This is a genomic window from Rhodococcus sp. NPDC059969, assembly GCF_042738325.1.
Classification (GTDB): domain Bacteria; phylum Actinomycetota; class Actinomycetes; order Mycobacteriales; family Mycobacteriaceae; genus Rhodococcus_F.
Map to the genome: position 1 here is coordinate 1 of NZ_JBHWUF010000012.1, position 208,758 is coordinate 208,758.

At 62.7% G+C, this 208,758-nt stretch carries 210 protein-coding genes, 1 pseudogene and 3 riboswitches; of the genes and pseudogenes, 117 read left to right on the forward strand and 94 right to left on the reverse strand.

What is annotated here, in order from left to right:
* Positions 1-39 precede the first annotated feature (39 nt).
* On the reverse strand, positions 40-903 hold the full coding sequence (locus tag ACFWAD_RS25430; protein WP_378548857.1) for a nuclear transport factor 2 family protein: 864 nt from the start codon (positions 901-903) through the stop codon (positions 40-42).
* Between the two features lie 125 nt (positions 904-1,028).
* Between ACFWAD_RS25430 and ACFWAD_RS25435 the strand changes: the two genes are divergently transcribed.
* From ACFWAD_RS25435 to ACFWAD_RS25445, 3 genes are all read left to right on the forward strand, one after another.
* The gene (locus ACFWAD_RS25435) at positions 1,029-1,445 is read left to right on the forward strand and encodes a DUF3151 domain-containing protein (protein ID WP_042452165.1); all 417 of its coding nucleotides are present in this window, start codon (positions 1,029-1,031) and stop codon (positions 1,443-1,445) included.
* Positions 1,432-2,577, forward strand: coding sequence for an aromatic acid exporter family protein (locus ACFWAD_RS25440; RefSeq protein ID WP_378536122.1), 1,146 nt, complete (start codon positions 1,432-1,434; stop codon positions 2,575-2,577). Before ACFWAD_RS25435 ends, ACFWAD_RS25440 begins: the two co-directional genes overlap by 14 nt.
* A gap of 91 nt (positions 2,578-2,668) precedes the next feature.
* Complete coding sequence (locus ACFWAD_RS25445; protein WP_378548859.1) at positions 2,669-3,598, forward strand: cation diffusion facilitator family transporter; 930 nt, start codon at positions 2,669-2,671, stop codon at positions 3,596-3,598.
* On the opposite strand, the gene ACFWAD_RS25450 is transcribed toward ACFWAD_RS25445, so the two are convergent.
* Positions 3,588-4,052, reverse strand: a complete 465-nt coding sequence (locus ACFWAD_RS25450) for a pyridoxamine 5'-phosphate oxidase family protein (RefSeq protein WP_378549208.1) — start codon at positions 4,050-4,052, stop codon at positions 3,588-3,590. The genes ACFWAD_RS25445 and ACFWAD_RS25450 overlap by 11 nt on opposite strands.
* Positions 4,053-4,116: 64 nt before the next feature.
* On the opposite strand from ACFWAD_RS25450, the gene ACFWAD_RS25455 reads away from it, so the two are divergent.
* Entirely contained in the window at positions 4,117-5,061 is a 945-nt protein-coding gene (locus ACFWAD_RS25455; protein WP_378548862.1) for a helix-turn-helix transcriptional regulator, read from the forward strand.
* Positions 5,062-5,065: 4 nt separating this feature from the next.
* On the opposite strand, the gene ACFWAD_RS25460 is transcribed toward ACFWAD_RS25455, so the two are convergent.
* Positions 5,066-6,007 (reverse strand): DUF808 domain-containing protein, encoded by a 942-nt coding sequence (locus ACFWAD_RS25460; protein WP_029254756.1) that lies wholly within the window; start codon positions 6,005-6,007, stop codon positions 5,066-5,068.
* 240 nt (positions 6,008-6,247) lie between these two features.
* Between ACFWAD_RS25460 and ACFWAD_RS25465 the strand changes: the two genes are divergently transcribed.
* A complete protein-coding gene (locus ACFWAD_RS25465) occupies positions 6,248-6,904 on the forward strand; it encodes a class I SAM-dependent methyltransferase (protein ID WP_378536128.1) in 657 nt (218 codons plus the stop codon).
* Between the two features lie 27 nt (positions 6,905-6,931).
* On the opposite strand, the gene ACFWAD_RS25470 is transcribed toward ACFWAD_RS25465, so the two are convergent.
* On the reverse strand, positions 6,932-8,101 hold the full coding sequence (locus tag ACFWAD_RS25470; protein WP_378548866.1) for a thiolase family protein: 1,170 nt from the start codon (positions 8,099-8,101) through the stop codon (positions 6,932-6,934).
* Entirely contained in the window at positions 8,098-9,513 is a 1,416-nt protein-coding gene (locus tag ACFWAD_RS25475; RefSeq protein ID WP_378548869.1) for an MFS transporter, read from the reverse strand. The genes ACFWAD_RS25470 and ACFWAD_RS25475 overlap by 4 nt, the downstream gene beginning before the upstream one ends.
* Positions 9,514-9,571: 58 nt before the next feature.
* Between ACFWAD_RS25475 and ACFWAD_RS25480 the strand changes: the two genes are divergently transcribed.
* Both ACFWAD_RS25480 and ACFWAD_RS25485 read left to right on the forward strand, forming a co-directional pair.
* Positions 9,572-10,060 carry a winged helix-turn-helix transcriptional regulator gene (locus tag ACFWAD_RS25480; RefSeq protein WP_378536134.1) on the forward strand — a complete coding sequence of 163 codons (489 nt, stop codon included), beginning with the start codon at positions 9,572-9,574 and terminating at the stop codon, positions 10,058-10,060.
* Positions 10,061-10,172: 112 nt separating this feature from the next.
* Complete coding sequence (locus ACFWAD_RS25485; RefSeq protein ID WP_378548872.1) at positions 10,173-11,411, forward strand: DUF222 domain-containing protein; 1,239 nt, start codon at positions 10,173-10,175, stop codon at positions 11,409-11,411.
* A gap of 85 nt (positions 11,412-11,496) precedes the next feature.
* Here ACFWAD_RS25485 and ACFWAD_RS25490 read toward each other — a convergent pair whose 3' ends face one another.
* From ACFWAD_RS25490 to ACFWAD_RS25500, 3 genes are all read right to left on the reverse strand, one after another.
* Positions 11,497-11,985: a GNAT family N-acetyltransferase gene (locus ACFWAD_RS25490; protein ID WP_378548875.1), complete on the reverse strand. Its 489-nt coding sequence runs from the start codon at positions 11,983-11,985 to the stop codon at positions 11,497-11,499.
* Between the two features lie 70 nt (positions 11,986-12,055).
* Complete coding sequence (locus tag ACFWAD_RS25495; RefSeq protein ID WP_378548878.1) at positions 12,056-12,826, reverse strand: site-2 protease family protein; 771 nt, start codon at positions 12,824-12,826, stop codon at positions 12,056-12,058.
* A complete protein-coding gene (locus tag ACFWAD_RS25500; protein WP_230816302.1) occupies positions 12,823-13,497 on the reverse strand; it encodes a hypothetical protein in 675 nt (224 codons plus the stop codon). The genes ACFWAD_RS25495 and ACFWAD_RS25500 overlap by 4 nt, the downstream gene beginning before the upstream one ends.
* A 282-nt stretch (positions 13,498-13,779) precedes the next feature.
* Between ACFWAD_RS25500 and ACFWAD_RS25505 the strand changes: the two genes are divergently transcribed.
* Complete coding sequence (locus ACFWAD_RS25505; RefSeq protein WP_003944351.1) at positions 13,780-15,069, forward strand: adenylosuccinate synthase; 1,290 nt, start codon at positions 13,780-13,782, stop codon at positions 15,067-15,069.
* Positions 15,070-15,121: 52 nt separating this feature from the next.
* Here ACFWAD_RS25505 and ACFWAD_RS25510 read toward each other — a convergent pair whose 3' ends face one another.
* On the reverse strand, positions 15,122-15,592 hold the full coding sequence (locus ACFWAD_RS25510) for a hypothetical protein (RefSeq protein ID WP_378548881.1): 471 nt from the start codon (positions 15,590-15,592) through the stop codon (positions 15,122-15,124).
* A 45-nt stretch (positions 15,593-15,637) separates the two neighbouring features.
* Entirely contained in the window at positions 15,638-15,868 is a 231-nt protein-coding gene (locus tag ACFWAD_RS25515; protein WP_378537205.1) for a hypothetical protein, read from the reverse strand.
* Positions 15,869-15,929: 61 nt separating this feature from the next.
* On the opposite strand from ACFWAD_RS25515, the gene ACFWAD_RS25520 reads away from it, so the two are divergent.
* The gene (locus ACFWAD_RS25520) at positions 15,930-17,405 is read left to right on the forward strand and encodes a PLP-dependent aminotransferase family protein (protein WP_378548884.1); all 1,476 of its coding nucleotides are present in this window, start codon (positions 15,930-15,932) and stop codon (positions 17,403-17,405) included.
* A gap of 47 nt (positions 17,406-17,452) precedes the next feature.
* Positions 17,453-18,556, forward strand: coding sequence for a class I SAM-dependent methyltransferase (locus tag ACFWAD_RS25525; RefSeq protein WP_378548887.1), 1,104 nt, complete (start codon positions 17,453-17,455; stop codon positions 18,554-18,556).
* A gap of 59 nt (positions 18,557-18,615) precedes the next feature.
* Here ACFWAD_RS25525 and ACFWAD_RS25530 read toward each other — a convergent pair whose 3' ends face one another.
* The 3 genes from ACFWAD_RS25530 to ACFWAD_RS25540 form a co-directional block, all read right to left on the reverse strand.
* The gene (locus ACFWAD_RS25530; protein WP_378548890.1) at positions 18,616-19,716 is read right to left on the reverse strand and encodes a CaiB/BaiF CoA transferase family protein; all 1,101 of its coding nucleotides are present in this window, start codon (positions 19,714-19,716) and stop codon (positions 18,616-18,618) included.
* A 107-nt stretch (positions 19,717-19,823) separates the two neighbouring features.
* Positions 19,824-21,890 carry an ABC transporter ATP-binding protein gene (locus ACFWAD_RS25535; protein WP_378537216.1) on the reverse strand — a complete coding sequence of 689 codons (2,067 nt, stop codon included), beginning with the start codon at positions 21,888-21,890 and terminating at the stop codon, positions 19,824-19,826.
* Positions 21,887-23,620 (reverse strand): ABC transporter ATP-binding protein, encoded by a 1,734-nt coding sequence (locus ACFWAD_RS25540; protein WP_378548893.1) that lies wholly within the window; start codon positions 23,618-23,620, stop codon positions 21,887-21,889. The genes ACFWAD_RS25535 and ACFWAD_RS25540 overlap by 4 nt, the downstream gene beginning before the upstream one ends.
* A 320-nt stretch (positions 23,621-23,940) precedes the next feature.
* On the opposite strand from ACFWAD_RS25540, the gene ACFWAD_RS25545 reads away from it, so the two are divergent.
* The 6 genes from ACFWAD_RS25545 (at position 23,941) to ACFWAD_RS25570 (ending at position 28,445) form a co-directional block, all read left to right on the forward strand.
* The gene (locus ACFWAD_RS25545; protein WP_378537223.1) at positions 23,941-24,063 is read left to right on the forward strand and encodes a hypothetical protein; all 123 of its coding nucleotides are present in this window, start codon (positions 23,941-23,943) and stop codon (positions 24,061-24,063) included.
* 223 nt (positions 24,064-24,286) lie between these two features.
* A complete protein-coding gene (locus ACFWAD_RS25550; RefSeq protein ID WP_378537226.1) occupies positions 24,287-24,409 on the forward strand; it encodes a hypothetical protein in 123 nt (40 codons plus the stop codon).
* Between the two features lie 361 nt (positions 24,410-24,770).
* Entirely contained in the window at positions 24,771-24,923 is a 153-nt protein-coding gene (locus tag ACFWAD_RS25555; protein WP_378537228.1) for a hypothetical protein, read from the forward strand.
* A 261-nt stretch (positions 24,924-25,184) separates the two neighbouring features.
* Positions 25,185-26,690: a diguanylate cyclase gene (locus ACFWAD_RS25560; RefSeq protein ID WP_378548897.1), complete on the forward strand. Its 1,506-nt coding sequence runs from the start codon at positions 25,185-25,187 to the stop codon at positions 26,688-26,690.
* A gap of 40 nt (positions 26,691-26,730) precedes the next feature.
* Positions 26,731-27,966, forward strand: coding sequence for a formate-dependent phosphoribosylglycinamide formyltransferase (purT, locus tag ACFWAD_RS25565; protein ID WP_378548900.1), 1,236 nt, complete (start codon positions 26,731-26,733; stop codon positions 27,964-27,966).
* Positions 27,963-28,445, forward strand: a complete 483-nt coding sequence (locus ACFWAD_RS25570) for a DUF456 domain-containing protein (RefSeq protein ID WP_378548903.1) — start codon at positions 27,963-27,965, stop codon at positions 28,443-28,445. The genes purT and ACFWAD_RS25570 overlap by 4 nt, the downstream gene beginning before the upstream one ends.
* Here ACFWAD_RS25570 and ACFWAD_RS25575 read toward each other — a convergent pair.
* Complete coding sequence (locus ACFWAD_RS25575; RefSeq protein WP_378548906.1) at positions 28,349-29,188, reverse strand: amidohydrolase family protein; 840 nt, start codon at positions 29,186-29,188, stop codon at positions 28,349-28,351. The genes ACFWAD_RS25570 and ACFWAD_RS25575 overlap by 97 nt on opposite strands.
* 109 nt (positions 29,189-29,297) lie before the next feature.
* On the reverse strand, positions 29,298-30,695 hold the full coding sequence (locus tag ACFWAD_RS25580; RefSeq protein ID WP_230816290.1) for an FAD-dependent oxidoreductase: 1,398 nt from the start codon (positions 30,693-30,695) through the stop codon (positions 29,298-29,300).
* A 230-nt stretch (positions 30,696-30,925) separates the two neighbouring features.
* Here ACFWAD_RS25580 and ACFWAD_RS25585 point away from each other — a divergent pair, with 230 nt between their 5' ends.
* From ACFWAD_RS25585 to ACFWAD_RS25595, 3 genes are read left to right on the forward strand one after another with little or no spacing between them, the layout of a single operon-like run.
* On the forward strand, positions 30,926-31,351 hold the full coding sequence (locus ACFWAD_RS25585; protein ID WP_378548909.1) for a hypothetical protein: 426 nt from the start codon (positions 30,926-30,928) through the stop codon (positions 31,349-31,351).
* A gap of 46 nt (positions 31,352-31,397) precedes the next feature.
* Positions 31,398-31,826, forward strand: coding sequence for a rhodanese-like domain-containing protein (locus ACFWAD_RS25590; protein ID WP_378549210.1), 429 nt, complete (start codon positions 31,398-31,400; stop codon positions 31,824-31,826).
* Complete coding sequence (locus tag ACFWAD_RS25595; RefSeq protein WP_378548912.1) at positions 31,823-33,046, forward strand: O-succinylhomoserine sulfhydrylase; 1,224 nt, start codon at positions 31,823-31,825, stop codon at positions 33,044-33,046. Before ACFWAD_RS25590 ends, ACFWAD_RS25595 begins: the two co-directional genes overlap by 4 nt.
* 56 nt (positions 33,047-33,102) lie before the next feature.
* On the opposite strand, the gene ACFWAD_RS25600 is transcribed toward ACFWAD_RS25595, so the two are convergent.
* The 8 genes from ACFWAD_RS25600 to ACFWAD_RS25635 all read right to left on the reverse strand — a co-directional run bounded on the left by ACFWAD_RS25600 (position 33,103) and on the right by ACFWAD_RS25635 (position 39,589).
* Positions 33,103-33,699, reverse strand: a complete 597-nt coding sequence (locus ACFWAD_RS25600) for an alternate-type signal peptide domain-containing protein (RefSeq protein WP_378537248.1) — start codon at positions 33,697-33,699, stop codon at positions 33,103-33,105.
* Positions 33,699-35,264 carry a signal peptidase I gene (locus ACFWAD_RS25605; RefSeq protein ID WP_378548915.1) on the reverse strand — a complete coding sequence of 522 codons (1,566 nt, stop codon included), beginning with the start codon at positions 35,262-35,264 and terminating at the stop codon, positions 33,699-33,701. The genes ACFWAD_RS25600 and ACFWAD_RS25605 overlap by 1 nt, the downstream gene beginning before the upstream one ends.
* Positions 35,265-35,329: 65 nt before the next feature.
* Positions 35,330-35,887: a SipW-dependent-type signal peptide-containing protein gene (locus ACFWAD_RS25610; protein ID WP_378548918.1), complete on the reverse strand. Its 558-nt coding sequence runs from the start codon at positions 35,885-35,887 to the stop codon at positions 35,330-35,332.
* A gap of 28 nt (positions 35,888-35,915) precedes the next feature.
* Positions 35,916-36,557 carry a signal peptidase I gene (locus ACFWAD_RS25615; RefSeq protein ID WP_378548921.1) on the reverse strand — a complete coding sequence of 214 codons (642 nt, stop codon included), beginning with the start codon at positions 36,555-36,557 and terminating at the stop codon, positions 35,916-35,918.
* On the reverse strand, positions 36,554-37,120 hold the full coding sequence (locus tag ACFWAD_RS25620; protein ID WP_378548924.1) for a hypothetical protein: 567 nt from the start codon (positions 37,118-37,120) through the stop codon (positions 36,554-36,556). The genes ACFWAD_RS25615 and ACFWAD_RS25620 overlap by 4 nt, the downstream gene beginning before the upstream one ends.
* A gap of 4 nt (positions 37,121-37,124) precedes the next feature.
* Positions 37,125-37,682, reverse strand: coding sequence for an alternate-type signal peptide domain-containing protein (locus ACFWAD_RS25625; RefSeq protein ID WP_378548927.1), 558 nt, complete (start codon positions 37,680-37,682; stop codon positions 37,125-37,127).
* 286 nt (positions 37,683-37,968) lie between these two features.
* Entirely contained in the window at positions 37,969-38,784 is an 816-nt protein-coding gene (locus ACFWAD_RS25630) for an HAD-IIA family hydrolase (protein ID WP_378537262.1), read from the reverse strand.
* A 37-nt stretch (positions 38,785-38,821) separates the two neighbouring features.
* The gene (locus ACFWAD_RS25635) at positions 38,822-39,589 is read right to left on the reverse strand and encodes a sulfite exporter TauE/SafE family protein (protein ID WP_317552607.1); all 768 of its coding nucleotides are present in this window, start codon (positions 39,587-39,589) and stop codon (positions 38,822-38,824) included.
* A 199-nt stretch (positions 39,590-39,788) separates the two neighbouring features.
* A riboswitch (SAM riboswitch) is annotated at positions 39,789-39,883 on the forward strand.
* A gap of 7 nt (positions 39,884-39,890) precedes the next feature.
* Here ACFWAD_RS25635 and ACFWAD_RS25640 point away from each other — a divergent pair.
* The 16 genes from ACFWAD_RS25640 (at position 39,891) to ACFWAD_RS25715 (ending at position 55,062) form a co-directional block, all read left to right on the forward strand.
* A complete protein-coding gene (locus tag ACFWAD_RS25640) occupies positions 39,891-39,968 on the forward strand; it encodes a putative leader peptide (protein ID WP_378537806.1) in 78 nt (25 codons plus the stop codon).
* Positions 39,969-40,092: 124 nt separating this feature from the next.
* Complete coding sequence (locus ACFWAD_RS25645) at positions 40,093-41,067, forward strand: amino acid ABC transporter permease (RefSeq protein WP_378537264.1); 975 nt, start codon at positions 40,093-40,095, stop codon at positions 41,065-41,067.
* Positions 41,064-41,849 carry an amino acid ABC transporter ATP-binding protein gene (locus tag ACFWAD_RS25650; RefSeq protein WP_378548930.1) on the forward strand — a complete coding sequence of 262 codons (786 nt, stop codon included), beginning with the start codon at positions 41,064-41,066 and terminating at the stop codon, positions 41,847-41,849. Before ACFWAD_RS25645 ends, ACFWAD_RS25650 begins: the two co-directional genes overlap by 4 nt.
* A gap of 34 nt (positions 41,850-41,883) precedes the next feature.
* A complete protein-coding gene (locus ACFWAD_RS25655; RefSeq protein WP_378548933.1) occupies positions 41,884-42,855 on the forward strand; it encodes an ABC transporter substrate-binding protein in 972 nt (323 codons plus the stop codon).
* Between the two features lie 10 nt (positions 42,856-42,865).
* Positions 42,866-43,975, forward strand: coding sequence for an FAD-dependent oxidoreductase (locus tag ACFWAD_RS25660; protein WP_378548936.1), 1,110 nt, complete (start codon positions 42,866-42,868; stop codon positions 43,973-43,975).
* Between the two features lie 8 nt (positions 43,976-43,983).
* Entirely contained in the window at positions 43,984-44,574 is a 591-nt protein-coding gene (locus ACFWAD_RS25665) for a GNAT family N-acetyltransferase (protein ID WP_378548939.1), read from the forward strand.
* 17 nt (positions 44,575-44,591) lie between these two features.
* Positions 44,592-44,686: riboswitch (SAM riboswitch) on the forward strand.
* 8 nt (positions 44,687-44,694) lie between these two features.
* Positions 44,695-44,784, forward strand: coding sequence for a putative leader peptide (locus tag ACFWAD_RS25670; protein WP_310504006.1), 90 nt, complete (start codon positions 44,695-44,697; stop codon positions 44,782-44,784).
* A gap of 148 nt (positions 44,785-44,932) precedes the next feature.
* Positions 44,933-46,573: an ABC transporter substrate-binding protein gene (locus tag ACFWAD_RS25675; protein ID WP_378548942.1), complete on the forward strand. Its 1,641-nt coding sequence runs from the start codon at positions 44,933-44,935 to the stop codon at positions 46,571-46,573.
* Between the two features lie 2 nt (positions 46,574-46,575).
* Positions 46,576-47,574 carry an ABC transporter permease gene (locus ACFWAD_RS25680; protein ID WP_378548945.1) on the forward strand — a complete coding sequence of 333 codons (999 nt, stop codon included), beginning with the start codon at positions 46,576-46,578 and terminating at the stop codon, positions 47,572-47,574.
* Positions 47,567-48,457: an ABC transporter permease gene (locus tag ACFWAD_RS25685; protein WP_378537276.1), complete on the forward strand. Its 891-nt coding sequence runs from the start codon at positions 47,567-47,569 to the stop codon at positions 48,455-48,457. Before ACFWAD_RS25680 ends, ACFWAD_RS25685 begins: the two co-directional genes overlap by 8 nt.
* Positions 48,454-50,076 (forward strand): dipeptide ABC transporter ATP-binding protein, encoded by a 1,623-nt coding sequence (locus ACFWAD_RS25690; protein ID WP_378537279.1) that lies wholly within the window; start codon positions 48,454-48,456, stop codon positions 50,074-50,076. Before ACFWAD_RS25685 ends, ACFWAD_RS25690 begins: the two co-directional genes overlap by 4 nt.
* The gene (locus ACFWAD_RS25695; protein WP_378548948.1) at positions 50,063-51,181 is read left to right on the forward strand and encodes an LLM class flavin-dependent oxidoreductase; all 1,119 of its coding nucleotides are present in this window, start codon (positions 50,063-50,065) and stop codon (positions 51,179-51,181) included. The genes ACFWAD_RS25690 and ACFWAD_RS25695 overlap by 14 nt, the downstream gene beginning before the upstream one ends.
* 24 nt (positions 51,182-51,205) lie before the next feature.
* Positions 51,206-52,576 carry an NtaA/DmoA family FMN-dependent monooxygenase gene (locus ACFWAD_RS25700; RefSeq protein ID WP_378548951.1) on the forward strand — a complete coding sequence of 457 codons (1,371 nt, stop codon included), beginning with the start codon at positions 51,206-51,208 and terminating at the stop codon, positions 52,574-52,576.
* Positions 52,573-53,397, forward strand: coding sequence for a DUF1684 domain-containing protein (locus tag ACFWAD_RS25705; RefSeq protein WP_378548954.1), 825 nt, complete (start codon positions 52,573-52,575; stop codon positions 53,395-53,397). Before ACFWAD_RS25700 ends, ACFWAD_RS25705 begins: the two co-directional genes overlap by 4 nt.
* A complete protein-coding gene (locus tag ACFWAD_RS25710) occupies positions 53,394-54,536 on the forward strand; it encodes an LLM class flavin-dependent oxidoreductase (protein ID WP_378548957.1) in 1,143 nt (380 codons plus the stop codon). The genes ACFWAD_RS25705 and ACFWAD_RS25710 overlap by 4 nt, the downstream gene beginning before the upstream one ends.
* 28 nt (positions 54,537-54,564) lie before the next feature.
* Positions 54,565-55,062 (forward strand): nucleoside deaminase, encoded by a 498-nt coding sequence (locus ACFWAD_RS25715; protein WP_378537292.1) that lies wholly within the window; start codon positions 54,565-54,567, stop codon positions 55,060-55,062.
* A gap of 29 nt (positions 55,063-55,091) precedes the next feature.
* Here ACFWAD_RS25715 and ACFWAD_RS25720 read toward each other — a convergent pair whose 3' ends face one another.
* Positions 55,092-56,033 (reverse strand): alpha/beta hydrolase, encoded by a 942-nt coding sequence (locus tag ACFWAD_RS25720; RefSeq protein ID WP_378548960.1) that lies wholly within the window; start codon positions 56,031-56,033, stop codon positions 55,092-55,094.
* 115 nt (positions 56,034-56,148) lie between these two features.
* Between ACFWAD_RS25720 and ACFWAD_RS25725 the strand changes: the two genes are divergently transcribed.
* The 6 genes from ACFWAD_RS25725 to ACFWAD_RS25750 all read left to right on the forward strand — a co-directional run bounded on the left by ACFWAD_RS25725 (position 56,149) and on the right by ACFWAD_RS25750 (position 62,209).
* Positions 56,149-56,856: a hypothetical protein gene (locus ACFWAD_RS25725; RefSeq protein WP_378548963.1), complete on the forward strand. Its 708-nt coding sequence runs from the start codon at positions 56,149-56,151 to the stop codon at positions 56,854-56,856.
* A complete protein-coding gene (locus tag ACFWAD_RS25730) occupies positions 56,856-57,329 on the forward strand; it encodes an RDD family protein (protein ID WP_378548966.1) in 474 nt (157 codons plus the stop codon). Before ACFWAD_RS25725 ends, ACFWAD_RS25730 begins: the two co-directional genes overlap by 1 nt.
* Positions 57,326-57,673, forward strand: coding sequence for a YidH family protein (locus tag ACFWAD_RS25735; RefSeq protein WP_378548969.1), 348 nt, complete (start codon positions 57,326-57,328; stop codon positions 57,671-57,673). The genes ACFWAD_RS25730 and ACFWAD_RS25735 overlap by 4 nt, the downstream gene beginning before the upstream one ends.
* Positions 57,674-57,768: 95 nt before the next feature.
* Positions 57,769-58,782 (forward strand): glucose-6-phosphate dehydrogenase (coenzyme-F420), encoded by a 1,014-nt coding sequence (gene fgd / locus ACFWAD_RS25740; RefSeq protein WP_003944371.1) that lies wholly within the window; start codon positions 57,769-57,771, stop codon positions 58,780-58,782.
* A gap of 146 nt (positions 58,783-58,928) precedes the next feature.
* The gene (gene pta / locus ACFWAD_RS25745) at positions 58,929-61,007 is read left to right on the forward strand and encodes a phosphate acetyltransferase (RefSeq protein WP_378548972.1); all 2,079 of its coding nucleotides are present in this window, start codon (positions 58,929-58,931) and stop codon (positions 61,005-61,007) included.
* 2 nt (positions 61,008-61,009) lie between these two features.
* Positions 61,010-62,209, forward strand: a complete 1,200-nt coding sequence (locus ACFWAD_RS25750) for an acetate kinase (protein WP_378548975.1) — start codon at positions 61,010-61,012, stop codon at positions 62,207-62,209.
* Between the two features lie 32 nt (positions 62,210-62,241).
* Here ACFWAD_RS25750 and ACFWAD_RS25755 read toward each other — a convergent pair whose 3' ends face one another.
* From ACFWAD_RS25755 to ACFWAD_RS25765, 3 genes are read right to left on the reverse strand one after another with little or no spacing between them, the layout of a single operon-like run.
* On the reverse strand, positions 62,242-64,569 hold the full coding sequence (locus ACFWAD_RS25755) for a tetratricopeptide repeat protein (protein ID WP_378548978.1): 2,328 nt from the start codon (positions 64,567-64,569) through the stop codon (positions 62,242-62,244).
* A gap of 7 nt (positions 64,570-64,576) precedes the next feature.
* Positions 64,577-65,530, reverse strand: coding sequence for a glutamate ABC transporter substrate-binding protein (locus tag ACFWAD_RS25760; RefSeq protein ID WP_378549212.1), 954 nt, complete (start codon positions 65,528-65,530; stop codon positions 64,577-64,579).
* A gap of 47 nt (positions 65,531-65,577) precedes the next feature.
* Positions 65,578-66,939 carry a hypothetical protein gene (locus tag ACFWAD_RS25765; RefSeq protein ID WP_378548981.1) on the reverse strand — a complete coding sequence of 454 codons (1,362 nt, stop codon included), beginning with the start codon at positions 66,937-66,939 and terminating at the stop codon, positions 65,578-65,580.
* Positions 66,940-67,100: 161 nt separating this feature from the next.
* On the opposite strand from ACFWAD_RS25765, the gene ACFWAD_RS25770 reads away from it, so the two are divergent.
* A complete protein-coding gene (locus tag ACFWAD_RS25770) occupies positions 67,101-67,712 on the forward strand; it encodes an NUDIX domain-containing protein (protein ID WP_378548984.1) in 612 nt (203 codons plus the stop codon).
* Positions 67,713-67,805: 93 nt separating this feature from the next.
* Here the strand turns inward: ACFWAD_RS25770 and ACFWAD_RS25775 are convergent, their stop codons facing one another.
* Both ACFWAD_RS25775 and thiE read right to left on the reverse strand, forming a co-directional pair.
* The gene (locus ACFWAD_RS25775) at positions 67,806-67,937 is read right to left on the reverse strand and encodes a hypothetical protein (RefSeq protein WP_003944354.1); all 132 of its coding nucleotides are present in this window, start codon (positions 67,935-67,937) and stop codon (positions 67,806-67,808) included.
* 249 nt (positions 67,938-68,186) lie between these two features.
* Complete coding sequence (thiE, locus tag ACFWAD_RS25780; RefSeq protein WP_230816258.1) at positions 68,187-68,882, reverse strand: thiamine phosphate synthase; 696 nt, start codon at positions 68,880-68,882, stop codon at positions 68,187-68,189.
* Between the two features lie 26 nt (positions 68,883-68,908).
* Positions 68,909-69,055: riboswitch (TPP riboswitch) on the forward strand.
* Between thiE and thiO the strand changes: the two genes are divergently transcribed.
* From thiO to ACFWAD_RS25815, 7 genes are all read left to right on the forward strand, one after another.
* Positions 69,055-70,134, forward strand: a complete 1,080-nt coding sequence (thiO, locus tag ACFWAD_RS25785; protein WP_378548987.1) for a glycine oxidase ThiO — start codon at positions 69,055-69,057, stop codon at positions 70,132-70,134. Its footprint overlaps the riboswitch before it by 1 nt.
* A complete protein-coding gene (gene thiS / locus ACFWAD_RS25790; RefSeq protein WP_003944402.1) occupies positions 70,131-70,346 on the forward strand; it encodes a sulfur carrier protein ThiS in 216 nt (71 codons plus the stop codon). The genes thiO and thiS overlap by 4 nt, the downstream gene beginning before the upstream one ends.
* Positions 70,339-71,091: a thiazole synthase gene (locus ACFWAD_RS25795; protein WP_007726857.1), complete on the forward strand. Its 753-nt coding sequence runs from the start codon at positions 70,339-70,341 to the stop codon at positions 71,089-71,091. Before thiS ends, ACFWAD_RS25795 begins: the two co-directional genes overlap by 8 nt.
* Positions 71,092-71,220: 129 nt before the next feature.
* A complete protein-coding gene (locus ACFWAD_RS25800; protein WP_378447030.1) occupies positions 71,221-72,210 on the forward strand; it encodes an ABC transporter ATP-binding protein in 990 nt (329 codons plus the stop codon).
* On the forward strand, positions 72,210-72,980 hold the full coding sequence (locus ACFWAD_RS25805) for an ABC transporter permease (RefSeq protein WP_378548990.1): 771 nt from the start codon (positions 72,210-72,212) through the stop codon (positions 72,978-72,980). Before ACFWAD_RS25800 ends, ACFWAD_RS25805 begins: the two co-directional genes overlap by 1 nt.
* A gap of 132 nt (positions 72,981-73,112) precedes the next feature.
* A complete protein-coding gene (locus ACFWAD_RS25810) occupies positions 73,113-74,564 on the forward strand; it encodes a M20/M25/M40 family metallo-hydrolase (RefSeq protein ID WP_378548993.1) in 1,452 nt (483 codons plus the stop codon).
* 97 nt (positions 74,565-74,661) lie between these two features.
* On the forward strand, positions 74,662-75,513 hold the full coding sequence (locus tag ACFWAD_RS25815; RefSeq protein WP_378548996.1) for an adenylate/guanylate cyclase domain-containing protein: 852 nt from the start codon (positions 74,662-74,664) through the stop codon (positions 75,511-75,513).
* A gap of 14 nt (positions 75,514-75,527) precedes the next feature.
* On the opposite strand, the gene thiD is transcribed toward ACFWAD_RS25815, so the two are convergent.
* Positions 75,528-76,370 (reverse strand): bifunctional hydroxymethylpyrimidine kinase/phosphomethylpyrimidine kinase, encoded by an 843-nt coding sequence (gene thiD / locus ACFWAD_RS25820; RefSeq protein WP_003945044.1) that lies wholly within the window; start codon positions 76,368-76,370, stop codon positions 75,528-75,530.
* 179 nt (positions 76,371-76,549) lie between these two features.
* On the opposite strand from thiD, the gene ACFWAD_RS25825 reads away from it, so the two are divergent.
* Positions 76,550-76,981, forward strand: a complete 432-nt coding sequence (locus ACFWAD_RS25825; protein ID WP_378548999.1) for a GNAT family N-acetyltransferase — start codon at positions 76,550-76,552, stop codon at positions 76,979-76,981.
* Positions 76,982-77,025: 44 nt separating this feature from the next.
* On the opposite strand, the gene ACFWAD_RS25830 is transcribed toward ACFWAD_RS25825, so the two are convergent.
* From ACFWAD_RS25830 to ACFWAD_RS25840, 3 genes are read right to left on the reverse strand one after another with little or no spacing between them, the layout of a single operon-like run.
* Entirely contained in the window at positions 77,026-77,826 is an 801-nt protein-coding gene (locus tag ACFWAD_RS25830) for an exodeoxyribonuclease III (protein WP_054186900.1), read from the reverse strand.
* A 16-nt stretch (positions 77,827-77,842) separates the two neighbouring features.
* Positions 77,843-78,754 (reverse strand): GNAT family N-acetyltransferase, encoded by a 912-nt coding sequence (locus ACFWAD_RS25835; RefSeq protein ID WP_378549002.1) that lies wholly within the window; start codon positions 78,752-78,754, stop codon positions 77,843-77,845.
* Between the two features lie 40 nt (positions 78,755-78,794).
* Complete coding sequence (locus ACFWAD_RS25840; RefSeq protein WP_230816827.1) at positions 78,795-79,394, reverse strand: peptide deformylase; 600 nt, start codon at positions 79,392-79,394, stop codon at positions 78,795-78,797.
* 245 nt (positions 79,395-79,639) lie between these two features.
* Here ACFWAD_RS25840 and ACFWAD_RS25845 point away from each other — a divergent pair, with 245 nt between their 5' ends.
* The 5 genes from ACFWAD_RS25845 to ACFWAD_RS25865 all read left to right on the forward strand — a co-directional run bounded on the left by ACFWAD_RS25845 (position 79,640) and on the right by ACFWAD_RS25865 (position 84,127).
* Positions 79,640-79,990, forward strand: a complete 351-nt coding sequence (locus ACFWAD_RS25845; protein WP_378447035.1) for a DUF3263 domain-containing protein — start codon at positions 79,640-79,642, stop codon at positions 79,988-79,990.
* A gap of 53 nt (positions 79,991-80,043) precedes the next feature.
* The gene (locus ACFWAD_RS25850; RefSeq protein ID WP_317825021.1) at positions 80,044-80,640 is read left to right on the forward strand and encodes a LytR C-terminal domain-containing protein; all 597 of its coding nucleotides are present in this window, start codon (positions 80,044-80,046) and stop codon (positions 80,638-80,640) included.
* Positions 80,641-80,735: 95 nt separating this feature from the next.
* Entirely contained in the window at positions 80,736-81,437 is a 702-nt protein-coding gene (locus ACFWAD_RS25855) for a superoxide dismutase family protein (protein WP_378537338.1), read from the forward strand.
* A gap of 90 nt (positions 81,438-81,527) precedes the next feature.
* Positions 81,528-82,652 carry a glutamate--cysteine ligase gene (locus ACFWAD_RS25860; RefSeq protein ID WP_378537341.1) on the forward strand — a complete coding sequence of 375 codons (1,125 nt, stop codon included), beginning with the start codon at positions 81,528-81,530 and terminating at the stop codon, positions 82,650-82,652.
* Between the two features lie 107 nt (positions 82,653-82,759).
* The gene (locus tag ACFWAD_RS25865) at positions 82,760-84,127 is read left to right on the forward strand and encodes a DUF5933 domain-containing protein (RefSeq protein ID WP_378549005.1); all 1,368 of its coding nucleotides are present in this window, start codon (positions 82,760-82,762) and stop codon (positions 84,125-84,127) included.
* Here the strand turns inward: ACFWAD_RS25865 and mnhG are convergent.
* From mnhG to ACFWAD_RS25895, 6 genes are read right to left on the reverse strand one after another with little or no spacing between them, the layout of a single operon-like run.
* On the reverse strand, positions 84,093-84,437 hold the full coding sequence (gene mnhG, locus ACFWAD_RS25870; RefSeq protein ID WP_058038511.1) for a monovalent cation/H(+) antiporter subunit G: 345 nt from the start codon (positions 84,435-84,437) through the stop codon (positions 84,093-84,095). The genes ACFWAD_RS25865 and mnhG overlap by 35 nt on opposite strands.
* Positions 84,434-84,703, reverse strand: coding sequence for a monovalent cation/H+ antiporter complex subunit F (locus ACFWAD_RS25875; RefSeq protein ID WP_003945061.1), 270 nt, complete (start codon positions 84,701-84,703; stop codon positions 84,434-84,436). The genes mnhG and ACFWAD_RS25875 overlap by 4 nt, the downstream gene beginning before the upstream one ends.
* On the reverse strand, positions 84,700-85,272 hold the full coding sequence (locus ACFWAD_RS25880) for a Na+/H+ antiporter subunit E (RefSeq protein WP_050655100.1): 573 nt from the start codon (positions 85,270-85,272) through the stop codon (positions 84,700-84,702). The genes ACFWAD_RS25875 and ACFWAD_RS25880 overlap by 4 nt, the downstream gene beginning before the upstream one ends.
* Complete coding sequence (locus ACFWAD_RS25885) at positions 85,269-86,954, reverse strand: Na+/H+ antiporter subunit D (RefSeq protein ID WP_378549007.1); 1,686 nt, start codon at positions 86,952-86,954, stop codon at positions 85,269-85,271. Before ACFWAD_RS25885 ends, ACFWAD_RS25880 begins: the two co-directional genes overlap by 4 nt.
* Complete coding sequence (locus ACFWAD_RS25890) at positions 86,951-87,583, reverse strand: Na(+)/H(+) antiporter subunit C (protein ID WP_378537348.1); 633 nt, start codon at positions 87,581-87,583, stop codon at positions 86,951-86,953. Before ACFWAD_RS25890 ends, ACFWAD_RS25885 begins: the two co-directional genes overlap by 4 nt.
* Positions 87,580-90,417 (reverse strand): Na+/H+ antiporter subunit A, encoded by a 2,838-nt coding sequence (locus tag ACFWAD_RS25895; RefSeq protein WP_378549010.1) that lies wholly within the window; start codon positions 90,415-90,417, stop codon positions 87,580-87,582. The genes ACFWAD_RS25890 and ACFWAD_RS25895 overlap by 4 nt, the downstream gene beginning before the upstream one ends.
* 190 nt (positions 90,418-90,607) lie before the next feature.
* Here ACFWAD_RS25895 and ACFWAD_RS25900 point away from each other — a divergent pair, with 190 nt between their 5' ends.
* Positions 90,608-91,033, forward strand: a complete 426-nt coding sequence (locus ACFWAD_RS25900; RefSeq protein WP_378549013.1) for an NUDIX domain-containing protein — start codon at positions 90,608-90,610, stop codon at positions 91,031-91,033.
* Here ACFWAD_RS25900 and ACFWAD_RS25905 read toward each other — a convergent pair.
* The 5 genes from ACFWAD_RS25905 to ACFWAD_RS25925 form a co-directional block, all read right to left on the reverse strand.
* A complete protein-coding gene (locus tag ACFWAD_RS25905) occupies positions 90,990-92,369 on the reverse strand; it encodes a hypothetical protein (RefSeq protein WP_378549016.1) in 1,380 nt (459 codons plus the stop codon). The two genes, ACFWAD_RS25900 and ACFWAD_RS25905, sit on opposite strands and share 44 nt — an antisense overlap.
* 48 nt (positions 92,370-92,417) lie before the next feature.
* Complete coding sequence (locus ACFWAD_RS25910) at positions 92,418-93,413, reverse strand: hypothetical protein (RefSeq protein ID WP_378549018.1); 996 nt, start codon at positions 93,411-93,413, stop codon at positions 92,418-92,420.
* A gap of 107 nt (positions 93,414-93,520) precedes the next feature.
* Complete coding sequence (locus ACFWAD_RS25915) at positions 93,521-93,829, reverse strand: hypothetical protein (protein WP_378549021.1); 309 nt, start codon at positions 93,827-93,829, stop codon at positions 93,521-93,523.
* Between the two features lie 13 nt (positions 93,830-93,842).
* Positions 93,843-95,258: a hypothetical protein gene (locus tag ACFWAD_RS25920; RefSeq protein WP_378549024.1), complete on the reverse strand. Its 1,416-nt coding sequence runs from the start codon at positions 95,256-95,258 to the stop codon at positions 93,843-93,845.
* A 9-nt stretch (positions 95,259-95,267) separates the two neighbouring features.
* Complete coding sequence (locus ACFWAD_RS25925; protein ID WP_378549027.1) at positions 95,268-95,903, reverse strand: TetR/AcrR family transcriptional regulator; 636 nt, start codon at positions 95,901-95,903, stop codon at positions 95,268-95,270.
* Between the two features lie 128 nt (positions 95,904-96,031).
* Between ACFWAD_RS25925 and ACFWAD_RS25930 the strand changes: the two genes are divergently transcribed.
* The 3 genes from ACFWAD_RS25930 to ACFWAD_RS25940 are packed head-to-tail and all read left to right on the forward strand — an operon-like array spanning position 96,032 to position 99,122.
* Positions 96,032-97,300 (forward strand): cytochrome P450, encoded by a 1,269-nt coding sequence (locus tag ACFWAD_RS25930; RefSeq protein WP_003945041.1) that lies wholly within the window; start codon positions 96,032-96,034, stop codon positions 97,298-97,300.
* Between the two features lie 47 nt (positions 97,301-97,347).
* Entirely contained in the window at positions 97,348-98,100 is a 753-nt protein-coding gene (locus ACFWAD_RS25935; RefSeq protein ID WP_283307555.1) for an isocitrate lyase/phosphoenolpyruvate mutase family protein, read from the forward strand.
* A gap of 2 nt (positions 98,101-98,102) precedes the next feature.
* Entirely contained in the window at positions 98,103-99,122 is a 1,020-nt protein-coding gene (locus ACFWAD_RS25940) for a DUF2804 domain-containing protein (RefSeq protein ID WP_378549032.1), read from the forward strand.
* 88 nt (positions 99,123-99,210) lie between these two features.
* Here the strand turns inward: ACFWAD_RS25940 and ACFWAD_RS25945 are convergent, their stop codons facing one another.
* Positions 99,211-100,449, reverse strand: coding sequence for a DUF222 domain-containing protein (locus ACFWAD_RS25945; protein ID WP_378549035.1), 1,239 nt, complete (start codon positions 100,447-100,449; stop codon positions 99,211-99,213).
* Positions 100,450-100,647: 198 nt separating this feature from the next.
* Between ACFWAD_RS25945 and ACFWAD_RS25950 the strand changes: the two genes are divergently transcribed.
* Positions 100,648-100,800, forward strand: a complete 153-nt coding sequence (locus ACFWAD_RS25950) for an aminoglycoside phosphotransferase (RefSeq protein WP_378549038.1) — start codon at positions 100,648-100,650, stop codon at positions 100,798-100,800.
* Positions 100,801-100,889: 89 nt separating this feature from the next.
* On the opposite strand, the gene ACFWAD_RS25955 is transcribed toward ACFWAD_RS25950, so the two are convergent.
* The 7 genes from ACFWAD_RS25955 to ACFWAD_RS25985 form a co-directional block, all read right to left on the reverse strand.
* Positions 100,890-102,512: an amidohydrolase gene (locus tag ACFWAD_RS25955; protein ID WP_378549041.1), complete on the reverse strand. Its 1,623-nt coding sequence runs from the start codon at positions 102,510-102,512 to the stop codon at positions 100,890-100,892.
* A gap of 9 nt (positions 102,513-102,521) precedes the next feature.
* Positions 102,522-104,699: an AAA family ATPase gene (locus ACFWAD_RS25960; protein WP_378549044.1), complete on the reverse strand. Its 2,178-nt coding sequence runs from the start codon at positions 104,697-104,699 to the stop codon at positions 102,522-102,524.
* Positions 104,700-104,720: 21 nt separating this feature from the next.
* Positions 104,721-105,551, reverse strand: coding sequence for a phosphatidylcholine/phosphatidylserine synthase (locus tag ACFWAD_RS25965; protein WP_029254795.1), 831 nt, complete (start codon positions 105,549-105,551; stop codon positions 104,721-104,723).
* A gap of 59 nt (positions 105,552-105,610) precedes the next feature.
* Positions 105,611-106,324: a phosphatidylserine decarboxylase gene (locus tag ACFWAD_RS25970; RefSeq protein WP_003941540.1), complete on the reverse strand. Its 714-nt coding sequence runs from the start codon at positions 106,322-106,324 to the stop codon at positions 105,611-105,613.
* A 72-nt stretch (positions 106,325-106,396) separates the two neighbouring features.
* The gene (locus ACFWAD_RS25975) at positions 106,397-107,416 is read right to left on the reverse strand and encodes a MerR family transcriptional regulator (protein ID WP_378549047.1); all 1,020 of its coding nucleotides are present in this window, start codon (positions 107,414-107,416) and stop codon (positions 106,397-106,399) included.
* On the reverse strand, positions 107,406-107,858 hold the full coding sequence (locus ACFWAD_RS25980; protein WP_378549050.1) for a hypothetical protein: 453 nt from the start codon (positions 107,856-107,858) through the stop codon (positions 107,406-107,408). Before ACFWAD_RS25980 ends, ACFWAD_RS25975 begins: the two co-directional genes overlap by 11 nt.
* Positions 107,859-107,892: 34 nt before the next feature.
* A complete protein-coding gene (locus tag ACFWAD_RS25985; protein WP_003941500.1) occupies positions 107,893-108,363 on the reverse strand; it encodes an SRPBCC family protein in 471 nt (156 codons plus the stop codon).
* Positions 108,364-108,552: 189 nt separating this feature from the next.
* Between ACFWAD_RS25985 and ACFWAD_RS25990 the strand changes: the two genes are divergently transcribed.
* Complete coding sequence (locus ACFWAD_RS25990) at positions 108,553-109,944, forward strand: amino acid permease (protein ID WP_378549053.1); 1,392 nt, start codon at positions 108,553-108,555, stop codon at positions 109,942-109,944.
* Here the strand turns inward: ACFWAD_RS25990 and ACFWAD_RS25995 are convergent.
* Complete coding sequence (locus ACFWAD_RS25995) at positions 109,916-111,169, reverse strand: NAD(P)/FAD-dependent oxidoreductase (protein ID WP_378549056.1); 1,254 nt, start codon at positions 111,167-111,169, stop codon at positions 109,916-109,918. The two genes, ACFWAD_RS25990 and ACFWAD_RS25995, sit on opposite strands and share 29 nt — an antisense overlap.
* A gap of 156 nt (positions 111,170-111,325) precedes the next feature.
* The gene (locus ACFWAD_RS26000) at positions 111,326-112,471 is read right to left on the reverse strand and encodes a PucR family transcriptional regulator (RefSeq protein ID WP_378549059.1); all 1,146 of its coding nucleotides are present in this window, start codon (positions 112,469-112,471) and stop codon (positions 111,326-111,328) included.
* A gap of 82 nt (positions 112,472-112,553) precedes the next feature.
* On the opposite strand from ACFWAD_RS26000, the gene ACFWAD_RS26005 reads away from it, so the two are divergent.
* From ACFWAD_RS26005 to ACFWAD_RS26050, 10 genes are all read left to right on the forward strand, one after another.
* The gene (locus tag ACFWAD_RS26005) at positions 112,554-113,339 is read left to right on the forward strand and encodes an HAD-IIA family hydrolase (protein WP_003941506.1); all 786 of its coding nucleotides are present in this window, start codon (positions 112,554-112,556) and stop codon (positions 113,337-113,339) included.
* A gap of 81 nt (positions 113,340-113,420) precedes the next feature.
* A complete protein-coding gene (locus tag ACFWAD_RS26010; protein ID WP_019744475.1) occupies positions 113,421-113,978 on the forward strand; it encodes a DUF6764 family protein in 558 nt (185 codons plus the stop codon).
* A 273-nt stretch (positions 113,979-114,251) separates the two neighbouring features.
* Positions 114,252-115,877, forward strand: a complete 1,626-nt coding sequence (gene groL / locus ACFWAD_RS26015) for a chaperonin GroEL (protein WP_003941476.1) — start codon at positions 114,252-114,254, stop codon at positions 115,875-115,877.
* A 742-nt stretch (positions 115,878-116,619) separates the two neighbouring features.
* Positions 116,620-117,318 (forward strand): hypothetical protein, encoded by a 699-nt coding sequence (locus ACFWAD_RS26020; protein WP_042951134.1) that lies wholly within the window; start codon positions 116,620-116,622, stop codon positions 117,316-117,318.
* 713 nt (positions 117,319-118,031) lie between these two features.
* The gene (locus ACFWAD_RS26025) at positions 118,032-118,163 is read left to right on the forward strand and encodes a hypothetical protein (RefSeq protein WP_255246887.1); all 132 of its coding nucleotides are present in this window, start codon (positions 118,032-118,034) and stop codon (positions 118,161-118,163) included.
* 297 nt (positions 118,164-118,460) lie between these two features.
* Positions 118,461-118,655, forward strand: coding sequence for a hypothetical protein (locus tag ACFWAD_RS26030; protein ID WP_020723597.1), 195 nt, complete (start codon positions 118,461-118,463; stop codon positions 118,653-118,655).
* Positions 118,656-119,030: 375 nt separating this feature from the next.
* Complete coding sequence (locus ACFWAD_RS26035; protein WP_378549064.1) at positions 119,031-120,491, forward strand: wax ester/triacylglycerol synthase domain-containing protein; 1,461 nt, start codon at positions 119,031-119,033, stop codon at positions 120,489-120,491.
* Positions 120,492-120,627: 136 nt separating this feature from the next.
* Entirely contained in the window at positions 120,628-122,073 is a 1,446-nt protein-coding gene (locus ACFWAD_RS26040; protein ID WP_378549067.1) for a wax ester/triacylglycerol synthase domain-containing protein, read from the forward strand.
* A 212-nt stretch (positions 122,074-122,285) separates the two neighbouring features.
* Positions 122,286-122,471 (forward strand): hypothetical protein, encoded by a 186-nt coding sequence (locus tag ACFWAD_RS26045; protein ID WP_223304379.1) that lies wholly within the window; start codon positions 122,286-122,288, stop codon positions 122,469-122,471.
* 63 nt (positions 122,472-122,534) lie between these two features.
* A complete protein-coding gene (locus ACFWAD_RS26050; RefSeq protein WP_003941503.1) occupies positions 122,535-122,678 on the forward strand; it encodes a hypothetical protein in 144 nt (47 codons plus the stop codon).
* A 93-nt stretch (positions 122,679-122,771) separates the two neighbouring features.
* Here ACFWAD_RS26050 and ACFWAD_RS26055 read toward each other — a convergent pair whose 3' ends face one another.
* Positions 122,772-122,975, reverse strand: a complete 204-nt coding sequence (locus ACFWAD_RS26055; RefSeq protein ID WP_378549070.1) for a PspC domain-containing protein — start codon at positions 122,973-122,975, stop codon at positions 122,772-122,774.
* 145 nt (positions 122,976-123,120) lie between these two features.
* On the opposite strand from ACFWAD_RS26055, the gene ppk2 reads away from it, so the two are divergent.
* Both ppk2 and ACFWAD_RS26065 read left to right on the forward strand, forming a co-directional pair.
* Positions 123,121-124,035, forward strand: coding sequence for a polyphosphate kinase 2 (gene ppk2 / locus ACFWAD_RS26060; protein WP_037129644.1), 915 nt, complete (start codon positions 123,121-123,123; stop codon positions 124,033-124,035).
* A gap of 51 nt (positions 124,036-124,086) precedes the next feature.
* Complete coding sequence (locus ACFWAD_RS26065; RefSeq protein ID WP_378549073.1) at positions 124,087-124,920, forward strand: alpha/beta fold hydrolase; 834 nt, start codon at positions 124,087-124,089, stop codon at positions 124,918-124,920.
* 4 nt (positions 124,921-124,924) lie between these two features.
* On the opposite strand, the gene ACFWAD_RS26070 is transcribed toward ACFWAD_RS26065, so the two are convergent.
* The 3 genes from ACFWAD_RS26070 to ACFWAD_RS26080 form a co-directional block, all read right to left on the reverse strand.
* The gene (locus ACFWAD_RS26070) at positions 124,925-126,976 is read right to left on the reverse strand and encodes a prolyl oligopeptidase family protein (protein WP_378549076.1); all 2,052 of its coding nucleotides are present in this window, start codon (positions 126,974-126,976) and stop codon (positions 124,925-124,927) included.
* A gap of 80 nt (positions 126,977-127,056) precedes the next feature.
* Positions 127,057-128,073 carry an alpha/beta hydrolase gene (locus tag ACFWAD_RS26075; RefSeq protein WP_378549079.1) on the reverse strand — a complete coding sequence of 339 codons (1,017 nt, stop codon included), beginning with the start codon at positions 128,071-128,073 and terminating at the stop codon, positions 127,057-127,059.
* 254 nt (positions 128,074-128,327) lie between these two features.
* Positions 128,328-129,377, reverse strand: a complete 1,050-nt coding sequence (locus tag ACFWAD_RS26080) for an alpha/beta hydrolase family protein (RefSeq protein ID WP_283569216.1) — start codon at positions 129,375-129,377, stop codon at positions 128,328-128,330.
* A gap of 233 nt (positions 129,378-129,610) precedes the next feature.
* Here ACFWAD_RS26080 and ACFWAD_RS26085 point away from each other — a divergent pair, with 233 nt between their 5' ends.
* From ACFWAD_RS26085 to ACFWAD_RS26095, 3 genes are all read left to right on the forward strand, one after another.
* Entirely contained in the window at positions 129,611-130,597 is a 987-nt protein-coding gene (locus ACFWAD_RS26085; protein ID WP_378549082.1) for a dipeptidase, read from the forward strand.
* Positions 130,598-130,646: 49 nt separating this feature from the next.
* Positions 130,647-132,050, forward strand: a complete 1,404-nt coding sequence (gene lpdA / locus ACFWAD_RS26090; protein WP_003941477.1) for a dihydrolipoyl dehydrogenase — start codon at positions 130,647-130,649, stop codon at positions 132,048-132,050.
* Positions 132,051-132,233: 183 nt separating this feature from the next.
* On the forward strand, positions 132,234-133,226 hold the full coding sequence (locus tag ACFWAD_RS26095; protein WP_378537403.1) for an iron-siderophore ABC transporter substrate-binding protein: 993 nt from the start codon (positions 132,234-132,236) through the stop codon (positions 133,224-133,226).
* Here ACFWAD_RS26095 and ACFWAD_RS26100 read toward each other — a convergent pair.
* Positions 133,202-133,651 (reverse strand): winged helix-turn-helix transcriptional regulator, encoded by a 450-nt coding sequence (locus ACFWAD_RS26100; RefSeq protein WP_378549085.1) that lies wholly within the window; start codon positions 133,649-133,651, stop codon positions 133,202-133,204. The two genes, ACFWAD_RS26095 and ACFWAD_RS26100, sit on opposite strands and share 25 nt — an antisense overlap.
* Before the next feature lie 118 nt (positions 133,652-133,769).
* On the opposite strand from ACFWAD_RS26100, the gene ACFWAD_RS26105 reads away from it, so the two are divergent.
* Positions 133,770-134,621, forward strand: coding sequence for an SDR family oxidoreductase (locus tag ACFWAD_RS26105; RefSeq protein ID WP_378549088.1), 852 nt, complete (start codon positions 133,770-133,772; stop codon positions 134,619-134,621).
* Positions 134,622-134,673: 52 nt separating this feature from the next.
* Here ACFWAD_RS26105 and ACFWAD_RS26110 read toward each other — a convergent pair whose 3' ends face one another.
* A complete protein-coding gene (locus ACFWAD_RS26110; protein WP_378549091.1) occupies positions 134,674-136,275 on the reverse strand; it encodes an MFS transporter in 1,602 nt (533 codons plus the stop codon).
* Positions 136,276-136,343: 68 nt separating this feature from the next.
* On the opposite strand from ACFWAD_RS26110, the gene ACFWAD_RS26115 reads away from it, so the two are divergent.
* Positions 136,344-136,919, forward strand: a complete 576-nt coding sequence (locus tag ACFWAD_RS26115) for a TetR family transcriptional regulator (RefSeq protein WP_378447068.1) — start codon at positions 136,344-136,346, stop codon at positions 136,917-136,919.
* A gap of 3 nt (positions 136,920-136,922) precedes the next feature.
* On the opposite strand, the gene atzF is transcribed toward ACFWAD_RS26115, so the two are convergent.
* From atzF to urtA, 12 genes are all read right to left on the reverse strand, one after another.
* On the reverse strand, positions 136,923-138,632 hold the full coding sequence (gene atzF / locus ACFWAD_RS26120; protein WP_378549094.1) for an allophanate hydrolase: 1,710 nt from the start codon (positions 138,630-138,632) through the stop codon (positions 136,923-136,925).
* A gap of 17 nt (positions 138,633-138,649) precedes the next feature.
* Entirely contained in the window at positions 138,650-139,351 is a 702-nt protein-coding gene (locus ACFWAD_RS26125; protein WP_019744458.1) for a GntR family transcriptional regulator, read from the reverse strand.
* 75 nt (positions 139,352-139,426) lie between these two features.
* The gene (locus tag ACFWAD_RS26130) at positions 139,427-139,960 is read right to left on the reverse strand and encodes a carboxymuconolactone decarboxylase family protein (protein WP_378549097.1); all 534 of its coding nucleotides are present in this window, start codon (positions 139,958-139,960) and stop codon (positions 139,427-139,429) included.
* Positions 139,957-140,763: an SDR family NAD(P)-dependent oxidoreductase gene (locus ACFWAD_RS26135; RefSeq protein ID WP_378549100.1), complete on the reverse strand. Its 807-nt coding sequence runs from the start codon at positions 140,761-140,763 to the stop codon at positions 139,957-139,959. Before ACFWAD_RS26135 ends, ACFWAD_RS26130 begins: the two co-directional genes overlap by 4 nt.
* 96 nt (positions 140,764-140,859) lie before the next feature.
* Positions 140,860-142,056 (reverse strand): MFS transporter, encoded by a 1,197-nt coding sequence (locus ACFWAD_RS26140; RefSeq protein ID WP_378549103.1) that lies wholly within the window; start codon positions 142,054-142,056, stop codon positions 140,860-140,862.
* 9 nt (positions 142,057-142,065) lie between these two features.
* The gene (locus tag ACFWAD_RS26145) at positions 142,066-143,055 is read right to left on the reverse strand and encodes an LLM class flavin-dependent oxidoreductase (protein WP_039973481.1); all 990 of its coding nucleotides are present in this window, start codon (positions 143,053-143,055) and stop codon (positions 142,066-142,068) included.
* Positions 143,056-143,191: 136 nt separating this feature from the next.
* Positions 143,192-143,881 (reverse strand): GntR family transcriptional regulator, encoded by a 690-nt coding sequence (locus tag ACFWAD_RS26150; RefSeq protein WP_378549106.1) that lies wholly within the window; start codon positions 143,879-143,881, stop codon positions 143,192-143,194.
* A gap of 1 nt (position 143,882) precedes the next feature.
* Positions 143,883-144,575, reverse strand: a complete 693-nt coding sequence (gene urtE / locus ACFWAD_RS26155) for an urea ABC transporter ATP-binding subunit UrtE (RefSeq protein WP_050656708.1) — start codon at positions 144,573-144,575, stop codon at positions 143,883-143,885.
* Positions 144,576-144,578: 3 nt separating this feature from the next.
* Positions 144,579-145,415: an urea ABC transporter ATP-binding protein UrtD gene (gene urtD, locus ACFWAD_RS26160; protein WP_064688302.1), complete on the reverse strand. Its 837-nt coding sequence runs from the start codon at positions 145,413-145,415 to the stop codon at positions 144,579-144,581.
* Positions 145,412-146,518 carry an urea ABC transporter permease subunit UrtC gene (urtC, locus tag ACFWAD_RS26165; RefSeq protein ID WP_021333894.1) on the reverse strand — a complete coding sequence of 369 codons (1,107 nt, stop codon included), beginning with the start codon at positions 146,516-146,518 and terminating at the stop codon, positions 145,412-145,414. The genes urtD and urtC overlap by 4 nt, the downstream gene beginning before the upstream one ends.
* Positions 146,515-147,399: an urea ABC transporter permease subunit UrtB gene (gene urtB, locus ACFWAD_RS26170; protein ID WP_095970422.1), complete on the reverse strand. Its 885-nt coding sequence runs from the start codon at positions 147,397-147,399 to the stop codon at positions 146,515-146,517. The genes urtC and urtB overlap by 4 nt, the downstream gene beginning before the upstream one ends.
* A gap of 101 nt (positions 147,400-147,500) precedes the next feature.
* On the reverse strand, positions 147,501-148,757 hold the full coding sequence (gene urtA / locus ACFWAD_RS26175) for an urea ABC transporter substrate-binding protein (RefSeq protein ID WP_230816876.1): 1,257 nt from the start codon (positions 148,755-148,757) through the stop codon (positions 147,501-147,503).
* Between the two features lie 267 nt (positions 148,758-149,024).
* Between urtA and ACFWAD_RS26180 the strand changes: the two genes are divergently transcribed.
* The 9 genes from ACFWAD_RS26180 to ACFWAD_RS26220 all read left to right on the forward strand — a co-directional run bounded on the left by ACFWAD_RS26180 (position 149,025) and on the right by ACFWAD_RS26220 (position 158,361).
* Positions 149,025-149,765, forward strand: a complete 741-nt coding sequence (locus ACFWAD_RS26180; RefSeq protein ID WP_378549109.1) for a TetR/AcrR family transcriptional regulator — start codon at positions 149,025-149,027, stop codon at positions 149,763-149,765.
* Between the two features lie 126 nt (positions 149,766-149,891).
* Positions 149,892-151,076 (forward strand): ABC transporter substrate-binding protein, encoded by a 1,185-nt coding sequence (locus ACFWAD_RS26185; protein WP_378549112.1) that lies wholly within the window; start codon positions 149,892-149,894, stop codon positions 151,074-151,076.
* A gap of 15 nt (positions 151,077-151,091) precedes the next feature.
* A complete protein-coding gene (locus tag ACFWAD_RS26190; RefSeq protein ID WP_378549115.1) occupies positions 151,092-151,967 on the forward strand; it encodes a branched-chain amino acid ABC transporter permease in 876 nt (291 codons plus the stop codon).
* Complete coding sequence (locus ACFWAD_RS26195) at positions 151,967-152,995, forward strand: branched-chain amino acid ABC transporter permease (protein WP_054827782.1); 1,029 nt, start codon at positions 151,967-151,969, stop codon at positions 152,993-152,995. The genes ACFWAD_RS26190 and ACFWAD_RS26195 overlap by 1 nt, the downstream gene beginning before the upstream one ends.
* A complete protein-coding gene (locus tag ACFWAD_RS26200) occupies positions 152,992-153,765 on the forward strand; it encodes an ABC transporter ATP-binding protein (protein WP_378549119.1) in 774 nt (257 codons plus the stop codon). Before ACFWAD_RS26195 ends, ACFWAD_RS26200 begins: the two co-directional genes overlap by 4 nt.
* 2 nt (positions 153,766-153,767) lie before the next feature.
* Positions 153,768-154,472 carry an ABC transporter ATP-binding protein gene (locus ACFWAD_RS26205; protein WP_378537444.1) on the forward strand — a complete coding sequence of 235 codons (705 nt, stop codon included), beginning with the start codon at positions 153,768-153,770 and terminating at the stop codon, positions 154,470-154,472.
* A 9-nt stretch (positions 154,473-154,481) separates the two neighbouring features.
* Positions 154,482-156,122, forward strand: a complete 1,641-nt coding sequence (locus tag ACFWAD_RS26210) for a class I adenylate-forming enzyme family protein (protein ID WP_378549122.1) — start codon at positions 154,482-154,484, stop codon at positions 156,120-156,122.
* A gap of 68 nt (positions 156,123-156,190) precedes the next feature.
* Positions 156,191-157,210: an alpha/beta hydrolase gene (locus ACFWAD_RS26215; protein ID WP_378549125.1), complete on the forward strand. Its 1,020-nt coding sequence runs from the start codon at positions 156,191-156,193 to the stop codon at positions 157,208-157,210.
* 131 nt (positions 157,211-157,341) lie between these two features.
* Positions 157,342-158,361 carry an alpha/beta hydrolase gene (locus ACFWAD_RS26220; protein WP_378549128.1) on the forward strand — a complete coding sequence of 340 codons (1,020 nt, stop codon included), beginning with the start codon at positions 157,342-157,344 and terminating at the stop codon, positions 158,359-158,361.
* 5 nt (positions 158,362-158,366) lie between these two features.
* Here the strand turns inward: ACFWAD_RS26220 and ramB are convergent, their stop codons facing one another.
* From ramB to ACFWAD_RS26240, 4 genes are all read right to left on the reverse strand, one after another.
* Positions 158,367-159,779 carry an acetate metabolism transcriptional regulator RamB gene (gene ramB, locus ACFWAD_RS26225; protein WP_230816883.1) on the reverse strand — a complete coding sequence of 471 codons (1,413 nt, stop codon included), beginning with the start codon at positions 159,777-159,779 and terminating at the stop codon, positions 158,367-158,369.
* A 124-nt stretch (positions 159,780-159,903) separates the two neighbouring features.
* Positions 159,904-161,163, reverse strand: a complete 1,260-nt coding sequence (gene fmdA / locus ACFWAD_RS26230; RefSeq protein ID WP_378537453.1) for a formamidase — start codon at positions 161,161-161,163, stop codon at positions 159,904-159,906.
* Between the two features lie 81 nt (positions 161,164-161,244).
* Positions 161,245-161,532, reverse strand: coding sequence for an FmdB family zinc ribbon protein (locus ACFWAD_RS26235; RefSeq protein WP_378549131.1), 288 nt, complete (start codon positions 161,530-161,532; stop codon positions 161,245-161,247).
* A gap of 79 nt (positions 161,533-161,611) precedes the next feature.
* Positions 161,612-162,244, reverse strand: a complete 633-nt coding sequence (locus ACFWAD_RS26240; RefSeq protein ID WP_378549134.1) for a serine/threonine protein kinase — start codon at positions 162,242-162,244, stop codon at positions 161,612-161,614.
* A 514-nt stretch (positions 162,245-162,758) separates the two neighbouring features.
* Between ACFWAD_RS26240 and aceA the strand changes: the two genes are divergently transcribed.
* The 4 genes from aceA to ACFWAD_RS26260 all read left to right on the forward strand — a co-directional run bounded on the left by aceA (position 162,759) and on the right by ACFWAD_RS26260 (position 168,657).
* The gene (aceA, locus tag ACFWAD_RS26245; RefSeq protein WP_003941533.1) at positions 162,759-164,048 is read left to right on the forward strand and encodes an isocitrate lyase; all 1,290 of its coding nucleotides are present in this window, start codon (positions 162,759-162,761) and stop codon (positions 164,046-164,048) included.
* Between the two features lie 200 nt (positions 164,049-164,248).
* On the forward strand, positions 164,249-165,145 hold the full coding sequence (locus ACFWAD_RS26250; RefSeq protein ID WP_003941541.1) for a 3-hydroxybutyryl-CoA dehydrogenase: 897 nt from the start codon (positions 164,249-164,251) through the stop codon (positions 165,143-165,145).
* Positions 165,146-165,237: 92 nt separating this feature from the next.
* Positions 165,238-167,544, forward strand: a complete 2,307-nt coding sequence (gene metE / locus ACFWAD_RS26255) for a 5-methyltetrahydropteroyltriglutamate--homocysteine S-methyltransferase (RefSeq protein ID WP_378549137.1) — start codon at positions 165,238-165,240, stop codon at positions 167,542-167,544.
* Between the two features lie 72 nt (positions 167,545-167,616).
* A complete protein-coding gene (locus ACFWAD_RS26260) occupies positions 167,617-168,657 on the forward strand; it encodes an NAD(P)-dependent alcohol dehydrogenase (protein WP_378549140.1) in 1,041 nt (346 codons plus the stop codon).
* Between the two features lie 5 nt (positions 168,658-168,662).
* Here the strand turns inward: ACFWAD_RS26260 and ACFWAD_RS26265 are convergent, their stop codons facing one another.
* The gene (locus tag ACFWAD_RS26265; RefSeq protein WP_020906739.1) at positions 168,663-169,457 is read right to left on the reverse strand and encodes an RNA polymerase sigma factor SigF; all 795 of its coding nucleotides are present in this window, start codon (positions 169,455-169,457) and stop codon (positions 168,663-168,665) included.
* Positions 169,454-169,885, reverse strand: coding sequence for an ATP-binding protein (locus ACFWAD_RS26270; protein ID WP_230816889.1), 432 nt, complete (start codon positions 169,883-169,885; stop codon positions 169,454-169,456). Before ACFWAD_RS26270 ends, ACFWAD_RS26265 begins: the two co-directional genes overlap by 4 nt.
* Before the next feature lie 391 nt (positions 169,886-170,276).
* Here ACFWAD_RS26270 and ACFWAD_RS26275 point away from each other — a divergent pair, with 391 nt between their 5' ends.
* Positions 170,277-170,720, forward strand: a complete 444-nt coding sequence (locus ACFWAD_RS26275; protein WP_283304882.1) for an STAS domain-containing protein — start codon at positions 170,277-170,279, stop codon at positions 170,718-170,720.
* Between the two features lie 54 nt (positions 170,721-170,774).
* Here the strand turns inward: ACFWAD_RS26275 and ACFWAD_RS26280 are convergent, their stop codons facing one another.
* Positions 170,775-172,043 (reverse strand): glycosyltransferase, encoded by a 1,269-nt coding sequence (locus ACFWAD_RS26280; protein ID WP_378549143.1) that lies wholly within the window; start codon positions 172,041-172,043, stop codon positions 170,775-170,777.
* Between the two features lie 120 nt (positions 172,044-172,163).
* Here ACFWAD_RS26280 and ACFWAD_RS26285 point away from each other — a divergent pair, with 120 nt between their 5' ends.
* Positions 172,164-172,577: a DUF6292 family protein gene (locus tag ACFWAD_RS26285; protein ID WP_378447095.1), complete on the forward strand. Its 414-nt coding sequence runs from the start codon at positions 172,164-172,166 to the stop codon at positions 172,575-172,577.
* A gap of 22 nt (positions 172,578-172,599) precedes the next feature.
* Here the strand turns inward: ACFWAD_RS26285 and ACFWAD_RS26290 are convergent, their stop codons facing one another.
* Positions 172,600-173,169 carry a DUF2231 domain-containing protein gene (locus tag ACFWAD_RS26290; RefSeq protein ID WP_378549147.1) on the reverse strand — a complete coding sequence of 190 codons (570 nt, stop codon included), beginning with the start codon at positions 173,167-173,169 and terminating at the stop codon, positions 172,600-172,602.
* 114 nt (positions 173,170-173,283) lie between these two features.
* On the opposite strand from ACFWAD_RS26290, the gene ACFWAD_RS26295 reads away from it, so the two are divergent.
* Positions 173,284-173,505, forward strand: a complete 222-nt coding sequence (locus ACFWAD_RS26295) for a hypothetical protein (RefSeq protein WP_230816894.1) — start codon at positions 173,284-173,286, stop codon at positions 173,503-173,505.
* A 46-nt stretch (positions 173,506-173,551) separates the two neighbouring features.
* On the opposite strand, the gene ACFWAD_RS26300 is transcribed toward ACFWAD_RS26295, so the two are convergent.
* Complete coding sequence (locus ACFWAD_RS26300) at positions 173,552-174,406, reverse strand: polyphosphate kinase 2 family protein (protein WP_378549150.1); 855 nt, start codon at positions 174,404-174,406, stop codon at positions 173,552-173,554.
* 57 nt (positions 174,407-174,463) lie between these two features.
* Positions 174,464-175,198 (reverse strand): TetR/AcrR family transcriptional regulator, encoded by a 735-nt coding sequence (locus ACFWAD_RS26305; protein WP_378537479.1) that lies wholly within the window; start codon positions 175,196-175,198, stop codon positions 174,464-174,466.
* Positions 175,199-175,369: 171 nt separating this feature from the next.
* Here ACFWAD_RS26305 and ACFWAD_RS26310 point away from each other — a divergent pair, with 171 nt between their 5' ends.
* The 5 genes from ACFWAD_RS26310 (at position 175,370) to ACFWAD_RS26330 (ending at position 179,626) form a co-directional block, all read left to right on the forward strand.
* Entirely contained in the window at positions 175,370-176,650 is a 1,281-nt protein-coding gene (locus ACFWAD_RS26310; RefSeq protein WP_378447269.1) for a DUF445 domain-containing protein, read from the forward strand.
* Positions 176,651-176,753: 103 nt separating this feature from the next.
* Positions 176,754-177,260 carry a helix-turn-helix domain-containing protein gene (locus ACFWAD_RS26315; protein ID WP_230816898.1) on the forward strand — a complete coding sequence of 169 codons (507 nt, stop codon included), beginning with the start codon at positions 176,754-176,756 and terminating at the stop codon, positions 177,258-177,260.
* A complete protein-coding gene (locus ACFWAD_RS26320; protein WP_378447100.1) occupies positions 177,253-178,080 on the forward strand; it encodes a heparin-binding hemagglutinin in 828 nt (275 codons plus the stop codon). The genes ACFWAD_RS26315 and ACFWAD_RS26320 overlap by 8 nt, the downstream gene beginning before the upstream one ends.
* Positions 178,081-178,175: 95 nt before the next feature.
* Positions 178,176-178,472: a DUF2516 family protein gene (locus ACFWAD_RS26325; RefSeq protein ID WP_003941505.1), complete on the forward strand. Its 297-nt coding sequence runs from the start codon at positions 178,176-178,178 to the stop codon at positions 178,470-178,472.
* Between the two features lie 122 nt (positions 178,473-178,594).
* Positions 178,595-179,626 carry an alpha/beta fold hydrolase gene (locus ACFWAD_RS26330; RefSeq protein WP_021333908.1) on the forward strand — a complete coding sequence of 344 codons (1,032 nt, stop codon included), beginning with the start codon at positions 178,595-178,597 and terminating at the stop codon, positions 179,624-179,626.
* 12 nt (positions 179,627-179,638) lie between these two features.
* Here the strand turns inward: ACFWAD_RS26330 and purU are convergent, their stop codons facing one another.
* Positions 179,639-180,526, reverse strand: a complete 888-nt coding sequence (gene purU, locus ACFWAD_RS26335) for a formyltetrahydrofolate deformylase (RefSeq protein WP_378549154.1) — start codon at positions 180,524-180,526, stop codon at positions 179,639-179,641.
* Positions 180,527-180,590: 64 nt separating this feature from the next.
* Between purU and deoC the strand changes: the two genes are divergently transcribed.
* Positions 180,591-181,256: a deoxyribose-phosphate aldolase gene (gene deoC / locus ACFWAD_RS26340; protein ID WP_378549157.1), complete on the forward strand. Its 666-nt coding sequence runs from the start codon at positions 180,591-180,593 to the stop codon at positions 181,254-181,256.
* Here the strand turns inward: deoC and ACFWAD_RS26345 are convergent.
* Entirely contained in the window at positions 181,253-182,023 is a 771-nt protein-coding gene (locus ACFWAD_RS26345) for a DUF2993 domain-containing protein (protein WP_378549160.1), read from the reverse strand. The genes deoC and ACFWAD_RS26345 overlap by 4 nt on opposite strands.
* Before the next feature lie 127 nt (positions 182,024-182,150).
* On the opposite strand from ACFWAD_RS26345, the gene ACFWAD_RS26350 reads away from it, so the two are divergent.
* From ACFWAD_RS26350 to ACFWAD_RS26360, 3 genes and pseudogenes are all read left to right on the forward strand, one after another.
* On the forward strand, positions 182,151-182,729 hold the full coding sequence (locus ACFWAD_RS26350; protein WP_378537489.1) for a hypothetical protein: 579 nt from the start codon (positions 182,151-182,153) through the stop codon (positions 182,727-182,729).
* Positions 182,730-182,803: 74 nt separating this feature from the next.
* A complete protein-coding gene (locus ACFWAD_RS26355; RefSeq protein ID WP_378549164.1) occupies positions 182,804-183,445 on the forward strand; it encodes an Ig-like domain-containing protein in 642 nt (213 codons plus the stop codon).
* A gap of 34 nt (positions 183,446-183,479) precedes the next feature.
* Positions 183,480-184,001, forward strand: a pseudogene (locus ACFWAD_RS26360) (Ig-like domain-containing protein); the annotation flags it as partial.
* A gap of 217 nt (positions 184,002-184,218) precedes the next feature.
* Here ACFWAD_RS26360 and ACFWAD_RS26365 read toward each other — a convergent pair.
* The 3 genes from ACFWAD_RS26365 to ACFWAD_RS26375 all read right to left on the reverse strand — a co-directional run bounded on the left by ACFWAD_RS26365 (position 184,219) and on the right by ACFWAD_RS26375 (position 186,089).
* Entirely contained in the window at positions 184,219-185,007 is a 789-nt protein-coding gene (locus tag ACFWAD_RS26365) for a class I SAM-dependent methyltransferase (RefSeq protein ID WP_378549167.1), read from the reverse strand.
* Between the two features lie 7 nt (positions 185,008-185,014).
* The gene (locus ACFWAD_RS26370; protein ID WP_378537494.1) at positions 185,015-185,515 is read right to left on the reverse strand and encodes a DUF2505 domain-containing protein; all 501 of its coding nucleotides are present in this window, start codon (positions 185,513-185,515) and stop codon (positions 185,015-185,017) included.
* Positions 185,516-185,591: 76 nt separating this feature from the next.
* Positions 185,592-186,089, reverse strand: a complete 498-nt coding sequence (locus ACFWAD_RS26375; RefSeq protein WP_378537496.1) for a DUF2505 domain-containing protein — start codon at positions 186,087-186,089, stop codon at positions 185,592-185,594.
* Positions 186,090-186,163: 74 nt separating this feature from the next.
* Between ACFWAD_RS26375 and ACFWAD_RS26380 the strand changes: the two genes are divergently transcribed.
* The 4 genes from ACFWAD_RS26380 (at position 186,164) to ACFWAD_RS26395 (ending at position 190,905) form a co-directional block, all read left to right on the forward strand.
* Positions 186,164-187,207, forward strand: coding sequence for a UDP-N-acetylmuramate dehydrogenase (locus ACFWAD_RS26380; RefSeq protein WP_378549170.1), 1,044 nt, complete (start codon positions 186,164-186,166; stop codon positions 187,205-187,207).
* A gap of 32 nt (positions 187,208-187,239) precedes the next feature.
* A complete protein-coding gene (locus ACFWAD_RS26385; protein ID WP_378549173.1) occupies positions 187,240-188,436 on the forward strand; it encodes an Ig-like domain-containing protein in 1,197 nt (398 codons plus the stop codon).
* Positions 188,437-188,566: 130 nt separating this feature from the next.
* Positions 188,567-190,138: a hypothetical protein gene (locus ACFWAD_RS26390; RefSeq protein WP_378549176.1), complete on the forward strand. Its 1,572-nt coding sequence runs from the start codon at positions 188,567-188,569 to the stop codon at positions 190,136-190,138.
* Between the two features lie 8 nt (positions 190,139-190,146).
* Positions 190,147-190,905 carry an ESX secretion-associated protein EspG gene (locus ACFWAD_RS26395; RefSeq protein WP_378549179.1) on the forward strand — a complete coding sequence of 253 codons (759 nt, stop codon included), beginning with the start codon at positions 190,147-190,149 and terminating at the stop codon, positions 190,903-190,905.
* Between the two features lie 15 nt (positions 190,906-190,920).
* Here ACFWAD_RS26395 and ACFWAD_RS26400 read toward each other — a convergent pair whose 3' ends face one another.
* Genes ACFWAD_RS26400 through ACFWAD_RS26410 form a run of 3 tightly spaced genes read right to left on the reverse strand, consistent with a single transcriptional unit; the run spans position 190,921 to position 194,981 of the window.
* Positions 190,921-191,670: an SDR family NAD(P)-dependent oxidoreductase gene (locus ACFWAD_RS26400; RefSeq protein WP_378549182.1), complete on the reverse strand. Its 750-nt coding sequence runs from the start codon at positions 191,668-191,670 to the stop codon at positions 190,921-190,923.
* 15 nt (positions 191,671-191,685) lie between these two features.
* Positions 191,686-194,007: an arylsulfatase gene (locus tag ACFWAD_RS26405; RefSeq protein WP_378549185.1), complete on the reverse strand. Its 2,322-nt coding sequence runs from the start codon at positions 194,005-194,007 to the stop codon at positions 191,686-191,688.
* Positions 194,004-194,981: a TauD/TfdA dioxygenase family protein gene (locus ACFWAD_RS26410; RefSeq protein WP_378537508.1), complete on the reverse strand. Its 978-nt coding sequence runs from the start codon at positions 194,979-194,981 to the stop codon at positions 194,004-194,006. Before ACFWAD_RS26410 ends, ACFWAD_RS26405 begins: the two co-directional genes overlap by 4 nt.
* Before the next feature lie 342 nt (positions 194,982-195,323).
* Here ACFWAD_RS26410 and ACFWAD_RS26415 point away from each other — a divergent pair, with 342 nt between their 5' ends.
* Positions 195,324-196,595, forward strand: a complete 1,272-nt coding sequence (locus tag ACFWAD_RS26415; protein ID WP_378447114.1) for an ROK family protein — start codon at positions 195,324-195,326, stop codon at positions 196,593-196,595.
* 15 nt (positions 196,596-196,610) lie between these two features.
* On the opposite strand, the gene ACFWAD_RS26420 is transcribed toward ACFWAD_RS26415, so the two are convergent.
* The gene (locus ACFWAD_RS26420) at positions 196,611-196,970 is read right to left on the reverse strand and encodes a YybH family protein (protein WP_378549188.1); all 360 of its coding nucleotides are present in this window, start codon (positions 196,968-196,970) and stop codon (positions 196,611-196,613) included.
* Positions 196,971-197,040: 70 nt separating this feature from the next.
* Here ACFWAD_RS26420 and ACFWAD_RS26425 point away from each other — a divergent pair, with 70 nt between their 5' ends.
* Positions 197,041-197,910: a LysR family transcriptional regulator gene (locus ACFWAD_RS26425; RefSeq protein ID WP_378549191.1), complete on the forward strand. Its 870-nt coding sequence runs from the start codon at positions 197,041-197,043 to the stop codon at positions 197,908-197,910.
* Here the strand turns inward: ACFWAD_RS26425 and ACFWAD_RS26430 are convergent.
* The 3 genes from ACFWAD_RS26430 to ACFWAD_RS26440 all read right to left on the reverse strand — a co-directional run bounded on the left by ACFWAD_RS26430 (position 197,876) and on the right by ACFWAD_RS26440 (position 200,107).
* Complete coding sequence (locus tag ACFWAD_RS26430) at positions 197,876-198,880, reverse strand: tocopherol cyclase family protein (RefSeq protein WP_378549194.1); 1,005 nt, start codon at positions 198,878-198,880, stop codon at positions 197,876-197,878. The genes ACFWAD_RS26425 and ACFWAD_RS26430 overlap by 35 nt on opposite strands.
* Positions 198,877-199,269 carry a PaaI family thioesterase gene (locus ACFWAD_RS26435; protein ID WP_003942017.1) on the reverse strand — a complete coding sequence of 131 codons (393 nt, stop codon included), beginning with the start codon at positions 199,267-199,269 and terminating at the stop codon, positions 198,877-198,879. Before ACFWAD_RS26435 ends, ACFWAD_RS26430 begins: the two co-directional genes overlap by 4 nt.
* 64 nt (positions 199,270-199,333) lie before the next feature.
* Positions 199,334-200,107 (reverse strand): PIG-L family deacetylase, encoded by a 774-nt coding sequence (locus ACFWAD_RS26440; protein WP_019744397.1) that lies wholly within the window; start codon positions 200,105-200,107, stop codon positions 199,334-199,336.
* A 111-nt stretch (positions 200,108-200,218) separates the two neighbouring features.
* Here ACFWAD_RS26440 and ACFWAD_RS26445 point away from each other — a divergent pair, with 111 nt between their 5' ends.
* The 8 genes from ACFWAD_RS26445 to ACFWAD_RS26480 all read left to right on the forward strand — a co-directional run bounded on the left by ACFWAD_RS26445 (position 200,219) and on the right by ACFWAD_RS26480 (position 208,710).
* Positions 200,219-201,445 (forward strand): MFS transporter, encoded by a 1,227-nt coding sequence (locus ACFWAD_RS26445; RefSeq protein WP_378549197.1) that lies wholly within the window; start codon positions 200,219-200,221, stop codon positions 201,443-201,445.
* A complete protein-coding gene (locus ACFWAD_RS26450; RefSeq protein ID WP_378549200.1) occupies positions 201,391-202,218 on the forward strand; it encodes an alpha/beta fold hydrolase in 828 nt (275 codons plus the stop codon). The genes ACFWAD_RS26445 and ACFWAD_RS26450 overlap by 55 nt, the downstream gene beginning before the upstream one ends.
* 42 nt (positions 202,219-202,260) lie before the next feature.
* Positions 202,261-203,589 (forward strand): D-inositol-3-phosphate glycosyltransferase, encoded by a 1,329-nt coding sequence (mshA, locus tag ACFWAD_RS26455; RefSeq protein ID WP_378549214.1) that lies wholly within the window; start codon positions 202,261-202,263, stop codon positions 203,587-203,589.
* Positions 203,586-204,083, forward strand: coding sequence for a YbjN domain-containing protein (locus ACFWAD_RS26460; RefSeq protein WP_003941943.1), 498 nt, complete (start codon positions 203,586-203,588; stop codon positions 204,081-204,083). Before mshA ends, ACFWAD_RS26460 begins: the two co-directional genes overlap by 4 nt.
* A 139-nt stretch (positions 204,084-204,222) precedes the next feature.
* The gene (locus ACFWAD_RS26465) at positions 204,223-205,824 is read left to right on the forward strand and encodes an AMP-binding protein (RefSeq protein WP_378549202.1); all 1,602 of its coding nucleotides are present in this window, start codon (positions 204,223-204,225) and stop codon (positions 205,822-205,824) included.
* Between the two features lie 46 nt (positions 205,825-205,870).
* Positions 205,871-206,626, forward strand: coding sequence for a phosphoglyceromutase (locus ACFWAD_RS26470; RefSeq protein ID WP_378549204.1), 756 nt, complete (start codon positions 205,871-205,873; stop codon positions 206,624-206,626).
* Positions 206,627-206,788: 162 nt separating this feature from the next.
* Positions 206,789-208,024, forward strand: coding sequence for a sensor histidine kinase (locus tag ACFWAD_RS26475; protein ID WP_378549206.1), 1,236 nt, complete (start codon positions 206,789-206,791; stop codon positions 208,022-208,024).
* On the forward strand, positions 208,021-208,710 hold the full coding sequence (locus tag ACFWAD_RS26480; RefSeq protein WP_003942020.1) for a response regulator transcription factor: 690 nt from the start codon (positions 208,021-208,023) through the stop codon (positions 208,708-208,710). Before ACFWAD_RS26475 ends, ACFWAD_RS26480 begins: the two co-directional genes overlap by 4 nt.
* The last annotated feature ends 48 nt before the right edge of the window (positions 208,711-208,758 follow it).

Consider the following 208,758-nt stretch of genomic DNA (forward strand, 5'->3'; position numbering starts at 1 on the left):
GGCGAGTTTCTCGCCGGCGCGCATTTTCTGTTCAGGTGCTTACTTGCTGGGGTCGCAAACCTTCCACGTGCCGTCCTGGCGTTCGAGGTCGAACGTGCGCCACGACTGCTCGCCGGTGCTCGGCAAACTTGCCTGAACCTGAGCGATCGCAGTGTCGTCGGTGATGCGAACAGCGTCGACGGCTCCGACCTGCGGGATCGTCTTCTGTGCGACGGCATTGTCGTGGACCTGAGCGAACGCCGCGTCGGGAATGGTCCGGTAGTACTCGCCCAGCGCTCCACACGTCGACGTTCGCAGAGTCGCCAGATCGCCGGTTTGCAGTGCGTCGACGTACGTCGAGATGGCGGTCTGAACCTGCGCCTCGGGTGAGCTTTCGCCGCTACCGCTGTTGGACGAGACGAAGACTGCGATGCCGATTGCCGCGAGGACGGCGACGCCGGCCGCAGCCGCCGCGATGTACCAGCCCTTGCCGCTGCGCTTGGTCTTTTCCGGCGCGGCAGGCTCGATGCGAGTCGGCATCGGCTGGGCCGGAGGCGGGGTTGGCGCGACGCCCACCCGTTGAGGCGCGGCGCGCTGCTGCGGTTGAGGCGCGGCGCGCTGCGGCGGTGGTGTGGGGGCCTGCTGCCCCGTCGGGGGCGCCACCTTGGGAATGGCGACGGTTGCCGGTTCCGGCTTGGGCTTGGGTGCCGGTGCCGGTGCCGGTGTCGGTGTTGCCGTGGGTGCCTGAGTTGCCTTGGGGATCGCGACGGTTGGTGCGCTGGTGGCTTTGGCGTCGCCGTCCGCCTTCGAGCCCGTGCCTGCCTTCTGAATCGCCACAGTCGCAGGTTCGACCGGGGCCGACTTCTCCGGCGCACCGTTCGGGGCTGCGCTCTTTTTCGAGTTGTCGTCTTTCGAGTCCGGCACGGGTAACCCTTCGGTCTTATGCAGCAATGACCATGTCAGGGTAACGACCGGTATGTACCCGGCATAACTCCGACCGTCGGCGAGGCGGTCCTGTGGCGGAAAGGCGTAGCGGGCACAATGAGCGCATGACCCAATTCGGTGACCTGCTCGGACCCAAGCCCACTCTGCTTCCCGGCGACGACGACGCGGAATCGGCACTGCTCAACCACGCTGACCCGGCCCAGGTCGCGGCCGACCATCCCACTGCCTCCATCGCGTGGGCCTACCTCGCCGAGGCTGCCCTGGACAAGGGCGAAACCATCACTGCCTACGCCTACGCGCGTACCGGCTACCACCGTGGACTCGACCAACTGCGTCGTAACGGTTGGAAGGGTTTCGGTCCCGTGCCCTACAGCCATGAACCGAACCGTGGCTTCCTGCGTTGCGTCGCAGTCTTGGCGAAGGCTGCGAAGACGATCGGTGAAGCCGACGAGTACGCGCGTTGCCTCGATCTGCTCGAAGACTGCGATCCCAACGCCGCCGAAGCGCTTGGCCTCGGTTAGCAGTTTCCGCCCGAGCCGGGCCGGCATCAAGGACCGGGCTCGCAAATCGGTGCGTCGGCTTCAGACGTCGGCGCTACCGATCATTCAATGTGCCTTGGCGGCCGGATTAGCGTGGTGGGTTGCCACCACGGTGATCGGGCACCATGCGCCGTTCTTCGCGCCGATTGCTGCCGTGGTCTCGCTCGGTCTGTCGCTGGGTGCACGATTACGACGCTCGTTCGAGTTGGTTGCGGGCGTCACGGTCGGCATCGGAATCGGCGATCTGATCATCTCCGGTATCGGGAGCGGACCGTGGCAGATCAGTTTGGTTGTCGTGCTGGCGATGTCCGTCGCGGTGCTTCTCAACAGCGGGCCGATTTTCTCCATGCAGGCGGGAAACTCGGCTGTGCTGGTGGCGACGCTCATCCCGCCGGGTGGCAGCGGCGGTCCGGATCGCATGATCGATGCCCTGGTCGGTGGTCTGGTGGGCATCGCGGTGGTCGCGATCATCCCCACCCACCCGGTACGACGCGCACGCAAGGATGCAGCATCGATCCTCGGAACAGCTTCCGAGGTACTGCAATTGGTGGCAGACGGCCTCGTCGCGAATGACCCGGACCCGATCGTGAAGGCACTGCAGAAGGCGCGCGCAACTCAAGGCGCCATCGACGGGTTGCGCAGTAATCTTCTCGGCGGGCGCGAGATCAGCCGAATCTCCCCGCTGTACTGGAACAGTCGACCTCGCCTCGAAAGGCTCATGGCAACAGCCGATCCCATCGACAACGCGTTGCGCAACATTCGAGTGCTCGCGCGTCGTTCGTTGACGTTGGTCAGAGATGACGAGATTCTCGATCCCCGTTTGGTGGCTCAGGTCGAGCGCTTGTCGAAAGCCGTTGAAGTGCTGAAAGACATGATCCTGGCGGAGCCGGGGGAGCAGCCCGATCAGGCCGAGGCTGCGCGTGTCCTGCGCTCGGTGGCCAAGGAACTGAAACCTGCGATTGTCGAGAACGCGGGCCTGTCCTCGACTGTGGTGTTCGCCCAGATTCGATCGTTGGTGGTCGACCTCCTGCAGGTCGCGGGCATGAAGCGCATCTCGTCGATCGCCACACTGCCGCCGACCGTGCCGCACCCGGCGTACGAGCCGGATCACTGACCTCTGCCCTTTCCCGCTCACTGAGCAACTCATTGTATGTATGCGAATGTATGCATATGCTCTGAGAAGGACTTGGGAGGGAACAGGACAAATGGGAGCAGGGCACGGCCATTCGCATGGCCACTCGGCAGCAGATTCGGTCGGCGTAGGACCGTCACCGCAGCGCATCAGAAAAATGGCGATCGCACTTGCGATCCTCGTCGCGTTCCTCGTGCTCGAAGCCACGGTCGGCATCCTGATCAACTCGTTGGCTCTGCTTGCCGACGCCGGTCACATGCTTACCGACTTGGTGGGTATGGCCATGGGACTGACCGCGTTGCTACTTGCGAAGAAGGGCAGCACCACCGCGGCCAGGACCTTCGGTTGGCATCGCGCCGAAGTGTTGACCGCCATGGCCAACGCGGTGATGCTGCTGGCCGTCGCGGCCTGGGTCTTCTACGAGGCAATCGGTCGGATCGGAAACGAACCCGAGATCCCTGGCGGTGCCCTGATCATCACCGCGGCTGCCGGTTTGGCCGCGAACATCGTCGTGATGCTGATGCTGCGCGGTGACTCCAAGGACAGCCTGGCGGTGCGCGGCGCCTACCTCGAAGTGCTTGCCGACGCCGTCGGTAGCGTCGGTGTTCTGATCGCCGGTGGCCTTGTCCTGCTGTTCAACTGGACGTGGGCGGACGTCGTCGTCGGTGTTCTCATCTCGCTGTGGGTGGTGCCGCGTGCGATCAAACTGGCCGCAGCATCGCTGCGCATTCTGACACAGGCGTCGCCGGCCGACGTCGACGTCGAAGCAGTCGAGGCCGACTTGGCCGCCCTGCCGAGCGTGATGGGTGTTCACGACCTACATGTCTGGACTCTCACCACCGGCATGGATGTCGCCACGGTCCACCTGACCAGTGACGCGAATTCGTCGAACGTTCTGGAATCCGCACGTACCGTCCTCGAGAGTCACGGTCTTTCCCACGCCACCGTCCAGGTGGAATCGTGTGCCAACGGCGAGCACTGCGAGAAGAACGTCACTTGGTGAAGCGGGTGATCTCCTTGCCCGGCTTCCAGAGGTCTACGTACATGTGCTCGTCGTCGACAGTCGTATGCACCACCTCGTTGATGTCGAGAACGAAGAGGTGCAGGGGCTTCGGAACCTCGTAGGTGTAGCTTGCCAGCACGGCTTCGAACTCGTCGCCAGTCACCTCGCGTGCGATTCCGGCGATTTTCGCATCGCCGCCTTCCATCGTGTGCTCGCCGGGATTGCTGTGGAGGGCGTAGCGCCCGTCGCGGATGAGGTCCTTCGCCTTGAGCGCGCCGAACATCGAACCGAGCACCAGACGCCCGTCGAGGATCTCGACTTCGGTGCCGCTGACCCTCGGTGAACCGTCCTTGCGCAGCGTTGCGAGGACGTGATGCTTGTGGGCTTTGAATCGCGCTTGGACCGCGTCGGCGAGGGCGGGAACTTCTTCGGAGAACTGCTTCCAGGTGACCATGACGGTCATTGTGCACCCCTATTCCTGACAACTTCTGTCAGTGATTCTCGGTAATGTTCGCGTCATGAGATCCGCGCGGTTGCTTCAACTCATGTTGCGTTTGCAGGGCAGTCGTGGCGTCGTTGCCGATCAGTTGGCCGACGAGTTCGGTGTATCGGTGCGGACGATCTACCGCGACGTGGCCTCGTTGTCGGCTGCCGGAGTGCCGATCTGGACCGAGAGCGGACCGGGCGGTGGCGTCCGTCTGCTCGACGGTTGGCAGTCCAAACTCTCCGGTATGACGGACGACGAGACGTCCGCGCTCATGCTGTTGGGTGTGCCGTCCATCGCTGCGGATCTCGGGCGATCCGACGCCGTCGGTTCGGCGGGGGCCAAACTGCTCCGCACCCTGCCCGGACCGCTGCGCGAGAGCGCGCGCGTGTGGCAGGACCGAATCCTGGTCGACGTCCCAGGCTGGTTCGGCGGCGTCGACGACATCTCCGCACTTCCGATCGTCACATCTGCCGTGCTCGACTCGCGTCGGCTGCGGTTCATCTATCGCGATCGGGAGCGGACGGTCGAACCGCTGGGGTTGGTCATCAAAGCCGGCGTTTGGTACCTCGTGGCGGGTTTGAACGGACGTACCCTCTCGTTCCGGGTAGGCCGCATCAAAAACGCCGTGGTAGAAGATGATTCGTTCGCCCGGCCGTTGGATTTCGACCTGGCGTCGTGGTGGGCGGCGTCGATGGCCGAGTTCGACCGGTCGCTGCTCCGTTTCCACTGCCGAGTGCGGGTGTCGCCTGAGGGAAGGCGTCGGCTCCCCGATGTGGTGGGCGAGCTTGCCGCTGCTGTCGAAGTGGGACCAGAGGACAACGACGGATGGGTGAGTGCCGAGCTGAAACTCGAGAGCGAGGATGTCGCGCTCTCACAGTTGATCGGGCTGGGCGTAGACGTCGAGGTGCTCGAACCCTCGTCCTTGCGTGACGGGATGCGCACCGTGGCGGAGCGGATGCTGCTCCGCCACGGGTAGGTGATCAGGCCGTCGCAGAACGCTTTGCCAGCAGACGGGTAATACCTAGTTGAGCTGCAACGATGATCGCACCAACCACCAGGCCAAGCGCTGCCGACGCAAGTGTGTTGACGATCCACGCCAATACACCGCCGACTCCGGCGATGTCACTGACTGCTTCTTCGCCATGATGAACGGCATCGTAGAGCGGGTGGAAGCCCAGTTCGTCGATGCCGACCAACAGAATGTGGCCACCGACCCACAGCATCGCGGCGGTACCCACCACCGAGAGCACCGACATCACGTGAGGCATGCCGCGAACCAGGCCTCGGCCGACCTTGTGGGTGAAGCCCGATGACGTCTCGGCGATTTTCAAGCCGATGTCGTCCATCTTCACGATCAGTCCGACGACGCCGTAGACGACCACGGTGATGACCACGGCGACGACGGCGAGAATTACCAACCGGCTCCAGAAACCTTCGCCCGCGATGGTGTTGAGTGCAATCACCATGATCTCGGCGGACAGGATCAGGTCGGTGCGCACGGCGCCCGAAACCACAGCCTCTTCGTCGCGCGGATGCTCGTCGGCCGTTTCGTGGTGGTCACCGTGGCCGAAGATTGCACCCCAGATCTTGTGCACTGCTTCGTAGCTGAGGTAACAGCCGCCGACCATCAACAGGGGAGTCAGCAGCCAGGGAAGGAACTGACTCAGCAACAGAGCGATCGGCAGAATGATCAGCAGCTTGTTGCGCAGCGATCCGATGGCGATGCGCTTGATGATCGGTAATTCGCGTTCGGCCGCGAGCCCGCGGACATACTGCGGTGTGACGGCTGCGTCGTCGATGACCACGCCTGCAGCTTTGGCGGTCGCCTTACCGGTTGCGGCGGCGACGTCGTCGATCGAGGCGGCTGCCATACGAGCCAGGGCTGCCACGTCGTCGAGCAGGGCGAAGAGTCCGCCGGCCATCACAGACCTCCAGTGGAATCAGTGGAAAAAGGTGGCCGGACCGAACCGGTGGCGCAATTACTTGATCGCACGAGGTCTCTATCCATGATCGTCGTAGGTGAGGTCAGGTCACCTGGAACGATACCGGGGGCATCCGTCAGGGACGACCTCGCTCGGTCGATTGCCCTTCGTCACGAAAGGTCTTCCCGACCCGGTGCTCGCATGTAAGACTGCACAGAAGATCGATCGAAACGGGGCACTATGCGTGAACCAGACACTGCACAGGTCGCCAAGACTTTCGACGCAATGGCGGCGCACTACGACCGACAGATCGGGCGCTTCGAACGCTTTGTGCTCGGCGACGCCCGGAAATGGGCTGTGGACCAGGCCCACGGGCGCGTGGTCGAGATCGCCGTGGGAACCGGGCTGAACCTGCCTCTCTACGGGGATGACGTCGATTACGTCATCGGCGTGGATATCTCGAGTGCGATGCTCGATCAGGCCAGGATGAAAGTCTCCGAGGGGGTGAAGACCGAAGTCGACCTACGTCTCGGCGACGTGCAGGCACTCGATGTTCCCGACGAGTGCGTGGACACGTTGGTGTCCACGTACGCCTTTTGCACGATCCCCGATCCGGACCGAGTTGCGAGCGAAGCATTTCGGGTCCTGGTGCCTGGAGGTCGGTTCGTTCTCGCGGAGCACGGGCCGAGCAAGAACATTGTTGCGCGCACATTGATGAAGGCCGTGGAACCGCTTTTCGTACGGTTCGGTGCTGATCACCTCACCCGCGAACCGGTCGGATACCTCGAAAACGCAGGCTTCCTGATCGACGAGGTGCAGCGCAGCGGACGGGGCGGAATCGTGTTTCGTGTGGTGGCGCGGAAGCCGGATCCCGAATGGACGGCGCTCGGTCACTGACGTCCGAGCACCGTCCATGGAGTTTGCTCAGCCCAGGCGCTCCAGGATGGTCGCGTTGGCCAACCCACCTGCCTCACACATGGTCTGGAGCCCGTAGCGCGCGCCGCGCTGTTCCATCGCATTGACCAGGGTGGTCATGATCCGCGTTCCACTGCCGCCCAGCGGGTGACCGAGTGCGATGGCGCCGCCGTGGACGTTCACCTTGGACAGGTCGACGCCGGTATCCGCTGCCCACGAGAGGACCACTGGGGCAAAGGCCTCGTTGACCTCGAACAGGTCGATGTCCGAAACCGTCAACCCCGCACGGGCCAGGACCTTCTGCGTAGCCGGGATCACCGCGGTGAGCATGTAGAGCGGATCGTCGCCGGCGACGGCGAAGCTGTGCAACCGTGCCTTCGGGGTGAGGCCGAGTTTCGCGGCGATCTCACTGGTCGTGATCATCACCGCCGAACTGCCGTCCGAAAGCGGGCTGCTGTTGCCCGCGGTGATGGACCAGTCGATCTGCGGGCATCGCTGTGCGTAGTAGTCGGATTCGAAGGCGGTCCGTAGGCCGCCAAGGGTCTCGACCGTGGTGCCGGGGCGGATCGCTTCGTCGACCGACAGCTGCGGGAGCGTAGCGAGTTCCTTGGTGAAGTACCCACTCTCGGTTGCCAGCGCTGCTTTCCGATGACTCGACGCCGAGAACTCGTCGAGTTGGGTGCGGCTCAGTCCCCACTTGGCGGCGATCAATTCGGCGCTGATGCCCTGCGGAACCAGACCGTCCGGGTAACGCTCTTCGAAACCTATCCCGAGTGACTCGCGCCCGACGCTGCTCGAGCCCATCGGCACTCGGCTCATCGACTCGACTCCGGCAGCGACGACGATCTCGTATGCCCCGGCGATGACGCCCTGAGCGGCAAAATGAACCGCTTGTTGGCTACTTCCACACTGTCGGTCGACCGTGGTCCCCGGAACCGACTCGGGGTAGCCGGCGGCAAGAAGTGCAGTGCGAGTGACATTCTGGCTTTGCTCGCCGACTTGACTGACCGCACCGCCGATGACGTCGTCGATCAGTGCGGCATCGATTCCGGTTCGCTCGACCACCGCTTTCAGGCTGTGGGCGAGCAGGTCGACGGCATTGATGCCGTGCAGTGCGCCGTTGGCCTTTCCCTTGCCGATCGGAGTGCGAACGGCTTCGACGATAACTGCGTCTCTCATGACAAATTCCTTTCAGGGATGGCGGATTCAGCGGGGACAACTGGGGAGGGTGCAGTAGCCGGGGTCATTCCCAGTGATGCCAGTGCAGAGGCAAGCGCGACAGCGAAGATCACCCACCAGGCCTGACGGAAAGTGTCAGGGGCGACGGAGGAGCCGAGAACCGCGATCAGAACGCTCACGCCGAGAACGGTTCCGATCTGTCGGCTCATGCTGATGATTGCGCTACCGGTGGCTGATCGAGCCGGCGCCAGATCTGCGGTGGCCTGGGACAGAATGGTCGGGAGGGCAAGGCCGACGCCGATTCCGGCGATGATCCAGCCCGGCAGGAGTCCGGTCGCGTAGTTGGGCGTTGAATCGACCGAGACGAGGACCAATACCGTTCCGACAGCCCACAGAATGCTGCCGAGTGCGGCGACGCGTCCGGCCGAGTACTTGCGCGAAAGCGAGCCGCCGGCGATTGCGAACAGTGGAACCAGAAGTGGACCCGGCGAGACGGCGAAGCCGGTTCGCAATGCCGAGTATCCCCAAACTTCCTGCAGCCAAAGGATGTTCGAGAGCAGACCGGCGGCAAATGCCGCACTGAACAAGATGGCGGTGACGTTGGACCAGGCAAATGAGCGGATCTTCAGAAGGTCGGGAGCAATCAAAGGAGTGCGATGGCGAGAGTTGCTCCACCAGAACGAGAGTAGGGTGACGGTGGCGACGGCGAAGGCTATCAGAACGCGGCTGTCGGTCCATCCCCAGTCCGGACCCTGGACGAGAGCGAGTGCAAGAGAGCCGATTCCGACTGTGAGCAGGGCGGCGCCGACGAAGTCGATTCCGGCATCGCTGTCTTTGTGTGTCGTGTCGGGGACGAGCCGGACTGCCAAGTAAAGCAATACGATCCCCACCGGAACGTTGATCAGGAAGACCCAGCGCCACGACGCTTCGACGAGAATCCCGCCGACGACAGGCCCGAATGCCGCTGCTGCCGCACCGGCCGCCGCCCAGATGCGCACGCCGGATTGGCGTTTCGCAGCCGGGAGTGCGCTGATCAAGAGGCCGAGGCTGGCCGGGGTGAGCGCTGCGGCGCCGACTGCCTGAACGATGCGGAATGCCACCAGTGCCCACAATGACGGACTGAAAGCGCAGGCGGCGCTGGCGAGGGTGAACAGCGCGAGGCCGGCGATGAAGGCGCGCTTGTGCCCGATCCTGTCCGCCCAGCGTCCGAGGGGTATCAACAGTGCGGCGTAGATGATCGCGTAGCTGTTGAGGATCCAACTGAACTCGCCGAGCGAGTGACCCGGGTAGCTCTTGGCGATGTCGCCGAAGGCCACGTTGACCACGAAAAGATCGAGGCTGGCGACAAACGGCGCCCCCGACAGTATGGCGAGGAGGGGTCCGGTCCGCACCGGCTGGCTATGAAGTTCCATAGTCAGCAATCTAGACTCTGGCTATGGTTATGGCAAGCCAGGGGGTATGATGAATTGCATGGACGCTGTACGACTGACCGGAGTGCTCGAAGATCGCGACGCCTGGCGGGCCACGCACTGTTCGATCGGGCGGGCCATGGAAGTGGTCGGCACTCGCTCGGCAATGCTGATTCTGCGAGAGGCCTATTACGGCACAACGCGATTCGACGACTTCGCGTCGCGAGTCGGCATCACCGAGGCGGTTGCGTCGGCGAGGCTGAAAGAACTCACTGAGGCGGGCCTCTTCGAGCGTGTGCCGTACAAGGAACCTGGAAAGCGGACGCGGCACGAGTACGTGCTCACCGAGAAGGGTCGTGACCTGCTGCCGGCAGTTCTGGCGCTGATGCAGTGGGGGGACAAGTACCTGCACGGAGGAAAAGGTGGACCGCTGGAGGTGGCGGACGACGCTACCGGCGAGCGCGTTCGCGTCGAGGTGCGCAGTGAGTCGGGGCGTGAAGTGCCTTTGGGGGAGTTGCGGGTATCTGTCAACAAATCGCGCGGGCGGTAGCTTTTGGCGCGCTCGAATATTCATGTACTTCAACGGGTCTCGAGTGTTCTTTGCTTTTGAAGTTGTCCGTTACGTCCCTGGTTATCGAAAGTATGTTCGATTAAACTTTGGTATGGACAGTCGGGATGCGTGGCAGCTGGATGGTGAGGGCCTCAAGAGTGAGGTTCTGGATCTGGTGCGCGTGCGGCATGAGTTGCAGTCGCGGATGGTGTTGTTGATCGTGGAGATGTTTTCCCGGGAGGCTCTGGTCGGGAAGGGTTTTCGGGCGATCGCGCAGTGGTTGCATGGTTCGACGAATCTGGAGATCGGTGAGTGCAGTCTGCTGGTCAGTCTGGCGCGGTTGCTGTTGCTCGAACCTGTTGTGGCGGATGCATTCCACCGCGGCGATGTGGATGCGTTGAAGGCTCGACAGGTGGCGTCGTTTTGTCAGCATCCGCCGAAAAACATGACGCCGGCGGATGTGGACAAGGCCCGCGGGATCCTGTTGGAGTTGGCGTCGAAGAACATCGCGGATTGTGATGCGGTGCGGGCGGCGATCCGGCGGATCGAGAAGCAGTACGGAAAACGCGAGGACGGCGTCCCGGTCGGGGAGGATTCGGAGCGCAACGAGTTCTACGCCTCGAAAGGCTTGTACGGGCGGGTGTCGGTGAAGGGCGATCTGGATGCCGTGAACGGGGCACGTCTGATCACGTTGTTGTCGAGTTTGTCGGCGCCGACGCCGGAGAAGGACGGCGTCAAGGACACTCGCGCTCCGGCATTACGACGGGCGGACGGGTTCTGCGAGTTGTTGCGGCGGTATGAGCGGGCGGGGTTGGGTCCGATCGAGGGCGGAGTGAAACCGCACATCACTGTCACGGCCAGCGCGAAAGACATGACGGATATGCAGGCGCTGAAGGATCTACTGCCGTCGACTCAGGAACTGGGGTTCGCGTGGACGGATTGGGTGGGCCCGATCAGTATCGACACTGCCCGAATGTTGGCCTGCGACTGCACGGTCACGCGGATTTTGTTGGATGAGAATGGTGTTCCGCTCGAGTGCGGTAAGGAAGCAAGGACCGCGACAGTACCGCAGGGGCGGGCGTTGGCGGTGCGTGATGGTGGGTGTGCGTTTCCGGGGTGCGGAACTCCGTCAGGGTGGTGCGATGCTCACCATATCGTTCACTGGAATGATGGTGGCCCAACGGATCTCGACAACCTGATTCTGTTGTGTGGCCATCATCATCGGACACTGCACCACACGGAATGGCGGGTCGAGATCGGCCCCGATCGGAAGACGGTGTTCTACCCACCGATGTCCGCTGATCCGTATCAGCATCCGATCGGCGGGAACAGTCCACCGACAGCGGCGTGAACCTCCACAACTGAAGACTCGAGCACCGGGGCATAACCATGCCCCGGTGCTCGAGCCTGCGTTCTGGAGTCTTGGTGGCTGGGCGTCAGCTCAGTGACTTCTTGAACCCGACATGGGAGGCGACAAATCCGAGTCGCTCGTAGAAGTCGTGAGCTTCCTTGCGAGTTTGATCCGAGGTGAGCTGCGCCAAGAAGGCGCCGCGCCGGGCACCTTCTTCGCAGGCCCATCGGATCATCGAACTGCCGATGCCCTTGCTGCGGAAGTCCTCGTGCACGCGAACGGCTTCGATCTGCAGGCGAGTCGCGCCCATCCGGCTCATACCCGGAATGAAGGTCAATTGCATTGTGCCGATTACAGCGTCGCCGACCAGAACGGTGACGAGGAGTTGCGCCGGATCCTCGTCGATTCGTTTGAAGGCGTCCTCGTAGATCGTTCGGGCTTCGGGGTTGGTCGTCTCCCGGGTGCTCCCGATCGGGTCGTCGGCGAGCAAGTCGATCAGTGCTTCCACGTGTCGAATCTCGGCCCGCGTGAGGGTGTATTCCACTCCGCCGGACTGAAATGACGTCGCAATCATCGATGCTCCCCTGAAGAAGAATGAATGTCTGAAATGTCAGACTCTCACGAGTCTCCTCCAGCGCACTCGATCACGTCCAGAAACGCATGAGGGCGTTACCGAGCATGGCGTAGTAGTCGGACACCCCGCTCAATTCGAAGATCCAGTAGATCGCGTCGAAGAAGACGACATTGATCTGCGGGACAAACAGGAGCGCAACCAACAGGAGCAGCCCGTACGGCTTGAACTGGTCGAGTTGGTGCCGTGTGTTGGGTGCGAGGTAGGGCTCCAGTGCGTTGTAACCGTCCAGACCGGGGACTGGTAGCAGGTTCAAAACTGTTGCCATGACCTGCAAGAAGGCCAGGAAACTGAGGCCGGCCCAGAACGTCAGATGCTCGGCCGATGAGCCGTACGTACGTATGACGACGAGGAGGATCACGGCGGCGACGGCGTTCGTGAACGGACCGGCGAGCGATATTCGGGCCTGCACCTTGGGCGGGAACATCCCGGTGCGCAGGTACACGGCGCCGCCGGGAAGCCCGATGCCGCCCAACGCGATGAACAGCACCGGCAGTCCGATCGAGAGCATCGGATGGCTGTACTTAAGCGGGTTGAGAGTCAGGTAGCCACGAGCCTCGACGTCGGTGTCTCCGTGACGCCACGCCAGATACGCATGGGCGAACTCGTGCAAGCACAGCGTGACCACCCAGCCGGCAACCACGAGGACAAAAACACCCGCGCGGCCCGCGATGGAACCCCACGTCGAGTTCCAAGCGACGACTCCGGCGATGACGGTGACGGCAACTACGCCGAGGAAGACGGGGCTGGGTCTAACCGCCGACCGTGCTGCTCCGGTTCTCACCTGACCAACAACCAAGTCTTGTCGTGCCGGTAGAAGGTCGAACGCTTGAGATCGCGCGGGTTGGGCACACCGTCGCGAACCAGGCGAGCTGCGGGCGAGCCCAGCTGTATCGCTCGGCCTTCCAGCCAGCGTCGTCCGCTCCATCGACTCTTACGATCGACAGATGCCTTGATGCCGGGGAGCTTGGGGCTCGGCACTATCCGGATGCCAGGGACTGTGCCGGAGAACAGTTTGTTGTCGTCGACGTAGGCCTCGCCGATCAGTTCGGCGGCATCGGCTGGGCCCGTGACGGTTGCTGCGCCGACCAGCGCTATTCCGGCGTCGTCACGAATGAGCGGCACGGTGTGGACTGTGCCTTTCAACGCCGTGCGCGCAGCCCGTGCACCAGTCGCGAGTTTGTACGCGTCGGTTGCATCGGACCTGTTCTCGGTGACGTAGGCGAGTTCGACGTGGAGTCGCTCGAGTCGCATCAACCGCGTCAATGCCGCGGCAAACGCGCCGTCGTTGCCCACGACGATCAAGCGCGGCTCCGTCACGACCTGCAGTTGGGACAGTGCCTCGTCGAAGTCTTGCTTCTCCGGAAGCTCGGGGACAGTGAACGACGTGAGTTCACCCAGGGGGAGTGGAACCGGCGAATCGCCACATTTGAGCACCACAGGGGTCAAAGCCACTCCTAGCTCGATCAGACTTCTTTTCGGGTAGTGGGACCTCGCCACCCTTCCCCGAAATGGCCGTCCGAATCACTGCCGACGATCTTAGTGCGAGTCTCTGTGTCGACTCGCAATCGTGATGGTCACCGGCCAAATTCTGGACCGTCAGGTCTGCTCTGGTGCTCTGGGCTAGACTGCTCCTTCGGTCACTGCAACAGTTCGGCGCTGCATCATGTGCGCGGAAGCCAGGCAGTACCAATGCGGCGGGACAACTGCTGCACGTCGACCGTAGGAGACAACGTCATGCCGGCAATCGTCCTGATCGGCGCCCAGTGGGGCGACGAAGGTAAGGGCAAAGCTACAGATCTACTGGGCGAGCAGCTTCAGTGGGTCGTGCGATACCAGGGCGGTAACAACGCCGGACACACCGTGGTTCTGCCGAACGGTGACAAGTTCGCACTGCACCTCATCCCGTCCGGAATCCTCACCCCCGCCGTCAACAACGTCATCGGTAACGGTGTCGTCGTCGACCCGGGTGTGTTGTTGACCGAATTGGCAGGCCTGGAAGAGCGCGGCGTGGACACGTCCCGCCTGCTGCTTTCTGCTGATGCGCACCTGATCATGCCGTACCACGTGGCCATCGACAAGGTCACCGAACGCTTCCTGGGAGCGAAGAAGATCGGCACGACCGGCCGCGGTATCGGCCCGTGCTACCAGGACAAGATCGCCCGTGTCGGTGTCCGCGCCGCGGACGTCCTGGACGAGAAGATCCTGACCCAGAAGGTCGAGGCAGCACTCGAATTCAAGAACCAGGTGCTGGTCAAGATCTACAACCGCAAGGCACTCGACCCGCAGCAGGTCGTCGAAGAGGTACTGACGCAGGCCGAGGGCTTCAAGCACCGCATCTCGGACACGCGCCTGGAACTCAACCTCGCCCTCGAGCGCGGTGAGACCGTTCTGCTCGAAGGTTCGCAGGGCACTCTGCTGGACGTCGACCACGGCACGTACCCGTACGTGACCTCGTCCAACCCCACTTCGGGTGGCGCGGCAGTCGGTTCGGGAATCGGTCCCACCAAGATCACCACGGTCCTCGGAATTCTGAAGGCGTACACGACGCGTGTCGGTTCCGGTCCGTTCCCGACGGAGCTGTTCGACGATCACGGCGCATACCTGGCCAAGCAGGGCGGCGAGGTCGGCGTCACCACCGGACGCGCTCGTCGCACGGGATGGTTCGACGCTGTCATCGCGCGTTACGCGACGCGCGTCAACGGCATCACCGACTACTTCCTCACCAAGCTGGACGTGCTGAGCAGCCTCGACACCGTGCCGATTTGTGTCGCATACGAGGTGGACGGTGTCCGTCACGACGAAATGCCGATGTCGCAGAGCGACATTCACCACGCCAAGCCCATCTACGAAGAGATGCCTGGCTGGTGGGAAGACATCTCGGAGGCTCGCACCTTCGAGGAACTGCCGCAGAATGCGCAGAACTACGTGCTTCGACTCGAAGAGCTTTCGGGTGCGTTCATTTCCTGCATCGGTGTCGGCCCCGGCCGCGACGAGACGATCGTCCGGCGCGAGATCGTCCGCTAGTTCGCTTCGTCGAAATCCCCGTTCCTGCAAGCAGGAGCGGGGATTTCGTGTTTCACGCCAACTTCGACAGGTGTGCGGAGACGGTCTTCCAGTCGGGAAACTCGGTGCTGCCGAACTTGATCCACTCACCCTCGAATCGGTCTGCGCCGTTTGCTCCGCGGTCGTCGACGAGGAAGTCGCCTCGGTTGAGGTGCTTGTGGTGCGAGAGGATCAGTCGTTTGTATGCGACGCTGCCCTCCTCCATTCCGAGGTGCTCTTGGACCCACAGAACCTTGTCGTGCCAGGCTGTGGCGTTCTTCCACGGTGCCGTCGAGAGGATGTAGGTGTCGAACTGCTGCGCCAATTGGTGGTAGGCGTCGATGGCACCGTCGAGTGGGTCCATCCGAGAGAAGATATGCGGCGCCTCGTCGAGGTCGTTCTTGTACTTCTCTCGGACGCTGTCGGTCAGGCGATCGATGCCCGACTGGAAGTCGACCAGGGTGTTGTCGAGATCGATGTAGAGAATCTTCTTGGAAGCCGGCATGGAAACCCTCTCTGGAGACACTCTGGGTACGCAAAGAGTCCAGTTTTATGGAACTGGACTGAGATCAGTGAATTCTTCCCCTTGATCACAATCGCATAGAGGTCTGACAGGGATGTTCTCGCAGTCTGCAGTCGCGTCGTGGAAGATACCGCCGAGGGGTGCTGCCAGGCGAAACTGCTCGACGCGAATGTAGGTACCTTCACCTTCAGCGGGCGCGAAGAAGTAGACGAGTGCCACGAAGAGTCCGATGCCGATGAGGGTTGCGAAGGTAGTCATGGACATATGATCAACTCGACTGGTATTGAAATACATAGCCAAGTTGTCGATACTGGACTGCATGATGACCCGAGTTCTTGGTGCCCGTTCGCTCGCGCGTGATCTCGGATCCTGGCAGGAGGAGTCCGGACGCAGGCCGGCGTACCGTGCGCTTGCCGACGGTATCCGCCTGCTCGTGCACGACGGTCGCGTTCCGCTCGGCGTCGCGCTGCCCAGTGAGCGCGAACTTGCGACGGTGCTCGAACTTAGCCGAACCACGATCACGTCGTCCTACTCGGTGTTGCGCGACGAGGGGTACCTGATCAGCCGGCAGGGTTCGCGGAGCACGGTGGCCTTACCGGCCGGTGCTCAGCCCAACGGGCTGATGTTCCGCTCCCATCAACCGGGGCCCAGTGGACCCGTCGTCGACCTCAGCTATGCCGCAATGGCAGCTCCCGCGGCTCAAGTCGAACTTGCGTATGCGTCTGCGCTGCGGGAACTTCCGAATTTCCTACCCACGCACGGGATGGAACCGGTCGGAATCGGCGACTTGCGTGACGTGATCGCGCAGCGTTACACAGCGCGAGGTCTGCCCACCACCGCCGAACAGATCATGGTGACCTCGGGCGCGCAGCACGCGCTTCGGTTGTTGCTCTCGGTGCTCACCTCGCCCGGCGAGCGAGTGCTGGTCGATCATCCGACGTATCCCAATGCGCTGGAAGCAATTCGGCGAAACGGTGCTCGACCGGTCCCGGTGCCGGTGCGGCCGGAATTCGCGGCAGCCGGAGCCTGGGATCTCGACGGGATTCGAAGTGCAGCAAGGCAAACCGCTGCCAGAATGGCGTACCTGATTCCCGATTTCCACAACCCGACCGGACTCTGCATGGATTCTGCCGGGCGCGCCGAACTTGCGAAGATCGCGCACGAAACGCGGATGACTCTGGTCGTCGACGAGACGATGGTGGACCTGTGGCTCGACGCACCACCGCCGGCGCCGGTCGCCTCGCACGGGCGAGGCTCCGCGAAAACCGAAGTGGTGACGCTCGGTTCGACGGCGAAGTCGCTGTGGGGTGGACTGCGTGTCGGCTGGATTCGCGCCGACGCCGCCCTCATCACACAGTTGGTCGGAGCGCGTGCCGCGATCGATCTCGGTACTCCCGTCATGGATCAGCTTGCGGCCGCCTACCTGCTCGCCGACGATCGCTCGCTCCTCGAACAGCGTCGCGAAGTTCTGCGTGAACAGCGCGCAGTACTCCTCGGTGCAGTGGCGGAGCGTCTGCCGGACTGGCTCCCCACCATCGGCTCCGGCGGAATGTCGGTCTGGATGCGTATGTCTGCGCCCGTCTCGACGGCGTTGGCGGCGGTGGCACCTAACTTCGGAGTGCTCCTCGCTGCCGGCCCCCGCTTCGGCGTCGAAGGCGCGTTCGAACGATTCATCCGCGTGCCGTACGCGCGTTCCCCTGAGGACCTCGTTCGCGGCGTTGCATCCATCGCCGCTGCATACGACACTCTCGCGACGGATCGCGACACGGCCGACCAACGAATGGTCGTCGTCTGAGAACTGGGTACACACACTGAAAGAGGTGTGAAACCAGGAGGTCAGGCATGACGGTCGTAGACGGTACAGGCGCAGCGGGAACCAGTGCGGCGGAGGCGCTGGCAGAACGATTGTTCGCGGCTACACTCGGCGCGTCGGAGCTGCAGGCTGTGTATCTGGGCGACCGGCTGGGCTGGTACCGCGCGCTGAGTGATTACGGCCCGCTCACGTCGACGGAGCTGGCGGACCGGACGGGGACCGTCGAAAGGTATGCGCGGGAGTGGCTCGAGCAGCAGGCCGTGGCCGGATATGTGGACGTCAATTCGGATGCCAATCGTCGGTACAGCCTGTCGCCGGCCCACGCCGAAGTGTTGGTCGATGATGAAAACCTGCTGTTCCTGACACCGTTGGCGAGGCTGTTCGTCGCGACGACGGGGTCGATGCCACGTCTACTGGATGCCTATCGCCACGGCGGCGGAGTGACGTGGGAATCGATGGGACCCGACGCTCGCGAGGGTCAGGCACTGCTGAACCGGCCGATGTATCTGCAGCAGCTCTGTCAGCAATTCCTGCCGGTAGTCACCGACTTGCATGCCGTTCTTTCGGACGGCGGGCAGGTTGCTGATCTCGGAATGGGGGAGGGCTGGTCGTCGATCGCGCTCGCCCTCGGCTACCCGAAGATCGAGGTGCACGGCTTCGACGTCGACGCGGCCTCGGTGAACGCCGCCCGTCGTAACGCCCACGATCGTGGGGTCGACGACCGCGTGCATTTCTCTTTGGTCGACGTTGCCGGCCAAGCTCCCGAGACGGGCCGAGCCGATGCCGGGACCTACGATGCCGTCTTCGCTTTCGAGTGCCTGCACGACGTACCGGATCCGGTGGGATTTCTGTCCACGGCTCGGGCGATCGCCCAGCCGGGCGCTCCGGTGATCGTGATGGACGAACGAACGGCGGATGCGTTCGATCCCGAGGCGGGCCCGATCGAGCAATTGCTGTACGGCTTTTCGCTGACCTGTTGCTTGCCGGACAGTCTTTCGCATCCGGGGAGCATTGGCACCGGGACGGTCATGAGGCACTCGACACTCGAAAGCTATGCCAAGGCAGCAGGTTTCGAGCGGGTGGACGTGCTGCCGATCGAGCACGAGATGTTCAGGTTCTACCGGTTGGGCTGACGCCCCGTGCGCGGTTAGGGAGCCTGGGGACTCCTTAACCGCGCACGGGGCCGAAGGCCCTAGGTCCAGACCGTGTCGATATCCGTCGCCTCACGCGCCGGGGCGGCGGGCGTCGTGGTGGGCGTGCGCGAGAAGCGCGGTGCCGGTGCGTGCTGGGTGACGCCGTCGAGTTCGATGAGCGAACCACGAGCCGCGATGTGTTCGTTCGACGGTGCCTCGGCGAACGTCAGGACCGGCGAGACGCAGGCGTCCGTGCCGAGGAAGATCTTGGCCCACTCGTCGCGTGTCTTGGACAGGAACTTTTCGGTGAAGAGCATCTTCATGTCGTCCCACTTGGACGTGTCCATCTGGTGGGGGAGCGTCGCGGGATCGAGTTCGAGGCCCTCGAGCAGCAGTGCGTAGAACTGCGGTTCGATGGATCCGACGGCCATGTACTTGCCGTCGGAGGTCTCGTAGGTGTCGTAGAACGGGGCACCGGTGTCGAGGAGGTTGACGCCGCGCTCGTCGGACCAGACGCCGCGACCGCGGAATGCCCACATCATGTGTGAGAGCGCCAGGGTGCCGTCGACCATCGCCGCGTCGACGACCTGGCCCTTACCGGACGTCGAGCGCTCGACGAGAGCCGACAGAATGCCGAAGATCAGGAACATGGAGCCGCCGCCGAAATCGCCGACCATGTTGAGCGGCGGAACGGGGCGTTCACCCTTGCGTCCGATGGCGTTGAGGACACCCGTCAGTGAGATGTAATTGATGTCGTGACCTGCTGCGTTGGCGAGCGGGCCTTCCTGGCCCCAGCCCGTCATGCGGCCGTAGACGAGACGCGGATTGCGCTCCGACACCACGTCGGGTCCGAGTCCCATACGTTCCATGACGCCGGGGCGGAAGCCTTCGATCAACACGTCGGCGCGGCCCAGGAGATCGAGCACCTTGGCGACGTCTGCCGGGTCCTTCAGGTTGGCCTCGACGATGCGGCGGCCGCGCTTGATCTGGTCGGTTGCGTTCGAGTCCTGCGGGATCTGCCCTGCGCGCTGCACGATGACGATGTCGGCGCCCATGTCCGCCAACAGCGTCGCGGCGTGCGGGCCCGGTCCCAGTCCAGCGAATTCAACGATCCGAATGCCCGCGAGCGGGCCCTTCTTCTCCACAGCTTCTGCAGACACACGCACTCCCAATTCAGACGGTGACAACACTTCTGACCCGACGGTAACCTGTCGGATCGATCAGGTGTGCTCCGGGGCACTGTGTCCGCCGAGGGAGGCGCCGATCACTAGACGGCGGCACCCTCGAACTGGGCGTTGTAGAGACGGAAGTACGCGCCCGCTGCTGCGATGAGTTCGTCGTGTGTGCCCTGCTCGACGATCTTGCCCGCCTCCATCACGACGATCAGATCGGCGTTGCGGATAGTGGACAGTCGGTGCGCGATGATGAAGCTGGTACGCCCGACGCGCAATGCGGACATTGCTTGCTGCACAAGTTGTTCCGTACGTGTGTCGACCGAGCTGGTCGCCTCGTCGAGGATCAGCAGCGACGGCTCCGACAGGAAGGCTCGGGCAATCGTGATGAGCTGCTTCTCGCCGGAACTGATGTTCGACGCTTCCTCGTCCAGCACGGTGTCGTACCCGTCCGGGAGCGTGTGGATGAAGCGGTCGACGAAGGCAGCACGTGCAGCTTCGTGGATCTCGTATTCGCTGGCGTCGAGTCGGCCGTACGCGATGTTGTCGCGGATCGTGCCGCCGAAAAGCCACGTGTCCTGCAGAACCATGCCGACGTGCTTGCGCAGGTCTGCGCGACGCATGTGCGAGATGTCGACGTCGTCGAGAGTGATTCGGCCCGAGTCGACTTCGTAGAAGCGCATGAGCAGATTGACCAGGGTGGTCTTGCCGGCGCCGGTCGGTCCGACGATGGCGACCATCTGCCCTGGCCGAGCCGTCAGGTACACGTTCTCGATCAGCGGCTTGTCCGGCTCGTAACGGAACGAGACGTTCTCGAACTCGATGTGACCGACGTTGCGATGGCGTCCGGCAGGCTCGGGAAGTAGCGGCACGTCGATGTCGGGTGACTGCTCGGGCTCGTCGAGCAGCTCGAAGACCCGCTCGGCCGAGGCTGCTCCGGACTGCAGACTCGTCGACATGGACGCGATCTGCGTGAGCGGCTGACTGAACTGACGTGAGTAGACGATGAACGCCTGAACGTCACCGAGCGACATGTTGCCGCTGGCGACCTTGAGCGCGCCGACCACCGCGAGCAGCACGTAGGTGATGTTTCCGACGAAGTTCATGACCGGCATGATCAGGCTGGAGAGGAACTGTGCGCCGAACGACGCGTCGAGCAGTTTCTTGTTCTGCTCGGCGAATTCACGCTCGGCTTCGGCCTGGTGTCCGTACACGCGAACCAGATCGCGACCGCTGTAGTTCTCCTCGATCTGTGCGTTGATCTTGCCCGTCTCGGTCCACTGAGCCTTGTACAAGACCTGTGCGCGCTTGGCGACCCTGGCGACGAGCAGTACCGATATCGGCACGGCGATCAGCGCGATCAGGGCGAGCATCGGAGAAATGACGAACATCATCGTCAGGACACCGAGGACGGTGAGCACCGACGTCAGGAGCGAGGTCAACGTCGACGACAACGTCGACGAGATGTTGTCGATGTCATTGGTGACGCGGCTGAGGATCTCGCCGCGGGGCGTCTTGTCGAAGTACGGAAGCGGCAGGCGGTGAAGCTTCGCCTCGACCGAGGCGCGCAGGTTGTAGATGGTCTTCTGGACGATGATGTTGAGGAGGAATGCTTCCAACCAGGCCAGCAGCGACGAGAGCAAATACACGCCGATCGCGAGCATGACGACGTTGCCGATGGCGTCGAAGTTAAGACCTACACCGGGAACGACGTCGGTCGAGTTGGCGACGAGGTCGGCGAACGTCGAATTTCCCGATGCCCGGATCGCCTCTGCTGCCTGATCGCGGGTCAGTCCGGCGGGCAGGCTCTTGCCGATGAACCCGGCGAAGATGAGGTCCGTAGCGTGACCGAGGATCTTCGGCACTGCGACGGAAAGTGCGATGCTGGCGATCGTCGCAACGACGACACAGAAGACCGCAAACTTGTGTGGCTGCAGAAGTGAGAGAAGCCGCTTCATCGTCGCCTTGAAGTGGCGTGGCTTGGTGTCCGTCGCGGTCAGCGCGGGCTTCGGCTCTTTGTCGGGATTCTCAGGGTTGCTCGACTTCGCCTCGCCGTCTGCGGATTCCGGTTCGCTCGGGATCTTGGCGAACACCACCGTCGGCGCATCGTCGAAGTACTGGCTGTTGGGACTAGCCCATGTCGGGTCCTGCGGGCTGGTCATGCGCTCATCTCCGCGGGAATCTGGGAGGCCACGATCTCCTGGTACGTCGGACAGTTGGCCAAGAGGAACTGATGGTCGCCGAGCCCGACCGGAGCGCCGTCCTCTAGAACCATGATCTGGTCGGCATCGATGATGGACGCGACGCGTTGCGCGACGATGATGACCGTCGAATGAGTCGACACCGTGCGAAGTTCGCGCCGGACTGCAGCGTCGGTGTGCATGTCGAGTGCGGAGAACGAATCGTCGAACACGAAGATCCGGGGTCTGCGGACCACAGCTCTGGCGATGGCGAGACGTTGGCGTTGTCCGCCCGAGAGATTGCCGCCGCCCTGGGCGATCGGAGACTCGAGGCCGTCGGAAAGTTCCCGGACGAAGTCGTCCGCTTGGGCTATGGCGAGGGCTGCCCAGATGTCTTCGTCGGTGGCGGTCGGGTTTCCGTAACGGATATTGCTCGCGATCGTGCCGGCGAACAGGTAGGCCTTCTGCGGCACGTATCCGAAGTTTGCGAAGAGTTCGTCCTGGTCCCAGCCGCGGACGTCCAAGCCGTCGACCAGGACAGCGCCGGCCGTGACGTCGAAGAGTCGGGGGATGAGTGAGACAAGGGTCGATTTGCCACTGCCGGTACTGCCCACGATCGCGGTGACCGTGCCTGGCATGCATCGCATCGAAACATTCGACAGGACCGGCGTTTCTGCTCCCGGATACGTGAATCCGGCTCCACCGAACTCGACAACACCATAGGGACTGGTGGGGCGCAGAGGCTGGGCGGGCGCAGGCACGGTCGGCTCGGTGTCGAGCACCTCCGTGATGCGGTCGGCGCACACGGCCGCGCGCGGAATCACGACGGCCAACATGGTTGCCATGATCACGGACATCAGGATCTGCATGACGTAGGCGAGGAAGGCGCTGATCTGCCCGATCTGCATGTCTCCGGTGTCGACCAGGTGCGCGCCGAACCACAGCACCGCGACGCTCGACAGGTTGGCGATCAACATGACGGTGGGCAGCAGAACCGCCTGGTATCGACCGATGAGGAGCGAGGTGTCGGTCAGTTCTTTGTTGGCTTTGTCGAAGCGGATCGTCTCGTCAGGTTCGCGTACGAAAGCGCGAATGACACGCATACCGGTGAGCTGTTCACGCAGTGATCGATTGATGTTGTCGATCCGCGTCTGCATCGTCCGGAAGTGCGGGATCAGCTTGGCGACCACGACCGAGACGGTGATGCCGAGCAGTGGGACCGAAATCGTCAGGAGCCAGGACATCTGCAGGTTCTCGCGCAGCGCCATGATGATGCCGCCGATACACATCAGTGGGGCACTGACGAGCATCGACGACGTCAGCATGACCAGGGCCTGGATCTGCAGGACGTCGTTGGTGTTTCGTGTGATCAGCGTCGGCGCACCGAAGCTGTTGAATTCGCGATCCGAGAAACTGCCGACGGCCTTGTAGAAGGCGCCTCGAACGTCGTGGCCGAAGCCCATCGACGATTTTGCGGCCAGATAGGTCGACGCGACCGACGCGATGATCGACGCAAGCGAGACCAGAAGCATGATCCCGCCGGTGGACATGATGAATCCGGTGTCGCCGCGGGCGACGCCGTCGTCGATGATCCGCGCGTTGAGCGTGGGGAGGACCAACGACGCGATGGCCCCGAAGAGTTGAAGTGCGAGGACTCCGGCAAGCAACCAGCGGTACGGCGGTAGGTACGCCTTGAGGAGTTTTGCTAACACGACGGTTCCCGGTGAGTTGCGTGGGTTGCCGCTCGTTCGCGATTGATCACACGCACACGGTATGACAGATCGCGGTCGAGGTCGGCACCGACTCTGACGATTGCATCCTTTTGTCCTAATTGACTGTGATCTCGAACACACTTGAGTTCGAGATTGGATTCAGGTCACATCGCCTGAACTGCGGATTTACATATTGGCCCAATGTGTCACGTTCTTGTTTGAACAGAAACAAACTGGACGTACGTATTTAGCTTCGCTAAAAAGGGGCGGAGCGAACAAAACGTGCGCCGCGTCATAGATATTCATGCAAGGAGTCACACATGGGATCCCTCGGAAACCTTCTCAAGGCCAACGGCATGGGCTGGGGCCTTCTCCAGCTTCTTCCCCTGGTCAACATGCTCAAGACCATCCAGGGTCTGGATTCGGCCAGTTCGAACTCCTGACGTTCGACTATCTGACGTTCGAACACCGGCATCTTCGAAACAAGCACAGGAGTAATCGCATGACCTCGATCCAGAATCTCGACGCCTTCCTCAAAAGCGTCCTCGCGTTCGTGACCAAGCTCAATGCGGGATCGGCAGATTCCTCAGGCTCGGCCGGTTCTGCCGCCGAGTAGTTCTCGGTCCCCAACCCTTTCAACTGCATCCCGAGAAAAGGAGACCCGACATGGGTTCACTCGAAGACTTCAGCGGCGTCGTCAAGACGTTCATTCCGGTACTCAAGGACCTGTTCACGGCTCTCGGTGGTGGCTCACTCACCCCCGGGACCGGATCGGCAGCTGACAAGTAAGTCCCGTTTGTCCGAAAGTGTGGCTCGTAGTTGTCTGCGAGCCACACTTTTTGCATAAACATTGTGAGCTAGATCACATTTCGAATCGATCTGATTTGCTGATTTGCCTGCTGAACTGCACTTATATCGAAAGGTGTTACGGAGAGTTTATGAGAGTAGCTATCTGATAGCTAGACAAGCGCGAGTAGGCCGTCTATAAATGCACACAGCGCCAAGGTAGTGCGCTACATCACAGCTCGGGATGTTGTTCGGGGGCGGTTCCGCTTTCCGTGCGGCAGGAGTTCCCGAATCATTCCGGTCACCGCCTGCGGCCGGTCTGGCGCTGGAACATCACACCACCTCACATACAGGAGAAACTCCTATGTTCGGATCACTCAGCACCCTCGGACCCCTGCTCACCGCGCTCGGAGCTTTCCTCAAGTCCGTTCCCACCGAATCGCTGTCCGGCGAGGGCAAGGGCTCGGGCTCGTCCACCGGTTCGCTTTCGGGTCTCTCCAGCGGATCCGCCGAATAGTCGTCCCTTTCCGGCAGGTCCAATCGGCTCTGCACTCCGGATTGCATAGCAGGTGCCCTCTGTCCACTCTCGTGGTCGGAGGGCACCCGTATTTGCGGGGGCTTTCGTAGTTGGTGTTTTCGGCGATTGAACGAAGGCCAGCGGGTGAGGGCACCTGCGTACGATGGTTCGACGACATACAGACATACCGTCGACGGCATGCAAACGTGTCGCGACGTCCAGTGCTCCTGTCTTTCGAGGTAGCCGACCGCGAGGTGACGCATGGCAAGGAAAAGTCGCTTTCTGCGCCTGCTCCCCGTGCTGTCCGTCGTGCTTGTGGCTTCGTTGATCGGCATCCTCACACGCCCACCGGGTTTGCTCGCGACGTTCTGGTGCGCGAACGCCATTCTGCTGGGGATGATGGTCAGATGGCCGGTTTTGATCGAGTGGCCGACGTGGATCGCCGCGGCGGTCGGATACGTCTGCGCTGACCTGGTAACCGGCAACTCCCTGTCGCTCGCACTGCAGTTGAACGGGGCGAATCTTGCCGGAGTCACGGTCGGAGTCCTTGTTCTGCATTACCTGAAACGCACTCCGTTCCGCTTGGTCGATTCGCAGTCGCTGGTGTGGATGGTTTTCGTCTCGTTCGCGGCGGCGACTACAACCGCAGCCACAGCGGGCGCCTTGGGCCAAGTGCTGGGTGGGCAGTCGTTCACCTACACCTTTGTGCACTGGGGCAGTACGGAGGTGATGGCGTACCTGCTCGTTCTTCCACTCATCCTCACTTTCACGATCCCCGCGAGCCTTGCCGAGTTCCGCCGCACACTGACTGTCGAAACCGTGGCCACGATGAGCGTTCCCCTGCTGGCCACCGCTGCCTGCGTGCCGATCGCACTCAACATCGAAGGACCGATCGCGCTGGTCCTGCCTATCCCAGCTCTACTTTGGTGCGCGACCCGTATCTCGGTTCCGAGCACGGCGTTCGTTTCCGTGGTCTGGTCGGTGTGGTCGCTGATGATGGCGGGTAGCGGTCGACTCGACATCGGCGACCAAGCCACCTCGAGCTGGAACGAGGACGTCATCACGTCCATTGCGGTCACCTTGATCGCGTTGGGGCCGATCGCGGTGGCCTGCGCGACCGAGGAACGTCGTGCTGCCGAGCGCGAACTATTTCTCGCGGTCGAATTCGACCATTTGACCGGGGTGCTCTCGCGGGGTGCCTTTCTCGGACATGCGGAATCGGAACTTGCCGATGCGGCCCGCACACAGTCTCCGGTCGGCCTGCTGATGCTCGACCTGGACCACTTCAAGAGCATCAACGACACTCACGGACATATGACCGGTGACAGCGTTCTCGCGAACTTCGCCGAACGGGCCGCTGCCCGATTGTCCGACGGAGATCTGATCGGAAGGCTCGGCGGCGAGGAGTTCGCTATTCTGCTTCCGAACTGCAGCTTCACGCGAGCAGTCGACGTCGCCGAGGCCGTCCGCGGCGCGCAAGTCGAGTACTCGGCTGAATCAGACGTGACGAGCACCGTCAGTGTCGGAGTCGCGTGGGTCGATCATGCGACGCCGACGTTGACCACCCTCATGAGCGTCGCGGACGAGGCTCTGTACGACGCCAAGCGTGGCGGGCGCAACCTCGTGAAAGTGCGCCAGGTCGGCAACGACGCGTTGCCGCAACAGAATTCCGAGCCGGACACGGTCACCCGCACCTATCGCAAACCTGCCGTACCACGAACGATCAGGCAAGGTTTTCACCGCGAAGGTGTGGTGGACGGCCGATAACTGCGCTGACCTGCATCGGGATTGGCATATAGTCGCACCCATGCAGCTTGATTCGACGCCTTCGCACCTGCCGACACTTCCACTCCGATTCGGGACTCCACTGACCGAGAACTCCATCCGCGTGATGATGTTGGGATCAGGCGAGTTGGGCAAGGAAGTTGTCATCGCGTTGCAGCGTCTGGGCGTCGAAGTGATTGCGGTGGATCGGTATCCCGACGCCCCTGGGCACCAGGTGGCTCATCGCGCGCATACCGTCGACATGACCGATCCGGAAGCGCTGCTTGCCGTCATCGAGTTGGAAAAGCCTCACTTCGTCGTTCCCGAGATCGAGGCCATCGCGACGGATGCGCTTGCACTTGTCGAACAGCGTGGAGGCGCAGTGGTCATTCCCACTGCGAGGGCCACTCAGCTCACGATGAATCGTGAGGGGATTCGCCGGCTCGCAGCCGAGGAGCTGGGCCTGCCCACTTCGCCGTACGCTTTCGCGGACTCGCTTGCCGAAGTACAGGCAGCGACAGACCGAATCGGTTTCCCGTGCGTCGTCAAGCCCGTCATGTCCTCGTCAGGGAAGGGGCAGTCGACTGTTCGATCCGCCGAAGATCTCGGCGCGGCCTGGGATTACGCGATGGCCGGAGGCCGTGTGAATCACGGCCGGGTGATCGTCGAGGGTTTTGTCGATTTCGATTACGAGATAACCCAATTGACGGTTCGTGCCGTCGGCGAGCGCGGTGAGGTCGAGACGTCGTTCTGCGAGCCGATCGGGCACCTGCAGGAGGCCGGCGACTACATCGAATCGTGGCAGCCGCAGCAGATGTCCGCGGTTGCCCTTGCGTCGGCCCGAGACGTCGCCGAGAAGGTGACCACGGCTTTGGGCGGGCGAGGGATCTTCGGCGTCGAACTTTTCGTGAAGGGCGACGACGTCTTCTTCTCCGAAGTGAGCCCACGGCCGCATGACACCGGATTGGTGACTCTGCGGACGCAGCGACTTTCCGAGTTCGAACTGCATGCCCGCGCGATCCTGGGCTTGCCGGTCGACACGACACTCACGGCTCCAGGAGCGTCGGCGGTGATCTACGGCGGTGTGGAGGCAAAGGGGATCGGATTCGACGGTGTCGCAGAGGCTCTCGCGGTTCCCGAGACGGACCTGCGGCTCTTCGGCAAGCCGGAGAGCTTCACGCGTCGTCGCATGGGTGTTGCCGTTTCGACGGCCGCCGACGTCCCGACCGCACGCGCCCGTGCCCGCGAGGCCGCGTCGAAAGTGCGTCCGGTCGGATGAGTCCAGTGGCCGAGGTCCTCGTCGGGCTGGTCATCCTGGTCGGCCTGATCGGAGTCGTCGTTCCGATCCTCCCGGGGACACTCCTCGTTTTCGGCGCGATTCTGGTGTGGGCGATCATGACCGGTGGCGCGACGGCGTGGACGGTGTTCGTATTGGCCACGCTGGCGCTGGTGGTCACCGGGATCGTGAAGTACACGTGGCCCGGCAAGCGGATGAAGTCCGGGGGAGTGCCCAACCTGTCTGTGGTGGTCGGCGGCGTCGTCGGCATCATCGGGTTCTTCGTGATCCCGGTGGTGGGGTTGTTCCTCGGATTCATCGTCGGAACGTATTTCGCGGAACTAGCGCGGCTGCGCCGCTACGACATCGCTTGGTCGTCGACGCTTCACGCGGTGAAGGCAGTCGGATTGTCCATGCTGGTGGAACTGTTCGGAGCACTGATCGCCGCGGGGCTGTGGCTGGGCGCCGTCGCGTTCACCTGACCGCAGCGGTACCAGGAGCGGGCGTTGTCGCACATGACCGCGGACAGGTCGTCGCCGACAGCGTCGGCGATCACGTCCAGGTCATGAACCTCGAACGCTCGACGTGCCCGTGTGCCGGGTAAGTCGGTGCCGAACATCAGCGCAGCGGGGTTGACCGCGTGGATCTGGCGCAGCACGTCGCTGACGTCCGAGATAGTGGTGCGGCCGAACCCGGTGGCTTTGACGCGTACGCCTCGGTCGACGAGGTTGAGGAGATACGGCAGTCCCCGGGTCGACATCCCCAGATGGTCGATGCTCACCGCGGGCAATTTGGCGAAAACAGGTTCCAACGACAGCAACAGTGTGGCATCGACGTAGAACTCGGCGTGCCAGCCGACCAGATCGAATGCGCGGTTGGCAAGATCGGCGAGCAGACGCAGGTCGGTGGCGCCGCGGCGCAGGTTGAACCGGACGGCGCGCACCCCCAGTGCGTCCAGAGCGACGATGTCTTCGTCCGTCGCATCGAGTGGTAAAGCAGTGACGCCCACCCAGCCTTCGCCCAGTTCGGACAGTGCGGCCTTCAGGTATTCCTGGTCATTACCCTGGTACGAAGCGGTCACTACCGCTCCGCCGTCCACACTCAGACCCTTCAGTGAGGCAACTCGTGCCCGGTAATCGGCCACGGTGAAGGGCTCAGGCAGGTACCCGTGATTCTCGACCAGCGGGAAGCGTGGGTCGATGATATGCACATGGGCGTCAAACACGGAGTCTATTTTGCCCTGTTGTCTTGGGTCCCTGCACACACCACCGGCCCGATGTGACCTGAGTCGCGTCGGGCCGGTGGATGGCTTGTGTTCAGTTACTTCTGTGCACTCAGTTGGTGCGGTCGGGCTCGGAAGCCTTCAGCATGTCGTGACGCTCGACGACCTTGATGCGCTCACGGCCCTCGGGCTCACCCAGGCTGCGCTCATGGGCGTCGAGGCGGTACCAGCCCTGCCACGTCGTGTACGGCACCTGCTTGCCTTCGAGGAACTCGATGACGGCGTTCTCGTCGGGGTTCGCGGCGCCGGCGAAGTTGACGGAATCCTCGAGGAGGTTCGCGACGGTTTCGTTGGCGTCACCCTTGGTGTGGCCGATGAGGCCGACGGGGCCGCGCTTGATCCAGCCGGTGACGTACGTGGCCGGCATGAACCGGGCGGCGCCTTCGGCGTTGTCGTCGGCGACGACGCGGCCGGCGTCATTGGGAACAGTGCCTGCCTGGTCGTCGAACGGCAACTGTGTGACGTTCTGCGAGAGGTAACCGACGGCGCGGTACACGGCCTGGACATCCCAGTCCTTGTACGTGCCGGTGCCCTTGACGTTGCCGGTGCCGTCGAGCTGAGTGCGCTCGGTGCGCAGACCGACGACCTTGCCGTCTTCGCCGAGGATCTCGGTGGGAGATTCGAAGAAGTGCAGGAACAGCTTGTGGGGGCGGGCTCCGACGTCGCGAATTGCCCAGTCCTGCAGGGTGTTCGCAACCATGTCGACCTGCTTGGAGTTGCGGCGAGCCTGCTCGGAACCCTCGTCGTAGTCGATGTCCTCGGGGTCGACGATGACCTCGATGGTCGGCGAGTGGTCGAGTTCGCGCAGTTCGAGAGGCGTGAACTTGGCCTGGGCCGGGCCGCGGCGTCCGAAGACGTGAACCTCGACGGCCTTGTTGTTCTTGAGGCCCTCGTAGACGTTCGCGGGGATCTCGGTGGGCAGAAGTTCGTCGCCGGTCTTGGCGAGGACGCGGGCGATGTCGAGTGCAACGTTGCCCACGCCCAGGACGGCGACCTTCTCGGCTTCGAGCGGCCACGTACGCGGTACGTCGGGGTGGCCGTCGTACCAGGAGACGAAGTCGGCCGCGCCGTAGCTGCCGTCGAGTTCGATACCCGGGATGCCGAGTGCGCGGTCGGCGTTGGCGCCGGTGGAGAAGATGACTGCGTCGTAGAACGACTGCAGGTCGTCGAGGGTGATGTCGGTGCCGTAGTCGATGTTGCCGAGCAGGCGTACCTGAGGCTTGTCGAGCACCTTGTGCAGGGCGGTGATGATGCCCTTGATGCGCGGATGATCGGGCGCAACGCCGTAACGAATCAGGCCGAAGGGCGCGGGCATGCGCTCGAAGAGGTCGATGCTGACGCCGCGGCCGGAGACTGCGGTGTCGGATTTCATGAGGGCGTCGGCGGCGTAGATGCCGGCGGGGCCGGCGCCGACGATCGCGACCCGGAGTGGGCGGTTGGAGTCAGTCATCGTGAGGACAGCTACCTTCTTCGAAGTTCGGACAACATATCGACAAGTATCCAATTTAGCCGAACCTAAGCACAGTGCCTCGGTTGCGGCCGAACGGATCCACACTCTCACTCGATCGGTTGTGGGTAAACCTATTCTTTCTTCCCATTCTCCCGTTGTCTCGGGTATTCGGGGTAGGGGCCTGATCCTTGGCGGGCCACAATTTCAAGTTGTGGGGGAGTATTGGCACTATGAGTGACGAGCTTCGCGAATCCGACAACATCGATGGCAAGAAGGCGTCTGCGGGGCCATTTCTCTTGGCTGTCGCCATCGTCGCCTTGATTCTGGGTGGCATCTTTGTCGCGTCGTGGATTTCGCCGGCCGAGGAGAACGTCACCGAGTCCGACCGTGTGAGCCGTTCCGTCACCGACTACGTCGATGCCGAGAACCGAGATGATGCGGAAACGATCAAGACCCTGACCTGCGCGAGCTTCAATTCGAGCACTGGTCCGCTGGCCGGCGTGGACGGGACCGTCGAACTCAAAGGTGTGGACAAGGTCGAGGTCAACGGCGATCGCGGCAGGGCCGACGTGACAATCACCGGTGGCGGAGCGGGCGATCGAGTCTCGAATTGGGCACTGACCCGTGACGGCAACCGCTGGGTCGTCTGTAACTGACGGCCCACTCAGGCGCTCACGGCAGTCTTGTGAAAACATGGACTACGTGAGTTACGCAGGCGATCTGACGCCGGAGCAAGCCTGGGAGCTGCTCCGCGAAAACCCCGACGCCGTGCTGGTCGACGTGCGGACCGATGCGGAGTGGAAGTACGTCGGTGTCCCCGATGTTTCCTCCCTCGGCAAGCAGGCCACACTGATCGAATGGGTGAGCCACCCGACCGGCGCGCGCAATGACAACTTCGTCGACCAGTTGAAGGAAGCCGGCATCACTGCCGATTCCTCCGGGTCGGAGCGTCCGGTGATCTTCCTGTGTCGATCCGGACAGCGTTCCATCGGTGCGGCGGAAGCTGCGACTGCGGCGGGCATCGGCCCGTCGTTCAACGTGCTCGACGGGTTCGAAGGCGCATTGGGTGCCGACGGACATCGCGGACTTGTAGGTTGGCGGGCCATCGGCTTGCCATGGAGGCAGCAGTGAGCGGAATTCCCCAGGGTGGCGCATTTCAACGATCGCTGCCGGACGACGTCGGTCTCGGCACTCTCGGTGTTCGCGGCGGACTGATGCGTACCGGGTTCGAGGAGACGTCCGAAGCGCTGTTCCTCAACTCCGGATTCGTTTACGAGAGTGCAGAAGCCGCCGAACAAGCCTTCACCGGCGAGGTGGATCACTTTGTCTACTCCCGCTACGGCAACCCGACGGTCAAGATGTTCGAAGAACGTCTGCGTCTGATCGAAGGCGCGGAAGCCTGCTTTGCGACGGCCAGCGGAATGTCGGCCGTCTTCACGGCGTTGGGTGCGCTGTTGGGCAACGGCGACCGACTGGTTGCCGCGCGCAGCCTTTTCGGATCCTGCTTCGTGGTGTGCAACGAGATCCTCCCGCGCTGGGGCGTCGAGGTCGTTTTTGTCGACGGCGAGGACAACGCGCAGTGGGAAGAGGCGCTGTCCGTGCCCACCACGGCGGTGTTCTTCGAGACGCCGTCCAACCCGATGCAGTCCCTCGTCGACGTTCGGCGGGTGTCGGAGCTTGCTCATGCAGCCGGTGCAAAGGTAGTGCTGGACAACGTCTTCGCCACACCGCTGCTGCAGCGTAGCCTCGATTTGGGCGCCGACGTCGTTGTGTACTCCGGTACCAAGCACATCGACGGTCAGGGCCGCGTGCTCGGCGGCGCGATCCTCGGAACCGAGGAGTACATCAGCGGTCCCGTTCGAGAACTGATGCGGCACACCGGACCTGCCCTCAGCCCGTTCAATGCGTGGACGTTGCTCAAGGGCCTCGAGACGATGCCGGTCCGCATTCGGCACTCCGTGGCTTCGGCCCTCGAGATCGCAGAATTCCTCGAAGGGCACTCCGGCGTCAAGTGGGTCAAGTACCCGTACCTGACTTCGCACCCACAGCACGAGCTCGCGAAGTCTCAAATGAGCGGCGGTGGAACCGTTGTCACGTTCGAGCTCAACGCCCCCGACGGTGAGGGCAAGAAGCGGGCATTCGAGGTTCTCAACGGCCTGCGCGTCATCGACATCTCCAACAACCTCGGTGACTCCAAGTCCTTGATCACCCATCCAGCCACGACGACGCACCGGGCCATGGGGCCGGAAGGCCGCGCAGCAGTGGGTATTACGGATGGCGTCGTGCGCTTGTCCGTGGGGCTCGAAGACACTGCCGATCTGTTGGCTGATCTGAAGCGGGCCCTCGGCTGAAGCCGTAGAACGCAACCCGTGGAACGCCTTCCTCGATCTTAGTTGGGCGAGGCGTTCTACGGCGCGGGCGTGAGTCCCAATTGTTTGACGTCGATTGTCAACGCCGTCGTATTCAGTGTGAGTCCTGAGCTCGTGGTATCGCTCGGGTAGATCGTGAACAGCACCTGCGCCGTCAGGTTGGTGTTGTTCAATGCCGACGTGACTGGGATGAGGTTCGGCGTCGGCGCTGTGCTGTCGTACAGCAGATTGTTGCTCTGATCGGTGACGTAGGTGCGGAGATCGACACTGGCGGTCGCGAGCCCGCCACTCAACTTGGTCTTGTCGACCGTCACATTGGCTCTCAACCGGGGACCGGTGGCCAAGACCTTCGAATCGCAGAAATACGTGTAGTTGAATCCAGGCTTGAGTCGATAGGTAGTGATGTTCGGGATAGGCACGAGTGGATTCGGGTTGGTGGGCGCGTTGACGTAGATCTGTGAATACCAGCCACCGCCGCTCGTGGTCACGCATGCACCTAGATCGAGAGTCCCGGACTGCACAGCGGCGCTGGTCAGCGTCGCACTGTCCGTCCATTTCGCCAATGTCCCCGAACCACCGAGCAGTACAGCACCGGCCGCGGCGACTGCCATGGCAGCTTTCGTCGTCTTTTTCATCAGGGCACCAGCGCCTTGATCTCGTCCGGAAGTTCGCTCGGGGCAGGAGATTCGGCCCAGACTCCCGTTGAACTGTCGATGACGGAGACTCCGGACGTGGTGATCACGTACAACTGATCGGTACCGGTGAGCCAATGCAGGACAGCGTCGCTGTCGACGGTACCTCGATAGACTTCAGTGCCTGATGAATTCGACACGGACACAACGGTTCCACTGGTAGTCGAGAGCTTCTGTGCGCTGAGACCGGGAGTAGTCACCGGGGCGCCGACGGGGACCTCGCTCGGAGTGGTCGTGATTGGTGGCACGGTCGTCGTTGTCGTTGTCGTTGTCGACGGAGTAGTTATGGGCGGTGACGAGGTGATTGTCGAGGGCGCAGTCGAGCCGGTAGGTGTTGCAGTTCGTGAGGTTGGCGATGCGCTCGGCTCAGTCGTGACGGTTGGAGCCGGTGAGGTTACGGATGTTGTAGCCGTGCCAGACGGCGTTGTGGTTTCTGGCGCCGGGGGCGATGCGGCGATGCGGGCTGCAGCGGCACCCGCTGTGTACGGGATCGCTTGGTTGCACGAATAGAGCAATGTCAAAAGAATGCCGAACTGGAATCCTGCGTAGTCGGTGGTGACGTTGCTTCCGCTCAAGCCGTGGACTTCGACATTATACAGGCCGGCGATGAGATTGAAAGGAACCGTCATACCATTGGGTGAGCCGTACCGCACTGTGCCCACTGTCGATGATGCCGTGTAGTCGTTCGATCCGAGAATCGCATTGGTAGTGGGATTTCGCACGATCAGCCGATACGAATTCCCGCTGACGGCAGGCCAGGAGATATCGACTCCCGTGGCAACCAGAAATCCTACGGTCGCGCACGACACCGATGTGGGAGCGACCGCTGGCGCGGGGAACGTTGCCGCGGTTTGGAATTGAGCCGTACCTGCAGTCGCCATGCCGGTGAATGCGGCTTGCGTACCGCCGACGTTGGTCGCGCCAGCTACGCTGAGCCCGACCGTCGCCAACACGACTATCGACTTGAGAGCATGAGAGTCGCCCCGCGCATTCCTCGGGTGTTTCGCCAAGGTCCCCTCAGTTGCAGTGTCCGGGGCATCGTCGCCGGATCGTGGGCCCGTTCTCTGGGGACGAAAGGCAACATAGACAAGACCGCATATTGCGATCGTGCCCAGAACAAAGCCGCTGGAACCTGACAACCACACGGCGACGTAGCCGAGTCGGTTCACGCTGAAGAGGACTCGATCGGCCTCAGTGATCACATAGGGGTCCGGATCCGAGACAGAATTCGCGTCACCGCGCAGTTCTGCGATTGCAAGGTTGTTGCCTTGCTGCTCGATCGTTTCGACGCGATGGGTGATTCGAACGCCTTGGCTGTCGTACACGCTGACGATGTCACCGACCTGAACTTCGGATGCGGGCACGGTACGCGCGAATGCCAATGCACCGGTATCGATCGTGGGAGACATCGATCCGCTCTTGAAGATCAAAGGAGTGATACCAAAAGCCAGACCGGCGACGAAGAAGACTATCGATACCAGTCCGGCGAGGGCACCGAGGGTAAGCAAGACCTCCTGAACGCGGCGGGGCTTTGAAGTGTTCGAGGGTGACTTCGTGTGTTGGGCCACTGTGCTCACACCTTTGCCGTGAAGGTCAGGACGATGCTCGAAGAACTGCTCTTCGGCGGCATGGGGCTCGCGGGAAGCTGAACGGAGACACACAAATTCTCGGTAGCCCCGGCCGCCAGCGGGCGGTCGGCGGTGCCGACAGCCTGATTCGAAGTCAGTGTCAGGGGTAAGGAGGACACCACATTGGTTCCGTCGGCACACTTGTTTGCCACAGTTCCGTTCGACGACACCGTCATCCGCAAAAAGGTCGTCAACGCACCGTTGCTCGTGGATGTGATCGTGTACTTCAGCGGAAGGGTCGCCCCAGCACCGACATTGTTGACCTTGAGGATCGCGGTGTTCGAATCTCCCGGAATCATCCCGGTTTTGCCGAGTTGGCTGAAGTTCAGTGTTGTGGTCAGCTCGGGTTGCGTTGTGGTGTTCAAGTTCAGATTGATCGACCCGGTCGTGATGTTGCCCGAGGTTGCCGTGGCGGAGGATGTCCAGGCTGCGAGTGTGGTCACACCGCCGACACCCAGCACCATCCCCAAAGCGAGCAGCGCGCGAAAGCGCGTGCTGGTCAACAAGTGACGAAACCGGTGAGCCGGACGGTCAGGGTGCGAGGGCATCGTGCTGGCCTTTCTCGATCTTGGCGGCGTCAATGGGCTCGAAAGGTGCAGGGCCAGGAGCCAATCGGGCGCGAGCTCGCTCCTTCCGGCCGTCACGGATGCCGCTGATCATCATGTAGGCCGCGTACAGCAGTAGTGCCGTCACGACTATCACCACGATCACGGTGCGCTGCTCTCCGGTGAGCCAAGTGTTGACGTAGCCGAGATACGGAAGGCTGTACCAGACCTTTCCCCGGATCTGTACTGGCCGTACTTCTTTCTCGTCGCGTTCACCGTTCGCGTCGCCTTGGGTGATGAAAGTTCGTTCACCCTTCTGGTTTTCACTTGTGGCGATGATCCGGTGCGTGACGACGGTCGGCTGACCCGATTCCAGCTGGTACGTAATAGGTGTACCGATCCCCAGTTCGGACGGATCGACAGGTTTGACGACTACCAGTGATCCAGGGTTGTACGTCGGGCGCATCGAACCGGTCAGGATCGTGAAGCGCTGCGCTCCGGCAAAGAAGGGGACGACGATCGTCGCGACGATAACCGCCGAAATTGCCAGCAGCAGTGTCCAACTGACGATCGAGGTGATCCACCAGAGCGGGCCGGTATGTTCGCGCTTCGTGGAGTGCTTTGTCATACCGGACCTGCCTGGAACGTCAAGGTAGCGGTGTTTGTTGCTCCGGAGACCGACTGAGTTCCTACTGTGAGCCGTAAACACAGGACGTAAGTTGCGTTCGAGGCCAGCGGACTCGGCATGTACGCCGGTGAAACCGGGTATTGCAGCGATGCGTTCATCGAACCCGATATCAGGGGGGTGACTGCCGGGGCCGCTGTGTTCACTCCAGCCGGGCAGGCGCCTTCGTTGGCGACTCCGTATGTGGTCAGGGTGAATTCGGTCAGTAGTGTCGTCGCCTGCATTCGCCATTGCAAGGGGTCGGTTCCCGAGTTTTTGACTGTCAGCGGCGCTTGCACCGTATTACCAGGAACTACCAGAGTCATTCCGGTCGTCAGCGTTGACAATGGGTACGCCGCACTGGTTCCGGTAGAGGTACCAACCGTGAGGTTGACGCTGGCGGCAGTTGCCGTGCCGCCATTCGCGCTCGCCGAATCGGACCACAGCGCGAGCGACTGCTGCGACGATGCGAACACCGCTACAGCAGCCACCGCGACTGCGATCGCTCCCCAGACCTTTTTCCTCATGAAATTACGGGGCCGGTGTCAGTGCTGTCTGAGTGACGACCAGCTTCAGTGCCGACAAGTTCAGCGACTGGTTCTGCGCGACCTGGTTGGCCACATCGGTGAAGTTGAGACGGACCCCGACGTGGACGACGGTATTGTTCTGCACCTTGGTGATCTGGGAGATCGGGTTGCCACCTGCATCCTTGATCGTGGTAACCGGTTGCACCGCCGCGGCAAGTTCGGCGCTGTTGGCACCTGGAACGATTCCGGCTGTGTCGGCGGTCAGAACAGCGGCGAGGCGATCTCCGACTGCAGTCACCGTGACGTCGCAGGTGTATTCGATGCTCTCAGTGGTGACGATGCGGTAGGCCGAAATATTGGTGATCGCGGTCTTCGTCGGGTTGAGGGAGTTCCAACCGCCGCCAACCGGTGCGCAAGCGCTCAGGTCGAGTGCGCCGGACGTGACGGGTCCGCCGCCACTGACATCGGCCGAATCGCTCCACACTGCGAGCGAGCCGGCACCGCCGAGGAGGAGGGCACCGGCCGCCGCAGCAGCGATCGCGCCCTTGGTCTGCTTCTTCATGAAAATCTCATTTCATGTCTGGGACCCGAAATGGGTCGTTCAGACATGAGTATCAGCCACGGCAAACGATTCGTTACTACTTTTCCAAAATTTCTTTTTCGACTGTGATCCACATTCTCTGGAGAATTGAAAGTGGCTCTGACCTGCGGATAACTATCAGTATGTAATTTTGGTGCGAAGAAAACCGTTTGTTTGTCCAGTTGGACAAACGGGACGAGTCGGATCCTGGCAAACTCGCTGTTTTTTACCAGTTAATTACCAACTTTCCATTCTTTTGACAATTCCTTCAATTGTTTGCGTTGCTACGGAATGGATCGGTTGTCATTCCGACCAAATCCGCGACCGACTCGAGGACGATGGTCGGGCGGTACGGGTAGAGCTCCACCGACGCGCGGGTCGAGATTCCGGTCATCACCAGAATCGTCTGCAGTCCGGCTTCGAGGCCGCAGACGATGTCGGTGTCCATGCGGTCGCCGATCATCAACGTGTTGGCCGAATGTGCGCCGATGGACCGCAGGGCGGACCGCATCATCAAGGCGTTGGGCTTGCCGACGTAGTAGGGATCGCGTCCGGTTGCCTTGGTGATGAGAGCGGCGACCGAGCCCGTGGCCGGGAGAGAGCCGTCGCGCGACGGTCCGGTGGCGTCGGGGTTGGTGGCGATGAACCGCGATCCACGCTCGACCAGGCGGATGGCCGTGGTGATCGCCTCGAAGGAGTACGTGCGCGTCTCTCCGAGGACGACGTAGTCGGGGTCGCTGTCCGTCAGGACGTAGCCGATGTCGTGCAGTGCAGTGGTCAGGCCCGATTCACCGACCACGTAGGCGCTGCCGCCCGGACGCTGGTTGGCCAGGAAGGTCGCGGTAGCGAGCGCTGACGTCCAGATCGACTTCTCCGGGATGTCGAGTCCCGAATTGAGGAGGCGTGCTCGCAGGTCACGCGGGGTGCGGATGGAGTTGTTGGTGAGCACCATGTACGGAATGTCGTTCGACGCCAGTTCTGCCAGGAACGTGTCTGCTCCGGGTATCAAGTGCTCCTCGTGGACGAGAACCCCGTCCATGTCCATGAGGTAGGTCCAACCGGTCTGATCGTCTGTTCTGGTCATATCTCCAGTATGTGCGGGTGCCGCCAGATGTGGGCGGTCAAGCGAGAAGACGCCACAAGCCGATCAGGCCGACGACGACAATCGTGTATCGCAGTGCAGTGGGGGACAGGCGTCGTCCGTAGCGGGCGCCCAAAACGCCGCCACCGAGTGAGCCGACAGCGATCAAACCCGCTGCTGCCCAATTGATCTGGTCGAAGGCCAGAGTGATGTACATTCCGGCCGCGACGATGTTGACGAGCAGTGAGAGCAGGTTCTTCGCGCCGTTCATGCGCTGGAGGGTTTCCGGGAGGATGGCACCCATCACACCGATGAGGAGGATGCCCTGCGCGGCGGTGAAGTAGCCGCCGTAGATGCCGACGGCAAAGGTGCCCGCGGTCAGGAGCATCAGCCTCTTGGTGGACAGCGTCGTCTCTTCGGTGGAACGCTTCTTCGCCCACGCCTGGATACGTGGCTGGAGGAGGACAAGTGCGAGAGCCAGGATCAGCAGCACCGGAACGATGGTCTCGAACAGTTTCTCGGGTAGGTGCATGAGCAACCACGAACCAAGGAGTGCGCCGGCGAGCGACGCGGGAATCTGCCACTTCAAACGATCCCACTGCCCGGACAACTCACGCCGGTATCCCCACGTGCCCGAAACCCCGCCGGCGACGAGCCCGACCGCGTTGGACATGGTCGCGGTCACCGGCGGCATCCCGAAGGCGACCAGGGTGGGAAACGTGATCAGCGTTCCACTGCCGACGACGGCATTGATCGCGCCCGCACCGATGCCGGCCAACAAGATGAAGAAAGCGTCGATTCCACTCACTCCGCAGACGGTACGGCAGAGGAAAAGTCAGTCCGGACGGCGGTCCCGGTCTCGATTCGAACACTCCATTGAACACGGCGACCAAGGTTTCGGACACCGTTGAAATCAGTGCGATTTCAACATGAAGCGACCTTCATTTCCCTTGCAGTGCAGGGAAATACAACATTTGACGACTCGGGATTTCGCGTCTAGTCTTTGCTCACCATCCAGAGCGACCGAGAGACCTGGCTCGTCGACGTCGCAGCAACCCCCCGAGTGATCGGGAGCGGGTGCTACCGCCAGGACCGATGGAAGGCATCACATGGGTTCCACTTCGCACGCTGCGCACAGGCGTCGTCACATCGATCTGTGCCGCACCGCTTCGTGTCACTGTCTCTGACCTCACTGTCACCGACCGAACTGTCGTCGTCTTCGCAACTCGAGTACGCCACCTCGAGAACACAGCTGCGTTCCCATTTCCCGAAAGGTCTATTCGTGATGTCCACTCCGTCAGGTAGTGCGCCGTGAGCGCGCCCACCGATGTCCGCCCCGAAAAGTCGGTGGCCGAGCCGCAGCTTCCCGACTCGGAACTTGTCGTTGCTCGTACCTGGCACCCGTTGCGCTGGGTGATCAGCGCGGTCGTGCTGGTTTTGCTTGCTCAATTCATTCACGGCCTCGTCGTCAACCCCGGCTGGGACTGGCCGACGTTCGCGCAGTACTTCACCGCGAAATCGGTGCTTGCCGCGTTGTGGATGACGATCAAACTGACCCTGTGGGGGACGATCCTCGGATTCGGGCTCGGTGTTTTCCTGGCACTCGGCCGGTTGTCGAAGAACCCGGTCCTGCAGGTGATCGCCTGGACCTACATCTGGGCCTTCCGCTCGATTCCGCTCATCGTGCAGCTGCTCTTCTGGTTCAACATCACGTACCTGTACCAGACCCTTTCTCTTGGAATACCTTTCGGACCGGAGTTCTTCACCTTCCAGGTCAGCGGTGTGATCGGCGGATTCACTGCAGCAGTCATCGGTTTGGCACTGCACCAGGCCGCGTACTCGGCCGAGATCATCCGCTCCGGAATTATCTCGGTGGATCACGGTCAGATCGAAGCAGCTCACTCGCTAGGTATTCCGCGCAGTCGCCAGTTCTTCAAGATCATTCTCCCGCAGGCGATGCGGGCGATCCTCCCCAATGCCGCCAACGAGGTCATCGGACTCTTCAAGGGAACGTCCATCGTCTCCACCATGGCGATCGCCGAACTGTTCTACCAGGTGCAGGTCATCTTCGGCCGCAACGGACGAGTTGTGCCCCTGCTGATGGTCGCCACAATCTGGTACATCATCCTCACGACGTTGCTCTCGATCGGTCAGTACTACGTTGAGCGCCACTACGCACGTGGATCCGCCCGAGCCCTTCCGTTGACTCCGATCCAGAAGGCGCGCAAGAAGTTCGAAGAGATTCGTGACGCGCGTCTCGATATTCCGAGAGGTGCGACCCGATGACCGCAGAATTGGCCGAAGAGACGGTGTACGCCGTCGAAGCGCGCGGAATCCACAAGTCGTTCGGCACGCTGGAAGTACTTGCCGGCGTTGATCTCCTGGTTCGCAAGGGCGAAGTGACCGTCATTCTCGGACCGTCCGGTTCCGGTAAGTCCACCTTGCTGCGCACCCTCAATCACCTCGAGAAGGTCGACCGCGGGACCGTACGGATCGACGGAGAACTGATCGGATACCGGCGCAAGGGAAATCGACTTCACGAACTGCGTGACCGCGAGATCCTGAAGCAGCGTTCACATATCGGATTCGTGTTCCAGAACTTCAACCTGTTTCCGCACCTGACTGCGCTGGAGAACGTGGTGGAAGCACCGCTCTCGGCCCAGAAACGAGACCGTGACGAGGTCTACCGCGAAGCCCGTGCTCTGCTCGAGCGAGTGGGAGTGGGAGACAAGGCCGACGAGTATCCCCGCCAGCTCTCCGGTGGCCAGCAACAGCGCGTAGCGATAGCGCGAGCGCTAGCACTGCGTCCGGCTGTGATTCTCTTCGACGAGCCGACGTCGGCGCTCGATCCCGAGTTGGTCGGCGAAGTCCTCGAAGTTCTTGCCCAGCTTGCCCGCGACGGCGCCACCTTGGTGATCGTCACGCACGAGGTCGGATTTGCTCGGGAGGTGGCGGACACCGCGGTCTTCATGGACGGCGGCGTCATCGTCGAACAGGGCCCGCCGTCGCAGGTGATCGACAATCCGGTTCACGAACGGACCAAAGCGTTTCTCTCCCTCGTCCTCTGACGCGACCCAGACTCATTCCCGGAAGGAAAAATTGATGTTCTCCCCATCCCGTCGCGCGACTTTTCTGATCTCGGCTCTTGCCACCGTCGGACTGCTCAGCGCTGCGTGCAGCAGCGCTGACGCCGAGTCCGACGGCGCCCAGGTCACCGCGGCCGCGGGTTACAACCTCACCGCCGACCAGAATCGCATCACCACCGACAAGGTGGATGCCATCGCCGCCGAGGTTCCTCAGGACATTCGTGATCGCGGCACGCTGCGAGTCACCGGTAGTGCCGGTTCCGCTCCGCCGCTTCGCTTCTACGCCGACGACGACACCACCCTCATCGGCTCCGAGACAGACTTCGCCTACCTGATCGGTGACGTTCTCGGTTTGAAGGTCGACCTGCAGACAGCGGACTGGGCACAGAACTTCGTCCGCATCGACTCCGGCGAGGCCGACGCCTTCCTCTCCAATGTGACTGTCACAGAGGAGCGTAAGGAGAAGTACGACTTCGCCACTTACCGACTCGACACCCTCGCCTTCGAAGCGAAGAAGGGCGCCGGGATCTCCATCAAGGAACCCAAGGACGTCGCCGGCAAGAAGATCGCCGTCTCCTCTGGTACCAATCAGGAAGCACTGCTGGTCAAGTGGAGTGAGCAGAACGTCGCGGCCGGCCTGGCGCCCACCGACATCTCCTACTACCAGAACACCACCGACTACTACCTCCCCTTGCAGTCCGGCCGAATCGACGCCTACTTCGGCCCGAACCCGTCGTCGCAGTTCCACGCCAAGCAGTCGGGTGAAACCGAGGTTGTCGGTGAGTTCTCCGGTGCCGGCGACACTTTGCAAGGACAGATCGCGGTGCTGGTGAAGAAGGACAACGGGTTGATCAAGGCCGTCAACGACGCGATCAACCACACGATCGAGAACGGTACGTACAAGCAGATCCTCGAGCGTTGGAACATCACCAGCGAAGCCGTCGACAAGTCTCTGATCAACCCGCCCGGCCTTCCCAAGACCAAGTGAGCTCTCGTCCATGAGTGAGATTCTCGATGTGATCGTCATCGGCGGAGGACTCGTCGGGTCCTCCGCCGCATGGCGGCTCGCGGCGCGCGGACACAGCGTCGTACAGCTGGAACAGTTCGGGCCGGGGCACAAGCACGGTGCATCGCACGGTACTTCGCGCATCTACCGTCAGGCCTACGACAATCACCTGTACACAGGATTGGCGGCCGACGCGCTGCCACTGTGGCGGGAGTTGGAGTCCACCACGGACATCGGGTTCCTGGAACTGACCGGTGCCGTCGATCACGGTCTGCCGCAGGCAGTGCAGTCCAAGGCGCAGATATTGGTCGAGGCCGGCATCAAGGGTGAGATCCTCACTCCTGCCGAGGCGTCCGCCCGCTGGCCGGGGTTGCGATTCGACACCACCGTGCTCCATCACCCCGATGCAGGCCGGTTGCACGCGGACCGCGCCGTGACCGCGCTGAAAGCGGGAGCGGTGTTCGCCGGTGCCGAGGTCCGTCACGACGTTCGGGTACTGGCACTCGCGCGAGCGTCGTACGGCGTGGACGTGGTGACGGACGGCGGAACGCTCGCGGCTCGTCAGGTCGTGATCGCGGCCGGTGCGTGGACTGCGGACCTGATCGCAGACAGCGGACTCGGTTCCGAGATCGTGCTCCCGGCGCTGCGCACGACGCAGGAACAACCGGCCCACTTTGCACCGCTGGACCCGGGAGTCGAGTGGCCGAGTTTCGTTCACCACACGGGTGCGCAGCTGGAGACCGCGGGGATCTACGGACTCGGTTCCGAGGACGGCATCAAGATCGGCGAACACGCGACCGGGCCGGTCGTGACTCCACAGACCCGCGACTACACCCCTGATGTCGACGGAGAGCAACGATTGGTCGAGTACGCCGAGTCGTGGTTGCCCGGCGTTGATTCCACCCACGTCGAGTCGATCACGTGCCTGTACACGAGCACGCCGGACAGTAACTTCGTCATCGACCGAGTCGGCGCCGTCACGGTCGCGGCGGGATTCTCGGGTCATGGATTCAAATTCGGTCCGGCCCTGGGTGACCTTGTATCGAACCTCGTCGAGGGAACCGCTCTCGCTCCGGAAGTTTTTCGGCTAGGGGAGCGTTGACCAGATTCATGGAGGAAAGTGTTGTGGCACTGGAGCTCGGGACCCGGCAGGTCGAGGGCATCGGCGCGGTAGAGGTCTACTCGGTATCGCAGGACGATCCCTTGGCGGCTCCACTGATCGCGGAGTTGGCGCTCGAATACAGCTCGCGATACGGCGGAACTCGCGAAGCGATGCTCGCGGATCTCACCACGTACCCGGCAGAAGAATTTGCGTACCCGCAGGGGGCGCTGCTGGTGCTCACCCACGAGGATGTGCCGATTGCCGGTGGTGCATTTCGCCAATTCGATTCCACCACTGCGGAATTGAAGAGAATCTGGACATCGGTCGACTATCGGAAGCGTGGTCTCGGCAAGGTCGTCGTTCGCGAGTTGGAACGAGAGATCGAGCTTCGCGGATACAACCGGGTGTTCCTGACGACGGGCCCTCGGCAACCGGAGGCTGTCGCGCTGTACCTGTCCAGTGGATACGCACCGCTCTACGACGCTTCACTCTCGCCCGAAGAAGTGGGCGTCCACCCGTTCGAGAAACAACTTCGGGTGCTCGAAAATGTGACCCGAGCAGCAATTCCTACCGACCGGGTTGACAACACCCGGGTTTAACCTCGTACACTTGCGAACGACCATCCAGAGCGACCGAGAGACCTGGCTCATTGAAGTCGCAGCAACCCCCCGAGTGATCGGGTGCGGGTGCTACCGCCAGGACCGATGGAGGAACACGAAATGAAGGCAGTCGAAGGCGGTTTCGATACCGCCTGGTCGCGTCGTCACGTAGACCTGTGCCGCACCGCGGGATCTTTCTGTACCAACTGACCTCGGTCAGTCCTTCACGCTCAGGCGAGTCGTCGACAAGTCTGTTTTCTCTTCTCTGCACAAGTGATTCGCGCTCGATCGCCTTCTCGGAGCTTCTTGCTTCACGGCGACGGGTGCGCTCTTCGGCATGCCTCTTTAGGAGTTCTTGGTGTCTTCGCCCTCATTCGGTGCCCGCAAACGCGCGACCGTCATTGCCGGTATCGGTGCTGTCTCGGTTCTCGGAACCGTCCTCGCCGGCTGCAGCAGCGACGGAAGCGGCAGCGGTGCCGACGCGGGTCCCGCGCAGTCCGGCGGAACCCTTCGTTACGGCCTCTCGCAGGCGCCGACGTGCGCCGATCCGGCCCAGGCCGGCAGCAACCAGACCGTGTATGTCACTCGCACCGTGGTGGATTCGCTGACCGATCAAAATCCCGACTCCGGCGAGATCACCCCGTGGCTCGCCAAGAGTTGGGAGATCAGCCCCGATGCCGCGAGCTTCACGTTCGTCCTTCGCGATGATGTCACTTTCAGTGACGGCACACCGGTGACGGCGGATTCGGTCAAGAAGACCTTCGACTCGGTCAAGAACCTCGGGCCGAACGCGTCGTTGGCGAAGAGCTACCTGTCCTCGTACACGGGTACTGACGTCGTCGACGCCCACACGGCGAAGATCAATTTCTCCGGGCCCAATGTTCAGTTCCTGCAAGCAACTTCGACGCCGCAGCTCGGAATCCTCGCCGATTCCACCACCGCACTGGCATCCGAGCAGCGCTGCCCCGGTGCAGCGGTGATCGCTTCCGGTCCATTCGTGTACACCGACTGGCAGCAGGACAAGAGCGTCAAGATCGCCAAGCGCGCGGGATACAACTGGGCGTCGGACGCAGTCGCGCATCAGGGCGAGGCCTACCTCGACGGCGTCGATTTCACCGTGGTCCCCGAATCCGGTGTGCGCGCGGGCAGTGTGGCTTCCGGCCAGCTCGATGCGGTCAGCGACGCGCTTCCACAGGACGCACCGCAGATCGAGGGCGCCGGTGGACGCATCCTCACCCGGCCCAACCCGGGCGTGAGCTTCTTCTTCCAGCCCAACGTCAGTCGTGGAGTACTCGCTGATCAGGCCGTCCGCCAGGCCATCATTCCGGCGATCAACCGCCAAGAACTCGTCGACACCGTTCTTGATCCGTCGTTCTTCCCGGCAACGAGCCCGTTGGCTCACACCACTCCGCTCTACAGCGACGAATCCAGTGTCGTTACCTACGACGCGGACAAGTCGGCGAAGCTTCTCGACGCAGCCGGTTGGAAGACCGGAAGCGACGGTATCCGCGAGAAGGACGGGCAGAAGCTCACGTTCAGCGTCACGTTCAGCCCGGTGTTCTCGGGTAATCAGGCCATTCTCGAGCTCGTGCAGCAGCAGCTAAAGAAGGTCGGCGTCGACCTGCAGCTCAATCTGGTCTCGAACGGTGAATGGACCGAGAAGGGGGTGTCGGGTGACTACGATTCGCTGTACTACAACAGCACTCGGGCCGACGCCGACATCCTGCGGGCGTCGTTCAGCACCGAGGGCCGCAACCTCAATCGTCGCGGCGCAGATCCGGAGCTCGACAAGGTTCTCACCGACCAGCTCGCAGCCACGGACAACGGTCAGCGCGGCGAACTGGTCTCCACCGCTCAGGAATTGATCCTCGACCGTGGGCTCTCCATCCCCACGATCGAGCTCTCGCAGGCCATCGGCGCCGGATCGAGTGTTCAGGATCTGAACTTCGAAGCCTCGTCACGCCTGCAGTTCTACGACGCATGGTTGTCGGGTAAGTAATCATGACTCGATACGTACTCACCCGACTGGGCCAGGCCGCGGTTGTCCTGTGGGCCGCCTTCACTATCTCGTTCGTGATTCTGTTCCTCCTGCCGAGCGATCCGGTCAGCATGGCTGCGGACTCGTCCGGGCAGGGTGTTGCAGTGGATCAGGCTGCGCTCGATCAGCTTCGGGCACGATACGGCTTGGACCAGTCGGTGTGGGTGCAGTACTGGACGTCGCTGACCAATGCTCTTCGCGGCGATTTCGGTACGTCGATCTCCACCGGTCAGTCGGTAACGGATGCCATCTTCTCGGCATTGCCGAGCACCCTGGTGCTGGCAACCACGGCTTTGGTTCTCGCCGTGCTGTTCGGAGTGGCGATCGCGTTCTTCGCTACCTACACCCGCAAGCGGTGGCTGGCGAACCTGTTGTTCTCGCTGCCGCCTCTGGGAGTGGCTGTGCCCACCTTCTGGGTGGGTCTGATCCTCCTGCAACTCTTCTCGTTCCGTCTGCACATCTTCCCCGCATTCGGGGACAAGGGATTCGCAACGGTAGTTCTCCCGGCGTTCACGCTGGCGATCCCGACCGGCGCGGTGATCGCGCAGGTCCTCACGACCAGCCTGCAGTCGACGCTGCGTTCGCCGCACGTGGAGACCGCCTATGCCAAGGGCGCCAGCCGTTGGCGCGTGCAGACCCGTCACGCGTTGCGACTGGCGAGCATTCCGGCATTCACCATTGCCGGAGTGCTGGTCGGAACTTTGCTTGCTGGTTCGGTGGTCGTGGAAACGGTGTTCTCCCGCGCGGGCGTCGGCCGTCTGACCCAGACGTCGGTGATGGCGCAGGACATCCCGGTGGTGCAGGGCGTCGTTGTGTTCGCCTCCCTGGTCTTCGTGCTCGTCAACCTCGCGGTCGACCTCTTCTACCCCCTGATCGATCCACGAATCATTCAGGCGAAGAAGACACATGCCGAAAACTCGAATACCGAAAGCTCGACCGATCTGGAGCCGGCCCATGTCTGACACATTGATCGAACCCTTACTGCTCGATCCACGCGTCGAGGCCAAGGCACCAGTCGTTTCGCGCCGAAGGTCGACTGCCATCGGTTTGATCCGTAAGCCCGGTCTGGTCATTCCGGTGCTGATCGTGCTGCTTGCCATCGGCTTTGCCGTCGCGCCTGGGTTTTTCGCCAGCGGTGATCCGTTGTCCGGCGTCCCGGCGGACAAACTGCAGGGACCGAGCTTGGCTCACTGGTTCGGAACCGACAACCTCGGGCGTGATCTGTACACACGCTTCGTACACGGCGCCGCGCTGTCCCTGACCGCGACTTTGGTAGCGGTGGGAATCGCGTTGGTGGCAGGATCGATCATCGGTTTGCTTGCGGGATTTGTCGGCGGAGTCGTCGACGCAGTTCTGATGCGCATCGTCGATGTCCTGCTGTCCATTCCGGCGCTACTGCTCTCGTTGGCATTGGTGACCGCGCTCGGCTTCGGCACCATCAACGTCGCCATCGCTGTCGGCGTCAGTATGGTCGCCAATTTTGCGCGAGTGATGCGTGCCGAAGTGATGCGGGTGCGCGGCGCTCAGTACGTCGAGGCCGCGTTCAGTTCGGGCGTGCAGTGGCTCGGTGTCCTGCGTCGGCACGTGCTGCCCAACTCGTACGCGCCCGTGGTCGCGCTGTCCGCAGTCGAGTTCGGGCAGGCAGTTCTTGCAGTGTCGGCACTGAGCTTCTTGGGATTCGGCGCGGTTCCGCCTACCCCGGAATGGGGATCGCTGGTGTCCGAGGGGCGCAACTTCCTCGCCAATGCCTGGTGGATGACAACACTTCCCGGTCTCGCGATTGTCGCCGTGGTCATCTCGGCGCACCGTATCGGCCACGAGATCGAAAGGAGCAACCGGCGATGAGCACGACCGAGGAACAGTTGCTTTCCGTCACCGACCTGCAGATCTCCTACGGCAACGAGCCCGCGGTATCCGGTGTGAGTTTCACCGTCGGCCGCGGCGAAGTGGTTGCGGTGGTGGGGGAGTCGGGTTCGGGAAAGTCGACGACGGCCCACGCGATACTGGGCCTGCTCGCCGGTAGCGGCCACGTCACGGGCGGAAGCGTCGAGTTCGAAGGCGACAGAATCGATTCGTACTCCGACCGCGCGTGGCAGAGAATCCGCGGCGCTCGTATCGGTCTGGTGCCGCAGGATCCGACGACCTCGCTCAACCCGGTGACTCGGATCGGCGACCAGGTTGCAGAAGTCCTGCGGATCCACGGCCTCGCCGACCGGCGCACAGCGCGGTTGGACGCCGTCGCCGTGCTCGAGCGCGCGGGTATCGATCGCCCGGAGATCCGGGCACGCCAGTATCCACACGAGCTGTCCGGCGGTATGCGGCAACGAGTTCTGATCGGTATCGCTCTTGTGGCGAACCCGGCCCTCATCATCGCCGACGAGCCGACCAGTGCTCTGGACGTCACGGTTCAACGACGCATTCTCGACCATCTCGACGAGCGAATCGCCGAATCCGGTGCCGCCGTGCTTCTGATCACGCATGACCTGGGTGTGGCCGCAGACCGCGCGGACCGGATCCTGGTGATGCAGGGGGGCAGAATCGTCGAATCCGGCCGCACCGCAGATATTCTGGGAGACCCGCGAGACGAGTACACGAAGAAGCTGCTGAACTCTGCGCCAAGCCTGTCCTCGGGACCGGTCGATCGCCCGGTCCGTCAGGACACGAGCCCGCTGCTGACGCTGACCGGAATCACCAAGCGTTTCAACGTCGGCCGCGGGAGTTCGATCACCGCGGTGAACGAAGTATCGCTGACTGTTCCGAGGGGCCAGACGGTGTCACTGGTGGGGGAGTCAGGTTCCGGCAAGTCGACCACCGCCCGCATTGCCGTGCGATTGGAGCAGGCGGACGCCGGCACCATCACCTTCGACGGACAGGACATCACGAAGGTCAAGGGCAGCGGCCTGCGCGAGCTGCGTCGAAAGATTCAGCTCGTGTACCAGAACCCCTATGCATCACTCGACCCGAAACTGTCCGTCCAAGACATCGTGGCAGAGCCGCTGCGGGCCTTCAAGGTTGGTGGACGTACCCAGCAGCAGAGCCGTGCCGCCGAGCTGCTCGATCAGGTTGCGCTGCCCGAGCAGTTCCTGAGCCGCAAGCCGGCAGAACTCTCGGGCGGCCAGCGTCAGCGGGTGGCGATCGCTCGCGCGCTCGCTCTGAAGCCGGATCTACTCGTTCTCGACGAGCCGGTATCCGCTCTCGACGTCTCGGTTCAAGCGCAGATCCTGGCGCTACTCGACGATTTGCAGCGAGAACTGGGCCTGACCTATCTCTTCATCTCCCACGATCTGGCGGTAGTTCGCCAGATCAGCGACGTAGTCGGCGTCATGCAAGCTGGGCGATTGCTCGAAATCGGCACTACCGCCGAGATTTTCGACAATCCCCGAAACGAGTACACACGCACACTTCTCGACGCGATCCCCGGGCGGGATCATTCGACAGGAAAGGCCGAACATGTCCGAGCGTAGTTCCGGAGCATTCCTGGTCGGCCTCGAATTCGAGGGCACCGGAGCTCATCCGTACTCCTGGCGACGCGAGGATTCGCGCGCCGAAGATCTGTTCACGCCGTCGTACTGGGTGGACCTGGTGACCGCCGCGGATCGGGGTGGGGTGGATCTGGCGTTCCTCCCCGATTCTTTCGGGCTCCAATCCGAAGGCCAGCACGCTGTGCGGGGGAGGTTGGAGGCCGTGGCAACTGCGGCGAGGCTGAGTGCTGTCACCTCGCGCATCGGCCTGATCCCCACTGCGACGGTCACGCACACCGAACCGTTCCACATTTCCAAGGCCATTGCGAGCATCGACTACTCGTCTGCTGGGCGGGCCGGTTGGCAGGTCGCGGTGTCCGACACCACCGAGCAGGCAGCGTTGTTCGGCCGAAAGGCATTGCAGGGTCAGGAGTCCGCGTGGGAGGAAGCGTCCGAGGCGGTCGAGGTGATCAGTCGGCTGTGGGACAGCTGGGAGGACGACGCCGAGATACGTGATGCTGCGAGCGGACGATTCATCGATCGGGACAAGCTGCACTACATCGATTTCGAGGGAAAGAACTTTTCCGTCAAGGGCCCGTCCATCACCCCGCGCTCGCCTCAGGGGCAGCCGCTGATCTCCGTCGACGCGAGTCGACCGGAGGCCCGCGAACTCGTCGTTGCGCGCGGAGATCTGATTCGGATTTCGGCAACTGACCTCGCCGAGGCCAAAGCTACGGCCAAGCTGGTCCACACGAGTGCAGCTGCCCTCGGGCGCAGCGTCAGAGTGCTCCTCGATGTCGACGTGCTTCTCGGAGCCGATCGCGGTGCCGCCGACGACGCTTTGGCGGAACTCGAGGAATGGGCGGGAGCGCCGTATGCCCCGCACTCGCTGTTCTATCGCGGCGACAGCGCGGGTTTGACTGCGCTGCTGCGTGAGATCGGTGGGCTCGCCGGGATCGACGGTGTGGTTCTGCGTCCACTGGCGCTGGCCGCCGCCGTGGACAAGATCGCGACGGACGTAGTGCCAACTCTCAATCCGCGACCGAGTACCGCCCCGACTCTGCGCGAGCGGTTGGGCTTCGAGTTGCCCGTCAATCAGTTCGCGTAGCGCGAGTAAAGAACAGGAACACCGATGACACAGAACAGGATTCGCAAGCAAGTTCATCTGGGCGCTCACTTTCCCGGCGTGAACAACACCACGGTGTGGACCGATCCGGCGTCCAAGAGCCAGATCGAGTTCAGCTCGTTCGAGCACCTCGCACGCAGTGCTGAACGCGGATTGTTCGACTTCTTCTTCCTCGCAGAGGGTTTGCGCCTACGCGAGCATCAGGGCAAAATTCACGACCTCGACGTGGTCGGTCGCCCGGACACCTTCAGCATTCTCAATGCGGTTGCCGGTGTGACAACGCATCTCGGCCTGGCCGGGACGATCAACACCACGTTCAACGAACCGTACGAGTTGGCCAAGCAGTTCTCGACGCTCGATCATCTCTCCGACGGCCGCGCCGCCTGGAACCTGGTCACCTCCTCGGACGCCTTCACCGGCGAGAATTTCCGCCGCGGTGGCTACCTGGAGCATTCCGAGCGGTACGCACGCGCCAACGAGTTGGTCGACGCAGTACGGACACTGTGGGACAGTTGGAGCATCGGCCGTCCGATCGTCGACCGTGAACGCGGTGTTTTTGCCACCGACCAGCAGGTAGGCCAGTTCCAGCACTCCGGCAAGCAGTTCGACATCGCCGGACGCTTCGAAGTGCCGCGGAGTCCGCAAGGGCACCCAGTTCTGTTGCAGGCCGGTGACTCCGACGAAGGACGCGAGTTCGGCGCCGCCAAGGCCGATGCCATCTTCACCGGGCACGGAACCCTCGAAGCGGGCAAGGCCTTCTACGCAGACGTGAAGGGGCGCCTGGCCAAGTACGGACGCACGCACGCAGACCTCAAGATTCTCCCCGCCGCCACCTTTGTCCTCGGTGACAACGCAGCGGATGCACAGGAGAAGGCGTATCACATCCGGCGGCAGCAGGTCGGACCTCAGACTGCCATCGCTTTTCTCGAACAGGTTTGGGGCAGAGACCTTTCGCAGTACGACGCCGACGGCCCGTTGCCGAAGGAAGATCCGTCGGACGACGTCAACATCACTCGCGGACGCGTCCGTCACGTCAAGGATCCGCGAGCGGTCGCCGATCAGTGGCGAGCGAAGGCAGAGGCCGAAAACCTCAGCATCCGTGAACTCATCATCGAAGTGACTGCCCGCCAACAGTTCGTGGGCAGTGCCGCCGAGGTGGCTGCCGAGATCGACAGCTACGTCCAGGGCGACGCGAGCGACGGCTTCATCCTCGTTCCCCACCTCACCCCCGCGGGACTGGACGAGTTCATCGACACCGTCGTACCGGAACTGCAGGACCGCGGCAGTTTCCGGACCGAATACTCAGGAACCACTCTGCGCAGCCATCTCGGGCTGCGCCACCCGCACGAGCAGGCTGAAGGAGTCCGCGCATCATGACCGTTACCGACACGTCCACCAGCACCTTCACCGGCGATTGGAATGCCTGGCACGCCTCGCGCGACGCGACCTTCAGTGAACCACTCGGCTGGCTGAGCCTGACTGCGTTGCATTGGCTGGTGGACACCGATTCCACGTTCGCAGACCTTCCGGGTGCATGGCGCGCCGACGCGAATGCCGTGGTCGTCACCGCAACGGCGGCAGACGATCTCTCGATCGACGGTGTCGCAGTGGACGGTTCGTCCACCCTGAATCCGATCGAGGGGGCGCCGGGCCTGATCGTCAAGCAGGGCGAACGTCTGGTCGAGGTCATCCGCCGCACCGGCGAGGTAGCCCTGCGGATCCACGATTCGGCAGCCCCGGCATTGGCGCAGTTCAGTGGTATCCCGACCTTCGAGCCGAACCTGCAGTGGCGCATCGACGGTATCTTCACAGCTTTCGAGGAGGCTCGCACGGTGACGACCGGTGCGGTCGTCGAGCGCCTCGAACATCATCACGACGCTCGCGGAACCATCAGCTTCGAACACGACGGAGAAACTCGGACTCTGATTGCGTTCGCGGGCAAGGACAACGGCTTTCACATCCTGTTCACCGACGCGACCAGCGGGGTGTCCACCTACCCGGCCGCCCGCTCGCTGCACGTGAGTGCACCTGAACCCGGTGGCGCGGTAGTCCTCGATTTCAATCGGGCGTCGAACCTGCCCTGCGCGTTCACCGATTACGCGACGTGCCCGGTGGCCCCCGCCGAGAACCGCCTGGCGTTCGCGGTGGAAGCCGGCGAGAAGACACCGGACACCCGCTCCGAAAGCGGACCGAGGTGAGCGCGCCGCTGTCCGTACTCGACCTCTCGCCGATCAGTGAGGGCGGAACGGCCCGCCAGGCTTTGCGGAACTCGCTGGACCTCGCTCGTTCTGCCGAAGCGTGGGGATACAAGCGTTACTGGGTCGCCGAACACCACTTCGTCGGTGTTGCCTCTTCGTCGCCAGCAGTGCTTGTCGGGCTGATCGCGGCCGCCACCAACACCATTCGCGTCGGCTCGGCCGCCGTGCTGCTGGGCAACAACACGGCGGCTCAGGTGGTCGAGGCCTTCGGTACCGTCGAAGCGTTGTATCCGGGTCGTATCGATCTCGGCATCGGGCGCAGCGGACAGCGTCGGGTGGAGGCACTTCGCGCGGTCGCTGCCGGGACGACTGCCCCCGCAGAATCGAAGCGGGAGAACGTCGTACGTGAGGGTGTGGTGATCCCGGCGCCCTTCGATCCGACCGGGCTCCTCACGTCACCGAGATTGCAGGCGTCGTTCGAGGCCTTGGCGTTTCCGGGAGCGCAGGCGCCCGATTTCGAGCAGCAGGTCGACGACATACGCTCGCTCCTGAAGGGAACCCACCGCACCCGCGACGGTATCGAATTGCACGCCAGTCCCGGCGAGAATGCCGACGTCGAACTGTGGGTGTTCGGAAGCAGCGCGGGCCCCAGTGCCGAACTCGCCGGACGACTCGGATTGCCGTTCGGTGCGAATTACCATGTGGCGCCGTCGAGTACGCTCGACGCGGTCGAGGCTTACCGTGCGGCATTCCGGCCGTCGGCAGTTCTCTCCGAGCCGTACGTCGTCGTGTCCGCGGATGTTGTTGCCGCGGAGGACGATGCGACGGCCAGGGAGTTGGCATCGACGTTCGGGCACTGGACGCACAGCATCCGCAGCGGGCACGGGGCAATCCCGTATCCCGATCCGGAGACGGCGCTCCCACTTTCCGACGCCGACAAAGCAGTGGTGGAGGATCGGCTGATCACGCAGTTCGTCGGTTCGCCCACCACCGTCGCCGACAGGCTCGACAGTCTGCAGAAGCTCACCGGGGCGGACGAATTGGTGATCACCGGAGTGACCTATCGACACGAGGATCGTCTGCGCTCGTATGAACTGCTCGCCAAGGAATGGGGACTACCCGCACTACTGGCAGCGTGAGGTTGCCTTGGTCCATTAGTGTCGAGTGATGTTTGCACCTCGAGATGCGCTTGCGGTTGCTCTTGACGTAGCGCGTGAGGGCATGGAGCTCGGGGAGATGCCGATCGGCGCAGTCGTGTTCGACGACGACCGTGTGCTCGGGCGGGCGTATACGCAAGAACGGGCACTCGGCCGACGGGTAGTCCATGCGGACCTTCAAGCGCTCTTGCAGGCCGACGAGGCTCTCGGGTTCGCTCGAGCGTCGGGTGAATTGACATTGGCGGTCAATCTCGAACCATGTCTCATGTGTATGGGTGCCGCGATCACGCTCGGTGTGACTCGGGTGTGGTTCGCTCTCGAATCCCCGAACGACGGTGCGGCGGAACTCGTGCAGCTGTGGGCGCCGCCTGTGGAGCTTCCGTTTTTCTGTAAGCCGCGTGAAGTCCTCGGCGGCATCCGCCGTGACGAAGCGCGAAATCTGTTCGCTGAATACGCCACTGGCACTGGCCCCGCCGGGATGCGAGACTGGGCGCGCAGTCTCACCTGACGCCATGGCATTTAGGAGGGCCGTGAGGCTCACGCCCCGATAGCGCCCGCGATCATCGGCCACGATGCACGCATGTCAGCTTCGAAGAGTCCCCAGGTGTGGGTGCCCTCGGGGCGGAAGCTGAACGTCGCGGGAATGCCGAGTTGATTGAATCGACCCTGCAATGCGGCAGTGCACATGTTGGTGATGCCTTCGAGCACAGCGCCGGGAACGACCCCGGCAGCCATCGCCAGTGAGTTGATTCCGTCCACCGGGCCGGGAAGTCCGTTGCCGGTCGAGACGAACAGTGCTGTACCGCGCAGTTTCTCGGCGTTGATCAGCGGGTCGTGCGCAGCCCACTGCGGGCTACCCCACGGCCCCCACATGTTGCCTGCGTTTCCGCCGCCGAGTATCTCGACCATCGAACGCACCGCTGCCTGACCGAGCGGGTCGCCGGCGCGCGGGCAGCCGCTGTACGAGCCGACGGCGCGGTAGGTGCCGGGCGACTGGATCGCGAGGTCCAGGACCGGCCCACCAGCCATCGACACACCACCGAGCGCGTTGACGCCGGTCGTGTTGTACCGAGCGTTGACTGCAGCCGGTAGTTCCTTGGTGAGGTACGTCTGCCATTTGTTGCGCCCGAGTACCGGATCGTCGGCGTTCCAGTCGGTGTACATGCTGAACTTGCCGCCGACCGGCATGACCACGTTGACGTGCTTGTCGTTGAAGAAGTCACGGACTCCGGTGTTGTTGAACCACGAGATTCCGTCCTCACCGCCGCCGACGCCGGTCAACAGATAGAACGTCGGGGCAGCGCCGCCGCCGGCCGGGGAGATCACGTCGTTGGCGATCCAACGGTCCATCGAGGGTGAGTAGACGTCGATGCGACTGACCACGGAATCCGCGCTCGCAGTCGGCGCACTGAGGCCGAGAAAGCCGGCAGCCATTGCCACCGCCATCGTCAGCCGAACCGTGAAACGACGTGTCTTCATATTTCCCCCCAGGCGCAAGCCGGACAGCGTATTTGTGCCTTCCAACAGTGGCACAATGCGAAGAAGAGTGACGAATGTCCGGGTAACAGTCCGATAAGAAGATGGAGACAATTGCGTGGGATCGCAGTCGCACCACCCCGAATCCGACGTGATTCGGCTGGCCTTCGGGCTGGCTGCGATCACGGCCGGTGCGGCGCGCAGAACCGCTGGTTTCGCCCTTGATTCGGTGCAGCGGATCCCCGTACTCGGTGGCCCTCTCGACGACGCGATCACCCAGGTCACCACCCGCGGCACGGACGCGATTCGCTCGACCGCGGAGTTCGCCGACTCCACCCTGCGGACGGTGATCAAAGCTGTCGTCGACGCTGCTCTGGCCGAAGTCGACATCACGAAAATCGTCGTCGACCACGTGGACATCGACAAGATCGCCGAAAACATCGACGTGGACAAGATTGCCGAGCGAGTCTCGCTCGAACCGATCATCGACCGGGTCGACGTGGACGAGATCGCAAGTCGCCTCGACGTCAAGGCGGTGATCGATCGCCTCGACCTCGACGGGATAGTCGACACCGTCGACCTCGAACGCCAGGTCAACCGCATCGACCTCGTAAAGATCGCCGACCAGGTCATCGAGGGCGTCGACCTCCCGCAGATGATTCGTGAATCGACCGGCTCACTCTCCACGGAAGCCGTGCACGGAGCGCGGGTGCAGGGCATGCAGGCGGACGACGCCGTGGCGGGATTCGTCGGGCGACTGTTCGGCCGCGATAACGCAACACCCTTACACGAGACCGATCCGGACACGAACGCAGGCGAACGCTAGTGGTCCAGGAGAGTTCCGGCCCGGCCGGCATCGTCACCCGTGGACTCGCCGGACTGATCGATCTGGGCGTCGTCCTGCTCCTGATGGGTTCCGTGTACGTAGGCTTCGCCTTCGTCCGACTGCTCTTCTCACCGCAGAGTTTCACGTTCTCGGAACCGGGAATCTTTCTGTCCACGACGGCATTTCTCGGTGTCTCGGTGGCGTATCTGACTGCCTGCTGGGCGACCACCGGCCGAACCGTCGGCTCCCTCGTGATGGGGCTCCGCGTGATCACGTCCGGGCATCGCCTCGTGCGCTGGCCGTTGGCGTTCGTCCGCGCCGTGCTCTGCGTACTCTTCGCCTTCGGATTGTTGTGGTCGGCGGTCGATCGACGACGACGATCGCTGCAGGACATCGTTCTACGCACCGAGGTCGTCTACGACTGGCGTCAGGACCCGGATCTGGTTGCACCGCACGGAGGCGAGCACGCATGAGCGAACCCAATCGCCCGGACGAACGCTTCACTCTCGCCAGTGAGCGCACCTTTCTCGCCTGGATGCGTAGCTCACTCGCCTTGCTGGCGGGCGGCATCGCCGTCGTCCAGTTGGTGCCGGAGTGGAGCACAGGGTGGGTCCGCACGGCGCTCGGTCTGATCTTGATCGGACTCTCGGCGGCAGCAGCCTTGGTAGGTATGCGACGCTGGCTACAGGTGAAGAAGGCGCTCGAGGACGGAGCCGCGATGCCGGAACCGCACGCACTGTGGCTGTTTGCCCTGGCGTTGGCGGGGGTTGCCGTCGCTGCCGGTATCGCGACAGTGGTCACCAGCCTCGCTCGCTGAGATACGCAGAGAAGTCCTTGCGGTGTCTGGATAGTCTGCAAAGAACGAGAAGCATGTCAGAGAAGTACACGAAACAGACGACAAGGGAGTGCACGGTGGCGCAGGAACTCAAGCTCGGATACAAGGCTTCGGCTGAGCAATTCGGCCCTCGCGAACTGGTAGAGCTGGCAGTTCTGGCCGAGCAGCACGGCATGGATTCCGTTGCGGTGAGCGATCATTTCCAGCCATGGCGCCACAACGGTGGACACGCACCGTTCTCGCTCGCCTGGATGACGGCCGTCGGTGAGCGCACCGAGCGTGTGCAGATCGGCACGTCCGTGATGACGCCGACGTTCCGCTACAACCCGGCGGTCATCGCTCAGGCGTTCGCGACGATGGGATGTCTCTACCCCGGCCGCATCATGCTCGGCGTCGGCAGCGGCGAGGCTCTCAACGAGATCGCGACCGGCTTCCAGGGCGAGTGGCCCGAGTTCAAGGAACGCTTCGCGCGGCTGCGTGAGTCCGTGCGGTTGATGCGTGAGCTGTGGCTGGGCGATCGTGTCGACTTCGAAGGCGAGTACTTCACCACTCGCGGCGCGTCGATCTACGACGTTCCCGAGGGCGGCATTCCCGTTTACATCGCGGCCGGCGGACCCGTTGTCGCCCGGTACGCGGGACGTGCCGGTGACGGCTTCATCTGCACTTCCGGAAAGGGCATGGAGCTCTACACCGAGAAGCTGCTTCCAGCCGTTGCCGAGGGCGCAGCCAAGGCCGAGCGCGACGTCGCAGACATCGACAAGATGATCGAGATCAAGATCAGCTACGACACCGATCCGGAGGCTGCACTCGAGAACACGCGCTTCTGGGCGCCGCTGTCCCTGACACCGGAGCAGAAGCACAGCATCGAGGATCCGATCGAAATGGAAGCTGCTGCCGACGCTCTGCCCATCGAGCAGGTGGCCAAGCGCTGGATCGTCGCTTCTGATCCGGACGACGCCGTCGAGCAGGTCAAGGCCTACGTCGATGCCGGTCTCAATCACCTGGTGTTCCACGCACCGGGCCATGATCAGCGCCGGTTCCTCGAACTGTTCGAGCGTGACCTTGCGCCCCGCTTGCGTGCTCTGGGCTGATCCTCGAGATCAACTGAACGGTGTCTGCCACTCGACGTGTGGCGGGCACCGTTCGTCTTTCTCGTAGCTGCCGGTTGTCGGCACGAGCGTGAGCGTGGCCACGATCAGTGGCAGGGTGGGCGGAGGCCCACACTAGGCTGTTGGGCATGCCAGAAGCGCCCGCTGCCGTGTCGAGTGTCTACGTCGCCTCTCCTGAAGGTGACACCGGAAAATCCACCATCGCGCTCGGCGTGCTGCAGATGCTGTGCGCGACCGTCGCCCGGGTCGGTGTCTTCCGCCCGATCGCCCGCTCGACCGAGGAAACCGACTACATCCTCGAACTCCTGCTCGAGCACACCACCGCCGATCTCTCCTACGCCGACGCACTCGGCGTCACCTACGAGCAGGTTCACGCCGATCCTGAAGCCGCACTGGCCGACATCGTCGCGAAGTACCACACCGTGGCCGAGCAGTGCGACGCCGTCGTGATCATCGGAAGTGACTACACCGACGTCGCCAGCCCCAGCGAACTGAGCTTCAATGCCCGCATCGCCGTGAACCTGGGGGCGCCGGTCCTGCTCGCGGTACGCGGCGCTCGGCGCAGCGTCGAGGAGGTCGCCCAGCTCGCGCACCTGTGCGCTGCCGAGTTGGCCGCCAACCACGCTCATCTGCTCGCCGTCGTCGCCAACCGTTGCGATCCCGACAAGCTCGACGAGGTGACCGCAGCGCTGTCCGACATCGGTGTTCCGACGTGGAGCCTGCCGGAGATTCCGCTACTCGTCTCACCCACGATGGCCGAGTTGATGGAGGCCACCGGCGGCGAGTTGTATTCGGGTGACCCGGAACTGCTGCACCGCGAGGCACTGAAGGTGATGGTGGGCGGCATGACCGCCGAGCACATCCTCGAGCGTCTCGTCGAGGGCATGGTCGTGATCGCACCGGGCGACCGCTCGGACGTCCTGCTCGCGTTGCTCAATGCTCATGAGGCGGAGGGATTTCCGTCGCTCGCGGGCATCATCATGAACGGCGGGATCACACCGCACCCGGCCATCGCGGCGTTGATGGCCGGCCTCAAACAGCGCCTTCCGATCCTCACCACAACTCTCGGTACTTTCGACACCGCAAGCGCCGCGGCCCAAACCCGCGGACGCGTGGCAGTCGGTTCGCAGCGAAAGGTCGACACCGCCCTGAGCTTGATGGAACAGCGCGTCGACGCAGACGTCCTGATGGACCGACTGGCACTGCCGATCCCGTCCGTTGTGACCCCACAGATGTTCGAGTACAAGCTGATCGACCGCGCTCGACACGACCGCAAGCACATCGTCCTGCCGGAAGGTGACGACGACCGGATCCTGCGCGCTGCCGGTCGACTACTGCAACGTCAGGTTGCCGACCTGACGATCCTCGGTGACGAACCGAGTGTGCGTCGACGCGCGGCGGAACTCGGCGTGGACATCAGTGGCGCACAGGTACTCTCACCGGCGCAGTCCGAGTACACCGAGCGCTTCGCACAGGAATACACCGCGCTGCGTGCACACAAGGGCATGACCATCGAGCGGGCCCGCGAGGTGATCGCCGACATCTCGTACTTCGGAACGATGATGGTGCACTTGGGTATTGCCGACGGCATGGTCTCCGGCGCCGCCCACACCACCGCTCACACGATCCGGCCCTCCTTCGAGATCATCAAGACAGCCCCCGGCGTCTCGACGGTCTCGAGTATCTTCCTGATGTGCCTGGCCGACCGCGTTCTCTCCTACGGCGACTGCGCCGTGGTTCCGGATCCGACGTCGGAGCAGTTGGCGGACATCGCGATCTCGTCGGCGCAGACGGCGTCGCAGTTCGGGATCGATCCGCGTATCGCGATGCTCTCGTACTCCACCGGCGATTCGGGTAGCGGAGCCGACGTCGACAAGGTTCGTAGCGCGACCGCTTTGGTGCGCGAGCGTCGCCCGGACCTGTTGGTGGAAGGGCCCATTCAGTACGACGCCGCTGTCGAGCAGAGTGTGGCCGACAAGAAGATGCCGGATTCGTTGGTGGCGGGCAAAGCAACGGTGTTCGTGTTCCCGGACCTGAACACCGGCAACAACACGTACAAGGCAGTGCAGCGTAGCGCCGGCGCAATCGCCGTCGGCCCGGTTCTACAGGGACTGAACAAGCCGGTCAACGACCTCTCGCGTGGTGCGTTGGTCCAGGACATCGTCAACACCGTGGCTATCACGGCAATTCAGGCACAGGGAGCGTAAGAGTGAGCGACGGCACCGTACTGGTCATCAATTCCGGCTCGTCATCCATCAAATTTCAACTCGTGCATCCGGATACGGCGGAATCGGTGGCGCACGGTCTCATCGAACGCATCGGCGAACCCGACGGACACATCGTCTACAACCACCGCACCGGAGTCGAAGACCGGAGCCTTCCGATCGCCGATCACCGCGCGGGCCTGAAGATGGTGCTCGACATCGTCGCCGAGGTCGGGCGGCCGCTGAGCGAGGCCGGAATCATCGCCGTCGGTCACCGAGTCGTGCACGGTGGTGACATCTTCTATTCGCCGACGCTCATCGACGACGGCGTCGTGAAAGCCATCGCGGATCTGTCGAACCTTGCGCCGCTGCACAATCCGGCCAACGTGATCGGTATCGAGGTGGCACGCGAAGAACTGCCCGACGTTCCGCACGTAGCCGTCTTCGACACCGCGTTCTTCCATACGCTGCCCGCGGCAGCATCGACCTACGCGATCGATCGGGACGTGGCCAAGGCCAACCAGATTCGCCGGTACGGCTTCCACGGGACCTCACACGAATACGTGTCGGGCCGCGTCGCGGACTTCCTCGGCAAGGATCCGGCCGAACTGAATCAGATAGTTCTGCACCTCGGAAACGGCGCTTCGGCCTCGGCGATCAAGGGCGGCAAGGCTATCGACACCACGATGGGCCTCACCCCGCTCGAGGGTCTTGTCATGGGTACGCGCAGCGGCGACATCGATCCAGGCATCATCTTGCACCTCAACCGCAACTCGGGAATGAAGGTCGACGAGATCGACGACCTCCTCAACCGTCGTTCCGGTTTGAAGGGACTCTCCGGAGTCAACGATTTCCGCGCTCTGCTCGCACTGATCGAGGGCGGCGACGAAGACGCAAAACTCGCGTATGACGTCTACGTGCATATGCTGCGTAAGTACATCGGCGCCTTCATCGTTCAACTCGGCGGCGTCGACGTCATCACCTTCACCGGCGGCGTCGGGGAGAACAACATCGACGTGCGACGCGACAGCCTGGCCGGGCTTTCCCGTCTCGGGATCGAGGTTGATCCGGCTCTCAACGAGGCGAAGAGTCGCAACGAGCGTCGTATCTCCGCATCGTCCTCGGCCGTCGAGGTACTCGTGGTCCCCACGAACGAGGAATTGGCGATCGCCCGTGCGGCAGAGGCTTTGGTGGCCGCGCTGTAGTTCCGGCAACACTGTAGTTCTCGGGGCGTCCGTCAGAAATTGCTGCGGGGACGCACCGCATTCGCCCGGTCGACGAGGGCGTAGCGGTGCGTACGGGAAGTCGTGGCGCGGGCAAGGGCGCGTAGGCAGGCCTCGGCTCCCGTACGCAGACCCTGCTCGGTGAAGGGTAGATCAAGGATGGGTTCGAGTTCGGTGTGCGAGCGGTTGCCGTAGCGAATCCAATCGAGTGCCGTGCCCAACACCAGGGTTCGCATCTGCAGGCTTCGGCTTTCTTCAGCAGGTAGCGCTCGAACGCGACGGGCAGCTTCCCTCAGCGTCGATTCGTCGAGTTCGGCGATAGGAACGCCGGACAGCATCGTCAACGCGCTCGACATCCGTGCGACGTTGTAGTGCCGGGAGGATGTGGGCACTTCGTCGAGGGCGGCGATCGCGGCCTTCTTGTTGCCGTGATCGGCGAGTTGGCGAGCGAGCCCGAATGCAGCGCTCACGTAGTTCCGTTCGGTCCGCCAGACGGTGCGGTAGTACTTCTCGGAGAAGCGGCACCATTGGTCCGGGTCGTCGCTCTCCCAGTGCTGGAGAATCAGTTCTGCCGTCGCTGCCAACGCCAGCTTGGGTGCAGCCTCGCCGGGTAGCGCGGTGAGGACTGTCTCGAAATGACTGAAAGCAGGCTCGAATCGGCCTGATTGCAACGCCGCGAGTCCTCGATACCACTCGATTTTCCAGTGGTCACCGATGTTCTGCTGGAGTTCGCCCAGAACAGTCAGTGCGGTTTCCGGATCGCCGAGGTCGAGATGAGCCTTGGCCTCGGCCAGTCGAACCTCGCCCGAGACGGAGGCCGCGGGTGTGCCCGATGTTCGGTCGATTCCGTTCTCACGGGCGTGTTTCAACGCATCGAGAGTCTGCGACGGCTCACTGTGAACGGCTGCCGCCAGCAACGGCGCACTGGGATCGGTGGGGTCCACCAGCGGAATAGGAAGTGCATGCGCGACTTCGCGCGGATCGAGAGCGGCGTCGTGGCTGACTCCGTCGACGTACACATCGGTTTGCCCGACCAATTCGTCAGTGCCGAAAGACGTTCGCTGCCTGCTGAACACGAGCGAGAGTCCAGGATTCTCCTGCCCGGTCTGCTCCGCGAGGATTTCTCGCAGAACACCGGTGAGCTGGCCCGCGATCTCCTCGGCGGACTGAAATCGCTTCTTCGGGTCCGGGTCGGTGGCGCGCAACAGAAGGCGATGGAAGAACTCGTGGTCTCGGAGCAGTGGCTCGTCCTCGGGTTCGGGGAGGCCGTCGAGATACCGTCCGTGCTTCGAGGGCATGTCGAGGGTGAGAACCGCGAGTGTTCTTCCGACGGTGAAGATGTCGGACGCGATGGTCGGACCGGTCTCGATGATCTCCGGTGCTTGATAACCGGCAGTGCCGTACAGGTATCCGTAGTCTTCGATTCCGGACACGGCGCCGAGGTCGATCAGCTTCAACTGATCCTCTGTGACCATCACGTTCTCGGGTTTGAGGTCGTTGTACGCCAGGCCGGTGGAATGCAGATAGCTCAGCGCCGGAAGGATTTCCAACACGTAGCCGATCGCCTGCTCGATCGGCATGTGCTTGCCGTCCGGGAATTCGGCCAGCACCTCGCGCAACGATCGCCCACCCACGTACTCCATGACGATGTACCCCATGGGTGTCCCGTCCGGGCGCGGATGCTCGACGAAATTGAAGATCTTGACGATGCTGGGGTTGGCGACCTCGGCGAGGAATTGACGCTCGGCCACCGCGACGGCCTGTGCTTCGGAATCACCGAAATGCAAGAGTCCCTTGAGAACAACCCACCTGTCGCTGACATTGCGATCGATCGCGAGGTAGATCCATCCCAGGCCGCCGTGCGCGATCGGTCCCTGGACCTCGTATTGACCCGACACCAGTTCGCCCTCTTCGAGGAGCGGGCGGAAGTCGAAGGTGGAACCGCATTTGGGGCAGGTTCCGTGCTGAGTTGCCTTGGTGCTTGCGCTCTTACGGCCGACCGGCTCGTTGCACTTCCAACAGAAGCGTTTGCGCTCGGGGACCGTCGGGTCACTCATCACCGCGGATGCCGGGTCGATCTGCGGGACGGGGGGAACCTCGACCAGGCCGCCGCCGAGGCGCAGCTTGCGCCCCGACCTGCTGCGGCGGGATCGAGTAGAGCGGCCGGTGGGGGAGGAGGACGCGGACGGCGTGGTTCCCCGTATCTGCGCCGACGTCGGTTCTAGGCGCTCGTAGGCGCCGGTGGCTTCAGGTTCGGGACGCTCGTAGGCGCCGGTGGCTTCGGGCTCGGGACGTAGGGCCGCCTGGGTGGCGTCGGGCTCGGGGCCGGTCTCTTCGGTCATGTCGGCCTCAATCCCGGTAGACGGCCGGCGGGGGACCGGGTGACGGACCGAGGACACTGAGCCAGCGGTCGTAGATGCGGTTCCAGGTCCCGTCGCCCCTGATCCGATCCAGTGTTCCGTTGACGAATCGGACCAGATCGGGGTTGTCCTTGTTGACGCCGATTCCGTAGGGTTCGACGCCCAGTGATCCGCCGACCATCATCAGGTAGGGATCTTGCGAGGCGAGCCCGGCGAGAATCGTGTCGTCGGTGCTGATCGCGTCCACCTGCCCCTGCTGCAGGACGACCAGGCAGTCGGACCACATCGGGACGGTCACGACGGTGGCTTCCGGTTGGAGTTGCTGGATGCGAGTGGCCGACGTCGTTCCCCGGGCAGCGCAGACCCGTTTGCCTGCGAGGTCGTCGATGCCGCGGACGGGAGACCCCTGCAAGACCTGAATTCGTTGTTCAGCGGAGAAGTACTGCGTCGAGAAGTCGACCTTCTCGCGCCGGTCACACGTGATGGTCATGGTTTTGACGACCACGTCGACCATCGATTCCTGCAGCGCAGCGATCCGGTCGTCCGACGTCAGGATCCGATACTCGATCTTCTCCGGGTCGCCGAGCAGATCACGGGCGATCTCGCGGGCGATGTCGACGTCGAAACCTTCGAGGCGTCCGGTGGCCGGATCGCGAAAGCTCATGAGATTGGAGCCGGTGTCCAGGCCCACGATCAGACGTCCGCGCGCTCGGATGGCGTCGAGGCTCGGGGTGGGTGGCCGCGGAGATGCGTCCGCGGAGGTCGGCCGCAGGCTTGCGGTGAGGTTGGTGCACGAGGTGGTGGTCGTCGGCGTCGGACTGGGAGCGATCGTGGCTTCGGCGGGTAGCGGCGGTTCCGTGTACGACGTCACGGCTGCGTTGTTCAGGTCTTCGACTCGTCCCGCACCGCACCCAGCGAGGAGCAGCACGGCCGCCGCGAGCATCGCGATGCACGCAACCGAGTGCTTCCGCTGTAACCCTGTTCTTCCAGTCACTGGTACTCCCGCAGTCGGGGCCAGAATCCGATGAAAATTCCGGCTACACCGAGAACTGCCAATACAGTCATGCCCGGTGCGGAGGCCGCCAACACACGTGAGGCGTACGAGACGTCCGATCGAAGATTTGTACGCGAATCCACGATTCCCTGCCAGAGTTCGTGATCGAGCTTTCCGTACTCCGCGGCCGAATCCTGTTCTCCGGCGCCGATGGTGATGGCTGCGGCGGACGTGAAGTCGCCGTTTCCGAGACGGTCGTACATGCGCGTGTGCGCAGCCACCCACTGCTGGCGCGAGTCGAGTGCGGCGGTCAGCACTTCGCTGTTCACTCGGGCGCGATCATCGTCTTGCAGGCGCTCGAGAATGTCGCGCAAAGCGTCGACCTTGCGGGTGAACGTCACGTTGTCCTCGGCGGTTGAATCCCGCCTCGCCAAGGTGAGAGTTTCGACGGTGCGTGCTTGCTGCGCCATGATTCGTGCTTCGGTCAGTTCGTGCAGTGGCTCGGCGCCCGCGTCGAGAGCGCGCCCGGTTGCCAGCGCGGAGACCAGTCCGACTGTGAGCAGCCACAGCAGCGCTGCCGCGACCGCGAGCGAGGCGAGGATCAACCCGAGATTGAAGCGTCGGCGACTCTTGCGGGAGAAGTACACCTGCACCGCGAGCAACGCACACAGGACAAGGACGAACGCCACGATCGGCCACCACGGTGGAGTCTCGAAATCGCGCTGTACCTGGGAAACCAGAGTCTCCTGCGACGCGTGCAGTTGCTGAGCCATCGGCAGCAGCGAGGTTTGCATCAACTGCGAGGCCTCGCTCAAATACGCTGCCCCGACGGGGTTTCCGACACGATTGTTTGCCCGTGCGGTTTCGACCAGCCCGGTGTAGACGGACAGGTCGGTCGAGATGGTGGTCAACGCGCTGTGGCCGGCGAGATCCGTCGAGTCGAGGCCGGCCGATGCCTGCACGATCTCCGCCGACGCTTCACCGATCGACTGCGTGTATCGGTCACGTACGTCGGCGGGTTCGAGGCCGCCGGAGATGAAGGCAGTGGCCGCGGCGGCGTCTGCCAACGACAGCGCGCTGTAGAGATTCTGGGCAGAGTTGGCGAGAGGTTCGGTTTCGACGAGGAGGAGGTCGAGATTTGCCTGACGGTTCTCGATCGCTGCAGTGGCGAGAAGTCCGGCGATCAGGGTGATCGCGATCAGGATCAGTCCGACGACGGTCAGCCGACCAGGTGTGGACGACATGAATGCCTGGAGTTCGCGCCGCAGAAGTGCCCGCTCGTCCTCCGCCGACACTGTCGTGGCCTCGGAGGGCGGCAGCGACCGGGGTTCGATGGACGGGACGACACGGTCGACCATCGAGCACCTCACTTCGCTGCTGTACGCGGGCTACCGAGAAATGATGTCGCCGAGAAATGATTCAGGGCATCTTCGCGAGCATATAAGCATCACCTACACCTGGAGCAGATTGAAACGGTTAGTGTGGGACAACGGCGAGAGCAGGCGGAGCGAGGTAGTCGATGCGTGGTGACGGTGACGGTTGGTCCATCGGGTCGGACGGTACGCGGCATTGGGGTAAACACGGTGCCGCCGGGCTGCTCTTGCGCGCCCCCGATTCGGACGGATCGCCCATGGTCCTGCTGCAGCATCGTGCGGCGTGGAGCCATCAGGGCGGAACGTGGGCACTGCCCGGCGGAGCGCGGGACTCACACGAGAGCACGACGCACGCCGCGGTCCGGGAGGCTCACGAAGAAGCAGGTATCGCCGAGGACGCCGTCCGCGTTCGCGGAGAGGTAGTCACCATGCGCGCCGAGAGCGGGTGGACTTACACCACCGTCGTAGCTGACGCGGCGCATCCACTCTCGACGGTTGCCAACGGTGAGAGCACCGAGTTGCGGTGGGTCCGTGAAGCCGACGTCGACTCGCTGCCACTGCATCCGGGATTCGGTTCCTCGTGGCCCGAACTCCGGACTGCGCCGGTTGTGTCGGTGGACGCCGATCCGCACACCGTCGTGCTCGAGAACGGCGGATTCGGATGGTTGTCGGGTAGTTCCCCCGAAGACAGCGCCCACGAAGACAGCGACCAGAACTTGTCCGAGGCGAGCAGGACGGCGAGCAGTACCCAGTCGTAACAACTCGAGTATTGACAGTTCGTACACAGCAGAAGGGCCGGACTCCTCGGGAGTCCGGCCCTTCTGTGTTTCGGTCGTCGACCGAAACGAGGCTCAGCTGAGCGAGTTCAGCGCCGTGATGAAGCTGACCGCGGTGATACCGAGCTTGAGCAGCTCGCTGATCTTGCCGAGATTCAGGTCTTCGAGCGATTCGGTGCTGAGCGAGCCGGTGTCGAGGGATCCCATTTAGTGCTCCTAGGTTTCAGTTAGTAACTGGGAGTAAACTACAACAAACCGAATGGGATGCGACACGCAATCGAACTAACTGTGATGAAGATCACTTAATCCGACTTTTCGGACATCCAATCGCACCTAGGAACTGGGGATTTGTTGTCTAATTGGACAACTTCCATTCACGTCTCGCGTCAGGCGTGCTGACCCGTAACTGTGTGGGAACGGCCCGGCTAACAGTTGACGGTCGCCAGTTACCGGTTTTCAGCGCCCGGCGACGGCCGCGGCAAGGCGTTGCGCGGCGGCCTGGGGATCCGATGCTTGCGTGATTGCACGCACGACGACGATGCGAGTGGCACCGGCATCGAGAAGCTCTGGAAGGCGTTCCTCGTCGATGCCGCCGATCGCGAACCAGGGCCGCGGCGGTGCGGCGTCGGCAGTCGATCGAACAAGTTCCAGGCCGGAAGCACTTCGATTCGGTTTGGTCGGTGTCGCCCAGACCGGCCCGGTGCAGAAGTAGTCGACGCCCTCTTCGATGGCGGCCAGACTCGCCTGTGCGCGACTGCTCGTCGAACGGCCGATGACGACGTCTTCGCCGACAACAGTTCGCGCGTAGGGGACGGGGATGTCGTTCTGGCCGAGGTGGAGGATGTCGGCACCGGAAGCCATTGCGAGATCCGCGCGGTCGTTGACGGCCAACAATGCGCCGTGGCGCCGTGCTGCAGTTGCGAGAATACCCAGCGCTACCAGTTCGTCTTTGGCCTCGAGCGGGCCGAACTCGCGCTCACCGGCAGAGCCCTTGTCGCGCAATTGGATGATGTCGACTCCGCCGGACAATGCTGCCTCGGCGAACTGCGCGAGGTCGCCTTTCTCGCGGCGCGCGTCGGTGCACAGGTACAGCCGTGCTGCTGCCAGGCGCTCGCGCCGGTCGATGACGTTACTGGGATGTGTGGGGTGCACGGAGCAAACGGTAGCCTCTAGGGAGCAAGGTTCGACACGGGAGTCCTGAAACGTCGTCGTCACTTTTTGTCGTGACTGCGAGGTTCGTGGGGCTGAGAGGGGATCGCGACCAGATCCCGACCGTCAGACCTGACCCGGATCATGCCGGCGCAGGAAGTGGAGGTGGAGTTTCGTGAATACACACGCTCGTACGGTGTCGGTGGTCGGCGGCGGTGTCATCGGTCTCGCCATAGCGTGGCGCGCAGCCCGCGACGGTTGGACTGTTCGGTTGTACGACCCGTCCATCGGATCAGGGGCTTCGTGGGTGGCGGGCGGAATGCTTGCCCCACTGTCCGAAGGCTGGCCGGGCGAGGAAACAGCGTTGACCGTCGGCGCGGCCTCCCTGGAGCGGTGGCCGACGTTCGGTGAAGAGATCGGAAAATTCGGTCCCTCGGTCTTCACCGCGGACAGCTCGCTGACGGTCGCTCTCGATGCTGCCGACGCGCAGGACCTGCAGACCATCGCCGAATGGGTGAGCTCGCAGGGCCATGAACTCGAAATCCTCGGTCGCGCCCGCATCCGTGAACTCGAACCGATGCTCGGCCGCGGCATCCGGTCGGGACTCATGGCTGTCGGTGAGTCCGCCGTCGACAACAGACTTCTGCTGGAGGCCTTGCAGAAGGCCTGTGCGGAATCCGGCGTCGAATTGATCGCGCGTGCCGTCGACGACCTTGCCGAACTCGATACCGATCAGATAGTGCTCACCGCCGGTATCGCGTCACCCAAGCTGTGGCCCGGACTGCCGGTGCGGCCGGTCAAGGGTGAGATCCTTCGCCTGCGCGGCAGGCCTGGGGTCACCCCGGCGCCCAGCCGCACAATCCGCGGAAGTGTCCACGGACGACCCGCGTATCTCGTCCCGCGCGGCGACGGAATCGTCGTCGGCGCAACACAATACGAGTCCGGCGAGGACACGCAGGTCACGATGGCCGGAGTGCGGGACCTGATCAACGACGCCGAGGCGCTGATGCCCGCGATCGGCGAATACGAACTCTACGAATGCGCGGCAGGCCTGCGTCCGATGACGCCGGACAACCTGCCGTTGATCGGGCGCGTGTCCGATCGTGTTGTCGTCTCCACCGGGCACGGCCGCAACGGGGTCCTGCTGACGCCCGTCACCGCCGATGCGACGGTCGCGTTGCTGAACGGCACATCTTTGGTCGAGGTAAAAGGAACCGAACCCGAGCGGTTCGCAGTAGCTAAGGAAAATTCATGAGTGAGCAGGTCCCGATCGGGATCACCGTCAACGGCGAAGATCTCGAGTTCGATCGAGCAGTCACGGTGACCGAACTTCTGACGCATCTCGAGTTGCCCAGCAAGGGCATCGCCGTCGCCGTCGACGGTGCACTGTTTCCGCGCGGGCGTTGGGACGAATCCGTCGGACGTGGTTGGGAAATCGAGATCCTCACGGCGGTGCAGGGTGGCTGAGCAGGATCTTCTCACCATTGCGGGCCGTAGTTTCGGTTCCCGGCTCATCACCGGGACAGGTGGCGCCGCCAACCTCGCGGTGCTCGAAGAAGCTCTGGTGGCCTCGGGCACCGAACTGACCACCGTCGCGATGCGGCGAGTCGACGCGGCCGGCGGCACCGGTGTTCTGGACCTGCTCCGCCGCCTCGGAATCGAACCGCTCCCGAACACCGCCGGTTGTCGCGGCGCCGCCGAAGCAGTGCTGACGGCGCAGCTGGCACGGGAAGCGCTCGAGACGAACTGGGTGAAACTCGAAGTCATCGCCGACGAGCGGACCCTGCTGCCCGATGCGATCGAACTGGTCTCCGCCGCAGAACAATTGGTGGACGACGGCTTCACCGTCCTGCCGTACACCACGGACGATCCGGTTCTGGCGCTTCGCCTCGAGGAGGTCGGCTGCGCGGCAGTCATGCCGCTCGGTTCACCCATCGGGACAGGGCTGGGTATCGCGAATCCGCACAACATCGAGATGATCGTCGAGCGCGCCGGTGTGCCCGTCATCCTCGACGCCGGAATCGGAACGGCCAGCGACGCCACCCTTGCCATGGAGTTGGGCTGTGACGCAGTCCTACTTGCGACAGCAGTGACGCGCGCCAAGAATCCCGCACTGATGGCGTCGGCGATGCGGCACGCAGTTGTAGCCGGTTTCGAGGCGCGTCACGCCGGCCGGATTCCCAAGCGGTTCTGGGCCCAAGCGTCGTCCTGACGGTCCATTTCCGGGTGTTTCCTCAGGGTTATGCCCGGATTGTCCGGCTTCGTGTCCTACCTGAGTACCACTCGGAACTAGACCTGTGGCCGATGTGCTGGTCATTGCCGGTAGGGCAAAGTTCTCCTCATGATTGAACTGAGGGGATTGACCAAGGTTTACGGACCGACGAAAGCGGTGGACGATTTGTCGTTCACGGTCAAGCCGGGCATCGTGACGGGCTTTCTGGGCCCGAACGGTGCGGGTAAGTCGACGACGATGCGGATGATCCTGGGTTTGGATCAGCCGACGTCGGGTGCGGCGTTGATCGAGGGCAAGCCGTACCGCGAGCTCAAGACGCCGTTGCGGACGGTGGGCGCGTTGTTGGATGCGAAGTGGGTGCACCCCAATCGCAGTGCGCGGGCGCATCTGCAGTGGATGGCTGCCTCGAACGGGATCCCGAAGTCCCGCGTCGACGAGGTGCTCGGGTTGGTCGGGTTGTCCGAGGTGGCGGGCAAGAAGGCCGGCGGGTTCTCGCTCGGTATGTCGCAGCGTCTCGGGTTGGCGGGTGCGTTGTTGGGTGATCCGAAGGTGTTGTTGTTCGACGAGCCGGTCAACGGTCTCGATCCGGAGGGCATTGTCTGGATTCGTAAGTTCATGCAGCGGTTGGCGGCGGAGGGCCGCACGGTGCTGGTGTCGAGTCACCTTCTGTCGGAGATGGCGTTGACGGCGGAGCAGTTGGTGGTGATCGGTCGGGGTCGGTTGATTTCGGATTCGACGGTCGCGGAGTTCGTGGATCGTTCGTCGGAGTCGACTGTGCGCGTGCGCAGCCCACAGCTCGATGCGTTGCGCAGTGTGTTGCTCTCGCAGGGGCTGACGGTGCGTGAAGACGGTTCCGGTGTTGCGCCGGCATTGGTGGTGGTGGATTCGACCACTGATGTGATCGGTGGTTTGGCTGGTTCGCAGGGAATCGTGTTGTACGAGTTGGCGTCCCAGCAGGGATCGCTCGAGGATGCGTTCATGAAGTTGACCGGAGACGATGTCCAATACCACGCGTCCGGTATCGATCCGGGCGCTGGAGCCCACCAAGCAAATGCACACCAGGCAAACACACAGCAGGCTATGGGAGGTGCACTGTAATGGCTGTTCTCAGTGCTGAACGAATCAAGATCACCACGACCAAGTCGCCGCTGTGGTGCTCGGTCATCATCATCGTGCTCGCTCTCGGCTTCGCGGCCATCATGGGCGCCGTTGCCAAGTCGGCTCTGACGTCTTCGGACGTCCAGGGGGCACCCGACCTCGACACCGCCGTCGCCACGGCCGGCATCTCGGGTTTCGGAATCATGGTTCTCATGATCATGGCGGCCCTCGCGGTCACCAGTGAGTACCGCTTCGGGACCATCCGCACCACCTTCCAGGCAGTTCCCAACCGCGCCTCGGTGCTCATCGCCAAAGCCGGCCTCATCGGTGCCTTCGGGGCGGTGCTGACGTTTGTCCTCGCTTTCGGGTCCTACGCGGTGGCCAAGGCCATGGCCGGTTCCGAGGCCAGCACGGGTCTGACCCTGTCGACCGGCGATGACTGGCGTGCGATCTACGGCATCCCGGTTTACGCCTTCCTGTGTGTGATCCTCGCCGTCGGCGTCGGATCGATCATCCGTCAGTCGGCCGGCGCTATTGCGTTGCTCCTGCTCTGGCCGCTGCTCATCGAGAGCCTGTTCGGACTGTTCGGCAGTGTCGGCGAGAAGATCACTCCGTTCCTGCCGTTCGCGAATGCAAACCACTTCCTCAGCCCTGGCGGCGGAAGCCTTGATTTCCACTGGGGACCCTGGGGCAGCCTGATTTACTTCGCGGCCTTCGTTCTGGTGATTTTCGGAGCAAGTATCGTCATCGTGAATCGTCGCGACGCCTGATCTTGTCGCTCCCTCGGTAGGTGTTGTCGGGAGACCTACCGAGAACCAGGAGTGACAGCAGAGTAGGGACCCAGTACGAAAAACCATTCGTACTGGGTCCCTTTCCTGTGCTTCGGCCGATATCCTCCGAAGATGAGACTCTTCGGTGTGGTTGTGGTCGCAATGGCTGGAGCACTCGTGGTGAGTGGATGCTCGTCGGGAAGTGAAGCGGCCGTCCCGACAGACCCGGTTGCATTCTCCGAAACCGTCACGGTCAACGCCGTGACCGGGCATCTGGAGCAACTCGAGAAGATCGCCGCTAACAACGACGGCAATCGATCGGCCGGAACCCCCGGTTACGACGCCAGTATCGACTACGTGGCAAACCTGCTCGAAGACAAGGGTTTCGACGTCAACACCCCGGAATTCGACTTCAGCTCCTTCGATCCCGGGACCGAATCCCTGAAAGCCGCTGACGGCTCCGATGTTCCGGTGCGGGCGTTGACGTATTCGACGTCCACGGGACCGACCGGGATCACGGCGCGTCTGGTGGCGATTCCCGCCGACGAGACCCCAGGTTGCGAGGCCACCGACTACGACGGCCGCGACGTGAACGGCGCCATCGTGCTGGTCACCCGTGGAGTGTGCCCGTTCGGCGACAAGCAGAAGGTCGCGGCAGAGCGCGGCGCGGCAGCGTTGCTGGTTGCGAACAACGAGGACGCAATGCTGGGCGGGGCTACCTTGGGTGAACCCGAAGACGCCCGCATCCCGACCGGCGGGGTGAGTAAGGCGTCGGGCGAGGCTCTTGCCGCAACTCCCGGAGATCTCACGCTGATTCTCGACACGTCGACGGAAACAACGAAGTCGCGCAATGTGATTGCGCAGACCAAGACCGGCGCGACCGACAACGTGGTTGTCGTGGGCGCCCACCTCGACAGCGTGCCGGAAGGTCCCGGAATCAACGACAACGGAAGCGGTACCGCAGCCGTACTGGAAACCGCGTTGCAGATGGGCAGCTCACCGAGCATCGAAAATGCCGTGCGCTTCGCATTCTGGGGAGCGGAAGAAGTGGGATTGGTCGGCTCCACTCGCTACGTCGAGGGCCTGAGCGATCAGGAACGGGCCGACATCGCCCTGTACCTGAATTTCGACATGCTCGGTTCGCCCAACGCCGGATACCTGGCTTACGACGGCGACAACTCGGATGCCGTGGGGGAGGGGCCCGGGCCCGAGGGCTCGGCAGGCATTGAGCGCACTTTCGTCGATTTTCTCGCCGGGCGGGGGATTGCGGCGGACGGAACGGACTTCGACGGGCGCTCCGACTACGGCCCGTTCATCGAGATCGGGATCCCGGCGGGTGGAGTGTTCAGCGGCGCCGACGAACGCAAGACGCCGGCACAGGCGGAGAAGTGGGGCGGAGAAGCGGAGGAGACCTTCGACCCGAATTACCACAGTGCCCAGGACAACCTCGCGAACATCGATCGCGAAGCGCTCGCTGCCAATGCTTCTGCAGTAGCCTTCGGAGTTGCGACGTATGCCCAGGACTTGAGCGGGCCCAACGGAGTGCCCGTCGGCGATGCCCGGACACAAGCCAGAACCGAATGATCGACTGACCGAATGATCGATTGCGCGAGCGACCAGGAGGTCACTGTGCGAGAACCGCGGCAGCACACTGTCTGTAACTCTGAGTTACGCTTGAGTTATGGCTGATCTGTCCCCGGAGAGCACCGACACGACAGGTGCTTCTTCCTCCTCCGTTCGAGGCGTCGTCGACGTCGTCTTGAACTCTGCGGCAGAGCTGAACCGTCGGCAGCAGCTCATCGACGCGCTACGGCGGCTCAGGCGGGCATTACCCGGCGATCCGGGGTTCGGGGATCCGCTCTCGCTCGCCGGCCCAGGTGGTGCTCGCGCCGTGGCCCGCGTCGCTGACAGATTGCTCGATCAGAAGCCGGCAGCCACTCGCGAAGTGAGCCTCGGAGCACTGCAGGTATGGCAGGCAGCGCTGGAAAAGATGGGCCGCGGCCGCGGGGATCAAGAACTGACCATCGTCTTCACCGATCTGGTCGGTTTCTCCACCTGGTCGCTCGAAGCCGGTGACGGCGCCACGCTGACACTTCTGCGCGCGGTGGCGCAGGCCGTGGAAACCCCGATCACCGACAACGGCGGACACGTCGTCAAACGAATGGGCGACGGCCTGATGGCGGTGTTCATTCGCCCGGATGCGGCTTTGAAGGCGGTGTTCACCGCGCAGGACGCGCTCGCGGGAGTCGACCTCGACGGATACGTCCCGCGCATGCGCGTCGGCCTCCACACGGGAACTCCGCGTCAGATCGGCGACGACTGGCTCGGTGTCGACGTAACCATTGCCGCCCGGATGATGGGCTTGGGCGGCGACGGCAACATCATGATGTCGGCGACCACCCTCGAGGAACTCGAAGCCGGCACCCTCGAGGATCTCGATCTCACGATCCGGCCGTGGCGGCGAGGGTTTTTCGCCACCACGCCCAACGGAGTTCCCGTCGATCTGGGAATCTGGCGCGTACGACGGAACTAGCTAAACCTCGAAGGCTAGACCTGGAGTCGCCAGAGAGGGGACACCGGACCGTGGCCGGCGCCCAGGTCGTACGACGCCTCGAGGCACTTGGTCACCCACTCCTTGCCGAATGCCACTGCATCCGGAACGGAATAGCCGTGTGCGAGTGCGCAAGTGATCGCAGCAGCCAGTGTGTCGCCACCGCCGTGATCGTTGCCGGTGTCGATCCGGGCACTGCTGAATTCGAGGAAACGGTCGCCGTCGAACAGCAGGTCGGTGGACAACTCCGACGTACGAAGGTGACCGCCCTTGACGATGGACCACTGAGCGCCGAGGGCATGCAGCGCTTCTGCCGCCTGGCGGGCGCTCTTGTCGTCGACGACCTCGATACCAGTGATCAAGCGGACCTCGTCGAGGTTCGGAGTGACCACAGTGGCGGCCGGAATCAAGGTGTTGCGGACCGCGTCGAGCGCTTCTTCGTGCAGCAGCGGATCGCCGTGCATCGATGCGCACACCGGGTCGACCACGAGCGGAATCGGTCGATCGCGCCCGATCCCCACCTCGGCGGCCACCGCGGCCACGGCTTCGATGATCGTCGTCGATGCCAGCATTCCCGTCTTCGCCGCGCCGACACCGATGTCCGAGACCACGACGCGTACCTGGTCGGCGACGATCTCGGGCGGAATCTCGTGGAAACCGCTGACGCCCACCGAATTCTGGACCGTCACAGCGGCGACGGCCACGCAGGCGTGCACTCCGCACATCGCCATCGTGCGGGAATCGGCTTGAATGCCGGCTCCGCCACCGGAGTCGGTTCCGGCGATGGTCAATGCCCGAATCGGGGTCTGTCCGGCGGGGGTCAGGGGCAGCAGCTTCACGACGACGAGCCTACCGATCGGACCTGGGGAAACGGCAGCTCGGTCCACCCCTTGCACGAACGACGGTACAAACGACCGCACGAACGGCCGCGCGAACTGCGATTGCCATCCGGTCGCTTCCGGTGCAAAAATTGGTCGAATCCGGGACAGCGTCGTCGGTAGCTGATTCTATGAGTGGCATGGATCACAGTTATGGAGAGCGTGCGAACGCAGCTGTCGCCGATCGCGCAGGTGCACATCGTGCCGTGGAGGTCGCCGCAATGAACGACATCGAAAACTCGAAAACCGGAACCTCACCGGAAGTGACGCTCGTGGACAATCCGTCGCACGATCGATTCGAACTGCTCTCCGGTGACGAGTTGGTCGGCATCCTCGGATACCGCGACGAGGACGAGATTTCGGGCAACGGAGCCGAAGCCGGCGACGTGGTCGCGTACATGCACACCGTGGTCAAGGAAGAGTACGGCGGGCAGGGGCTGGCAGCGGTACTCGTGCAGTTCGCGATGGACTGTGCCCGTGACCGTGAATGGTCGGTACGGCCCGTGTGCACCTACGTTCAGCGGTACCTCGGCGAGCATCCCGAGTATCTGGAACTGCTCGTCGAAGACTGACCGCCGGCAACTACGTACAGACGATCAGGCTCCGAGATCGACGCTTACCCGAGATTTACGATCACCGGAGCGTGATCGCTGGCGCCCTTGCCTTTTCGCTCGTTCCGATCGATCTCGGCCGCCTCGACGCGCGCTGCGAATGCCGGTGAACCGAGGATGAAGTCGATGCGCATGCCCTGCTTCTTCGGGAAGCGAAGCTGCGTGTAGTCCCAGTACGTGTACACACCGGGGCCGGGGGTGTACGGGCGGACTACGTCCGCGAACCCGGACTCGGTGAAGGCGGTGAACGCAGCTCGTTCCGGCTCCGACGTGTGGGTCTTGCCCTCGAAGAAAGCGGGATCCCACACGTCGTCGTCCGTGGGAGCGACGTTCCAGTCGCCGACCAGGGCGATTTGCGCGTCGGGATCCTGCTTGAGCCAGCCCTCCGCGTCGTCGCGCAGCTTGGCCAGCCAATCCAGCTTGTAGGCGTAATGCGGGTCTTCGAGCTCACGGCCGTTGGGGACGTACAGGCTCCACACCCGCACACCGCCGCAGGTCGCACCGATCGCACGTGCCTCGCGGACCGGATCGGCCTCCGGGTCCTTGTCGAAGCCGGGCTGATCCTCGAAGCCGATCTGCACGTCTTCCAGGCCGACGCGGGAAGCGATCGCGACACCGTTCCACTGGCTCAACCCGACGTGGGCGACCTCGTAGCCGATCTCCTTGAAACGCTCGTACGGAAACTGCTCGTCCTTGCACTTGGTTTCCTGCATTGCCAGGACGTCGACGTCGGATCGACCGAGCCAGTCGATGATCCGGTCGGTACGGGCACGGACGGAGTTGACGTTCCAAGTAGCGATGCGCACGAGGGCAAGCCTAGCGTCAGCCGCCGACAGGATCGGTGGCGTATCGGTAGCGGTGGTGTTCGACGAACCCGAGCCGCTCGTAGAGCGCGATCGCCGCGGAGTTCCCGGCCGAAACCTGAAGGTACGCGTGCGTCGCACCGTTCTCGCGACCCCGGGAGAGTAGATCCCCGCAGATCAGCGACCCGATTCCGTGACGACGGTGTTCAGGGGCGACGTGAATGCCGGTCAGCCCTACCCACCGTCTGTGGTCGGGTGCCTCGGTGAGCGCAGCGCGCCCGATGGCAAGCGTGGTGTCTGTGTTTCCGATCGCGCCGAAAGTTGCGCTGCCCACGACAGCCGTGAGGACCGCCTCGACGTACGCCGGGTTGCCGTGGGCGTCGTACATCGACAGCCAGTTGTGGTCGGGGCGGTCGGCGAAAGACGTGACCGGAGGACCGAGCGGCAGCGTGACATTGCCCAGATCGGCGGCCATCACGATGGTTTCCTTCTCGCTGGTCCACCCGTCCGGAGCGGTGCCGAGTCGATCGGGGAGGAGCAGCAGGGTCGGCAGTCCGCGGTCACCGAACCACTGGCGTATCCGCTCGATGGTGCTCGCGTCGAAGCCGGCAACCGCCCCCGCACCGCCGAGCGGCAAAGCGGAATTGGCGCGACCCGTAAACCCGTGACCGGCGCGCAGCAACCAACCGTCGATCCACGCCTGCTCGACCCCCGGCCACGCCGCCGCAGCAGCCGTTTCGAGGTTTCGAATCTCGCCGATGCGAATCGGGCGGGCCGAGAGAGACTTGAGTGCAATCACCTGATCGGCGGAGACCTGGACTAGCCGACCGTCGCCGGCGCGGACGGCGATGGGATCGGCGCCCTCGAGGATGCCGATGACGTCGGTCATGGGATGCGAATAGCCGGGTGGGAGCTTGTATCGCAAAACCACCCGGCTACCGATCGAAATGTTGCCGTTCAGAGCAGAATTCTCAGTCTTCGTAATCGTCGTCGTCGTGACCGAACGGATCGTCGACGGTCCCCGGCGTCCACGTCAGACCGGGCTTGCCCCAACCGGAACGCTTGATGATCTTCTTGGCGGCGCGCGCGTTGCGGCCGATCAGCACGTCTGTGTAGAGGAAGCCGTCGAGATGGCCCGTCTCGTGTTGGAGCATCCGTGCGAAGAATCCGGTGCCCTCGACCTCGATCGGGTTGCCGTCGGCGTCGGTGCCGGTGACCTTCGCCCAATCGGCGCGGCCCGTCGGGAACTGCTCGCCGGGGACGGACAGGCAACCCTCGAAGTCTTCGTCCGGGTCGGGCATCGTCTGGGGGATTTCGGAGGTCTCGAGTACCGGATTGACGACGACACCGCGTCGACGCTCGCTGGTGCGGTCGTCACCGGGGCAGTCGTAGACGAAGACTCGGAGTGAAACACCGACCTGATTGGCCGCCAGACCGACGCCGTTGGCGGCGTCCATCGTCTCGTACATGTCTGCGATCAGTTCGGCGATCTCGGCCGGGGACTGAGTGACCGGCTCTGTCGCCTTGTGCAGTACCGGGTCGCCGACGATTCGGATGGGGAGGATAGCCATGCGGACAAGGATAGTGCGGCGCGCCCGCGTAGTTATCACGGCCCGCACACTCGATCATGGTTCAATGGTTGCTGAAGAACAGCGATGTAATTCGTTGCTCGGTCGGAACGTGGGCCGCGGGGGGAAATTGTGAGTTACCTTCGGGCCAGGGGACCGGGAAACTCACGGCCGCGAGAATTCGGTCGGAAAAAGAACACCGGGCATACGAGTCTCGCTGACGCCGAGCACAGCAGTCGAGGAGTGACATGGACGGCGCAACCGCGCGTAGTCGGAACCAGTCCGAAGGCACTGGCGCCGACGATTCGGTAGTAGATACAGCAGGCATGCACGAGGTCGGCGACGACGGCCTCACCCGCCGGGAACACGACATCCTCTCCTTCGAGCGCCAGTGGTGGAAGTACGCCGGTGCGAAGGAAGAGGCCATCAAGGAGTTGTTCGACATGTCGGCAACCCGCTACTACCAGGTTCTCAATGCCTTGGTCGATCGCCCCGAATCCTTGGCGGCTGATCCCATGCTGGTCAAGCGCTTGCGTCGTCTGCGTGCCAGCCGTCAGAAGGCCAGGGCCGCCCGTCGCCTCGGCTTCGAGGTCACCTGAATCACGCGCACATATGAGCGGGCTGTCCACGTACTGGCGATAAGGTCGACATCGTGAGTACCCCGAAAGAGCAGCCGTCCGGACCTCCGCTTCGCGCAATCGCCATGGTGTTGATCGCTCTCGCGATCGTGTTCATCGGTCTCGGAGCAGCCTCTCTCGGTGGATCGGGCGACGGTGGATCGGGCGACGAGAACACTGCAGCAGAGCAGACCGAATCTTCGGCGCCTGCCACGACGAGTGCTCCCGCGGCGGCCCCTGCCACCTCCAAGCCGGCAGCGACGACGCAACCCGCTTCGGGCGATACCACCACCACGTCGCGACCTTCGGGAACTGCGACGACTACGACTTCCAGCTCCGCGAGCGGCACCGACACGTCGAATGTCAGCGTGCGAGTTCTCAACAACAGCACCGTCTCCGGTCTGGCAGCAGGCACTGCCGAGGAGTTGACGGCAGCAGGTTGGAACGTCGAGGAGACGGGTAACTACAGCGAGGGCACCGTCAGTACGACGACGGTGTACTACGGATCGTCCGCGGCGGAGAAGGCAGCGGCGCAGAAGATCGCAGCTGAACTCGGAGTCACCGCAGAACCTCGATTCGCCGGCATCGCGAACGCGTCACCTGGCGTGATCGTGATCGTGACCTCCAACTGACCGGTCGTGAAGGTGGAACTGACCCGTCGGTTCCAGCTACTACACACGCCGTTATGATCAGAAGCACTTTCTCGCCACCTCAAAGGAGCGGTTCGATGGCCCCCAGCAGCACCCGGCGTATGTCCTGGCGCGTCGTTGCCCCTGTAGTCGCGATTGCCGCTTTCGGCTTGACCGCTTGCAGTAACAGCGAAGAGCCCAGCAGCGTCCCCGGCACGACTCCTCCGGTGTGGACCGGTGCAGCCGATCCCAGCGCGCACGAAAGCGCGGGCGGCCACGGTTCCGAGACGGCTCACGCCGGCGCGTCTGCCGAGACGGTCACCGCAACGCTGAACGGCACCGACGGCGCCAAGGTCGGAACGGTCACGTTCGCGCAGGAAGGTAGCGACGTCAAGGTCACCCTCGACGCCAAGGGCCTGACCCCCGGATTCCACGGATTCCACGTTCACCAGGTTGCCAAGTGCGAGACCAATTCCGTAGCTCCCAGCGGCGGAGAGCCGGGTAACTTCCTCTCGGCAGGCGGACACTTCCAGGCCGAGGGCCACACGGGCCATCCGGCCAGCGGCGACCTCACTTCGGTTCAGGTCCTCGAAGACGGCACTGCCACGCTGGTCACCACGACAGACGCATTCACCGTCGACGAACTGATCGCGAACGGCGGAACTTCCGTCATGATCCATGCCGGTGCGGACAACTTCGGCAACATCCCGACGCGTTACGCGCCGGCACCGGATCAGCAGACCCTCGACACCGGTGACGCAGGCGGACGCGTTGCTTGCGGTGTCATCACCAAGAGCTGAACAACTCACCTGAGTTTTGCATCACTTCCGGCGACTACCACGCAGTAGCCAGCACGGTGTTTTTACCGACACTGTGATTGGATTCTCTGCGTGGTAGTCCCATTTCCAGGTTCGCCGCGCCCGACGCTGGGCGTGGAGTGGGAGATCGCGCTGGTCGATCGCAAGACCAGAGATCTCTCTAATACAGCAGCCGAGGTGTTTTCGGCGGTCGAAGAGCTTGCCGGCTCCGAGACCCCGCACATCACCAAGGAACTACTGCGAAATACCGTCGAACTCGTCACGGGTATTCACTCGACGGTCGGCGAGGCGATGAGTGATCTCGACAGGTCACTGGATCTGCTGCGTCGCGCGGCGAATCCGCTCGGCGTCGACCTCATCAGTGCGGGCACGCACCCGTTCGCGCAATGGTCGACGCAGTTGGTCACGCGGACGCCCGACTACGACGAACTCATCGAACGCACGCAGTGGTGGGGCCGGCAGATGCTGATCTGGGGCGTGCACGTTCACGTGGGTGTCTCGTCCGCGGACCGCGTGTTCCCCATCATCAACGCTCTGCTGCAGCGCTATCCGCACCTGCTGGCACTGTCGGCTTCCTCGCCGATGTGGGCCGGTGTGGATACGGGATATGCGTCCAATCGCGCATTGATGTTCCAGCAGCTGCCCACCGCAGGCCTTCCGTACCAGTTCGAGAACTGGGCCGAATACGAGTCGTTCATCGACGACCAGATGAAGACCGGTGTGATCACCAAGATCGGTGGCATGCACTGGGACATCCGCCCCGCACCGAAGTGGGGAACCATCGAGGTCCGGGTGTTCGACGGCGTCTCGACGCGCGCAGAACTGGGCGCACTGGTTGCTCTGGTCCACTGCCTCATCGTCGACCTGGATCGAAGACTGACCGCCGGTGAGACTCTGCCGAACATGCAGCCGTGGCACGTCAAGGAAAACAAGTGGCGCGCAGCGAGATACGGACTGGACGCCGAGATCATCCTCGACTCCGACGCGAACGAGTGCCTCGTCACTGACGATCTGGATCGCCTGCTCGACGACTTGGCGCCGATTGCGGTCTCACTCGGGTGCGCGGACGAGTTGGCGTCGGTAGCGGACATTCCCCGTCGGGGCGCGTCCTACCAGCGTCAACGCCGTGTTGCGGAAGCGACGGGCGGCGATCTGGTTGCGGTCGTCGACGCCCTGGTCGCAGAGTTGGGCACCTAGCAAGCTCAAGGCTCGAAGGGCTGTTTCGCGCGCTGGAAATCCGGGCATACCAACCGTTTGTCCAGTGGGTGTCCATATTCGGTTCACACGCCGTTTACTATTGTCCGGTGTTGATAGACAGTTGGTCCCAACGAGGGGACGCACCCGGACAGTCGGATCGTTCGTGGTCGAGTTCTCATCGAGTCCTTCTGATCGGCACAGCAGCATTGACCGTGCTGGTCCTGGGCGTGCAGGCGTTCGCGTCGTACAAGGGCTATCTCGGTCCGGTGGAAAGCCTGTTCGGTGACTACTTCCTCGTTCCCCGATCCGCGACGATGCCCTGGGTTGGCCTCGCTCTCGCACTGGTCGGACTGAACAACAAGGAGCGCATCTACGCGGTATCCGCGGCCGTCGTGATCGACGTGGTCGTCGGCGCGATCCGCTGGTTCTCCGGTGGGCCGCTGACGATGGGCACCGGCGGCACCTGGGTGCTGACGGCCATCGCGGTGTACGCGGTGTGGAAGTTGTCCGGTGAGCGTCGACTCAGCGTTCTGCACGGCGTTGCGCTGGGCGCGTTGCTCATCATCGCGGCCAAGGTTGCCGAGACGTGGCTGGAGATCACCATTCTCGTCGGCACCGATGTGTGGGACGAGTACGTCTTCCTCGCAGACCAGGCTCTCGGGAACCCGTCGTGGGTGATGGGCCAGATCGTCGACGCCATGGGCCCCGTCGGCGCCGCAGCGCTCGACTGGATCTACGTCGAACTACCGGTCGCGGTGATCGTGGTCGCGCTCTATCAAGTACGCAAGGGATGGCCGTCGCATCACCTGCTGCGTACGTTCCTGCTCATCGGGTTGATCGGCCCGATTTTCTACGTCCTGTTCCCGGTGGTCGGTCCGGTGTTCGCCTTCGGTCCGCGTGGTTTCGGATTCCAGATCGGTGACTACTGGCCGAACATCGTGCCCAACTTCGACTTCGCGTCACCGTCGTCGCTGCCGTTCGACGACGCCGCGCCGCGAAACTGCATGCCGAGCCTGCACACCGCGTGGGCAGTCGCGTTGTTCATCCACTCTCGCAGCGGGCCGTGGTGGATTCGCAGCCTGGGATCGTTCTGGCTCGTCGCGACCCTGACAGCGACGCTCGGTTTCGGATTCCACTACGGCGTCGACCTCATTGCCGGTGCGGTTCTGTGCTTGACCCTCGATGCGGCGCTGCGGGATCCGGAGCGCGGCTGGGGTTGGTTCCGAGTGCGTCTGTTGCTCGGTGGCTCGGCACTGCTCGCGGGGTTGTTGCTCTCCTACAGATTCGCTTCGGTGCAGATGGCCGAGTACCCGGCGATCTTCGGTCCGCTGCTGCTGGCTGTTCTCGTTCTCATGTCGGTGGCGTACTTCGCCACCTTCTTCGCCCGCCCCGGCACCGCTCTTGCAGTGTGGGGCGAGCGCGACGATGAGTGGGATGTCGCTACCGGAGAGAGTCCGGGTCTTCCAGTTCGTTGATCTTCATGAGGTCGTCCTCCTCGCGCTGTTCGCGGTAGGCGACCCGTCCGACGCTGTGTGCGATGACCGGCGCGGTCAGCAACGTGAAGATGCCGACCAGTACCAGCATCCAGATGTCGACGCTCCCACGAAGCAGGAACACGGCACCCATCAGAACAAGGATGAGCCCGACCACCTGAGGCTTGGTGGCCGCGTGCATACGGCGCAGGGTGTCGGGGAAGCGAACGATTCCCACTGCGGCGGTCAGCGCGAGCAGCGCGCCCAGGAAGATGGAGATTGCCCCGATCGTGTCGAGGATGTTGCCGATCACTGGTCACTCACCCGGAAGCGTGCGACGGACACCGAACCGATGAAGCCGACCAGTGCCAGCGCGACGATCGCGGGAACGATGGTCGTGTCTTTGCTGTACGCGGCCCAGACCGCGAGCCCACACATCGAGACCGCAATGATCGTGTCCAGGGCGACGAGGCGGTCGAGTGAGCTCGGCCCGTCGAGCAATCGGAACGTGGTCAGTACGGCGGCGATCAGGAGAATCACTCCCGAAATGATCAAGATCGTGGTGATGAACCCGTTCATGGTCGATCCTCCTGCCGGGGTGCATCGAATTCGTAGTCGCGCTGGTGCCACGGGCTGGGCTGCCAGTCCGAATCACGTTCGAACGACGCGATGAACAACCGCTCGAGATCCTCCACCGAGCGGTAGAACGCGCTGACGGCTTTCTGCGAACCGACGTCGAGCACGTGGACGTAGACGATGCGCCGGTTCTGGTCGATCTCGAGAACCATCGTGCCCGGGATCAGGTTCAGAACGTCGATGCACAGCGTGAGAACCAGGTCCGACTTGATCCCGAGTTGGTACCGCAGAACTCCGGTGACCGGCGGCGGCGACGGACGGATCGCCAGCCAGGCGACCTGGATACTCGACTGGATCGCGTAATACACGATCATCCACAGCAGACGCAGGATCGAGAGCAGATGGACCCGGCCCTCCACCGGTACGCGGGGGAGGGGAAGCAGGACCATGATGATCAGGCCGACGGCGAGTCCGCCGAAGATGTTGCCGAAACTGATGTTGCCCCACAACAGGATCCACACGACCATCAGCCACAGCAGGATCCCGACGCGGAGTACCTGTTCGCGTTTCATCGCGGAGCCTCCTCGGTGTTCGGGGCATCGGTACTGGGAGCTTTTGCAGGGTCGTCTGCAGCGACGGGAGCCTCGTCGACCGGAACGGGTCGGTGGTTGCCGAGAACCGCGTCGATGTAGATGGACCGGTCCTGCAGATCCTTCGCCGCTCGGTCGCTGATGTCGATGATCCGGCCCGCGAATACCGTCAGCCCCAGGCCGACGATGACGAGCCCGACCGTCGGAATCAGCATGAAGATCGGAATCTTGCCGACGTCCTCGCGGTCGACGAACGCGATGTCCTCTTCGGATTCGTCGATCAACGCTGACGGGCTGACGTCGGCGAGGTCACCTTCGGGCGCGTCGGCGCGGGCTCGCCAGAATGCCTTTGTCCACACGCGGGCGACCGCGTAGAGCGTCAGCAAGCTGGTGATCGTGCCGCCGGCGACGAGGATCCAGGCCAACGCGCTGGCGTCGGACGCACCGGCTTGCAGGAGCGCGACCTTGCCGATGAAGCCCGAGAACGGTGGGATACCACCGAGGTTCAGGGCCGGGATCAGGAAGACGATCGCGAGGATCGGGCTGGCCGCCGCGAGACCACCGAGACGGCGCAGCGACGACGACCCGGCTTGTCGTTCGATCAGACCCACCACGAGGAAGAGCGTCGTCTGCACGATGATGTGGTGGGCGACGTAGTAGATCGCGCCGGACAGCCCGGACGTCGTGGACAACGCGATACCGAAGATCATGTAACCGATATGGCTGACCAGGGTGAACGAGAGCAGACGTTTGATGTCGCTCTGCGCGATGGCACCCATGATGCCGACCACCATCGTCAGCAGGCCACACACCATCAATACGTTGTCGAGTTCTCCTTGCGGGAACAGCAGCGAGTGCGCCCGGATGATCGCGTACACACCGACCTTGGTGAGCAACCCCGCGAAGACGGCGGTAATCGGTGCGGGCGCGGTCGGATACGAGTCCGGGAGCCACGCCGACAGCGGGAAGACCGCAGCCTTGATGCCGAACGCCACGAGGAGGACACCGAAGATGGCGGTGCGTGTTCCTGGCGGAATGTTGTCGAAGCGCAGGGCCATGTCGGCCATGTTGAGGGTGCCGGTCGCCGCGTAGGCGAAGGCGATGCCTGCCAGGAAGATCAGCGAAGACACCATCGAGACCATCACGTACGAGATGCCGGCCCGGACGCGGTCGGCGCTGGCACCGAGCGTCAGGAGCACGAAACTCGCGGCGAGCAGGACCTCGAAACCGACGTACAGGTTGAAGAGGTCACCGGCGAGGAACGCGTTGGAGATACCAGCAGTCAACGCCAGATAGGTCGGCAGGAAGATCGAGACCGGCTGGGCCTCGCTGCCGTCGCGAATACCCTGACCGATCGCGTAGATCATGACGGCGAGCAGTACCACCGACGAGACCACGAGCATCATCGCCGAGAGACGGTCGACCACGAGTGTGATGCCGATGGGCGAATCCCAGCCGCCGACCTGAACCGCGGTCGTACCGTCGCGGTCTGCGAGGTAGAGAAGCAGGCCCGACACCGCGACGACGCCGACGAGCGCGATCAGGGTGATCACACGCTGGAAGCGCGGACGTCGGCCGACGACCAGCGTCGCGGCTGCGGCCAGCATCGGGATCAGGACAGGCAGGGGCGCAAGGGCTCCCATCAGGTTGTCCGAGATGGTCATGCGCCTCCACCTCCCTCGATCTTGGTCTGGCGAGCGTCTTTGCGCCGCTTCTCGGATTCCTTCTTACGAGCAAGGTCGGTGGCCCAGTCGGGTACCGGTTCGTCCTCGAAGTCGCCGTCGTGGAGGTCGTCGTAGCATTCGATGTCCTCGAGGTTGACCAGTTGTTCGAGGGGAATAGGGTTGCCGTCCTTGTCGAATGCGTCGCCGCCGATGCTCGGGGCACCGGTGAGCGGGTCGTCGGAGCGGTCGTGGTCGGGAGCGTCGGCGGGCAGGCGACGCTTGAGAACCTTGGTGTCCTCGGGATCGTCCTCGACGGCGTCGGCGGTGTTGATCTTGTAAGACCGGTACGCCAGTGCCAGAACGAAGCCGGCGATACCCATCGTGATCACGATCGCCGTCAGGATCATGCCCTGGGCGAGCGGATCCGCTATCTCCTCGTGGACCGAATCTCGGCCGACGATGGGAGGATTCCCGTCCGATCCACCGACGGTCAGGATCAAAAGGTTGATGGCGTTGCCGAACAGGAGCAAGCCGAGGAGCATCCGGGTGATGCTTCGTTCGATCAGGAGGTAGACACCGGCCGACGTGAGGACGCCGATCAGGATCAGCATTCCGATGTTTGCGCTCATGGTGCTTTCACCTCGATTTCTGCGTCGAGGCGGGCGCCGAGACTTCGGAGTACGTCCAGGACCAGGCCGACCACGATTAGGTAGACGCCCAGGTCGAAGAACAGTGCGGTGACCAGTTTGACGTGGCCGATGAGCGGGAGGGTGAACTCGAAGACGGCCGACGAGAGTGCCGGGGCGCCGAGGAACAGCGACACCAGGGCGGTGCCCGCGGCCAGCGCCAAACCGAGGCCGAGAATCTTGCCCGCGTCGATGGGTACGGCTTCACCGAGTTCGTAGCGGCCACCGGCGAGGTAGCGAAGTACCAGTGCCAGGCCCGCCGTCAGGCCGCCGGCGAAACCGCCGCCGGGAGCATTGTGGCCGGAGAAGAAGAAGTAGATCGACAACACCATGATGGTCGGGAAGATCAACCTCGTGGTGACCTCCAGAACCAGCGAACGGTGTCGCGGATCGATCAGGTCTCCGCCGCGCAACCACGTCGTGTCAGAGTTGGCGGCCGCCTTGTCGACGATGACGGAGGGTGCGTCGGCGACGCGAGGCGCAATGCCGAAGCGGCGGTTGCGGAACACGAGGCTGGCGACGCCGGTTGCCGCGACCAGCAGCACCGAGATCTCACCGAGGGTGTCCCATGCGCGGATGTCGACGAGTAGGACGTTGACGACGTTCTTGCCGTTGCCCAGGTCGTAGGCCGCGTCGGGAAGCAGTTCGTAGATCGGACGAGTGTTTCGGGCATTGGTCGCGAAGGCCGCGATGGTGGTGACGGTGATACCGACGGCGACGGCGAGTGCGGCACGCGGCCACTTGAAGCCGATCGCCTTGCTCTCGTCGACTTCGGCGGGGAACTTCCGGAGCACGAGCACGAAGATCACCAGTGTCAGCGTCTCGACGAGGAACTGGGTCAGCGCGAGGTCGGGTGCACCGTGCAGCGCGAACAACACGCCGCAGCCGTAGCCGGTGAGTCCGACCAGGATGACGCTGGCGAGGCGGTTGCGCATCAGCGTCGCGGCGATGGCGGCCGAGATCATCATCAGCGCGATAGTGAACTGGATGGGCGAATCCCACATCCGAAGGTCGACTCCGCCACCCTTGGTGTCGATGATCAGCAAGAACAGCGGCACCACGACCAGCGTCGCGAGAATCGTCGACTGCGTGCGGGGGAGCGAACCACGCTGAGTGGCGCCGGTCAGGCGCATCGAGATGGTGTCCATGCCGCGCAGGGTTGCGTCGTAGATACGGTCGGCGTTGCCGAGCGGCGGGTGCTCGAAGTGCAGGCGGCTGATCTGACGCTGCGCGATGTAGAGCGCGACGCCGCCCGCGATGACGATGCAGGTCAGCAGCAGCGGAGTGTTGAATCCGTGCCACAGTGCGAGGTGGTAATCGGCGTGCGGTCCGGGAGCCAGCGTGGTGGAGTACGGCGTCAGCAGCTTCTCGAGCTGGGGCGAGAGAATGCCGGCGGCCAGACCGAGAACAGCGAGCAGGCCGGGCGCGAACAGGAACAGCCAACCAGGCTTGTGCATCTTGCTCACGGCCGGACTTGGCTTGCTCAGGGTCTTGCGTCCGAAGGCGCCCCAGATGAAGCGGACGCTGTAGCCGACGGTCAGGATCGAGCCCAACACGATCACCGTGACGACGGCGATGGACGACCAGTGCCCGAGCGCGTTCGTTTCGAGCACCGATTCGAGTGCGGCTTCCTTGCCGACAAATCCGAGGAGTGGTGGCAGACCGGCCATGCTGGCGGCAGCGAGGCTCGCAATGATCGCGAGAGCTGGTGCCGCCTTACCCAGGTGAGCCAGTTTGCGCAGGTCACGGGTGCCGGTGGTGTGATCGATGATGCCCACCACCATGAAGAGCGCGGCCTTGAACATCGCGTGCGCCACGACCATCGTCATGCCGGCGAGGGCGGCGTCACGCGTGCCGATGCCGACCAGGACCATCATGAAGCCGAGTTGGCTGACGGTTCCGAAGGCAAGGACGAGTTTGAGGTCGTACGCGCGCATGGCTCGCCAACCGGCGAGGATCATCGACAGCAGACCCAGACTGATGATGGTGATGCGCCACGGCGGCGAATCGGCGTAACCGGGAGCCAGGCGCGCGACCAGGTAGATACCGGCCTTGACCATCGCGGCAGCATGGAGATAACCGCTGACGGGGGTGGGCGCGGCCATTGCACCGGGCAGCCAGAAGTGCAGCGGCACGATTGCCGATTTGGAGAGCGCACCGATCAGGATCAGAACGATCGCGACGGACGGGAGCCAACCCGTCGGCGGGTTCGCGACCAGTTCGGAGAGGTTGTAGCTGCCGCCGACCTGGCCGAGGATGATCATGCCGACCAACATCGCCAGACCACCCGCCGTGGTGACGAGCAGTGCCTGGGTTGCGGCGCGGCGACTGGTGGCGCGCTCGGCGTAGTGACCGACCAGCAGGAACGACAGGACCGTCGTCAGTTCCCAGAACACGTAGAGAAGCAGCATGTTGTCGCTGGTCACGAGCCCGAACATGGCACCCGCGAAGGCGACCATCTCGGCGGCGAAGATGCCGAGTCGAGGTTCGTCGTCGTTGAAGTAGCGGGCGCAGTAGATCAGGATCAGCGTGCCGACGCCCAGGACGAGGACGGCCATGATGGCCGAGAGCGCGTCGAATCTGAAGTCGATGTCCATCGACAGGCCAGGGACCCAGGTGATGTGCAGCGTCTCGACGGTGCCCCATTTGTCGATGACCCAGCCGAGGCTGGCGAGGGGGACTATCGCGAGGGGGAAGAAGCCGTTTCGCCCTAACCTGCGCACCACAAGCGGAGCCAAGAGGGCGGCAACGGCATGGGCAAGCAAGATAGCGAGCAAAAGGCACTCCGTCGTGTTGTCAGCGGGCGGCGGGGTGTCCGAACAAAATCGAACCTATCGGATTAACGAGACAATTCACCTAGTCGGAGAGGTTGTCTTTGCGTACATATTACCGGGCGTGGCAGTTTCGATGTGCAGCGAGTCGATTCGGACATCTTCAGCACTCGCTGATACACGTAGGTTGGACGACGTGAATTCGTCCACTCCCACCACGATCATCCGTACCGCTGCCCTCGCGCACATTCGCGATCGCAAGCTGATCCAGACCCGCTCCGTGGGCAAGACCGCGTTCTACATGGCCGGCGGAAAGATCGACCCGGGTGAGACACCCGAGCAGGCGCTGCACCGCGAAATTCGAGAAGAACTCGACGTCGATCTGGTCGACGGAACGGTGAAGTTCCTCGACGTCTTCGAGGCTCACGCTTTCGGTCATTCCGCGGACACCGGGCTGCACATGAGTTGCTATCTGGCGGAGATGGCTGGAGACCCGCACCCGACCAGCGAGATCGCCGAGTTCCGATACTTCACCCTCTCCGAGTACGCGGCGATGGACGAGGTGGCGCCGGGATCGCTCAAAGTGTTCCATCGCCTGGCGTCGATGGATCTGATCGACTGATCGACGGAGGCACGGATCGTGTGATCCGGCCCAATCGCAGACTCGTGTAGGCGCAAACGGCCACGATGATCAGCGCCACGGCGTCGAGTATCAGGATGTCGGTCGAGATCTCGAACGGGCCGACCGTCGTGATGCCGTTGAAGGGCTTGTTCTCGTCCAGCGGGGTGTACGCCGTCCATCCGTAGTCGAACTGCGGATAGACGAGCAGGGCCAGCGCTGTCGGGCCGAAGATGACACCGAGCCCGACGAGGGCTCGTGACGCTCCGGTCCGCGGTGGTTCCCGGTACATCGCGCTGGCGATCGCGTAAGTGACAACCGCTGCGGTGAAGGCGACAAGAATATCGCTGATCGTGAGAACGTCACCGATCTTCGGCGAAGGCGACGTGGCATAGCTGACGATCCCGGCGACCGTCACCGTCAGGAGCAATCCGTAGCCGACGACGCGGGACGGTGCGAGAGCGCCGACGGCTGCCGCGGCAACGATGACGACGCCGATCACGACGGCGGTCGAGGCCGGGGTTTTCGACCACTCCATCGCCTCGGTTGCCGGACGATTCGCCGAGACCGCCGCCAGAGTTGCGACGGCAGCGGTACACATCAGCAGGATCCGACTGCCGTCGCCCAACACCCGCGCACAGATCACCGTGATCACCAGCGCGACGAGTAGCAGGGGCACCGCCGCCGTGACGGTGGTGATGTCGAACCACCAATTTGCCGCGACGCCGAAGAGGGTGAGCACCGCTGCGATCGTCACCGGCCGAACGGCCATCCGTTCTTTGGGGTGGTCCTTGTCGAAATCGTGGAACCAGAACGCGGCGACACATGCGGCGGTCAATGCCAGTGCGATCAGTGTTGCCGCCAGCACTGGTGGTTGAAACTGGTTGGTGTTGTCGGCGATGTAGTCCGCGTACCGCCGAGGAATTGCATCCTCGTCCAGGAGCGAATCCGAGACATGTACGGCAACAATCGTTCCCGCGACCGAAGCGGCTCGGACCCGGGGAGCGGCAGCAACCGTGACCGCGCCGACAGCGACTCCCGCCCCGACGGGCGAGAGTGCCTCGAAGTTGTGATCGTAGAGTCCGGGCAGTTCGAGGAGGAGCCCACCGAATGCCGTCATTGCAGCGGTCCGTAACCGGCAACGGGCCATCATCGCGGCTGTCCCGACCGCGACGACAGCCAAGACGCCGGCGCCGATGGTCGATATCGACCAGAATCGGTCGCCCGTCGAAATCGACGTCGACTGGCTGTTGACGAAGGGCGCCAAAGCGACGACGGTGACGACGAATGCCGTCACACCACTCAGTGCGACGAGCAGCGTCCTGCGGGCGATGGGCACTGCTCCAAAATAGTCAATCCGGTACCAGTTGCACCGCAATAGCAGGTCTCAGTCCGGTGACGGTGTGTCAACGGCGTTTCGGCGACGAAGCGCGATCCCGGAGGCGACGACAACTACACACATCAGAAGCGCGGTGCCGACGGAACGTGGTGGCGCCTCGTACGCGTAGGCAATCGTCGAGGCTTCTGCCCGATACGCTGCGCCGGGCTCGATCGCGTCGATGTAGCCGCGCAGTGCGGAGTCCTGCTGGAAGTACGTCGAAGGTGGATCGGGCCGGAGGTACGTTGACGACACTGTCTCGATCTCGTGCTGCCCGATCAACATGAAGACCAGGGCACTGAAAGGAATGGTCAACCCCAGCGCCCCGATGACGGGATTCGAGGGCAAGACGGATCCGAGCAGTAGCCCCGTTCCGACGCCTAGCGCGACGATCCGGAGCAACAGGGCCACTTCGTGATCGCCGCTGAAGATCAACTCGGACAACGGGATCGAAGCCAGGAGCGCCAGACCCACGATCCTGCGATCTCGGTGTCGAGAACGCCTCAACCCGAAGACGACTGCGATGATCGCGAGGACAGTGATCACCAACGGCGAGGTTCGGTCACCGTCGAGAAAGAAGCGGTCGGTCAGATCGGCGAACACCGTCGTGGCGGCGGCGGCAACAGCGGTTGCAGCCCAGAGGAATCCGCCGCTGTCTGAAGTTGCGTCGAGTTTCCTCGTACAGAACCAGGTCAGGGTGAGGACGGCGACGGTGGACGCGATCATGACCAGCCAACCCGAAAACGTCGACGGGTCCTCTTGCCGGTCGACGACCGAACTGAGAATCCGTTGGGTGACGGCGAGGCCGGTGACAACCGCCAGAGCGGTTGCGGCAATGCCCGGTTCGCTTTTGCCGATCGTCGATTCGGGGTCAACGGTGATGGCGCACGCTACTGCGCAGATCAGCGTCAGCCACAGAAGTGCCCAGGCGGGTTCACCGATGGACGACGTGCTGACGGGTATCAAATCTCCGGTGGACGATTGCGCGGCCAACCATGTCGACACCACGCCCACTATCAGTAGGTTGCGACCGACGCGACTGTCCCACGAGGCGGCGACGGCGCCGCCCAGGATGAGTCCTGCTGCAATGGTTTTGGCAAAACCCAGAACGCTCAGCAGATCAAGACCAGTTCTTCGGGGACGACGTATCTGATCAGGATCAGTACGGCGACGCCCACGTACACAAATGCCCACGCGCGCTTTCGAGAACCGCGGTGCTGGAGATAGGTGCAGGCCGCCACCGCGACGATGGCGCCGACCACGACGCTGGTGGATTGGCTGCTGATCCATTGGTCGACCTTCGACTGCGGCTCGGTGACAGGCCATCTCATGCGGGCTGGGTTCGTCAGCGCCACCGCCGCAAGGATTCCCGAGAGAAAGGCCGCAAGAGCGACGGTGCATGACCTGAGGTCGATGGTCATGGGTCTGTCCCGATCAGGCGGTCTCGGTGGGTTCCGGTACCTCGACGGGCGGATGTGAAGGTCGTCGGAGGATCGCCGCGCCGCAGAAGCCGATGATCAGGGTGAAGAGTACCGCTGCGCCGACGGTCTGAGCGGTGACGTAGTCGACGGTGATGCCGATGCCGCGTCCGAATAATCCTCCGTCGCCGTGGGGAGAGACCGCGTCGATGTCGAGCTGGCCTTGGATGTATATCGACGTCATCATCGGTGGGAAAGAGAGCTGATCGGTAAGGATGGCGATCGACGAGAAGGTCATCGCGGCAAAGGGAATGGCGAGTCCGAGTGTGGCGTCGACCAAGCTGCCGGGAGCCAGGGAACCGAACAGCAATCCGGCGGCGAATCCCAGTGCGGCGATCTTCAGCGCGATTGACCAGACACCGTGCGCGGAGTCGAAGGGCAGTAGTTCTGACAGTGGTACCGCAATGAGAACGGCGATGGGAACGAGGTTTGGCACCTGCTTGTGCAGTCTCAATCCGACGGCCACCGGCAGGGCTGCGAAAAGCACCAGTACCCAAGGGGACTTCAGGTCTCCCCAGTGACCGGAACCCTTCGCGATGTCGACAAACAACGGAGCCGAAGCAGCTGCCAACGCGGTTGCCGCCCAGAGGAACTTGCCACCAGCACCGGAGGTGTCACCGAGACGGTAGGCGGCGATCCACGTCAACGCGAGCGCAGCACCTGCCGCCAAAACCATGACGATCCAGGCGGTTGCCTCGGACGCGTATTGCTGGCGGTCGATCACGGCGCCGAGCACGCGATGCCCGATCGCCAGCGCGGTGATCACCACGAGCGCGATGCGGATTTCGCCCGCGTCGGGCTTGCGGATCCGGAAGCCGGCCTGCGCGGTGACTGCGCAGGCGATCGCTGCCGCGGCCGTGACGCCGATCAGCCACCACGACGGCTCACCCACCGAAGACGTCGTCATCCTGGCTGTCCCACCGGCGAACGTGCGGATCGCAAGGAAGGTGGCAAGCATGCCGAGGAGTGTGGCGTTCTTCGTGGCAGTGCGATCCCAACTGACGGCAACCACACAGCCCAGAATAGTGCCGGCTGCAACACTTTTGACGATGATCAAGGCGATCAGCAGGTCCAGCGACGCGACCTCGGGTACGACTGCACGAATGATCGCGATGACGGCGACCCCGACAGCGATCGCGATCCAGGCTGCCCGACGGGAACCGCGACGCTGTGAGAGTGCGCAGGCAAGCACGGCAACTACGGCGCCGAGTCCGACGGCAGTGGGTCCACTGCTGATCCAGCGATCCACTTCCGATGGGGAGGCGACGATGGCCCAGTCACGAAGAACGGGATTGGTCAGGGCCAGCGCAGCGAGTATCGCGGACAGGAGCGCAGCGACGGTGGTGAGGATCGCTCGAGGATCGAGTGGCATCGGGCCAACCTATCGCGGCGCCGCGACTTCGGTAGTGGGCGGCGTGAGTGCCGGAAACCAGATGTCGGTGAGAACGTCTGCCGCGACGTCCGCACCCGCGGTGATTGCGCCCTGCTCGGCCCAGCGAATGAAGAAACGCTCGATTTGTGTGAGCAGGAGCTCTACTCGGAGTTTTGCTTCGTCATGCCGGTCCTGCGGCCACCGGGCCAGGTACGACGGCATCGCGTTGGGCAGTGCGGAGATGCCTTCGCGGGCCAGTGTGCGGAACTCTGGTTCAAGGACCATGGCCTCGTCCCACGCCCGCATCATGTGGTGGTGATCGCGGCACCAGTCGAGAGCGCGTGCGATCCAGCCGGCGAATTCTTCGCGCGAACCGGAATCGAGTACATGGTCGAGATCCTGGAATATGGCGAGGGTGCTGGATACGACAGTGTTCGAGCCGAGGGCCTTGAGAATGTCGATCTTTCCGGGAAAGTGCAGGTAGAAGGTGGCTCGGCTGCAGCCGACCCGTCCCGCGATGTCTTCCACGGTGACAGCCGCGTATCCGCGTTCGGTGAAGAGCGCACCGGCTGCGTCCACGAGGTCTGCGCGGGTTCGCTGCTTCTGCTTCTCTCGCAGCGTCAGTCTGCCGGAGGTATCTGTCATTACCGGGATCCTAGTGCCGCGGGGGCTCTTGCGGGACGGTTGCACGAGACTCCCCGTCTTTCACTTGACAGGCCGTTAGTGAAAGCTACTCTGTGGTGTAGCGCACATTCGACCGATCAGAGGACGCCATGACCATCTCGGATACAACACGCACGCCTGACCTGCCGGCCGGATTCGACGTCACCGATCCTGCTGTCCTCGGGGAGAGGATCCCTTTCGAGGAGTTCGCCGAACTGCGTCGCAACGCACCCGTGTGGTGGTGTGAGCAGCCGCCGACGGTCGGCGGATTCCAGGACGAGGGCTACTGGGTGGTCTCGCGTCACGCTGACGTCAAAGAGGTCAGCCAGCGCAGCGATGTGTTCTCGAGCTGGGAGAACACCGCGATCGCGCGTTTCGCCGACGACATGCCCCGCGAGGCCGTCGAGATGCTCCGCCATCTTCTGCTCAACAAGGATGCGCCGGAGCACACCAAGCTCCGCAAGCTGATTTCGAAGCTGTTCACGCCTCGCGCTATCAACGGCATGCGCGACGAGTTGGATCGTCGTGCGCGGAGCATCGTCGACACCGCTGTGAGCGAGGGCCCGGGCGACTTCGTGAAGCAGGTTGCCAGCGAGCTGCCGCTCCAGGCGATCGCGGATCTGATCGGAGTGCCGCAGGACGATCGAGACAAGCTGTTCAAGTGGTCCAACGAGATGATGGGCTACGACGACCCGGAATACCAGGGTGATCCGGCAGTCGCGTCCACCGAAGTCCTCGGATACGCGTACCAAATGGCAGACGCGCGTCGTACCTGCCCGGCAGACGACATCGTCACCACACTGGTCCAGGCGGATATCGACGGCGACTCTTTGAGCCCGGAGGAGTTCGGGTTCTTCGTGTTGATCCTGGCGGTGGCGGGGAACGAGACCACCCGCAACGCCATCACGCACGGAATGATCGCGTTCCTGGACAACCCCGAGCAGTGGGAGCTGTACAAGAAAGAACGTCCCAAGACGACGGCCGACGAGATCGTCCGTTGGGCGACACCCGTCACCGCCTTCCAGCGCACCGCGCTCGAGGACACGGAATTGGCAGGAGTGTCGATCAAGAAGGGGCAGCGCGTGGTGATGCTGTACAGCTCCGCGAACTTCGACGAGGACGTCTTCGAGAACCCGATGACGTTCGACATCACTCGTAACCCCAATCCGCACTTGGGCTTCGGCGGAACGGGCGCGCACTTCTGCATCGGTGCCAACCTCGCTCGCATGGAGATCGACTTGATGTTCAACGCGATTGCCGACAACGTCCCGGACATCACCAAGATCGGTGATCCGCGCCGTCTGCGCTCGGGTTGGATCAACGGCATCAAGGAGTTCCAGGTCGATTACAAGAGCACAGGCTGCCCCGTCGCTCACTAGAGTCGGTAGGTGAGAGGTACCACCCCACGATCTCGAGGAGCCACCGCATGACTTCGATCAACGACAAGGCAACAGCTCTACTGGCGTTGCACCAGCCAGGCAACCCGGTCATTCTCCCGACAGTCTGGGACGCGTGGTCGGCGAATCTTGCGGTGGCTGCAGGTTTTGCAGCCCTGACGGTGGGCAGCCACCCGGTTTCCGATTCCATCGGCAAGCCGGACAACGAAGGCATTACCTTCGACGAACTTCTGCACCGGATCAAGCAGATCACCGGTGCGGTCGACGCCCCGATCTCGGTGGACATCGAGGGTGGCTACGGGCTCGAGCCGGCAGTTCTCATCGACGGGCTGATCGATGCCGGCGCTGTCGGACTCAACATCGAGGACACCGTTCACAGTGAAGGCGGACGCTTGCGAGAGGCGCAAGAGCACGCCGACTTCGTGGGTGGGCTTCGCCAGGCCGCCGACGCCGCCGGAGTTCACGTTGTCGTCAACGCACGTACCGACCTGTTCGTGAAGCAGGTCGGTGACGAGTCCGATCGCGTCGATCGCGCCATTGCACGCCTCAAGTTGGCAGCCGATGCCGGTGCCGACGTTCTCTACCCCGTCGGGCGTCACGACGACGAGACCCAGCGCCGCTTGACGTCCGAACTCCCACTTCCGATCAATGCGATCGGAATCCCGGATCAGGACGACCCGGCAAGTTTCGGTCCGCTCGGAGTGGCGCGGGTGAGCTTCGGTCCGTTCTTCCAGATGGCCTTGGCCAACCGCGCAAACGAGATCTTGGGACGCTGGAAGTAAGAATGCAGACACTGATGTCGCCCGGCCCGCTGCTCGACGATCGCGGACATCTGGTCGAGACGGGTTGGGCCTCATCGGAGATTCGCAAGTATCGACGCTCTGCGATCACCGCCCCGAAGTTCCGAATCAAGGAGTGGGATTACTACTGCGCTCTCACGGCGGATTACGGCATCGCGCTGACCGTCGCCGACAACGGGTACATGGGCTTGCTCGGGATCTCCTGGCTCGATTTCCGAACGCCGCACGAGATCACCGAAAACGTGATGCTGCCGTTCCCGTTGGGAAGGCTCGGTCTGCCCGAAAGTGCGGACGACGGTGATGTGGTGGTGTCGAAAGGTAACGCTCGGTTCGAGTTTCGCCATGTAGACGGCGGGCGACACCTGATCGTCGACTTTCCGGCTTTCGACGGTGGACGAGGTCTACATGCCGATCTGTTTCTGGCGAGTCCTGCCGATGACCGGATGGTGATCGCCACGCCGTTTCCGAAGGCGCCCCGATCGTTCTATTACAACCAGAAGATCAACTGCCTTCCCGCTGCCGGGGCCGTGCGAATCGGGAGCGACGACTTCTCATTTCACTCGGAAGACTCGTTCGGCGTTCTCGATTGGGGCAGGGGAGTCTGGACTTACGACAACACCTGGTACTGGGGTTCTGCATCCGGACTGGTGAGCGGCGAGCGGTTCGGATTCAACATCGGTTACGGCTTCGGGGACACTACGGCGGCCAGTGAGAACATCGTGTTTGTCGGCGGGCGGGCGCACAAACTGGACAGGATCGACTTCGATATCCCGCAGGGAACGTACGACGGCGCCCCGTGGACCTTCTCGAGCAACGATGGTCGCTTCGAGATGACTTTCGAGCCGATTATCGACCGTGCCGCGACTTTCGATGTCGGGGTGTTGCGTTCGATTCAGCATCAGGTGTTCGGAAAGTTCACCGGCACAGTGATCCTCGATGACGGTTCGCCTCTGGTGGTTCGAGATCTCCTCGGATTTGCCGAGGAGGTTCGGAACCGCTGGTAAGCCGTACGTCTCCGCGAAGATGTCGGAACGCAGCACGAGCACCGAGGCATGGAGGTGCCCCGGTGCTCGTGATTTCAATTGTCGCGGTTCACGCCGCTGTCGGTGGACTGTTCCCGCCGATCGGATGCTGGAACGGATCGATCGACATCGGCGGGTAGAACACCGCCTTCCGATCCGGGCCGATCTCCACCCGCCATTCCGTGTGGTGCAGTGTCCGATGATGATGGCCACACAACAAGACCAGATTGTCGAGATCCGTTGGGCCACCATCATTCCAGTGAACGATATGATGGGCATCGCACCACCCCGATGGTGTCCCGCACCCCGGAAACGCACACCCACCATCACGCACCGCCAACGCGTGCCGCTGCGGAACCGTCGCCGTTCTTACTTCCTTGCCGCAGTCGAGCGGAACACCGTTCTCATCCAACAGAATTCGCGTGACGGTGCAATCGCACGCCAACATCCGTGCGGTATCGATGCTGATCGGCCCCACCCAATCCGTCCACGCGAACCCCAACTCCTCCGTGGAGGGCAACAGATCCTTCAAGGCTTTGAGGTCCGTCATGTCTTTCGCCGACGCAGTCACGGTGATGTGCGGTTTCACTCCGCCCTCGATCGGACCCAACCCCGCCCGCTCGTACCGCCGCAACAACTCGCAAAACCCGTCCGCCCGCCGCAGCGCCGGAGTGCGAGTGTCCTTGACGCCGTCTTTCTCCGGTGTCGGCGCCGACAGGCTCGACAACATAGTGATCAGACGGGCACCGTTCACGGCATCCAAATCGCCCTTCACCGACACGCGCCCGTACAAGCCTTTCGACGCGTAGAACTCATTGCGCTCCGAATCCTCACCCACAGGGACGCCGTCTTCGCGTTTGCCGTACTGCTTCTCGATCCGCCGGATCGCTGCCCGCACCGAATCACAATCCGCGATGTTCTTCGACGCCAACCCCAACAAGATCCCGCGGGCCTTGTCCACATCCGCCGGCGTCATGTTCTTCGGCGGATGCTGACAAAACGACGCCACCTGACGAGCCTTCAACGCATCCACATCACCCCGGTGAAAAGCATCCGCCACGACAGGTTCGAGCAACAACAACCGCGCCAGACTGACCAACAGACTGCACTCACCGATCTCCAAATTCGTCGAACCATGCAACCACTGCGCAATCGCCCGAAAACCCTTCCCGACCACAGTCTCCCGGGAAAACATTTCCACGATCAACAACACCATCCGCGACTGCAACTCGTGCCGGACACGCACCAGATCCAGAACCTCACTCTTGAGGCCCTCGCCATCCAGCTGCCACGCTTCCCGACTGTCCATACCCAAAGTTTAATCGAACAAAGTTTCGAACACAAGACTTGCATTTCGAAAACTGTTCCTATGCAATAATTTTCGACAATTCCGATTCTTGGGACTTTTCGGATCTTCATTCGATTTGCGGCAGGCATTGTCGACTGCCTCATCGCATGGACTCTGCTGACGCCGAGCGCTCGGCATGCATTCCGGCTTCGTGTTGACGTGGACGAGGACACTTGGACGCGTGGCCGCGCATGGGCTCTGTCGATTGCATTGGTTGCCTTGCCGTACTACCGCGACACGAACGAGCAGATCACGGCCTGGGCGAAACATGCGATTGCCCAGGTCGTTGACGACGTCCACACTGAACTCTGAGACCACTCAGCGCCGTTTCCGTTCTCGCAACGATCCTTGGAACTCGAGCAGGGAGGGCAACAGTCTTGTCCACGGCGTTCGGCGACCGATCAGCCGATCGCGCTCAGGTCCCCGTACACCGTCCGACCCTCCAGGACGGTGGCGAGCACCGTGATGTCGGCCAGCTCGGCCGGCTCGACATCGAGGGGATTTGCCGACAGCACAACTAAATCTGCGTAGGCACCGGGAAAGATGGACCCGATGTGATCCTCGCTGAACAGCTGCCAAGCGGCGTTGACCGTATGGGCGCGCACGGCGGCGTCCACGGGGATCCGCTCCTGGGGCGCCACGACGCGGCCGCTGGGTGAAAGTCTGGTGACGGCATCCTGCATGTTCCGTAGCGGATTGGCAGGGGTGACGGGTCCGTCGTTGTGGAAGGTGAACTGTTGTCCGGCCGCGAGTGCAGATCCTGCTGCGGCCCAAACGGATCCGTATTCGGGGCCGAACAGGTCATCCACCAGAACGTCACCCCAGTAGTGCAGGTGGTCGATGAAGATGCTGACCGTGACACCCAGTTCCGCTGCGCGGACGAACTGATCCGGACGCATCGCGCCGACGTGTTCGAGACGCAGCCGGTGATCGGGCCGGGGGTGCTCTTTCAGAAGTTGCTCCCACGCATCGAGAACCATGGTGATCGCGTCGTCGCCGTGGGCGTGGCAGGCCATCTGCCACCCCTTGGCGAAGTAAGCGGAACTGATGTCGTGGATCTGTTCGCCGGTGTAGTTGGCGTGCCCGTGCGTGCAGGCGATCCCGAGTGCGCGGGTTGCCTCGGTATCGAGGTACGGGAAACTGGTGGCGATGTTGCCGACCCACGGCGAACCGTCGGACCAGACCTTGATCCCGATCTGGCGCACCAGGTCGTTTCCGTCGCCCGGCGATGCCTCGGTAGTGCGTGCTTCGTTGGACATTTCGTAGAGCCGCAAGCGGGTGGTGAGCAGTCCGGCGTCGGCTATCGCGGCCAGGGCGGGCCGCATCTTGGGGTCGAACGACAATTCGGCGATGGTGGTGATTCCGGCGGCGTTCAGCCGGGCGCATTCGGCCGCCACCAATGCGGGGAAGTCGTCGCCGATGGTGACTGCGTGGCCTGCGACTGCAAACACGGCAGGCATTTCGTACGCGGATCCGTCGAGTGCGCCCGTCGGGTCGTGGCCGTACGATCCGCCGATCGGATCGGGGGTATCGCGGGTGATGCCGGCCTGCACTGCTGCCGCCGTGTTGAAATACGCGACGTGGCCCGAGTTGTGCATGATCACGAGCGGGTACTCCGGTGCGACGGAGTCCAGCCATGCGATGGTCGGGTCGGGTAGGCCCTTCTGCAGCAACGGGTCCCAGCCATTCAGAGAAGCGCCTGCAGCACCCCGCGAACGAACTGTGTCGACGACGGCCGCAACCACGGCATCTGCCTCGGCGATCGTGACGGGCCGGATGTCGACGACGTCAGGCCCGAGCACGATCGCTTCTTCCAAAGGGTGACCGTGCGGCTCGATGAACCCCGGCAGAACAGCGGCGCCTCCGACGTCAACAACGCGGGTATCCGGCCCCACCAGTTTCTCGACGTCCGTGCGCGCGCCGACGGCCGTGATCCGGCCGCCCGTCACGGCGAGCGCCTGGGCGCGTGGTGCTTCCTCGTGCATGGTCACGATGTCGCCGTACAGAACCAGATCAGCAGCCATGGTCAGTCCTTATCGGTTGTCCGCGTACGCCTGTAGGTGTGCCACCTGCTCGGGATCGAGTGAGGGACGTACCTTCTCACGGGCGGTTGCCACGTCCGCGGCCGTCACGTCGGCCGCGTCCATGCTCCGACGCATGGCGGCGAGTGCAGCCTCACGCAGGAGAGCCGAGCAGTCTGCTGCCGAGTATCCCTCGAGATCGACGGCCAGAATGTCCAAATCGACATCTTCGGCGAGCGGTACCGACTTTCCGGAAGCACGCAGAATCGCTTTGCGAGCCTCCGCATCCGGCGGCGGTACGAATACGAGTCGTTCGAGTCTGCCGGGGCGCAGGAGAGCCGGGTCGATCAGATCCGGTCGGTTGGTGGCACCCAACACCACGACGTCGCGTAGCGGCTCGACGCCGTCGAGTTCGGTCAGCAACGCGGCCACGACGCGATCCGACACCCCGGAATCGGAACTTTGACCACGACGCGGGGCAAGGGCGTCGATCTCGTCGAGGAAGATCAACGAGGGCGCCGAATCGCGTGCGCGCTGGAACAACTCTCTTACGGCCTTTTCGGAGGCGCCGACCCACTTGTCCATCAGCTCCGCACCTTTGACGGCATGAACGCTGAGGTGACCTGAGCTGGCAAGGGCGCGAACGAGATACGTCTTACCGCAGCCGGGAGGGCCGTAGAGGAGCACACCTCGGGGCGGGTCGACACCGAGACGCGCGAAGGAGTCTGGGTGCTGCAGCGGCCACAGAACTGCTTCGGTGAGCGCCTGTTTGGTTTCGACCATGTCGCCGACGTCGTCGAGTGTGACGCTGCCGATCGAGAGTTCTTCGGTACTCGAACGGGACAGTGGCCGAATCACTTCGAGGGCACCGACAAGATCTTCCTGCGTGATCTCCGGAGAATCACCGGATTTGGACGCCCGCGTCGCCGCTCGCAAAGCAGCTTCGCGGCAGAGCGCCGCGAGGTCGGCGACCACGAATCCGGGTGCGCGCGAGGCGATGGCGTCGAGTTCGAGGGTTCCGGTGGGCACTCGGCGGAGCAGGAGTTCGAGCAACGCCTTGCGGGTTGCGCCGTCCGGCAGGGTAAGTGCGAGTTCTCGATCGCAGAGATCCTGGCCGCGAAGGCGCGCCTCGACGGTCTCCGGATGGGCGGAGGTCGCGACGAATGCCACGCCCGGGGTTGCGACGGCGCTGCGCAGTTGTTCGAGGATCAGTGCGGATACCGGTTCCGCGGTGGCCGGAAGCAGAGCGTCGATGTCACTGATCAGCAGTACACCACCGCCGCGCACGGCAGCAACGGCGTCGACGATTCGCTGCAGGCGGGTATTCGCCTCGGTGGCACCGACTCCCGGGCCGTCGAGTTCGACAAGTTTGCGCGAGGACAGGACCGAGCGGGCCAACGTGGCTTTGCCCACGCCGGCGGGGCCCGTGATGAGGACGCCGAGGTGCGGGGAGGCGCCGAGCGTACGGAGCAGTTCTGGTTCGTCGAGTGCCAGGCCGAGCCACTCGGTCAGCTTGGCTGCCTGCGCTTGCGCGCCGACGAGGTGATCCAGCGGAACCGACGGTGCAGGCTCGATCGCGACGGCGGCCGGACTGGAAACAAGCGCACTCGGTGTCAGTGTGCCCGCCGAGCCGGAATCCCAGTTGACTGCCGAATTCGGCTGGACGCTGACCGGACCACCGGCAGGTTCGACGGCCGTGACGGTGAGCAGTTCGGATGTCCACGCGACGCCGAAGGTACGGGAAAGCGCTTGGGTGGCTTCGGAAGTGCTCGTACCCGGACCGAGATCGCGGGGGAGGAGCGAGACCGTGTCGCCGACGCTGACGACCTTGCCCAGAAGGGCTTGTCGCAGAACCGTCGAGCTGATCGAATTTGTCGCCATGGACGAGCCGGTGACGGAGACGGATCGCGCTCCGTACACCGTCACCGGACCGACCACGACGGAAGAGTTCTCGGTCAAGCCGACGTTCGACATGGTGACGTCGTCGAGAAGGATCGTGCCTGCCGGGGTTCCGGTGGGCGCACGGCCCGCGACGGTCGCGGTGCCGCGGGCTCCCATGAGTGCGATGGCATCCCATTCGCGGATGCCTAACGCCGCCAACGCTTCGGGGTGCAAGCGCACGACCCCGCGGCGTAGGTCGGCGGCAGAGGTGTTGAGTCGAACGGTGAGGGCGAGTTCCGGCGAAGTCACCTCTCGAGAGTACGTCGTGGACTAGCGGGGTCGCCGCAATCCGAGACGAGCGGCCGAGCGGCGGCCACCGACGTTGGGTTGGCGTCGGATCGCGCGGCGTTCGGAAGGCTTGATGTCCCAGGTTTCGGGACGTGCTGCCACCCACCGCTTCGAGTGCACGGCAAACGGGATGTGCACCAGGTAGATCGCGATGAGAACGATCAGCAGGATGTACGGGTAGGTGATGAGTGCGGCTGCAGCCAACGTCACCAGGACGAGCAGGCCGGCCGCCATGTGCGGCGGCACGGATACCGACTTCATCGCCAGCGTCGGGATGCGGCTGACGATCAGTGCAGCCGAGAAGAGCGTCCACACGATGACGACGAAGTGCGAAGACCACCAGCCGTCACCCCACTGAGCCGTCGCGGCCAGGGGAGTGAGGGCGATGAGTGCGCCGGCCGGAGCCGGAACGCCGACGAAGTACTCACGTGCGTACGCGGGGACGTCGTCGTCGTCGAGCAGAGTGTTGAAACGTGCGAGTCGCAACACGATGCTGACCGCGTAGATCAACGCGATGATCCAGCCGATGCTGGTGCCGTCCAGCAAGGTCACGTACAGGACCAGGGCCGGGGCGACGCCGAAGGAGATGGAGTCGGCCAGTGAGTCGAGTTCGGCGCCGATCTTGCTGGTGGCGTCGAGCAGTCGCGCGATGCGGCCGTCGAGTGAATCGAGGACGGCAGCGGCGCCGATCATCGCGAGCGAGGTACCGGGTTGTCCGTCGAGAGCGAATTTGACGGCGGACAGCCCGGCGCACAGCGCCAGGATGGTGATGACGGACGGCAGCAACCGCACCGCCTGGGTGCGTTTGGGCATCTTCGCGCCGGGTTGGGCTGCTCCCGGCTTCTTCACGGCTGACTTCATCTTCGGCGTCTTCACGGCAGTTGCGCGATAACTGTTTCAGCACCGATCGTGCGTTGTCCCGGCTCGACCAGGAGTGTGGTTCCGGCGGGGAAGTACGTGTCGACGCGTGAGCCGAAACGGATCAGTCCGTACGTGTCGCCGATCGGCAGGACGTCACCGACACCGGCGTAGCAGACGATGCGGCGCGCGAGCAGTCCCGCGATCTGGACAACCGCAACGTCGTGACCATCGGCGGTTTCGATCAGCATGCTGTTGCGCTCGTTGACCTCGCTGGCGTCGGCGAGATCTGCGGAGAGGAACTTGCCTGCCTGGTGAACGACCTCTTTGACCGTTCCACCGACAGGGCTGCGCTGGACATGCACGTCGAGAACCGAGAGGAAGATGCTGACGCGCGGGCGCGGCTCGCTTCCGAGATTGAGCTCGGCGGGCGGAACGGCGTTGTCGACCAGCGCCACCTCGCCGTCGGCGGGTGCGACGACGACGCCGATGCGGTTGGGCGGCACCCGGTGCGGGTGACGGAAGAACGTGGCGCATGCGGCGGCGGTGGTCAGACCGGCTCGGCGCACCCACTTACGGTTGCGGCCCAGAGCTGCAACTCCCAGCGGGGCCAGCACGAACGGCAGGCCGGCGGGATGAAGTGGCGGAATCGCATGGCGAACCAGATCGACGATATGTCCGATCCCGGTGGGTTGCGGGGTTCCGGGGGGTGTGGGTCGGCGTGCCACAGGCTCCTCTAACTACTCGGTAGGTCTTCTGCTGGTCGCACTGACAGTACGGGGTGGTAGAGCATCCATAGATTACGTGAACGCCTTCTCTCCTACAGGCTGTAGTGGCATCAAGTACGAGTAGTACCCGACACAGTCGCCGGTGCGTATCGCCAGCGGGAGCGTCGCACCGCTTACTCGGATCACCAGTTGCCGCCCCGGTTGGGCTGCGGCGGCGTCGCGCAGTCGCTGCCGGTCGACCAGTACGCGGAACCTCTCACGGGGATCCATTCCACCCGGATCCACCCGGGCACCACCGTCTTCGCCGATGCTGACGACGGCTCCGTGTCCGGGGCCGTTGAGCAGGGCGGCAAGTTGGTCGCCGCTCAGTTCGACAGCGTTGTGGTGCTCGCGCAGGATTCGGTGATCGGGGAACTCGCCGTCCTCGATCAGCGGGCTGGACACCGCGCCACCCGGATACGACGCAGTCACCGTGCGCGCGGAGAAAGTCAGCGTCACGACGCCGGCGACATCGCGTAACAATCGCGCGAAGGCCACGGGAACGACGGCGGACACTGCCAGAGCGGAGTGAACTTTCACCTCGGCGACCGCGAGCCGGAACTGATCAGTGGTGACAAACGCAGCGACGCCGTCGTGAATGTCGAGGTGGACGCCGCGAAGTATCGGGAACTCCGATTCCTCGTTCACGGCGAACATCACGGCGTCGAGTGCGCGTCGTAGATCCCAGGAGTCGATCTCCACGCCGCCGGAGGCAGGTAGCGAGTCGATCAGGCGGTGGATTCTCTCGAGTTCGGCGCGGGCGTCGGCGAGGCCGTCCTCGAGATTGCGCAGATGGGCGTTCAGGCACGAATGAGGTTCCGGTCCGGTCAGGACGGCCATCATGTCGCGGATCGGAACACCGACGCGTCGCATACCGGCGATCACGCGGGCGTTGCGGAGCTGGTCGTCGGTGTACCAGCGGTAACCGGTGTGCGGATCGACGGAATGCGGGACGAGCACGCCTTCCTTGTCGTAGAACCGCAGCGCGCTGATCGGGAGCGCCGACGCCCGGGACACCTCACCGATCGTCAGGAGGGCGGAACTAGTGGTCACGGATCAATTCTGCCCGCAGTCGCTCGATACCGCCCCTGATCATCCGGCCGTAGCCGTCGTCGGCGAGGGCGCCGACCGACGCCTCGGCCTTCGTCAGATGCTCGACGGCCTCGGCGTCGCGTCCGAGTTTGCGGTAGTCGGCAGCCAGGTTGAGGTGCAGGGACGGATAGAAACCGGCAACCTGCAGTGACGCATGGTGTTCCTGAGCTCGCGCCTCGGTCAACGAATCGGCAGCGTCGAGGGCGCGCAGGTCCCAGCAGAGCTCCAGAGCGGGATCGTCTTGAACGTCGGCCATGTAGTGCGCGAGGGAGACGATGTGGAGCGCGTCTGGGGCGGCGCTGATCTCTTCCCACACCTTCTCGAACGCAGAGCGAGCCCCGGCTCGATCGCCGGAGCTCGCCAATTCTTGTGCCTGCGCTATCTGTGTCATCACGGGATCCATGGAACGGATCCTGATGCCTCGACCTGGTCGAGGGTCAAGCGGAGGTGCGTGCAGCCGCCTCGGCTTCGCTCTTCACACGCTTCAAGGTGGCGTTCATGCCTTCGACGAGTTCGACCTCGAAGTCGGCGTTTCCGCCCAGGACGGTCTTGACGAGGAACTGCGAGACCTTCGACGTTCCGGTGGGAGCCTCGCGACGCTCGGTCACCTTGGTGCCCGTAGCGGTCGGCTCGAGTTCGTAGGACCAGATCGTGCGGTTCTCCGCGATGCGGAACGCCACCGACTTGTTGGGCTCAAAGCGAACGACCTTCGACGACGTCGGCCAGACCAGCAGGCCCTTGCGGTTGACGTTGATCGTCTTGGCACCCTCACGCACGGTCCCGCCGATTACCTTCATCACCTTGCACTGGGGGCTCCATTCGCCCATGCGCTGCAGGTCGGCGACGATTGCCCACACGTCCTGCGGTGATGCGTCGATGTCGATGCTTGCTTCGAGCGTGTTGGACACAGTCTCTCCAGTCGAGTTGATGCTACGTAAAGTTACAAACACTTTTGTCGATCGTAAGCGATCCGTCAATGGACCATGTGTGTCAGGTCACTGTACGGCCGTCCAACAGGGTCGTGCGGGAACACGCGCGGTGGTAGCGGAGAATGGTTCGCGCACGTATGACGATCCATCCGACTGGAGTACCGAGAAGTGAACAGCGACGCCGCGACGCAGGATGGCCTCAAGCGAGGGCTGACAGCGCGCCACATCCGCTTCATCGCCCTCGGATCAGCCATCGGGACCGGACTGTTCTACGGCAGCGCCGAGGCCATCAAACGAGCCGGCCCGTCGGTGCTCCTGGCTTACCTGATCGGCGGCATCGCGGTCTACCTGGTGTTGCGAGCGCTCGGCGAGATGGCGGTCCGCAACCCGGTCTCGGGTTCGTTCAGCGAGTACGCGAACAAGCACCTCGGACCACTCGCCGGTTTCATGACCGGGTGGACGTACACGTTCGAGATGGTGATCGTGTGCCTCGCCGACGTCACCGCCTTCGGTCTTTACATGCAGTTCTGGTTCCCGGACGTACCGAGATGGATCTGGGTTCTGGCTGTCGTCTTCTTCATCGGCGCGATAAACCTGTTGAGCGTCAAGGTTTTCGGTGAACTGGAATTCTGGTTCACGCTCGTGAAGATCACTGCCATCATTGCGATGATCGCCGGTGGCATCGCGATCATTGTGTTCGGATTCGGCGTTCACGACACCGATGCCGGAATCAGCCACCTCTGGTCGGACGGCGGGTTCTTCGCGACGGGCTTCGGCGGATTCGTCGCGTGCTTCGCGATCGTCATGTTTGCGTTCGGTGGCACCGAGATCATCGGTATCACCGCGGGCGAAGCCGAGGATCCGGCGCAGACCATCAGGAAAGCCGTCAACACGGTCCCGGTGCGCATCATTCTCTTCTACATCTGCACCCTCGCCGTCATCATGGCGATCATTCCGTGGCAGACCATCAACTCCGACAACAGCCCGTTCGTCCAGATCTTCGAGAACCTCGGATTGGGTACGGCCGCATCGATCCTCAACATTGTCGTCATCACCGCGGCCCTGTCCGCCATCAACAGCGACGTTTTCGGTGCGGGTCGCATGATGTTCGGAATGTCGCATGCCGGCCAGGCCCCGCAGGTGATGAAGAGAGTCTCCGCAAACGGTGTTCCGTGGATGACCGTTGTCATCATGACCGGTGCCCTGCTGGTGGGAGTACTGCTCAACTACCTGATCCCGGACCAGGTGTTCCTCGTCATCGCCTCGCTGGCGACCTTCGCCACCATTTTCGTCTGGATCATGATCCTGCTCTCGCAGTTCCGTTCCCGCGCTCAGATGAGTGCAGACGAAACAGCGGCACTGAAATTTCCAGTGCCGCTGTGGCCGTACGGTCAGATCTTCGCGATCGTGTTCCTGGCTTTTGTCATCGTGTTGCTCGGCGTCATCGCCGATACCCGAGTTGCGCTGCTCGTCGGTGGCGGATGGCTGGTTCTGCTGACGGGCGCGTACTACAAGTGGGTGAAACCGGCTGTCAGCGCAGCGGATCGAAGTGACGCATGACGGTCGGCGTCTGAGCACCGGTCATCGAGTCGGCCACCATCTTTCCGGTCAACGGACCCAGGGCGATTCCCCACATCCCGTGACCACCGGCGACGTGCACGCGCGGCGAGCGCGTGGCTCCGATCAACGGCAAGCCGTCGGTAGTGCACGGTCGTGAGCCCACCCATTCCTCTTCCCGCGCAGTCCAGTCGATGCCGCTGAGCATCGGCTTGGCCGCATCGACGATCGCCTGCACGCGGCGCGGATCCAACGGCGCGTCGGGGCTGCGGAATTCCATCATTCCGGCCACTCGGAAGCGATCGTGCAACGGCGTGCACGCAACGCGCTGGGTGGGGAAATACACAGGATTCTTGGGGAGGTGCTCGGGCTTGACGCTGAAGCTGTAGCCGCGTCCGGCCTGCACCAGTTTGCGCACGCCGAACGGTGCGGCGAGCTTGTTCAAGCGGGCACCGCTCGAGATGACCACGGCGTCACCGTCGCGTGAATCACCGTGTGCACTGCGAACACTGACTCCGCCGACCCGATCGTCGATCTGCGTGACGTCGAAACCGCTGACGATTTCTCCGCCGCGTTCACGAACCGCGTCCGCCAACGAGTTCACGAACAACGGGGGATCGATGAAACGCTGATTGCGCAGGCGCAAACCGGCTTTCACACCCTGACCGAGTGAAGGCTCGAGCGAGTGAATCGCGTCGTAGTCGAGGAGGTCGAAGTCGACCTCGCCGCCCGCGGCCTCGACGTGATGGAACTCGTCCACCAAAGTCTGTCGGTCCTTCTCGGACGCAAACGCGGCGAGGAAAGGATCGGCAAGGCGGGTCAGCTCTTTGACGCCACCGTCGGCGAGTTCGTCGTACGCGCCCAAGGCTGTTCGGTTGACCTCGGTGTAGACCGACATCGCTTCCTGCCACTTCGACGGCGTGCAGTGGCGCGCGAACCCGACCAGGAACCGAATCAGCTTCAGATCGGTGGTCAGTGGCACGTACACCGGGGATGACGGGCTGAGCATCGCGCGCAAGCCGTATTGGAGCACTGCGGGTTCGGGCAGCGGAAGCGTCAATGCGGGGGCAAGCCAACCGGCGTTGCCCCAGCTCGCGTCGGCTGCGACGCCGTCGCGATCGACGACGGTGACCTCGACTCCACGTTCCTGCAAGAACCAGGCCGTCGACAATCCGACAACACCCGCACCGACCACGACCACACGATCGGGGCTCTGACGAGTTCCCATGACGCACTCCTTCTACAGACTCTGCTCGAACCGAGACGCCGGTCACATCCGGGTCTTCTCTCAAGCATGAATCGCGGGGCCGGCAAAAGGACTGGCCGTTCGGCCATCGTCGGAGCTACCTCGTTGTGGATTCGCACAACGCGGCGTCGCGCCTGCTCAGCGAGCGAGTTTGAACTGCAGCATCAGAATCAAGCGGGTGTCGGCGTCGGTCAGGTCGACGCCGCACATCTCCTTGCCTCGACGCAAGCGGTTGCGGAGCGTGTTGGGGTGAACATGGAGTGCGGCAGAAGAATTCGCCACGTCACCGCCGTGCTCGAGAAAGGCCTTTGCCGTCGCGACCAGATCGCTGCCGTGCTGAGAGTCGTGACGTTCGAGGCTCCCGAGTGGTGTGGCGTCACCGAGACCGTCGATGATGTCGGCGACGTGCAGGGCGAGTACGGAGGCCAACGTGTCCCTCATTCCCGAGACGGTTCCGCCGGACCGGCCATGCCGAAGCGCTCCGAGAACATGGTCGGCGTCCGAGCGTGAAAGATGTGATTCGCTCGCAGACTTCACGGTCCGGCCGACGGCCACTGCCAGGAATTCGCGGCCACGGGCGCGGGTGAGGAAGTCGGCGGACAATCGGCGAGCGTTGGTCTCGTCGGCCGCGATGACAAGGTAGATGGTCTCGGACAGTTGAGCGGCAACGGCGTCGACGGCCAGAGTGTCGAGGTACAGGCTCAAGGACGCGACCAACCCCGCCGGCAGTGGTCCCGCGATTGTTCCGACGGCGACGACGGTGAGCGGGCCTGCCAACCGCAAGTCGTCTGCGGCGCGGAAAGCCGGTTCGCCACCGCCGATCAGAGCTTGGACGCGCTGGGACTGGCGACGGCGTGTGCTGTCGACACGGTCACGCTCCGAGGCGATTCTCTCGGCCACGACGGATACCGCGGAACGAAGTATCGATTCCTGTGTGGGCGTCGGTGTTCCGGCGAGTGCAACCCAGATCGAGCCGACGGGGTGATCGTTCTCGCGAACTGCGATGACCAGTCGCGGCGTGATCGCAGGGTCTTCGAGGTCGACGTAGATGGGATCGCTCTCTCGGTGGAGGCGATCGAATACTCCTGCATCGGAGAGTAATTGGCGGAATCGGCTGGGTACCTGCCGGCCGAGGATCGTGCCGATGCGAGCTTCGTCCACGGCCTGCTCGCCGCCGGAGTACGCGAGGACGGTCGAGTTCTCGTCCTCGATCGTGACGGGAGCGCCGAGTAATTCGGCCAGAGAACCGGCAACGGAGAAGAGGTCGTCGTCGCGCAGGTCCATGGGTGGGAGCCTACTGAGCGATCGACGGATTTCGGGTTACGACGCCTCGGCAGGACCTCGATGGCGAATATAGGCTGGTGCAATGGCCGACATCGAAGGTGTTCTGTTCGATATCGACGGAGTCCTGCTCACGTCCTGGCAGCCGATCGAGGGAGCAGGGGAAGCAGTACGCGAAGTTCGGCGGCGGGGATTGGCCTGTGGGTTTCTGACCAACACCACCTCGCGCAGTTCGACGCTCATCGCGCAGGGGTTGTGCGACGCCGGTATCGAGGTCGAGGCGAGCCAGATAGTTACTGCCGCCAGGCTCACGGGGGAGTACGTGCGGGCGACGTATCCGGACGCGCGGGCGTGGGTCCTCAATCACGGTGACGTGTCTGCCGATCTCGAGGGAATCGAATTCGACGACGCGGATCCCGAGGTCGTGATTCTCGGCGGCGCCGGCCCGGAGTTCACCCACGAGGCGCTGAGTCGAGTGCTCGAACTTCTGCTCGCCGGTGTGCCCGTCGTCGCGATGCACCGCGGGATGATGTGGGAGACCGTAGACGGCCTTCGGATCGACACGGGAACGTACTTGCCGGGCTTCGAGGAAGTGGCAGGTGTAAATATCGCCGCAGTGGGTAAACCGTCTCTCACGGGGTTCCTGACAGCCACGGAGCTGATGCATGTCGAACCGGAGGCGACGGTGATGGTCGGCGACGATCTGATCGGGGACGTCCTCTCCTCACAACGAGTCGGCTTGACCGGAGTTCTGGTGCGCACAGGCAAGTTTCGGCAAACAGTGCTCGACCTCTCGGTTCAGAAGCCCGACCACGTCATCGATTCGGTCGCCGATCTTCCGGCCCTTCTCGGGGTCGTCCTCGAGGCTTGACCAGCCGGGGGTGACGGACTTCACTCGAGCGGGTACTCTCGCGCCCGAATCCAATGAACCTGTTCCACGAAGGAGTTTTCTATGCCCTTGATCTCGTCAGTCTGGTTCCGTCGCTCATCCTCTCGAGTCAGCGGAATTTCCAGTAGTCGGTTGGGGGGCCGCCTGGCGAGAACAGGGGCTGTGATGACTGTAGGTATGGGGCTCGCCGCCGGGCTGGCGCTGACCGGTGCGGGAGCTGCTTCGGCAGCCCCAGTCACGTGTGTCTCGCCGCCGTCGGCCAATGACATCCAGGTCTCCGAGACCGCGAGCTGCGGCGCGCAGTCCGTCGGAGCCGGCCGTTCGCAGGCCGGTGCTGCCGAGAGCGGTACCGCTGTGAGCGTCGCCGCCGACAACGGCTACTCCAATTCATATGCAAACGGCTTCGGAACCGCGCTGGGGGCTTCTCGCGGTAACGGTCAGGCGCAGGCATTTGCGCTCGGCGGCGGTATCGCGCGGGCCGGGGCGGCTGACGGAAACGTCACCTTCGCTATCGCCGGTTACGGAGCGGGCGCTACGGCCGATGCCAACGGCGTCGACTGCGTCGGAGTGCTCTCGTTTGCGGTCAATTTGAGTAACGGACAGTTCTGCATCGCGGGCTGAGGCTCAACCTTGCACTCGGCACGCTCGAGTGCTAAAAATGCAGTTGGCACTCGCGAACCGTGAGTGCCAGGTCGAGGCAGTGAGACCGGGAACCATAGACACCCCCGGTCGTCCGTCGCGGGCACTGACTAGACCACAGGCGTAGATGGGTGACCAGGCAAATCGGTCGCCCGTGTAATGAGGTGACTGGTCAAACGGTCGCCTTGTGCCGATGAGGTGACCCGACGAGCGGTCACCTTGTGTGTCACCCCCTATCCGGAGGATCACTTCGCAATGGCAAAGATCATCGCGTTCGACGAAGAGGCACGTCGTGGCCTCGAGCGAGGCCTCAACGCCCTCGCCGACGCTGTCAAGGTGACGTTGGGCCCCAAGGGTCGCAACGTCGTTCTCGAAAAGAAGTGGGGCGCCCCCACGATCACCAACGATGGTGTTTCCATCGCCAAGGAGATCGAACTCGACGACCCGTACGAGAAGATCGGCGCCGAGCTCGTCAAGGAGGTCGCCAAGAAGACTGACGACGTCGCTGGCGACGGCACCACCACCGCTACCGTTCTCGCACAGGCTCTGGTCCGTGAAGGCCTGCGCAACGTCGCAGCCGGCGCGAACCCGCTCGGCCTCAAGCGCGGCATCGAGAAGGCTGTCGAGGCTGTCACAGCTCGCCTGCTCGAGACCGCCAAGGAGATCGACACCAAGGAGCAGATCGCTGCTACCGCGGGTATTTCCGCCGGCGACCCGTCCATCGGTGAGCTCATCGCCGAGGCTATGGACAAGGTCGGCAAGGAAGGCGTCATCACGGTCGAGGAGTCCAACACCTTCGGCCTGCAGCTCGAGCTCACCGAGGGCATGCGCTTCGACAAGGGCTACATCTCGGCGTACTTCGCCACCGATGCAGAGCGTCAGGAAGCCGTCCTCGAAGACGCGTACATCCTGCTCGTCAGCTCCAAGATCTCCACGGTCAAGGACCTGCTGCCCCTGCTGGAGAAGGTCATCCAGTCCGGCAAGCCGCTCCTGATCATCGCCGAGGACGTCGAGGGCGAAGCTCTCTCCACCCTCGTGGTCAACAAGATCCGTGGCACCTTCAAGTCTGTTGCCGTCAAGGCTCCCGGCTTCGGTGACCGTCGTAAGGCTCAGCTCGCCGACATCGCCATCCTCACCGGTGGCGAGGTCATCAGCGAAGAGGTCGGACTCTCCTTGGAGACCGCAGGCCTCGAGCTCCTCGGCCAGGCACGCAAGGTCGTCATCACCAAGGACGAGACCACCATCGTCGAGGGTGCCGGCGACGCCGACGCAATCGCCGGTCGTGTCAGCCAGATCCGCGCCGAGATCGAGAACAGCGACTCGGATTACGACCGTGAGAAGCTGCAGGAACGTCTGGCCAAGCTGGCCGGCGGCGTTGCAGTCATCAAGGCCGGCGCTGCTACCGAGGTCGAGCTCAAGGAGCGCAAGCACCGCATCGAAGATGCAGTGCGTAACGCAAAGGCAGCCGTCGAAGAGGGCATCGTCGCCGGCGGTGGCGTTGCACTTCTCCAGGCAGCTCCCGCACTGGACGACCTCAAGCTCGAAGGTGACGAGGCAACCGGCGCGAACATCGTTCGCGTTGCACTGTCCGCTCCGCTCAAGCAGATCGCATTCAACGCAGGCCTCGAGCCCGGCGTTGTTGCGGACAAGGTCTCCAACCTGCCCGCAGGTCACGGCCTCAACGCTGCGACCAACGAGTACGGCGACCTGCTCGCTGCAGGCATCAACGACCCGGTCAAGGTCACCCGCTCGGCACTGCAGAACGCAGCGTCCATCGCGGCTCTGTTCCTGACGACCGAAGCCGTTGTCGCTGACAAGCCCGAGAAGGCCGGAGCGCCTGCAGGCGATCCGACCGGCGGCATGGGCGGCATGGACTTCTGAGTCCATCTCCACCTAGCTCCTAGAGCCCGGCCCACCATTCGGTGGGCCGGGCTTTTGCTTGTCTGGAGACGGCATCCTAACGGCGGTCAGTCGCATCGGTTCACGACCGTTGGACAAGTTCTTTAGTGCTAAAACTTTAGTGCCAAAATATCCAACAAATGATTGAATTAAGTAAGGCTTTAGTGTGAAATTAACTAGTTCTTTTGGTGGAAAAATGCAACTAAAATAGAATATTCCCGACAATCTTCACAAAACTGATACATGTTGCAGTGATCTGGGTTACAGTATTGCGCATCGAGGAGGAAAGTTCCGGTCTGAAGCAATTGAAATGTATCGAAGCAGATGGCTTCATGTCTACGCCTTTTGGTGTATACAAGTACTATTCGCTATGGGTTGCAAATTTCAATTTCCCGAAATCGTGATTGAAATATTTGCGGGAACGATTCGTTGCTCAGCGCAAAATGGAATATTTATCTCTGGCGTCTTCGGCCGGATGGTGAAGCTTATCTAATATTGTTGTTAAATTATTCACGATACAGGTGAGTTTAATGAATGGATCCACTGCGTGTTGATTAAAGGCTCGGAGTGGGTGACTGCATCTGTTGCCATATCTGACTCGGCTATGAGTCGATGACTTCCACCCGGGATATCCGCGGGTAGGGGGAACTGACGACACGGAACGCTGCGAGCGTAACCGCGTCGGACAGGCAGTTCGATCAAACCGCCTTACGAGGAAATAGGAGTGAAGAACATGACTGTATCACTGGCGCGACGTACTACGATTGGTCTCGCAGCTGTAGCTGCATCAGCAGGTTTGGTGTTCGCGGCCGTTGCTCCGGCGTCGGCAACAGCGGGGCCCACGACAACAAGCTTTAAGAACGCGTGTTGGGCCGGTTCACCTGGAAATGTTGCGCAGTTGGAAAACCTTTCTGTCACCGTTGACCACACGGTCGTTGCGCCGGCCGGTCAGCCGAATACCTACACAATCCAATTCGGGGACCAGACTACGCCGAGCTCGTTCCCAGGTTATACTTTCAAGGGATTGAGTGATATTCAGTACAAGCTCTCGTACAATACCGCGACGTTGACAAGTGCGACCAAGACGAGTTCGGGTACGAATATCAGTTCGGGTAGTCCTACTGTTTCGGCTTCAGGCGGAATTATTACTCTTGGGAAGTTTGGAGTCGGCCCGAGCACGACATTCAAGGCACCTCAGATCACCGTTGTGACGACGTCTCCGGTGTTCGATGTAAAACTCTCTACTTCGGGAACTGCAGCCGAGTTCGGTAACTTTGCGAATAACTACTTCAGCTTCAAGGCGAACGGAGTAGCCGTTGTGATTCCAGTCAGTGCATCTACCTCTTGTGTTCCGTCTGACGACATCACGGGGGCGGTTGGAAGTTACCCGGCACTCAATGCGGGCGCCGGCACGCTTCACTAACATTGGATGCTCTGCCTCCGTCGTGAATTCGTCTAATTGGTCGCGGCGGTGATATGCGGCGAGAACGTGGCCGTCCGTGCAAATTGGCACAGGCGGTCACGTCTCTCGGTCAGCTGTGGTGCGCGGCTGTGGACTTGGTTTCCTCCACAGGCATTCCTGTGCTCAGATCATTTGGTGATCCAGCAACGTGGATTCAATCTTATTGGCAGTCATAGCCGTTCGGATTCGGATGGTTGAGAGCTAGCACTTTTGTCGGTGCGTCGGAGTTGAAACGTCCTCTAGTACTAGTACTTTCGCGGGATGTTTCACCTTCGGATTGCGTAGTCGAACGGTATTGGTAGACAGATCGATTGCACTCGTCGGCAGATACGTTGCAGTGTGTAGTGCCGCGTTGCCGAAGCTATTGAGTGCGGTGTGTTGATGGATTTCAGTAGAAATTGTGGCCGGCTCGGGCCCGCGACCTGCAAAAATGGAACAGGTTTCAGAAAGCTTCAAAATGTTTAGCCGAAAGTTCCCCAAATCGGGCTCTTCTGCACTACCTTGATGTCACCCCACAGCCGCGAAAGGGCGCGTACGCCCCGAAGAATATCGGTTACCTGGTTTGCAAAATCTTTCTCTCTGCTGCTCGGACCAGTTCTTTGTGGGCTACTGCAAGCGGTCCGATGTAAACGTCCTATGAGTAATCCAAGACCTACGAAAGGGTGGGAATCAGTATGATCGTCATGTTCCTCCAAGCGACTGCGCAATTGTTCACCGATCTGCTGGCCAACACATGGAGCGGGTCGATGCTGCCGGGCGTAGAGGCCGGCACAGGCTCGTTGGTATCCGCTATCGAACTCAGCTGATCGATAGTTTCAATTTCCGAGGATCTTTCTGACAGTGGGAGTGAATGATGGGTAGTTTGGGATCGGTCGCTGATGTGCTCGAAGGCGAAATGGGAGGGTTGATCAAGTCGGTCATTGCGGGCATCATTTTCGCGCCGATAATGTCGTCGATCGACCTGGGATGGCAGGTTCCCCCTCTGCCGTAATTCGGAATCGTCAAGACCCGCGTGTTTGGATAACGGCCACGCAGATCTGATGGACTCCGCTGTTTTCTTTTCAGAACCCGAACGAACGAATTCCAAGGAGTGTGGAAGTACAGTGGATACAGCAAGTTTGATCGACGCGGTCGGCAGCATCGACGCGAACTCGGTCCAGTTGCCTTTGGCGGCTCTCAAGGGAATCATCGAGGGAGTTTTCGCAGCTATCTCTTCTTTCATTGAACTGGGTGTCACAGGATCCGCTGCGTCAGCCGGATCGATCCAATCCGGCCTCGGCTCCATAGCCGGCACCTAATCCGAAGAGGAGAAAGAAATGTTGAACGGATCATTGACGTACCTGTCCGATCTCGTCAGTTTCGGGTCGGTTGATCTCGTGGGCACGATCGGGAAATACCTGAACGCGCTTTCGTCCTTCCCAGTGTGATGAAAGGAAATGCACAATGCTTGAAAGATACCTGACTTCGATCGTGCAATGGGTTATCGACACAGCGGGCCTCACCTCCGCCGGAAGCAAGATGCTTCAGAATCCGAAGTAGGAAATTCTTGGTGGAGTCTGAATTGGAATACGCCACCGAGTCCGAATGATCCCCGAGGCTGACTTACGCCTCGGGGATCACTCGGTTTCGAGTTCCGGTCACGATTACCGATGCAGTGAGACGAGGTAGTGTCGATGCGATTGCCCAGCAAATTTGCGGTGCAGTTGGCGCGGTTGAGCCCGCGTGATGCCGATTTCATCTACAACGAGGCGGACGGCCATCTGGGGCATTTGATAGGGGTGTATTTCTTCGATACTTCTCAGCGCCCTGAGTCGGAGTTCTCGCGCGAGCAAGCAGTCGAATGGGTGACCGCACGGCTCGGCCACCATCGCATGTTCACCCACAAGGTAGGTCGTATCCCGCTCGGACTCGATCATCCGTACTGGATGCCAGTCAATGACTTCGACATCCGTGACCACGTACACGTCACAGACCTCACGGAGCCTGGTTGGGCGTCACTCGAGAAGCCTTTGAGTGCTTTGATGACTTCCCGGATGGACTTGACCCGTCCGCCATGGGAGTTGCACTTCTTCAACGGAATCGAAGGTCTCGATGATCTGGACGGGAGGCTGACCGCCGTAGTGCTCAAGTCCCACCACAGCGCAGCGGATGGGATAGCAATCCGGATGTTGGGGGAATCCATCTTCTCGGGCGAAGAGCGAGCCGCCCGACACGTTCCAGTACCTCGACTATTGAAGGTGCGTGTACTCCTCGAATCGTTGGCGAGCATTCCCAGCCAGATGTTCAGATTCGCCCGGAGCGTTCCTGGGAATCGCGCTGCTCAACGCGCTGCGAACGCGGCCCAATCGGCCGGTGAATGGGTCGAGAGCCTCAACGAACGTCCGGCTACCAGGTTCAACGGCAAAGTCAGCGGATCGGGAACGCTGCAGCAATTGACCCTTCCCGGTGCCGTAATCGGTGCGGTCAAACACGCGGTTCCAGGTGCCACTGTCAACGATGTTCTCCTGGCGATCGTCGGTGGTGCGCTGTCGCGGTATCTGACAGAAAATGGTGAGCCGCCAGGGGGATCCTTGGTGGCAATGGTGCCTCGCTCGATGCGCAAGGTCGAGGAGTGGCAGTCTGCCAATCAACTGGTGACCTTGTCAGTCGATATGCACACGTCCGTTGCGGCGCCGCTGGAACGATTGGCACTCATCGCGGAATCCTCGCGTTCGGAGAAGATACGTACTTCCCACCCTGCCACTCGCCGTGTGGACGCCGCGATCGAAACGGCGCCGGCATTCCTGCTGAGATTCATTGCTTTTGCGCGAAGTAGGAATTCCCACGATGTCACTCGTCCCCGCTACCAGCACACAATGGTGAGCAATATTCCGCTCTCTGTTGAAGGGCTGACGTTGAACGGTGCACCGGGTGCCGCCGTGCTGGCAACCCAACCCCCGGTTGACGGCGACGGGCTACGGCATTTCATGGTCGCCGCAGCAGGTGGGGGACTGACCCTCAACGTCATCGCGGATACCGCGACCATGCCCGATCTCCACCATTACATCGAACTACTGCGAGCAAGTTTCGATGATTTAGCGGCGGCAGCCGCGATGCAGACTGCGGATTCACCTAACCAAGAGGTTGCCTCCTGATCGATCGGAATCGCAGGCACCTTCTCTGATTGCTGGATCCGGTGATACCCAACGATTCCGAGCAGAACCCAGAGGATCTGCATGTCAGCTCGCTACAATTCGGACATTCGTTCAGCGTCGGAATTGAGGGGCATGCATGATCTTTCGGAACTCGTTGCCAGCCGTGGTATCTCAGATGGGACCGCGAGACGCGGAGTTCGTCTACAACGAGTCCGGTGGACATCTGAGCCACATGGTCTGCGCCTACTTCTTCGACACGACGGGCCATCCGCTCGCAGAGATGACGCACGACGACGCGGTTCGGTGGATCACCGAAAGATTCGGGTACTGGCCACTGTTCACGAGTCGACTCCAGCGAGTTCCGCTGGATCTGGATTATCCCTATTGGGTCCCGGCCGATTTCGACGTCGATGATCATGTGCACGTCCATCGTGCCCCTGTTGCCGGGTGGGCCCCGGTTCGTGAATTGCTCGGGCGCTCGCTCGGGGAGCCGATGGACCTGTCCCGGCCGCCCTGGGAGTTGCACGTCATGACCGGCGTGCACGGGATCGACGAGCTACCGGGCAATCTGACGCTGATCATGCTCAAGACCCACCACGGGGCCGGTGACGGTCTGGCGATCCGCGATCTGACCAACCTTCTGTTCTCCGGTCCGCCGAAACCGGAGACGAAGCGTGCCGGTTCGGGGCTTTCGTCGCTGGATTTGATCGGGCGCACGGTCGTGGGTTTGCCCGGCCAGGCGATCCGTTTCGGCCGGGGTCTGTCCGTGACAAAGGTTGCGGCCGAGACGGTTCGGGAGGCGGAAGAGGCCGGAGAGCTACCTACGTACTCGGCCGACCGCCTACCGACCCGATTCAACGGCGTGCTGGGTGGAGACATCACGATCGATTTCCTGACGCTGGACGGCGCAGACATCAAAGCGATCCGAGCGGCCGTTCCGGACGTGACGGTCAACGACATCTTCCTGACCGTCGTCGCCGGTGCTCTCGACGCCTACCTGTCGGAGAAGGGCGAGAAGTCGGCCAGTGGGTTGGCGGCGATGGTTCCCCGATCGATGCGGCAGATAGCCGAATGGGAGTCGGCCAACCAACTGGCGCTGTTGACGGTCGATCTGCACACGGACGTCGAAGATCCGGTCGAGCGGCTGACACTGATCAGGGATTCGGCGCTGATGGCAAAGGGGCGGAGTTCGCACCCAGCCGTCCGTCGTTACGGCACACGCATCGAAACCTCGCCTGCGGCTCTGCTCAGACTCACCGGTCTCTCGCGTCGGCTCAACAAGCTGGACCCTTCGCACAAGGTCATTCAGAACACGACGATCAGCAATGTCCCGGTATCGGTCGACGGCAATGTTTTCGAAGGTGCGCCGGCGGTGGCAGTTCTCGGCGGGCAGGCGCCGGTCGACGGAGACATTCTGCGCCACTTCCTCATTGCCGCGCGTGGCGGTTCTCTGACGCTCAATGTCATCGTCTCGCGAGAGACGATGCCGGATATCGAGCACTATGTCGAATTGTTGCGGGTGGGGTTCACGACGCTTCTGCAGGCAGTTTCTGAACAAAATCGTGAGGTAGTCGAACGATAAAGAGCAACTTGCGTCGGAACTTGTGGTGAATCGACGATTTGTGTTCGGGAAATTTCTGTCGAATTCATCCTAATTAAGGTAATTGTCCGTAGTGGTGTCGAGTCGTTATCTCGCGGATTAATGTGACTGTCGACACGTCGAGTGTCTACCGCCGGACTGGTTCGATAATCGTCACCGACGGTAAAAAGAATCACCTACGCGAGGAGCTGAACATGGGTTCGTTGATGGATATTCTCGGTGGTCCGAATGGGGACGGTGCACCGATGCAGGCTTTGCTGACAATGCTGCTGGGATTGGACAATGTCGGTGCAAACCTCTTCGGTTCACTGGCTGACACCGCCGGTGGAATCTTCGGATCTCTCGACACCCTCAGCTTTACGCCGCCTGTCGTTCCCTGAGTTTTCTGATCGGCGTCATTTGCTCGTCCCAAGTGAACCACTGAACATCTAAAGGAGAACGTCATGCTTGAAGGATCTGTCATGGACGCTGCCGGCTCAGTCGGTGCGATCATCGGTCAGGGGTTGGGCAGCGTCAGTGGCCTGGCCGTCAAGGGTCTCGAGGCCCTCGCTGCGCTCAGCGGTGGGGAGTTGAAGGCCGCCAAGTAGATTGTCGATTTCGGGGCCTGCTCGTGTTGGCGCGTAGGCCCCGAAATACCTTTTGTCGGCCCGTAATTCTCGCCATGTCAATTGCCGAAATTCTCAACCTAACGGCATGAGCATCCAGGCGGCGAGATATACCAAAGCCGCGGTTCCACCCGTGCAAATAGCGGCGATAACGGCGAGTAGACGGACAAGATTTACGTCGGCGCCGAAGTAATCTGCAATTCCGCCGCACACTCCGGCGAACATTTTCTTGTCGTTGGAACGAATGAAGGGGCGAGGTGTGTTGCTTTCGAATGTCATGCTTCAATTCTGAAGCGAGATGGCGCCGCGCACCATCGGGGACGACCCCCATCTGCACCCTGATCTTTTGAGGCCGCCGTGTCATACCCCGGTAGTTCATCCCAGCTTCACCGAACAGTTGCTGCGGGAGACTAACTTGTCGGCGGTGACCGATTTAGCAGAACGCCGACCGTTCCTCAGCGCCTTCGCGGATCTCTCGACCGCCGTCGATCTGGCCGACACCGCCGCCTTCACCGTCGACGACAATGACGACGACGATCCGGTGCTGCTGACGTCGCCGGACGGTTTCGAGGTCGACACCTGGCGGGAGGGCTACCCGTACGAGGCACGGATGCCTCGGGACGAGTACGAAATGTCCAAGCGTCTGCTGCAGATCGAACTCCTCAAGCTGCAGAACTGGTCGAAGGAAACCGGCGCACGGCACGCCATCGTGTTCGAAGGACGCGACGCTGCCGGCAAGGGCGGAACGATCAAACGATTCATGGAGCACCTCAATCCTCGAGGCGCTCGCGTCGTGGCGCTGGAGAAGCCGTCGGCCCGCGAGTCGACGCAGTGGTACTTCCAGCGCTATGTGCAGCACCTTCCCGCCGCTGGGGAACTGGTGATGTTCGATCGGTCTTGGTACAACCGGGCCGGGGTCGAGCGGGTCATGGGCTTCTGCACCGACGAGGAGCACGAGCGTTTTCTGCGCCAGGTGCCGTTGTTCGAGCAGATGCTCGTCGACGACGGCATCAGCTTGATCAAGTTCTGGTTCTCGGTTTCACCGCTGGAGCAGCGCACGCGGTTCGCGATCCGACAGGTCGATCCCGTTCGGCAGTGGAAGCTTTCGCCGATGGACATCGCTTCTCTGGACAAGTGGGATGCGTACACGGCGGCGAAGGAAGAGATGATTCGGTTCACCGATACCGACACCGCTCCGTGGACCGTCATCAAGAGCAATGACAAGAAACGCGCGCGGATAAACGCGATGCGTCACGTGCTCAGTCAGTTCGATTACGACAACAAGGATTACGAGATCGTGGGTACTCCGGATCCGCTGATCGTGGGAAGCCTCGAATAGTCGGCGCGTGGGCTCTGCCCATCCGCGGCGTGGGTGGTTAGTGTGAGTTGAATGGAGACCGTACCGATCCAACTCCCCGACGGCACCGTGACCCCGATCCGTCTGTTTCCCGGACCGAACGACGACGCACCCGTGGTGGTGATGTTGCCCGGGCTCGGAGTTCCCGCCGGGTTCTACGATCCGGTGGCGCAGGCCCTGGTCGAAGCCGGCTTCAATGCGGCCATCGGTGAACTGCGTGGCCAAGGTGACAGCAAACCGCGCCCGAGCGCGTCGAGTGTTTTCGGATATCAGGAACTGGTCTCGATCGATTGTCCGGCGACATTCGAGGTAGTGCGCGAGCGGTTCCCGGCCAGCACACCTTTTCTGATGGGGCACAGCATGGGCGGCCAGATCGGGGTGATGTACGCGTCGAGGATTCGGGGCCGGCTCGGCGGACTGATCCTGGTTGCCTCCGGATCGCCGTATCACCGCGGATTCCCCGGAATCCGTGCGCCCGGACTCTATCTGGGTTCGTCCGCGATGTCGGTGACAGCCAACATCGCCGGCTTCTGGCCGGGAGACCGGGTCAACGTCGGCGGCTTCGGTCGACAGTCGAAAGTACTGATCACCGATTGGGCACGGTTCGCCAGGACCGGTCGCATGGAACCCGTCGGTGCGGATATCGACTACGAGGAGTGGATCGCTCGCCTGACCTTGCCGGTTCTGTCGATCACGATCGAAGGGGACGATCTCGCTCCACGCCGGTCGGCAAAGAACCTGGTGGACAAGCTCTCCGGGGCCCAAGTGACGATGACGCACATCGACGAACCACTCGGTCACAACGGTTGGATACGCAATCCCACCGCTGTGAGCGAGCGCGTCGTCGCGTGGTTACGCGACCGCTGAAAGATCAGGCGAGTTTCTGCCAGAGGAACTCGTAGGTCAGCGCAGTCTTGAAGGCCAGCTGAGCATTGTCCGCGGCGCCGCCGTGGCCACCCTCGATGTTCTCGAAATACAGCACCGGCTTGCCGACCTCTTCCAGCTTTGCAGCCATCTTGCGGGCATGCGCGGGGTGGACGCGGTCGTCGCGGGTGGACGTCGCGATCAGGATCGGTGGGTACGACGCGGCGGCGTCGATGTTCTGATACGGCGAGTACTCCGAGATGAATGCCCACTCCTCCGGGACATCGGGGTCACCGTATTCGGCCATCCACGAAGCGCCGGCCAGCAGGAGATGGAATCGGCGCATGTCCAGCAGCGGGACCTGACAGACGATGGCGCCGAAGAGCTCGGGGTACTTGGTCAGCATGATGCCCATCAGCAGGCCGCCGTTGCTACCGCCCTGAGCTGCCAGAAGATCCGGGGTCGTGATTCCGCGATCGACGAGGTCTCTCGCGACGGCAGCGAAGTCTTCGTGCACCTTGTGGCGCCCGGCCTTGAGAACCTGTGTGTGCCAACCGGGTCCGTACTCGCCGCCACCGCGAATATTCGCAACCACATAGGTTCCGCCCTGCGTCAGCCAGGCGCGGCCCAGAGAACCGCTGTAGGACGGTGTCAGCGAGATCTCGAATCCGCCGTACCCGTAGAGCAGGGTGGGGCCGGGCTCGCTACGCGGACTGCGCACCACGAAGTACGGAACCTGGGTGCCGTCGGCAGAGGTGGCGAAGAACTGCTCCGTGGTGATGCCCTCGGCGTCGAAGAACGAGGGAGCCTGCTTGAGGGCAGTGGGTTCGGTTTCGCCGATCACGCCGTGCAAAAGAGTTGCAGGGGAGGTGTATCCACTCGAATTGACGAAGTACTCGTTGCTGACATCAGGGTCGGTGTCGAGAATTTCGATACTGGTCAGTTCTGGAAGCCCGTCGAAAGGCCGGTCCTCCCAGCCATTTTCGCCCGGTGTCAGGATGCGCAGCGTGGTGCGGACGTCGGTCAGGACCACGAGAATCAGATGATCGCGTGTCCAGGTGTAGTGCTCGAGTGAGGAATGTGCGTCGGGTTGGAAGATCGATGTCAGTGCTCGTGAGCCGGCAAGGAAATCGTCGTAGCGGATGGCAAGCAGTGCGCCGGTCGGATATTCAGTGCCCTCGACTACCCACACGGATTTGGTGCGGATCAACAACCACTCGTGGTGAATCGAGATCCCGGCATCCTCGGGGACGTCCACGAGCACCAGTTCACCGTCGGGGCGAACTTCGAAATGCTGAGAGTTGTAGAAATCGACCGAGCGAGTGACGAAGTCCCGTTCGAACCCGGGCGTCGGATCGTGCGAAGCCGAGATGGCCACGTCCGTGGCCTGGCCCTCGTAGACGGTCTCGGCGCTGGAGAGGGGAGTGCCGCGCTTCCACCGCTGGGCCAGACGGGGATATCCGGAATCGGTGAGCGACCCCGGTCCGATATCCGTTCCGACGTAGACGGTATCGATGTCGATCCAGTCGATGTCGGTCTTGGCCTCGGGAAGGTAGAAGCCGGGATTCTCGCCCTCGGGAGCGAGGAACTCGCGCTTGTCGATGTCGAACTCGCGAACGACCGCCGCGTCTGCCCCGCCGCGGGAGAGGCTGATCAATGCACGGTTGCGGTGTGGGCGCAGAAGTTGTGTGCCCTTCCAGACCCAGTTCTCGCCCTCGGCCTCGGCCAGGGCGTCGAGGTCGACGAGGACGTCCCATTCCGGGTCGTCGGTGACGTACTGATCGAACGTCGTGCGTCGCCACAATCCGCGAACGTGGGTGCTGTCTCGCCAGAAGTTGTAGAGGAACTCACCGCGACGGCGAACGTAGGGGATTCGCGCGTCTGTATCGAGGATCTCGCGCACGTCGCTTTGCAGTCGACCGAAGCGTTCGTTGTCGGTGAGCTGCGCCTCGGTCACGGCATTGTGCTGACGGACCCAATCGAGTGCAGACTCACCCGTCACGTCTTCGAGCCAGAGGTAGGGGTCGTCGCCGGTGGTGGACTGCGGATCGGAAGTCATACGTCCATTCTTACTGCTCACTCCCGACAGCACTCGACCCCGCTCCCGAAACACCGGAGCGGGGTCGAGTACGAATCGAGTCAGACGCCCAGGGAGTGAGCGAGCATCGGCCAGGAGTTGTGGAGATCGTCCTGCCAGTAGCCCCACGAGTGGGTGCCTGTCGGCTTGAAGTCGAAGGTGGCCGGGATCTTCAGGTCGCTCAGGCGGTAGGCGAGGTTGTGGGTGCAGTAGTTGACCGCTGCCTCGATAACGCCGCCGACGATCGCCTGGTTGGCGAGCGCACCGACCTGACCGTTGATCGCGGGATTGGCGAGAGTGTCGTGTGGGCCGGGGAGTCCCGAGCCGGTGGAGACGTAGAGCTCGGTGCCGCGGAGCTTCTCGGCGTTGAGGACCGGATCGTTGTCCTTCCAGCCCTGTCCGTCGAGCGGGCCCCACATGTTGGTGATGTCGGCTCCACCGCGGGTACCTGTGACAAGTTCGATCGCACTCTGACCGACGGGAGTACTGGTCTCGGCGCATCCACTGTACGCGCCGACGCCCTTGTAGAGGCCGGGAGCCGCGATGGCGAGGTTGAGGACCGACGTGGCGGTCATGGAGATCGCGGAGATCGACTGGACCTTGTTGGTATTGAACTCGGCGTCGATGACGGGCGGGAGTTCCTTGGTCAGGAACGTCTGCCACTTCTGGCGACCGAGAACCGGATCGTCGTTCACCCAGTCGGTGTAGTAGCTGAATGCGCCTTCGAGTGGAGTGACGACGTTGACGTTCTTGTCCTGGAAGAAGTTCATGACGTCGGTCTTGCGTTGCCAGGTCGCCGAGTCTTCGCCGCCGCCTGCACCGTTGAGCAGGTAGAGCGTCGGGCGGGGTTCGCTGCCATCCGCTGGGAGGATGACCTCGAGCGGGATGTTGCGATCCATCGCCGGGGAGAAGACCGAGATGGTGACCTTGCGGTCGCCGGTCTTGGTGTTGCTCACGACGTGCGATCCGGACGTGTCACCGCCCGCAGATGCCGTCGCCGGACTGACCAGCATCGGCAGCACCGTGGCCACTGCGAGAGCTGCGATCACACTGCCACGCTTGAAAATTCGAGCACGCATACGTTCGGATCCTCCACCTGAATGTCTTCGGATCCGGAGCGGATCGAAGTGCCTGTGAGCCCTTACTGGAACAGGTTCACTTTTGTTATGTGTCAGTAAAGCAGAGCGGGCGCAGAAAGTGACGCGATTTGCTTGCCTGACAATTGAATTGGCCCCCGAAATAACCCTCGAATTAACCCTCGAACTGGCCCTGAAAAGAACTCGACCCCGCTCCCGGAAGTGCGGGGAGCGGGGTCGAGCTGAAACGATTTGGGTCAGATGCCCATCGAGCGAGCGAGCATCGGCCAGGAGTTGTGGAGATCGTCTTCCCAGTAGCCCCACGAGTGGGTGCCGGTCGGCTTGAAGTCGAAGGTGGCCGGGATCTTGAGATCGTTGAGGCGGTAGGCGAGGTTGTGGGTGCAGTAGTTGACTGCTGCCTCGATGATGCCGCCGACGATCACCTGGTTGGCGAGTGTGCCGACCTGTCCGTTGATCGCCTCGTTGTTCAGGGTGTCGTGCGGGCCGGGGAGTCCGGAGCCGGTGGAGATGAAGAGTTCGGTGCCGCGGAGCTTCTCGGCGTTGACGACGGGGTCGTTGTCGATCCAGCCCTGGCCGTCGAGGGGGCCCCACATGTTGGTCACGTCAGCGTCGCCGCGCATGCCCACAACCAGTTCGATGGAGGACTGGCCGACCGGTGTGCTGGTCTCGGCGCATCCGCTGTATGCACCGACGCCCTTGTAGAGGCCCGGTGCTGCGATGGCGAGGTTGAGGACCGAGGTCGCGGTCATGGAGATGGCGGAGATCGACTGGACGCCGTTGGTGTTGAACTCGGCGTCGATGACGGGCGGGAGTTCCTGGGTCAGGAACGTCTGCCACTTCTGACGGCCGAGGGACGGGTCGTCGTTCACCCAGTCGGTGTAGTAGCTGAATGCACCTTCGAGCGGGGTGACGACGTTGACGTTCTTGTCAGCGAAGAACTCGTTGACGTCGGTCTGACGCTGCCACGTCGCCCGGTCTTCGCCGCCGCCTGCACCGTTGAGCAGGTAGAGCGTCGGGCGGGGTTCGCTGCCGTCTGCTGGGAGGATGACCTCGAGCGGAATGTCGCGTCCCATGGAAGGTGAGTACACCTTGATGGTGGCGATGCGCCCGTTGTCCGTGCGGCTCGAGAGCTTGGAACCCGTTGTGTTTGCCTTGGCAACAGTTGCCGTGGTGGTCGACGGATCTCCGCCTGCGGACGACACTGCAGGGCTGATCAGCATCGGCAGCACGGATACTGCGGCTACAGCGGCGACCAGACGGCCACGCTTGAAAGTGCGAGCACGCATACGTTCAGAAACCTCCACCTAAAATTCCTTCGAATCCGCCCAGGAGTGAACGGTCCTTTGTTGCTGTTCCCGTACGGGAATTCATGCTGGGTACATGCTCTGTCGATAGGTACAGGGCGTGTGAGTCTTGTAAGTTCTACCGCATCGGTGCGTTATCCGCCAGTGAACCAGAGATTTGCTGAACGTACGACCAGTTTCAGGTGAATTTCCCTGATCATCGACGGGATTAGTGAGTGAACCGGACATATCCACTATGGGAACAACATTGTTGCCTACCTCTGCAGTCGAACGCGTCTGTCGAAGATCTTCTCCGATATCAGCGCCCAGCGGGGAGTTACGTTTCGGTGAACGTCGGTTACTCGCCGCAGACTCGCGCGGACTCGACGGCAATCGCCAAGAGTTTCGCGTGGCAGGCACGGGTCGAGTTCCCGGAGATAACCCCTGTCTTCACCGTCGACGGCGTCGTCGAGATTCAGGAGTCCGGCGGAATCGCCCTGGCCTTCGACCTGGAGGACTCGAATCCGCTGGAGGGAGACCTGGCCAACGTCTCGTACTTCTACGACCTCGGAGTCCGCTCGATGTTGCCGACGTATAACTACATGAACGCTGCCGGCTGCGGCTGCTTGGACCTGGCGGACACGGGGTTGAGTGGATACGGCCGTGACCTGGTTGCCGAGATGAATCGCGTCGGAATGGGGGTCGACGGCTCACATTGTTCGGTACAGACGGGGTTGGACATCTCAGCTATCACCCAGCGAGCAATGATCTACAGCCACTCGAACCTCCGAAGGTTGTGGGAGCATCCGCGCAACATCACCGACGATCAGGCCAGAGCGTGTGCGGAGACCGGCGGCGTCATCGGGATCAACGGCGTCGGCATTTTCCTCGGCGTCAACGGACCGGATGACGACCAGGCTCGGCTGTCCGCGATGGCCGACCACATCGAAGAGGCTGTGGGACTCGTCGGCATCGATCATGTCGGGATCGGCTCCGACTTCTCCTTCGACGCCGACGACTTCCGCGAAGAGATCGAGCAGAACCCGTCGTCGTTCTCCGAGGCGTACACCGCGTGGGGGCCACTGCAGTGGACTCCTCCGGAGGACGTGCTGACACTTGATCAGGTATTGCGTGAGCGGGGCTTCGACGAGCCGTCGATCGAGGCCGTGTACGGCGGAAATTTCGCCCGAGTTGCCCGAGAAGTGTGGGCTACCGACGGGTAATGCGACCATCTGGGGACAGCGAAACGATGCAGGACTACCCTGGTGAATCGTGACCTCACACTATGACGTCGTTGTCCTCGGAGCCGGCCCCGGTGGGTACGTCGCTGCTATCCGCGCGGCACAACTGGGCCTGAGCACCGCCATCATCGAGCAGAAGTACTGGGGCGGTGTATGCCTGAATGTCGGCTGCATTCCGTCCAAGGCGCTTCTCCGTAACGCCGAACTCGCGCATATCTTCACGAAAGAAGCGAAGACGTTCGGCATGTCCGGAGACGTGTCCTTCGATTTCGGCTCCGCTTTCGATCGCAGCCGCAAGGTCGCGGACGGGCGAGTCAAGGGCATTCACTTCTTGATGAAGAAGAACAAGATCCCGGAGTACGACGGCAAGGGCACGTTCGTCGACGCCAACACCATCAGCGTGGAGCTGAGCAAGGGCGGCACCGAGACGATCACGTTCGACAACGCGATCATCGCGACCGGTTCGTACACCAAGCTGCTGCCCGGCACCTCGCTGAGCGAGAACGTCGTGACCTACGAAGAGCAGATCCTCACCCGTGACCTTCCGGGTTCGATCCTCATCGTCGGTGCCGGCGCGATCGGCATGGAGTTCGGTTACGTCCTCAAGAACTACGGCGTCGACGTCACGATCGTCGAGTTCCTCGATCGGGCACTGCCCAACGAGGACGCCGACGTCTCGAAGGAAATCGCCAAGCAGTACAAGAAGCTCGGCGTCACCATCAAGACCGGTGCCGCTGTGCAGTCCATCAGCGACGACGGCAGCAAGGTCACCGTCTCGATCAAGGACAACAAGTCCGGCGAGATCGAGACCGTGGTCGTCGACAAGGTTCTGCAGTCTGTCGGCTTCGCACCGCGTGTGGAGGGCTTCGGTCTCGAGAACACCGGTGTCGCGTTGACCGATCGCGGCGCCATCGCGATCGACGATTACATGCGCACCAACGTCCCGCACATCTTCGCCATCGGTGACGTCACCGCCAAGCTGCAGCTCGCGCACGTCGCAGAAGCTCAGGCTGTCGTCGCTGCCGAGACCATCGGCGGCGCGGAGACGCAGACACTCGGTGACTACCGGATGATGCCGCGTGCGACGTTCTGCCAGCCGCAGGTCGCCTCTTTCGGTTTGACCGAGGAGCAGGCCAAGGCCGAGGGCTACGACGTCAAGGTCGCGAACTTCCCGTTCGCTGCCAACGGCAAGGCACACGGTCTCGGTGACCCGACCGGTTTCGTCAAGCTGATCGCCGACAAGAAGTACGGCGAACTGCTCGGCGGGCACCTCATCGGACCGGACGTTTCGGAACTGCTGCCTGAGCTGACCTTGGCCCAGAAGTGGGACCTCACGGTCAACGAGTTGGCACGCAACGTCCACACCCACCCCACGCTCAGTGAGGCACTGCAGGAAGCGATCCACGGCCTCGCCGGCCACATGATCAACTTCTGACGGCAGGGCCTTCGGCCCCGTGCGCCTTTTCGGTAGTTCGCTCTACCGGAAAGACGCACGGGGTTTTTCGTCTTTTGTGTCGAGTTGTGTTGCGAAACCGCCATCTGAGGCCTTCGAGTCGGGGTGTAGGCGCGCAACGCATTAGCGTCCCGAGTCGACCATCCGGCTTTCGAAGGACCACTCATGAAAACTCGTTCCGTACTGCTCGCGGCTTGCGTCGCGCTGACGCTCTCCGCCTGTGGAACCTCAGGTGACTCCGGATCGGACGCCGAAGCTTCGGGTGCCGCCGAGGCGGGGGCGTTCCCCGTGACCGTCGACCACGCCTACGGTTCGACGACGATCGACGCGGAGCCTATGCGCATCGTGACCATCGGATGGAGTGGCCAGGATTCGGTGATCGCACTGAACAAGGTTCCGGTCGCCATGGAGAGCTTCTCCGGCGACGGCATCGAGAACAACATCCTGCCCTGGGACGCTTCGCGTCTGAACGGTGCCAAGCCTGTTCTCATGACGACCAATCCCGATATCCCGTTCGAGCAGATCCTCGGGCTCGATCCCGACGTGATCCTCGCCGTCTACTCCGGCATCGACGAGGGCGAGTACAAGCGCCTCAGTGACATCGCGCCGACCGTCGCGTTCCCCGACCAGCCGTGGGATACGGCGTGGGACAAGCAGATGAGCATGATCGGCGCAGCGCTCGGACAGCCGGCGCAGGCTCAGACGCTGATCGACGAGACCGGGGCGTACTTCGAGAAGCAGGCCGCTGATCACCCGCAGTTCCAAGGCAAAACCGCCACGTATGCAATGCGCACCGACGAGGGCCTGATCGTCTTCTGCGGCACCGACCCGCGGATCCGTCTTCTCGGCCAGCTCGGGGTGAAGACCTCGCCCGGTGTCGACGCAGTGTGCACTTCCGGCGACAGTTCGGTGTCCGTGGGGATGGAATCGATCGACACACTCGACGCCGACGTCTTCATTCTCGTCGACGCCGACGGCACCAACCTGGACAAGCTCATGTCCTTCGGTCCGTTCGCGAACATGACCTCGGTGTCGAACGGCCGTCTGGTTCGCCTGGTCGGAATGGACTACGCGATGGCTACATCTGCTCCGACCGTGCTGAGCGTTCCTTACGCATTCGACGAGTTCATCGCTCAGCTCTCGGACAAGTTGAGCTGATCCCGAGCGTCGTACGACGCTTGTGACGCAACGATTTTCGGCACCTGCGACTCGAGTAGTTCGATCAGGGCCGTGATCTTTGCGGCGACGTCGGCGCCGAGTTCGGTCAGGCTGTATTCCACTTTGGGCGGGATGGTTTCGAGTACCTCACGGTGCACGAGGCCATCCCGCTCGAGTGTTTGCAGGGTCTGCGAGAGCATGCGCTCGCTGACTCCGTCGACGCGCCGGCGCAGGGCACTGAACCGGTACGGGCCCTCGTTCAATGCCGCCAGCGCGAGTGCGCCCCAGCGTCCGGTTGCATTCTGCAATGCCGCCCGAGAGTTGCACCCGCGAGCGAAGACGTCAGCCTCGAGCGTTGGGTCCACGACGTCGGCATTCGGATCAGGGGTCTGGGCAGCACGTGAAGGTGAGTCGGTGCTGGTCATGAACCCAGGCTACTACTGCACGATCCCATAGCGCTAACTCGACGTGTTGCACTTACGAAAAATAAGTGCATGATGGTTGCAGAACGCATTTACGCTTCAACCTGGATCGGGAGTTCGCATGAGCATTGCAGTCACCGGCGCAACCGGAAACCTCGGACAACTGGTAGTCGAGTCGTTGATCGAGCGGGGAACCGCCGCGTCCGACATCGTCGCAGTCGTCCGCAATCCACAGAAGGCGGAAAGCCTCGCCGCCCGCGGAGTAGTTATACGCCAAGCGGACTACGCCGATGCCTCGGCGTTGGAAACCGCATTGGCGGGCGTCGACAAGCTGGTGCTGATCTCGGGAAGTGAAGTGGGGTCACGGCTCGCGCAACACACCAACATCATCGACGCGGCGAAGGCTGCCGGCGTCGGATTCATCGCCTACACGAGCATCTTGAATGCTCAGGACACGCCGATGAAGCTTGCTGCCGAGCACAAGGCGACCGAGGACGTGCTCACTCGGAGCGGTATTCCGTTCGCACTGCTGCGCAACGGTTGGTACTGGGAGAACTTCACCAACGACCTGGCCGGTGTGATCGAACGCGGCGCACTCGTCGGTGCGGGAGCCGACGGAAAGATTGCCGCTGCAGCGCGGGCGGATTACGCCGACGCCGCCGCAGTAGTCGCGACCACCGATGGTCACGAGGGCGCCGTGTACGAGTTGGGCGGTGACGAGAGGCTCACCTACGCCGAATTTGCCGAGAAGATCAGCGAATTCGCGGGTAAGCCCGTCGTGTATCAGTTCGTGGACGAGCAGGCATACGAAGGCATTCTCGAGAGTGTCGGACTGCCCGCACCGGTTGCGCAGATCCTCGCAGATTCCGATGCTGCAATTGCCAAGGGGGCGTTGGACACCGAGTCGGGTGACCTGCAGAAGTTGATCGGACGCAGCAGCACTCCGGTGGCTGAGGTGTTGAAGCAGGCCTAACCTGCTGTGCGCCTTTATTAACCGCGGGCGGTTAATAAAGGCGCACAGGGGTCTACCCCATGTGGACTGCACCCTCGGCGGGCAGATCACCCTTCTTGGCGCGGACCAGTACCAGCACGACCGGTGCGATGATCGCCAACAGGATCGCCGCCCAACCGAATGCGGCAGAGTATCCGGATACCTCGGCGCCGAAGAAGTAGTCCGTCATCGAGGCGACGAAGTCCTGCACCGGCTGGGGGAGTAGCGCCAGTTGGTCACCGGTCGGGATGGTCGCGTTCGACATGTCGACGGGCATGCCTTCAGGCGGCGTCGGCATCGCGTTGTCTGCACTGAAGGCCGACTTGGCCGAAGCGTAGATCGTCGTGAACAGTGCGGTGCCGAGTGCGCCGCCGATCTGCAGGGTGGCGTTGACCAGGGCACTGGCAGCGCCGGCGTCGTGGTCGGGGACACCGATCAGTGCGAGGTTCTGCATCGGCACCATCAGCAGACCGAGTCCGAAGCCGAAGATCGCGAGGCCGGGGAACACGTGGGTCCAGTAGGAGCTGTGTACCTCGATCTGCGTGAGCATGAGCAGTCCTACCGCTGCCACCAGCGGGCCGGCGACCATGAGCGGCTTGGGGCCGATCTTGGTGGACAACTGCGCTGCGATGGTCGACGCCAAGACGATGAAGAATGCCATCGGCAGCGATCCGACGCCGGCCATGACCGGGCTGAATCCGAGCACGATCTGCAGGTAGAACGTCAGGTACAACGTGCCGCCGAGCAGGGCAGCGCCCACCAACATGGAGCCGATCAGAGCGGCGCCGCGATCGCGATGCCACGGAACACTCAGCGGCAGAAGCGGATTCTTGCTGCGGCTCTCGACGACCACGAAGATCGCGAGGAAGACCAGGCCCAGTGCGATGAACAGCAGAGTGTCTGCCTGGCCCCAGCCGTGCTCGGCGCGCGTGAATCCGTAGACCAGTGAGCCGAGGCCGAGCGCGATGAGAATCGCGCCGGGAAGGTCGTAGCTCGTGTCGCCGTGCGCCTTGGTTTCCTTGACGATCGGGACGGCTGCAGCGATGGCGATCAGCGCGATCGGGATGTTGACGAGCAGGCACCAGCGCCAGTCGACGTACTGCGTCAGCACTCCGCCGAGGAGCAGGCCGATGGCAGCGCCACCGCCGGAGATCGCGCCGTAGACGGCAAAAGCCTTGGCGCGCTCCTTCTCTCCGATGAAGGTGGTGGTGAGCATCGACAGCGCGGCGGGCGCGAGCAGTGCGGCGAAGACGCCCTGGCCGGCGCGGGCGATGAACAGTTCGATACCGCTCTGCGCGATGCCGCCGATGCCGGAGGCAACCGCGAAGCCCGCCATGCCGACGATGAAGGAGCGCTTGCGGCCCCAGTAGTCGGCGATACGTCCGCCGAGGAGCAGCAGCGCACCGAACGCCAGGGCGTACGACGTGACCACCCACGCGCGGTCCAGGTCACTGATGTCCAGTTCCTCCTGGGCCGCTGGTAGGGCGATGGAGACGATGGTGCCGTCGAGCACCACCATGAGTTGAGCGAACGCGACGATGCAGAGCACCAGCCAGCGACGTTGATGATTCGGATTCTCGGAGACAGCCGGGATCGGTGGCAGAGTGCCGCCGTCGACGTGGGACGTGGTGGTCATTGGAAAAAGGTATTCCAGCCTTCTCAGGTGAGTCAAACGAAATAGTTCGTTCGGTTACCATCATCACTATGGCTCCCACTGATGTGACCGCGACAAAACAGCGAATCCTCGACGCCGCGCAAGAAGAATTCGGCACCTACGGGCTTGCCGGTGCGCGCATCGATCGGATTGCAAAGAACGGAAACGCCAGCAAGGAGCGCCTCTACGCCTATTTCGGCGACAAGGTCGCGTTGTTCCACGCGGTGCTCGACGTCGACTTCGAGCAGGCAATGGAGTCTGTCGAGTTCACCGGTGAAGACATGCCCGCGCATGCCGTCGAACTGTTCGACGCGATGCTCGGCAAACCGCAGATTCAACGGATGATGATCTGGGGTCAACTGCAGGGTGAGGCGCCACGGATGAAGAAGCTGGCCGAGGAACATTCCAGTTGGGTTCCGCGAATGGCCACGATCCGCAAGGCGCAGGACGACGGCATCATCTCGAAGCACTGGGACCCCCAGGACCTGATCACGATGCTGTTCGGCCTCGTGTTCGGCTGGGTGGTGGCCCCCGGTGTGGCGGACAACCAGAACGTCGACGCCGACGAGATTGCGCGCCGCCGTGAAGTGGTGCGCGAGGCCGTCACTCGAATCTGCAAGCCCTAGCTGTCAGCGAGAGAGGTACGCGGCCCAACCGCCGTAGCCGGTGATGTCAGCTGCGCCATTTACGGCGTCATGAGTGCAGCTGAAACCGACAGTCGTTCTGCCGTCGGATAACTCGACGCTCGTGAGCGCCATCGGTGCAGGCAGTGCGGCGAGGAACGTTCCCAGCCCGGCCGGTGAGATTCGGAAGATCTCGCCGACGACCGGTGCACCAAGGCCGGGACCGCGGCGTACCAGGCCGGGCTTCGGTGGCGTCGTGTCGAGAGCGAAGAGTCGGTAGGCATCCGAGGTCGTGACGGTTTCGACGTACCGCGCGCCGAGGTCGACCAACTGTGTGTTGAGGGGTTGCCCGCGCAGGTGAGCGCCGAATACTGCGAGGTCGATTCCGGTATTGACGAGGGTGGGTGAAGGCACACCGCCGAGTCGCGCAGCGAGGTCGATGGCGATCTGGTCGTCGAAAGCGGGTACGACGAACATGACGCCGAACGGGTGATCTTCGGCAGTGCGGTGTCCGGGCGCCGCGACGGCTGCCATGTCGAGCAGGTTGCAGAAGTTTGTGAAAGTTCCCATCCGGCGGTTGATTCCGAACGGATCCTCGGTCACGGCAGCGATGGTCGGATGTTCGGTGGTGGTGGGAAGCAGTAGGGCGTCGAACCCGGCGAGGAGTGCCCGGGCAGCGGCCTTGGCGCGGGTGAGAGCATCGAGATCGTCGACTAGCTGGTATCCGGTGGGGTGCTTCGCGCCGAGCACGATGTCGGACACCGCGGGATCTGCTCCGGCAGGACGAGTTTCGAGGAACTCGCCGGCAGCGGCGTACCGCTGCGCCACCACGGCGCCGTCGTAGAGCAATCGGGCCGCGTCGAGCAGTCCGGAGATGTCGACGGTCTCGGTCTCGGCGCCGCCGGCTACCAGAGCTGTCACAGTGTCCTGAAATGCTGCCAGATACGGCGGGCTAAGTTGAGCGAGATCCTCGATTCGGGGGACGGCGACGCGGGGATTCGGCGCCGCCGCGAGACGAACGTCGGAAGGCCAGACGCGGCTGCGGGGATCCCGAGGTTCGTGGCCCATCATGATTGCCGCTGCCGCGGTTGCCGATTCGAGGTCGCCCGCAAATGCCGTCAAAGCGTCGTAGTCGACGCAGGCGGGCACTACTCCGTGGGCTGGGATGACGCCGAGCGAGAGCTTGAGTCCGTAGATCCCGTGGAACGCTGCCGGCACCCGGCCCGAACCGGCAGTGTCGGTGCCGATTCCGATGTCTGCAATCCCCAGTGCGACAGCGACGGCGGATCCGGAACTACTACCACCCGAGATCAACTCTTCGTTCCAGGCGCAGCGAACGGCTCCGTACGGACTGCGCGTTCCGACCAGTCCGGTGGCGAACTGGTCCAGATTGGTCTTCCCCAGAACAACAGCCCCGTGCTCGATCAACCGCGCAACGGCACTGGCGGTTTCGTCCGGCGAATACGCGAATTCGGGGCACGCCGCTGTGGTCGACAGACCGACGACGTCGACGTTGTCCTTGACGGCGATCAGACTCCCGGCCAGGGGAAGCTGTTCGCCTGCGGCGAGTCTGGCCTCGACCGAGGCGGCGTCGGCAAGCACATCGTCCTTGCTGCGCAACGTGATCCAGACTTCGGGGCGATCGACCTCCTCGATCCGGTGGAAAGCCTGCTCGACCCGGGCTGTCGGGGTGAAAGCTTTTGCTGCGATGGTCATGGTGTGTACTGCTCCGATCAGTCCGTGATGTTGGCGAGTGAGAGCGCGGTGATCGCGCGGGTCACCCGGTCGAGGACGACGTCGAGAGACTCGCCGATGTGCTGGTGCAAAAGCGTGCGGGCCTCGGGCAGATTGCCGGCACGTAGTTCTTCGAGGATTCGAATGTGCTCCGCGATCGAGGTGTCGATGCGGCCGTTGACCATGAAGTCGTACATCCGAACGTGCCGGATACGGGAGTTCACGGACAGCAGTGACGCGACCAGTTCGTTGTTGCCCGACGCCCTCAGCACAGCGACGTGGAACTCCTCGTCCAGTTCGACGAACCCCGGCTCCTGAGCAGGCGGATCGAGAGCAAGGGCACGCCACCGCACTAACTCGTCGTCGAGGATTGTTCGATCGTGCCGGATCGTCGGATCGGCGATCGCGCGGGTAATTCCTTGCAGCTCCAGAGTGATTCGGAGTTCGTACAGATCTCGGATCCGCGGGATGCTCGGGCGCACGGCGGAGAACCCGTACTCTTCCCGGCGCAGGAGTCCATCGGCGCACAGCATCGTCAACGCTTCCCGTACTGGTGTGCGAGAAATGCCGAAACGCGTGGAGAGCTTCGGTTCCGTCAGGCGCTGATCGAACCCGATAGTCCCGTTGACCAGTTCGGTCCGTAGTTCCCGGTAGACCACCTCACGTAGTGGCTCCGGAGCCGTATTCATCCCTGTTGACATACCTGTATACGCTATTGATCAGGTGTTTCATCCAGGTGTCTTCGGGTTAGAGCTGAGTTACGGCCGCCGCGAACTTCAGGAGAAGTCGCGCTGAACCCGCAAGGTTCCGATCGTGGTGGCCAGGCCGTCGTACTGGGTGACCAGCAAGGTGAATTCGATCAACCGACGATCGTCGAGATGCTGTGAAAGCGTTCCCCACGTGGTGTCGGTGACGTCCTTGGTGGTGACAAGCTCGTCGACCGCAGTCAAGATCGCACGGTGACGCGGACTCAACTCGGAAGCGCCAGGTCCCTCGATGATTCGGGCCAGTTCTTCTGCGTCGATTCCGGCTTTGCGGCCGAGCCTTATGTGGTGATCCATCTCGTAACCGCAGTCCCGCAGGTGCGCGACTCGCAGGATGATCAGTTCGGTGTCGTGCCGAGAGATCTTGCCGCCGGGCATGAGTGAGCCGGAGTAGTGCAGCCAACCGCGGAAGAGTCCACCCGTGCGCCCCAATGTGCTGAACAGATGCGCATCGGGTGCTCCGGCAGCCTTCGACAGGACACGCCAGATTCCCCAGTTGATCGGACCGAGGTTCTTGAATCGGCCGGGCGGGATACGGGGGTTCATGCGACTCCACGCATATGAGAGGGACGGAGGTCGATAGCTCGTTGCGCGATGTGGCGAACCGCAGCGCTGCGACGGGGTGCATGTACGCGCGACTTTCGGCCGACGATACCGCGCTCGAACGCGTCGACGGCGTCAGCGACTGTCGTGGTGCCGACGCTGGCGAGGGTTCCGCGTGCTCCGTCGAACGACAGTGCGGTGGTATCGGTGTCGATGTCGCCGATGTACGCGACGCCCACCTTGGTGCCGAGGTGTTTCATTTCCAAGCGCAACGCGTCACCCAGCGCTTCGACGCCGGCGCGCGAAGCACCGAACGGTCCGCGAAACGGATGCTTGGCGGCGCCGTGAGCCGAGGCGACCACCAGGGCGTAACCGTTTTCGTGACTGATGTGCGGACCGGCTGCGCGCAGGGTGTAGTACGTGCCCATGAGATTGACTTCGACGGCGCGGCGCATGTCCGCAGGGTCGCCGCCGAGGATCGAGGAGTTCGCCTCGACGCCGGCATTGGCGACGACGACGTCGATGCCGCCCAGATTCTCGGCTATGTAGTCGACGCCGCGAGATACCTGCGCGAGGTCGGCGACATCGCACAATTGCCAGGGCGCGCGGCCACAGGAGGTGGCGACTTGTTCGAGAAGTTCCGGCTCGAGTCCGAGGAGCCCGACGGATGCACCGCGGTCGTAGAGGCGTCTGGCCAGCGAAGAACCGATATTGCGGGCGGCGCCGGTGATCAAGATGCGCCGACCCGTCAGGTCGTCCGCACCACTCTTGGCCGATTCGGCCTTGCCCGCCTCGCTCTTGCCCATTGCTGTGTCCCTACGCAGTGACCTTCTGGTCCTCCGACGCTAACACCGCCGGGTAGCTGCGACTGCAAGTACCGCCAACTCCGTCCGAATGGACGCTCAGACCGATGCGGCTTCGAGACGCGGATGTGACGCGGAAGCCTGTGTCGACCGCAATCGGCCGAAACGGATCACGGCAACGGCGGCGGCTACAACGGCGAGGATCACCAACGGCAGTGACGGACCCATCGTGGGTTCGATGACGACCAGCAGCACCGGTAGTCCGAATCCGAGATAGGTGCCGACGTAGAAGATCCCGGTCAACGCGCCCCGCGAGGCTGGGGGAGCCAGCGACTCGAGATCGAGCAGGCCCTCACGTAGGCACAGTCCGTAGGCCGTACCGAGGACGAGCGCGCAGACGATGAACAACCCGAGCGCGGGGCGTGCACCGCCGACCGCGACAAGAAGGTATCCGAGTGCCGCCAGTGCGGCGCCGACCGTGCCGGCCTGGGGACTCCAATTGCGATGACGCGCAGCGGTTTGAACCAGGATCCCGGCACCGAGAGTCAGCGCCGCCGCGAAACCCGGAAGGAGCGGTCCGGAGTAGCGGTCACCGAGCCTGGCCGTCATGGTCACGAAAGAGACTGTTGCACTGGCGAACACCCACGGAGCCAACGGAAGTGCCCAGAACAGTGCAACCTTCACGCCGGTTCCCGACTGCTTTGCAGGGTCGGGAACCGGCGTGAAGGTCGCAGCTTTGGTGGGAGCAGGAGTACGACTCCACACAGCCGCCGCGGCAACGGAACCCATCGACAAGACGGCCGAGACGATAAAGGGCGTGGCGAGCGGGAAAGCGGCAAATTCCGCCAACAGACCCGAAAACAGCGGTCCCAGTGCAAAACCCGAGGTAAGTACGGCGCCCGCCATGACGGTGCCGGACTTGCCACGAAGGTCGGCCGCCCACGCGGTACCGGCGCCGATCGCCAGACCGGCACCGATACCGACGACAAGGCGGCCGACCATGAGTCCCGGCGCGTCGTGCCAGAGAAGAAGAATCAAGGTTCCGAGCGAGGCTATGAGCGCACCGGGCAGGACAACGACAGCTCGACCGACGCGGTCCGACACAGCTCCACCGGTCAACAGGCCGGGCAGCAGCCCGAGCGCGTAGATGCCGAAAACACCGTCGAGCACGGTGTGCGAGAGGCCCTCGTCCACCCGGAGAACCGGGATGAGCGAGGCAAAGTGGTTGGCGGCCCAACCCGTCGAAAGCAGAACGGCCAGTACCGAGATGAACCCGCGACGGGAAGGATCGCCCATACCGGCAGCTTAGGCGGGCACCAGATCGCTCACGTCGGCGAGGAGTTCGAACGTGCGCAACCATGCCTCGCGGTTGGTGCCGGTCGACACCGTGATCAGCTCGTCGGCCTGCGCATGCTCGGTGAACTCGTCGAGGTAGGCGCGGACCTCCGTGGGCGTGCCGATGGCGCTGTACTTGGTCATCTGCAGAACCTGCTGACCGGCGGGGGAGTCGAGCAGCATGTCCGCCTCGTCGTCCGTGAACTTGCGTCCACGTCCGAGAAGGAGGCTGACGCGCGAACGCTTGGCCGCGAGGAAGTCCTGCTGAGCCTGCTCATGCGTGTCGGCGGCGATGACGTTGACGCCGGCGATGACGTACGGCTCTGCCAACTGCTCCGACGGCTTGAACTCGCGGCGGTAGATCGCAACGGCATCGCGCAGGGCGTTGGGAGCGAAGTGCGAGGCAAATGCATACGGCAGGCCGAGCATCGCGGCGAGCTTGGCTCCGAACAGTGACGATCCGAGAATGTAGAGCGGAACGTGAGTGCCCTTGCCGGGAACGGCGTTGATTCCGGGGACGCGTGAGGTGTCGCCGAGGTAGCCCTGAAGCTCGAGTACGTCCTGCGGGAAGCTGTCCGAAGAACTCGGGTCGCGTCGCAAAGCCTGCATCGTCTTCTGATCACTACCGGGTGCGCGGCCGAGCCCGAGATCGATACGACCCGGGTGCAGAGTCTCGAGGGTGCCGAACTGCTCGGCGATCGTCAGCGGCGCGTGGTTGGGGAGCATGATCCCACCGGCGCCGAGGCGGATTTTGCTGGTGTGCGCGGCGACGTGGCTGATCAGAACACTCGTAGCCGAAGACGCGATGGAACCCATGTTGTGGTGCTCGGCGTACCAGATTCGCTTGTAGCCCCACTCCTCGGCACGCTGCGCCAAGGTCACGCTGGCGTCGAAGCTGTCTTTGGCGGTTTCGTTGTCGCCGATGTGGGCGAGATCGAGGATGGAAAGTGGGACGGCCATGAATGTGGTGCCTTTCTCAGCGAATAGAACGCAAACGTCGTTGGAAGGTGCAACCATCTGGCCGGCTTTCCTATTTCCGAGAGCCTTCCCACCCTGAGCAAGTGCGATTTTCTGAGGGTCGGTGACTCCCGCTCGATCAGTTCCGTACAGCGTTGGCCATAGCGGCCAACGAGAGGGCCTGGCGGGCGCGGTCGAGGACAACCGTGCGAGAAATGTCGATGTGCGATACCAGTGCCTCGTGCGCTTGCGGAATCTTGCCGTCCAGAACCAGTTCGACGACGGAGATATGTTCCTCCACGGTGGCCTTCATACGGTCGGGAGTCAGGTAGTCGAACATCCGCACGGGGCGCAGCTTCGAGTTGACGGCCTGAAGAGCGTCGACCAGTGCGTGGTTGCCGGACGAGGCGAGGAGCGCAATGTGAAACTCCTCGTCGAGGGTCACGAAACCGGCGTCCGGCGACGGCGTCTGTTTGCGAAACGCGTACCACCGGTCCAGTTCGGAACCGAGCGCGTCTTTGTCATGGACGGGGGCTTCACCGTCGAGTACCCGCCGAAGCCCGTGCACCTCGAGGAGTACGCGCAGCTCGTAGAGGCCACCCAACTCGTCGAGGTGCGGTCGGTACGGAAAGAGGCCGTGTTCGTCGCGTTCGACGAGCCCGTCGGATTCCAACTTTGCGAGCGCCTCGCGGACCGGTGTTCGCGAGACGCCGTAGAGATGAGCCAACCGTTCCTCACCGAGTCGTTCGGATGGCGCGATCTGACCCGACATCAGATCGTTCCGGATCGAGCGGTAGACCTGCTCGCGCAGCGGCGGCCGCACACTCATGTCAGATTGCCATCGCTCGACGAACCGCGTCGGTGGACGTGGTGCCGCCCTCACCGGTCGAGGTCACGTGTCCGGCCGCGAGAATGCTGTAATGCTGCGCAGATTGGAGCGCGAAACCGATGTGTTGCTCCACGAGGAGGACACCGAGATCGCCTCGCTCGGTGAGTTCCATGACGGTCCTTTCGATTTCGGCGACCACATTGGGCTGAATGCCCTCGGTCGGCTCGTCCAGGATGAGGATCTTGGGTTCGGTGATCAGTGCGCGAGCGATGGCAAGCTGCTGTCGCTGCCCACCGGAGAGAAGCCCGGCCCGTCGATCGAGCAGCGTGGTGAGTGCCGGAAACAGATCCAATGCCTCTGCGATGAGTGCTTTTCCGCGTTTGCGCCCGTCGGCGACCACTCGAAGATTCTCGGCAGTTGTCAGTTGTCCGAACGACTGCTGACCCTGGGGTACGTAGGCAAGTCCGCGAGCGACACGGGCGCTGGGCCGCAGACCGGTGATGTCCTCACCGTTCAGAAGTACCTTTCCGCGTGTGGGTTTGATCAGTCCGACGGCGGCGCGCAGCAAGGTGGTTTTGCCCGCACCGTTGTGACCCATGACTGCCGCAACCCCGTCGCTGGGAACCAGTAGGGAAACGCCGTGGATCACTTCGGTACGTCCGTAGCCGGCGCGGATGTCGACGAGTTCGAGCATGATTCAGTCCTCCGGGGTCGGTTCGGTGTCGGCGCCGAGATCGGTTCCGGCAGCGGCTGTGCCGAGATAGACCTCTTGCACCTTGGGGTCGGCTTGGACCTCGGCCACGGTCCCTTCGGCGAGCACTTTCCCAGCGGCGAGCACCGTGACGGACGTGGCGAAGGATCGCATGAAGTCCATGTCGTGCTCGACGACGACGACGGTTCGCGCACCGCCGATGCGCCGCAGAAGGTTCCCGGTCTCCTCGCGCTCCTCGAGGCTCATACCTGCGACGGGCTCGTCGAGCAGAAGTACGGAACAGTTCTGTACCAACAACATTCCGATTTCCAGCCACTGCTTCTGGCCGTGCGCGAGAATGCCCGCGGGAGTGTCCCTGAGGTGCTCCAAACCGGTTGTCTCCAGTGCCTCTTCGATCTCGGGAAGCACACCTTTGCGTTTTCTGAGCAGGTTCCACGGTGATCGGCCGGCTCCGGCCGCGATGTCGAGGTTCTGCAGCACCGAGAGCTCTTCGAAGACGCTTGCCGTCTGGAAGGTTCGCCCGACGCCGAGGCGGGCGATCTTGTGAACCTTCTTGCCGAGCAGTTGCTCGCCGGACTTCGTGATGGAACCCGTCGCGGGAACGAGTCCGGTGATGGCGTCGACCAGCGTTGTCTTTCCAGCCCCGTTCGGGCCGATGAGAAACCTGAGGTCGCCCTGCATGAGGGTCAAGTCGACGCCGTCGACGGCCTTGAAACCGTCGAAGCTGACCGAAAGGTTCCGTACTTCGAGGTACTCGGACGACATTCCGGCGTTGCCGCCCAGTGCCGGTGTGGGTTCGCTGGTGGCGGTTGTGTTGGTCATGACGACACCTCCACTGGTTCGGGTTGGGAGACCTTGACCGGCGGGTCGGCCGGGGTCTCACGCTTCTTGCGGTGGCGCATCAGGGCGAACAATCCGGCCACACCTGCCGGGAAGAACCCGACCACGACGATGAACATCAACCCTTGTGCGTAGATCCATCCCGAAGGGAGTTTCTCCGAGAATGTCGACTGCGCCCAAGCGACGCCGATCGCACCGAGTACCGGACCCAGAAGCGTTGCGCGGCCACCGATCGCGACCCCGATGAGGAAGGCGATTGACGGAACGATCCCGACGTCGGCGGGGGAGATGATGCCCACGATCGGAACGAAAAGCGCGCCGGCGATACCGGCGAGGAACGCCGCGGTCACGTAGGCGACCAGTTTGATGTTCGCCGGATCGTATCCGAGGAAACGCACGCGCTCCTCTTGATCGCGGACCGCGACGAGCAGTTCGCCGTATCGGGAGTTCATCAGCTGGCGAATCAGAGCTACCGACGCGAGAAGAACTCCGGCGGCGATGAAGAACAACATCTGCTTGTTCGCCGGATCATTGAGGTTGAAACCGAAGAACGTGCGAAAGCGGTTGAGGCCGTTGCTGCCACCGATCGATTGTTGTCCGATCAAGAGGATCGCAAAAGCTGCGGCGAGTGCTTGCGAGAGGATTGCGAAGTACGCGCCCTTGACCCTCCGCTTGAACACGCCGAGTCCGAGGAGAAAGGCAACAGCGGCCGGCAGGAAAAGGATGGCGAAGATCGCCACGAATGGCGAGGCGAACGGTTGCCAGTATCCCGGCAGTTCGGTCTTGCCGGCGATGGACATGAAGTCCGGGACAGCGTCGCCCTTGAGTTCGGCATCGGCGATCTTGAGGTGCATCGCCATCACGTATGCGCCGATTCCGAAGAACACACCCTGGCCGAGCGTGAGCATTCCGCCTCTGCCCCAAGCCAAACCGATGCCGACAGCGACTATGGCGAAGCACAGGAATTTGGCCAACAGTGACAGCCTGAAGTCCGAGAGTACAGCCGGAGCGATGGCGAACAGCACGATCGCGGCGAGTGCAAAACCGCCCCACACCCGAATTCGGGAATTGTTCAGGATGCTCATACGAGGCTCCTCGTCTTGACTGCGAACAGGCCCTGTGGCCGGACTTGAAGGAAGACGACGATGATGACGAACACGATCACCTTCGCGATCGACGCCGTCGTCGAGTACTCGATGAACGAGTTCAAGATGCCGAGGGCGAAGGCTGCGATCACAGCTCCCTTCATCTGACCGAGACCGCCGACGACAACAACCAGGAAGGCGTCGATCAGATAGGACTGGCCGATGGTCGGACTGGTGGAACCGATGAGCGTCAACGCGACACCCGCTACGCCGGCGAGCCCGGATCCGAGGAAGAAGGTCGTGATGTCCGTACGACGAGAAGAAATTCCGCTCGTCTCGGCCAGATCGCGATTCTGTACGACGGCGCGGATGCGTCTACCCATCGACGACTGCTTCAGCGCGACCGAAAGCGCGATCACCGCAGCGATCGCCAATACCAAAATGAAGATGCGGGTCTTCGGGACCACGGCGCCGAAGATGTCGACCCCACCCGAAAGCCAAGTCGGTGCCGAAACATTGACTGCCGGCGCCCCGAAGATGTCTCGTGCCAACTGCTGAAGGATCAATCCGACGCCGAACGTCACCAACAGGGTGTCGAGGGGTCGGTGGTACATCCTCGAAACCAGGACCACTTCGAGCACGACACCCATCAGTCCGCCGACGACAAAACCGACGAGCAGAGAAATGATCAACGATCCCGTTGCATTCGAGATCACCTGCTGCACTACGTATGCGGTGTAAGAGCCGGCCATGATGAACTCGCCGTGTGCCATGTTGATGACACCCATCTGCCCGAACGTGAGAGACAATCCCAACGCTGCCAACAGGAGAATCGATCCGATACTCAAACCCGTGAACAACTGTCCGATCACAACATCCATGACAGACGCTCCACCTCTCTACTCGTCGATTCCGTCAACTCAGCCTTCCCTCGATCAGCTGCCGAGTCCCTCGATCAGCTGCCGAGTCCCTCGGACTGTTATCAACTGCCGAGTCCCTCGGCCCAGGGGTAGTTCTTCAAGTACGGATCCGGCTCGATCGGCTGTCCCGAATCCCAGACCGTGTAGATCAGTCCGTCGGAACGGATTTCGCCGATCCGAGCAGTCTTGGTGATGTGGTGGTTGTCGCCGTCGATGGTGACGAGTCCTTCGGGTGCCTGGAAGGTCACACCGTCGGCGTTGTCCTGAATATCCTTGACCGCAAACGAGTTGGCCTTCTCGACGGTGTTCTTCCAGAGGTAGACGGAGGTGTATGCCGCTTCCATCGGATCGGACGTGGGCTTGTCCTGGCCGAACTTCGCCTTGTACGCGGCGACGAACTTCTTGTTCTCGGGGGAGTCGATGGTCTGGTAGTAGTTCCACGCCGTCAGCTGGCCTTCGACGTTTTGGACACCGATACCACCGACCTCTTCTTCCGCGATGGAAACGGAGACGACAGGCATGTCGGCAGGCTTCAGGCCGACATTCGAGTACTCACGGAAGAACGCGACGTTGGAATCACCATTGAGTGTGTTGAACACGGCATCCGCGTCGGCGGTGCGCACCTTGTTCACGATGGTGGAGAAGTCGGTCGAGCCCAATGGCGTGTAGTCCTCACCCTTGATCTCGATGCCGTTCGCTGCCGCGTACGCCTTGATGATGCGGTTGGCGGTCTGCGGGAACACGTAGTCGCTGCCGACCAGATACAGCGACTTGACGCCCTTCTCCTTCAGGTAGTCCAGAGCCGGGATGATCTGCTGGTTGGTCGTTGCACCCGTGTAGAAGATGTTCTTGGAATCTTCGAGTCCCTCATACTGGACCGGGTAGTAGAGCAAAGAGTTGTTGTCCTCGAACACCGGCAGCATGGCCTTACGGCTCGAGGAGGTCCAGCCGCCGAAAACTGCTGCGACGCAATCGCTGCTGATCAGCTTCTCGGCCTTCTCGGCGAACACCGTCGGCTCCGACGCGCCGTCCTCTGCCACGATCTGAATCTTCTTGCCCAGCACACCGCCGGAATCGTTGATCTCCTGCACCGCCAACGAGATGGAGTCGCGGACCGTCACTTCACTGATGGCCATGGTGCCCGAGAGTGAATTCAGGGAACCGACCTTGATCGTGTCCCCCGAGGTGTCGACGCACGACGTAGCCGTCGAATCTCCCGCTGCGGTGTCTGTTGCCTTGCTTCCGCAGCCGGTGAGAACCAAGCCCAGCGCGGCGAGAGCGGCCGGCGCGGCAAGGGTGCGCTTCGAGAAGGTTCGCATGTACGGGCCTTTCGTGTCGATGGCTCTGGCAGACAATGGCTCTGACAGATCTGTATCCGGGGTGCGTATACAACGCTGTATTCGTCGAGTGCACAGAGTAGGTGGAAGTTGTTGCGGTGGAATGACTGTCGGTGACAAGTGTGTGTCCGGTGTTTCCATTCGATGTCCGGGACCTCACACCGCAGGTCAGCAGGGGTGCGGTGTTAGCATCGACGAGAAATCGATCAAGCACTCGCTTGACAATCGGAACGTCGGAAGGATCTTCTCGTGCGCTCGACCCGACGGGACGAAATACTCGCTCATGCGGCCAAGCTGTTCAGCGAGCGGGGAATCGCCGCGACGACGGTGCGCGACATCGCCGACGAAGTCGGGATCCTTTCCGGGAGCCTTTATCACTACTTCGACTCCAAGGATGCGATAGCAAACGAGATCGTCGTCCGGTTCCTCGAAGATCTCAACGTCCGGTACGAAAACTCGATCGAGCCGGAAGGTTCGGCTCGCGATCGCCTGGCCACCATGGTTTCGGTGTCGTTCGCCTCTGCGGTCGATCACCCGTATGCCACCGAGGTGTATCAGGGCGAGGCCATTCTTTCGTCGCAGCCGGCCGACGCTCCCATCACGGTCCTGGTGCAGAAGGCCCACAGTTACTGGCGATCGGCGATCGGGCGCGGAATTGCCGACGGGGAGTTTCGGGAGGACATCGATCCCGAGCAGTTTCACCGGCTCCTGCGTGAATCCGTCTGGTCCACCGTCGCGCAGTATCGCCCGCAGCTTTCCGAGTTGGCCGACGATCTGCAGCGCAATCTGATCTCGGTATTCCTGGACGGCTTCGCCGCACGTTCCGGCGACGGAGAGCCAGTGGCACGCGTTGCGCGGCGCACCGCGAAGAAGGATGCGCACACCGAATCTCCCGACTCTGAAATTGCCGAACTCCGCGCTGATGTTGATGAATTGAAGTCCGTCATTCGCGAACTCAGCTCCTCGATCCGGCACCTGCAGAAGCCGTAACACCGCAGTTCTTGCGCGTGTAGTTCGGATTTTGACTATCGGTGTGACCCAGTGCATACTTCTGTCCACAATCGTAAATCAAGCGCTTGTTTGATTTACCAAGCAGAGTTTGGACGGGAGTTCGATGTGAGACTCGGAAAGGCGATTGCCGTCTGCGCGGCAGTGGTACTCGGGGCGAGCGCGTGCGCATCTGCCGGTGTCATTCCCGAAGACACCATCGTCATCGGTTTGGACGAGGACTCGACCGGCCCCGGTGCGTCGTACAGCACGATCGCCGGCAAGACCGTACGGATGACCGTCGACCTGATCAACCAGGCGGGCGGAATCAACGGTAAGCAGGTCGAATTGGTTGTCGAGAACGACGAGAGCAGCCCCACCAAGACCCCGTCGATCATTCGGAAGTTGGTCGATCACGGATCCAGTGCGGTCATCCTCGCAACGGGCAGCGGGTCGGTCCTGCAAGCCAAGTCGATTCTCCAGCAGTCGAAGATTCCTGCGATAGCTCCGGTCGTTCTCAGCGACGCTTTTGCCTCGGCGCCCGACAACGACTACTCGTTCATGATTCCGAACTCGTTGAAGCAGTATGCCCAGGTGTACTGCGGGGCTTTCGAGAAGATGGGGTACAAATCCCTGGGAATTCTCGGTGACGCTAGTGCGTCCATCGACGGAATCATCAAGACCCTGCGGCCGGCGCTCGAGAAATGCGCGAGAGTGACGGCGGTCGAAAAGGCGCCGGTCGATGCCGCGGACATCACCGCGCAGGTGTCGCGTCTCGCGGAAACTGAACCGGACGCAATCCTGGTCGCCAGTATCGGCGGGCACTTCGAGATTCTCGCTCACAACACCCTGTCGAAAATCACCCCGCAGACGCAACGCTTCTCACTCGCTTCCATCGGAAACCAGCCTGCATCTTGGGCTTTGGCGGACCCGAAGGCGTTGAGCGGCATGGTGTACATGGGCTCACTGAGTGCGAACAACCCGAGAACCGCCGAACTGCGCAGCAAGGTGCAGGCGGTGAAGGGCCCTGATTATCAACTGACTGCCTACGACGCACAGGCGTACGACGCCGTCATGATGTTGGCAGAGGCCATCGAAATTGCCGGCGATCACCGAGATCGGACGGCCGTCCGTGATGCTCTTCAACAGGTTTCGGCACTTCCCGCCAGCTTCGGCCAGGACGGACTGACACTGTCGTTCTCCCCACAGGATCATCTGGCTCCGGACAGCCTCTGCGGACTGGTGCTCATCGAATTCGGTGAGGACAACAAGCCGGCCCATCCGTGGGATTCCTACCAACCCCCGTGCGGATAACCGAGGAGCCTTGACATGACAGACGCACAACTGTGGCTCGCAGCCATCGAGATCGGTGCATTCTTCTCGCTGATAGCCCTCGGAATGTATCTCGTGGTGGTCGGCGCCGACTTCTTCAACTTTGCGATGGGCCCGTACGCGATGGCTGCGGCCATGGCGTCGAGTTGGGTCGCGATCAACTACGGGCTCGCTCTCTGGTTTGCCATGCCGCTGGGGATCGCGGTGGCAGTGGCGTTGTCGATTCTGACGGAAAAGCTTGTGGTCAAGCAGGTTCAGAAGCGCTCGGGTCGGGGGGAACTACCGGCGTTGGTGGCTGTGACCGCGGTCCTGTTCGGGATCCAGCAGCTCGCCGGCACGGTCTTCGGCCGCACACCGCTTCCCGGACAGAAGATCTTCGACTTCGATCCGATATCGGTGCTCGGCGCCACCGTCGACAGTTCGACCGTAGTACTCGTCGTCGGAACTGCTCTGATCTTCGTCGGTATCGGACTGTGGCTGAACCGGTCCACCTCAGGCCGTCTGCTTCGCGCCGTCGGCGACAGTCCGGATGCCGCCCGTGTCCTGGGGTTGCCGGTGGATCGGGTACGCCTCATCGCGTTCACCCTCGCCGGTGTGATCGCCGCCGTTGCCGGACTTCTGTTCGCTCCCAAGGCCGGTGTTCAGTTCACGAGCGGTCTGTCCTGGACGCTGACGGCATTCATTGCACTCGTCATCGGTGGTACCGGCCGGAGTTGGGCTCCGCTGATCGGCGGAATGGTGTTGGGCGTCGTCCAGGTATTCGCCCCGTACTACTTCGGTGCGAGTGCTGCGCAAACCGCGATTCTGCTGATTGCCCTGGTGTTCTTCGCTTTCCGTCCGGAAGGCTTGCTCTCGAGGAAGGTTCGCGTCTGATGGCCTCGCTTTCTACCAGTCCGCTGACGTCAAATCCGCCCGCTACATCCGGCCGTTCCCGGACGAGGATGCTCGCCCTGTCACGAGAAGCGCTGATCACCGTGGTCGTGGTTGCTGCCGTGCTGCTGTGGATGGGGCCGAGTCTGTACCGGCAGGATCTGGTGTTCCTCGCTGCGACGTATTCGCTGATCGCACTCGGCATGTACGTGCCATTCGTGCTCGCGGGATCACTGTCGATGGCGTACAGCGCGTATGCGGCGATCGGCGCGTATGCCGTTGCGCTGATCTCGGTTCGGACCGGGTTGTCGATGTGGTGGGGATGGATTCTCGGCGCCCTCGCCGCTGCAGCGGTTGCAGTACTCCTCAGCTTGGCAACGCAGAAACTCTCCGGCTTCTACCTTGCCGCGGTGACCTTGTTGTTCGGTATCGCTTTCGAGCACTGGTTGATCGACGGGCCGAGTTTCACCGGCGGATCGGCCGGGATCTCGGGCGTCGAGACTGTGACGATGTTCGGCTGGGAGCCACCGCGCTACGCATTGGTCGTGTTCGCGATCTTGTTCGTGTGTCTGATCGCGGTCGCTGTCGATCGACTCCGGAAATCGGTGTGGGGGCTGATGTTGCAAGCTGCCCGCGACAATCGTAATGTCGCACGGTCTTCCGGCGTCAATCCTGCGCACCTGACCGGCGTGGCGCTGGCGATCGGTGCTGCGATCGCGTCGACCGGCGGATCGCTTTTCACCGTGTCGGTGCAAGCTGTCACTCCTGAAACCTTCACTCTCAGTATTGTTTTCCTCGCAATCTTCATGCCGATCATCGGCGGTCGCGGTTCGGCGTGGGGTGCTCCGCTCGGTGCATTGATCGTGGTGATCGTGACGCTGAACATGCCCGGGTACCAGGGAAGTGGGGAACTCCTGCTTGCCGGAGCCGTCCTGGTGATCCTCATCGTCGCGCCTGGTGGGGTGATCGGGTGGAGTCAGAACGTTCTGGGTCGAGTGAACCGTCTGTACAAGGAGCGTGGCAATCGATGACTCGGCTACTCGAGGTGAGCGGGCTCCACAAGTCCTACGGCGGCGTCCGCGCAGTCAGTGACGTCTCGTTCAGCGTCGGACCGGGCGAGGTGGTCGGCCTGGTCGGTCCGAACGGTGCAGGCAAGACCACACTCGTGGACTGCATCTTCGGCACACAGCAAGCAGATTCCGGAGCGGTCACGCTCGCCGGTGCTGCCTTGACCGGGCCGTCGGAGCGCCGTGCACGGCAGGGGCTCTCGCGTACGTTCCAGCATCCACAGCTCGCGGCGGAACTCGACGCGATCGACAACATCATTCCGGGACTGTACGGGCACAAGATCACCTCACCGCTGCACTCGCTGTGGTGGGCGATCAAAGGGCCGTTCGAGAACTGGGATCGCGCAGCGCAGCGGGCCCGGGAGATTGCCGCCCGGTACTCGGTTACCGATGTCGAAAGTGCCTGCGGGGATCTCAGTTTGGGTGCGCAGCGCCTGGTCGAGGTAGCGCGCGCGATGTCGAGCGAACCTGAAGTCCTCCTGTTGGACGAACCGTTTGCCGGTGCGGATCACGACGGTATCGCCGCGATTTCCGGTGCTGTTCGATCGATTGCTGCACAGGGCAAGGGAGTGGTTCTGGTCGATCACAACGTCGATCTCATCGCGGCGCTCGCAACCAAGATCGTTCTGCTCAATTTCGGATCGGTGGCGTTCTACGGACCGCCGCAAGAGTGCCTGGCCAGCGATGCGATGCGCGAAGCCTATTTCGGTTCCGAATACGAGGAAGGTGCCTGACGATGCTCGAACTCGACAGAGTCACAGTTCGATACGGCTCCGCGGTTGCCGTCAGGAACGTCTCCCTCACCGCCCCGGCCGGTGAAGTGACCGCAATTGTGGGACCGAACGGTGCCGGCAAGACCAGCTTGATCGGAGGAATCTACGGCTCGGTTCCCGCTACCGGGAAGATCACTGTCGACGGTCGTGAGATTCAGAAGCTTTCGGCTCTCGCCCGAGTCCGTAGCGGATTTGCCTATGTCCCCCAGGGCAGGCAACTGTTCATGCGTATGTCCGTTCGCGAGAACCTACGCGTCGGCGCCGACCTGATGGGTTTGAAGGCCGAGGCGGTGGAAACAGCTTTCGAGCGGTTTCCGATCCTGCGCGAACGCTCGGAAAGTTATGCCGGGGTTCTCAGCGGTGGTGAACAGCAGATGTTGGTTCTGGGGCGGGCCCTTCTGGAAACTCCGAAGGTGTTGCTCCTCGACGAGATGATGACCGGGCTGGCACCGAAAATCGTCGCGGAACTGCGAGCGTTGGTCGGCGATCTGGCCGCCGAGGGAGTGACCGTCGTCGTGACGGAACCGGCTCTGGCTGCACTGAAGTCGGTTGTCGACCGCGGATATGTCATGCAACGCGGCGAACTCGTCCGCGAATGCGATTCCGCAGCGACACTGGACAACGCGTACAAACAATCGATGGGCGTACTCAGCGCCGACGGGAGATGATCGACGATCATGTTTGAAACGAAGACACTCGACTTCACCGTCGGTGAATTCGCCACGAATCCGGCCCGGTTCGCCGGCATCAGCATCAGCGAGATGGTCAGGCATTGGTCTGAGACCATCCCGGACGAAACTGCCTTTGTCACCCCGGAGTCGAGGGTCTCGTGGAAACAGTACGACGCCGCTGCCGATGCCATCGCGTCGGCACTGGACCTAGCGGGTGAGGGATACGGGCATGTGGCCGTGTTGCTTCCCGACACCGCTGTCTTCCATGCGGCTCTCTGCGCAGCATTTCGGACCGGCCGCGTTGCCGTCGGAATCGGTTCGCGCTCCGGCATTCGCGAGATCTCTCATCTGATCGCCCGCTCCGAAGCATCCGTTCTGGTCACCGCGCGCACGCTGCGAGGCGTCGACACCGCCGAACTCGTGGCGAGTCTGCGGGCCGAGCATCCCGGACTGGACGTCGTCTTCGCCGACGAACGCGCCGATGTGATTTTCGAACGCGCGGGCGCAGGTGGCGAATTCACTTCGTTGCCGGTCGAAGTCAAGCGTTTCCCCGCAACCAGTCCGTGCTTTGTCACGTCGGGCGTTTCGATGCTGAACTCGACCTCCGGCACGACGGGCCTGCCCAAGCTGGTGACTCAAACCGAGGACCGTTGGGTTGCCTTCTCCGAGATTGCCGCCGAGGCGGCGGCGATCGGTCCGGATGAGGTGTTCCTCGGCGCGGTTCCGGCACCTTTCGGATTCGGCCTCTGGACTTCGCATTTCCTGCCGGCACTACTCGGTGCTCGCAATGTCGTCATGGAACGCTTCGACGTTTCGGTGATGATCGAGTTGATCGAGCGCGAACGGGTGACTGCTTTGAATTGTGTGAGTACACAATTCAAGATGCTGTTGCGTTCGGAGGCCGCGGAATCGGCCGATCTCTCGTCACTTCGTTTCATGTTCACCGGTGGTGAAGCCGTGCCGTATTCGGAGGCACTGGCATTCGAGCAACGTACCGGAGCGGCTGTCCTGCAGTTCTACGGATCGAACGAAACCGGCGCCGTCTCGGTAACGACGGTTTCGGACGGTTCCGATACCCGACTGAAGACGTGCGGCCACGTCATCGATCGCATGCAAGTTCGTGTATTCGACGATGCGGCAAAGGAAGTGACCGGCTCCGTCCGTCGCGGTCAGCCTGCGGTCAACGGCCCACTGATGTGCCAGGGTTATTGGGGCGACGTCGATGCGAACGACGAGTTGTACACCGACGAAGGTTGGATGCTTCTCGGTGACATCGTCGAGATCGACGAGACAGGACGGGTGCGGGTGGTCGGACGCAAAGCCGACATCATCATTCGAGGCGGCAAGAACATTTCCGCGGTCGAAGTCGAGGAGTATGTACGCGCACACCCTGCGGTGGAACTGGTCGCCGTAGTGGGAGTCGACGATCCGCTGTTCGGTGAGAAGGTCTGTGCGGTCGTCGTGTCCGCTGATGACGATCTGAGTTCGGAGGACTTGACTGCCTGGCTGCAGAGCCGAGGAGTGACCCGCGAGTACATACCCGAGTACGTGATGACGGTCTCCGAATTGCCGATGGCGGCCGGGGGCAAGGTAGCCAAGGGTGAAGTCAAGGCGCTCGCGCAGAGGTGGATCGCGGAACTCAGCTGATCGCGCCTGGCGGTACCGGCTTCGCGTTACGCTGATCCGGACATTGTGCCGAGAGTGAGGGAAACCCGATGACGAACCCTTCACCGCACCGATGGCGTAAGCGAGCGCTGTGGACTCTCGGGACAGTGATAGTCCTTGTCGGAGCCGTGGTTCTGGCTTTTGTACTGAGCCCGAGACCCGGCGCGCTCACCGTGCGCTGGGTCTTCGATCGTGATGCTGTGAAAGTCACCGAGGCGCTCGAGAAGCATGCTCCAGGTGGCGTCGACTCGATCAAGGACCAGCACTATCGCGCCGAAGACGACGACGCATATCTGGACGTCTACTTTCCTGCAGCGACGACGGCCACGCTGCCCACGGTGATCTGGACTCATGGCGGTGCCTGGATCTCGGGAAGCAAATCCAACTACGCGTCGTACTACGAGCTGCTGGCTTCTCACGGATACACCGTTGTGTCCCTGGACTACTCACTCGGGCCCGAGCATCACTACCCGACAGCGGTGCGACAGCTCAACGACGCACACGCGTACGTCGTCGCGAATGCGGAACGGCTGCATGTTGATCCGACGAAGATCGTTCTCGCCGGAGATTCTGCGGGAGCGCAACTCTCGAGTCAGCTCGCCACTCTCGTCACTGATCCCGCGTATGCGGACCGCGTGGGCGTGAACCCGTCGTTGCGGCCGGATCAGCTACGCGGAGTGATCCTGAACTGTGGAATCTACGACGTCGGGAACATCGTCGGCGGACCCGGCATCATCGGTTGGGGAGTTGATCGGTCCCTCTGGGCATATACCGGTGTGCGCGACTTCATGAGTACCGATGCGGCGGATCAGATGTCGACCTTGAACTACGTCACCGATCGATTTCCGCCCGCCTACATCAGCGGCGGGAACGCGGATCCGTTGACCGATTCTCAGTCGAAACCGTTGGCTGACAAATTGACGGGGATGGGAGTTGGGGTCGACACACTGTTCTATCCGGCTGATCACGTTCCGGCGCTCGGTCACGAGTATCAGTTCGATCTGGACAACGCCGACGGCCTCACTGCGCTCGATCGCACGGTTCAGTTTCTCGACGCTCACACCAGCTAGTTGTCGGATTGTGTTGAACCACCGGGAAAATGGTCATTTCGGACAAAGCTCCGAGGGTGTGTTCGGAGGGAATTCCCAGCTAGTCCTTTTGGTCTAGCCTGGGGAGATCCGATCCGACACCAGGAGTTGTTGTGCGAGCGTCTTCCCCCGACAGACGGCGAAGACTCGTTGTCGGAAGCATGGCGGTGTTCGTCGTCATTCTGTTCGGCATAACCGCCGCGCTGGTCAGTCCGTGGCCAGGAGTCCTCCTCGTACGGTGGATGTCAGCGGGTGGGTCCGAAGCGACTCACGCACAACTCGACAAACACGCACCGCCAGGAATCGTCTCGATCCTCGATCAGTCGTACCGCGACGGCGACGACGACGCACGACTGGACGTGTACTACCCGTCGGAGTCCACTCCGGCGCTACCGACGGTGGTCTGGGTGCACGGCGGTGGCTGGATAGCGGGATCGAGAACTGATGCCGACGGTTACTACAAACTCTTGGCAGATCAAGGTTTCACTGTGATTTCGGTGGACTATTCACTGGGGCCGGAAGCGTATTACCCCACCGCAGTGAATCAACTGAACGACGCGTATCGATTCATCGTGAGCAATGCGGACAGGTTGCATGTCGATTCGAACAATCTCTTTCTTGCGGGAGATTCGGCAGGCGCGCAGTTGTCCAGTCAGTTGGCGACCGTCATGACCAGCCCTGACTACGCGTCGGAAATGGGGTTGGAACCGGCATTACGACCCGAGCAGATACGCGGAGTTGTCCTCGACTGCGGGGTCTTCGATCTGAAACCGCTACTGTCGCAGGGGAAGTACTTCGGTTGGGGCGTCGACAAGCAGTCGCTGTGGGGGTACCTCGGAACGAGGGACTTCGACGGGTCGACTGCAGTGGGTCAGATGTCGACGCTGGGCCATGTGACCTCGGACTTTCCAGCGGCGTTCATCACCGCCGGAAATGTCGACCCACTGACCGCCAGCCAGTCGAAACCCATGGCAGATCGGCTCGCCGATCTGGGCGTCGAAGTAGACGCACTGTTCTACCCCGACGATCACGAGCCTGCGCTCGACCACGAATATCAGTTCGACCTCGACACCGTCGACGCGATGATCGCGTTCGATCGCACAGTCGCGTTCCTGCGCAACTACGTGCGTTAGCGCGCTCAGCGAATCACGTACGGCGAGATCGAACTCCGGTGCTCGCTGATGTCGAGGTCTTTACCCAATGGAGGGAAGGCGCGCTGCGGACAGTTGAGGCGTTCGCAGACGCGGCAGCCCGAGCCGATCGGCGTTCCCGGATTCGACTCGTCGAGATCCAGACCGTCGCTGTAGACGAGTCGATGCGCGTGGCGAATCTCGCATCCCAGTCCGATGGCGAAGATCTTCGCGGGCTGTCCGTATCGAGCCGCTCGCCGTTCGACCGTGCGTGCGACCCACAGGTATCGGCGACCGTCGGGCATCTGCGCGATCTGCGGCATGATCTTGCCTGGATAAGAGAACGTCTCGTAGACGTTCCACAGCGGGCATGTGCCGCCGCTGGTGGAGAAGTGGAATCCCGTGGCGGACTGACGCTTCGACATGTTTCCGGCACGGTCGACACGTACGAACATGAACGGAACCCCGCGAAGTTTGGGGCGCTGCAGGGTCGAGAGGCGGTGGCAGATCGTCTCGTAGCTCGCGGAATAGAAGGCAGACATGCGCTCGATGTCGTAGCGGAAGTCCTCGGCAACCTCGTGAAACTGGCTGTAGGGCAGCACGGTGGCCGCGGCGAAATAGTTGGCCAAGCCAAGCTTCGCCAGGGAGACCGATGCTTCGCTGGTGAAGTTGCCCTCGGCCACCAACGAGTCGAGCAGTTCGCCATGCTCGAGGTACGCGAGTTCTGTCGCGAACTTGAAGACCTGTTGCCCGCCCGAGAGCCTTGCGGAGATTTCCAGGACCCTGGTGTCGGGGTCGTAGCGATGAAGTATGTTCTCGCCCAAGTCGACTCGTCGAACGATCTGCACGTCGTGGACGGACTCGAGGCGTCTGGCGATCTCGCCGGCGACGTCGCCACGGTGAAAGCGCATCCGGGCAGTGAGTTCTTCGGCTGCGGTGTCGAGATCGTGGATGTAGTTCTGTCGCTGATAGAAGTAGTCGCGCACTTCCTCGTGCGGCATGGTGATCGAACCGCTGCCGCTGCCGTCCGAGAAACGGTCCTCCGTGGCTGCGGCGAGCTGGGCCGTCGTGTTGCGGAAGCGGCGATGCATGTTCACCATCGCCTTGGCGAGGCCGGGGTGGGTGGAGACCATCTCCGCGATTTCGTGGGCGTCGGCGTCGATACCCATCTCCTGATCGAGGGCAACTTCACGCATTTCCGCGATCAGGCGTGTGTCGTCCTGCGGGGAGAAGAAGGTGGTGTCGACACCGAAGACTTCACTGATTCGCAGGAGGACCGGCACGGTGAGTGGCCGGACGTCGTGCTCGATCTGATTGAGATAGCTTGCCGAGATCTCCAGCGTCTTGGCCAGTGAAGCCTGACTCAACCCGCGCTCGGTCCGCAGTTGGCGGAGCCGGACACCGACAAAGGTTTTCGACATTTTCCCAGGATACGAGCGACGGTCCTGCTTCGCAAAGGTGGGTTCGCAGTCTTCGCACAGGGGCTCCGCCCCCGTGAGTGGTTGAGGAGCCTCGGCACTCCCTAACCACTCACGGGCCGGAGGCCTAGATTTTGTTCTCCGAACGCGGGGCGCCAATTCCGGGATCGATCTGGAACGGTCCGCTCGACGACGGTGCGAGCGGGAAGTCGAAGATCGCTGTCGGGAGATACACCGTCGAACACGAGTTGGGGATATCTACGACGCCCGACAGACGACCCTCGATCGGTGCCGCACCGAGTAGCAGGTACGCCTGCTCCGGTGCGTAGCCGAACTTGGTCAGGTATTCGATCGCATGCAGGCACGCACGCTGGTACGACAGATGTGAATCCAGGTACTTCTGTTCACCGTCCAACGTGACAGAAGTGCCCGAGAATGCAAGCCACTCGGAATACTGCGGATCCGTGTTGCCCGGCATGAAGATCGCGTTCTCGGAAACGCCGTAGGTATCCATGCCGCCCTTGATGATGTCCACACGAAGGTCGATGAAGCCGCCCATCTCGATGGCACCGCAGAACGTGATCTCGCCGTCGCCCTGGGAGAAGTGAAGATCGCCGACCGACAAATTCGCACCGTCAACGAACACCGGATAGAAGATTCGGCTGCCCTTGGTGAGGTTCTTGATGTCCTGGTTTCCGCCGTTCTCGCGCGGGGGAGCGGTGCGAGCCGCTTCGCCGGCCACGCGTGTGTACTCGTCACCGGTCAAGGTTCCCAGAACGGCATCGCGGGGCTCGGGCGGAAGCGCAAGCGGGGGAACCCGATTGGGGTCGGTGGCAATCAGGGCGCCCTCGCGGGCATTCCACTTGGCGAGCAGGGCTGCCGACGGAGCCGTGCCCATGAGTCCCGGGTGGACGATGCCTGTGAACGAGACGTGCGGAATGTGGCGCGACGTCGCCGTTTGTCCGGAGAAATCCCAGACAGCCTTGTACGCGTCGGGGAACTGTTCGGTGAGGAATCCGCCGCCGTTGTTCCGAGGGAAGATGCCGGTGTACCCCCAGCCTTGGCCGGCCAACGGACCCGAATCCTCTTGGGGGATAGGACCGATATCCAAGATGTCGACGATCAGCAGGTCGCCGGGCTTCGCGCCTTCGACGGAAAAGGGGCCGGACAGCGTGTGGACCGTGGTCAGTGGTGCATTGAGAATGTCGTCGGCGGAGTCGTCGTTGTGGATTGCGCCGTCGAACCATTCGCGGCAATGGACACGAAACGCATCACCGGGTTTCACCGTCACCGCTGCCGGGATGTCCGGGTGCCACCGATTGTGGCCGACGATCGCCTGGTCGGTGAATTTCTTGGCGGAATCGAGTGGAAACAGCAGTTCAGGCATATGCACTCCTCATTCTCGAAGAAACGGAAAACTCGTGGCGGCAGGACTTTCGTGTCGGATCGTGACTCGCGGCGAGGGTGCTCAGGGGCGAGGTAGCGTGCGGTGCAACGGATTGGATGTGGTCGGGGCAGTTTTTCGGCCGCCGCCGGGTAGTGACCCACTGACCACGGCAGGCTCGTGAGCCGATCGAGCCGTGCTGTCCAACAGACCCATCGCGGCCGACGATGCGTGACTTAACCGGGGTGACGAGACCATTCGCTTGGACTCGAGACTGCACTGGGGGCAACTGATCGACTGGGGCACTTCGGCCATCGCGAACGACCGCTCGAGTGGGCCGCAGCCGGTACAGCGAAACTCGTACAGGGGCATGCGGTCACGCTATCGGAGGATCCGTCAGTACGACACTGGAACGACAAGCGCCGGGTTGCTACCGCCGCAAGTGTGCACGTCAGCGCAAGTACACAACCGCGTTGTCTCCGCCGGTACATGTGACGATGCCGGAGGCCACCTTGCACGCCATCGTGTACTCCTTGCCGGTCACCGGACTACGTGCGGAGACCGTGCTGGATCGACCGGCGGCACCGGAGTTTCCGTAGGCGATCCGAACTGCCTCGGCAAACTCGCACGAAGTTTTGCCCCCACTGGTCGCGGACTCCTTGTAACTTCCCGCCGGTTGCCCGCCGGGGCAGGTGGACGCGCCTGCCGGGAAGTTCGCGGCGCGTGTGGTCGTCGGGGATGTCGTGCTGGGAGCAGTTGTCGTGGCACCGGCGGTGCCGGGTGTGTTCGCGGCGGCGGTGGTGGAGTGGGCGGCTCCACCGGCTGTCGAGTTGGGGACGTCCTTCGGCCACAGAACCCATGCAAGCCCGCCGAAGAGAGCCAACACGGTGATGACACCGATGATCGATACCGGAATCACCCAGCCGGGTCGTCGTGGCGGCGGATTTCCACGTGGCGGACCAGGCGGGAATCCCTGCGGTGGGGGATAGGACTGCGGCGCGGCCCGGTATCCCAACTGCGGCGGTTGAGGCCCGGATTGCGACCATGCCTGGTTGTTCGGTGGCTGTTGATAGTTGTCCGGCACAGCTTTATCGCCCGTTCAGTGGTGTCGAGGGCGTCGAACGACAAGTCATGGTTCGACAGCATATGGCCGGCGATCGGGTTGTCGGGGGCTTTGCGAGACCTCGATCTCGGGAAAGTGCTCGCGCGAATGCCGTTGCGACGAAGTGATTGCGGTCACTTGCGGGCAATGAAGTTGGCTCCGAAGTAGCGGACAGGCCCGTTCCGTGCGCTGCGCGAACAGGCGTAATTCACCAGTGGCGGAGTTGAGTGCATTTCGTTCACAGCCTGCGGTTTCATTGCTACTCGCCAGTACGGAACCTGTCCGAATGGGTAGTGCTCGCCGTGTAGGAATCTTCACAGACTTAGCAAAGTGTGTTGAAAAGGTAGCGAAGATTGGCATTAGCAACAGGTAGACGGCACTTTTTCGATGTGCCATTCTCGGTAAGTACACAAGAAGGGCCTGGCAAGTATGTGAAGTAGTACGCACGTACTGCTCACAACAGGCCGGACCAGCAGATCAAAGAGATGGAGTCTTGATGTCGACCACCGGCACCCCGAAGACCGCAGCTGAGCTCCAGCAGGATTGGGACACCAACCCTCGCTGGAAGGGCGTTACTCGTAACTACACGGCCGATCAGGTCGTCAAGCTCCAGGGCACCGTCGTCGAGGAGCAGACCCTCGCTCGTCGCGGATCCGAGATCCTGTGGGATCTCGTGAACAACGAGGACTACATCAACTCCCTCGGTGCACTTACCGGCAACATGGCTGTGCAGCAGGTTCGCGCCGGCCTGAAGGCCATCTACCTTTCCGGTTGGCAGGTTGCCGGCGATGCGAACCTCTCGGGCCACACGTACCCGGACCAGAGCCTCTACCCGGCCAACTCGGTTCCGACCGTCGTCCGTCGCATCAACAACGCACTGCTGCGCGCCGACGAGATCGCCAAGACCGAGGGTGACACCTCCGTCAGCAACTGGCTCGCTCCGATCGTTGCCGACGCCGAAGCCGGCTTCGGTGGCGCTCTCAACGCTTACGAGCTGCAGAAGGCCATGATCGGCGCCGGCGCTGCCGGTGTCCACTGGGAGGATCAGCTCGCTTCGGAGAAGAAGTGCGGCCACCTCGGTGGCAAGGTGCTCATCCCGACGCAGCAGCACATCCGCACCCTGACCTCGGCTCGCCTGGCTTCCGACGTTGCGGACGTTCCGTCCGTCATCATCGCCCGCACCGACGCTGAGGCTGCAACCCTCATCACCTCCGACGTGGACGAGCGTGACCGCCCGTTCCTCGACGGAACCCGCACGGCTGAAGGCTTCTACGGCGTCAAGAACGGCATCGAGCCCTGCATCGCTCGCGCCAAGGCTTACGCACCGTACGCAGACCTCATCTGGATGGAGACCGGCGTGCCGGATCTCGAGGTTGCAAAGAAGTTCGCCGAGTCCGTTCGCAGCGAATTCCCGGACCAGCTCCTGGCCTACAACTGCTCCCCTTCCTTCAACTGGAAGGCGCACCTGGACGACGCGACCATCGCGAAGTTCCAGAAGGAGCTCGGCGCAATGGGCTTCAAGTTCCAGTTCATCACGCTGGCCGGCTTCCACTCGCTCAACTACGGCATGTTCGACCTGGCCTACGGCTACGCCCGCGAAGGCATGACGGCATTCGTCGACCTGCAGGAGCGCGAGTTCAAGGCTGCTGAAGAGCGTGGCTTCACCGCCATCAAGCACCAGCGTGAGGTTGGCGCCGGCTACTTCGACACCATCGCCACCACCGTTGACCCCAACACCTCGACGGCAGCTCTCAAGGGCTCCACCGAAGAGGGCCAGTTCCACTAAGAACTGACTTCGGGTGGGGGAGAGGCTCGGGTTCGGGTCTCTCCCCTGCTTGTATCACCGATCTACTTTCTCTCGTCTTCAAGGCAGTTCCAATTGCATCGGCCACCAGCGTCGACGCAGTTCGAAGTGCTTTCTTTGCAACACCTTCAGACTGCAAAACCTTCACCAGACAAACTCCACGAGACAAACAAGGAGCTGACGTGACCAGCGAAAAAATTCAGCGCGTCGGCGTTATCGGCGCCGGAATCATGGGTGCCGGAATCGCCGAGGTGTGCGCCCGCGCACATGTCGATGTTCTGGTCTTCGAGCAGACTCGCGAGCTTGCAGCAGCCGGGCGTTCACGCATCCTGCGTTCGCTCGACCGCGGCGTGAGCAGCGGAAAGATCACAGAACGCGAGCGTGAGCAGGCCGCATGGCGTCTGCGTTTCACCTCCGATCTGGGAGATTTCGCGGACCGCCAGCTCGTCGTGGAGGCCGTCGTCGAAGACGAGAAGATCAAGAGCGAAATCTTCGCCGAGCTCGACGCGGTCGTGACGGACCCGGATGCGGTTCTCGCGTCCAACACGTCGTCGATCCCGATCATGAAACTCGGCATCTCGACCAAGCGTCCCGAGCGAGTCATCGGTATGCACTTCTTCAACCCGGTGCCGGTTCTGCCGCTCGTCGAATTGGTGACGACGCTCAAGACCAGTGCCTCCGTCTCGCAGCGCGCCGAGGCTTTTGCCAGCGACATCCTGGGCAAGCAGGTCGTGCGCAGTGCCGACCGCTCCGGCTTCGTCGTCAACGCACTCCTGGTGCCGTACCTGCTCTCGGCGATCCGCATGGTCGAGTCGGGCTTCGCAACCAAGGAAGACATCGACAAGGCAACGGTTCTGGGCCTCGCGCACCCCATGGGTCCGCTGGCGCTGACCGACCTGGTCGGCCTCGACACCGTCAAGTCCATCGCCGACTCCATGTACGAAGAGTTCAAGGAGCCGCTGTACTCCGCTCCGCCGCTGCTCCTGCGTATGGTCGAAGCCGGATTGACCGGCAAGAAGTCCGGCGCGGGCTTCTACGAATACGCCGACAACGGTCGCTCCACCAAGCAGGCAAGCTAAGGCCCAAAGCCCCCTGTGCGCGTTTGTGGAGTGTAGAGACTCCATAAACGCGCACAGGGCGCTCGCGCCCCTCGGTTAGAAAGGTCGACCGCATGTCCAGCAGCACTGCAGCATTCGGCTCCAGCGTCCTGGGGTATCCGCGCATCGGGCCGCGCCGTGAGCTCAAGCGCGCCCTCGAGTCCTACTGGCACGGCACTTCGGACAAGGACGCACTCCTCGCGGTCGCCAAGGAACTCCAGGAATCGACCTGGAGCGAATTGGCTGCGACGGGATTGAGCCAGGTTCCCGGCAACACCTTCTCCTTCTACGATCACGTGCTCGACAATGCGCTGCTTTTCGGCGCAGTGCCGGAGCGGTTCAAGCCGCTCGAGGGCGCACTCGATCCGCTCGATTTCTACTTCACGATGGCCCGCGGTCGCCCCGACTTCCCGCCTCTCGAGCTGGTGCGCTTCTTCGGCACGAACTACTACTACCGTCAGCCCGAGATCGACGCGAACACGGTGTTCTCGCTCAACTCGGAAGCACTGCTCGACGAGTTCGAACGTGCGAAGGCGCGCGGCATCGAATTGCGCCCCGTCATCATGGGACCCGTTTCGCTGCTTCTGCTTTCGAAGGTCGGGCCCGCCACCGAGAAGTCAGATCCGAACTTCACCCCACTCGATCTGTTGGACGCAATCCTGCCCGAGTACGAGAAGCTCTTCGAGCAGCTCGCCAAGGCCGGTGCCACCTGTGTTCAGTTGGACGAGCCTTCGGTGACCGAGGACCGCACCGCCGACGAGCTCGCCGCTCTGGGACGTGCATACGAGAAGCTTTCGACGGCTCCGCTGCGCCCGCGCCTGTTGGTGACGGGTCCGTACGGCAAGTTCGGCGAAGCCCTCAACATCTTGGCGCCCACCAAGATCGAGGCCTTCGGTCTGGACTTGGTGCACGGCAAGATCACGGCCGAGGAACTGGCCGCGGTGCCGAACATCAAGCGCAAGCGCATCTACGCAGGCGTCGTCGACGGTCGTAACGTGTGGCGCGTCGACCGGTTCAACACGTTGACGTACCTGAACGAACTCAAGGACGTCGTGCCTGACCTCGTCGTCTCCACGTCGTCGTCGCTGCTGCACGTGCCGTACGACGTGCTCTCCGAGTACGACATTCCGGGAGACGTCGCAGACCGTTTGGCTTTTGCGAAGCAGAAGGTCGGCGAGGTCGTCTCACTGGCGAAGGCGCTCACCGAAGGTCCTTCGGACAAGTGGCGTAAGCGTCCGACGAAGGTGCACTTCAAGCTCAAGCACGCAGTCCGTGCTCGGGTCAACGCGATCAAGCCCGAAGATCGTGTGCGTGCACCGTACGAGGAGCGTCGCAAAGCTCAGCAGGAACGGTTGAACCTGCCTTTGGTTCCGGCTCAGACACTGGGTTCGTTCCCGCAGACCGACGCGATTCGCCAGGCTCGTTACGAACTCGGCCAGGGGCGCTTGGAGTGGGACGACTACTACAAGCGCATCCAGGAAGAGATCGAGCGCACAATCCGTCTGCAAGAGGACATCGGTCTCGATGTTTTCGTGCACGGCGAGCACGAGCGCAACGACATGGTCCAGTACTTCGCCGAACTGCTCGAGGGCTATGCCTTCACGCACAACGGTTGGGTTCAGGCCTACGGATCTCGTTGTACGCGTCCGCCGATTCTCTACGGAGACATCGCACGTCCGAAGCCGATGACGGTCGAGTGGATTGCGTACGCGCAGTCGCTGACCGACAAGCCGGTCAAGGGCATGCTGACGGGTCCGGTCACCATGATCGCTCGTTCGTTCGTGCGTCAGGATCAGCCGCTCTACGAAACGGCAGAGCAACTGGCACTTGTCATTCGAGACGAAATCGCGGATCTCGAAGCCGCCGGAATCGCCATCATCCAGGTGGACGAGCCGGCAATTCGTGAACTGCTGCCACTGCGTGAGGACGGCCGGGAGGCCTACCTGGAGTGGGCCGTCGACGCGTTCCGTCTGGCAACAGGTGGAGCGAAGCCGGAAACACAGATCCACACACATCTGACGTACTCCGCTCGGTCGTCGGTGGTCGACGCCATCGAACGGTTGGACGCAGATGTGACGGCTATCGTCGCGACCCGCTCCATCACGTGGGTTCTCGAAGCACTCAAGGAAGGCGCGCTCACACACGGCGTCGGCCCCGGCGTCTACGAATCTCGTTCGGCTCGGATTCCCGACATCGACGAGCTCGACGAATTGCTCACCGAGGCAAGCGAATCGATCTCTCTCGATCGTTTGTGGGCAAACCCGGACGGCGGCCTCAAGACCCGCCATCCGTGGCAGCTCGAGCCTTCGCTGCGCAACATGGTTGCGGCCGCGAGGCGCTTGCGTCGTCGCGCCGAGCAAGCCGAGCGCGACGCCGAGTAAGTCACGTAAAGAACTAGTCATGGAGGGGCCTGCGAGTTGCAGGTCCCTCCATGCACGGGTAGGCATGTCTGCATGGTTACTGCTGCTGCTTATGCCGCGACGTCTGCTGACGGTCCGCTCGAGAAGACCACCGTCGAACGCCGCGAGCTCGGTCCACTGGACATTCTCATCGACATCAAATTTGCCGGCATCTGCCATTCCGACATCCACACCGCTCGCAACGAGTGGGGCGGAGCCAAGTACCCGATCGTCCCCGGACACGAAATCGCCGGCGTCGTCGCCGCCGTGGGTTCCGATGTCACCAAGCACAAGGTCGGCGACCGCGTCGGCGTCGGCTGCTTCGTCGACTCGTGCGGGGAGTGCGACGCCTGCGCCGCCGGCGAAGAGCAGTACTGCCGCAAGGGTGTGACGGGTACCTACAACGCCACCGGCCGCGACGGTGAGCGCACTCAGGGCGGCTACTCGACGCACATCGTCGTCACCGAGCATTTTGTTCTCTCGATCCCGGAGGGCATCGAACTCGACGTTGCCGCGCCGCTCCTGTGCGCAGGCATCACCTTGTACTCACCGCTGCGGCACTGGAACGCCGGCCCCGGCAAGAAGGTCGCCATCATCGGTTTCGGCGGCCTCGGTCACGTCGGTGTGAAGATCGCCAAGGCGCTCGGAGCGGAAGTCACCGTCCTGAGCCAGACGCTCGGCAAGAAAGACGACGGGCTTCGCCTCGGCGCCGATCACTACTACGCGACCAACGACCGTGAGACGTTCAAGGCTCTTCGCGGCGAGTTCGATCTCATCCTCAACACGGTCTCGGTCAATCTCGACATCGACGCCTACATGTCCCTGCTCGCCATCAACGGCACTCTCGTCGAACTGGGCCTGCCGGAGAAGCCGATCGAAGTTCGGGCATTCTCGCTCGCCGCAAACCGTCGTAGTCTCGCCGGCTCCATGGTCGGCGGTATCCCGCAGACACAGGAGATGCTCGACTTCTGCGCCGAGCACGGCATCGGTGCAGAAATCGAACTGATCCCGGCTAGCGACATCAACGACGCTTACGAGCGCGTGATCAAGAGCGATGTGCGATACCGATTCGTGATCGACACCGCAACGATCTGACCCGCTCAGTCGAGTTGCTCGCGAAGATTACTCAGTGTCTTCGCGAGCAATCTCGACACGTGCATCTGGGATACGCCGACTTTCTCGGCGATCTGTGTCTGCGTCAGGTTTCCGAAGAATCTGAGCATCAACACCGTCCGCTCTCGTTCGGGAAGCTTGTCGAGAAGCGGGCGTAACGCCTCGTGATTCTCGACGTTCTCGAGTGCTGCGTCGTAGTCACCGAGTGTTTCCACGAGCGGAAGATCGTCGGTGTGATTGGACGCGGCACCGTCGACCGAGACGGTTTGGTACGCGTTGCCGGCGATCAACGCCTGGGCGACTTCTTCGCGTTCTATCCCTAACGTCTCGGCCAACTCGTCGACGGTCGGGGCGTGCCCGAGTTGCTGAGACAGCTCACTGATCGCCTGCCCGAGTTGGAAATGCAACTCCTTCATCCGACGCGGAACCCGCAATGCCCAACCGGTGTCACGGAAGTGTCGCCGAACTTCACCCATCACGGTGGGAACTGCGAACGAGACGAAATCGGAGCCGCGCGTGGAATCGAAACGGTCGACGGCGTTGACCAGACCGAGCCGTGCCACCTGAACCAAATCGTCGTGCGCCTCACCGCGCCCGTCGAATCGCCTGGCAATGTGCTCGGCCAACGGCAGGCACCTGGTGATGAGTGCAGTGCGCACTCGTTCGTACTCGGGGCTGTGGGGTTCGAGGGTCCGCATTTCCTCGAAAACTGGTATGACGTCCCGATATTCGTCGGTGGACCGCCGACGCGGGCGTGAGGGGCCGTCTGCGGAAGCGGTCACAGGCGCCCGCTGAGGGCCTTGGTGAACTTCATGGTCGTGATGTAGCCGGCACCGCCGAGGTTCTCTTCCTGATCGAGCGAAATCGAATCCGTCAGTTCGGTGAGGATGTGCCACCCGAACGAGCGCTGACTGCCGTCCTCGTACTCCGTGGTGGTCGTCGAAACAGACACGTGCAGTTGCGGGGGAGTGAAGACGAACCGACACACGAGAACCGAATCAGGGGCAGCACGAACAATCAGGTGGGTACAGATCTCGTCCATTGCCAGCTTGATGTCGGCGATGGCGTCGAGGTCGAAGTTTTCCTGAATGGCAACGGTGGCAGCCAGTGCACGCAAAATCGACAGCTGATCGAGAGTCGCTTGAATCCTCAACTCCACGACTGGTTGAGTCTGATCCTGATCGGGCTCGAGTGCGCTGAGGTGTGCCATAAGTTCTCCGGATCGTCGTACCAGGGGTCGCCGTGAAGTCTGGTGCCGAGAACGATACCCATCTCGACCTTCACCGTGACCCCCGAACACGAAATTTTGTCGATGGTGGTGCCGGGGTAATCGACACAGTTCTGCTCACGACCGTTGGCAGTCGCAACATCGGACTACCTCACGGAACCGCAGACCAAACCACATTTTTGTTCGGAGCACCGAAACGAATGGTCGCAACGCACTTGTGACGTCGGTCATGCTGGCGTACTGTTTCAAACCGAGGTTGAGCACACAGCCGATGAGGGATTGATCCGTAATTCTGGAGACCCGTTCATCGTGCGTCTCCTTCGGAGGTCCCTTCTCTTTTGCAGAGTGTAAACCGTTGCGGGATGGGAGAACCATGACTGTTGTTCCAGGATCATCTATTTCAGGCTTTACGAACGCGGCGAAGGGATCGGTTGATTACGGACCTCCCGCGACCGGGACAGCGACCGCATCATTTCACGCGCACCGCATCAGTGCACAGACCGCTGTTATTCAAGTTCGTGGCGAGATCGACCTGATGAGCGCCAATGCTTTTCGCGATTATTTGACGTACCACGTGGCCGCGGACCGGACACTGGTCGTTGATCTCTCCGAACTCGAATTCATGGGGACGTGCGGCTTGTCCGTACTGTCGGTGCTGTCGACGCGATCACGCGACGTGGGCGGCACACTGGCGCTCGTCTGCGCTCGCCCGGTTCAAAGGTTGCTCAAAGCAGCTGGTCAGGAGTCGATGTTTGCCTGCTACGAGTCGCTGGATCATGCGATCGGCCTCGAAGAGACCCGACGTTTCCCGGCTTGATTCCGCAGCTTCACTCCAATCTTCGTGAAATCAGGTTCGTAGAGCCCGTCAGCGTCAGTGCACTTCACTTCGGTGAGTGCCCTTGTGTTGGCGGGCTCTCGGCGGTGCTGTGACGCACCGGCCGTAGGTTCGGACCACTTCGGTGGCGACGTGATCCCACGAATACGATTCGCACGCGCGAGCGCGACTCTGCCGTGCAAACGCTGCGCCTTCGTCCTCGTAGTCGAGAAGATGCCGGACTGCCCGCGCGGTTTCCACCGGATTGTTGACCGGGACCCGCCGCCCGGTGAGCCCGTCGATCACGGTATCCCGCAGTCCGCCAACAGGAGTCGCGACCACCGGCACTCCGCACGCCATCGCCTCCAGAGCCGCGATTCCGAACGGTTCGTATCTGGGGGTACAGACGAGGGCGTCGGCCGATCGCATCAATTTCGGTAGTTGGCGGTGCGGAACCCGTCCCAGTAATTGGACTCGATCTGCGACGCCGAGCCGCTCGGCAAGCTTGACCAAGCGGATCGCCACCTCGTCGGTGCTCAGTTGTGCGACGGGCGGCCCACCGATCACTACCAACTCCGTGTCGGGCAGCGAAGCCAGCGCGGCGACGGCAACATCGAAGCCCTTCTGCTCCACCAGCCTTCCGACGCAGATCAATCTATGCGGTGCGGTCTTCTTCGCGGCGGGTCCCTCAGGGGTGAACGCTTCGGTGTCGACGCCCGAGGGCACCATGGTGGTCCGTGATCGTGGTGATCCCTGCCGAACCAGATCGAAGATTTCGTCCGAACTGGTCGCGATGACATGGGTTGCGCCCCTGGCGATCAACGGTTCCAGGTGAGTCCGCTCCGAGGGGCTGTCGTCGGCTGCTCCGAGGTGGCGGTGCGCCGCAGATCCCAGAGAATGGAATGTCTGAAGTACAGGGATACCGAGCGAGCGGGTCGCGAGTTCCGTTGCCACACCAGACATCCAGAAGTGCGAGTGCACCACATCGGGTCGGTCGGTACTCCACTGAGCGCGCAGAATGCTGGCAAAGGTTCCCAGGTGAGGAAGGATTTCGGCATCCGGGAGAGCCTGTGTCGGGCCGGCCTCGAGATAGTCGACGCAGTACCCGGCGCGAGCGCGAACGCGGTCTGGCCCACCGACGTGTGCCCGCCGCGTGAAGACGGTGACGTCGTGTCCGGCGCGAACCAAGGCCGCAGACAGTTCGTCGACGTGCAGGTTCTGTGCACCAGCTGCCGAGCAGCCCACCGGCGCGAGTGGATCGGCGTTCACCGACACCATGGAGATCTTCAGCATTCGTCCGGGAGCCATAGCGGGCGAGTACTTCATCGGGTCCCCTCTCCACTTGATCGGTTCGTCTGGGGATACCCGGAGTCCATGATCTGAACCGGGTTTCGACGTGGTCAGCGGTGGGCACATTCCAAACACGATGGCGAGGAGTGAGGTTCGATGACAGAACAAATGCTGGTCGACGCAACCGTCGGACTCGGGTTCGAGCGGTACGTACAACGGGTGGCGGTCGGCGTGGGCGCCGGTATCGAGCAATGGTGTTGCAGGCGCGAACACCCCCTGGAAGCCTACATCGCGTTGGACCGAACGGTGCCGCGTTTTCCCGGGCGTGAGGTGGCGTTGCTCTGGGAGGAGACGTGCGGTTGGGCCCTGGCCGTGGAGACTCGTTCAGGGGAGGACCTCATCGTTCTCGGATATCTGGGAGAACATGCGGTGCCTGCCCCCGGTGCCGTCGCCGACTTTGCCGCGACATTGGGCACCCGCAGCCCGCATTGGGTCATGAACAGGCCGCTGGCGGATTCGGACGAGACCGCGCGAGAACTGCGGAGCTATTCCGGAAGTGCTTACGCCTGAACAGTATTCAGATTCAATTGGCTCAGTTGACCACGTCCAGGACGGGATCGAGAACGGGCGTCGAGGCAGCTTCGACGTCCGGATCGTCCATGAGTCGAAAGACGATGTGACCGCCGAGCGCACCACCGACGCCGACCGCGGTGAGCCCCAGCACCGACAGCACTCGTGCCAGCGCGAGTGAGTCCTTTCCGCGTAGCCTGTACGACGCAGCAAAGGACCAGATACCCACTGCATTCGACGCAGCGTGCACCAGTCCCACACGGCGGGCGACGTCGCCACGTTCGGACCAGTCCAGCCAGCCCGTCAGCAGAACCGGCGGAGTCGAAACCAATCCGAGCCCGATCAGCCGTCGTGCTGTCTGCGGATCGCCTAAAACATCGAAGATCAGCGACGCCGTCCAGGCACCCGCCGGAATGGTCACGAGGGCAGGATGGATGGGATGCCCGACGGCGGCGCCGCGCAGAAGTGCGGCGACAGTGCGCGATCGGTCGGATCGCTCCGTGATCTCGAGGATTCTGCGCCTGAGGCCAGTGGACGGACCGTCCAGTCCGCGAGCGGATTCGATTCCGCGATAAAGAGTTCCGATGTCCATGTAATTCGGCTACCCGGCGTAGACGTCGGGAAACCTCGCGACGGCAGTGTCTTGTCGACCGTCATGCTCCGGCGTACGGTCGAAACGAAAGAGATCCGACCGGAGGAGCGAACGATGAAGCTCAATCTCTTTGCAGCGTGGGCGTCGTATTTCCTGGTATTGGCCACAGTGGTCTGCCTCGGCAGTTTCCTGGTGGCGGCAGGCTCAGGTCAGGGTGGTTGGGCATTGATCGCCGGACTCGCCGGCGTCGCGTCCATCGGCCTCGCGGTAGCCCTGTACGCCAGCACTGTGCGTCACGACCACAAAGTGCACCGCGAATCCCCGCACCTGTTCTGATCAGGCTGCTTCTGATCAGGCTGCTTCTGATCAGGTCTGCTTCTGATCAGGACCGTGCGAGTCGCGCCTTCTCCGCCTCGATGTCGAAGTTGGCAGGCGGCCAGTCTAGATCGAGCTTTTCCAGAGCGTCGATCAGTAGCTCCGTGACTGCAATTCGGCTGTACCACTTGCGATCACACGGCACGACGTACCACGGCGCGTGCTCGGTCGACGTCTTGTCGAGCATTGCCTGATACGCCTGCTGATACGCCGGCCACAAGCCGCGCTCGGTGACGTCGCCCGGGTTGTACTTCCAGTACTTGTCCGGACGGTCGAGACGTTCTTCCAGTCGCTTCTTCTGCTCGTCGAGCGAGACGAACATCGCGACCTTCACGATCGTGGTTCCGGCGTCGACGAGTTCCTTCTCGAACTGGTTGATCTCGTCGTAGCGCGTGCTCCAGACATCCTCCGGGACAAGATCGTGAACGCGCACGACCAGGACGTCCTCGTAGTGGGAGCGATCGAACACACCGAGATAGCCGCCGCGGGGCAGTTCCTTCTTGATCCGCCAGAGGTAGTGGTGTTGCTTTTCCTCTTCGGTCGGGACACCGAAAGCTGCGTGCTGCACTCCCGAAGGATCCACGTGACCGATCACGTGCCGGACCATGCCGCCCTTGCCTGCGGTGTCCATTCCTTGCAGGACCAGCAGAATCGAGCGGCTGTCCCCGGACCGGCCGTTGGCGTACAGCAACTCCTGCAGGTCGGACAGAACCGCGCCGCGCTCCTCGAGCAGGCGTTCGCCGTCAGCTTTGTTTCCGGTGAATCCCGGAGTGCTGTTGCGATCGAGTTGATCGATTTCGAACCCGGGCTCTGCCCGCAAGGTCTTGGCGGCCGGTGTTTCCCACAGCGAGTCTTGTGCCATGCCGAAAGAGTGCCACAGGATCGCCCCCTGCGGCCCGAAAGTCAGGTCTCGGGCGAGTCAGTCCTCGGCAGGCTTGACGAGGGGATGCGGAACCGACTTGAACTTGGCCGGTGATCCGTTGACCGCCGCAATGCCGGTGATGCCGCCCCACGTCATCATCGTGAGGTAATCGATCAGCGATTCAGCGGACATCGACTTGTTCGAGATCCACCAGTGCGTCGCGAGCTGAATTCCGCCGACGATCCCGAATGCCCACGGCAGGGAGCCGCCGGAATCCATCTCCATCTCGCGAAGACGATTGCCCAACACCGTGGAGAGCAATTCGGCGATCATGCGCTCGGAGTCGGCAACGACGTCGCGGTTGGCGCCGGCGCCGTTGGCCATCACGTAGAGGTAGATGTCCGGGTCGGATGCCACCGTCTCGACGTACGCGGTGATGCTGGCCTGAGTGAGTTCGAAATCGTCGAGATCGCCGCTGATCGCTTCGTAGATACGCGGCGAGAGGATGGTCTCGACGTACCGCATCATCGTGGCGGTGGTGAGGTCGCTCTTGTCGGCGAAGTAGCGGTAGAGGACCGTCTTGGAGACACCGATCTCGGATGCGATCTCGTCCATGCCGATCTCACGCCCGCGCGCCCGGATTGCGGCGATGGTGCCGTCGACGAGTTCCTCGCGTCGAGCGATCTTGTGCTCACGCCAACGACGCTTGCGACCGTCGGATTTCTCGGGCTTCGCATCAGCAACGACTGTGCCGTCTACCTGCTCGTTGTCCTGCACGGCATTCTTGGCCACGAGTCATCTCATATCTGTGGTGCGAGCCACGTCCGATCGGTCTACTTTTCCGTTCCAGCTTAATGTCCGTGCCTTTATCTCGGGCACTCACATCGGCAGTTGGGGGGATTAGGTCCTGCAGAATCAGACATCGTGTCGCTCGCGCTACGCCGCGTCACACCTTTCGGCACAATGGCGAGGGTGCAGCAACTGAGCCTCTCCGCCTTCGACGACGCCGCCAAGCGTCGGGACCTTCGCAAGATGAAGGTCTTCGCCACGGGCCTCCTCGGCTTCGCGACGGTGGTCTACATCTTCTGCCGGTGGCAGGAATCCCGCGGTGCCGGAGAGTGGGTCGGATACGTCCGGGCCGCGTCGGAGGCCGGCATGGTCGGCGCACTTGCCGACTGGTTTGCCGTCACCGCGCTCTTCCGTCATCCGATGGGGCTTCCCATCCCGCACACCGCGATCATCAAGCGTAAAAAGGACCAGCTCGGGGCCAGTCTGAGTTCGTTCGTCGGACAGAACTTTCTGGCTCCCGAAGTTGTGTCGGCCAAGGTGCAGCAGGCGCAGATTCCGCTCCGACTCGGCACGTGGATGGCTGAACCTGCCAATGCCGCTCGCGTCGCTGCCGAGACGTCGACCGTCCTGCGCGGCATGGTCGAGGTTCTTCGCGACGAGGACATCGCCCAGATCATCGACAACACGATCGTGAAGCGTCTCGCCGAGCCGATGTGGGGACCGCCGATCGGCCGAGTGCTCGGTGAGCTTCTCAAGGACAACAAGCAGCTGCCGATCATCGAACTGCTGGCCGAGCGCGCGCATCAGTGGGCTCTCGGCAGCCAGGAAACGATCGATCGTGTGATCGTTCGTGATTCGCCGGCATGGTCGCCGAAGTTCGTCGACGCCATGCTGGGGGAGAAGATCTACAAGGAGCTCGTCGAGTTCACCTGGAAAGTCCGTTCCAATCCCGAGCACGAGGTGCGCCTCGCCGCCAACCGCTTCCTGATCGATTTCGCGGACGATCTTCAGAACGACCCGGAGACCATCAAGAAGGCCGAGGGGATCAAGGCCGAGATCATGGGCCGCGAGGAAGTGACCGGTCTGGCGTCGTCGACGTGGCAGGTCGCCAAGCGACTCATCATGGAGTCCGTCGACGATCCGAACAGCACCCTGCGAACCAAGGTCGCGGAGAACGTGGCCGGCTTCGGAGTTCGGCTGCGCGACGACGACTCCATGCGCGCGAAGGTCGATGGCTGGCTGGTGCAGGGCACGAAGTACATCGCGGAGAACTACACCGACGAGATCACCGGGGTCATCAGCGACACGGTCGAGCGGTGGGATGCCGACGAAGCAAGCGAAAAGATCGAATTGCAGGTCGGTCGAGACCTTCAGTTCATCCGTATCAACGGCACCGTCGTCGGGTCGATCGCCGGTCTGCTGATCTATACGATCTCGACGCTCATCTTCGGCTGAACTGTCCGGTATGTGACGTCCACCACGAGTGCTAGCAATAGTGCTTGCAATAGTTAGCACCCTCTCCTATCCTGGGAAATGTCCACTGGAAAGGGAGGACGCAATGCCAGCGAAGTCGACGAACTCCGATGACGGAGATCGTGAATCATCCGGTGCCGCAGCCGGAGCAAGCGACTTGGCAGCTCGCGTCGTCAGCTCTGCGGCACACGACATCGGGGGGTTCATTCGTGCACAGCGGGAAGCCGCCCAAGTTTCGATGCGCCAACTTGCTCAACTCGCCGGCGTCAGCAATCCGTATCTGAGTCAGATCGAACGCGGATTGCGCAAACCGTCGGCAGACGTACTGGCGCAAATTGCCAAGGGCCTTCGAGTCTCCTCGGAAGTCCTGTACGTCCAAGCGGGATATCTCGAACAACGCCCGCACAGTCCCATCAGGGACGCGGTGTTGGCCGAGACGGCCATCAACGAACGGCAGAAGCAAGTACTGCTCGAAATCTACGACTCGTTCTGTCGCGAGAACGAGTCGTCCAGACCAGCCGCAGCGCCCGATTTTGCTGAATCGGCCGCAATTCCAGACACCGAGACTTCACTAGGAGAAAAAGATGACTGACAAGAACGCCATCGACAGCGTCAAGACCTCGCTCTACGCCGCCGTCGGTGCAGGCGACCTCGTCGTCCAGGCCGTAGCCGACGTTGTTGCTCAGGTTCGTGAACGCGCCGAGAACACCCAGGGTGACGTCAACGGCCGTGTCGACGGTGCCCGCGAGAAGCTCGCTTCCGTCCAGGGTGACGTCGCCGAGAGCGTCGAGGCACTGCGTGAGCGTCTCGCCGGCCTGCCGTCCGAGCTGCCCGAAGAGCTCGCCGAGCTGCGCGAGAAGTTCGCACCCGAGGAGCTCCGCAAGGTCGCCGAGGCATACCTCAAGGTTGCCGGCGATCTGTACAACTCCCTCGCAGAGCGCGGCGAAGACGCAGTCGAGCGCATCCGCAAGCAGCCCGCGGTCGAAGAGGGCATCGCAGCTGCAGAGTCGGCACTCGGCGACGCCGTCGAGCTGACCGAAGACGCACTCGGAACCGTTGCTCGTCAGACGCGCGCCGTGGGCGAGCAGGCTGCCAAGCTGGCCGGCCGCGCTGCCGGACGCATCTCCGACACCGCAGAAGAGGTCGGCGAGAAGATCTCTGACGCCGGCGAGAAGATTGCCGACGCAGGCGACGAGGCCGCGCTGAAGGTCCTCGACCTCGGTGACCAGGCTGACGAGGCTTCCAAGGAAGCTGCCGCTCGCGTGACCGCTGCTGCTTCCGACGTCCAGGAGCGCGCAACCACCGCCGCCAAGAAGGCCGCTCCGGCCAAGGCTGCTCCCGCGAAGGCTGCACCGGCCAAGGCCACCGCGCCGGCTCCGGCCAAGAAGGCTGCTCCGGCCAAGAAGGCCTGATTTGCCCAGCCCCACCTGACGAAGGCTCCCGCGCTCAGCCGAGTGTGGGAGCCTTCGTGTTCGTCGGGAACCGGATGAGAACTTAGGATGTAGTTGTGACTCAAGTCGATGGGCTAGTCGGTCTGATCTTTCTCGCACTCAAAGTGCTCGCGTTGGTGGGCGCTGTCTACGCGATCGTTCATGCCGTCAGGCAGCGTCCAGACGCCTTCACCGCGGTCAACAAATTGACCAAGCCGATCTGGCTGGGAATTCTGATTGTCGCGGCATTGATTCTTCTGGCGACATCTCCTGTCGGCCTCCTGGGCATCATCGCGGTCGTCGCAGTGTGCGTGTATCTCGTGGACGTTCGCCCGCGGGTCGATGACATCCAACACGGCGGTTCTCGCTGGTAGTGTGCTGCCCCACTCTTCGCTCCAACGCTGACAACGGGCGTTGTTCGAGTGATAGTGTCGGTTAACGGCAGTCACACATAGATTGCATCCGTCTGTCGTCAGCAGCAGTCAGGGGTAAATGCATGTCCAGTCGTTCGCGCACCACAGAGCTTCGAGTACTGGCAGGCGCCGTCGGAGTGGGAGCACTCGTCGCGGCTGTCGCGGGGATCCGTCATCGGCGATCCACGCGTGGGTTGACCCTCTCGAGTGACGTCGAGCCCAATGCACTCCTGAAGACTCCGACGCTCAAAGCTGACATCAGCGAACTGACCACCGACGACGGTGCGATCATCAATGTCCGGGCTTACGGTCCCGTCGACGGCGATCCGATCGTTCTCAGTCATGGCTGGACGTGCTCCACCGAATTCTGGTACCCGCAGGTCAATGCGCTGGCCGGCGAATATCGCGTCATCACCTACGACCAGCGCGGTCACGGCCGCAGCACCGTCGGAAATCTCCCGCTCGGCCCGGATGTCCTTGCCGACGACCTCTCCGCCGTCCTGGCAGCCACGGTTCGAGAGGACAAGAAGGCTGTCATCGTCGGTCACAGCATGGGCGGGATGAGCATCATCGCCTGGGCTGGTCGCCACCCCGACGAGGTCAAGAAGTATGCATCGGCGGTCATGCTCGCGAGCACCGCGAGTGAAAGGTTGATCGCGGAGACCACGGTCATCCCACTGCCCAATCGTTTTCCTCGGGTGCCGGTCCCGGTGGGCCGCGCCATCCTCAGCTCGCCCGTTCCGTTCGTCTCCTCGGGCGCGATGACGAAGGCGATCCAATACGTCTCGATGTCACCGAACGCGACCAAGGCCGAGATTCAGTTCTGCGAGAACATCGTTCGCGAGTGCAAGCCCCGCATCCGTGGCGGTTGGGGAGCAGCGCTGAGCACCCTGGACATTCACGAGGGACTCGACAATCTCGAAGTGCCGACCACCGTGCTCGTCGGCTCGCTTGATCGGCTCACTCCGCCGGTCCATGCGCGCAAGCTTGCGCAGGTCCTCGACGACGCCGGCAACCTCGAACGGTTGATCGTGTTGCCGGGCGTCGGTCATATGTCGTCGATCGAGAACATCGACGAGTTCGACAAGGAAATCGTGCGACTGCGCAACCTCTAGCGCAACGCTGCTCTAGCTGAAGACAACCGTCTTGCGCCCGTGGACCAGAACACGATCCTCGAGGTGCCAGCGCAGTCCGCGTGAGAGTACGAGCTTTTCGATGTCTCGACCCTGACGGACCATGTCGGCGACATCGTCGGCGTGGTCGACGCGGATCACGTCCTGCTCGATGATCGGGCCTGCGTCGAGTTCGGCGGTGACATAGTGGCAGGTGGCGCCGATCAGTTTCACGCCGCGCGCGAACGCCTGGTGATAGGGGCGGGCGCCGATGAACGACGGCAAGAAGCTGTGGTGGATATTAATCGCGCGGCCGACCCAGTGCTCGCACAGTGATTCGGGCAGCACCTGCATGAAGCGTGCAAGAACAACGGCGTCGGGGTTGTGAGCGTCGACCAGGGCGCGGACCTTCTCGAAGGACGGTCCCCGTTCGGCCGGGTCCTTGGCGAACGGAACGTGGTGGAAATCGATCCCGTGGCGCTCGGTGACACTGCGCAGATCCTCGTGATTGCCGATGACGGCGCTGATTTCAGCCGGGAGTTCCCCGCCCGCAGCGCGGCCCAGGAGGTCATGCAAGCAGTGGCCTTCCTTGCTCACGAGCAGCACGATCTTCTTGGGAGCACCCGAGTCGTGAAGGGTCCACTCGGTTTCCGGACCGATCTCGGCTGCAACAGCTTTGAACCGTTCACGAAGCTCGTCGATGCTCATGCTCACCGAAGACGCACGGACCGCCTGCCGCGTGAAGAACCAGCCGGTGTCGGCATCGGCGTGATACGCAGCTTCCACGATCCATCCACCGACGTCGGTGAGAAAGGTCGAGATGCGTGCGACGATGCCCGTGGTGTCGGGGCAGCCGAGGGACAGGACATAGCGACGATCGTCGATCGAAGGTGCAGCGGTCATGCGGCCTAGTCTCTCAGGTGCGGCTGCGGCGACGGTCGCGTGGTGGTGTGCCAAGCTTTCCACCATGTCTGAAGCTGCACTCACTCGTTCCCAGGTTGCCGCGATGGTGGACCACACTCTGCTCAAACCCGAAGCCACCGCGGCCGATGTCACCGCCTTGATCGACGAAGCACGCAGCCTCGGTGTGCTCGCGGTCTGCGTCTCGCCGTCGATGTTGCCGATTCGCGCCGACGGACTGGTGACGGCGGCCGTCGTCGGATTCCCGTCGGGGAAGCATCATTCACTGGTCAAGGGCGCTGAAGCGCGACTGGCCGTCGATCAAGGCGCAGCCGAGATCGACATGGTCATCGACGTAGGAGCGGCGGTCGCCGGCGACTACAGCGCGGTGTTGGCAGACATCCTCACCGTCCGCGAGGCGATGGGGGAGAGTGCGATCCTCAAGGTGATCCTCGAAACCGCAGCGCTGTCCGACGAGGCCATCGTCGAATGCTGCCGCGCAGCTGTGCGTGCCGGGGCGAACTTCGTCAAGACCTCCACCGGCTTCCACCCCGCGGGCGGAGCGACGGTCGAGGCCGTCGCACTGTTGGCGCAGACGGTCGGCCCGGGCGTGGGAGTCAAGGCCAGTGGCGGAATACGTACTACGCAGGCAGCACTCGACATGATCGCGGCCGGTGCCACCCGCCTCGGATTGTCCGGAACCCGAGCAGTACTGGACGGACTGGCCGACTAGGTCAGCAGGCCGCAGCTGTCCGGCACCGCCGAGGTGTTCTGGTTGTTCGCGTCGGCGACGGGCATGGCGTAGGCGCCACCCTCGAGCGAGATCTCGATAGCGTCGTCGGTGACGGTCAGTTTGGTGGGCTTCATATCCAGCGGGTACGTCTGCAGGCTGTCGGTGAGTGTCTGGACGATGCCGTCGACCAGGTCGGTCGGCAGACCCAATCCGAGAATCTCGGCGCCGACGGTCTGGACGTCGACCACCCCGTTGGTGACGGTGGGCTTGACCGTGAGCTTCGCGAGCCCGACCGGTCCGACGTCGAACGCGAGTGTTCCGGCGCTCGAGTCGGCGGTGACGCCGGAGACGAGCCCGCCGAAGGTCTGTTCCTGCAAGGTGGCGAGAATGCCTGTGGTAGACCAGTTGACGTCGGCGCTGGAGCTGCCGATGGTGCCGCTGTTACCCGCCGAGGGCTGCAGGTTGATGTCGTTCACCTTCGCGTGAACCTGCATTCCCGTTGCGGGGCCGAACGAAGAGTCGTCACTGTCGATGCTGATGTACGGCACCTTCTTGTCGACTGCCTGCAGGAGTACTGGCTTCCAGCTCAACCCGACATCGACCTGGGATCCCAGTTCGCTCTGGAACTGGTCGGCCATGCAGGTCTTCACCTGGTTGCGTACGTACAGTTCTCCACCGACGAGTGCCGCGACGAGTACGGCGATCACCACGAGAAGGATGATGAGCACTCGGTTGCGCGGACGAGGGTTGTTCGCTGCGACAGTCATTCGCCAGATTCTTCCCGACGAGTCTGAACGAACTCTGTGAATACGCACTTCCTCATTCCTGTGATGCGCGACACAGTCGCCCGTAGTCTGTTCGAAACGGCGTTTTCGACGGTCACCGGAGGTGGTCATGGCTTCGGACTACGAATCACTCGAGCTGCTGGCGCTACGACAGTGTGGATTCGTCACGGCCCTCCAGGCATCCGAACTGGGTTTCGGTCTGGCCCTGATGGACGAGATGACGGAATCCGGTGCTTGGACGTGTGAGTGTCGCGGACTTTTTCGCCTCGAACGCGTCAGACATACTGCCTTGGACGAGTTTGCGAAGTGGTGCACGTGGTTCGCCGGTAGCGCCACCGTCTCGCACTACAGTGCCGCAGATCTGCATGGCCTCGGGCACCTGCAACCTCGTTTCATTCATCTCTCCGTTGCGCATCCTCTCGCGGCGCCGACCCGCCAGGTCGCACTGCATCGACTGCCACTCGCGGACGACGAGTGTGAACAGATCGGGCCCATCCGCATCACCACGCCGTTGCGTACCGTGCACGACCTCGCTTCCGGTGGAATTTCCCAAGTCCTACTCAACGAAGTAGTCGCTGATGCGGTGGCGATCGGTCGACTCGACGCGCACGAGTTGTATCTCTCGTGTGAGAACGCGAGTGTGGATGTTGCTGTTCGAGTGGAGTTGGCGCTCGCCGCAAGCCTGTAATCGAGATTGAATTCTTATACTTCTGCGAGCTTCTGGCATCACGTCCCAAATCGAATATGACGCCCATATCAGAGATGAGTGCGGGACTTACGGAATGGCCGATGTGGGGCGGCGACGTGAAGACGTTCGAGTTCCAGTATCGCGTTGGTGCGGATTGTGCGCGTGGTACCGATTTGTCGACGACGGTGCATTTCGACGGCACGGTGTTCGTTGACGACACGACGAATGGTCATGGTCCGTCGATAAACGTTCAGAAGAATGTCTCGGCGACGACCCTGTCTCCCGCGGACGCTGTAAAGGGAGGGCAGTCCGTTGAGCTGAAGGCGGCAGTGACCGGTGGTGCCGACGGTGATTCGGTCGAGTTCTTCGACGGCGCCACCAGGATCGGTGCGGGCACGCTCGCCAATGGTGCTGCAACACTTGCCTGGACACCGGCCGACGTCCGAACGCGCAGCGTGACGGCCAAATATTTCGGCAATGCGAAGGTATCGACCTCGACGTCTTCGGCTGTCGACGTCGTCGTCTCCGAAGCCGACAAGAGCACTGCCACCACGATCACCGGTCCCGCAAGTGCGGTGGCGGTGTACTCCGGTTCCGGTGTGTACCAGGCCTCGACGTCCGCGCCGCATGCGTTGACGGTCGCTCCGGTAGTCGTTCACTGGCTCCGTCTCGACCGGTGCTGCAGGCGGAACCGTGCAGTTCAAGCAAGGCGGTAGGGATCTGGGCTCACCGATTCCCGTGAACGTCAAGGTGCCGGCTCCCACCGATCAGCAGACCCAAACGACCTTGACCGTTCCGGCGAATGCGAAAACCGGTACGGCAGTTGGTCTCTCCGTAGCCGTCACGCCGACTCCCGTAGGCGGCACGGTGCAGTTCAAGGACGGCTCGGGCAATCTCGGCTCGCCGGTATCGGTCGTCGACGGCAAGGCGTCGATCATGCACGAGTTCGCGAGCGTCGGCACGCATGACATCACGGCCGTGTACTCGGGTGCCACAGGATTCCTCACCTCTACCTCGGCCGCGCGGGCAGTTTCGGTTACGGCTCCGGCCGCAGAGGATCAGGAAACGTCCATCACCGTGAGCGCCCCGGCGTCAGCGGCCAAGGGCGCGAAGGTCGATCTTGTTGCGGCAGTTATACCTACGCTCAGCGCAGGAACGGTCCAGTTCATGGATGGAGCCACCCCGATCGGTGGACCGGTTGCTGTCGTGAACGGCAAGGCCACGCTCTCGCATACTTTCACCGAACTCGGCGATCGTCGAATCACCGCGGTGTTCAGTGGAACTGACGGCTACCTCGGTTCCGAGACCCAGGCCGCAGTCACCGTCAAGGTAACGGCAGCGTCCGACGGCGGCGATCCCGGCAACGGCGGCAGTTCGACCGGTTCGCTGGGAAGCCTGGAAAACATCTTCGGGTCCTGGCCCGACGCCGGCACAAAGACGCCCCGCTGCGGAGAACACCTCCGCGGCGGGGCGTTTCCCGTCTGTGAGTTCAGGGATTCGGCGCTACGACATGCCAGGGCACGGTCAAGATGCAGTCACGAAGGCGTCGACGCGCGGGTTGGACGGGAATTCCCTGTGCCCGAAGAATTTCCAAGGCGGCGGCCCACCGGTGGCGAGGGCCGAACGAGGCGTGCGGCGCAGCAGTGGCCCAGGCTCGATCGGCAGCGCTCAGCAACGCATGGATCGGCTCGCCCGGAACATTGCGATGGATGAGAGCCTTCGGCAGTCGTTCCGCGATGTCGGACGGTCGCTCGATGTCGAAGGGGTCCCATGCCAATGTCAGCGTCAGCGGACGATCGGCGTCGAGAAGTACCCAGGCGCAACGTCTCCCGAGTTCGTCGCAGGTGCCGTCGAGTAACAGTCCGCCCGGTGCGAGACCGGACTGAATGTGTGACCACGCAGAGTCCACAGCCTCCTCCGGGTACTGCCGGAGAACGTTGAATGCGCGCACGAAAACGGGTGTGAGACCGGCCAGCTCGAATCCACCGCGGGCGAAGCTGACACCGTCACGACTCTCGACCACGCGGGCGGGGTCGATCTCGAGTCCGATGACCCGTCGGTCCCGCCGGACAGCGGTGAGGCGGCTTGCCATCTCGAAGGTGGTATCCGGCCTCGCCCCGTAACCGAGGTCGACTATCAACGGATCGGCTGCGTTGTTCAGGGCGTGCGCGATCGTGCGGTTGTGGACAATCCACCGGTCACTTCGTCGCAGTCTGTTGATCCCCGTCGTGCCACGGGTGATGACCCCCTCGATCTTCGGGGGTGGAGCCTTCTTCACGCCGGCTTCAGCGAGCGGCGAGCCAGGTCGCGGTGACCTGTGCTTCGGTGCGGAACAGATCTACGAGGTTGATCAGCATGAGCTGTTCCAACTTCGCGCCGATGAACGGGATGAATACCTTGGCCTCGGACGTGGTTCGCAGTGTGGACCCGGTATCGGTAGCGAACAACTCCATGGTTCCGGACAGACTTCCCGGCCCGGCGGGGATCGAAGCCTCATATGTTCCGGTCACGGTGTCACCGAAGGCGCCGTAGGACTCCTTGCGAGTGATGACAAGATCCTTCTTCATCACCGTCTGAGCAATGTCCGGCAAATCGGTGCGCGGAAGAATGTGGTGGAGCACGAGATCGATTCCGGTATCGGTGACCTCGAAATGTTCCACATGGTTCTCGGAGTGCTTGCGCATCTCCTCGACGCGGGCCTCCCAGTACGAGCGGTCCGCCAGCGCCGCGTAGACCTGCTCGGGGGAGTGCTGATAGCGGGCGGAGTAGTCGATGCGGCGAGCCATGATCGGAAAGAATACCTGTTACCCGCTGTGACAAGCCAAATTGGCCGTATCCACAACTGTCGCCGCCCGCAGGGTTTTACTTCGCGATCCACTCCCGGGTGAAGTCCTGTTCAGCCTGGATGAGCCGGACAACTTCGTCGACTATCGCGCTCTCGATCTTTCCGCCGAGGAACGGGATCTTGACCTCGACCTCACCGTCGACCTCGAGAGTGGCGGAGTTCTCGTCACCGGTCAGAACCTGGGTGCCCTCGATACGGGCGGGAACACCGTCGACGTGGGCGGAGAAGGTTCCGGTAGCCCTGCCGTCCTTGAACGGGGCCATCGTTTCACTGCGCTTGATGACGATGTCGCCGTTGACGACCTTCGACACCATGCTCGGGAGGTGCTCGGCGGCAATGATCTGCGACATCGTGACCGCAACGGTCTCGTCGCGGACGGTCAGCTCTTCGATCGTTGCGCCGGGACCACCGACAGCGACGATTCGGTCGCGCCAGTACTGCTCGGAGGTCACCGCCTCATGGACCTTCTCGGCGGGGACTGTGTACTTCGACGAATGCTCGATGCGACGGCTCACGATTGTGGAGGCTACCGTTTATCGATGTGTGGGACGTAACCATTGGCAGACGCGTCGTGGAATCAGGCGCTTTCGTGTCCGAGAACGTTGACTTGTCAGGATTGACGACGCTGCGAATCGGGGGACCGGCGCGGCTGCTCGCAGAATGCCCGACGACGCAGTCGTTGATCGACGTCGTGACGCTGCTCGATCGCGAGCAGATCCCGACGCTGATTCTCGCCGGCGGATCGAATCTCGTGATTTCCGACGAGGGATTCGACGGAGTTGTCGTTCGTGTGGCCAACACCACCGTGAGCCTCGACACGGACCGCGTCGTTGCCGAAGCGGGTGCGGTGTGGGACGAAGTAGTCGGCCAATCCGTCGCCGCGGAGTTAGGTGGCCTCGAGTGTCTCTCCGGGATTCCGGGCTCCACGGGTGCGACGCCGGTACAGAACGTCGGCGCGTACGGCGTCGAGGTGGGCTCGCGACTCCGACGAGTTCAATTGCTCGACCGGCGCAATGGCGAAGTGTCGTGGGTCGAACCGTCGAAACTCGAATTGGGTTACCGGTCGAGCGTCCTCAAGCATTCGGACGCAGCACTGGTTCTCGCCGTCGAATTCGACGCGTCGACCGACGGATTGAGCGCCCCGCTCGCGTACCGCGAACTGTTCACCGCGCTGGGAGCAGAAGAAGGCGCGCGGTTGCCTGCGTCGCAGGTCCGTGAGGCAGTTCTGGGACTTCGGACAGGCAAGGCGATGGTCCTCGATCCGTACGATCACGACACCTGGAGCGCGGGTTCGTTCTTCACCAACCCCGTGGTGCCGGGCGACAAGCTGCCTGCCGTGCTCGCAGCCATCGCCGAACAGCTCGGCGACGTCACCGTGCCGCAGTTCCCCGGCAGTGGTGGAACCAAGCTCTCGGCTGGATGGTTGATCGAACGGGCCGGATTCTCGAAGGGTTATCCCGGCGAAGATGCACCGGCCAGGCTGTCGACCAAGCACACCTTGGCGTTGACCAACAGAGGGTCCGCAACGAGTGCGGATCTGGTCTCGCTCGCGCGGGCAGTGCGCGACGGGGTCGAGGCCGCGTTCGGCGTCCGCTTGGAACCGGAACCGGTAACTGTGGGCTGCACCGTCTGATTCCTGACAGAGCCCGCAGGTAGCCTGTTGAAGTGCATGAGCTGGGTGGTCGGAGAAGTCGTTCGCGTCTTGTTGCGTTGGTAGCTGTATTGCTCGCTGTGATGGTGGCCGTCGTCGGCTGCACGATCGGCGGCAAGGACGGACAGGGCGGCGCGGCGGCCGCCGAACCAGCACCGGTGGCGACCGTGGTGTCGACGCCGGCGCCCGGTACCAAAGATGTCAGCCCGGTCGCCCCCGTCTCGGTAGCGGTGACCCAGGGAACGCTGTCCGACGTCAACCTCAGCAACGCAGCCGGTAAATCCGTCGCCGGACAACTGTCGCCCGACAAGACATCGTTCGCCGTCAGTGAGGCACTCGGCTACGGCACCACGTATTCGTGGTCGGGCTCGGCAACCGGAACCGACGGTAAATCCGTGCCGGTCCAAGGGAGCTTTACGACGGTTGCCCCGGAGTCGACCACCGGCGCCACCCTCAACATCGCCGACGGCCAGGAAGTTGGCATCGCGGCACCGATCACCGTGCAGTTCGACAACTCCGTCGTCGACAAGGCGGCCGTCGAGAAGGCACTTGTCGTGACCACCGTGCCGCCCACCGCCGGATCGTGGGCTTGGCTGGCTGACGACAACGGCGGATCTCGGGCCCATTGGCGCCCGGCCGATTACTGGGTGCCAGGAACGACTGTTCATCTGGATGCCAAGCTCTACGGCTTGAACTACGGCGGTGGCGCCTACGGCGACCAGGATCTCACGCTCGATTTCACGATCGGTCGCAGCCAGATCGTGAAGGCGAATGCACCGAGCCACCGCATGCAGGTGGTGCGCGACGGCCAGACGATCATGGACATTCCCGTCAGCTACGGCGAGGGCAACGAACCCCGAAACGTCACGCGCAGTGGCATTCACATGGTGACCGAGAAGTACGAAGACTTCATGATGTCCAACCCGCCGTTCTACGAGAACGTGCGCGAGCGTTGGGCGGTGCGCATCTCCAACAACGGCGAATTCATCCACGCCAATCCTGAAACCACTGGGGTACAGGGCTCGTCGAACGTCACGAACGGTTGCATCAACCTGTCGACGTCCGACGCGCAGGAGTACTTCGGAACGGCCCTCTACGGTGACCCCGTCGAGGTGACCGGCACGTCGATCGACCTGTCTCCTGCGGACGGCGACATCTACGACTGGGCGATCGATCTGCCGACCTGGAAGTCGATGTCCGCACTGCCGTAAACCGATTTGTTGCTGTGAACCGAGCAATCTGGCGAAGTTCGGAACCATCCGGGCGTTGCTTGCGTCAGTACAGGTAAGTGCTGTCGGCTCGGGGGAGTCTGACGGAGGTTTCGACGTCAGGGGGACGGCAGTGGGCATTCCATTTCTGGAAGACGTGCTGGGCAGAATTTCCGAAGCGACGCAGGCCGTCCCTTCCGGCGTGGCGGCATTGCCAGTTGTCGGCATTCCTGTCGCGAGCGCAATCGCTACATCTGCTCTGGTTCAATCCGTGACCGACGACCGCGGCGCGTTCGACGGCGAGATGGCTGCTGCGACTGCGGACGCCGATGCAGAACGCGCACGAGCCTGGGGTGAGCGCGATGCCCTCACCGCTCAGACCTCGTCGCTGGAGTACAGCGAACATGCAATCGTGGACGACGATCCGTTCGACGCGATGTCGCACTCCGAAATCTTCGATCACGTCAACGAGATGGATCCGGCAACCCTGAGCGCAATCGGCGAGGCCTGGAAGGCTATTGCCGGCCGGGTGGAAGCCGGCATCGGGAAGTTCCAGAACGATGTGAACGGCGCGATCACCGAAGGGTGGCAGGGGCGGGGCGGCTCGGCTGCATTGGAAGCCGTGCTGGCCTACTCGGCAGATGCGGGTGAACTGAAGGTGCGCGTCGATCTGATCTCGAACAAGATCGAGGAGGCGAAGATCGCACTCCACGAGGCCAAACGCTCGATTCCGGCACCCGACGGCGCCTCGACGGTCGAGATGATCCTCAGCGTGGTTCCCGGGGCTACGTGGAAGCAGGCCCAATACGAAGCGGAAGAAGCCGAACGTCAAGCGCGCCAGGTGATGAAGGACGTATATCTGCCGTACATGAAGCGCGCGGACGACCAGGTGCCGATCCTCCCGGCCGCGTTCAATCCTGTCACCGGCAGTGGAGGGGCTGGCAGTGGAGGTGCCGGCAGTGGAGGGTCTGGGGGCGGCGCATTCGGTGGCGGTGGTTCCGGCGGCGGGAACACTTCGGGTTCGGGGAACGGGCTCGGCACGCCACCTACATCGGGTGGCGGAGTTGGTGGAGGAGCGGACGGTGGAAACTCCGGCGGTGCAAACCCGGCCGGAGACGGTTCCGGTCAGAACCCATCCGGAACCAGTTCCGGAAATGGTGACAACCGTAGCGGCGTTGACGCCCAAGGGAATTTGGGTGCCGATGCTGCCCGGTTCGCAAACGATTCCGGCCCGGCCGGGACTACCGCGGCACATGCCGGCCCACTGCCGGCCGGTGCAGCGCCAGGTGCCCTGGCAGGTGCAACTCCGAATGGTGCTCAGCTCGGTTCCGGAGTGCCTTCAGGCCTCATGGGTAGCGGTTCGGGTGGTGGTTCCGCAGGTGGAATCGGTACCGGCGGCTTCGGGCCAGGCGGAACCGGAGGTGGCGCTCTCGGCCCTGGCGGCCTCGCCGGTGGCGCTCTCGGCCCTAGCGGCCTCGCCAATGGCGGGCGTGGGGGCGTCAACGGAACTGGCGGTACCTCGGCGACGGGCGCGCAGAGCGGTCGGGGCGCGATGGGTGGCGTCGGCGGCATGGCACCGGGACGCGGACAAGGACAAGACGAAGACAGCGTTCACGACACCCCCGGCTACCTTGTCACCGTCGAGAACGGCAACGCCCTGATCGGCGACCTACCCATGGTCTCCCCGGCGGTGTTGGGCGAATGACAACCAAAATGACAACCAAGCAGTGGCAATTCACCGGCCTCGAATTCTCGATCCTCTGGGAAGCGGTCGGACGTGACCGCCTCCCGTACCCGCTTCGGTTTCGTTCGACGGCCGAAACCATGAACGAGCTGACAGCGGAGCGCCGTCGAGCGGGAGCGCGCCTGTCTTCCATGCTTGACGATCGGCTGCATCACGTTCTCGGGGCACTTGCGAATCCCGCTGCGCGCGTCGAGGTTTCCGGTTTTCACGGGCCGAACATGAGTACAGTGACGCGATTGCACGGCGTTGTTGCCGGCGATCTGGGCGTGCTCGCAACCCAACTGCCCGGCAGGACCTCGGACTGTGGCTCCGACGTGGTTCTGAGCGTGGTGCATCCGTCGGCAATTCCGCGGATGCTGGTCGATCGGCTGCCCGCCTGCTCCGCCGGATCGGAGCGTGGTGTGAGCATCGAGAGATCGAAACCTGCCGGGGGACAGAGCTTTCTGAGCAGCGCCGGCAGTGCACGCGGGAGCGAGGAAGTGCGCAGGTTCTTCGGCCGAGCACGGACCTCGATCGGTGAAGTCACCGCATACCCAGGCGGAGCCGTCGACAGCAGACCGACCGACGACGGAATAACGTTCCACTGGTACGACTATGCCGATGACGGTCGGTACATCATCACCGCGGGTGAAACCGTCAGTGCCCGCGGCGCTTCCGCGGAAATGACGGAGGCCGAGATTGCACGCAATCTCGGCCTCGTCCTACACCGGGCGATTCGCACTGGTTAGTCAGAACGACTCGAACTAGTTGGTGGTGCGGTGGAACCGGCCGGGGCTTGCCTGATCCCTCGGCTTGACGACGATCTGATCGAGGTTCACGTGCGACGGCCGCGAGGCGACAAAACCGATGATCTCGGCGATGTCCTGCGCCACCAACGGTGTGATTCCCTCGTACACCTTGTCTGCCTTGTCCTGATCACCTTCGAACCGGACGAGTGAGAACTCCGTCTCGACGGCTCCCGGCGCGATTTCGGTCAGACGAACGGGCTTGCCCAACAGTTCACCGCGCAATGTCCGGTGAAGGACGGCTTGAGCGTGCTTGGCGGTGGTGTAGCCCGAGCCGTTGTCGTATGCCTCCAGCGCGGCCACCGAGGTGATGGTCACGACCAGACCATCGCCCGAATCGATCAGCTTGGGCAGCAGTGCCTTCGTCACACGCAACGTGCCCAGGACATTGGTCTCCCACATCCACCGCCAGTCGTCCAGATCGGCGTCCAGGACCGTCGCCAGACCCTTTGCGCCACCCGCGTTGTTGACCAACACGTCGACACGGGGGACCACCGCAGCGAACGCGTCGACGGAATCCTCGTCGGTGACGTCGAGTTCGAGAGCAGTACCACCGATTTCCTCGGCGATCTTCTCGAGACGATCGACGCGGCGAGCACCGATCACGACGTGGAATCCCTGAGCTGCCAGGGTGCGAGCGGTGGCCTCACCGATTCCGGAGCTGGCTCCGGTGACTACGGCGATACGGGCATCGGAAGAAATGGTCATGATGCAATCGTAGGGCTAGTCGGCGGCATACTCTGCTTCCCGTTCGATGGATTCGATGTGACGACGCGGTACCTGTATCCGGCCGGGTGTGTAGGTGACGGCGCGCAGAGAGCCGCTGTACCGGAACGGTCCGTGGCGTCGGCGCACATCCCACGACACCGGCCCTCTCGCGTCGACGCCGACTGAAATGCCGGTCCACGGCGCCATCCCGACCAGTTGTACCTGCCCGAGTAGTTGACCCGCATGGATTCCGTCGACACTGACGTGGAGATCCCAACGCAGCCGAGGTACCACCGTCACGGACACGTCGATGCGCTTGCTGCCGATCGCCAACGGGCCTGCATCGACCACGGAGTAGGAACCGAATGCGTTGTATCCGAGATGCAGGTGCCCGTCCTCGACGTAGAGAAGATATCCGCCCTGTGGATCACCGTGAGCGACAAGAACACCGGCGTCACCTGCTCGGTAACCGTCGAGTTCGACGGTGATGTCGAAGTCGCGGAACCCGATCAGTTTGCTCGACCGGTAGCGCTCCAGTGGAGGTGTTCCGGCAAGCAGACGGACCGGGCGCGAGAGTGCTTCCTCCGCCGGCCGCCGGACTGCGCCCACCGAGTTGCCGAGTAGCGGAAAGACCGTGTTCGCCCACGCCGAGTGGTCCCAGGCCTCGGCGAGTTCGCGAACCTTGTCGGGAAACCGTGATGCGAGGTCGTCGAGCTCGGTCGGGTCGGCTCGGACGTCGAACAACTGCCAGTGTGGCTTGTCGATGTCGTCCGGCGCCAGGGCCAGCAGTTTCCATCCGTCCTTGTAGTAGCCGCGGTTGCCGGTCATCTCGGTGTACTGCTCGGTGTGAGTGCTCGGAGCGGTGGACGATCGCAGAACCGGTGCGGTCGAGACACCGTCGAACTCCTTCACCGGAAGCCCGTTGCGTACGCTCGGTGCGTCGATTCCGGCCAGGTCCAGCAGCGTGGGGGTCAGGTCTGTGACGTACGCGAACTGGTCGCGAATCCCGTTGTCGTCTGCTCCGGGTTTCAATCCCGCGGGCCACGACAGGACGAAGGGAACACGAATTCCCCCCGCGAAGGACTGCCCTTTGTAGAACCGGAAGGGGGTGTTGGACGTCTGCCCCCATCCACGTGGATAGTGGACGCCCAACTCCGGTCCGCCGATCAGGGATTCGTCGTGGGGGACATCGCCGACCCAGTCCGGATCCTGGATATGCGCGAATTGTGCGAAGTAGCTTCGGGTTCCGTCCGAACCGCCCTCGGCGGTGCCGCCGTTGTCCGAGGTGAAGACGATGATCGTGTTGTCGAGCTCGCCCAGCTCGTCCAGGGTGTCGACGATGCGTCCGACGCTCTGATCGATCGAGTCGACCATCGCCGCGTACACCTCCATGTAGCGGGCGAACCGAGACTGCACTTCCGGTGTGAGCGAATGCCATTCGGGGACGTCGAAGCCGGGTTCGGAGTTTCGCGGAGCCTGCCGTGTTCCGTCCGGAAAGAGTCCTTGCAGGAGCTGAGAGGCGAACCGAGACTCTCGGATTCGATCCCAGCCCTCGTCGTAGCGACCGCGGTATTTTGCCTGATCGGCCGGCTTGGCCTGCAAAGGTCCGTGCAGCGCGACGTGCGCGAAGTAGAGGAAGAACGGCTTGTCCTGATCGTGGGCGCGCAGATCCTTGATGTACCCGACGGCCTTGTCGGTCAGATCGTCGGTGAGGTAGTAGCCCTCGGGATACTCGTCGACGTCGACCACCGAATTGTCGGAGATCAACTGATTGGGATAGTAGAAGGAATTGAGGCCTTCGAGCGAGCCGTAGTATCGATCGAAACCGCGCTGCGTCGGCCAGGAATCGCGACTTCGGCCCGGGGCGAGGTTTGCGTCGCGCACGAGATGCCACTTGCCCACCGCATAGGTTGCATAGCCTGCGCCGCGCAGGATTTCGGGGAGTGTGTGCACGTCGTCGGCCAATTCCAGACGCAGCCCGGGGTATCCCGGATCGGCGTTGGCGACAAATCCGTACCCGGCGCGGTGCGGATTGAGGCCGGTGAGAAGTGCGGCGCGTGAGGGCGAGCAGAGGGGTGTCGTGTGATAGTTGGTCAACCGAACACCCTGCGCGGCAAGCCGATCGAGGGTCGGAGTCTCGATCTCGGAGCCGAAAGGCCCGATGTCGCTGTATCCCATGTCGTCGATCAGAACCACGACGATGTTGGGTGATCCGGGAGTAGGGGTCGAGGCGGTGGGCCACGACGGGGCCGAATCGGCTGCGGTGCGGCCGGTTCGGCCCTCGAAGCCTTCGTAACCGCGGGCATGCGGAGGAAGGATGGAATCCGGTGAAGTCATGGGAGAGTCGAGGCACCTTCGATAATCGAGTATTCGGAAGCGTCGCCGGCGATGCTGCTGCTTCGTTCCCCGTGGATGTTGACCGGAATGTCACCGGCAAGTGTGATGCGCTCCAGACGGCGGTACTGATCGTCGTAGTCGGCGATCGCGTAGTGCTGGGTGGCGCGGTTGTCCCAGATGGCGACATCACCCGCCGCCCAGTTCCAGCGCGTCGTGTACTCGAGCTTGATGGCGTGATCCTGCAGGAGCTTGAACACACCGTTCGACTGTTCGGTGCTCAACCCGACGAAGTTCTTGACAAAGTGTCCGAGGACGAGCGTGCGTTCTCCGGTTTCGGGGTGGACACGCACCACCGGGTGTTCCGTCTCGAAGTACGTGGACTGGAACTCTTCGCGGTAGGCGGCCGTGCGATCTTCGGTGAGCCGCTCGGCGCTGGTGGCCGCGTAGTCGTAGACGTTCGTGTGGCGGGCCCAGAGGTTCTCCGCGAGCGCCTTGAGCGGATCCGGGAGTCCGTTGTAGGCGGCTACCCCTGACGCCCACGTCGTGGAACCGCCGTATTCGGGTAGCTGCACCGCGCGCAGGATCGACGCCTTGGGGATGCGATCGACGAAGGTGACGTCGGTGTGCCAACTGTTGGCCTTGCCCAGGTCCGAATCGATGGGGAGGACTTTTGCGCCGTGCGACTTCACCGTGGGGTGGGCAGTGGTCGGGGTGCCCAGCAGCTGGGCGAACTCGTACTGCGAATCGTTGTCGAGGTGGTCTTGCCCGCGGAAGAAGATCACCTTGTGTTCGAGAAGTGCCTGTCGGATGAGCGAGATCGTCGCCGGGTCGAGGTGCCCGCCGAGGGTGATTCCGTCGATGCGGGCGCCGATATGCGCGCCGAGGGCGGTGACAGTGCCGCGAGCGGCGTCAGCAGCCGCTCCGTTCGTCGACGCCGCATTGGTGAGGGTCGGCTTGGCGAAAGCTGTAGACATGGTGCACCTTTCGTGGGGAGTGTGCCCACCCAAACACGCGAGATTTCGCCACGACAGGGTTGCGTTCAGTGTGATCGTTACCGCACCTGATTTGTGAATCTCGGTGAAGCTGCTACTTTTGGAGCCATGTCGACCGACCAGCCTGCCGCTTTGCGGGTCACCTATGTGACCGCTGCGCTTGGTTCGCGTCTGCCTCTGGCGCGAGAGCTGTGTTGTCGCCGCCGTTCTTTCTGCAGCTAATTTCTGCGCCTTTTCTGTCTACTTCTTCGTGTGACCAGTGGAAACGCTGATTTCTCGGTCGACAGAGATATGCGCCTTCTCCTCCTTCTGCAAGGGACAGCCATGTCGACACCCACCATCTCTGCCATTCCGAACATCCGATCGCGAACCGCGCTCTCGGGAACCCGGACCCGTACCCAGATTGTTGCGCCCGAACTGCGCATTGCCGACGGTCCGTCCGCGACTGTGTTGCGCATTGCTCGATCCCGCGGACCGCTCTCTCGCGATACCGCCGCGAAAGCGTCCGGACTGAGTATTGCCACCGTGAACCGGCAGGTCACGAGCCTGCTCGACCTCGGAATCCTGCGCGAACGCGCAGACCTGACAGCCTCCGGCGCCATCGGGCGTCCGCGGGTTCCGTTCGAGGTCAATCACGAGCCGTACCTGACCGTCGGCATCCACATCGGTGCCGTAGTCACCAGCATCATCGCCAGCGATATTCGCGGCAAGGTGCTCGGCGCCGTCGAGATTCCGACGCCCGCCACCAATTCCGCTGTCGCACTTGCCACCATTGCGCGGTCGGCCAAATCGTTTGCCTCACGGTGGCACAAGCGTCGCCCGCTCGCCGTCGGCGTGGCCATCGGCGGTCGCGTCGATTCGGCGACCGGAGTAGTCGATCACCCGCGCCTGGGGTGGAAGGGCGCCAAGGTCGGGTCCATCATCGGAGCCGGCTTGGACCTCCCCGTTTCGGTCGCCGCCCACGTCGAAGCGATGGCCGCGTCGGAACTTCTGCTCAGCAACGACCGCGCCGAGGCGCCGACACCGGGAACCACCGGACTGTACTTCTACGCCCGTGAAACCGCCGGTATCGCAATCACTTTCGAAGGGCGAGTGCACACCCCGTCCAGCGGGCCCGGTTCGATCGCGCACCTGCCCACCGGCTCGTCGGCGCGGTGCACCTGCGGCGCGGTGGGTTGCTTGGAAGCGACGATCAGCGACCGCGCGGTCGTCGCGCAGGCACTGTCTTCGGGCGCAGTGATCCAGGGCAGTGAGCGTGTCACGATCGCCGATGTCTATCGTGCTGCGTCGGCGGGTTCCATTCCGGCTCACGAACTTCTGGTCGACCGGGCGCGCGTGCTCGGCCGGACAGTGGCGATGTTGCGTGACCTGTTCAACCCGGATCGGGTGATCCTCGGTGGCCAGGCGTTCACCGACTATCCGGCCGGCGTGCCGCACGTCGCCGAGGCTTTCTCGTCGGCATCCTCCTTGGAGCGCAAGGATATTCGAATCACCGGTTTCGGCAATCGCGTTCAGGAATACGCCTCGACGGTCGTGTCACTGAGCTCGCTGTTCGCCGATCCGGCGGCGGCAATGCGGCGTGCGTCGGCCGTCTGACTGCGAAGAGGGCAGTCAGAGTTCCGGTCGATCGAGCACCCGCAACCACGAACCGTCGGGCTGGCGGCGCGCCACCTGTGTGCGTCCGCCGGTTCCGTCGGAAGGTTTGGTCGAGGTCATGGCGAGGTCGTCGCTGATCACCGTTGGTAGGGCTTCCTCGACGGTGAATGTCGGTGCCGCTGCGAGCATCTGAGAAATCACTTCGCGGATAGCCTGACGGCCGATCGTGAGGGATCCGGGTGGGAACGCCATCACAGCGTTTTCCTCGTACAGTCCGGCGACAGCGTCTGCGTTTCCGGCGTTCGCGAACTGGACGAAGAGTCGGGCAATGTCTTCGGGGGTTGCGGCCTTCTGAACTTCATGTGTTGTTGTCATGCTTCCATCGTGCAAGCACAGTTTCGATAAGTCCAAGATCTAGTTTGTCTCAAAGCTAGAATCAACAGTTATGGAACTCCGGCAGCTGGAATACTTCGTCACGGTAGCGGAGGAAGCCAATTTCACTCGCGCCGCCGAGCGGCTTCACGTAGCGCAGCCGGGTGTGAGTGCGCAGGTCAAAAGACTGGAACGTGAGCTGGGGCAGGAGTTGCTCGATCGTAGTGGTCGAACCGTTCGTCTGACCGATGCCGGGCGAGCCGTCCTCCCACACGCCCGCGCTGCACTTGCTTCCGTGCAGAGCAGTCGCGACGTTGTCGACGCCTTGAACGGACTGGTTCGGGGCTCGGTTTCGGTCGGGATGGTCACCGCCTGCGCTTCCGCCGATCTGACCGATCTGCTCAGTCGTCTACACACCAGACACCCAGGTTTGGACATTTCGCTGGCCGAGGACGATTCGCGCAGCCTGCTTGCCGGAGTGGTGGACGGAACCTTCGACATAGCCGTCATCGGAGTTGCGGGCGAGCTGCCGGAAGGCCTCGAATCGAGGGTGATCACCGACGAACGACTGGTGGCCGCAGTGGCGGCGGATCATCCGCTGGCCGCGTTGTCGTCTCTGCCGTTTGCCGAACTCGCCACGCGATCGGTCATCTGCCTTCCGGAGGGAACCGGTATCAGGACGTGTCTGGACTTCGCGTGCGCCGCGGCTGGCACGAAGGCGACGGTTGCGCTCGAGGCAAGCAACCTCGGCATCATCGTTTCGTTGGCCGCACAGGGGTTGGGAATCGCTGTGCTTCCCGAGTCGACAGTTGGGGAGTTGCATCGGATCGATCTCGAACCGGAAGCTCGATCCCGGTTGGAATTGGTCTGGCGTTCGTCGGGCGGCAAGAACCCGGCGGCATCCGCTCTCATCGATCTCGCGAGAGCTGTTCCCGCCGAGTGAGTTCGGCCTGCGCCCGATCCAATCCGCCGTGCTCTAGGGCGGCCAATCGTGATCTGTCCTTCCAGACTATGGTGCCGCGTCGCCGGACGATAACCGACATGGTTCCACCGAGATGCTCGAGCGCTCCGGGTACGTTTCGACGCTCGGCAGGAATGGGAACCGGAAGTATGTGCGCGTCGGCGATGGGCGCGGTCCCGTCGATGTCGACGCTCCACTTTCGGCTGTAACCTCGAAGCGTCCAACGATCGTCGGACACGGTCGTCTCCACCTGTGACGTCAGCGGATTGCCCAGACGCAACACTGTGCCGTCTGGCAAGGCGACCACCACGGCGGTGACTTCGGTGCGCAGAGGCCCGGCGCTGACCTGGCCGCCGGCAAACGCCACGCAGGCCCGCGGATCGGTGAATCCCTGGGCCTGTCCCCACCACCAGGAATCCGGGAATCCTCCCTTTCCCCAGTTCTTCTCGCCGTACACCTGTGCTCCGCAGAGATCCCAGCTCTGTCCGTCGATGACGGCGCTTCCCTCGACCCGGCCGCCGAGCAGCCACGGATGCCAGTACTGATTGAGTGCGGGAACTGATTGGAAGTAACTCGATCCCCCGAAGCGGCGGTGCGGCCAGAATCGCTGATTACTGATCCGCACATCGAGATGGCTGTCGCCGAAATCGACCTGTAGTCGATCAGCATTGCCGCGGAAAGCGTTGTCGGCGTATGCCCCCAGGATGCGGGAATCGGCCGATCCGCTCGGGTGCTCGGCGGTCCGGAGGAATCCGCCCGGATGCGCCGCGAGACCGAGCGTCGACCAGTTGCCACCATCGGACTTGTTGATTCCGGCGAGCGCAATCACCACCCGCCCGCTCTCCGGCATCGTGAAACGCCAGAAGTAACCCTCCATCGCAACGTCATGGGAGGCAAGCAGATTGCCGAAAGGAAGGGTGGCACCGGAGGCGCGGTACGAGGGAAGCTTCACGGTCCCAGCACTGCCTGTGATGCGGTGACCTGAGCGACGAGACGGCCCTCGTCGTCACGAATCTCGGTCACGACCGCGACGGTGCTGCGTCCCGCGTGCAATGGACGGGCAGTTGCGGTGACCGTGCCTTTACGAACCCCGCGGGTGAACACGGTCGACGAACTGGTGGTGGACGTACTTGCGCCGGGCGGAAGATTGAGGAATGCACAGACGGCGCCGACGCTGTCTGCCAGCGTCATCAAGGCGCCGCCGTGCATTCCGTTGCCGGCGGTGGTGCGGTGGCTGTCCCAATCCAGATGGCCGACAACCTGTTCGGGTGCCGCGCTGTCCAACTGAATTCCGGTGTGAACTGCAAAAGGCATGCTCGCGACAAGTTGTTCGAGGTCCATGCCTACCGATGGTAACGAGCCGCCGAAACCTCCGTCGGGACTTCGGTTTATCGAGAGCGGTGACTCAGAGGGGCAGGGCGGTTTCCGACAGTCCCTCCGGCGCGTTTCGGCGACGGAACCACTCGGTGCCGAATGCCGCGGCGAGCTGCTCCGTCGGCATTTCGAGGAACGGGCCGAAATCGCCGACCTGCGTTGCGTGCGCGTACATGGCCGCGCGCTTGGACGAGATCACCGAACTCACGTCGACTGCGGTGGTGAGTTGGTCAGCCGGAAGCCCGAACGATTCGATGTCCGGCGGCTGCGCCTCCTCGGTCCACTCGGGGTTGGCCTGCATCAGCATCTTCATGTGATCGCGGTTGGTGGACGCCTCGTAAACGAACGGCGTGCCCGCGAGTTCTGCAGCACGAACGCCGACATGGTGGACCTGGATGTGATCCGGGTGGCCGTATCCGCCGTTGGGGTCGTAGATGGTCAGGACATCGGCGTTCTCTTCACGAAGAACCTCGGCCAGACGCTCGGCGGCCTTCTCGACGTCGACGTTGCAGAACGCTTCCGGATTCTCGTTCTCGGGCGTACCCACCATCCCCGAATCCGGGTAGTGCAGGGACACGACGCGATTGGCACCCAACGCGTCGGTGGACGCCTCGAGTTCACGGCTGCGGCGCTGAGCCAACGTCTCGTATTCGTCCAACAGTCCGTCGGGGAATTCACCGAGAGCACCGTCGGTAGCGGTGACGACTACGACGCGGTGACCTGCGTCGGCGGCCATTCTCATCACGCCGCCCGTAGTGAAAACTTCGTCATCGGGATGGGCGTGGAAACACACCAGGACACTCATTCGCGCAATCGTAAGGCAAGTTACCGACAGGTCAACCCGAGCGCACAGTGAAAACGATTTGTCGAGTCGGCCTCGGCTCTGTGAACCTTGTTCAGTGCACGAGAAGCTGACATGAGCGAATCCACCAACAAAGGCCTGCTGAGCGCCTACCGCGAGATATTCTCGGCCCCGGGATCGGTTGCCTTCTCGGCCGCCGGATTTGTCGCAAGGCTGCCGATAGCGATGATCGGCATCGGAATCGTGACGATGATCTCGCAACTTCGTGGTGACTACGCGCTCGCCGGGGCGCTCGCCGCGGTTTTTGCGCTCTCGTCGGCGATCATCGCGCCAGCGGTCTCGCGCGCGGTCGACCGCTTCGGACAGAGGGCGGTCCTGCCGATTGCCGCGGCTGTCAGCGTCACCGCGATCGGGGCACTCTTGCTCGCAGTCCGGATGGAAGCCCCCGACTGGCTGCTTTTCGTCCTGGTAATTCCCGGCGGCGCCACCCCGACGATCGGGGCGATGATTCGCGCCAGGTGGGTCGCGATCTACGTCGGAAAACCGCAGCTGCGCACTGCCTTCGCCTTCGAATCGGTGGTGGACGAGCTCTGCTTCGTGGCGGGCCCGGTCATCTCGGTGGGTCTGAGCATCGGACTCTTCCCCGAGGCCGGACCACTTGCAGGGTTGATTCTGCTGGTCACGGGGACCTTGCTGCTGGTGATCCAGCGCGGAACAGAGCCGAAGGTGCATCCGCGTCGACCCGGCCGCGGACGGTCGGTACTCGGTAACCACGTGATGTGGATCGTCATCGTGATCATGGTGATGCTCGGAACGATCTTCGGTGTCATCGACGTCGGCGCCATCGCGTTTACCAAGGAACAGAATTCACCTGGCTCCGCGACGCTGGTCCTCGCGCTGTTCGCCGGCGGTTCGGGAATCGCGGGACTGATCTTCGGATCGATGCACCCGGCGCGATCGCTGCGTGGGCAATTGATGATCGCGTCCGCAGCGGTCGCCCTTCTCAGTGTCCCGCTTCTCCTGGTCGGAAACGTGGCCGCACTTGCTGGCGCGTACGTCCTGGCCGGCGCGACCGTCGCACCGACGCTCATCATCGCGACAGCCCTGGTCGAGCAGATCGTCCCACCGGAAAAACTCACGGAGGGGATGACCCTGACGGTCACCGGACTCGGCGTCGGCGTGGCGCTCGGCTCTGCGCTGGCCGGGCAGCTGATCGACCGCTACGACGTCTCCTCCGCTTACATGCTCGCCGTCGGCGCCGCAGTCGCAGCCTCTATCGTGACGGCATGTCTATTCGTGAAGCCGTCAGCGTCGACGGCACGTCCATCATCTATCGTGTAACCGGAAATCCGGCTGGGACCCCGCTGGTGCTGCTGCACGGCTGGGCTCAGTCGTCACAGTGCTGGGGCGAGCAGGTCCTCGCGGACCTGGCAGCGGACTACCGCTTGATCGCCGTCGATCTGCGCGGCCACGGCTACTCCGATGCGCCCGAGTCCGGATACGACGACTCCGCGAACTGGGCCGGCGACGTCGCGGCGGTTCTCGCTGCCGAAGGTGTCACCGAGAACGCGATCCTGCTCGGCTGGTCGTACGGCGGTCTGGTGATCTGCGATTACCTGGCAGCACACGGAACCGGCGCGGTGGCGGGTGCGGTTCTCGTCGGTGCGATCACCAGCATCGGGCGCGGTGAGAAGGGCGGCAAGGTCGGCTCGGCAATGCGGAGTGCGGTTCCCGGCGCTATGTCCGAAGATCCCCGCGAGGCAATCCGGGCACTCGGCGCTTTCGGCAACGCTCTCACCGGCCCACCCGAGGGCAAGGGCGCAGCGTCGCAGGCATTGTTCGGGTACAGCCTCTCGACGCGTCCGCGGGTGCGCGCAGCACTGTTCAACCGTGCAGTCGGTCACGACGACCTGCTCCGCAACCTCGACATCCCGGTCCTCGTTCTGCACGGAACCGAGGACTCCGTCGTCGACGTGAGTGCAGGTAAGCACGCCGAGGAACTGATTCCCAAGTCGCAGGCGTCGTACTGGGAAGGCTGCAATCACGGCCCGTTCGTGGAGGATCCGACACGATTCGTGTCTGAAGTGCGAACCTTCATCTCGAGCCTCGGTTAGAGTTCGCGCCCGGTGAGGGGGCAGTATGGAGTGGTGACGTCCATGCACATTTCGCGCCCTCGCCGGGTGGCCGTTCTCTCGGTCCACACCTCGCCATTGGCGCAACCCGGCACCGGTGACGCGGGTGGGATGAATGTCTACGTTCTGCAATCCGCCATTCAGCTCGCCAAACGTGGCGTCGAGGTGGAGATATTCACCCGCGCGACATCGTCTTCGGACGCGCCCGTCGTGGACGCCGCTCCCGGAGTACGGGTGCGCAACATCGCGGCCGGTCCCTTCGAAGGACTGGACAAGGCAGATCTGCCGACTCAACTGTGTGCCTTCGTCGCGGGAGTTCTTCGGGAGGAAGCGCGACGCGAACCCGGGTACTACAGCCTGATTCACTCGCACTACTGGTTGTCCGGGCAGGTCGGCTGGCTGGCCCGCGATCGTTGGGGCGTGCCCCTCGTCCACACCGCGCACACACTCGCGGCAGTGAAGAATCTTTCGCTGGCCGAGGGGGATACCCCGGAGCCTGCAGCACGGCAGATCGGCGAGCAGCAAGTTGTCGCCGAATCCGATCGGCTGGTCGCCAACACCACCGACGAAGCCAAAGCGCTGCACGAGTTGTACGGCGCAGACCCCACGCGTATCGACGTCGTGGCTCCCGGCGCCGATCTCACCCGTTATCGACCGGGCGATCGCGATTCCGCCCGCGCGTCGTTGGGGTTGGACCCGGGCGAGGTCGTCGTGACTTTCGTCGGCCGGATCCAACCTCTGAAAGCACCGGACGTTCTGCTGCGTGCTGCCGCCGAAGTGATCAGCCGTCGCCCCGAGTTGCCGTTGCGCATCCTCGTCGTCGGCGGGCCGTCGGGAACCGGTCTCGCGCGGCCGGACGTGCTGATCGAACTGGCACGCTCACTCGGCATCACAGCGCAGGTGACGTTCTTGCCGCCGCAGGCGCCGGAGCGTCTCGCCGATGTCTACCGTGCCTCGGATCTGGTTGCGGTGCCGAGCTATTCGGAGTCCTTCGGGTTGGTGGCCATCGAAGCTCAAGCCTGCGGAACTCCGGTGATCGCCGCCGACGTCGGCGGACTGGGAGTAGCCGTACGCAACGGTGAGACGGGCCTGCTGGTTCAAGGACACCGCACCGAAGACTGGGCCGGTGCCCTCGAATCTTTGGTGACAACGCCGAAGCGCGTGGCCGAACTCGCCGCGCAGGCACCGCGTCACGCCGAGAATTTCTCGTGGGAACACACCGCGGACGGTTTGCTCGAGAGCTATCGCAAAGCCGCAGTCAACTACAACAACGGAACCGGTCCCAGCGACTTCTCGCCCCGCCGTGCGCGGGGTCTGTGGCGTCTGCGCCGGACCGGGGGAGTGCGTACATGAGCAGCATTTCGGACACTATCGAGCAGGCCCTCACCGAGCGCGAACTCGAGTTCACCAGAAAAGACGACGCGCATTTCATCGTCGAACTTCCCGGCGAGCACAAACTCAAGACGTCGACTCTGCTCACCGTCGGCAATCACGGCGTGCGGGTCGAGGCCTTCGTGTGCCGCAAGGTGGACGAGAACTTCGAAGGCGTCTACAAGTTCTTGCTCAAGCGCAACCGCCGTCTGTACGGGGTGGCGTACACACTCGACAAGGTCGGGGACATCTACCTGGTCGGCAAGATCGCCGAGCATGCCGTGACCGGCGATGAACTCGATCGAGTGCTCGGTCAGGTTCTCGAAGCCGCCGACGGCGATTTCAACGTCATCCTCGAACTCGGTTTCTCTTCGTCGATCAAGCGTGAGTGGGCGTGGCGGGTGTCGCGAGGTGAGTCGCTGGCGAATCTCGAACCGTTCAAGCACCTCATCGAGGAGGAGCCCGCGCAAAGCTGACCGAGCGGGGTGAGACACATCGCTGATGTGTCACGTAAAGTGGCCTTTACTTGTGACTGTCGTCACGGAATAATACTGTTCCCGTGAGTCACAGTAAGTTGGTCACACCACCCTGCCGCGCAACTTTTCGAGGAGCACAGTGAGCTTCAAGAGTCCGTTCCCCGACGTTGAAATCCCCAACCTCAGCGTCTACGACTTCCTGTTCGGAAACACCGACCCCGCAGACCTCGACAAGACGGCATTCGTCGAAGGCAGTTCTGGCGCGGTCACCACATACGCTTCGCTGATCGCACAGATCAACGGCGTTGCAGGCGCTCTCGCTGCGCGTGGACTCGCCGTCGGAGACGTGGTCGGGTTGCATTCGCCCAACGTCCCGGCCTTCGGTTCCGTCTTCCACGGCATCCTTCGTGCCGGTGGTGTCGCGACCACGATCAACGCTCTCTACACCGCCGAGGACATCGCCAAGCAGCTCACCGATTCCAAGGCCAAATTCCTCTTCACGGTCTCGCCTTTGCTGCCGCAGGCCAAGGCAGCCGCCGATCAGGTCGGCATCCCCGCTGAGAACGTGTTCGTGCTCGACGGAGCCGAAGGCCACCTGTCGTTGCGAGATCTGCTCGGCGAGGGTGCAGCGGCGCCCGATGTCTCCTTCGACCCGGCCACCCAGCTCGCGGTTCTGCCGTACTCGTCGGGCACCACCGGCCGGCCCAAGGGCGTCATGCTCACCCATCGGAACCTCGTGGCCAACGTCTGCCAGATCATTCCGCGGATGGGCATCGAGACCGACGACAAGATCCTCGCGGTCCTGCCGTTCTTCCACATCTACGGCATGACGGTCCTGCTCAACGCCGCGCTCTACCGCCGCGCGAGCCTCATCACGATGCCGAAGTTCGATCTCGTCGAGTTCCTGCGGATCGTCGCCGAGCAGAAGTCGACGTACATCTTCGTCGCACCGCCCGTTGCCGTCGCGCTGGCCAAGCACCCGCTGGTCGACCAGTACGACCTCTCGAGCGTGCACACCATCTTCTCCGGTGCGGCCCCGCTCGACGCGGCGCTCGGCAAGGCCGTCGCAGACCGGTTGAACTGCCACGTCCGCCAGGGCTACGGCATGTCCGAGATGAGCCCCGTCTCGCACGCGATCCCGTTCGACCGCGACGACATCGCCCTCGACACCTGCGGTCCCACCATCGCCAACATGGAATGCAAGCTCGTCGACCCGGGAACGGGCGAAGAGGTCGCGTACCCGGCACTCGGCACGGACGGGGTCAGCGAGCCCGGTGAACTGTGGTGCAAGGGCCCGAACATCATGGTGGGCTACCTCGGCAACGACCAGGCCACCAAGGACACCCTCGACGACGACGGTTACCTGCACACCGGTGACATCGCGACCGTCGACGGAGACGGCGTCGTCAAGATCGTCGATCGCCTCAAGGAACTGATCAAGTACAAGGGCTACCAGGTTCCCCCGGCCGAACTCGAGGCTTTGCTGCTGACGCATCCGCAGATCGCCGACGCCGCCGTGATCGGTGTGCTCGACGCCGAGGGCGAAGAGGTTCCGAAGGCATTCGTCGTTCTCCAGGACGGCGCCGAGTTGACCGAAGCCGACGTGATCTCGTTTGTCGCCGAGCGCGTCTCGCCGCACAAGAAGGTCCGCCAGGTTTCGTTCATCAGCACCGTGCCGAAATCCGCGGCCGGAAAGATCCTCCGCAAGGATCTGCGAACTGCGGAAGTAGCCCCGAGCTGATTTCCAGACAGGGTTGACCAAGAAGGGTTCCGGTACTCGTGCCAGGATGAACGCCATGAGTATCGGAACCCTGGTCCTGCTCCGCCACGGCGAGAGCGAATGGAATGCACTCAATCTGTTCACCGGCTGGGTGGACGTACACCTGACAGACAAGGGCATGGCCGAAGGCAAGCGCGCCGGCGAACTGCTCGCCGAGCACAACCTGTTGCCCGACGTTCTCTACACCTCGCTTCTGCGCCGCGCGATCAGCACCGCTAATCTCGCGCTCGATGCGGCCGATCGCCACTGGATCCCGGTAGTTCGCGACTGGCGCCTCAACGAGCGCCACTACGGCGCTCTGCAGGGCAAGAACAAGGCTCAGACCAAGGAAGAGTACGGAAACGAGCAGTTCATGCTCTGGCGTCGTAGCTACGACACCCCGCCGCCCGCCATCGAAGCCGGCAGCGAGTACAGCCAGGACACCGATCCTCGGTACGCGAACCTCGACGAGGTTCCCTTGACCGAGTGTCTGCTCGACGTTGTCAAGCGCCTGATCCCGTACTGGGAGGACACCATCTCGCAGGAGCTGCTCGCCGGCCGGAACGTGCTGGTCACCGCGCACGGCAACTCGCTGCGTGCATTGGTCAAGCACCTCGACGGCATCTCGGACGAGGACATCGCGGGCCTGAACATCCCGACCGGAATCCCGCTGCGGTACGACCTCGACGAGAACCTGTTGCCGCTCAATCCTGGCGGCACCTACCTGGATCCGGAGGCCGCCGCTGCCGGCGCCGCCGCGGTGGCGAATCAGGGCGGAAAGTAGCAACCCGATGATGTGCGTCGAGGCCCCCCGAACAGTGTTTTCGGGGGGCCTCGGCCAACAACAGATGAACGACGAACCAACGCCGTCCACCTGGCGGATTACGCGGGCGGGAACGTCCGAACCCGCCGTAACCGACACTTCGCGCGAACGTACGATTGCGCCGTGAGTGTCGTGATTGCAGTGCTGCTGGTCGTGGTCGCCGGCTTGGTCGGCTACCTCGTCGGCGGGGTGCTGGTGCCAAGGCTGTCGTCGCGCCAGAGTCAGCGCTCGGACGAACAGACCGGGCTCACGATGTCCCAGGTTCTCGACCTCATCGTGTTGGCTTCGGAAAGCGGTATCGCCGTCGTCGACGGTTTCCACGACGTCGTGCTCTTCAACCCTCGCGCCGAAGAACTCGGCCTGGTCAAGAATCGTCTGGTCGACGAGCGAGCGTGGCGGGCAGCGCAGGAAGTCCTGCGGACAGGTCACACCGTCGAGGTGGATCTGACAGCGCAGACCGCGCAGCGCGGCCGCGACAAGATTGCCGTTCGTGGCACCGCTCGGCTGCTCAGCAAGGACGACCGCAACTTCGTGGTCCTGTTCGCCGACGACGATTCCGAGCAGGTCCGCATGGAGGCGACCCGACGCGATTTCGTCGCGAACGTCAGCCACGAACTGAAGACTCCGGTCGGCGCGATGAGTTTGCTCGCGGAGGCACTGCTCGAATCCGCTGACGATCCGGAGTCCGTGCGCCATTTCGGTGAACGGGTGCTCGGTGAGTCGATTCGTCTGGGCAAGATGGTCACCGAATTGATCGCACTCTCGCGCTTGCAAGGTGCCGAGAAGCTGCCCGATCTCGACGTGGTCGACGTCGACACGGTGGTGTCCGAGGCGCTGTCGCGGTCGAATCTGTCGGCCGAGGCCGCCGGGATCACCGTCACCACCGACCATCCGAGCGGGCTGGAGGTGCTCGGGGATCAGACCCTCCTCGTAACTGCACTGTCCAACCTCATCGAGAACGCTATTGCATACTCGCCCAAAGGTTCTCCGGTGTCCGTCAGTCGGTCGGTGCGCGGCGACAATGTCGCGATCGCGGTCACCGACCGAGGTGAGGGCATCGCGAAATCGGATCAGGAGCGAGTGTTCGAGAGATTCTTCCGCGTGGACAAGGCGCGGTCACGGCAGACCGGTGGAACCGGTCTGGGGCTGGCGATCGTCAAACACGTCGCGGCCAATCACAACGGCTCCATCGAACTGTGGAGCAAACCGGGAACAGGGTCTACCTTCACGTTGCAGATACCGGCACACGTGGAGTCGGACGACGACATCGACTCTGACGACGCGGGAACCGCCGGTTCCACGCGGATCGGCAGACGAGAACAAGGCAGTAGAGAAAACGGCATGGAGGCCAAACGATGACGAGTGTGCTGATCGTGGAGGACGAGGAGTCCTTGGCGGACCCGCTGGCGTTCCTGCTCCGCAAGGAAGGCTTCGAGACCACCATCGTCAACGACGGACCGTCGGCGTTGGCGGAATTCGACCGCTCCGGCGCGGACATCGTCTTGCTCGACCTCATGCTGCCCGGCATGAGTGGTACGGACGTCTGCAAGGCGCTGCGATCGCGCTCAGGCGTTCCCGTCATCATGGTGACGGCGCGCGACAGTGAGATCGACAAGGTCGTCGGCCTGGAACTCGGTGCGGACGACTATGTGACCAAACCGTATTCGGCGCGCGAGCTGATCGCCCGCATCCGTGCGGTGCTGCGCCGCGGGGTGGAGAACGAGGCAGACCTCGCCTCCGACAACGGTGTGCTCGAGGCCGGACCGGTGCGGATGGACGTCGAGCGTCACGTCGTGCAGGTGGCCGGTAACCCGGTGACGTTGCCGCTCAAGGAGTTCGACCTCCTCGAGTACCTGCTCCGCAACTCCGGCCGGGTGCTGACCCGCGGACAGCTGATCGACCGCGTCTGGGGAGCCGACTACGTCGGTGACACCAAAACCCTTGACGTACACGTGAAGCGGTTGCGTTCGAAGATCGAATCCGATCCGGCCAAGCCGGAACACCTGGTCACCGTCCGCGGGTTGGGCTACAAGCTCGAAGCGTGATCGACCTCCGCACAACACCGATTTCGGCCCCACCCCCCACCGCGTGAG

What these genes read in the sequence shown, in the direction of transcription:
- ACFWAD_RS25685 (WP_378537276.1), top strand. Translation starts at nt 47,567, where the DNA reads ATGTCTGACACATTGATCGAACCCTTACTGCTCGATCCACGCGTCGAG.
- ACFWAD_RS25465 (WP_378536128.1), top strand. Translation starts at nt 6,248, where the DNA reads ATGCGTGAACCAGACACTGCACAGGTCGCCAAGACTTTCGACGCAATG.
- ACFWAD_RS26270 (WP_230816889.1), bottom strand. Translation starts at nt 169,885, where the DNA reads ATGGCACACCTCAGCGCACTCGAGCCCGATCAGGATCAGACTCAACCA.
- ACFWAD_RS25545 (WP_378537223.1), top strand. Translation starts at nt 23,941, where the DNA reads ATGGGATCCCTCGGAAACCTTCTCAAGGCCAACGGCATGGGCTGGGGC.
- ACFWAD_RS26330 (WP_021333908.1), top strand. Translation starts at nt 178,595, where the DNA reads ATGTCCAGTCGTTCGCGCACCACAGAGCTTCGAGTACTGGCAGGCGCC.
- ACFWAD_RS25520 (WP_378548884.1), top strand. Translation starts at nt 15,930, where the DNA reads ATGATGACCCGAGTTCTTGGTGCCCGTTCGCTCGCGCGTGATCTCGGA.
- ACFWAD_RS25980 (WP_378549050.1), bottom strand. Translation starts at nt 107,858, where the DNA reads ATGGATCCCGTGATGACACAGATAGCGCAGGCACAAGAATTGGCGAGC.
- ACFWAD_RS26355 (WP_378549164.1), top strand. Translation starts at nt 182,804, where the DNA reads ATGAGTGCGGGACTTACGGAATGGCCGATGTGGGGCGGCGACGTGAAG.
- ACFWAD_RS26055 (WP_378549070.1), bottom strand. Translation starts at nt 122,975, where the DNA reads ATGACATTCGAAAGCAACACACCTCGCCCCTTCATTCGTTCCAACGAC.
- ACFWAD_RS26080 (WP_283569216.1), bottom strand. Translation starts at nt 129,377, where the DNA reads ATGCGTGCTCGCACTTTCAAGCGTGGCCGTCTGGTCGCCGCTGTAGCC.
- ACFWAD_RS25615 (WP_378548921.1), bottom strand. Translation starts at nt 36,557, where the DNA reads ATGACAAAGCACTCCACGAAGCGCGAACATACCGGCCCGCTCTGGTGG.
- ACFWAD_RS26320 (WP_378447100.1), top strand. Translation starts at nt 177,253, where the DNA reads ATGACTGACAAGAACGCCATCGACAGCGTCAAGACCTCGCTCTACGCC.
- ACFWAD_RS25560 (WP_378548897.1), top strand. Translation starts at nt 25,185, where the DNA reads ATGGCAAGGAAAAGTCGCTTTCTGCGCCTGCTCCCCGTGCTGTCCGTC.
- ACFWAD_RS26040 (WP_378549067.1), top strand. Translation starts at nt 120,628, where the DNA reads ATGATCTTTCGGAACTCGTTGCCAGCCGTGGTATCTCAGATGGGACCG.
- ACFWAD_RS25805 (WP_378548990.1), top strand. Translation starts at nt 72,210, where the DNA reads ATGGCTGTTCTCAGTGCTGAACGAATCAAGATCACCACGACCAAGTCG.
- ACFWAD_RS25625 (WP_378548927.1), bottom strand. Translation starts at nt 37,682, where the DNA reads ATGAAGAAGCAGACCAAGGGCGCGATCGCTGCTGCGGCGGCCGGTGCC.
- ACFWAD_RS26140 (WP_378549103.1), bottom strand. Translation starts at nt 142,056, where the DNA reads ATGGGCGATCCTTCCCGTCGCGGGTTCATCTCGGTACTGGCCGTTCTG.
- ACFWAD_RS26405 (WP_378549185.1), bottom strand. Translation starts at nt 194,007, where the DNA reads ATGACTTCACCGGATTCCATCCTTCCTCCGCATGCCCGCGGTTACGAA.
- ACFWAD_RS26110 (WP_378549091.1), bottom strand. Translation starts at nt 136,275, where the DNA reads ATGACCACCACGTCCCACGTCGACGGCGGCACTCTGCCACCGATCCCG.
- ACFWAD_RS25955 (WP_378549041.1), bottom strand. Translation starts at nt 102,512, where the DNA reads ATGGCTGCTGATCTGGTTCTGTACGGCGACATCGTGACCATGCACGAG.
- fmdA (WP_378537453.1), bottom strand. Translation starts at nt 161,163, where the DNA reads ATGCCTGAACTGCTGTTTCCACTCGATTCCGCCAAGAAATTCACCGAC.
- ACFWAD_RS26395 (WP_378549179.1), top strand. Translation starts at nt 190,147, where the DNA reads ATGACAACCAAGCAGTGGCAATTCACCGGCCTCGAATTCTCGATCCTC.
- purT (WP_378548900.1), top strand. Translation starts at nt 26,731, where the DNA reads ATGCAGCTTGATTCGACGCCTTCGCACCTGCCGACACTTCCACTCCGA.
- ACFWAD_RS26425 (WP_378549191.1), top strand. Translation starts at nt 197,041, where the DNA reads ATGGAACTCCGGCAGCTGGAATACTTCGTCACGGTAGCGGAGGAAGCC.
- ACFWAD_RS26275 (WP_283304882.1), top strand. Translation starts at nt 170,277, where the DNA reads ATGACTGTTGTTCCAGGATCATCTATTTCAGGCTTTACGAACGCGGCG.
- ACFWAD_RS25720 (WP_378548960.1), bottom strand. Translation starts at nt 56,033, where the DNA reads ATGAAGACACGTCGTTTCACGGTTCGGCTGACGATGGCGGTGGCAATG.
- ACFWAD_RS25735 (WP_378548969.1), top strand. Translation starts at nt 57,326, where the DNA reads ATGAGCGAACCCAATCGCCCGGACGAACGCTTCACTCTCGCCAGTGAG.
- urtE (WP_050656708.1), bottom strand. Translation starts at nt 144,575, where the DNA reads ATGCTCGAACTCGTCGACATCCGCGCCGGCTACGGACGTACCGAAGTG.
- ACFWAD_RS26260 (WP_378549140.1), top strand. Translation starts at nt 167,617, where the DNA reads ATGGTTACTGCTGCTGCTTATGCCGCGACGTCTGCTGACGGTCCGCTC.
- ACFWAD_RS25515 (WP_378537205.1), bottom strand. Translation starts at nt 15,868, where the DNA reads ATGACTACCTTCGCAACCCTCATCGGCATCGGACTCTTCGTGGCACTC.
- ACFWAD_RS25940 (WP_378549032.1), top strand. Translation starts at nt 98,103, where the DNA reads ATGCAGACACTGATGTCGCCCGGCCCGCTGCTCGACGATCGCGGACAT.
- ACFWAD_RS25765 (WP_378548981.1), bottom strand. Translation starts at nt 66,939, where the DNA reads ATGGTCGACCGTGTCGTCCCGTCCATCGAACCCCGGTCGCTGCCGCCC.
- ACFWAD_RS26010 (WP_019744475.1), top strand. Translation starts at nt 113,421, where the DNA reads ATGCCCTTGATCTCGTCAGTCTGGTTCCGTCGCTCATCCTCTCGAGTC.
- ACFWAD_RS25585 (WP_378548909.1), top strand. Translation starts at nt 30,926, where the DNA reads ATGAGTGACGAGCTTCGCGAATCCGACAACATCGATGGCAAGAAGGCG.
- ACFWAD_RS25580 (WP_230816290.1), bottom strand. Translation starts at nt 30,695, where the DNA reads ATGACTGACTCCAACCGCCCACTCCGGGTCGCGATCGTCGGCGCCGGC.
- ACFWAD_RS25450 (WP_378549208.1), bottom strand. Translation starts at nt 4,052, where the DNA reads ATGGTCACCTGGAAGCAGTTCTCCGAAGAAGTTCCCGCCCTCGCCGAC.
- ACFWAD_RS25455 (WP_378548862.1), top strand. Translation starts at nt 4,117, where the DNA reads ATGAGATCCGCGCGGTTGCTTCAACTCATGTTGCGTTTGCAGGGCAGT.
- ACFWAD_RS26350 (WP_378537489.1), top strand. Translation starts at nt 182,151, where the DNA reads ATGGCTTCGGACTACGAATCACTCGAGCTGCTGGCGCTACGACAGTGT.
- ACFWAD_RS25695 (WP_378548948.1), top strand. Translation starts at nt 50,063, where the DNA reads ATGTCCGAGCGTAGTTCCGGAGCATTCCTGGTCGGCCTCGAATTCGAG.
- ACFWAD_RS26315 (WP_230816898.1), top strand. Translation starts at nt 176,754, where the DNA reads ATGCCAGCGAAGTCGACGAACTCCGATGACGGAGATCGTGAATCATCC.
- ACFWAD_RS25505 (WP_003944351.1), top strand. Translation starts at nt 13,780, where the DNA reads ATGCCGGCAATCGTCCTGATCGGCGCCCAGTGGGGCGACGAAGGTAAG.
- ACFWAD_RS25775 (WP_003944354.1), bottom strand. Translation starts at nt 67,937, where the DNA reads ATGGGATCCCTCGACACCGGCTCGCTCAGCACCGAATCGCTCGAAGAC.
- ACFWAD_RS26145 (WP_039973481.1), bottom strand. Translation starts at nt 143,055, where the DNA reads ATGGCCGTCCCACTTTCCATCCTCGATCTCGCCCACATCGGCGACAAC.
- purU (WP_378549154.1), bottom strand. Translation starts at nt 180,526, where the DNA reads ATGACCGCTGCACCTTCGATCGACGATCGTCGCTATGTCCTGTCCCTC.
- ACFWAD_RS25935 (WP_283307555.1), top strand. Translation starts at nt 97,348, where the DNA reads ATGACTTCGATCAACGACAAGGCAACAGCTCTACTGGCGTTGCACCAG.
- metE (WP_378549137.1), top strand. Translation starts at nt 165,238, where the DNA reads ATGTCCAGCAGCACTGCAGCATTCGGCTCCAGCGTCCTGGGGTATCCG.
- ACFWAD_RS25840 (WP_230816827.1), bottom strand. Translation starts at nt 79,394, where the DNA reads ATGGCTATCCTCCCCATCCGAATCGTCGGCGACCCGGTACTGCACAAG.
- ACFWAD_RS25755 (WP_378548978.1), bottom strand. Translation starts at nt 64,569, where the DNA reads ATGACCGAAGAGACCGGCCCCGAGCCCGACGCCACCCAGGCGGCCCTA.
- ACFWAD_RS26070 (WP_378549076.1), bottom strand. Translation starts at nt 126,976, where the DNA reads ATGACTTCCGATCCGCAGTCCACCACCGGCGACGACCCCTACCTCTGG.
- ACFWAD_RS25670 (WP_310504006.1), top strand. Translation starts at nt 44,695, where the DNA reads ATGAAGGCAGTCGAAGGCGGTTTCGATACCGCCTGGTCGCGTCGTCAC.
- ACFWAD_RS26025 (WP_255246887.1), top strand. Translation starts at nt 118,032, where the DNA reads ATGATCGTCATGTTCCTCCAAGCGACTGCGCAATTGTTCACCGATCTG.
- ACFWAD_RS25490 (WP_378548875.1), bottom strand. Translation starts at nt 11,985, where the DNA reads ATGATTGCGACGTCATTTCAGTCCGGCGGAGTGGAATACACCCTCACG.
- ACFWAD_RS25760 (WP_378549212.1), bottom strand. Translation starts at nt 65,530, where the DNA reads ATGCTCGCGGCGGCCGTGCTGCTCCTCGCTGGGTGCGGTGCGGGACGA.
- ACFWAD_RS26215 (WP_378549125.1), top strand. Translation starts at nt 156,191, where the DNA reads ATGACGAACCCTTCACCGCACCGATGGCGTAAGCGAGCGCTGTGGACT.
- ACFWAD_RS26470 (WP_378549204.1), top strand. Translation starts at nt 205,871, where the DNA reads ATGAACGCCATGAGTATCGGAACCCTGGTCCTGCTCCGCCACGGCGAG.
- ACFWAD_RS26075 (WP_378549079.1), bottom strand. Translation starts at nt 128,073, where the DNA reads ATGCGTGCTCGAATTTTCAAGCGTGGCAGTGTGATCGCAGCTCTCGCA.
- atzF (WP_378549094.1), bottom strand. Translation starts at nt 138,632, where the DNA reads ATGACCATCGCAGCAAAAGCTTTCACCCCGACAGCCCGGGTCGAGCAG.
- ACFWAD_RS26130 (WP_378549097.1), bottom strand. Translation starts at nt 139,960, where the DNA reads ATGAACCCCCGTATCCCGCCCGGCCGATTCAAGAACCTCGGTCCGATC.
- ACFWAD_RS26100 (WP_378549085.1), bottom strand. Translation starts at nt 133,651, where the DNA reads ATGACCAGCACCGACTCACCTTCACGTGCTGCCCAGACCCCTGATCCG.
- ACFWAD_RS25810 (WP_378548993.1), top strand. Translation starts at nt 73,113, where the DNA reads ATGAGACTCTTCGGTGTGGTTGTGGTCGCAATGGCTGGAGCACTCGTG.
- ACFWAD_RS26200 (WP_378549119.1), top strand. Translation starts at nt 152,992, where the DNA reads ATGACTCGGCTACTCGAGGTGAGCGGGCTCCACAAGTCCTACGGCGGC.
- ACFWAD_RS25550 (WP_378537226.1), top strand. Translation starts at nt 24,287, where the DNA reads ATGGGTTCACTCGAAGACTTCAGCGGCGTCGTCAAGACGTTCATTCCG.
- ACFWAD_RS26460 (WP_003941943.1), top strand. Translation starts at nt 203,586, where the DNA reads ATGAGCAGCATTTCGGACACTATCGAGCAGGCCCTCACCGAGCGCGAA.
- ACFWAD_RS26045 (WP_223304379.1), top strand. Translation starts at nt 122,286, where the DNA reads ATGGGTTCGTTGATGGATATTCTCGGTGGTCCGAATGGGGACGGTGCA.
- ACFWAD_RS25660 (WP_378548936.1), top strand. Translation starts at nt 42,866, where the DNA reads ATGAGTGAGATTCTCGATGTGATCGTCATCGGCGGAGGACTCGTCGGG.
- ACFWAD_RS25525 (WP_378548887.1), top strand. Translation starts at nt 17,453, where the DNA reads ATGACGGTCGTAGACGGTACAGGCGCAGCGGGAACCAGTGCGGCGGAG.
- ACFWAD_RS26450 (WP_378549200.1), top strand. Translation starts at nt 201,391, where the DNA reads ATGTCTATTCGTGAAGCCGTCAGCGTCGACGGCACGTCCATCATCTAT.
- ACFWAD_RS25965 (WP_029254795.1), bottom strand. Translation starts at nt 105,551, where the DNA reads ATGCCCAAACGCACCCAGGCGGTGCGGTTGCTGCCGTCCGTCATCACC.
- ACFWAD_RS26065 (WP_378549073.1), top strand. Translation starts at nt 124,087, where the DNA reads ATGGAGACCGTACCGATCCAACTCCCCGACGGCACCGTGACCCCGATC.
- ACFWAD_RS25640 (WP_378537806.1), top strand. Translation starts at nt 39,891, where the DNA reads ATGGGTTCCACTTCGCACGCTGCGCACAGGCGTCGTCACATCGATCTG.
- ACFWAD_RS25535 (WP_378537216.1), bottom strand. Translation starts at nt 21,890, where the DNA reads ATGACCAGCCCGCAGGACCCGACATGGGCTAGTCCCAACAGCCAGTAC.
- ACFWAD_RS25485 (WP_378548872.1), top strand. Translation starts at nt 10,173, where the DNA reads ATGGACAGTCGGGATGCGTGGCAGCTGGATGGTGAGGGCCTCAAGAGT.
- ACFWAD_RS25570 (WP_378548903.1), top strand. Translation starts at nt 27,963, where the DNA reads ATGAGTCCAGTGGCCGAGGTCCTCGTCGGGCTGGTCATCCTGGTCGGC.
- deoC (WP_378549157.1), top strand. Translation starts at nt 180,591, where the DNA reads ATGTCTGAAGCTGCACTCACTCGTTCCCAGGTTGCCGCGATGGTGGAC.
- ACFWAD_RS25995 (WP_378549056.1), bottom strand. Translation starts at nt 111,169, where the DNA reads ATGGGAACTCGTCAGAGCCCCGATCGTGTGGTCGTGGTCGGTGCGGGT.
- ACFWAD_RS25655 (WP_378548933.1), top strand. Translation starts at nt 41,884, where the DNA reads ATGTTCTCCCCATCCCGTCGCGCGACTTTTCTGATCTCGGCTCTTGCC.
- ACFWAD_RS26195 (WP_054827782.1), top strand. Translation starts at nt 151,967, where the DNA reads ATGGCCTCGCTTTCTACCAGTCCGCTGACGTCAAATCCGCCCGCTACA.
- ACFWAD_RS25435 (WP_042452165.1), top strand. Translation starts at nt 1,029, where the DNA reads ATGACCCAATTCGGTGACCTGCTCGGACCCAAGCCCACTCTGCTTCCC.
- groL (WP_003941476.1), top strand. Translation starts at nt 114,252, where the DNA reads ATGGCAAAGATCATCGCGTTCGACGAAGAGGCACGTCGTGGCCTCGAG.
- ACFWAD_RS25480 (WP_378536134.1), top strand. Translation starts at nt 9,572, where the DNA reads ATGGACGCTGTACGACTGACCGGAGTGCTCGAAGATCGCGACGCCTGG.
- ACFWAD_RS26295 (WP_230816894.1), top strand. Translation starts at nt 173,284, where the DNA reads ATGAAGCTCAATCTCTTTGCAGCGTGGGCGTCGTATTTCCTGGTATTG.
- ACFWAD_RS25475 (WP_378548869.1), bottom strand. Translation starts at nt 9,513, where the DNA reads ATGGAACTTCATAGCCAGCCGGTGCGGACCGGACCCCTCCTCGCCATA.
- ACFWAD_RS25705 (WP_378548954.1), top strand. Translation starts at nt 52,573, where the DNA reads ATGACCGTTACCGACACGTCCACCAGCACCTTCACCGGCGATTGGAAT.
- ACFWAD_RS25460 (WP_029254756.1), bottom strand. Translation starts at nt 6,007, where the DNA reads ATGGCCGGCGGACTCTTCGCCCTGCTCGACGACGTGGCAGCCCTGGCT.
- ACFWAD_RS26000 (WP_378549059.1), bottom strand. Translation starts at nt 112,471, where the DNA reads ATGGACCTGCGCGACGACGACCTCTTCTCCGTTGCCGGTTCTCTGGCC.
- ACFWAD_RS26285 (WP_378447095.1), top strand. Translation starts at nt 172,164, where the DNA reads ATGACAGAACAAATGCTGGTCGACGCAACCGTCGGACTCGGGTTCGAG.
- ACFWAD_RS26135 (WP_378549100.1), bottom strand. Translation starts at nt 140,763, where the DNA reads ATGGGCAAGAGCGAGGCGGGCAAGGCCGAATCGGCCAAGAGTGGTGCG.
- ACFWAD_RS26300 (WP_378549150.1), bottom strand. Translation starts at nt 174,406, where the DNA reads ATGGCACAAGACTCGCTGTGGGAAACACCGGCCGCCAAGACCTTGCGG.
- ACFWAD_RS25845 (WP_378447035.1), top strand. Translation starts at nt 79,640, where the DNA reads ATGGACGGCGCAACCGCGCGTAGTCGGAACCAGTCCGAAGGCACTGGC.
- ACFWAD_RS26345 (WP_378549160.1), bottom strand. Translation starts at nt 182,023, where the DNA reads ATGACTGTCGCAGCGAACAACCCTCGTCCGCGCAACCGAGTGCTCATC.
- ACFWAD_RS25680 (WP_378548945.1), top strand. Translation starts at nt 46,576, where the DNA reads ATGACTCGATACGTACTCACCCGACTGGGCCAGGCCGCGGTTGTCCTG.
- ACFWAD_RS26205 (WP_378537444.1), top strand. Translation starts at nt 153,768, where the DNA reads ATGCTCGAACTCGACAGAGTCACAGTTCGATACGGCTCCGCGGTTGCC.
- ACFWAD_RS26125 (WP_019744458.1), bottom strand. Translation starts at nt 139,351, where the DNA reads ATGTCAACAGGGATGAATACGGCTCCGGAGCCACTACGTGAGGTGGTC.
- ACFWAD_RS25890 (WP_378537348.1), bottom strand. Translation starts at nt 87,583, where the DNA reads ATGAGCGCAAACATCGGAATGCTGATCCTGATCGGCGTCCTCACGTCG.
- ACFWAD_RS26420 (WP_378549188.1), bottom strand. Translation starts at nt 196,970, where the DNA reads ATGACAACAACACATGAAGTTCAGAAGGCCGCAACCCCCGAAGACATT.
- ACFWAD_RS26150 (WP_378549106.1), bottom strand. Translation starts at nt 143,881, where the DNA reads ATGAGTGTGCGGCCGCCGCTGCGCGAGCAGGTCTACCGCTCGATCCGG.
- ACFWAD_RS25885 (WP_378549007.1), bottom strand. Translation starts at nt 86,954, where the DNA reads ATGACCATCTCGGACAACCTGATGGGAGCCCTTGCGCCCCTGCCTGTC.
- ACFWAD_RS25715 (WP_378537292.1), top strand. Translation starts at nt 54,565, where the DNA reads ATGTTTGCACCTCGAGATGCGCTTGCGGTTGCTCTTGACGTAGCGCGT.
- ACFWAD_RS26445 (WP_378549197.1), top strand. Translation starts at nt 200,219, where the DNA reads ATGAGCGAATCCACCAACAAAGGCCTGCTGAGCGCCTACCGCGAGATA.
- ACFWAD_RS26410 (WP_378537508.1), bottom strand. Translation starts at nt 194,981, where the DNA reads ATGTCTACAGCTTTCGCCAAGCCGACCCTCACCAATGCGGCGTCGACG.
- ACFWAD_RS25825 (WP_378548999.1), top strand. Translation starts at nt 76,550, where the DNA reads ATGGATCACAGTTATGGAGAGCGTGCGAACGCAGCTGTCGCCGATCGC.
- ACFWAD_RS26440 (WP_019744397.1), bottom strand. Translation starts at nt 200,107, where the DNA reads ATGAGTGTCCTGGTGTGTTTCCACGCCCATCCCGATGACGAAGTTTTC.
- ACFWAD_RS25700 (WP_378548951.1), top strand. Translation starts at nt 51,206, where the DNA reads ATGACACAGAACAGGATTCGCAAGCAAGTTCATCTGGGCGCTCACTTT.
- ACFWAD_RS25920 (WP_378549024.1), bottom strand. Translation starts at nt 95,258, where the DNA reads ATGCCACTCGATCCTCGAGCGATCCTCACCACCGTCGCTGCGCTCCTG.
- ACFWAD_RS26095 (WP_378537403.1), top strand. Translation starts at nt 132,234, where the DNA reads ATGAAAACTCGTTCCGTACTGCTCGCGGCTTGCGTCGCGCTGACGCTC.
- ACFWAD_RS25930 (WP_003945041.1), top strand. Translation starts at nt 96,032, where the DNA reads ATGACCATCTCGGATACAACACGCACGCCTGACCTGCCGGCCGGATTC.
- ACFWAD_RS26005 (WP_003941506.1), top strand. Translation starts at nt 112,554, where the DNA reads ATGGCCGACATCGAAGGTGTTCTGTTCGATATCGACGGAGTCCTGCTC.
- ACFWAD_RS25600 (WP_378537248.1), bottom strand. Translation starts at nt 33,699, where the DNA reads ATGAAAAAGACGACGAAAGCTGCCATGGCAGTCGCCGCGGCCGGTGCT.
- urtD (WP_064688302.1), bottom strand. Translation starts at nt 145,415, where the DNA reads ATGACCAACACAACCGCCACCAGCGAACCCACACCGGCACTGGGCGGC.
- urtB (WP_095970422.1), bottom strand. Translation starts at nt 147,399, where the DNA reads ATGGATGTTGTGATCGGACAGTTGTTCACGGGTTTGAGTATCGGATCG.
- ACFWAD_RS25800 (WP_378447030.1), top strand. Translation starts at nt 71,221, where the DNA reads ATGATTGAACTGAGGGGATTGACCAAGGTTTACGGACCGACGAAAGCG.
- ACFWAD_RS26480 (WP_003942020.1), top strand. Translation starts at nt 208,021, where the DNA reads ATGACGAGTGTGCTGATCGTGGAGGACGAGGAGTCCTTGGCGGACCCG.
- ACFWAD_RS25620 (WP_378548924.1), bottom strand. Translation starts at nt 37,120, where the DNA reads ATGAGGAAAAAGGTCTGGGGAGCGATCGCAGTCGCGGTGGCTGCTGTA.
- ACFWAD_RS25880 (WP_050655100.1), bottom strand. Translation starts at nt 85,272, where the DNA reads ATGAAACGCGAACAGGTACTCCGCGTCGGGATCCTGCTGTGGCTGATG.
- pta (WP_378548972.1), top strand. Translation starts at nt 58,929, where the DNA reads ATGCCAGAAGCGCCCGCTGCCGTGTCGAGTGTCTACGTCGCCTCTCCT.
- ACFWAD_RS25815 (WP_378548996.1), top strand. Translation starts at nt 74,662, where the DNA reads ATGGCTGATCTGTCCCCGGAGAGCACCGACACGACAGGTGCTTCTTCC.
- ACFWAD_RS26280 (WP_378549143.1), bottom strand. Translation starts at nt 172,043, where the DNA reads ATGAAGTACTCGCCCGCTATGGCTCCCGGACGAATGCTGAAGATCTCC.
- ACFWAD_RS26105 (WP_378549088.1), top strand. Translation starts at nt 133,770, where the DNA reads ATGAGCATTGCAGTCACCGGCGCAACCGGAAACCTCGGACAACTGGTA.
- ACFWAD_RS25945 (WP_378549035.1), bottom strand. Translation starts at nt 100,449, where the DNA reads ATGGACAGTCGGGAAGCGTGGCAGCTGGATGGCGAGGGCCTCAAGAGT.
- ACFWAD_RS26035 (WP_378549064.1), top strand. Translation starts at nt 119,031, where the DNA reads ATGCGATTGCCCAGCAAATTTGCGGTGCAGTTGGCGCGGTTGAGCCCG.
- ACFWAD_RS25555 (WP_378537228.1), top strand. Translation starts at nt 24,771, where the DNA reads ATGTTCGGATCACTCAGCACCCTCGGACCCCTGCTCACCGCGCTCGGA.
- ACFWAD_RS25665 (WP_378548939.1), top strand. Translation starts at nt 43,984, where the DNA reads ATGGAGGAAAGTGTTGTGGCACTGGAGCTCGGGACCCGGCAGGTCGAG.
- ACFWAD_RS26415 (WP_378447114.1), top strand. Translation starts at nt 195,324, where the DNA reads ATGTCGACACCCACCATCTCTGCCATTCCGAACATCCGATCGCGAACC.
- ACFWAD_RS26235 (WP_378549131.1), bottom strand. Translation starts at nt 161,532, where the DNA reads ATGCCCCTGTACGAGTTTCGCTGTACCGGCTGCGGCCCACTCGAGCGG.
- ACFWAD_RS25690 (WP_378537279.1), top strand. Translation starts at nt 48,454, where the DNA reads ATGAGCACGACCGAGGAACAGTTGCTTTCCGTCACCGACCTGCAGATC.
- ACFWAD_RS26370 (WP_378537494.1), bottom strand. Translation starts at nt 185,515, where the DNA reads ATGGCTCGCCGCATCGACTACTCCGCCCGCTATCAGCACTCCCCCGAG.
- ramB (WP_230816883.1), bottom strand. Translation starts at nt 159,779, where the DNA reads ATGTCGAAAACCTTTGTCGGTGTCCGGCTCCGCCAACTGCGGACCGAG.
- ACFWAD_RS26190 (WP_378549115.1), top strand. Translation starts at nt 151,092, where the DNA reads ATGACAGACGCACAACTGTGGCTCGCAGCCATCGAGATCGGTGCATTC.
- ACFWAD_RS26400 (WP_378549182.1), bottom strand. Translation starts at nt 191,670, where the DNA reads ATGACCATTTCTTCCGATGCCCGTATCGCCGTAGTCACCGGAGCCAGC.
- ACFWAD_RS25510 (WP_378548881.1), bottom strand. Translation starts at nt 15,592, where the DNA reads ATGCCGGCTTCCAAGAAGATTCTCTACATCGATCTCGACAACACCCTG.
- ACFWAD_RS26210 (WP_378549122.1), top strand. Translation starts at nt 154,482, where the DNA reads ATGTTTGAAACGAAGACACTCGACTTCACCGTCGGTGAATTCGCCACG.
- thiS (WP_003944402.1), top strand. Translation starts at nt 70,131, where the DNA reads ATGAGTGAGCAGGTCCCGATCGGGATCACCGTCAACGGCGAAGATCTC.
- ACFWAD_RS26290 (WP_378549147.1), bottom strand. Translation starts at nt 173,169, where the DNA reads ATGGACATCGGAACTCTTTATCGCGGAATCGAATCCGCTCGCGGACTG.
- ACFWAD_RS26435 (WP_003942017.1), bottom strand. Translation starts at nt 199,269, where the DNA reads ATGGACCTCGAACAACTTGTCGCGAGCATGCCTTTTGCAGTTCACACC.
- ACFWAD_RS25445 (WP_378548859.1), top strand. Translation starts at nt 2,669, where the DNA reads ATGGGAGCAGGGCACGGCCATTCGCATGGCCACTCGGCAGCAGATTCG.
- ACFWAD_RS25650 (WP_378548930.1), top strand. Translation starts at nt 41,064, where the DNA reads ATGACCGCAGAATTGGCCGAAGAGACGGTGTACGCCGTCGAAGCGCGC.
- ACFWAD_RS25770 (WP_378548984.1), top strand. Translation starts at nt 67,101, where the DNA reads ATGCGTGGTGACGGTGACGGTTGGTCCATCGGGTCGGACGGTACGCGG.
- ACFWAD_RS25915 (WP_378549021.1), bottom strand. Translation starts at nt 93,829, where the DNA reads ATGACCATCGACCTCAGGTCATGCACCGTCGCTCTTGCGGCCTTTCTC.
- urtA (WP_230816876.1), bottom strand. Translation starts at nt 148,757, where the DNA reads ATGCGAACCTTCTCGAAGCGCACCCTTGCCGCGCCGGCCGCTCTCGCC.
- ACFWAD_RS25470 (WP_378548866.1), bottom strand. Translation starts at nt 8,101, where the DNA reads ATGAGAGACGCAGTTATCGTCGAAGCCGTTCGCACTCCGATCGGCAAG.
- ACFWAD_RS26115 (WP_378447068.1), top strand. Translation starts at nt 136,344, where the DNA reads ATGGCTCCCACTGATGTGACCGCGACAAAACAGCGAATCCTCGACGCC.
- ACFWAD_RS26310 (WP_378447269.1), top strand. Translation starts at nt 175,370, where the DNA reads ATGGCGAGGGTGCAGCAACTGAGCCTCTCCGCCTTCGACGACGCCGCC.
- urtC (WP_021333894.1), bottom strand. Translation starts at nt 146,518, where the DNA reads ATGAGCATCCTGAACAATTCCCGAATTCGGGTGTGGGGCGGTTTTGCA.
- ACFWAD_RS25925 (WP_378549027.1), bottom strand. Translation starts at nt 95,903, where the DNA reads ATGACAGATACCTCCGGCAGACTGACGCTGCGAGAGAAGCAGAAGCAG.
- mshA (WP_378549214.1), top strand. Translation starts at nt 202,261, where the DNA reads ATGCACATTTCGCGCCCTCGCCGGGTGGCCGTTCTCTCGGTCCACACC.
- ACFWAD_RS26050 (WP_003941503.1), top strand. Translation starts at nt 122,535, where the DNA reads ATGCTTGAAGGATCTGTCATGGACGCTGCCGGCTCAGTCGGTGCGATC.
- ACFWAD_RS25630 (WP_378537262.1), bottom strand. Translation starts at nt 38,784, where the DNA reads ATGACCAGAACAGACGATCAGACCGGTTGGACCTACCTCATGGACATG.
- ACFWAD_RS25875 (WP_003945061.1), bottom strand. Translation starts at nt 84,703, where the DNA reads ATGAACGGGTTCATCACCACGATCTTGATCATTTCGGGAGTGATTCTC.
- aceA (WP_003941533.1), top strand. Translation starts at nt 162,759, where the DNA reads ATGTCGACCACCGGCACCCCGAAGACCGCAGCTGAGCTCCAGCAGGAT.
- ACFWAD_RS25855 (WP_378537338.1), top strand. Translation starts at nt 80,736, where the DNA reads ATGGCCCCCAGCAGCACCCGGCGTATGTCCTGGCGCGTCGTTGCCCCT.